Raw genomic sequence first — 230,686 nt, 5'->3', positions numbered from 1 at the left:
GATAGGGCTTGTCGGCAGTCAAGCCAACCACACCACTGCTTTCACCTACCTCTAACTCATCTGCCGAAGCAACTCCCACTATAATCAGCAGGAGAAAGATGACGAAAGTATGTTTAACGAATAATTTCATGCCTGTCCTCGTAATTCTATTCTTATTTTGAGAAATTCAAAGCCGCTGCCCTCGGTATTCGAAAGTGCCCTGCATGTTTAGCGATGCAGGAATCGATCCATGATCTTTTTGCGAATATCTCCGATGGATGCTCCACTCTTGTAGTCGAGATAGATCTCCTCCTGACTTCGGCCAGGCAACTTTCTGTAAAAAGTAAAACTGCCCAAGTAGCGGCTCTTCAGGTTAGCCTCAAATTCCTCCTGGGTTGGCCCACCTTCAACCAATGGCGCCTGCTCACTCTGCCCACCAACGTCGCCTCTCTGCTCCACCTTGCTGGCTTCTTCAGCAATGGCGGAGAGGAAGGCATCGTCCTCATCCTCCGCTGTAGCCAAGCCGCTCACAAATAGGGGAATAAGAAAGAGCAACCACAAAATACCCGGTCGCAGCATCGCCAAACCGCTCTGACGGCTGAATCCTACCGGCATAGCGCACCTCAAATAGTTAATGATTTAACAATTGCGGACCGCTGCCCTTCTCACACTGCCAGGATGAACAACGAATCTCTATTTATTATACGGCCGAACCCCTTCAACCTACGCCAACCATCCTGGATTCACTAAAAATAGCAAGATGTTCACCCCGCATCAAGGTTAGCCTTCCTCGCATCAGGTTTGAAGGATCTTTGTCGATAACCGTGACGACCTCGCTGTTTTATTGCACGAAAAAAGCAAAGTCGCTTAAAACCATCCCAAATCCAAAGTAAACTGTGACACCATGAAGATCAGAATCGGCGTAGTCATGGACCCTATCGAGTCCATCAATATCAAAAAAGACAGTACTTTTGCCATGCTGCTCGCAGCTCAGGCCAGGGGCTGGGAACTCCACTACCTGGAGCAGTCCAGCCTTTTTCTGTCAGGGGGGCGCTGTCTCGCTGAAACCCGCACGATTCGGGTCAGCGACGATCCATCAGGTTGGTACGAAGTTTTCGAGAAACGGACACTGCCTCTGGATCAGATCGATGTTGTGCTGATGCGCAAGGACCCACCCTTCGACATGGAGTACATCTACACCACCTACCTGCTGGAACAGGCGGAGCGTCAGGGCTGCCTGGTCGTCAACCGCCCTGCCAGCCTGCGTGACGCAAACGAAAAACTCTTTACCAGCCTGTTCCCCCAATGCTGCCCACCCACGCTGGTGAGTCGCAGAAGCGATGATTTCCGTGCTTTTTACAAAGCGCACAGGGACATCATCCTCAAACCCCTCGGCGGCATGGGCGGCGCCTCAGTTTTTCGCATCAAGGAGGATGACCCAAATGTCAGCGTCATCATCGAAACCCTGACCAGTCACGGCACTGAATACACTATGGCGCAGCGATTCATCCCCGAGATCAGCGCAGGCGACAAGCGCATCCTGATGGTGGACGGCCAACCCATACCTTACGCCTTGGCCCGCATCCCGGCCAAAGGTGAGACCCGGGGAAATCTGGCCGCCGGTGGCCGTGGAGAGGGAGTACCACTGTCGGAACGGGATCACTGGATTGCCGGCGAAGTCGGACCGGAACTGAGACGGCGCGACATACTCTTCGCCGGACTCGACGTAATCGGCGATTTTCTCACCGAAATCAATGTCACCAGCCCCACCTGCATTCGGGAACTGGACAGACAATACAATCTGGATATCGCCGGCGATCTGATGAATGCCATTGAGAGGAAGCTGCAGTAATGAGTCGCATCTGGAACAGGCTGTCCCGACAGATTCCGCCTGTGCTTATCATCCTGTCCATACTCGTGGCTACGGGCTGTCACGACGAGCACCAACCCATCCACCACAGCCGCTTCCTCGCCTTTGGCACCCTGGTCGACCTCGACATCGTCGGCGCAGATCGAAAAACAGCAGAACAGGCCAGCGCAGCCATCCAGGCCGATTTCAACGCGATGCATCAAGCTTGGCATGCCTGGGACCCCGGCCCACTGAAACGAGTTAACCTTTTGATCCAGAAGGGGGAACAGTTTTCCGTCCCGCCGTCAGTGCAGCCCCTGATCGAACAGTCCAGCCTGCTCTCCGCCCAAAGTAACCACCTTTTCAATCCCGCCATTGGTCATCTGATCGATCTTTGGGGGTTTCAGAAGAGTCCCGAGCAGTGGAAACCACCACAGCAGGCGGCAATCGACAAACTGCTCACGACCAATCCGCGCATGTCGGATCTGCAACTGGACGACATTCTGCTGCAATCATCAAATCCGTCAGTCAAACTCGATTTCGGCGCCTTCGGCAAGGGGTATGGCATCGACCTGGCCATCGAACATCTGCGCGAATTGGGCATCCAGAGCGCCATCCTCAACTCAGGGGGGGATCTGCGGGCTATCGGCAACCGTGACGGACGCCCCTGGCGCATCGCCATTCGCCGGTCCAGCGGCCACGGTGTCTTTGCCATGGTTGAGGTGGATGGGGACGAAAGCGTTTTCACCTCCGGCGATTACGAGCGAAACTTCACGTATGAGGGCCGTCTGTATCACCACATCGTCGATCCCCGCACCGGTTACCCTGCCACAAAATCCCATTCTGTAACCGTCATCCACCAAAATGCCGCCACTGCCGACGCTGCCGCCACCGCACTCTTTATCGCCGGACCGGATGAGTGGCATGAGATCGCGCAGGCTATGGGGATAAAGTTTGTCCTTCTAGTCGGTAGCGACGATCGTATTCATATGAACCCGGCAATGCAGAAACGGGTCATACTGGTGGATGAAAATCATCAGGAAATCGTCGTGAGCAAGCCGCTCTGAACGAGGGAGCCCGGAAATCAAATAACCTATGGGTATGACCGCATCACTCCCACAGACTGACCGCCTGGGGATCACCCTGTTTTTAGCGGCCTGTCTGCATGCCCTGCTCATCCTTGGCGTCACCTTCAAATTCGAAGATAGAAAACCACCGGATCACCGCCAGCAGAGCCTTGAAATTATGGTGGTCAGACAACCGAAGGCGCCACCCGAGAAAGAGGAAAAGGCCGACTTTCTCGCTCAAGTAACGCAATCAGGCGGCGGCAGCGAAAAAACGCCCAAAAAGCCAGCTACCGAGGCACTAGTGCAGCCGACGCCGGAACCTGCACCTAAACAGACCCGATCCGCACCAATGACGAGTCTGCCCCAACCCTCCCCAAAACAGGAAAAAAAACTCATCACCCAGGCGAAATCAAAAATCAAACTCAAAGCCGAGCAGGCTCAGCCTGAACCCAAAAAACGTCTGACCGCGGCACAATTACTGACCAGTAAAAACCTTGAGATAGCCCGCCTCACCGCTGACCTGGAGGAGAAATCCCAGGCTTACGCCAAACGGACCCGGCGCAAGGCTGTCAGCGCCAGCACAAAGGAATATAAATATTCAGCCTACCTGGAATCCTGGCGGCGCAAGGTGGAGCGCATCGGCAATCTGAATTATCCGGATGAGGCCAAACGCCAGCGACTCTACGGCAATCTGGTGCTGCATGTTGCAGTCAAGGCAGACGGCACCATAGAGCGGGTCCGCATACTGCACTCATCCGGACACAAACTGCTTGATGACGCAGCAATCCGCATCGTCAGGCTGGCGGCACCCTACTCACCTTTTCCCAACAACATCAGAAAAGAGACTGATGTGCTCGACATCACCCGCACCTGGCAATTCCTGCGCAGCAACAGATTAGGTTCGGAATAGTCCCTAGCGAAAAAAACCTCTTCTATTTTGTTGCAGACAAGACGCCACGATCAGATACTATGGGGATGGATTCTAAAACCAGTCTGACAAATCACTTCCTCATTGCGATGCCGGCGCTGACCGATCCCAATTTCTTTCATGCTGTCACCTATATCTGCGAGCATAATGAGGAAGGGGCGATGGGTATCATGGTCAATCGCCCCATCGAACTGCAACTCACCGACGTCTTTGAGCAGTTGGATATCAGGATCACCGACGAAAACATCTCCGAGCAGCACGTCTATATCGGCGGCCCGGTTCAGACCGACCGTGGCTTCGTCCTGCACACTGCCGCCACAACCTGGGACTCCACCCTCAAGGTGGCACCGGAGATCAGCGTGACGACATCGCGGGATATTCTGGAGGCCATCGCTACCGGCAAAGGCCCCGATCAAGCGTTGGTCGCACTGGGATATGCCGGCTGGGGACCGGGGCAACTTGAAGGCGAAATTGCCGAAAACGCCTGGTTGAGCGGCCCGGCAGACAACAATATCATTTTCCAACTGGAGAACGCTGCTCGCTGGCAGGCTGCAGCGGATCTACTCGGTGTGGACATCAATCTGATGAGCGGTGATGCCGGCCATGCCTGAATAATGATCAACCGGGTACTTGGCTTTGACTATGGCACGCGTAAAATCGGTGTCGCTGTAGGGCAGACCATCACCGCCACCGCCACCGCGCTGGAGACCCTCCTGCCGGTAAAGAACAAGCCCGACTGGCAGCGCATCTCCCAGTTGATCGACGAGTGGAAGCCGGACGCCCTGATCGTAGGCCTTCCGCTGGATGTGGACGACACCGAGACCGATGCCACCGCCCCGGCCAAACGCTTCTCACGGCAGTTGGAGGGACGTTACCGATTGCCGGTACTGATGACGGATGAACGCTTCACCTCCTTCGAAGCCAGAGACCGGCTCGGCCACAAGGCAAAACGTATCGAGGAGTATGATGCCGTGGCGGCAAAACTGATCATTGAGACATGGTTGAGTGAAAATTCGTAGATGGTCTGCCGCCAAGCTGCGAATGAGATCATTGGATAGTCAATACGCCCAGATGATGGTGTTCCTCATTTGGACAGTTCGGTTATCTAACATTCTTCCTATTGCCCATCAGGTGGTAAACTGTCGAGATAACGAATTCCCTGCAAACTCAGAAGTTAAGGTAAAAAATGCTGTCAAATAGCTTTATGAACGCTGATGCGGTCGAATCGCTGGTAGATGAAATGGCGGGAAAACTCTGGTCCCTGATGAATGAACGGGGAATCCAGACGCCTCTCCTGGTGGGAATTCGCACTGGTGGCGTCTGGCTGGCCGAGATGTTGCATCAGGAACTGGGTCTGGAAGAGCCCCTCGGCACCCTGGATATTTCATTCTACCGCGACGACTTCACCCGCATCGGCATGAACCCGGAAGTCCACCCCTCCGACCTGCCGGTACCAGTGGATGACCGCCATATCATCCTCATCGACGATGTACTGCATACCGGCCGCACCATGCGTGCGGCCCTCAACGAAATCTTCGACTACGGCCGGCCCGCCTCCGTGATCCTTGCCTGCCTGGTGGAACGCAAGGGCCGGGAACTGCCAATTCAACCCGATGTCGTTGCCTTGCACAAGGAGATGAAGCCGGGAGAACACATCACCCTCACCGGCCCGGAACCACTCGGCCTGGTAATCGGCACCGAGTCCAACCGGGAATCACGCAATGGAGAGAGTGGAGCCGAGACATGAGCAGGGGACCCAGTCTGCAGCTGGACGACACAGGTAGGCTGCGACACTTTCTCACCATCGATGGGCTGAACCGGGAGCTGTTGACCGAGATTCTGGATACCGCAGAGGGTTTTGCGGGCGTCTCTGAACGCACTGTGAAGAAGGTCCCGCTCTGCCGCGGAAAGATCGTCGCCAACCTTTTTTTTGAGAACAGCACCCGCACCCGAACCACCTTTGAGCTCGCGGGTAAACGTCTCTCCGCCGACGTGCTGAATCTGAACATCACCGCCTCCTCCACTTCCAAGGGGGAGACCCTGCTTGATACCCTGCGCAACCTGGAAGCAATGCATGTCGACATGTTCGTAGTGCGTCATGCAGTCAGTGGCGCAGCCCATTTCATCGCCAGGCACGCAGCTCCCGGCGTCGGCGTGATCAATGCCGGTGACGGACGCCATGCCCATCCAACCCAGGCGATGTTGGATATGTTCACCATCCGCCGCCACAAGGGAGAGTTCACCGGTTTGCGGGTCGCCATTGTCGGCGACATACTCCACTCCCGGGTCGCCCGCTCCCAGATTCTCGCCCTCAACACCCTGGGCGTCTCCGAAGTCAGGGTCATCGCCCCGCGCACCCTTCTGCCCGTAGAGGCCCGCAGCCTCGGCGTCCACATCTATCACGACATGGACGAAGGCATCCGCGATGTGGACGTGGTGATCATGCTGCGACTGCAGAAAGAGCGCATGCAGGGGGCGATGCTGCCCAGCGAACACGAATATTACCGCCTCTTCGGTCTGACTGAAGCACGCCTGGCTGCAGCGGATTCAGAGGCCATCGTAATGCACCCCGGCCCCATCAACCGGGGCGTGGAGATGGCTTCGGAAGTGGCTGATGGTTCCCGCTCGGTGATCCTGCAACAGGTCAGTTACGGCATAGCAGTACGCATGGCGGTGATATCGATCATCATCGGCACGCAAAACCAACAGGGCCAGGATAACAAGGGATGAACAACACCAATAAGATATCCATCCTCCAGGGACGCCTGATCGACCCCGCCAACGGTGTCGACACGGTGACCGATATCCATATCGAGAACGGCAAAGTCGCGGCGATCGGAGAAGCACCAGCGGATTTTCAGGCAGCCACCATCATCGATGGAAACGATAAGGTAGTCTGCCCCGGCATCATCGACCTCTGTGCCAATCTGCGGGAGCCTGGGGCGGAATACAAGGCGACTATCGCCAGCGAGACGGCTGCCGCCGCCCATTCCGGCATCACCACCCTCTGCTGCCCACCGGATACCCTGCCGGTGATAGATACCCCGGCGATAGCGGGCCAGATCAAACACAAGGCCCGTAAGGCAGGCTACTGCCGGGTGCTTCCCCTGGGTGCCCAGACTCAGGGACTAAAAGGGGAAAAACTGAGCGAAATGGCTGCCCTGAAAGGGGCAGGGTGCATTGCCATCAGCAACAATTACGCCCCACTGGCGAATACCCTGGTACAACGCCGCACCCTGGAGTATGCCGCCACCTTCAACCTACTCACCATTATCCGTTCCAATGACAGGCACCTGAGCGATCAAGGCTGTGCCCACGAGGGAAAAGTCGCCGACCGGCTCGGACTGCCGGTAATCCCTGAAGCCGCTGAGACTGTAGCTGTTGCCCGCGATCTGGCACTGGGGCAAACCACCGGCGCGGCGATCCATTTCCACACCCTCTCCAGCGCCAGCGCCGCCCACACCCTGGCCTGGGCGCGGCGGGAAAAACGCCGGGTCACCGCCGATGTCGCCATCCACCAACTCCATCTGACTGAGATGGATATTGAGGGATTCGACAGCAATACCCACGTACTGCCGCCACTGCGCTCAACTGGAGACCGGGACGGCCTGCGCCAGGCGGTGGCTGAGAACATCATCTCTGCCATCTGTTCCGACCACCAGCCTCATGAGGCCGACGCCAAGGCGGCACCCTTTCCGGCAACCGAACCAGGTATCTCCGGGCTGGACACCCTGCTGCCCCTAACCATAAAGCTGGTTCACGAAGGCGTTATGGATCTCAATTCCGCGATTGCCCGTCTTACCATTGGGCCCGCAGAGATACTCGGACTGCCGTTGGGCAGGCTGCAGGTGGGGGCGACAGCGGATATCTGTATCTTCGATCCGGATACCTATTGGACGGTCGTACCGGATCAACTGACGAGCCAGGGGAAAAACACCCCCTTTGGTGGATGGGAGCTGCCCGGCATCGTCACCCATACACTGTTGGAAGGCCGCATTGTCTATCAACGAGACTAGACTTATGAACAAACCCCACCGCGATACCCTCTATCTGGAAAATGCTGAAATCCTCTCTCACGAGGCCTTCGCGGGCGAGCAGTTCATCCTGCGGATAGTGGCACCTGAGTGCGCCACAAAAGCACAGCCCGGCAGCTTCGTACACCTGCAGTGCGATCCTTTAGAGCCGATGCGCCGTCCCATCTCCATCATGCGGGTCTCGCCGGAAGATGGTTGGGTCGACCTTCTCTATAAACGGGTGGGAACCGGCACCACACTGCTTTCCAGGCGTCAGCCCGGCGAGAGCATCAGCCTGCTCGGACCCATCGGCCAACCTTTTCGCCCCGACCCCTCCCGCACAAAACCGCTGTTGATCGGTGGCGGTGTCGGCATGCCGCCAATGGTCTTTCTGGCGGAGTCTCTCTACCAGGAACGAAAGAAGCGGCCCTTTGTGATACTCGGTTCTGAAGTCCCGTTCCCTTTCGACCCCAAACCCTCACAGCTGCTTTTACCGGAACTGCCTACCGACGTGATTGCAACAATGCCCCTGATGGACGACTGGGGAATCCCTTGCCGTCTGGCCAGCCAGCAGGATTTCGCCGGCTGCTTCCAGGGTTATGTTACCGAGCTTGCCAGACACTGGCTGACATCTCTGAATGAGCAGACCAGGGGCGAAGTGGAGATCTTCTCCTGCGGTCCACATCCCATGCTGGAGGCAGTGGCCGAACTGGCAGCGGAGTTCGATCTACCCTGTCAGGTCTCACTGGAAGAATTCATGGCCTGTGGCGTCGGTGGCTGCGCCGGCTGCGTGGTTGAGGTGCAAACAGCAGAAGGTCCGGTTATGAAACGTGTCTGTGTGGATGGGCCTGTGTTTGAGGCCAGCAAGGTTTTCTGACTTATCTCCCTCCAAGCCTATTCAACAATATTTAAATAGGATTTCAAGTCCCTAATATTCTTGCGGTTTTAATGCTATAAGTTTATTGTTGGGGAGTGAGATTGCAGGAACGCTGATCTGGCAAAATTGATGTCGTTCAGCAATACAAAAACAATGGCTTGGATTCACATCGCTTTCAAATCATGCAGCTGCGCCCGCTGCAAACCCGCTATGTGTTGCCTCCAATTAAAAATATTATAAATTGGCAATGGAAAAATCAGTTATTAGTGTGATGTTGGAATTGGATGCAAGCAGGCTTCCATCCGTTCCTCACGTACTTCTTCAATTAATAGACATCTGCAATCATGCCGACGTCTGTTTCAGCGACCTGGAAAATATCATCCGCCAGGACGCCGCCCTCTCATCCAAGGTACTCGCGGCTGCAAACTCCCCGATTTATAGACAGTGGGGATCCGAAGCCAGCCTTGGACGATTATTGGTTGTGCTGGGCTTAAATACCGTCAAAACCATCGCCATGACAAGTGCGGTGCAAGACTTGTTCTCCCAAGTCGACGACTCTGTCAGCCAATATATGGATGAACTCTGGCTGCACTCCCTGACATGCGCCCATACAGCACGCGCAATTGCACGCTTAACCACCTACCAATCACCCGATGAAGCCTACATTGCCGGGCTGTTACATCGTGTAGGACAATTGGTCCTGCTACGAAACTTCCCCGCTGAATACTCAGATATTTCCGTGGAATCCTTTTCCGGGCAGGAACTGGAAAAACTTGAGAATGAAAAACTGGGCTTCACCCACAGCGAGGTGGGGGCCTACCTGATCGACAGCTGGCACCTGCACTCTTTCATGGCCGATGCCGTGCACTACCAGTACGAGCCTGCTGTGCTGATTCAAGACAGCACACCCCTGGTAAAAATCATCAACCTTGCAAGTCAGCTAAGCAGCCTCAACGGCACTCCGGACAACACCGTTTTCAAACAGGCAGATGAGCTGTTTGGATTGACCCAGCCACTGCTCGAAGAGATGTTGAACAGCGTTGATGAGCAGGTCAACAACATTGCCAACAGCCTTGGAATCTCACTAACAAAATCAGCAAAGACTGGTAATAGGGGGATAGACACGACTCCCGCACGCAAGCAACTGAAAGAGCAGTTAAAAGAGCGTATAAAAACAGCGGCCATCGTCGGCATGGCCTCACATCGAACCGGACCACAGGTTCCATTAAATGAGACACTCGCCTCTATTGTCCAAAATGCCCGTATCCTTTTCGACTTGACTCCAATCAGGGTTTTTCTCTACGATCAGGAGCTGAATCAACTCGCATATACCCCCTCAGAAGAGACCGAGTCCGGACCTTTCGCTGACATCTCAATTTCTCTGGAAGCAGACAGAAGCATGATTGCTGACTCTCTTTTGCAGGGCGAGCCGAGGCATTGGCTTGAAAACGGTGAAAACAGATCCATTTCCATTGTGGATCGCCAGATCCTGACCCTTATGAAAAATAACGGGTTACTTTCGATTCCATTGATAACTGAAGGGCGTACCGTCGGCGTTTTGGTCGCTGGCATTGAACAGGTGGACTGGAACAGAATCGAGTCCAACCTAATGCTGGTCTCAACCTTTGCCGATGGGGCAGCAAAATCCATACAGCAGCAAATTACCATCATCCGTTCCGAAGAGGAGCGGATTGAAGAAGCACGATCAGAATTCCAGCTACACGCAAGAAAAATCATTCACGAAGCCAACAACCCTCTCGGCATCATTAACAACTACCTGCATATTCTTGGCACAAAATTGGGAGAGGATCATGCTGCCCACGAGGAACTTCGTATAATCAAGGATGAGATCGAACGTGTAGGAAAAATCATCCTGCGCCTGCGCGACATGCCTTCCGATAGCGGAATTGAGCAAGGATTCGTTGACCTAAACAGTCTGATTCTCGATGTCGAAAAGATTTTTCACACCTCACTTTTCGTAACCCATGACATCAGTGCCCAGCTTGACCTCGAAACCTCTCTGCCTCCGGTTGCCGGCAGTCGCAATACCCTTAAACAGATACTTACCAACTTGATAAAAAATTCGGTTGAAGCGATGAGTGATGGGGGAAAGATTACTTTAATCACCAAAGACAAAATCAACATGAATGGTAAACACTACGTTGGGATCGAGGTCATTGATAACGGACCCGGCATTCCCGACGAGATCATGGAGAATATTTTTTCCCCGGTAAAGAGCACCAAAGGAGCCGGTAACGCAGGCCTTGGTCTCACCATCGTGAAAAACCTTATTAACGAGCTATCGGGCTCCATCAGTTGCACCTCAAGCCTTGAAAAAGGTACAACATTCCAGATTCTCATACCCAGGAGAATCCCCATGGGGGACGCATAACGATGACGATCAGTAAGCATTCAACATCAAAACTGCAAGATGGTAACGCACATCGGACATCGCAGATACAGGAGCAGGACAAGCCCAACAGAGAAAGAAATTCAGCCCGTATTTTAATAGTCGATGACGAACCCCGGGCCAGCGAAAGTCTGAGAGCGATCCTGCAATTCTCCGGCTACGCCATCATAACTGCGAATGGTGGGCGTGAGGCGATTGATGTGTTGAAAGCAGACACTTTCGATTTGGCGCTCCTTGATCTGAATATGCCGGATATCGATGGCCACCAGGTAATGGAATTCATAAAAAGCGACAACCACAATACCAGCATCATCGTAATCAGCGGGGAATCCGGCTTCGACCATGTGGCCAGTGCACTGAGAAAAGGCGCAAAGGATTTCATCCGCAAACCCTACATGGCAGACGAACTGCTGCTATCGGTATCCAATGCATTGGAGAGACAACACCTGACTAATGAGAACAGCCGTATTCAGGAGAAATTAAGACGTTCAGAAACACTTCACCGTTTTCTCGTCAACAACTCCCCCGATCTGATTTACATGCTGGACCAGGAAGGAAAATTTACCTTCGTAAACAATCAATTTGAAAAAAACCTTGGATTCGACGCAGGGGAACTTCTGAAACAACCTTACACCTGCTTGATACCCCCAGACGACATTGAAAAGGCAAAATACATCTTCAATGAAAGACGCACCGGCGACCGTACAACTCGCAATACGGAACTTAGACTGAAAAGCAAAGACTTCGATTCCCCCAGTTACGTCGATGTTCGTTCTGTCGCTATCGAACTGAATTCAATGGGCATCTACTCCACCCGACTAAACAGCAAAAAAAAATTCGTCGGTACTTATGGGGTCGCACGTGATATCACTGAACGAAAACAGTCCGAGGAGTTGATAAAATATCAGCTTTACCATGACCTGTTGACCAGCCTTCCAAACCGAACACTGTTCCGAGACAGGCTCAACATCGCTTTAGCCCAGGCAAAACGAAACAAAATAATGCTGGCTGTTCTCTACCTTGATATGGACAGCTTCAAAATCATCAATGACACCCTGGGGCATCTTGCAGGGGATGAATTGCTACAGTCCATTGCCACACGCTTAAAAGGCTGCCTCCGCGAGGCTGATACCCTGGCGAGGGTCGGAGGGGATGAATTCAATCTCCTGTTGCCTGAGGTGAGCGACAGAAATGACATAACCACAACTGCAAACAAGATTCTGAAAGAACTTGAGAAACCATTCCACCCCAGCCTGCAGGAAGTGTTCGTTACCTTCAGCATCGGCATCGCCGTCTATCCTAATGATGGCGATTCCAAAGAGATGCTGGTGAAAAATGCCGATATGGCAATGTATCAGGTTAAAAACTCCGGTAAGAACGGTTTCGCTTTTTTTGCCGACCACATGAAGGAACAGTTTCACAAGAGACTGGATATTGAGAACGGCCTGAGGCGGGCACTCCTCAACAATGAACTGAGACTCCATTACCAACCAAAAGTAGAGTTAGAAAGCAGGGAAATCGTTGGTGCAGAAGCCCTTGTCAGATGGCAGCACCCCGATCTGGGGCTTTTACCGCCCTCCGAATTCATCCCTATCGCCGAGGAGAGTGGACTGATCATCCAAGTTGGCGAGTGGGTATTAAGACAAGCCTGCAAAGATGCATTTAACTGGATGAAGCTTCATACTCAACCCGTAAGCCTGTCAGTCAATCTGTCTGCTCAGCAACTCGAATCAGACAATTTCACCGCTACCGTGCTAGGAATTACCAGCGAGTTCAACCTTCCCAGACAACTCCTCGAATTGGAGATCACCGAAAGTTCAATCGTACAGAATATGGAAAAGGCCGTTGAAAATCTCGGCATCCTGCATCGCTATGGTATCCGTGTTGCAGTGGATGATTTCGGCACAGGTTACTCATCACTTGGCTATCTTCAGTCTCTTCCACTTCACACCCTCAAAATCGACCGCTCCTTCATTCATGCGATAAAAACACCAAGGGACGAACACTCTATAATCGAGGCCGTAATCGCCATGGCAAAGGGACTGGGACTGGACCTCATTGCAGAAGGCGTAGAGAACGAAGAGCAACATCATTTTCTCCACAACGCCGGGTGTTTGATGGCCCAAGGCTATCTGTACAGCCATCCTCTCCCGGAAGCCGATTTTCGGCAGTTGTTCTCCGAAACCATTTGATGTACCGGGTATTGGTCCGTATTTTTTAGAGTAGCGCTATAATTTCGTACCCAAACAAATCAATCGGACGAGGTTATGACAACACAGACATCCATTCAGCAGAAACTTCAGGCAGCGCTTTCGCCGGCCTTTCTGGAAGTGAACAACGAAAGCCATATGCATGATGTGCCTGAAGGATCAGAGTCCCACTTCAAGGTCGTCATCGCGAGCAAACGCTTCGAAGGGGAAAAACTGCTCAACCGCCACCGCTTGATCAACAAGATCCTGGCCGAGGAGTTGCAGGGAGGCGTGCATGCTCTGGCACTACACACCATGACACCAGAAGAGTGGTTCGAACGTAACGGCAGCGTACGGGATTCACCAGAGTGCCTTGGTGGTTCCAAGGTTAAATGACGCAATGCTGGATATCATAAAAAAGCTTCTGGGTACCGCCGCTCCTATACATAGAAGTATGGACGAGCAACAGCAAGTCGATAAGGAAACCCGCCGGCTCGCACTCTATCAGTTCTCCACCTGCTCTTATTGTATAAAGGTTCGCAGGGTCATCAAGCAGCTGGACCTCAAGATCGAATATCGCGATGCAGCCAACAATCAGCGGTGGAAGCAGGCGCTCATCAGAGAGGGAGGCCTCTATCAGACACCCTGCCTGCGCATTGAGCATCAGGACGGCTCAGTGCAGTGGATGTATGAATCTGGAGATATTATACGATATCTCAAACGACGTTTTTCCACCTGACTCAAACCGTCGTCTGCTCGACCCCGGCAAGCTCATCGAGCAATGCGGCCCGCACCGCAACAAACTCATCACTGATCTCTTCCATCATTTCTTTCACGGCATCAACGTCGCCCTGTTCACCCAGCACTTCCATCTCTCTACATTTTTTGGAGAGTTGCAGTGCGCCTACATTAGCGCTACTGGACTTGATACTGTGGGCTACCTCACGGACGCCTTCACCATCATTGGAAATAATTGCCTGATGCAGTTTCCTTATTAAGCCGGGGGTGACATCCAGAAAGAGATTGACCACTCTGCTGATTATGTCTGACCTTCCCGGCTGCTGTAAGGCTCTGATCTTATCCAACACAAGAACATCAATGACCGCTTCGTCATCCACTGAAGAAGGGCCTGCTATTCCAGCTGATTTTTCCAATTGTAACCAGTGGGACATTACAGTCAGTAACTCATCTGTGGAGAATGGCTTGCCAAGCAGGTCATCCATACCAGCCCGGAGACACTGCTGACGAATATCCTTCTGCAGATCGGCTGTCAACGCAATAATGGGAATGCGCCTTCCCTCGTCCTGTTGTAATTCATACAGGCGAATTTCCTCGGTTGCTCTGAAGCCGTCCATCTCTGGCATATGGCAATCCATCAGCACCAGATCAAAAACATCCAGTTTCATCGCATCCAGCGCCTCCAGTCCATTCTCCGCAACCACAATATGGCACTTCTGCAATTCAAGCATGCCCAACGCCACTTCCTGATTGACCGGGTTATCCTCTACCAGCAGGATTTTTACACCGATCCATCTATCATCCCGTGCCTGTAGGGGAAAGATTTCTGCCTCTCTTCTTGCAGGCGCGGATTCTCTATCAAAGACGACATTCAAGCAACGCAATAGCTGATCCAGGCGCACCGGCTTGGTCAGCTGGAAATGCACAAGTCCATTCGGCACCTCGGACAGTTGCTGATTCAGTGGACTCAAAATTACGATTCGGGTAGCCGCCAGCGCAGACTTCTCTTTAATCATCCGGGCCAGCACCGCGCCACTGGCCCCAGGCATCTGTCGGTCGAGCACAGCAATATCGTACGGATTTCCAACGTCGGCAGCGGCATTCAGCATGGACAAAGCCTGACTCCCATTTTTCGCGATATCAACCGACAGACCCAATGCGCTGATCTGATTCATCAAATACCTGCACACCGTCGCATTATCATCAACAATCAGAAGTCGCCTATTCAGTAGCTCTTCATCCAATGCAGGTTCCGAATAAACTTCTTCTTCCTCTATGTGCAGCCGGAGGTCGAAGTGAAAGCAGCTTCCCCGTCCCAATTCACTCTCAACCTTCAGTTTCCCGCACATTAGGCCAAGAAGCTGATTGGAGATATTCAGTCCAAGACCAGTACCGCCATATTCACGTGTAATTGAACCATCTGACTGCGTAAAGGCCTTGAAGATGCGCTGTTGGTTACCGACATCGATACCAATACCTGTGTCTGTTACCTTGAATGAGAGACGAGCTTCGTTCTCAGACAGTTGCATCACCACCAACTCCAATACCACTTCACCCACTTGGGTAAACTTAATGGCATTTCCCAACAGATTGACCAGTACTTGCTCCAGGCGTACAGGATCACACCTGAAATAATTGGGCATGTTGGGCGGTAACACTGCAGTCAACTCAAGGCCTTTTCTATAGGCCCGATCGGCCAGCAATTCTACTGCGTCCTCAATGAGGTGCCGCAGATTGACTCTTTGCAGCTCCAGCTCCAGCCTGCCGGCTTCAATTTTAGAGAAATCCAGCACATCATCGATAAGATGAATCAAGCGGCCGCCTGAACGCTTGATGGTTTGGGCAAAGTGGCGCTGACGTTCATTGAGACTGCTCTCCATCAGCAGCTCCGCCATGCCCAACACACCATTCATTGGCGTACGGATCTCATGGCTCATTTTGGCAAGAAAGGACGACTTGGCGGCATTGGCGAATTCAGCGGTACTTTTAGCCTGCTGGAGGCTATTGATCAGTGCCTCATTCTCATATTGCAGCAGGAAATTATCACGCAAGGTTCTGTTCTGCTTGTTCACGACCATGGTCATAAACAGGCTATAAGCCAGCATCATGAAAAAGATATGCGACACCCCATCCGGACTGCTGGAATAGAATTGCAGAGCGATAATGATAGGGGCCGGTAAAATGTAAAAGATCGCCGCCACTGAACTGATTGCCAGGACATGAACCCCCGCCGATATCATGCCTGCAACAACAAGCACAACCATCATCACACCAATGGGATTGTTCTGTAGTATCGACAAAAGCACCCAGGCAACCAGACCCCAGCTCAGCCCCACCAACGCAGTCAGAAGGACGTAGATCTTCACCCAGAAATCTGTCGTCCCAAATTTCGTCCGGTAGTTCCCATAGGCCCAGGCTGTCACCAGGCGCGCCATCACCAACAGATTCATTGGGACAAGCCAGACCAAGACCGATTCCATGGGCAAAAGAGGTGCAAAATATAAAGCCAGTAAAACGCTGACAAACGAAACGATCAGATTTGGCAGCAATGCACTGCCGTATAGTACCCGGGCCTGCTCCAGTCTGAACAAAGCATCCAGCTCCGCACTATCCTGCGGCTGAGATGATCCCGGTTTTTTCTCTCCGTCCATCCTCAACCGTCACCCGCGTCGGAAGAAAAAACACTCTCTTAAAGCTGTCTGTACAATCAACACAGAAAGTTACCTGCTCTCCACACAGTTTCGCCCTCTATCCTTGGCGGCATACAATGCTTTGTCAGCTGCCTTCAACAATTGCTCATAACTCTCATCTCCGCTGCTGGCGGCAGTAACACCGAGACTCACAGTCACCTGTTCATTGAAGTTTCTAGTCCCAAAAGAGTGATCGGCCACAGCGCGGCGCAGTCGTTCGGCCATCTGATTGGCCGCGTCAATATCCAACCCGATGCTGAACATCAAAAACTCTTCTCCGCCGATGCGACCGATGACGTCATATGTCCGGGCGGTCATACGCAGCACACCGGCCAATTCACGTAAGACAATGTCTCCCACCAGATGGCCATGGGTATCGTTGATGCGCTTGAAATAGTCGATATCCACCAGAGTGCATGAAAAGGTGAGATTGTTTCGGCGCGCCTCTGCCAACCCCTGCTGCATTCGTTCCAGTGTGTGACGGCGGTTGGGCAACCCCGTCAGTGCGTCAGAGATAGCCAGCTCATTGACCCGTTCGAAAGCAGCGGCAGCCCGCAGAAGATAACGGATACGCTGCACCAACACCGGCCACACCACCGGCTTTGTAACAAAGTCGGTGGCTTCAACCGCGTAAGCCTTTTCAATCGCAGGCAGATCATCATGGCCGGTCACCATGATCACCGGCAGATGCTCTCCGCCAGGAAGCAGGCGCAACCTCTCACAGACCTGGAGACCATCAAGCTCAGGCATTTCCAGATTGAGCAGCATGACCGCCGGTTTGTCTGTGAAGAAGCGGTCGAGCGCTATGCGGCCGTTCTCGGCAAGCACCACATCGAAGCCTCCCTCTTGCAGCAGGGATTTCGCCATCTCCCGTTCGGTCGAGTCATCATCAACCACCATCACCCTTGGCCGCCGCTCCCCATCAACCAGCTCTTGGCTGGCGATGCCCGCACCCACCAAATAGGGGCTCGCCAGCTTACTATCCTGCTCCCGGTCGATCTGCCAGGGTTCATCCTCCGGCAATTCAGTAAGCACCACTTCCAAAGCCTGACTGACACGGGAAAACTCATCCCGAATCGCCCGCAACTGTTTTTCTCCCTCCAGAACTTTGCCATCGCGGGCCTCTTTTTCCAGATTCCTGCAGAGGGCCGAAAGCCGGAGGGCAGTCAGATTGGCACTTGACGATTTCAGGCTGTGCGCAAGCTGAAACAGCGCTCTCGCATCCCGCCTGTCGAAAGTCTGATCCATCTTTTCCAGCAGCGCCTCGGCACTGGAGAGATAAGTATGGATCAGTTGCGTGAGACGGCCTACCCGTAAACCCTGAAAATTATTCTTCAATACCAATAATTTTTCCGCATCAAGCGGTTCTGACACAGTCGTTTCCATGCCAGTGCTTTTCTCGCCAATAGTGGATACCGCTGGCCCCAGCCGGGTTAAAGACACGGGGGGTAGTTGGTGCACCCTCCAGTCAAGCAGTCTGATCAAGAGCGCACTGCCGGCCACCGTCAGACCTGCCGCCATCAGCAAAATCATGGCCAGTGATAGCGCAGAGTTACGCGCAAGTTCCAAGGCAGGCGTCTCACTGAGAATCAGGTCAACATAACCAAGAGGCATGCTCCCTTCCATCCGCTGTTCTGGTGGGATCGGCGTAAGAAAACGGATATAGGGTTCACCGGTGACGGGATCAGCAAACCGGTCAACCACAACCCTCGACTCTCCTGGCGTAATGCCTGCAGGAGGCGCTGTCAGTGACAAACGGGTCGCCGTCCAGTGGCTGAGAATAGTCTGGTCGGGATGCAACACGGCCAGATAGAGCGGTTCAGTTTGGTTTGCCAAACCTAAAAAACGCTGTAGATCCAGGTCGCGCTTTTCGCGCATGGGTTCTTCAACAAGCTGCGCGACTGCCCGAGAAAACTCCACTCCACGCAGTTGCAGTGCATCCAGGCCTGCCTGTTTTTGCCAGTCCATCCAAAGCAGAACCACGCTCGAAAGCGCCAACAGCAGCATCAAAACCGACGCTCGGCGCTTCAAAACCAGCAGGATTTTTTTATTATTGTCTGTTTTCAATCTTGTGTCCGTAAAATCAGTTTTTCACGCCGCCGCTCAAAGGACGATAGAGAGATGCGCAGGCAACGCTCGCGCAATTCAGCACTGAACGGAAACCACTCCTGGCATCTGTCCTTCAGCGATACAGCGCGTTCCTGAAAATATTTCGCGTGAGATGGACTACAACGTGTAACCAAGCCCCCCAACCAGTGGGACTGAGGCAAAAGCCCGAAAGTAATATCCCTATAAATATATAGGATGCATGCTACCAAAATGCGACATAGATCACTCGGAATCTATTTCCTGCTTTGAGTGTTTGCGAATTAACCGCACTCTGCAGCCAGAACACAACGCAAAATCCCGTAATCCCAAGCCCCGTCGAGCGCCTCATAGAGCGGCTTCAAACGCCCCTCTTCACAGACGTCCAGATGCTCCATAAGCCTGACGATCTCGGTATACTCTTCGGCCTCAACGGGCAACACATCGGTAATATCCAGCAATCCGACCTCCAGCGCCTCGGCGAAGTGCGAATATACCGTAGTGAGCTTGAGTTCCCGCTCTTGAGCGATACGTTGCGCATCCTTCCCGTTGTTGAACAGATAGAGGGTTTCGTTGACAGTGTCGCTGAGATTGTTGCGCAGCATATCGGGCAGGGGATATTCACGGATATGCAGCAGAAATTGTTGGCCATAGCGGGCCAACTTGCTCTCGCCCACGCCGCTGATGGCGGCCATTTCATGCAGTGAGGCAGGGCGTCTACGCGCCAGTTCGGTTAGCGTGGCATCGTGAAAAATGACGTAGGGCGGCACCCCTTGCGCCTCTGCCAGTTCCAGCCTCAGGACTCGCAATGACTCGAAAAGAGAACGATCAAAGGCCCGCAGTCCTGAGAGTTTACGTTCCCGCTTCGACTTCTCTTTTTCAACCTTGCGCTGACGACGCAGCATCAGCCCCTGCTCACCCCGCAACAGCGGCCGGCTCTTTTCGGTCAGCCGCAGTGAACCGTGTCCCGCCACATCGATGTCGAGATATCCCTGGGCAATCAACTGCCGGAACAGGGAGCGCCACTCACTGATAGAGAGGTCAGCCCCGATTCCGAAGGTACTGAGCCGGTCGTGCCCAAAACGCTGGATGCGATCATCCTCCTTGCCCCGCAACACATCGACCACATAGTTCACACCAAATCGCTGACCTGTGCGGTAGACACAGGAGAGCGCCTTGCGGGCCGCTTCCTGGGCATCCCAAGTCTCCGGCGGCAGCAGACAGTTATCGCAATTGCCACAGGGCTCCGGCAAAGTTTCACCGAAGTAGGCCAGCAGTGCCTGGCGACGACAGCCGGTCAACTCGCAAAGCCCAAGCATCGCCTCCAGTTTGTGGTGAGCGACGCGTTTGAACTGGTCTTCCGAGTCCGAGGATTGAGTGAACTGGCGCAGGGTAATCACATCCTGCAGTCCATAAGCCATCCAGGCATTGGCCGGTTCACCGTCCCGGCCGGCGCGTCCGGTCTCCTGATAGTAGGCCTCGACGCTCTTGGGCAGGTTTAGATGGGCGACAAAGCGAACATCCGGTTTGTCGATCCCCATGCCGAAAGCGATAGTTGCAACGATAATCACCCCATCCTCCCGCAGGAACCGAGACTGATTGTTGCGCCGCTCGGCATCTGACAATCCAGCATGATAGGGCAACGCTTTGCGGCCCTTGGTACTTAACCAGTCGGCGATCTGCTCCACCCGCTTGCGGGAGAGACAATAGACGATTCCGGCATCATTCGGATGCTCACGCATCAGGAGCTGCCATAACGCCTCTTTCGCATTCTGCCCCTCTGCCAGTGCATAACGAATGTTGGGCCGGTCAAAACTGTTGATGAAGATCGCTGCGCTCTGCAGACCGAGTTGCTCGATTATCTCATGCCGGGTGCGCTCATCTGCCGTCGCAGTCAGGGCGATGCGTGGTACGCATGGAAAACGCTCCTGAAGTATTGACAGCCGTTGATAATCCTTACGAAAGTCATGACCCCATTGGGAGACACAATGCGCTTCATCGATGGCAAAGAGCGCCAGCGGCACCTGCTCCAGCAGTGAAAGCGTCCGCTCATTGAGCAGCCGTTCCGGTGCGATATAGAGCAGATCCAGCTCCCCGGCCAGGAGTGCCTGCTCAGTGGCGCGGATGGACCCTATATCAAGCGTGGAATTCAGAAATGCAGCGTTTAGACCAAGCTGGGTCAGGGCATCCACCTGATCCTGCATAAGCGCAATCAGGGGTGAGATCACCACGCCCACCCCTGGCCTTATCAAGGCCGGGATCTGGTAGCAGAGCGACTTGCCGCCGCCGGTGGGCATCAGGGCCAGGGCATCCTGTCCCTCAAGCAGGGTTGCGATGATGTCGGACTGATTGTGGCGGAAGGTTTCGTAGCCGAAGGTGTTGTTGAGGATTTGGAGGGCGCGGTGCATGGGGAAGATTGTAACTTTTTTTGGGGATGGTGTGTTTCCTGGTGGATTTGGGTTTGAAACTTTTGTGTCGCTCCGCGACGGCTTTTATCTAACGGGGCTTCCGCGCCCCTACGGCAGGTTACTTTTCTTTCGGGAAAAGTAACCAAAACCATTGCTCCGTCACGCCACCCTATCGGGTGGCCCTGCGCTACTCGCAAAACAGGGGAGCCGCAGAACTCGCTGCGCTCAAACAACTGCGGCTCTTATCCCTGTTTTACTGCGTTGCTCGGTGGCGTGAAAGTCGCCCACCCACTAGCTAATTACGAGGTGCCTGCTAGTGGGTAATCCCGTTTCTGTCACGAGCGAGAAGCGCAGAAAAAGTCGGGAGAAGGGACCGGCTGTTTGAGCGTAGCGAGTTCCGGTCCCGCCGACTTTTGCGAGCATCACAGCGGCCCGTAGGGCGTGACAGTCGGGCGTGCTTTCTTTTGGTTACTTTTCTTTTCACGAAAAAGAAAAGTAACTCGCCCAGCGGGGCGAGAAACACGCTTTCCGCAATAAAAGAAAAAACGACAGCGTAAGGAAGCACCTATCAAAATACCGTCGCGTAGCGACACAAATAACACTCCCGAAGAGGAAGAGTCACTCTGACGATTTCCCAAAATAATCCCGCGTCAACCCAAACACCACCGGACTCAACAACAACAACGCCAACAGATTCGGCAACGCCATCATCGCGTTCAAGGTGTCCGCCACCAGCCAGACGAAATCGAGCTGCTCCTGCGCCATCGCACCCACCGGGATCATGATGATCCAGAGCGTGCGGAAAGGAAAAATCGCCCGTACGCCAAACAGGTACTCCACACACTTCTCGCCGTAGAAACTCCAGCCCAACAAGGTGGTGAATGCAAAGATCGCCAGCCCAAAGGTCACCACATAACCACCCACACCGGGCAGCGCCTGCTCGAAAGCCATGGAGGAGAGCGCAGCCCCGGTTTCACCGCTGGTCCAGGCACCGGTCACCACAATGGCCAGGCCGGTGATGGTGCAGACGATCAGGGTGTCGATGAAAGTACCAAGCATGGCGATGGTGCCCTGCTGCACCGGATTGTCGGTGGCCGCCGCCGCATGCGCAATCGGCGCACTGCCCAGCCCCGCCTCATTGGAGAAGATGCCCCGGGCCACACCAAATCGTATCGCAGCCCAGATCGCCGCACCGGCAAAACCACCGGTAGCTGCGGTTGGTGTAAAGGCGTGCTCGACGATCATGACGACCGCAGACGGAATCTCGCCAAAATGGGTAAACAGCACCATTAGACCACCCGCAACATAGGCAATCGCCATAAAGGGCACCAGCTTTCCGGCGACCTCCGCAATCCGCCGTACTCCACCGATCAGCACCAGTGCGGCAAGTACCGCCATAACGCCACCGGTCACCGCCGCAGGTATCGACAGATTGGTCTCCAGCACATCGGCCACCGAGTTGGCCTGCACCGTATTGCCAATACCAAAACCCGCCAATGCGCCAAACAGGGCAAACAGGGTGCCGAGCCAGGCCCAACGTCCGTCAAGACCATTTTTGATGTAGAACATGGGACCACCGATGTGGTTTCCCACTTCATCCACTTCGCGATAGTGCACCGCCAACACCGCTTCGGCATATTTGGTGGCCATACCCACCAATGCGGTACACCACATCCAGAAGAGTGCACCCGGTCCACCGAGTGCGATGGCAGTGGCGACACCTGCGATATTGCCGGTACCGATAGTGGCGGAAAGAGAGGTCATCAGGGCGTTAAAGGGACTGATCTCGCCCTCCCCCTGGTCTCTGCGCCCCTGCCACAACATGCGGAAACCATGACCCAAACGTCTCAAGGGTATGAGCCTCAGGCCCAGCATGAGAAACATCCCGGTACCGAGGATCAACACCAGCATCACCGGGCCCCAGACGATGCCATTCAGCCCTTTGACAAGTTCGGTAACACTCTCCACGCAGGTCCTCCCCGATGTTTTTATGATTCCCGACCTTGAGGCGCCGGGTGATCAGCCTACTATACACTCGCAGATGAAGTGGTCACACTGACCGAGTTATGACTTGACTTTTCACTACATTAGGGTAACCGTAGAGTTTACTGGAAAATACAACCCAGGTTGAGCCGTGTAGAACCTGGCTAAGAGGCCACCGCCATGTCTGTCTGTAAAAATATCAAAGGGTATACCCGTCAGCATGAACGCCTGGCGGATTTCTTCTCTCTGATGGCTGTTTCCCTCTTCTTTGCCACCCTGTTTCTCAGTCTCACCTACCACGCCTTGATTCTCAACTGGATTATGGCCAACATCGTCGTTCACGGCTTGCTGGTCGTTGCCGGGCTGGTGCTTGATGTGGCACTGATATTCGTCTTCCTGAATTTTGGCGCAGCCCGTTTTTCAGAAGAGGAGGAAGGCTGTTTCCATACATTCAAGGGCCGGCGCGCAGGCACAGGCTCTCTCGGCATGATGTTCAACAGCTGGTTGCATCACATGGAACACGTTGGTAAAAAGCATCGTTGAGGCTGCTTCAATGTTTTGAAGCGGCATCCTGAAACGTACTTTTCCGACGGGTCCACATGGCGAGACGATCCCTAACTATCAAAGCCACTGCGTTTGGCCTCTTACTGCTACTGATTTCGGGTTGCGCCTCGATGGCGACTGACCGACTGGCGGGTAATCTCTCCAGTGCGATGCTGAATCAGACAGACCCCGAGATCGTCCGCAGCGGCGCACCTGCCTATCTGCTGCTGCTCGATTCCCTGATTGCCGACGACGATGACCCGGCGCTGCTGTTTGCCGGTGCCAGGCTGTATAGCGCCTATGGAGGCGGACTGGTCAGCGACACTGCACGACGAAAAGGCTTGGCGGACAAGGCGCTGGACTATGCAAGCCGGGGACTCTGCCAGTCTCAGCCCGATATCTGCGCCACGATGGACAAACCCTTTATCGAGTTCGAACCGAATGTGCTGAAGGTAGGTCCATTGGATGCCGAAGGGCTCTATGTTTTCGGCACCAGTTGGGCAGGCTGGATTCAGGCCAACCTGGATGACTGGAATGCCATCGCTGAACTGCCAAAAATCGAAGCCGTGCTGCAGCGGGTCATCGATCTCGACCCGGGCTACGAGGCAGGACGCGCACAACTCTATCTTGGCGTGATTCGCACCCAACTCCCTCCCGCCCTTGGGGGAAAACCTGAAGTCGGACGCAAACATTTCGAACTTGCCATCCGCTATTCAGAGGGAAAAGATCTCATGGCGAAGGTGGAGTTCGCCCGCCGCTACGCCCGTCTGCTGTTCGACCAGAAACTACACGATAATCTCCTGCACGAAGTCATCGCTGCAAACCCTTCCGTCCCCGGCCTGACCCTCAGCAACGTTATCGCACAGCGCCAAGCCAGAGAGATGCTGAACGACGACTATTTCTAATCAGCCCGCACCCATCTACAATACCCATTTTTCCAGTTTTTCCTGTAGAAGGAGTTACCTATGATCCGCGTGATCATAACGCTGCTATTTAGCCTGAGTCTGACATCCATCGCCCACGCCACCACCCTCAAGATCGCCACCTTGGCACCAGACGGCACGGCCTGGATGAAAATCATGCGGGCAGCAGCAGGAGAGGTAAAAAAGAAGACCGACGGCCGCGTCAAACTGCGCTTCTATCCAGGGGGCGTGATGGGCAACGACAACAGCGTACTGCGCAAGATCCGGGTCGGCCAACTGCACGGCGGCGCCATTACCGGCGGCGGACTGGCAGCAGTCTATCCGGATGCCCAACTCTACAGCCTGCCTTTTCTGTTTCACAGCCTGGATGAAGTTGACTATGTGCGGGCACGTATGGACCAGGAGATCATCCGCGGGTTACGCAAGAAGGGGTTTGTCAGCTACGGACTCGGCGAGGGGGGCTTCGCCTATATGATGTCCAACAGTCCTGTGCGCGAGAGCGCAGATCTGAGGAAACAGAAAATATGGATACCCGAGGGTGACATGATCAACAGCGTCGCCTTTGAAACCACAGGCGTCTCACCCATCCCCCTGCCCATCACCGATGTGCTTACCGGCCTGCAGACAGGCCTCATCGACACCGTTGCCACCTCGGCCATCGGTGCCATCGCCCTGCAGTGGCATACACGGGTGAAGTATCTGACCAACATCCCCCTGATCTATCTCTACGGCACTTTGGCGATCAAAGAGAAGGCGCTGAAAAAACTCTCTCCTGAAGACCGGGAGATTCTGCATACTCAACTGGCTACAGCATTCCAGACGCTCAACTCCCGCAATCGAGAGGATGAGAAAAAAGCCCTTGAGGCGCTGAAAAAACAGGGCATAGATTTCATTGAACCGACCACCCAGGGCCATCAGGAGTGGGCACAAACCGCAGCAGCTACGGTGAAGGCGCTGGAGAACGACGGACTCTTCTCTCCCAAACTGTTTAGAAAGGTTCAAAGACTGCTCGATGAATATCGTCAATCCAGCCGCTGACGATAATGGCGCATATTGTTGGGTTACAGCCAAAAAGTCTAAATTACTACAGATTAACCCAACCTAATTCTCATCAAACCTGTTGCCTGATCTGCTACGCTTGATTAGGCCTACGAGATGAATCCATGGCCGGCACTAACCTGTATCAACCGGCGAAAGCCCCCGCAGAAGAGGAATCGTTCGATACACTGCTACAATGCAGGAATATCTCCATAGAAAAGATTCAGAGCCCCCCATCGACCCGCAGCGAAATCTACGATCAGGTTCAGGATGAGTGGATCGCCCTGCTCCAGGGCCAAGCCTCTCTGCAGATAGAGGATCGCATTGTCACCCTGCAGAGCGGGGATACCCTGTTTATTCCTGCCCACACACCCCATCGGGTGCTGGAGACCAGCACCGATCCAACCTGCCTCTGGCTGGCGGTACATATTCACCCGCCATCTTGATGGTGCGACTTCATTCCGGATCTATAGTTTCTGTCCAGATACGCCGTATAATGGACCGATCATGGAAGTCAAACTAAAGCGCGTCAGAGCGTTCATACTGCTTGCCGAGGATGGTGTAATGGCGCTTCTCCTGATGGCCATGATCCTGCTCGCAGTCACCCAGATCCTGCTACGCAACTTTTTCGACTCCGGCATTATCTGGGCCGACCCCACCCTGCGTATGCTGGTCCTCTGGATCGGACTGATGGGTGCCATCGCCTCTACCCGGGAGGATCGACATATCCGTATCGATCTGCTCTCCCGTTATCTGTCAGGTTCAAGACGCAGTTTCATCCAGGCCGTCACCGACCTATTCAGCGCCGTTGTATGCGGCTTCATCGCCTGGCACGCTGCGCGCTTCGTCGCCTTTGAATACGAAGACGGCTCCCTTCTGTTCGGCAGTTTCCCTGCCTGGGCCGGAGAGAGCATCATCCCCATCGGCTTCGGCATCATGACCCTGCGCTTTCTGTTCAATATACCCCTACGATTCCTGCCGGGGGGAAAACAGTAATGTTGATCGCCCTGGGCCTCATCCTGATCGCCCTGTTCGGCGCCCCGCTGTTTGCCGTCATTGGCGCCAGCGCCCTTATCGGCTTCCACCAGTCCGAGATCGACCTCTCCGTGGTCGCCATCGAATTTTACCGTATCGCCGAGATGCCGGTACTGCTGGCGATCCCGCTCTTCACCTTCGCCGGATATCTGCTAAGTGAAAGCAATGCCCCTCACCGGCTGGTGCGCGTCACCCAGACGCTGCTGGGATGGATGCCCGGCGGACTCGCCTTCGTGGCGCTGATCGCCTGCGCCCTCTTCACCGCCTTTACCGGCGCCTCCGGCGTCACTATCGTGGCCCTGGGCGCCCTGCTCTATCCGGCCCTCACTGAAGCGGGTTATCGACAGAATTTCAGCTTGGGACTGGTCACTACCTCCGGTAGCCTGGGACTGCTATTCGCCCCGGCGTTACCGCTCATCCTATACGCAGTGGTGGCGCAGCAACTCGGCATCGGCGGCTCCATCACCGTGGACGACATGTTTCTGGCCGGCATCCTGCCGGGGCTGCTAATGTTGCTGATTCTGGTGGCCTGGAGCCTCTGGTCGAGCCGCGGCGTCAAGCTTACCCCCTACTCCAAGACAGAGGCGCTTTCGGCCATCAGGGAAGCTGCCTGGGAGATTCCTCTACCGATCATCGTGCTCGGCGGCATCTACAGCGGCTATTTCGCCATCTCCGAAGCCGCAGCGGTCACCGCCTTCTATGTGCTTGTGGTCGAAGTCTTCATCCATCGGGAGATCTCCCTGCGCAGGCTACCCCAGGTCATGCGCGAGGCGATGCTGCTGGTGGGCGGCATCCTGGTCATCCTCGGCATGTCCCTGGCCTCCACCAACTATATGATCGATCAGGAGATCCCCACCCAGCTTTTCGACTGGATCCGCGCACGGGTGTCGGACCCACTGACCTTCCTGATGCTGCTCAACCTCTTTCTACTGGTGCTGGGCACCATGCTCGACATCTTTTCCGCACTGGTGCTGATGGTGCCGCTGCTGCTGCCGGTGGCCCTCCAGTACGGCATAGACCCGGTACACCTCGGCATCATCTTCCTCGCCAACATGCAGATAGGCTACTTTACCCCTCCTGTGGGCATGAATCTCTTTATCGCCAGCTACCGTTTCGACAAGCCGGTGACACAGATCTACCGCGCCACCCTTCCCTGGTTCTTCCTCCTTTTCGGCGCGGTATTGATCATCACCTACTGGCCTTCACTCTCCCTGGCCCTGCTTGACCGCAGTTGAGGCAAGAACCGGCTGCCCAGTTCGAAACCGAGCAGTCCGAGCATGATCAGCAGGGTGCCGAACCAGACCCGGCCATCCGCCGACTCTCCGTTAAACCACTGACCGACCAGCAAGGCGATCACCGGCGTTATCAGGGTAATCAGCGCCACGCGCATCGTCTCCACATGGCGTAACAGGTAGAAATAGAGCGCAAAACCCAACACCGACCCGATAATCCCGAGATAAACTATCGCGGAGATCACCCGCTCATCGACGACCCTGGGCCACGCCTCCCCCTGCAGAAACCAGGTCAACAGAAACAGCGGCACCGCCACCATCAGCCCACCGCTAGTGACCACCAGACCATGTAGTTCAGCATTGATTCGCTTCACCCAGACCGCACTGGCAGAGTGAGTGACCACAGAAAACAGTACACCAATCACCCCCCAAGCCATCTGCTCACCCTGCTCCAATCCGGCACTGAAGATCACGGCCAAACCGGACAGTGAGATAAAAACAGCAAGCAGACGCATCGGGGTCAAGCCCTGCTCAGTCAACCAGAACCGTGCCATCAGGCCAGTAACGATAGGCGTCAAACCAAACAGCACCGCAATCCATCCTGAAGGGATGAACTGGGAAGCCCAGTAGACCGACAGCATCGCAACGAAGATGCCGAGACCAGCGGCCAGATAGGTGCGGCGCGCCACGTCATGCCATGGCATGCGCAACCGCATCAGCTGTACCAGCGCCAATGCCAGCACCACGCCAATGACCATGCGCCCGGTAACACCGAATAGGTAACCCACACCCTCACCACTCCACTTTATTGCAAGCGGTGTGGTGCCCCAGATCAGGATAACCCCCAGATAGGCGGCCGGCACGGACATGACATATTCCTCCATTTTTCTTAACGCCAAACAAAAAAGGCCGCAGATGTTACATCTGCGGCCTTTTGGAATCTTGCTTATTCAGTAGATCAATCGCTGATCTTTTCCTCCAGACACGCAGACGGCATGACCACCGCCCAAATGGACAGTCGGCGCATGACGAACAGATGTTTAACGTGTAAAGAGATCATGACAGACAGCATGCCCCGCTATTACGGTGCCGTCAACGGCTTATTTTTTATTCCGGTGGTTCCAGAGTCCCACGCCAATCGTGGTGAGACCCAGAGCGATACCGGTGGAAAGCACCATGCGCGCCAGCCACTCCGGCCAAGCCGGGTTTGGGGTTATCAAGGCAAAAACACCGATGATGACGAGCCAGAATGAGAGCTTGCCGAGTAGGGCCGATTTCAGCAAATACCTATCCTCCAATATCACTAACAATGACAGGGCCAACTCATTCGCAATTGAGCGACTTCATCACTGCATCCAGAGTTATCTTGAACGCGTCTTGTAAAACTAACACAAACAGAAAATTTTTTGTGGAGGATAGCACTGCACAGGACAAGAAAAATAGACGCACTAATTTTCTAAAGTATTTGCCAAACCAGCCGAAAGGCGCATAGAGAGATGTATTTTCCAAAGAATCTTGGATTGCTCAAGTACACCTCAATCAATACAAATAATAAATTACCAAAGGGAGATGGTTATGAATATCTCATATAACTTGACAATTAAAACCAGCCCAATCTTTCTGGTCGGTTTTGCCGCGGTTTCGACGGTGATCATCGGCCTGCCTGGCATCAACGCCATGCACAGTTCCAAAAGGAATATCTATTCGTAAAATTAACGGAATTTGGAGTATGAAACAGTTATTAGGATCTCTGCGAATCAATCTCAAGATCTGGTTGGGATTTGGGCTGGTACTATCAGTATTGGCCGTCATTTCTTCTTTGACGCTGGTCAGCCTGAGCGGCGTACAGGAACGAGTCACGGATGTGGTGGAAGCGCGACAACCTACCCTCATACTCTCCAAAGAGCTGGCAACCCAACTGCAGCAGTCAGCAAGTGCGTTGGGATTCTATCTCCTCAGCAAGGAGGAGACCCATAAGACCGCCTACCAGCAAGGGCTTGCCCGGGTGGATAAGGTGATTGCCTCGCTGAAACAGCTACCGGCCATTGGCAAGGATGCAGAAGCCTTGGCACTGGTAGAAGCGATTGATACCGACGTGCAGCGTTTCCGCGCGCTTGAGGCTGGCCTGTTTGAAGCGGCAGCCAATGCTGAGAAGAATTTCCCCGGCATTGCCTTCGCCAATGCCAACATCAACTCCATAACCAGATCCATGGCGCAGCTCACCACGCAAATGATTTTATCCGAACTGGACGAAGAGTCCGATGAGATGCGCAAACAGCTTCTGGCCGATATCGCTGATCTGCGCTACGCCTGGAGCAATGTGATGAACGGTATTCGCGGTTACCTGGCGTTTCGGAGTGAATCCGCGCTAACGGATATGGAACTGTATATTCAACAAGCAGACAAATTGGTCGTGAAAGTTACCGGCTATGGGGATGAATTGACGCTGGACCAGGCAGATGCCTTGGAACAGATCAAGGAGGAAACGCCGCTATTCAAGGAACGTTTGAAGCAGTTACACACCCTCCATAGCAGTCAAAAATGGCGTACCGATGCCTGGTTGATACGCAGTGAAATCGGCCCACTGTTCAGGGCCATAGAAGGTAAACTGGATACCCTGGTAAAGGAACAGGAATACAAGATCAAACAGACCAGTAATGCCTTGCTGACTGATGCCTCGGGTACAACCCGGCTAGTCTGGGCATTGTCTGCTTTTGGGCTGTTGGTCGGCTTGCTGATCGCCTGGATTATCGCCCGGGTGATCAGCAAACCCTTGCGGCATGCTGCGGCTACCATGGATGAAATTGCCTGTGGGGATGGTGACCTGACACGGCGTCTGTTTAAATGTGGCGATGACGAGATCGGTCAGCTGGCCGATGGTTTTAATGCCTTTGCAGACAAGATCCGGGATCTGGTTGGTGACGCTGCACGTTCCACCAGCGGAGTGATCGCCGCAGTCGTGAAGACCGAGGAAAAAACCAGCCAGATCACGCGTCGGATTTGTCGGCAGGAAACAGTTACAGAACAAGTAGCCACCGCCATGAATGAGATGACCGTAACCATTGTCGATGTTGCCAATAATGCCGCAACGGCTGAAAGAGCAGCGCAGGCGGCAGGGAAAGAGGCGAGTGCCGGGCGCGATATTGTCTCTGAGACCGCCGACGCCATCCAGTCGCTTGCAACCGAAGTACAAACTGCAGAATCAGTAATTGGACAGGTTGAAGCTGACAGCAAGAATATCGGCGCGGTGCTGGACGTAATCAAAAGCATTGCGGAACAGACCAACCTGCTGGCGCTCAATGCAGCTATCGAAGCGGCCCGTGCCGGTGAGCATGGACGGGGTTTTGCCGTGGTTGCCGATGAAGTACGCAATCTGGCCAACCGGACGCAGAAATCGACGGGTGAAATCGAGGCGATGATCCAGCGCCTGCAAACCGGCACACACCGTGCAGTTAGCGTGATGGGCACAGGCCGGAAAAAGGCGGAGGCCAACGTCGAGCAGGCCCGACAAACCCTTGAATCCTTGCAGGGAATCACTGAAGCAATCAGCACCATCAACACCATGAACACCCAGATAGCCACGGCTTCAGCTCAGCAGCGCACCGTTGCAGAGGAGATCAGTTTTAACATTGCCAACATCAGCAAGGTCAGCAAGGAAACCGCACAGGATGCCCGTTTGACAACAGAAATTACGGATAGACTGGGCAAACTGGCCGCAGAGCTCCAGGGTAACATTCAGCAGTTTACGATTGCAGGTGAAATAGGCGTGGATTTTGAGTCAGCAAAATCTGCACATTTAGCCTGGAAGGCCCGGCTGCGGGCTTTCCTCGACGGCAGAGAGTCGCTCTCTCACAAAGAAGCGGTATCGCATCACGATTGCGTGTTGGGCAAATGGTATTATTCCGAAGGGATCAAGGCCTATGGTGATATCCCACAGATGAAAGCGATAGATACACCCCATGCGGAGATGCATCGCATCATCAAGGATATCGTTACGCTGAAGGAGACGGGGCAGACGGCTGATGCGGAGGCTCTATATCAAAAAGTAGGTCCGCTTTCCGATGAAATTATTGGCCTGCTGGTAAAGGTGGAAGGTGCGATTCTGGATCGTTGATCCTGAATCTTATCGAAACGGTAGTTGACCTGCTTCAGGTTACGAGTAGTCTGTTGGAAAAGATGGCGTGTCGGGTCATCGTTTGGAAGGGACGGATCGATCAGTGCAGTACGATGTCAAACCCTGGTTTATCGGCTTGGCGGCTGCATGGACATTGTGCATCCTGAGCGCCCTTGCCTGGGGTGTCCACCATGAGTACCAAGATGCTCAGGAGCAGGCGCGAACCCAACTACGCGCTAATTTCTTCAAGGATCTCGCCTTCCGGCGCTGGGGTGCCAAACATGGCGGCGTCTATGTGCCGGTTACCGGGCAGACCCAACCCGATCCACTATTAGCGGAGTATCCGGAACGGGACGTGTCCACTCCATCCGGGCGTCTCCTGACCTTGATCAATCCGGCTTTGATGACGCGCCGGTTCTACGAAATGGTCGATGAGGGTGACACGGGAGTACGTGGCCACATCAGCGGACTACGTCCGTTAAACCCGAAAAACAAGCCAGATACCTGGGAAGCGGAGGCGCTGGAAGCCTTCAAAGGTGGAGCCAGGGAGATAACCGCTGTCACAGCGTTGGATGGGCAACCCTATCTACGTCTGATTCGGCCATTGACGATGGCAAAACCCTGCCTCAAATGCCATATTCAACAGGGATTCAAACTGGATGATCTCAGTGGAGCTATCAGCGTATCGATACCAATGGCCCGGCTTGAAGAGGAGGCCATACATCATACAAAGGTAATGATAGCCATACTTGCTACGATCTGGCTGGTTGGTATGGCCGGTTTGGGTATGGGTTACCGGCGTCAGTCCCTGCATATCCGGGAACGGGAACAGGCGGAATGGAATCTGCGGGAAAGTGAGAAAAAGATCCGGCAGGATTACCACTCGCAGAGGGTGCTCTCCTCTATTCTCAAACTCTCCATGCAGTCCGTTCCATTGAAGGAGAAGCTGAAGCAATCCCTCGATCAGATACTTTCCATACCTTGGTTCCACATTCAGGAGAAAGGCTGCATCTTTCTTGTAGAGGGCGACGATCCTTCATTGATAATGCAGGCACAGCGTGGGTTGTCAAAATCCCTGCAAACGGCTTGCGCAACGGTGCCTTTCGGAAAATGTCTTTGTGGTCGCGCAGCACAGGGTGATGAAATACTTTTTTCGGATTGCGTGGATGAGCGACATCTGAATACCGGTTTACCAATGGCAGACCACGGCCACTACTGCGTCCCCATTCTCTCCAATGAAAGAACCATCGGCATATTGAATCTCTATGTTGAAGCGCACCATCGGAAGAGCGAGGATGAAGTCCGGTTTCTATTGGCTGTGACCCATGTGCTGGCAGGTATGATCATGCAAGATCAGGCTGAACAGGAACTGCAGCAACATGCCTTTTATGATGTTTTGACCAAACTACCTAACCGGGCTCTGTTCATGGAGCGGTTGGATCGTTTGATACAGCATTCCAAGCGGCATCCTGACAGCCTGTTTGCGGTTCTTTTCCTGGATCTTGACCGATTTAAAAATGTTAATGACAGCCTCGGTCATACGACAGGTGATCAACTGCTGATCGGTGCATCAGAGCGACTGCAGGCATGCATTCGCCCCAGTGATACGGTGGCCCGTCTGGGGGGTGACGAATTCATCATTCTGCTGGATGAGATCGATGATGTCGCCGAACCCTATCGTATCGCCGGACGCATACATGAGATGTTCAAACGCCCATTTGAATTGGCGGGACACGAGGTCTTTTCCACCACCAGCGTGGGCATTGCCCTCGCCAAGCCGAACGATCAGGATGCGGAGAAACTGCTACGCAACGCTGATAGCGCAATGTACCGAGCCAAGAACCTGGGTCCTGGGCAGACTGCAGTGTTCGACAGCGAAATGCATGCACAGGCAATCATGTTGCTGAACAAAGAGATAGACCTGCGCCAGGCGGTGGAAAATGAAGCGTTGCAGGTCCACTATCAGCCGATTATCGGCATCGAGTCAGACCGTCTTGCCGGCTTCGAAGCCCTCGCCCGTTGGGATCATCCAATTTACGGCATGGTTTCACCGGATGAGTTCATCCGGATCGCTGAAGAGAGTGGTTTGATCCAGGCGCTCGGAGTGCAGATATTGGGCAAGGCCTGCCGGCAGATGCAACAATGGATTAGCCAATCTCCTTCCCATGCTGACCTGTACGTGAGCGTCAACCTTTCTCTGAAACAGGTTCTTTTCCCCGGGTATATCGATTGGCTGGAAAATGTACTGCGGGAAACGGGGCTGCCGCCCAGAAGCTTGAGACTTGAGATCACCGAGAACATTCTGATGGAGGATGTGGAAACCACTTGCGCTATCCTAGACCAGATAAAGCAGCTCGGAGTGGGCCTCTATATCGATGATTTTGGCACCGGCTACTCATCGATGAGCTACCTGCACCGTTTTCCGTTCGACGCATTGAAGGTTGACCGCTCCTTCGTAGCAAACATCGGCAAGGGAACTCAACATGCTGACCTGATAGGGGGCATCGTTGCCGTCGCGAAAAGCTTCAGAATGGATGTGATTGCCGAGGGAGTGGAGAGGCGGGAGCAGTTGGAGAAACTTCAGGAACTGGGTTGCAACAGCGTTCAGGGTTATATCTTCTCCCCACCTGTAACGTCAGAAGAAGCCGGGAAGTTATTGACCAGGAAATCAGGTTGGCTGGTACCGGCCCCCACTGGAACCGGTACCAAACTTCATTCTCAGCCTTTCAGATTGGCCTGAATGGTATCGACAACAACGTCACTGGAGGTGGCGTTGATGTCCCACAGCATACCTTCGCCCTCGTAAAAGCCAGCCAGCGGTGCGGTCTGCTCGTTGAAGACGTCCAGACGCTTGGAGATCGCCTCTTCGGTCTCATCGTCACGCTGTACCACGGCACCGCCGCAAGCGTCACACTTGCCCTCTTCCTTCGGCGGGTTGCTCTTGACGTTGTAGATGGCACCGCAGTCCACGCAGGTACGACGGGTGGTCAAACGATCGAGGATCACCTCACGCGGCACGTTCAGGTTGACCACGCCGTCCAGTTCGATGTTCAGCTTGGCCAGCAATTCCTTCAACGCCTCTGCCTGGGGAATGGTGCGGGGAAAACCGTCCAGCAGGAAACCGGCCTTGCAGTCGTCTTCCAGCAGGCGCTCGCCCATGATGCCCATGATCAGGTCGTCGGAGACCAGCTCACCGGCGGTCATGGCTGCCTGGGCCTTCTTGCCCAGTTCGGTGCCGGCCTTGACGGCGGCGCGCAGGATATCGCCGGTGGAGATCTGTACGGAACCGTCGATAGCGGTCAACAGTTTGGCTACAGTGCCTTTGCCCGCGCCGGGCGCACCCAGAAGAATCAGTCGCATAGTCTTACCTTTTTTACTTAAAATGGAGAATCGAGTTGATGAGATGTTTCCCCCGCTCACACGGGAATTGGGCGCAGATTGTGTCGTTACTGGGGGAAAAAATCAAAATTGTCTGCAAATAGACCGCCTCAACGGTGGATTTTCGTCGCCCATTCTGGTGAAATTCATCGTCTTCCTGCTCGTTTTGCAGACGGATTCTCCAACCTAACAAGGTCGACCTGGACGCAGCATGAACTCCCCTGACCCGACAACCCACGATGAACCCGCCTCCGGCAACCCGCGCGGTGGCAATGGGCGTATCAGGCTGATCCTGGCACTGGGGGCCGTCGCCCTGCTAATCTTCTGGTTCTACCCGATGCTCTTTACGGAAGAGGTAAGCCCCGAGATACCGCAGGATGAGATCGACCCCATCATCCGCGCCCAGATCGAAGCGGCCAGGCAGACGGAGGAGGAGTCGGTAGAGACTGAGTCCAAACCCGATACACTCAATATCCAGACGGCGAAGACAGAGATGCCTCAAACTCTCCCCCCCCCTTCCCCGGAGTTGGAAGAGGGTGAGGCTGCGAGAATCCTTATCGCCTCTATCCGTAATGGCAGGGAGAACCTGGAACTAAATCAGCTGAGTCAACGGGCAGACTCATTCCAGCAGGAGGGCAAAACCACTGACGCCTATCTGCTCTATTTCTTCGCCGCCCGGCAGGGTCATGCGGACTCGGCCCTGATCCTGGGCAAGATGAACGACCCGGCCACGTTCGATGCCGACAACGACGTACTCGATCAGCCTGACCCGACCCAAGCCTTCAAGTGGTACTCCATGGCCGCCGGAAATGGACTCAGCGAGGCACAGACCCGCCTCGCCACACTGCACGATACCATTGAGCAGGCGGCTGCCAACGGAGACCCCCAAGCGCAACGACTGCTGCTGAACTGGCAATGACTATGCAACTGCGAATTCTTCCCCTTATTCTGCTCCTTACCCTGACGAACGGCCCACTGTTTGCCGCATTGGAGACCCCTCTTCGCCCCCTTCTGATGCCGGACAAGCAGTCGCTCTATCAGCGTGTATTGGCCAAACCGGATGCGCGATTCCACTCCACCCCGGAGAGTGAAGCGGGAGAGAAAGCCATCCCCTTTACCGCCTTTTATGTCTATGCACGGAAGGAAGTCAACGGTGAGGGCTGGCAGCAGGTGGGGCATAACCGCCACGGCCAGCTTGCGGGCTGGATCAGGGAGACGGATCTGATCCCCTGGAATCAGGGGCTGACCATCGCCTTTAGAGAACCCCTGGGCAACGACCGAGTCCTTCTGTTCAGAGACAAGGCAGGACTCAGATCACTGGTGGACACCTATGATCTGGAACACTACAAGCAGGTCTATGCGGATGCTGAAAGCGGCAAACTGACCACTGAATCTCCGGTTATCGCCATCCAGCCAAAAACCCATGTGGACATCCTCAAGGATTTCTATTTGGTCCCTATCCGCAGCCATGAGGATGTCTATCTCGGCAATGAACAGGCGCGCATCCTGCAAGTCTCCAGCGTACCTTTGCAGACAACCAAAAAGCAGCCGCCGAAGAGAGCGCAGGCAAAACTGGCCAACCCAACAACAGCAGCGCCGACCAAACGGTTCCGCTCAGGCGTAGTCTTTGTCATCGACGCCACCCTCTCCATGGATCCCTACATCGACCGCACCCGTGAGGCAGTACGCAAGGTCTACGAAACCATCACCAAAGAGGAACTTACCGGCGATGTCAGCTTTGGCCTGATCGCCTTTAGGGACAACCCCGAAAGCGTACCGGAACTGGAGTACCTTACCCGCACCTACGTCACACTCGAACAGGGGCAGAACGCCGACGGTTTCTTCAGGCAGGTCTCTTCGCTGAAGGCCGCCACCGCTTCCAGCAAAGGATTTATCGAAGACAGTTTTGCCGGCATCAACGAGGCCATCGACAACATCAACTGGGAGGGACAGGATGCCCGCTATGTCGTGCTGATCACCGACGCCGGCCCACGAGACGCCTCCGATCCTCTTTCCGGCACCGGCCTCAATGCCGAAAGCCTCGCCCGGTTGGCACGTAACAAAGGTATCGCCCTCTCGGTGCTGCATCTGCTGACCCCAAGCCAATACGCCAACCACGAAGGCGCTGCAGAACGTTACAAGGCGCTCTCCTACTATCCGGGCATCGGCAGTTTCTATTTCGGCGTCAAGACCGGTGACGTGAACCGCTTTGGCCGCGTCATGGACTCACTGGCCCACCAGATCACCGATCAGGTCAAGGTCACTGCCATCGCCGCTGCAGGCAAGACGATCCAGAATCAGGCAAAACCCGCCCCTGTCCCCGCCAGCGTAGAGCAGGAGGTTGTGCAGGAAGAGGAACCGGATCAACTGGCCCAGTTCCAGGCCAAGGTCGCAAAACTCGGTTATGCCCTGCGCATGCGCTATCTGCAGCAGGACAAGGCGGAGCAGATCCCCAGCGTTTTCAATGCCTGGCTGGTGGATCGGGATTTTAAAAACCCGGAGCGTCAGACCTTGGACGTGCGCGTCCTACTGACTCGCGATCAGCTGAGTGATCTGCACAGCATCATGCGGCAGGTGTTGGAAACCGCAGAGGAGGGTCTGCTCTCCCCTCGCAGTTTTCTCAATGATCTGAAGAGCCTGGCAGCCACCATCTCCCGGGATCCGGATCAACTCGGCAGCACCACCCGCGTCAGTGGCGCCCTCGAAGGCAATCTGGCGGACATGGGTTTCATGCGCGAATATATCGAAGACCTGCCCTACACCGGCGAAGTGATGGGCCTCTCCCTGGAGAACTGGCAGGACTGGCCGGCGAGGGATCAACTCGCCTTCATCCACCGGATGGAGGAGAAGATCAACTACTACCAGGTTCTGCACGACCATACCGACCTCTGGGTCTCCCTCGATGGCAGTTCGATATCCGGAGACTCAGTATTCCCTATCGCGTTGGAAATGCTGCCTTAAATTAACTGTGAGCAGTTTTTCCCATGAGCGGCCGGGGGCACCCAGCCCCACCTCCGGCAACAGGATACTCATCTACCATTTGCGCGACGTGGTAAAAACCCGTGAGGCAGAGGGCGTGGCCTTCCGCCTGCGCGTGCCCAGCCTGCAGATCGCAATGGGGGAGAAGGTCGCACTGATCGGAGAGAGCGGCAGCGGCAAGAGCACCCTGCTCGATATGCTCTCCATGACCCTGAAGCCCAGCGAAATAGGCTCCTTCCGCTTTCGCCCGGGACCCGGCACCGAACCCGTGGATATCTCAGAGCACTGGCGCAAGAAGCGGCTCAACAGACTTGGCGACCTGCGCCGTCAACGTATCGGTTATGTCATGCAGACAGGCGGACTGCTGCCCTATCTCACAGTGCGGGAAAATATCGGTCTCTCGCGGCGGCTGCTCAATATGCCGGGAGATGAAATTATTGAAGAACTCGCCGGCAATCTCGGTATTCGGCGCCATCTCGACAAACTGCCGCACCTGCTCTCCGTGGGTGAGCGCCAACGGGTTGCCATAGGCCGCGCCCTGGCTCATCGCCCCTCTATCGTCATCGCCGACGAACCCACCGCCTCCCTCGACCCGATCGCCGCCGAGAAGATCATGTCCCTCTTCATCGAACTGGTGGATGAGCTCAACATTACCGTCATCATCGCCAGCCACGCCTGGCGGCATATCAACCGGCTGGGTCTGCGCCACCTCTCCCACGTCACTCGGCGCGAGGAGAATGGCCATACCACCGAAACCGTGGTTAGTGGATAGTGCTGCGCCGCTTTAAAAACGTCTTCTGGCTCGCCAATCGCGATTACAAGAACGAATGGCAGATGTCCAGCTTCTTCGTAATCGCCCTGGCCGCTGTGCTGGGGCCGATGATGATCCTCTTCGGACTCAAGTTCGGCATCATCGGCAGCATGCTGGACAATCTGATCGAAGATCCCCGCAACCGTGAGATCCGTCCTATCGGCAGCGGCCGCTACGACCGGGCCTGGATCGAAAATTTGCGCAGCCAGGACGGTGTCAACTTCATCGTGCCCCGCACCCGCGCCATCGCCGCCACCATTCAGCTCAAGAGCGAAAAGGCCTCCCGCATCCTGTCGGTGGAGATGCTGCCCACGGATCGTGGTGACCCACTGCTGAACGGACTCGATATACCCACCGGGCTGCATCAACTCGTCCTGTCCGAATCTGCGGCACGCAAACTCAAGGCTGGTAAGGACGACAAGATAAGCGGCAGCCTGGCCCGGAGATTCCGTGGCCGCAGCGAACGGGTGCATATCGAATTGACGGTCGTGGATATTGCCAAACCTGGGGCGTTCCGCCGTGACGGCGCATTTGCCCCAGTCTACCTGGTGGAGTCGGCAGAGGCGTTTCGTGACGGCCAGGCGGTGCCTGCCCTCGGCTGGAAAGGCAACGAACCGGAAGGGACGGGGCGAACCTACCCCAGTTTTCGGCTCTATACCCGCTCCATCTACGATGTTGAACCTATCAGCAAGATACTGTTGCAGCAGGGCATAGAGGTCCGCACCCGCGCGGCGGATATCGAGATCGTCCGCAACATGGATCGTAACCTGAGCGCGGTGTTCTGGTTGATCGCCGTGATCGGCCTGATCGGCTTCTCTTTCTCTCTCGGCGCCAGCTTATGGGCCAATGTTGACCGTAAACGCAAAGAGTTGAGCGTACTGCGACTGGTGGGCTTTCGCACCGGTGATATCATCTGGTTCCCGGTGATCCAGTCACTTTTTACCGGCATCCTCGGCTGGGCCAGTGCATCCCTGATCTACCTGGGCGTCGCCTATTCAATCAATGAGATGTTCGCCTCACAACTGGAGAGTGGAGACACTGTCTGCCGACTGTTGCCGGAACACTTTCTCATCGCTCTGGGGCTGACCTGCACCGCTGCTATCCTTGCAGCCACCCTGGCGGGTTACCGCGCTGCCAGAATCGAGCCGTCAGAGGGCCTGCGGGATATCTAACGTAGGAGCGGCGCCTCGCCGCGAATGGAACTGGAATCGAGCTTTCGCGGCGGGGCGCCGCTCCTACAGGATCATTGCGCATAGCCGGTCAGAAAAAAGTAGGCACCAAAACAGACCCAGGAGAGCAGCAGCAATATCCAGGGCAGTTTGCTGCTTTTCTGCAGTGTAGAAGGCGGGATAGCTTCCGCCTGTGTAGGTTGCGGTGCTGCTGAAGCCGTGGCCTTCTTCAGTTTTTTATCGAGCTCCCGCGCCTTGACCTTGTGTTGTTTCTTATAGAGGTCAATGCCCTTCTGGATGCCCTGGGCAATCAGCTTCGTCTGCTCCTTAGTCTGTCCCGGTTTTTGCGTCCCGCGGGCAATCTTCATCGCTTCGTCCCTGGTTTCTCCCGAAACCTGCGCTTTTTTGGAATATTTTGCCATAGATCAAACCACCCGTTTGACGTCCATCACGTCAGGCAACTGCTCGACTTTGGTCATCAGACGACTGAGCTGTTCCATGTCGTTCACTTCGACGGTAAATTGCATCGTGGCGGTATCGGCCTTGCGGTCACTATGCGTTGTGACGCTGATGACATCAACCTCGTCGCTGGTGAAGATCGATGAGATATCACGCAGCAGTCCCTTACGGTCAGCCGCAAGGATACGGATATCGACCGGGTAGGTTGACTCTTCATGCTGATCACTCCAGCCTACCTCCACCAGACGTCCCAGTTCGTCCTCATCCATCGCGCGGATATTGGAGCAATTCCGCCGATGCACCGTCACGCCCCGGCCGCGGGTGACGTAACCAACAATGGAATCATAGGGGACCGGCTTGCAACAACGGGCCATGGTGGTCATCAGATCGTCGACCCCATCCACCACCACTTCGCCTTTGATCTGCGCTTTAGTGCGCGCCTTTTCCAGGGGCAGTTCGGTCTGCTCCTGCTGCTTTTCCCTTATCCCGGAACCGGCCACCTGTACGGGTGACAGTTCGCCACGGCCGATGGCGGCATAGACATCGTCAACCTGTTTGAGATTGTGTTTCTCCGCGACTTCTTCCAGGTCGGGCTTTTCGATCACACTGAGGCGGACGATCTCCCTGTCCAGAGCCGCACGGCCAAGCTCGACATAGTGCTCATAATCGAGGTGTTTGAACCACTGACGCACCCGGCTTCGCGCCCGACTGCTCTTCAGATAGCCGAGATGCGGATTGATCCAGTCCCGGCTGGGCGTACCGTTCTTCGAGGTCAATACTTCAACGATTTCACCGCTCTTCAGGGGACGTGTGAGCTGCACAATGTGGCCATCAACCTTCGCTCCCTTGCATCTGTGCCCGATATCGGTGTGGACCGCATAGGCGAAGTCGAGCGGCGTCGAGCCTTTCGGCAACTCGACCACCTTGCTCTGCGGCGTGAGGACATAGATGCGGGTCGCCTCCATCTCCGTGTCGATCTGTTCGAGATGATCGCCATTGTCTTTCAGCTCCAGCCAGTGGCGCATCCAGACAACGCGCAGCTCGAAATCGGCATCATGTTTGGCGTTCTCCTTGTAGCGCCAATGGGCTGCGACACCCAATTCCGAATGGTGATGCATATCCTGTGTGCGGATCTGTATCTCCAGCGTCTTGTCCTCAGGACCGATCACCGCAGTGTGAATGGATTGGTACATATTCGCCTTGGGGGTGGCAATGTAGTCATCGAATTCACCGGGGATGTGTTTCCAGAGCCCGTGCACGATACCAAGCACCTCGTAACACTGGGCAATGTCACTTACCAACACCCGCACCGCCCGCAGGTCGAAGATCTGTTCGATATCCACAGCTTTTCGCTGCATCTTTCTCCAGATGGAGTAGATATGCTTGGGACGGCCGCTGATGTCCGCCTCTATGCCCTGTTTGCGAAACTCCCCGTCGAGCAGTTCAATCACTTCGTCGATAAACCGTTCCCGATCCTCACGCCGTCCATCCAGTTGGCTGGCCAGACGCTTGTAATCATCCGGATTGAGAAAACGCAGCGACAGGTCTTCCAACTCCCACTTGACCTGCCAGATGCCCAATCGGTTGGCCAGTGGTGCATAGATGGCGCGGGTCTCCTGCGCCAGACGCAGACGAGTCTCTTCGGGAAGCTCACGGGCAATGCGCATCAAATGCAACCGCTCACCCACAACGACCAACACGACGCGGACATCTTCCGCGATCCCCAGCAAGAGTCGCCGCAGGTTCTCTGCGTGCTCCGCCTCATCCACATGTTTGGTTTCGGAGGATAGACCGGTCAGAGCGTCGATTCGGGTAAGGTCATCCACCATGATGGCAACGCTTTTGCCAAAGCGCTCTTCCAGCTGCTCCAGAGTAATCGCTGAATCGGTCAGCAACCCAAGCAGTATCGCCGCCGCAAGAGTCTCTCGGTCGAGGCGCATGCCAAACAGAATCTCCGCCACCGAGAGGCCATGACGCAGCCGGGTCTCACCGGTGGGAAGAAAGACGTCGCCACCCGCATCCAGCGCCAATTCACAGGCGTCTCGCAGATAGTCGACATCCTCCCGACTGTTCTCCTGCCCATACGCCTCCAGCCAGGCATCGATGCCCTGCTGATCGACAGACGTTCCTTCGGGCAGACTGGTGGTTACTCTGACCATTGGCGATTCACTGTGTTAGCGTCTGCTCACACTAGTCGAGTACATGGCTCACAAGTCCATCCGCCAGCTTGGGCTCGAACCAGGTCGATTTGGGGGGCATCACCTCCCCCGCATCGGCAACCGCCATCAGGTCTTCCATCCCGGTGGGAAAGAACGAAAAGGCGACCTGCATCTCACCGCTGTCCACTCTTTTCTCCAGACCAGCCAGACCGCGAATGCCGCCGACAAAGTCGATACGGCTGTCACGGCGAGGATCGGTGATCCCAAGAATCGGATCGATCAGATTGTTAGCCAAAAGACTCACGTCCAACCGACCCACCGGATCGTTGCTGGGGATACGCTCTCCACTCAGGCGCAGACGGTACCACTGCTTGTCCAGATACATGCCGAATTCGGCAGGCTGCGACGGCTTAACCGGTAAATCGCTGACCTCGACACTGAAGGCCTCACCGACCCGAGACAGAAAGGCTGCTGAATCCAGCCCGTTGAGATCCTTCACCACCCGGTTGTAGTCGAGGATCTGCATCTGATTGTGGGGAAAAATCACAGTCAGAAAGTAATTGTAGGACTCGTCGCCCGTATGGTTTGGATTGTCCGCCTTGCGGACAGCACCCACCCGGGAACCCGCCGCCGAGCGGTGGTGGCCATCGGCCACGTAGAGGGCATCCATGGCATCGAAAGCATCGGTCAGCCTAGCGACTGTGGTCTTATCTGCCACCATCCAGATCTCATGCAGCACACCATCAGCGGCGGTGACTTCGATAACTGGTGCGGCGCTGCTTATCTCTGCAAGAGTGCTGTCGACAACGGAGGTACTAGGATAGACCAGAAACACCGGACCGGTCTGAGCGTTGAGGGCATCGACCTGACGCACCCTGTCATCCTCTTTCGCAGGACGGGTGAATTCATGCTTTTTGATTCGATTGTTGTCGTAAGCCTCTACAGAGGCAACAGCTGCCAGCCCCGTTTGCACATGCTCACCCATGGTCAGCCGATAGACATAAAAACAGGGTTTTTCGTCCCGCACCAGTACGCCTTCATCCTCCATCTTCGCCAGATTTTCCGCCGCCTTGGCATAGACTTCGGGCGCATAAGGGTCAGTGCCTTCAGGCAGGTCAACCTCTGGGCGGGAGATATGCAGGAAACTCCAGGGACGGCCCACCACCATCTCGCGGGCTTCCGCTTCATTCATTACATCGTAAGGTGGGGCGGCCACATCGGCGGCACGACCAGCGGCGGGACGCAGTCCCGGAAACGCTCTGATCAACGGCATGTTGAGATCCTTAAAAGTTCAGGTGGAGAGACGCTACGGCGTCAACAATAAAGTAAAACCCAGAGATTGTTTCAAATGCATGAGCCACAGATCAAGCACATTCCCTGATCCATGTCAGATAATTCCTACATAAACCCCGGAAATTTCCCGCAGATAAAATTTGGTTCAAGTGCCAAGATTAAGTTGTCGCCATAAGGACGTTATGGATGACATCAAGGCGCACGGATGCACCAAGGATTGAAACATTTGCCAACCAAGCAGGGCGACATCGCCCCGGCTCCCACGGATCAGGGAGCCGGGGGTTTTTCTTTTCCGCCTGCCGGCTGGCCATCCACAGGCCAGAGATGCTGATCGGCGTCATCGAAAACATCCCAAAGCGCCTGATAAGTTTTTCCGGTCTGGGGATGCATCTCTTCCCCCGCGACCTCAGACAGCGGCAGCAAGACAAAGGCGTAGCGGGTAATTTCATCCCTCGGCAGCTGCAGTTTTGGTGTATCTATCACCTGCTCCCCATAGGTCAACAGGTCAATATCCAGGGTCCTGGGGGTATATTTGTCTCCCGAGCGCTCCCGGCCATTGGCATCTTCAATCCCCCGCAGCCGCTGGGCCAGCGTTTCAACAGGCAAACCGGTTTCAATCCCCACCACCAGATTGTAAAAACTGTTCCCATCAAAACCGACAGCCTCACTCTCATAGATGCGGGAGACCACCAGCTCACCGAATTGAGCCTTCAAATCGTGCAGTGCCTGAGTGATATGGCGCTGTCTGTCGATATTGCTGCCCAGGCTCAACCAGACTCTGACCACCGCAGACTCAGTCACGACTGCCCCGCTCGATGATGACCCCGACATCCCGTGCGGCACTTACCGCACCAATCTTATTCATGGTCAACCGCACCCAGGGCACTTCGAACTCGTCGAGCACGATGTCCGCACAGCGCTCCGCCAACGTCTCCACCAACTGGAACTGACTCTCCTCCACGAACTGAATCAGCCGCTTGGAGACTGCCTTGTAATCCAGGGTATCGTCGATGTGATCACTCTCTGCCGCACGGGCTATGTCAGCTCCCATTTCGAGATCGATCACCACCGGCTGCCTGATCTCCCGCTCCCAGTCGTAGATGCCGATTACCGTCTCGATGCGCAGTTTTCTGATGAAGACAATATCCATAGTTTTTCGTTGTTGTCTGACTTAGAGAATCACGACATATTAGTGATCTGGAGGAGAAAAACAATCCACCCTGGCTGGAGAGTCTCTGAACAACTGTCATTTCGAACGCAGTGAGAAATCTCATACCTCGATACCTGCTATGTACTCTGTAGCTGGAGATCTCTCCCTACAGTCGAGATGACAATAATTCAATTGATCAGAAGTTCCCAGGGGTATTGACCTTGTAGTGGCTTAGGGTTCCAATTCACCTATGATCATTGAAATACTGCTTGTGCTCGGCGCCTACCTGTTGGGTTCCATCTCCAGCGCCATCATCGTCTGCAAATTGATGAGGCTGCCTGATCCCCGCACCCAGGGATCCAACAATCCCGGTGCCACCAACGTGCTGCGAATCGGCGGCAAAAAAGCGGCGGCAATCACTTTGCTGGGTGACATGCTGAAAGGGCTGATCCCGATGCTGATCGCCCATCTGTTCACCGATTCGCCTCTGATCCTCGCCCTCACCGCCATAGCGGCCTTCCTCGGTCATCTCTATCCGCTGTTTTTCGGCTTTCAGGGAGGCAAGGGTGTTGCGACTGCGCTGGGCGTGCAGTTCGGCCTGCACTGGGCAGTCGGTGGCTCAGTGGCGCTGGTTTGGCTCTTCATGGCCAAGGTGCTGAACATCTCCTCCCTGGCCGCCCTCGTCTCCATGGCCTTGGCGCCGGTTTTTGTCTGGTACTTCTGGCCAGCACCGGAACTGATCGCCATGCAGGTCGTGATGAGCATTATTCTGTTCTGGCGTCACCGCAGCAATATCCAAAATCTGCTACAGGGGGCGGAGGGCAGTATTTCCAAAGGTGACAGGTGACAGGTGACAGGTGACAGGTGACAGGTGACAGGTGACAACAGGATTATTGCTGGAGCACTTTTCGGGTCAAATAGAAATTATCACATTTTCACTCCGCCCCTGCTGAATTGTTACCTCCCCTGTGGGGAAGGAAAAGGGAATCAAAACGATCCTGATACCTGTCACCTGAAACCTGTTACCTTTCAACCGCCTCCAAACTTTCCATCTTCCAGCGGGGATTGGCGGAAAACCGCAACGGCTCGCTCTGCCCTGCCCGCAGACGCTGCCAACCCGCGTAGGCGATCATCGCCCCGTTGTCGGTGCAGAATTCCGGTCGCGGGTAGTAAGCGCGTCCGCCCTCCTTCACCATCATCTCACCAATGCATTCACGCAAACGGCGATTGGCACTCACACCGCCCGCCATTACCAGGGTCTTGACGCCAGTCTGCCTTACCGCACGGCGACACTTGATCATCAGGGTATCCACCACCGCATCTTCGAAGGCCCGGGCAATATCCGCCAGCGTCTGCCAGGGTAGCGGATCTCCTTCCTCCCGCTTGGCCACCTGCTGGGTATTGAGGGCAAAGGTCTTGAGTCCACTGAAACTGAAATCCAGCCCGGGACGATCTGTCATCGGACGCGGAAAACGGTAGCGTCTGGGATCGCCATCCTGCGCCAGCTTCGCCAGTTCCGGCCCACCGGGATAGGGCAGCTCCAGCAGTTTGGCGGTCTTGTCGAACGCCTCTCCCGCCGCATCATCCAGCGACTCCCCCAAAAGCTGGTATCTACCGATCCCGTCCACTTTAACCAGCTGGGTATGCCCGCCGGAGACCAGCATGGCGATAAAAGGGAAGCCGGGCGGCTCCTTCTCCAGCATCGGCGCCAACAGATGCCCCTCCATGTGGTGCACACCCACCGCCGGCACCTGCCAGGCCCAGGCCAGACTGCGCCCGATCGCACTGCCCACCAGCAAGGCCCCCACCAGACCTGGGCCAGCCGTGTAGGCCACGCCATCGATGGACTCGCTGCTGATATGCGCCTGATGAAAAACTTCCCGAATCAGCGGCAAAGCCTTGCGCACGTGGTCCCGGGAGGCCAGCTCCGGCACCACTCCACCGTATTCGGCATGGATTTCGATCTGACTGTGCAGCGCATGAGCCAGCAGGCCGCCTTTGCTATCATAGACAGCCACGCCGGTCTCATCACAAGAGGTCTCTATTCCCAAAACCCGCATATTCTGTCGTTTCCCCATAGAGTATGTACGATTAATTTTGCAAAACTCGGCATCTATGCGTAAAATCCGCGCCTTTCACCGTTTGCAAAGCTTAACAGAGTCCTAGGAAGCACACACAGATGCCCAACGTACGCGTCAAAGAGAACGAACCTTTCGAAGTTGCCATGCGCCGTTTCAAGCGCTCCTGCGAGAAGGCCGGCGTCCTCGCCGAAGTCCGTCGCCGCGAGTTCTACGAAAAACCCACTTGGGAGCGCAAGCGCAAGGCTGCAGCAGCAGTCAAGCGTCACCTGAAGAAGGTCTCGCGCGAGAACCGTCGCTGGGAACGCCAGTACTGATCCTACCTGACCGGCGCTTTCAGCTATGTTGAAACAACGGATTCTGGATGATGTAAAGACCGCCATGAAGGCGAAGGACAAGCCACGGCTTGGCACCCTTCGCCTGATCACTGCGGCGATCAAGCAGCGCGAAGTCGACGAGCGTATCGAGCTTGACGACGCAAAGGTGCTGACCATCCTGGACAAGATGATCAAACAGCGCCGGGATTCGATCAGTCAGTATGAAAAGGCTGGACGTGCCGAACTGGCCGACCAGGAACAGCGCGAAATCGAGGTCATTCAGGACTATCTGCCGGAGGGCCTGAGCGACGCAGAGATTTCCACAATGATCGACGAGGCCATCAGCGCCACAGGCGCCAGCGCCATGCAGGACATGGGCAAGGTGATGGGTCAGTTGAAGCCAAAAATGCAGGGCCGCGCCGACATGGGCAAGGTCAGCGGACTGGTAAAGCAGAAACTGGCCGGCTGACAGCCACCATCCAGATCTTCCGCCGGCAACCCCACTTTCCGCTATCCTTAAGCGGACCCAGTTGCTGAGCGCCGCCAGACATCATGGCAGGAAGAATCCCCCCTCAATTTATCGATGACCTGCTCACGCGCGTGAATATCGTCGACGTGGTCAACCACCGCGTCCCTCTGAAAAAAGCCGGCAGAGACTACCAAGCCTGCTGCCCCTTCCACGACGAAAAGACCCCCTCCTTCACCGTCAGTGCCGAAAAACAGTTCTATCACTGCTTCGGTTGCGGCGCCCACGGCTCCGCCATCGGCTTTCTGATGGAGTATGACAACCTGGGTTTCGTCGAAGCCGTCGAGGACCTCGCGGGCATGGCGGGCCTGGAAGTCCCCAGAGAGGCTGGAGTCTCACAAGGGCCGGATCTGCGACCGCTCTACGATCTGCTTGAAAAGTCGGCTGACTTCTATCGCAGTCAACTGCGCGAACATCCCCTGGCCTCACAGGCGGTCCAGTACCTGAAAAACAGGGGTCTGAGCGGCGAGATCGCTGCCGCCTTCGGCATCGGTTACGCCCCGCCCGGCTGGGACAACCTGCTGAAACATTTTGGCACCGATGAACAGACCATCGGCAAACTGCGCGAAACCGGGCTCATCTCGGAACCCGACGACAAACGTTACGACCGTTTCCGCAACCGAATAATCTTCCCCATTCGAGACCAGCGCGGCCGAACCATCGGCTTTGGCGGGCGCGTGCTGGACGACAGCACACCCAAATACCTCAATTCACCGGAAACACCCCTGTTCCATAAAGGCCGCGAACTCTATGGGCTTTATGAGGCCAAGCAGGCACTGCGTAAGATCGAACGTCTACTGGTGGTCGAAGGTTACATGGATGTGGTTGCCCTGACCCAGTTCGGCATTCGCAATGCCGTGGCCACATTGGGCACCGCCACCACGCCGGAACATCTGGAGCTGATCTTTCGCACCTGTCCTGAGGTGGTCTTCTGTTTCGATGGCGACCGAGCGGGACGCGATGCTGCCTGGAAGGCGCTACAAACTGCCCTGCCAGTGATGCGCGAGGGGCGCGAAGCCCGTTTCCTCTTCCTGCCGGACGGCGAAGACCCCGATACCCTGATCCGCAAGGAGGGTAGCGAAGCGTTCGACCTGCGTCTGGATCAGGCACAGCCACTCTCAAACTTCCTGCTCGAGAATCTGGCATCCCAGGTTCAAATGGACACCATCGATGGCCGCGCCCGGCTGGCGGAACTGGCAAGACCCCTGCTGGAGAAACTGCCTCCCGGCATCTTTCGTCGCATGATGTATCAGCAACTGGAGCAGACAGTGGGTCTGCAGAGCGGCACTCTTAGCAATAGCGCCAATCCGCCCCAACCCGGCAAGCGCCCTCCCGCATCGGGCGGAGAGTATAGGAAACAGCGACCCAAACTGATCAGCAACGCCATAGCCCTGTTGCTCGACATGCCAGCCGTGGCACCGATAGCAAAAGAAGTGTCCGACGACTGGAAAAACTGGGATACACCGGGAATCTCTCTACTGCATGAATTACTTGAAATTATCTATACCCATCCTACGCTTAATAAAGCAACACTACTCGAACGCTGGCGTGATCGGGACGAGTACCGCCATCTGGCGAAAATTGCGGCACGCCGGTTTGATTTTCCAGGCATGGATCATGAAGCGGAGTTTCATGACGTACTGAACAGGCTTGTCGATCAATACAGAAAAGCCAATGCATTGGCGCCAAGGAACGCGCCGCTCAGTGAGATGTCTGAAGAGCTGTCGGAGCTTAGACAAAGATTTCCCGGCAAAATCGAGGCCGACGATGACAATGAATAGCGCACAGGAGCAACTGACGCAAACCACAGACCAGTCACATTTCGAGTAAAACGCATGGAAACAGGGCACAATTCAAGGCGCTACTGGAAAAATATTAAAAAAACGTGCTAGAATGGGCAGTTCGTTTGTCGGCTCGTGCGCACCCGTATAACAAGGTAAAAAATGAATCAGGAAACACAGCAATCCCAGCTAAAACAACTGATTGCAAAGGGTAAGGAACAGGGATTCCTGACCTACGCGGAAGTTAACGATCACCTGCCCGAAGGCATTGTCGAGCCGGAACAGATCGAAGATATCGTGCGTATGATCAACGACATGGGGATCACCGTCCACGAAACCGCCCCCGACCTCGAAGACAACAACCTCAGCGACAACGCCGTCTCCACCGACGAAGACGCCGCCGAGGAGGCCGCTGCCGCCCTCGCCAGTGTCGACAGTGAATTTGGCCGCACGACCGATCCAGTCCGCATGTATATGCGGGAGATGGGCACCGTAGAACTGCTGACGCGCGAGGGCGAACTCCGTATCGCCAAGCGCATCGAGGACGGTCTCATCCAGGTCTCTGCCGCGCTCGCCACCTTCCCTATCACCATTGACCTGCTGGCAACCAGACTGGAGAACATTGAGGCTGGCGAAACCCGCATGGCGGATGTTACCAACGGCTTCATCGACCTGGACGAAATTAACGAGATCCCCACCCCTGCCAGCATCGCTGCCAAAAACAAGGCCAGGGAGGAAGCAAAAGAAGCAAGAGAGGCAAATGGCGAAGAGGAGGAAGAACCGGAAAATACCGGCCCCGACCCTGAAGAGGTCGCCGCCAAAACGAAAGAGCTGCGCAAGGGCTACAAAGCACTCTGCACCACATTGAAGAAAAACGGCAGGGCCAGCGCCAAAACCCAGAAGACTGTGGATAAAGTCGTTGAGAGTTTTCTTGTATTCAAGCTGGTACCCAACACATTTAACCTGCTGGTCAATACACTGCGCAGCTCCATCGTGCGCATCCGTGCCCAGGAAAGAATCATCATGGGCCTGTGCGTCGACAGAGCCCGCATGCCCCGCAAAGAGTTTATCGTCTCTTTCCCGGACAACGAGACCAACCTGGACTGGATCCACGACCAGATCAAAAGCGGCAAAGGCTATTCAGAGGCACTGGAAGAGCACGCAGACGAGATTCTGCGGTCACAGAAACGCCTCCTTACCCTGGAAACCGAATGCATGCTGACAATCGGCGAGATCAAAGAGGTAAACCGCAAAATGTCCATCGGCGAGGCAAAGGCACGCCGCGCCAAGAAGGAGATGGTGGAAGCCAACCTGCGGCTGGTCATCTCCATCGCCAAGAAATACACCAACCGCGGCCTGCAGTTCCTCGACCTGATCCAGGAGGGCAACATCGGCCTGATGAAGGCGGTGGACAAATTCGAATATCGTCGCGGTTACAAATTCTCCACCTACGCCACTTGGTGGATTCGCCAGGCTATCACCCGCTCCATTGCGGACCAGGCCCGCACGATCCGCATCCCGGTGCACATGATTGAAACCATCAACAAACTCAACCGCATCTCCCGTCAGATGATCCAAGAGATGGGCCGGGAAGCCACTCCCGAAGAGTTGGCAGTACGCATGGAGATGCCTGAAGACAAGATCCGTAAAGTATTGAAGATCGCCAAGGAACCGATCTCTATGGAGACCCCCATCGGCGATGACGAGGACTCCCACCTCGGCGACTTCATCGAAGACTCCGGCGTTGTCTCACCGGTTGAGTCTGCGACTGCTGAAGGTCTCGGCGAAGCAACCCAAAACATGCTGGGGGGCCTCACCGGACGCGAAGCAAAAGTCCTGCGCATGCGCTTCGGCATCGACATGAACACCGACCACACCCTGGAGGAGGTCGGCAAACAGTTCGACGTCACCCGCGAGCGTATCCGACAGATCGAAGCCAAGGCCCTGCGCAAACTGCGTCACCCTTCCCGCTCCGACCGACTGCGCAGCTTCCTGGACAACGAATAGAACGCCACAGCACAAAAAGGCCGCGGGTACGGCGAGCGTACCCACGGCCTTTTTGCTACAATCCTCACGCCCTATTCGGGCCCTTAGCTCAGTTGGTTAGAGCAGGGGACTCATAATCCCTTGGTCGAAGGTTCAAGTCCTTCAGGGCCCACCACTTATGAAACAAAGAGTTAAGGGAATAATGAACTTCTATAATTTTTCCTTGGTGCACATTTGAAGTATGAATAACATGCCCTAAAGGAATAGGAGAACTCGCATGGCTTCACACACAAAAACCAGCTACCTTCTACAACTCTGTCGCCCAAAAACCGACAGACGCCCCAGAAAAACCAGCCACCGATGACTAATCTTCGCTCTAGACCACTTTAAAGCACCCTTTAGAAAAACCTCTTAATTAACCCTTTTAGCGATCCCTTCTATACTTCTTTTGAAGACTCTGCCTCGCGGATGCTGTAGAAATCCAAATGCAAATCCCTTCGTCTCCCATGGGAGACGAGATAATCCCAGAAAGACAACTTAGGGAACCGAAGCCGCTCCCTTTAGCCAAAAAGGCGAAATCATGCCACACGCAATTCTTGCCGATGTGGTCGGCTCAATTTCCGAACTAAAGCGTAATCCCTCCAAGTTTGTCTCGGCGGGGCACGGTGAACCTGTGACTGTTTTCAACCGCGATACACCCGAGTTCTATTGCGTACCAGCCGAACTTTTTGAAGAGATGATGGGGCGTCTGGACGATATCGAACTTGCCGCCATCGCCCGTGAGCGCTTGAGTCGTGCTGATGAGGCCATTCCAGTTTCACTAGATGACCTATGAACTGAGATTCATGCCAGAGGCACTGACCGAATGGCACGATCTCGACCAAAGCATTCAGGGTCCAATCAAAAACAAACTTGAGAAAGTCCTCGAAAACCCTATCCGACCCGCCGCCCGGCTGTTTGGAATGCCAGATTGTTACGAGATCAAACTGCGCGGCTCAGGTTACCGGCTGGTCAATCACGTAGATCAGGAAGAAGTCGTTATCTTGGTCCTCTCCGTAGGTAAACGCGTGAGAAATCGAGCTTACAAGACGGCCAAAAAACGACTTGTCGAATAATGACTATTATCAACTAGATGTAAATCACCCATACAAGGCAAATTCACTCGGATAAAAACGTCGTTTGCTTCGTGTATTCTGCTACGTTCCATCTTACACAAACCAATCGCCACTTTTGCCTTCCAGTGATTTTCGACTTTTTGCGGAAAGGAGCGTCAATGAAACAGAGGAAATATCAATTTTCGATGATGCAATGTGAGTGCTTAGCATCGACGAAGAGAAAGGCGTGATCCTCCTGGCTCACAGCCATAGCGACCAACATGCAGCCTATGCACTGTCGGAATGGCTATACAAGGCGTGGCCCGATCTCTACGTGTACCTCACGCATTGCCACTTTCCTGAACTCGAAGAGCTCATGGAACGCCACTACCTGTCGGTGATTCCACACACGGACGCTCTGCTCTGCCTCGTTAGCAGGAACAGCCTCGGATCTGACGCCGTATCTCTGGAGTTGCAGGTGGCCAGAAAAAGCTCTCGCCCGACAATACTAGTCCTCCATCCACAGATGAGCCCTTCTGATTTCCTCGAACTACAATCAGTTATCGAATTCTGGGATGACACCTACGGTGAGGTAATCGACACGCGAGACATTCTGGGTGAGCAAGCTCTCGTGGAGAGGCTCTGTAGAGAGTTGAACAGGTCGTGGCCAGCGTTCGTGCCATCCGGTTCTCTCACAGCCATCGTCAACAAGCCGCGAAGATTACCGGGTCCAACGAGGATGCCAGTCCCTGATACTGAAGCCATCTTCACAGGACGACCCTCTCGCGAGCAAGCGGAGCAGTGGCTCGCCATATTGCTCAAAGGGTGGGACAACCGCATCCGCTCCCGTGGCCTCGAGTCAGGCATCGACGCGATGGAACGCCTCTTTTCCCCGGAAAGCAGAGCGGCACAGTTGCTCACGTCATTTCCAGATTGGGCCTGGGGCAGTTTGATGACTCAGCTGCACCCTTTGATAAATGACAGATTCCGAACCGAGATTCAAGTCCTCCTCCACGCACACCAGGGAAATCCTGAAATTTCGAGAGCGCTCGCCGCCATTCTTCTTCTTTCGGCGGAGCTCGAGTGAAGGAGTATGAGGTAGGAAGATGAGCGACGAACCGGCTGCTTTTAAATTGATGGCTGCATATGAGCAATCCAGGGAATGTGGTGGTGAGGCCAATGCATGGTAGGTCACCCAACATGCGGGCCAACAGCCTTACTCCACTCATCAAGCAACTGACTGAGGCCACCCTCAAAGCTGAGTTGGAGTCTCACCTCGATAGAGATGTAATCCCCCTTTCTGAATTCAATAAACGTTCTTGGAATTCAGAAAAGCACCCAAGCTTATATCAAAATCAGTTATATGGAGCAGTGCCCAATCATTGGAAACATCATAGTCGGAGTAAAAGGTAGGATACTCCCCATTTGATACAGCAGTCACCAGATGGCCCAGATGCTGAAGTAATATTCTGTGCTCTCGATGATGCTTTGCAAATCCAGGATAATCATGTTTTTTCATCAACTGCTCTTCAGTTGAGAAATGCAATCTCGTAAATTCCACCAGATCAACCAACAAAGTCTTTAGATCATTTTTATCGATACGGGCTTCCACTGCAGAGTGTAGATGATTTACAAGTTCAAGCATCTTCTGATGCTGAATATCTATTTCCTCGACATTGACACTATATTCATCACACCAGGTAACGATCGGCATACTCTTCCCTCTCAATAATCATTGGGTATACAACTCAAACCAGATTTAATCAGTAACGTATTAAGTTAAATAACAAAAACATAAAAATCTCAGATTTCCAGGTACCCTCCCTTTTTCAGCACCTCACGCCAGCTGGATACCCGTGTAATTTTTGAAGCTGAACTACGGTTTAGTGTTTTTATCCATGTCCGCAACCCATTGATCAATCACAGCCAGACCACAGTGAAACCGTTTGGAATCCGAGTTTCAGACCCACTTGCAGACCCCTATACCGATAGACACTAGAGATAGCAAAGAGGCGACCCACAAGCAAGTTAAGTTTCTAGCGCCGGTTCGGATAATCCGAAGGTGCCTCTGAATGGTGTGATATAGGTGGGATTTCTGGCATGACAAAATCGCATATTTATCCATACGAAACAATGACTTAGCGAGAAATCGCTAGGCCCCTCGTTATTGAGGTAGCTGCCGGGGTAGCAATTCGACTAGTTTGGATTCTGGCCTGGGAAGCAAAATGGAAACTTCAGCCAGCCTTCTGCTAATATCGCTAACATGTCAAAAGAGATACAAAAAACAGCGCTTCGCCTGCCAAAAGCCTTACATACCAAGCTCCTTAAGGCAACCGAAGGATCTGGCCGCTCAATGAAGCGCGAAATCATCGCTCGCCTCTCCGAATCATTCGAACAGAAGAGCGATGAACCTGAGTTCACCGATGCCCTTGATGCAGTAAAGATGACCCAAGAGCGCTTGGTGTCATCTCTTTACCGACGTCTTTTTCATCTCATTCGGATTGCTGAACTCACGTCATATGACATTGATGAGCGCAGATTAAGCCACTACTTGGATGAATTCAATGAATGGGCGGGGCAGCCGTCGTCACCAGGCATGGAAGAGTTAGTTTCGATGGTTGGCCCTGAGAGTGCAGGAGCAAAAGCAGCCCACGCTGCAATGGCGTCACTTGACCAAGACGCATTAACCAAAGCCCAACTAATTGTTTTTGCTGAAGCTAGAAGGAACAAAAATCTGATCATCTACGCCATCAATCAGTTTGAGGACTACCTTGCCGCCAATGAAGAGCAAATCTGGAAAAACTCAAAATTGCGCGATCCGTTCTGGCTCTACAATCCAGGTCTTCAAGAGGAAGAATAGACAACTTTTGGCGCATTGGAACAGGGCATGTTTATCAGGTTGAATGCATGATGAAAAAGAAAGAAAAGAAAAAGCTAAAGAAAAAAGACAAGGTTCGCGTACTGGACGCCGTAGAGAATAAGGACGGCGTCAGAGATCTAAAACAGAGGATCAAACGACTGGAGGCTGAACTCAAACACTGCAATAACACAATTGAGGCCCTGCGCCACCAAGTTAAGGATAAACAAACCGGAAAGAACAAAAAGAGGAAGCCGGGTAATAGTGCCGTAAAATCTCTGCGGGCCCAACAGTCAACCACAGTAGCCGTTGCCCAAAGAAGTGCCTGGAAGCGCCACCGCTACCTACGGGACAGGTACGATTTCCATCTTGAAAACAGCCATGACAAACCCAATGCCAGAGATCTTGCAGATAAGGATCTGAGACAGGAGTACGGAGAGGATGCCGGTTTCTCTAAACAGGAATTAGAGCACATATTATCCTGACTGAATTGGCGCATGCAGCCATGATCCCTCCTGAATCGTTTTCTGCTGCCTTATCGTCGTTTACCCTCATCGCCTTGGCGGAGATCGGAGATAAGAGTCAGCTAGTGTGTATGACTTTGGCAACACGCCACCGCCATTGGCCCGTACTGCTCGGTGCTACGTTGGCATTTCTCGTATTGAATACACTCGCGGTTTTGTTCGGCGCAGGTGTTGCAGCATGGCTTCCTGAGCGCATTCTTGCTGGCGTTGTAGCGGTGATGTTCGGTGTCTTCGGTATTCACACCCTTCTTCACAAGGATGAGGATGAGTCGAAAAAGGTGGAGGAAAAACCAGGCCACGGCATTTTCTACACAACTCTGCTTTTGATCCTGGTGGCGGAATTTGGTGACAAGACCCAGATCGCGGTGGCAGGCTTGGCTGGCAGTATGGCACCTTGGCCTGTGTGGCTGGGGGCAACAGCTGCCCTGATATTGGTTACAGCACTTGGGGTCTGGGCAGGACGTACGCTGTTGCAACGCGTGCCGCTTCTTTGGCTGCAGCGGCTAAGTGGTGGATTATTCATGATGTTCGCTTTGATGGCTGCATGGCGAGCACTAGTCTGAGGTAACTCTAACCTGTCTCAATCTCTCGTTTTATCCCTGACTGAACTGATTCATCCCCCAGTTCCATGACTTCAGCAGGGTCTGGCCGGACAAGGCAAACCACTCGACCTGCAGCTTGGGAAAACTTACAACAGCACAGCTATGATTACACAGAGTACTGCCGGGGTTGATCACCAGGGTGTCGCCCAGCCGCTCGGCAAACACCTGATGAGTATGGCCGACCACCAACACATCGTGTGTAAATCCCTGCAAACGGCCAGTCCAGTAAGCCCGCTGCTCGTCAATTGGTTCACCGTATTCATCCAGCAACCTGATCCCATCCATGAAAGAATCCGGTGGGCTGGCATGCACCATGTACAATCCCCTGCCCATTACCACCATCTCCAACGAGGCAGGCAGACCGCTCAGATAGCGATAAGTGGATGAATCCTCTTTATCTGCCGCACGATCGAGATACCAGGCTTCATGGTTGCCTGTAACGCATGCACAGCCATTCGCCATCAACAGCTCAACAGTCTCGTCCACCGCCTCACCATAACCGGCGATATCGCCAGCGCAGAGGACATGCTCCACCCCCTCTTGCCGGAATATAGACAGCGCCTCTTTAACTGGCCCTGGCGTGGCATGAGGATCGCTGATGATGCCTATCTTAGTGTTCAAGGTACCTTTCCAGCGCAAAGTCCTACTCTTAAATGTTTAGGAGCATCCACACGGCTACACTCAATACAGACGGCCAATGCAGCCTATATTCAAAGTGTAGGAGGAAGACAGCGATTTGGGGCAGGCCCTTTCAGCAAACCCTTCGAACAAATGGCCGAGAAATTGCTGAACCAGCGCCGTCAAGCGACAGATTGCCATACCCCCGCTACGGTTGCTGAAATAGCCAACGGTAGCCGTAAACCAGTAAGAAGACTGACCGCTATTTATGGCAATGCACCACATGAAGCACCTTGTGAGTGTCTGAATACCTACGATGCTTCTTTTCAGTATCGGGTTGCAGTTTGCCTCACTGCCCTCTTAAAAGTACCTCGAACTCATCCGCCGGAACAGGTGGACTGTAGAGGTATCCTTGCCCCTCATCACACCGAAGCGCATAGAGAAACCGTGCCTGCTCCTCATTCTCTATACCCTCGGCGGTAATTTTAAGACCCAGACTGTGGCCAAGCGAGATCACAGCCGTCGTAATCGCGCGGTTCTCCTGATCATCCAATATGTCTTTCACAAACGATCGATCGATTTTTAGACGATCTATCGGCAGTTGCTTCAAGTAGGCCAGTGATGAATAACCTGTACCGAAATCATCAATCGCCAAGCTGACCCCCATTAAACGCAGCCGTTCAAGAGACCCGATAGTCTTTTTGGCCTGCTGCATGATGAAGGTTTCGGTAACTTCAATCTCCAGCGCTCCGGATTCAAGACCGGTTTCGGCCAGGATTCCCTCGACGGTGGCAACGATATTTTCGCGCATCATTTGAGGACCTGCCACATTGACTGCGATGTGCTCCATGGCAAGTCCACTTCGCCGCCATTGCGCAGCCTGGGCGCAGGCGGTTCTTAGCACCCATTCACCAATGGGGATGATCAGGCCGCTCTCTTCCGCAATGGGAATAAAGCGTAAGGGTGAGATAATACCCTCTTCGGGATGAAGCCAGCGGACGAGTGCCTCTGCTCCAACGATTTTTCCCTCCACTGGAGAGTATTTGGGTTGGTAATAGACTCTGAACTGCTCTTGTTCGAGCGCCTCTCTCAAGCCCGCCTCGAGTTTCACTCGCTCGTATGCGACTGCTGTCATCTCCTTACGATAGAAACTGAACGTGCCACGCTCTTGCGACTTGGATCGATACATCGCTGTGTCTGCATGCTTGAGCAGTGTCGATACATCGTTCCCGTCCTCCGGAAATACACTGATCCCCAGACTCACACTCGTTTGCAGCGCTTGGCTTCCAATGCGGATGGACTGCTTGAACGCCGACAATATCTTCTCAGCCGCTACTGCCGCTGCTCCGGTATCGGGAACTCTTTCCAGGATGACCGCAAATTCGTCGCCCCCCAAGTGCGCAACCGTATCCTCCTCCCTGAGGATCGATCTAACGCGTGCACCAACTTCCCATAGCACTTTGTCACCGGCCGGATGCCCGAACGCATCATTAATGTGCTTGAAGTGGTCAAGGTCGAGACACAGCACCGCCACCTGATGGCCTTCACGCTGTGCCTGTTGCAGCGCGTGCTCACAGAGCGTGTTGAACAACAGCCGGTTGGGCAGATCGGTAAGTACATCAAAATGGGCCAGCCGGGAGATCCTTTCCTCAGAGAGTTTCTGTTCTGAAATATCGGAAAAGATACCAATATATTGCGTAACTTTCCCCTGTTGGTCATGAACGGCGGAAATGTTCTGCCAAGCTGGAAAAACCTCCCCATCCTTGCGCCGGTTCCATATCTCGCCGCTCCAGTGACCCTTTGCGGTAAGCGTTGCCCATAATCTCTGGTAGAAGGCATCCTCGTGGTGCTGGGAGCGCAGGAGCCCTGCTTTTTTACCAACTGCATCTTGCGACGAATACCCGGTCATCCCGGAAAAAGCCCGGTTGACACGCAGAATCCTGCTATCGACGTCTGTAATCAAGATACCTTCGGAAGCGTTGTCAAACACGCTGGCAGCCAAACGAAATTCATCCTCGTCCTGCTTGCGTTCAGTAATATCCTCCGCCATACCGGCAATGCGATAGATTTCCCCTGCGGCATTGCGGACAGGGTAGCCCATAGCTTTGATCCAACGCACCGAACGATCCGGAAGTACGACGCGATATTCTGGAAATTCGATATCTGTCAGATCACCCTGGCTCTTCTCGGTGATGTAATCCGAGACCCTGCCTAGGTCATCTGGATGAATTGCGTCCAGCCAGGAGAGTGGCGTCTGATAGAGCGATTCACATGAACGGCCCCATACCTCTTCATAGGCGGGACTGACATAGATGATCTTCTGCCAATCGGGAGTCACAAGCCAGAAGACCTCACGGATATGCTCAGTAAGCTGCCTGAAATTCTGTTCACTGGCGCGCAGACTCTCTTCCATCTGCTTACGATCGGTAATATCACGAACGATTCCCCGATAACCCAGATAGCCCCCATCTCTGTCGAACTTTGGAATGCCGCTGGTCTCAAGAACCATCAGCCGCCCCGATTTGTGTCGGTTGACATATTCGAGTCTTTTAAACGGCTTGCCCGCCTCCACGATTGCATCGAATACGGTCGCCATTCTTTCCGCTTCACCCTCTGGCATCAATTCAAATGGCGTCTTGCCAATTACCTCCTCGGGTGAGTAACCGAGCAGCTCCTCGATTTTTGAGCTCACATAGGTATATCGTGCATCTGGCCCCACTTCACAAATACTGTCACTGCTTACCTCCACCAGATCACTGTATCGCGCTTCACTTTCCAGCAGGGCAAACTCGGTTTGCTTACGCTCGGTGATGTCCTGGAGCGCGCCGATGACTCCGTTCGGTCTCCCCATGTTATCGAAACGACTGGCAACCCAAATCCCAAAAATACCGGTTTCACTGGAGAAATTTAGAGGGAGTTCTGTGTATCCTTTTTGTTCACCGGACAGCAATCTTTCGACCAGCTCACGGAATCCAGCCCGATCTGGCTTTGCGAGGGCCTCAACCAAGGCATCCATGTTTGGGTAGGCCTCTGAAAACGGCGTATCACAGTACTGGCAGATTTCCTCACCCCAAAGCAACTCGCCTGAGTAAAGATCGTATTCCCAGATTATCAGCCCTGCAGCCTTGACCGCCAGACTCAAGCGGGCCTCACTGTTGACCACATCCTGAATCAGCTCCCTGGCCTGTGCCCCATAAATCCCCTGCCCGATATTTTCACCGGTGGGCGCCCCTTCCCCCTCGGCCAGCCATCGTTTGTTCACGTGAAAATACTGTGCCAGACGATTGAGTTTGGCCGCTGATATATTTCCGCCGTTGAGCCAACTATGCAGCGATTGCCGTGAGACCCTCAACTCTTCCGCCAGTTTGCCGAGAGAAAGATCCTGTTCTCCGGCAAGTTGGGACAATCGCTTTCCAAAACCAATATCCATAAAAGTACCGCGTCCATTACTATTTTACATTTTGACATTATTGGACATTTCTCCTACAAATAAAAGGGTGAAATTCCAAGGTAGTTCTCCAGTTTTTCTCGGAGATGGACCGACCTGTTTCCAGCTTCGATTCTCACGCAAACAAAAACTCAAAGCACCTCACTGACGCACTGCCTCCAAATCCATTCCCAACTATGATTAGATATACCGACTCATATAAAAAATCGGGACTTTTTCAGGCAGTGCCCATTACTTCCGACATCAAAGACTTGGATGAAAAAAAGACCTCCACGCAGCTGCTAGCCGTCGTGGAGGGCCTGGTGGCTGAGCTTCATCCCGGACAGGCCAATCTTCCTGACCCAAAACTGACCGACAGGCTGGACAGTGATCTCGGATTTGACAGCCTCAGCCGGATTGAACTGCTGAACCGGGTGGAGCAACAATTTGCAGTACAGTTACCCGAGCAGTTGTTCGCAACGGCCGAAACACCGGCGGATATCCTCCAGAACATCCTCTCCGCAGATCCGACACTGCAGGAGAAAATGCGCGCTCTACCCCAGTCACCCGCAGAAGGCACATCTCTCGCCCTACTCCCGGAACAGGCTGTAACTCTACCGGAGGTACTTGAATGGCATAGTAAACAGCGCCCCAACCACACTCATATCCTCCTCTATGGTGACAGCGAGCAGCCCACACCAATCAGTTACAAAAAACTCTGGCAGGGTGCGCGCAGGGTTGCGATCTCCCTGATTGAACACGGTCTGCAACCCAATCAAACAGTTGCGATCATGCTGCCCACAGGGGCTGACTATCTCTTCAGTTTCTTCGGAATTCTGTTGGCCGGCGCCACCCCTGTTCCCATCTATCCACCCGTCAGACTCTCCCAGATCGAAGATCATCTGAAACGGCATGTGCGCATCCTGGAAAATGCCGGCGCGGTCATGCTGATCACCGTCCCGGAGGCAAAGAGCGTCTCTATCCTGTTGAGGAATCTACTCAATCAGGATCTGCAGATACTGGTATCAAATGATCTCGATCGTGAGTCTGTTTCGACTCCGCTGCCACGCTCCCGACCCAATGACATCGCCTTTATCCAATACACCTCCGGCAGCACAGGCTCGCCAAAAGGAGTACAGCTAAGCCACTACAATCTGCTGGCAAATATCCGCTCTATGGGGGAGGCAGTTGCCATCACTCCAGAAGACGTCTTTGTCAGCTGGCTGCCCCTCTATCACGACATGGGATTGATCGGCGCCTGGCTCGGCAGTCTCTATTTCGGGATTCCCCTGGTGCTGATGTCACCCCTGCGGTTTCTTGTCAGGCCACAACGCTGGCTGTGGGCGATTCACGATCACAAAGGGACTCTCTCCGCCGCACCGAACTTCGCTTATGAACTCTGTCTGAAAAAAGTTCGGGATGAGGAGATCGAAGGCCTGGATCTCAGCACTTGGCGCATGGCTTTCAATGGTGCTGAACCCGTTAGCCCTGCGACCATCCGCCGCTTCAGCAACCGCTTTTCCAGCTACGGCTTTGCTAACAATACGATGGCGCCGGTCTACGGCTTGGCGGAGTGTTCCGTGGGCCTGGCATTTCCACCCCTCGGCAGGATTGCCCCTATCGATCGCATTCAGCGCCGCCCGATGCGGGAGTCCGGTCTGGCGCTTGTGGCCGAGGGGAGCGATGAGCAGCCCCTGGAGTTCGTCGCCTGTGGTGCACCACTGGCGAATCACGACATCCGTATCCTGGACAAAACCGGCCAGGTGCTGCCAGATCGACAGGAGGGCCACCTGCAGTTTCATGGGCCCTCAGCCACCCGTGGATACTTCCACAACCCCAAAGCCTCCCGCAAGCTGTTTGACGGCGACTGGCTCGACTCCGGCGACATGGCCTATCGGGTTGGAGACGAGATCTATCTGACCGGCCGCAGCAAGGACATGATCATCCGCGCCGGCCGCAATATCTATCCGCAGGAGGTGGAAGAAAAAGTTGGAGAGATCGAAGGTATCCGCAAGGGCTGCGTGGCGGTTTTTGGTCACCTGAATGAGGCAACAGGCACTGAGGGGGTGGTAGTGATGGCCGAAATCAGGGAGACGGCAGCGGATACACAAGAGCGGTTACGCACCGAGATCATCCGCTCACTCAGCCAACTGATCGATGCTCCACCGGACGACATCGCCCTGGTGCCGCCACACACCGTACTCAAGACCTCGAGTGGAAAGATACGCCGCGCTGCCTGCCGTGAAGCTTATGAACAGGGGGAACTGATCAAGGGCCGCCCACCAGTCTGGCGGCAGTTTGCTGACCTGATTGCCGCCGGTCTGCCGGTACAGTTTCAGAGATGGCGACACAAAACAGGCGAGTTGCTCTACGCCGGATATGCCTGGACCCTGTTCCTTGTCGGTGCCACGATTGTCTGGACGCTCGTGATACTGCTTCCGGGTGCTGGCCTGCGTCGCCGCATCATGCACTACAGCGCCAGGCTGCTGATGAAACTCTGCGGCATCCGCCTGCAGGTCGAGGGGCTGGACCATATACCGGAAAACCGGGTCTCGGTACTGGTGGTCAACCACTCAAGTTATCTGGATGGCCTGATTCTGATCGCAGCAGTGCCGTTCACCTTTCATTTTGTGGCAAAAGCGGAGCTGCTGGACAAATTCATTCCCCGGCTGTTTCTGCGACGTATCGGCACATTCTTTGTCGAGCGTTTCGACCATGGCGGTGGAGCCGGCGACACATCCTTTCTGTCAAAACAGACACAACAGGGGGAGACACTGCTGTTTTTTCCCGAAGGCACCTTTACCGCCCGTGAAGGCCTGCAACATTTCCGGCTGGGGGCGTTTGTCACCGCCACACAAAACAGGGTTCCGGTAGTACCGGTGACCCTCAAGGGCAGTCGAAAACTGTTGCCCGCCAACCGCTGGAAACCCCTGAGAACCCCTCTCAAAGTGATCGCGGGGGAACCCATTACCCCATCGGGGGATGAGTGGCAGGACGCCATCGACCTACGCGATGTCACACGCCGAGTCATACTCGAAACTTGCGAAGAACCGGATCTCTCCTGGACCCCATAGATAAAAATAGAACTATGCCCGCATTAAATTCATGTTTTGGGCTATCATGCCGATATAAGTAGGAGAGTGCTTTAACTATCACTCCATTTAATCCAAGACAAACCCTGAATTCGAATATAACTATTACTATGATTCAGAATACTGGCGAATTGGCAAAGGACGCTAGTGCAGAACAAAATATAAAAGCAGAGCAGACCCGGCTGATCTACCGATCGATGCCGTTCTCTCTGCTCGCCATCCTGATCAACAGTTCAATACTGTCCCTCGTGTTGTGGCAGGTCATTGACCACTCGACGATCATTGGATGGCTTGTTGCTGTCTACCTGACAACGCTCTACCGCTTTCTGACCTATCGCAATTTTCTCTCCATTACTCCTACGCAGGATAATGAGATCGACCATTGGAGCAAGCTGGCCATCCTCGGCGCCACTCTCTCCGGCGCACTATGGGGCACTGCGTCTCTGCTGCTTTTTCCACTGGAACATGTTGCCTACCAAGCGCTTCTGGTTTTTGTCATAGCCGGCATGTCTGCCGGAGCAGTCACCAGCCTCTCCTCCATCTTTGCAGCTTCGGCAACCTTTCTGCTACTGACATTGCTACCGCTGATCTGGCGTTTTCTCTCCCTGGAGTCAGATGTCGGATACGCCATGACAATCATGGGCATCCTCTTCACAGTGATGGTGATCGCCTCCTCCAGGCGGATCAGCCAGTCTATTCAGGAGTCACTAAAAGTCCGTTATGAACGGCAACGCGCTGAAGAGACGATCATTTACCAGGCCCACTATGATGAACTGACCCAACTGCCGAACCGCCGCCTGTTCATAGACCGCCTCAATCAGGAAATCACCCGCGCACAGCGGCATCAACACTTTGGTGCGATCCTGTTTCTCGATCTCGACCATTTCAAAAACATCAACGACTCTCTCGGGCACCGGGTGGGTGACATACTGCTGCAGGAAGTTGCCCAACGACTACGGCAGCGAATCCGCAATGAAGATACGGTCGCCCGCCTGGGCGGTGACGAGTTTGTCATTCTGCTCACTGAGATCGGCGATAGCAGGGAGATAGCCTCCAGTTGGGTGCAGAATTTCGCAGCGCAGATACAACTCTTATTCACTGAACCATTCATGGTTCAGGAGCACGAACTGCACTTGAGTGCCAGTGTCGGCGTCACCCTGTTTCCCATCAATGGCGCTGTACCGGAAGATCTTCTGCAACAGGCCGATGTAGCGATGTACCGCGCCAAGGCAGAGGGACGGGATCAGAGCCGCTTCTTCCTACCCAGTATGCAGGAAGCTGTTCATCAGCGCCTGGAGATCGAAAAGGGTCTGCGCAGAGCCTTGGTGGCCGGTGAGTTGGAACTCTACTATCAGCTGCAGGTGGATATTACCGGTACATGCATCGGCGCAGAAGCGCTTCTGCGGTGGAACCATCCGGAACGCGGCCTCATCGCACCGAATGAATTTATATCCGTAGCGGAAGAGACCGGACTCATTTATAAGATTGGCGACTGGGTACTCGCCACCGCATGCAGGGATATGGCACAGATCGGATTTCACAGGCCAATCACCCTCTCTGTGAACGTCAGCCCAAAACAGTTTCGCGAAGCCAACTTCGTCGAGCGTGTGCAGAACATTATCAACGGGTGTCTGTTCAACCCCTTACAACTGCGCTTCGAAATCACGGAAAATGTGCTGATAGAGAATTTTGAACAGACAGTAGAGCGCATGCAGCAGTTGAAAAAGTGCGGCATCAGTTTCTCTATCGACGATTTTGGTACCGGCCACTCTTCACTGGCCTATCTCAAGCAATTGCCTGTGGAAATGCTGAAAATCGACCGCTCATTCGTGCGCGACATCTCTACCGACCCCAACGACGCCATCATTGTGGAGACGATTCTTGACATGGCAAGACACATGGGACTGAAGGTCGTAGCCGAAGGCGTGGAGACCCCGGAAGCTTTTGCATTCCTTAAGGAGAAAGGGTGTGAATATTTTCAGGGCTATCTATTCAGCCGTCCTGTGCCACTACATAATCTGCTCAGCAAAATTGAGCCCACAGCCGCGTGATCCACACCGGAATAACCAGGGATTTTACAAGTATTCACTAATTACCAATAAGCCCTGAAATTACCTATAATCGGGTCGTTCTACGTCAAGTTCGATCCGGGTGCAGTTCGTCCCAATCCGACTGACACTATACGTCAGCAGCGGCAAAGCACCTGAGACTGCCCTTTTCCCGGGAGACTGGTTTCCCCGGGTGCACTACCTCAACCTGATCCACCAGACCTGCCGGCAATTTTCAAACTGTGAAATCAGACCCCAAAGAGGAGTAGCCGATGCCGCACACGAAGCCCCTGCTGATATCCATTCTGGCCAGCATTCTCAGTTTCAGCCCGCTGACCATGCAAGCTGAACAGGTCTATCAGATCATGAAGGTCAAACGTGAACTGATACCCTTGACCATCGATATCGCAGGCACTGTGGCAGCACGCAAGACTGCGCAGCTCACCGCCCAGATCCCGGGGCGCATTCAACAGATCGCCGGGCAGGAAGGTGACAGGTTCAACCGGGGCAACGAACTGATCAGCATTGATGACAGCGCTCTGCGTGCAAAGCTGGATGCGGCTGTTGCCCAGAGGGATGCGGCCCTCGCCTCCATGCGCAACGCTAACGTGCAGCTCCATCGGGAGGTCAGATCACCCCAGTCCACTGCGGGCAGCACCGCCCCAGGCGGTATGGGCATGCCTTCGATGATGGATCAGGCGTTTACCAACCCGATGCAGAATATGATGGGCATGCGCAATCGGGGGGCCGAACGCCACTCCGATGTCGTTAACCGCCAGACCCAGGTCGCCCAAGCCAACACCCAGTACAAACAGGCCGAAGCACAGATCAAGGAGATTCAGGCCAGTCTGCGGGATGCCCGCAGCATCGCCCCCTTCAGCGGCGTTATTGAATCGGTCAATGTCGAGGTGGGTGACACAGTACAGCCAGGCCAACTTCTGCTGGTCTACAGTGAGACTTCAGGTTTTCAGGTATTGGCCGACGTACCGGTTCGCCTGCGTCCTGGTCTGAGTGAAGGAATGTCGCTTGGGGTCAGACTGGACGGCGCGGATCCCGTCATCCACGCCAGGATCAGCCGCATCTTCCCGGTTGCCGACCGCACCCAGCATACGGTGCGTTTCGAACTGGATCTGCCCGGCAACACAATCACCACCGTCGGCCAGTATGCGGAGGTAAGCGTTCCCGACCTGAGCACACGTCAAAACAGCAATCTGGTCATCCCGAACAGCGCAGTACGTAAGAAAGGCGGACTGCCACTGGTCTTCGCCGTCGATGCCGAGGGTATTGCCAAGCTGCGCGTGGTGCGTCTCGGGGAGTCGGCCAACACCGGCAACACGATAGTCCTCTCCGGCATTCGGGAAGGCGACCTGCTGATCAACAATCCTCCACCAGGCCTACGTGCAGGCACTCAGGTGATGACGCCAGCTGAATCCGCACAAGCTCCGAACAACAATCAATAACAGGTGCCTGCCGTGTCTGAGACCAACCAGAACAACCTTGGGCTGGCGGGCAAAACCGCCCGCTCGTTCATCCACTCCCCCCTCTCCCCACTGCTCTTCCTGGCGATGCTGGCAATGGGCATCCTGGGTCTGATGGCCACCCCCCGGCAGGAGGATCCGCAGATCTCCGTGCCGCTGGTGGATATCTTTCTGAGTTATCCCGGCGCCAGCGCCCAGCAGGTGGCGGATATGGCGGTCAATCCGCTGGAGCGGATCATGAGCGAGATCCCCGGCGTCAAACATGTCTACTCTGCCAGCGCCCGCGGCGAAGGGGTGGTCACCGTCCGTTTCAAGGTCGGTGAGGAGACTGGACCCTCGCTGGTCAAGGTGCACGACAAACTTGCCTCAAACCTCGACAATATGCCCAGCGGCGTTCAGATGCCGCCGTTAGTCAAAGTGAAAGGCATCGACGATGTGCCGGTGGTAACCCTTACCCTCTGGTCCAGCGAACTTGACGGCGGCAGCCTGAGACGCCTGGGCCTGAATCTGCTACAGGAGTTCAAGCAGATCCCCAATACCGGCCAGGGTTTTGTAGTGGGCGGCCAGCGCGATGAGATCCGGGTCGAGATACTGCCCAACAAGCTCTCCGGCTCCAATGTCACTGCCGAGCAGGTTGCAAATGTAATCCGTGGCGCCAATGCCGAGAACGTAGTCGGCAACGCGGAGGCGGACAACCGAAACCTGCGGGTCTATGCCGGGAGCTTCCTGCGTAACGCACGGGATGTGCAAAACCTGGTGGTTGGCGTGAACAGCGGCAAACCCGTCTACGTGCGGGATGTGGCACGTGTCAGCCACACGATGGAAGACATCGACAACTATGTGAACTACTACACCGGCCCCGCCTATGCCCAAGCCAGCGGCGAAGAGATAGTGGCTGACGGCGAGCAGGCGATAACTGTCGCCATTGCCAAGAAAGAGGGATCCAACGGGGTCACCGTGGCCAATGCAATCCTGGAGATGGCAGACTCCCTCAAGGGACGGCTGATTCCGGAGCAGGTCCGGGTCGAGGTAACCCGCAACTATGGTGCCACCGCCCAGGACAAGGTCAACGAATTGCTGTTCAAACTGGTCGTGGCAACCGGCATCGTCACCCTGCTGGTCTGGTGGGCGCTGGGTTTAAAACCTGCGATCGTGGTCACGGTTGTGATTCCCGTGGTCATCCTGATGACTGTGTTTTCCGCCTTTGTCATGGGTTTCAGCATCGACCGGGTCTCCCTCTTCGCCCTGATCTTCTCCATCGGCATCCTGGTGGATGATGCCATCGTGGTGGTGGAGAATATATACCGGCGCTGGCTGATCGCGGGTTCGCCGGACACCAATGTCGCTGTCGATGCGGTAAGAGAGGTGGGCAACCCCACCATCCTCGCCACTTTCACCGTGGTTGCGGCCCTGCTGCCGATGGCCTTCGTCAGCGGTCTCATGGGACCCTACATGGCGCCGATTCCTGTACTCGGATCGGTGGCGATGATGATCTCCCTGTTCGCCGCCTTCGCTTTCACTTCCTATCTGGTGATGCGTATTCGTCCCTCCATGGAGAAACTGAAAAAAGCCGAGGTGAAGGAGCACGCCTCCAACGAGAAGCTGGACAAACTGTTTCGCAAGCTGATTCCCGCCCTGCTCGACAACAAGCTGCTCGGCTGGGGCTTCCTTGCAGGCCTGTTTCTTGTCTTCTTCGCCGTCTGCGGCATGTTCTACACCACTGCGGTGACAGTGAAGATGCTGCCCTTCGACAACAAACCAGAGTTCGCGGTCATCATCGACATGCCGGAAGGCACGGCATTGCCGACCACCAGTAACCTGGCCAGAGAGCTGGCGGAGGAGTTGCGCAAAGTGCCTGAAGTCACTGCGCTGCAGACCTACACAGGGACTGCCCGCCCCTTCGATTTCAACGGTATGGTGCGTCACTACTACCTGCGGGAAAAATCCTGGCTAGCGGAGATTCAGGTGCAGCTGCTCGACAAAAAAGCGCGCAAGCGGACCAGTCATGAAATTGCCGAATCAGCGCGGGCAACACTGACCCCGATAGCCCAGGCCATGGGCGCAAGAATCACTGTGGCCGAGATGCCACCAGGCCCACCGGTTCTGCAATCCGTGGTGGCGGAGATCTACGGCCCGGATCATGAAACCCGCCGTGAGGTTGCGCGTCATATGACGGAGCTTTTCGATGCTGCCGACGGCCTGGCGGATGTCGACAACTATCTGATTGAGCCCTACCAGTCCTGGCGTTTTGAGATCAACACCCGCAAGGCCTCCATGCAGGGCATCTCAACCAACGCGGTAATCCAGACACTGTCGGCTGCCATGGGGGGCTACCAGATCACCGACGTGCGCGCCGGATCAGCGCTTGAGTCAACCTGGATCGTCATGCAGGCCCCCCTCTCCCTGCGCGCCAACCCCAAGGCCCTGAGCGACATGCCGGTGGCAATACCCAGCGGCGGCAGTGTTCCACTGGCCGAACTGGGCCACTTTGTACAAGTCGAGGAGGAACCGGTCATCTATCACAAGGATCTGCGTCCCCTGGAGTACGTGGTGGGCGATGCGGTAGGCCGCTTGGGCGCCCCTATCTACCCAATGCTCGATATCGACGAAAAATTGCAGGACTACAAGACACCGGATGGCGTCACCCTCTCCGGCACCATGACAGGCCCGCCGAACAACACCGGCATGTCCGCCTTCGAATGGGGAGGGGAGTGGACGGTCACCTATGAGACCTTCCGTGACATGGGCGCCGCGTTTGCCGTGGCGCTGGTGCTGATCTATATGCTGGTGGTGGGCATGTTCGGTAACTTTACCGTGCCGGCCATCATCATGGCGCCGATCCCCCTGACTCTTCTTGGCATAGTGCCGGGGCACTGGCTGTTCGGCGCCCAGTTCACCGCCACCTCCATGATCGGCTTCATCGCCCTGGCGGGCATCATCGTGCGCAACTCAATTCTACTGGTGGACTTCGCGGTTGAAGAGGTACGTAAAGGGATTGAGGTACGGGAGGCGGTTCTGCTCTCCTGTAAGGCCCGTACACGTCCCATCATGATCACTGCCTTCGCCCTGATGGGCGGTGCCAGCGTAATCATCACCGACTCCATATTCCAGGGCATGGCGATCGCCTTGATGTTCGGTGTCTTCGTCTCCACCGCACTCACGCTGATCGTTATCCCGATGGGTTGTGTCAATGCTGCTGAGAGCCTGAAAGAGATCGCAGCGGCTCGGGATGAATGAATGGGTCTAAGAAGCACAGAACGTAGGGTGCAACCTGCGTACCCTACCGGATGAATTGAGTACCGGCCTACAGCGGCACCTGCAAATTATCCTATAGTGGAAAGTATGACTGGAGGACATGCAGCCATAGGAATAACAGATGATTCGTATTGTCTTACGCGTAACCTGGATGTTGTTGGGCTGGATTGAACTGATCCTGCTTACGTTGCTGCTCTATCCACTCTCATATCTTCCGGCACGCGCAGAGCCCCGGCGCTGGTATATACACCTGTTCAGGCTGTGGTCCGGTGCCTTCGTACATGCATTGGGTGTCGATCTGCGCCTGCATCAGAAGAACCAACACCCGTTGCCAAAGCAGTTTATTCTGATTGCAAATCACCCCTCCGCCTTTGAGGACATAGGTATTCCTTCTCTGTTCGACGTCCATTCCGTCGCCAAGATTGAAGTGCGTGACTGGTGGATCACAGGCAGAATAAGTGCAGCGGCAGGAACACTTTTTGTTCGCAGGGAATCCAAAGAGTCCCGCAAGAATGTTACCGAAGAGATTGCCAATGCACTGCGCAATGGCCTCAATATTGCTATCTACCCTGAAGGCGGCATCAAAGGGAAACGTTTGCACGATGATTTTCGTTACGGCATCTTTGATATTTCGAAACGCACCGGCATTCCGATTTTACCGGTCTATCTACACTATGAATCACAGGATGACTTTCATTGGGGCGACCAGTCACTGCCGGAAAAGATAGTTGAATTCATGCTGACGAAAAACAACCGGGTTAATTACTATCTGTACGATGCAATCCAACCCGAGCAGTTTGAAGATAAGGAATCATACTGCCAATTTGTGTATGAAAAATATCAGCTCTGGCAGGAGAAATATCTTGATTGAAACAGGGGACGTAGGGTGCACCGTGCGCACCCTACCGAGGAAACAAACGCCACCCTTCGACTTTTTAGGTGGCTTGAACGCCGAAACCTGGGTTAATAGGTCAACTGTCTCCCGCTTCCGAAAGCTGGAACTGCAACTTCCCGCTGGCAATCTGTCTCACCCGGCCTCGATGCACGGGACTGAGCGAGAGAAAGCGGGAGAAGAATCGCCAATAAGGTGGCGCCACGCCCATCATGTGCAAGAGCCTGAAAGCACGCACAGTCATTGGGCTGCTGGATGGGTCTTCCGCCGCATGGACAACATTAGGACAAACCGATACCGCCTGATTCACCCGGCGTAACAGCCACTCTTCTGAAACCGCCGGGGAGAAATAAAAAACCGATTGAGCAAGATCCATGTTCTTGGGCAGATATCCTGTCTGAAACGACTGTTCAGCCAACTCTGTGCCGGGCAGTATGCGGATGCCGGTGGTGAACATCGGCAGGCAGCTTTTCCAGTTCAGATGAGACTCCACAAATGAGACAGTCTCCTCGGCAGTCTCCTTGGTCTCACCCGGCGCACCAAGCATGAAAAACCACATGCTCGGGATACCTGAACGTCGCACCCGCCCGGCACACTGGCGGACTGCCTCGACATCAAATCCCTTGCGCATGGAGTCGAGAATACGATCACTCGCGCTCTCCGGTGTCACCATCATTGAGTTGAATCCAGCCCGCTTCATCAGAGTCAGTAATTCATCGGAGAGATGGCGTGGATTGACCCCCATGGTGGTCAAATTCACCTTCAAACCCGAACGGATGATCTCTTCGCAGAGTTCGATAGCGTAACTTTCCGGAGAGTTGAAGACCGAGTCGATGAACTCGAAGCAGCGGGGATTTTTCACCCTTTTCACTTCCCGCATCTCTGCCACCACATCCTGTGGAGAACGCTTGCGAAAACGCCTGCCCTCGATAGTGGGGTAGGTGCAGTAGGTACAATGTAGCGGGCATCCCCGCTTGGTCTGGATCGGCCAAGTTGCGCCCAGGCGTTCATAGCGTTTCCAGGAGATCCAGCGCTCCATGCCGGAAGCTCCGAAAGCGGGTAGACGTTGAGCCTGTGCCGGGATAATTCGGGTGGATTCCCGAAAGCAGACACCGGGAATTTCTCGATAGCCCCCCTCTCCCTCCATCTCTTCCAATAGCTGGGGAAAAACCGACTCACCCTCACCCAGCACAGCAAAATCCGCATCGATGTGGCTCAGGGCGTTGCATCCAAGGATCGATATCGCCGGGCCACCCAGCACAATCTTTGCGTCGCTGACCTCCCGGACCAATGAGATTTGCTGCGCCAATACTTCCAGGTGGGTCAATAGGCGCTGATGTACCACGTTATCGATATTACGTACCGAAATAGCCACCACCTGGGGCTGAAAGTGTTCCAGCGTAGCTCGCAGTTGCTGCAGGCCACGTTCATTAACCAGCATGTCGACAAACTCGACATCGTGCCCAGCATCCTGCGTGGCGCTGGCCACATAACTCAACCCGACCGGCGGCGCGGGCAGGAGATCACGAACGTGGTTTGAGTAGATGAAGAGAACGCGCATTTTGTGAATTCTTAGGGACTGATTTCCGACCGTAAACTCGGTTCAGTATAGCGAAATCCACAACTTAATAACCAACGCTATTCGTATGGCAGGGTGATATCCATATGTGGAAAACGATCGGCAAAGATTGCTCTCCAGCGTGCCCATATCTTTTCACACTGGATCCCTATCATCTGAAATGGGTTTGAACAGTTAGCTTATATGATCAGAACAACCAAAGCGGTCAAGGCCCAAATCACGGCGGCGATCAAAACAACTGTATCTAAATGGGTTTGAGTTTTCGTACTCATCGTCATACCTCACTGCTCAATCTGGTAGTTCGATTAGCTATATGTAATGGTTGAAAAATGACCCCATACGAATGGTAAGGGCATGGGGCCAATTTTCATACCTGCACTGTCTGTCTTTAAGGAGTATCGAGGAGCGGGCAGCAATACGGCTCAAGCTGGAATTATGGCTTTTGCTGCCCTTTCCCGATGGTTCCTATTGTCTACAATCGTAAAATATAGGCATTGACAATTCTTAATTTGCGATCTTCTAAATAACACCCAGTGAAAGACAAAGATCGCAGAGATGCGAATGTCACGAGAAAATTTACTGATAATCAATCCCTTACCTTCGTGTTCTTTGTGCTTAGACAGGGCTTTCTGGACAAACACTAATTTCGTTTTTTGTGAAGTTCGTTATTTTTTTCTGGAGCAAAACTTCAGAACGGTTTATTGAGCGAATCTTTATTGGCCTTCCATCCTGAAACTAAGCAATAAGTTCAGTACTGTAGAGGCTTTTTAAAGGTTCAGACATGACCATTGCTGTCTGAGGTACAGCTTAACCTATGCGATTCAGCATTCCAGCACCATATATTTGTTGGCGTTAAATAGACTCCACCGACCCATCGATCCAATTCAGTTATATCCAGCCAGCTTCGCTCTCCGGCTAATACCGCATTTCCTGCTGCCGTTATAGAAAGCACCGGCTCTGGTCCGGGCGGTGAACTCAGTTGTGTTCCTGTCGATAATTCCAGCAAAGGAGGGTTGGATTCCAACAATTTATTCAGGATGTCCCAAAAGCTTGAATCACCCATAAACCTTCGTTCTTCAGTCTCCTGGTAACATCCAAATACTTTCCCAGGTTTTTTTTCGCCTTTCGAGATAATATCCAAGGCTATAGAAGCGGTGCGGGATAACCCACTCTTACAATCCGGATACTCTTGAAGCAGTCTCAGAATTGCACCTCTGAGAAAAGGCAATATCGATGTATCCTCTTCCAGAAGGCGTTGCCACCTTATCGGGAGTGGTGACCTAAATGCAGCCCACGCCTTTTTTGCCAAAGACAAGTGCTCTTCAGTAATGATCTCTTCAAATCTTAATAATCCTTTCATCTGATCCGGGGTTGCCATCCCCAGATATTGTTCTGTACAGATAATCGTCAGCTTTGTCTCTTCAGGAGGATTGTCCGAAAACCAGTCCAGGATCTGCAAAATCTGTAATTGATCATATAGATCATGTTCAAACCACAATATGACCTTTGAGTAGTTTCGATATCGGCAAAGTGTTTCATCCCTTTGGACGAAACTCTCATTAATGGCTTTAGGATCGCCCCAGCCCTGATCGATAATAAACTGCGCGCGTGACCTGGAAAGCTTTTCCAGTGGCAAGTCAGCAGGTACTGGACCATCGTGCAGAACGTCACGCCAGGGAAGAAAGTCACCTTGAACCCCGGCTTCTTTCATTGCGGGTATCGCACTATCGCCATTTGTGATGTTCAGATTATTTTCCATACACCTCCAGCATAACGCAGAAGCCAGCGGAATCTGATATTTTAATTGGGAAACCTCTGATTAGCCGTCTCACTGTCATCCCGACCGCAGAGGGAGACCTCAAACCACAAACAGGTCGTCAAATTATTCAAAAATTCCATTATCCAGTTTTATCAACATCTCCTCGGTAACCTGCCCGAAACGAATAATGCTTACACCCTTATGATCCTTCAGAAACTCCTCCGCATCTTCTTTTGTTTCCAGAGGAATCAACTCGTGCCCCATTGGCCCCAACACATCTGAACCGATTACGTAGAAAGCCTCATGCGCATCGATGAGCGCCAAACCGTAATACTCCGTGACGCCAATTGAATCGATGTTTTCAGCTTGGTGCCCCGGCGCCCACTTCGGTAAATCCAGCAGATATTTGAAGAGATCTTTTGCACCGTCGAAATGATGCGCATGGCCATCCTTGTAGCGTACTGTTGCCACCCATTCAGGATACTTTGCGACAAACATGCCGCATACTGGGCAGATATCTGTCAGGCCAGGTTTTGGCAGGTCGACTGGTCCTGAAATAGCAGGTTGTGCCAGCAACATCACAACCAGAATAATTATTGGAAAGGCTCTGTTATCAATGTTCATAACATTTCCATCTCAGGCATATCATTCGATTGAAGGAGCAGCGCCACGCCGCTCCTTCAATATTTTCAGAAAACTATGAGGAGATATAAATTTCACAAGGACTGTGAGATCGGTATTTTATCTCGCAGGAAATATCTCCCAATACTTCTTCCACGACCTACGACAATCAGCCATTTTTCTTCATTTTCATCATATGTTTACGGCGCTCTGCACGACGCATGCGAACCATGACTGTATCCGCAGCCATGCTGAGATACGACTCCCGCAGAGCATCATCAAAAGTACCCAACTCACCACCATGTTTCTTTTGCGCTGCCTTGGCGGCGTCGACGGAGGCGAAGGCCTTTTTGCTCTTCTTGGTCATGACTCCTTTAAGTTTGGCGCCGATCAGGTAGCTCGCCTTGTCCACTTCCACCAGCGGCTTGATCTTGGCATCGGAACCTAAATCGGCTCCATAGATTGCCTTGGGCCCACGATCAATGTTCAGCGACAGACTGATAGCCAGGCAGTGAATGGAGCAGGTGCCGTCCACCAGGCCATCATCATACTGCACAAGATGACGACTGTGATGAAACTTGGTGCGGTCCATGCCGCAGTAGGGGCACTTGGGATATTTCTGCAGCTCGTTTTCCAATGGATTATCATCCGGTGCCGTCTTGGGGATAAACTGCAGTGGCGTACCGTCACCAAAACATTTCTCACCGGTAGCCTTGACCCAACCCTTGCCGGGAACCATGACACCAATGCCCTGTCCCGCTGTTGCCGTAGCGGCCAAACCACCGAGACCGACGGCAGCCAACATCTTCATCATATTTCTACGATCGATCTTTTTCTCTTCGCTCATGATCTACTGCTCCTTACTTTTCCAGTAAACAAAGTTTGCGGTTTAAGTACAATGCAAGATCTACACCGCTTTATAGATCTAACGAATCATCAATAACTTAAACGAACACCCACTGCTCGCTCTGTCTGCAAAATACCTTGCCTGCGTGATATGACGCAGTAAACAGACGCTACCAGTTGGCCAGTCCACGCATGATGTTGTAGAAGGTCACCCCCTCATAGACTGTCCATAGCCCGAGTAAAATCACACTGACGCCAGCCAGTTTTGCCAAACTACCCCGCGCTTTTAGACCAATAAATGAACCCAGAAGACTGACTGCTGCCATGGCGGGCAGTGTTCCCGCCCCGAAAGCCAACATCAGCAGTCCGGCATTTAGTGGATCTGCACTGGCCGCAGCCTTGATCGCTACTGAAAAAACCAGACTGCAGGGAACAAAACCATTGAACAGACCGACAACTAATGGAAGACTCTGTTTTTGATTTATAAAATCATCTCCTGAAAACCACACTTTCCGGGATTGTTGTATTCTCTTCTTTCCAATCAGGTCCAGCAGATTCAAACCAAGGATGACAACCAATACACCGGCAAGAATCATCAGGACTCCCTGCGCTTTGCCGACGATACCTGCCTGCACCACCACCTGCCCAAGCAGAGCACCGCTGACACCAAGAAGGGTATAGACCCCGATACGTGCTCCATGAAATGCCAATACGGGAAGCAGGTTGGGAAAGTTGCCATAGCGGATGAAAAATCCACCATTGATGCCGCCGCACATGCCGACACAGTGAAAGGCTCCGAAGATACCCGTGGCAAAAGCAAGCGCAAGGGTGAACTCGCCGTTCACAGCAGTTCCTCGACAATCTTGTGGAAGACTTCCGGCGTGGATTCACCCAGTATCCGGGTATGCAGATTACCCTGGCGGTCGACAATGAAAGTGGTTGGAAGTGCAATCACCCCATAACGGCGCGCCACCTCTCCGTCCCGATCCAACAGTACATCGTAGGAGATATTCAACTTGCGGATAAAAGCAGCGGCAGTTTTCCGGTCCTGCCGCACATTGATTGCCAAAATGGCCAGTCCCCGCTCTTGATTTTGTTGATAGACCGGTTCGATATTTTTCATCTCTGATTCACAGAAAGGACACCAGTCGGCCCAGAAACGGATGGCTACCACCTTGCCCCGCAAAGCATTCGGAAAGTCCAACGAGCCACTTTCCAACCGATCCAGGATAAAACCAGGCATCGACTGACCTTTGATCAGCTTTGGCGATTCATCACTACAGCCCATCAACACCACCAATACCAAAACAGCTATCGTGAAGTGACGCATTGACTGTGGGTTCTGGATAAAATTCACCACCAAACCTCCGACATCACCAGGTTGGAACTCAACACAGCCCAAGTGGCAATCAGATAAAACAACCCGAAAAGACCAATGGCCATCCAGGTCAGTCGAGGCGCATCCCGTTCTACCGCTTCTGTGAGGCTCGGAACCCGTTTCCAGGGTGCAATCATCCCAGCCCCAAAAGCCAGAGCTGTGGCAAAAAATAGCGGAATATAGAGAAAGTAACCTGCATAGTCGTGCCCCGATTTTAGAATACAGAACGGACAATGATGATGAGGATGTTCATAGATATAGAGTGATACGAACGAGACGATGGCCACCAAAGCCATAACAAAAGCCGCACCGCTCAGTATCGCAAACAGAGATCCGCCGCTACGTTTCAGTCCATACCAGACCCCACTTGCCAGGGCTGCAACACCCGTACCGTAGAGGGCGAACATAGCGCTTCTCGGTTGCAGACTGGAGACCTCTGCTGCCACGCCTTCCGCATCTGCAGAGAAAAGCGCCCCGCAGCAGGAGGTAATGACATCCGGATCCATCTCCAGAAAGTGACGGAGTTGTACGTAAAACTCTGCCAACACCATCGGCACGATCAACAGCAGCAGAGCGTACTTCAGTTTTACCAGTGGATAGTCATAACCCTGGTTATCCAGGTAGTTGAGTGCCAACCAGGCCGCACCGCTGAAGAAGATCGTCATCTTCAAAAACAGGGTGGGCCACCCCCACTCATTCACATTGAGCACACCAGTTGCGCACATGGCGCCCACAAACTGACCGGACATAGATTCGGCGTTGTAGATGAACAGCAGCAGGGAGACCAGTTCCGAGGCAAATGCCCAGGTAAGCAGAGTCGAGATCAGATAGGTGCGCCGCTCCAGATTCAGTTGGCGCTCACTACCACTGCTGATATCCCAATGCCGAACAACCTGCAAGCCGAAACCCGCAGCCAGCAGCAACATCAGACTGACCACAGCAGAGACCAGGACAAGCGCCATGATAGCCGGATTCAGCAGCATGATTCACTCCTGCACAAGCAAACCATCACACATCTCCACTACCCGGTTCACCACTGGTGAATCGAAGACGACTGGATCGTGACTGGTGATCAAAATGGTCTTCCCAGATTTGTACAACTCATCGATCAGACCCATGAATTCGCGAGAGAGTTTTGTATCGAGATTAGCCGTTGGTTCATCCGCAATCAAAATCTTCGGGTCATTGATCAAGGCACGGCAGATCGCCACCCGCTGGGCCTCGCCACCAGATAGCCACTCCACTGGGTTATCGGCCTTGCTGCTCAGGTTGAAGTGATCCAGCAGACGGTGTGCCGACTCCACCAAGACCTTATGGTCAGGCGCAAGCGGATAGGCTGGCAGCATGATGTTTTCCAGCACGCTCAGACCCTGGATCAGATTGAATTTTTGGAAGATAAAACCAAAGGTATGGCGCCTGATATCAGTCAGAAAACGTTCCGGCAGACCGGAGATGGTTCGATCCCCAAGCTGAATACGGCCACTGGTCGGCCGCGAGAGACAACCGATCATGGAGAGCAGCGTGGTCTTACCGGAACCACTCGCCCCTTTAAGACAGGTGACCTTGTTGGGTTCAATCTTCAGGGAAACACCTTGGATAGCCCAAAACTCATTTGGCCGGCCCTGGTTAAAGGCCTTCTTGATATCAGTCAGTTCAATGAGCATCTGCAACTACCGCATAATCGCATCGGGGTCGGTGATCGAGGCTTGCCATATTGGGATGATGGTTGCCACGGTGTAGGGAAAGACCGTAAAGAAGAAGAGCGTTGCCACCTGCATGCCATCGATAAATGGCGTCAGCTGAAAATCGGGATAGAGCACGGCCCAGCCCTTGAGCACCGGTTCAAACAGACTGGCCGACCCGTAAAAGACGTGGGCATAGGCAGCCAGATACCCAATAATAAAAGCGGCAAGCGAGACAATGGCCCCCTCCCAGAACTTCATCCTTAATACATCTCCGGTCTCCCAACCCACCGCTTTCAGGATGCCGATCTCCCGCTTCTCTTCCGCGCTGAGACCAGACGCCTTGTCCCAGGCAAAGATCACAAAGGCAAGCACCGCACCGGCCAACAGGACAAAAACAATGCCCTGGCGCCAGGAGAAGATGCTGTCGTAGGTACGCAACACCTCTTCACGCAGGATGGGACGCGTATCCGGCAGTTTCAGCGAGAGCTTCTCCGCGATCTTTTGAACCTCTCGCGGGTTGCGCACCGACAGCACAAGATCGGTAAAGTAACCGTCAGGAACGCCAAACGTGACCCGATAGGCCTTCTCAGAGAGAAAAACCAGATCTGCGCTGACCAGTTCCGACACCGTATCGAGTATATCTGTCACCTGAAAGGAGTAGGCCTCACCATCGTGGGAGCGGAAAGTGATCCAGTCTCCGATACCGACCCCCCGAGTACGTGCGATAGCCGCTCCAATGATCGTTTCCGTGGTGGAAAGTCCCTTTGTTTCATCCACCATCATGGTGTAGTTGGCCTTTACCGCGGGATCGTAGAAATACCCCCAAAGACGCCCTTTCTTCTCCACCACGCCACGCAACCGGCCAATGCGATCCAGATAGTCCGCAGGCATCAAGGCGTGCCGACCGGCCACCATGCGTTGAAGAATGATCTCCGGTGACTGCTGTAAAATGATCCCTGCCTCATGTCGCAGCGCATGGGTAAACAGCATGACAGAGGCAAGCATGAAGACTATGAGCGTATAGACAAACAGGAGACCAAAATTTTTACCTTTACGCCGTAACAGTGAAGCCAGGGTAAAGTCGATCAGATACTTCTGTTTGCGGAAAAAATCGATCACCGACCAAACCTCTGAGGGGGAAAAATCAATGAGCCGCTGGGAAAGTGCTCCAAAGCCATCGGATGATCCTGAAACGCTGAATGCAGATCCGACTGACTCGGGTGACGCGTATAACGTGCTTCGGTGAACAAGGCCAAGTCAGTCAATCCCAACTCCGCCACCAGGGCTGAACGATGTTGCAGATCCGCAGTTGCCGATTGACGGAGAAGTTCCGCATCCACAAGGGTGAAAATCAGGCACAGAACAGCGCTGAAAAAAACTATCAGAAGTGTGTTTGATCGCCTCATTGACTGCGTAATCACTATTATAAATGGTGTGGATAGCGACCAGTCTAGAGTGCCGGAATACAGCTGCTCATTGACAACAATCAGTCTGCCAAAAAAGAAATGAAGAGTGTGGCAAATGACCTGTTTTTCACGAAATGATCAGTCGTATGAGAGCAGTCACCTGAAAAATCAGATTGCTAAAATCTGTATGAAGGAATTTTGGAGGACTTTAAGGCAGACGTGGATCAGGTTAGGCGTGCACCTGTGGACACTCACCGGCAAAAGCCGGTGGCTTCAGGGTGGAGTATTAAACCGGATTAGCTTTCTATTGCATACTTCTTGATGCGGTACAGCAGAGTATCTCGACTGAGTCCAAGCATACGCGCCGCCTTGCTTCGGTTCCCCAGTGTCCGACTCAACGCCTGGCGAATCAGGTTGGCTTCCAGTTCATCCATATTCAAGCCAGCAGCAGGCAAGACAAAATCACCGCGCTGCTGCGACTGGGGAATCACCTCATGGCGGAACTCCCTCGGCAGGTTTTCAGGCTGGACCGCCCGACCGCTAAACAGGATCAGCATCCTTTCGCAGAAATTCTTCAGCTCACGGACATTTCCCGGCCAGCTGTAGCGACGCAGAACTTTCAAGACGGAGCGACTGTAGTTTGGTGCATCAAGACTGTACTGGTCTGACAATTCTTCCGTCAGCCTGTTGAACAGCAGTTCCACATCACCCGGACGTTCACGCAATGCAGGCAGTTCCAGGGGAACGACATAGAGCCTGTAGTAGAGATCCTGACGAAAACTGCCCTCTTTTACCGCCTTGCCAAGATCCCTGTTTGTCGCGGCAATCACCCGGACATTCAGTTTTTCAGCCTTAGGGTAACCCACGGCCTGACACTCACCCGAATCGATAAACCGCAGCAGCTTCGATTGAATCGAGTGGGGCAGTTCCCCCACCTCATCCAGAAAAAGCGTACCACCATCAGCCGCTTTCACCTTGCCCATTTCGTCCTGAACCGCATCGGTAAAAGCACCCTTGCGATGGCCGAAAAGCTCCGACTCAGCCAGATGCTCCGGCAGAGCCGCGCAGTTGACGGTCACGAAGGCCTTATCGGAACGCCGACTGTAGCGGTGTAACGCGTTAGCCAGCAACTCCTTGCCGGTACCGCTCTCACCGGTCACCAGCACAGTAGCGTCTGTGGCGGCAACGATTCTGGCTGCACGCAGCACCGTCTGAAACTCTGGTGCTGCCCCTAGCATGGTCTGATTCTGAATATTCATGGCGGACATCATAATTCATTTCAAGAACTGTGTGAAATGCCTTAGATCAAAACATCCACACGGGGCGCTGCCTTCGCATCCTTATCCAACTCCGGACGACACACGGCAGTCCGGCTGGGATCGACAGCATGCTTGCTGACCAGAAAATCCTCCACCGATTCTGCCCTCTGGCGCGCCAACTCCAGCAACTTCTCGTTTGTGACGGGCTTGGGCTTGGGGGGCAGCTTGATCGCCTTTTTCGTCTTTTTCGTCTTTTTGCCATCTTTTACTGTAGATTTATCGTCTTTTACTGCAACTTTTGTCGTATCTGCCTTGGCCGCTTCTGCCTTGGCCGCTTCTGCCTTGGCCGCTTCTGCCTTGGCCGCATCAACCTTGGTCTGCCACGCCTCCTGACTCCGACGATCAAACTCGACTCGATCTGCTTCTGTGGCAAAACCACATAGCTTAATGGCGATGCCCGGGCGTGACTTCAGCACTTCAGCCACCTTTTGCAGATATTTTCGATGTTCACCTTCCAACTCCCCGGAGGCTGCTGCAAAAGCGACCGGATCCAGGCGGATCGCCGAATTGCTGTCTGCCAAATGTGTGGCAATTGCTATCGCCGTTCCATAGGGAAAAAATGCTGCGCCAAGCGTGGCCAGCGCACCCGTCTTGATAGCCTTACCCAACGCAATCGAAATCACATCGCTGGGGTCTATCTGGAGATTACCCATCTCCCCGGAGACGGGAATATTCAATACGATATTGTCGTTTTTATCCTCCAGTATGCCGAGGGCGGTATCCAGCGGCATGGAGATCTTTGCAGTGAGTTTCTGCGCCTTTTCGTCACTCACCGGAGAAACCTCAAGCCTGTTGATTTCAATCTTGTTGTCCGCCGCAATCTGTCCCTTGTCGAGATTGAAGTCCATGGTCAGATCCAACTCGCCGCTATCCATGTTGTAACCTATGGTGTCTCCTGAATAAGGGGAGACCTTAGGCAGCTCAAACGCATCGATCTTACCTTTAACATGACCGCTGGGAGGGCGATAAAAAGGTGTGTACTCAGCATCCAATGTGAAACGGGTGTGCCTGCCAAGATTGGCGTTAAGATTGAGACTGGTCAGCTTCTCCGGTTGGGTACTGTCTATTCCCTCTACCTCGAAAGCTTCGATGATTGTCGTCATGGCAAAGGGAGGATCGACAAAATCGTCCCGCACATGGATTTTATTCTCCCCCTGCCAGACGATCTGATCGATCACAATCGGCAGCGGCATTTCGACAGCCCCCTCTATTTTCTGCTCAGGCTGCGCCGGTTTTTCTTCGGTCTCCTCCAGTTTCTGCTCGACTTCCTGAATCGAAACCGCAGGCTGTGCTTCGGCATCGATCTTGCCTGCCTCTCCCGTCAACAGCTCAGTCATCAGCTCCTGGAAGACGACAACATTCCAGTGCCCCTTTCCGGATCTTCTCAGGGTCTTTTCAATGCCCTGTTTTTCGATCTGTTTTATGATTAATCCGTCCTCCATCGAAAATGACCAGTCACGGAGATGGATCGATTCAGTGAACAGGATACGTTCTCCCTCCTGCTCTACGGGCGCAGAGAGTTCCAGCCCTTTGAAAGCGGTCTCTGTCATGGCCAGGCGGTTACCCTCGGTTATGGCCACCTCCGTCATCTTCAGCTGCTCCAAGGAAAACAAGACCACTTGACTGCGGGTGTCGCGAAAGTTGATGCCATCGAGTTGTGAACTACCCGCTGCAGTGACAACCGGCGCTTCATCGCCGGTCTGCAGCGCAAATCGGCCATTCCACTCAAACTGCTCATTGGCCAGCGCCATTCCCGGATCAGGCAGATTTCCCTCAAGTGATTTCAACCCCAGGCGGCCCTCTGTTATCAATGTCAGGGCTGCCATCTGCGGATCAGGTTGATCCAGAGAGAAATCTCCTGACCAAAGCACCCCCGCCAACTGCACCGCCCCCTGTGGAATGGAGAGGTCCACCCCATCCACCCGCAGATCGCTGTGATTCGAGAGCTGCAGTCCCCCCGCCTCATTTCTGTCCATCTTAAACCGCAGCTTGCCGAGTTTCAGGGCAGCAACCGCAATCTGCGCCTGCTGTTCACTCGCACTGTTGATCAGCAGGTGACCCAAATCCATATCCCCTTCGACCTTGAGCGCCTGGCCTTTCAGCGCCACATCTCCCTGCCAGTTCATCTTTTCCAGTGAGAGGGCATTCTGCGGATCAGAAAGCTGCAGCTGACTTGTCATCACCTTGGCCCGATTGGAGAGTTCAAGCTGTCCCGCCTTATCAATGGCAAGTTTGAGGTCCAAACCGCTGATCTCTACCGCCTCTGTAGCCGCCTCTCCCAAATCAGAGGCACGGCCATCCATTTTCGTCTGCTGCAATCCGAGATCCCCAAACACCTGCAGATGCAGGCCTTGAGGACCCTGAGTCAGTTGAACCCTCCCCTTCCAACGGGTTGCACCACTCGCTATCTTCATTACAGGGTTGGGTAGATCCACCTCGGTCATTTGATGATTGAGACTGCCGTCCAGATCCAGTTCCAATCCTGCCGCAGAGGACCAACCACCCTGTATGGTGCCGTCCCATCGGGTCGATTTGTCTGCCACCTCAACCCAAGGCGTCATTAGCTGGAGAGCATCCGTGCCCAGGTTGCCATTGGTACTCCAGTGGAATCGACCTTCCGGTTTAAGTTCGACTTTGAAGGCGCTGTCGATGGTTAACTTGCCTTTTAACCGGGGCACACTCTCCGAGACCAACGTCTGAATCGGATCCAGTAAAATCTGGGCCAGCTCCAATTGTCCCGAAACCCAAGGTTCGTCAACAAACGGCCGGCTCTCCCCCGCTAGCATAAGAGGCACCTGATTGAGCTTGCCGGAGAGGTTGAATCGAGCTGTGCGTTGAGGTTTCCAACTCACCACATCTTCAAGCCGGAGACGATCGATCGCCAGTTCGCTGTTAAAATCGCCGTTGGTATACTTGACCGTCGTGTTGACAATCTTCAATTGATCAATCGCAAATCCCCAAGGCTCTCCCTCTCCACCCATGGCCTCGCCGCCAAGGGTGCGTATCACGATACCGCCAAAGTGCACCACGCCCTCCGCCTTCTGCTCCATGCCGAGCTGCAGGCCATCGACTTCAACCATACGAAGCCGGGCGCGGCGACTGAAGAGGAAATGCCAGACAATCTCCGCGCTGCAATGCTTCAACTCCACACGTCGTTCTCCCTCTCCTATGGCGGAGAGTCCACGCAGATGGAAACGGCCGCTAAAGGGATTGAAATCGACATCCTCGATCTCCACCTTTCGTATCCCATGATCGAGCATATAGCTGCTGATGCCCATTTGTATGCCAAACGGGATAAAGACGAGTACACCAATGATGAGCAGCGTGAACCCACCCGTTACAGCCAAAAAACGCCTCGATTTCAGCCTGGCGGTTATGATTTTTTTTAGCGAGTCAACGGTCATGTCACGTTTCCTTGTCTGCCAATGAAAGAGTGGGACAAAATAGGCCTGTGGTTCCTATTCTAAACGTCTATACAGATAGACATAAACTCACCTGAACAACTCCCGGCATCCCTTCTCTAGTCTATACCTTCCCAAAGATCAGAAGTACCTTCCTGCCGCTATCAGAATTTGATCAAGCGAAACTCAATCAAGGTGCGGAAAAATGAATATTGTTCCCCACATGCACGGTTTTATTTCCCAGGACACGAAGACATAAGTGGGGTTTTTACCCGTTTTGGGGCAAAAAACGTGAAGCTAATCTCACTTCTTCGGGGGGTGTAAAAATGCGTGCGTCGATACCGGAAAAAGTGTGAACTGGCGACTGAAGAAGTGCAGCTGTCGCACCGATATTCTGGGTAACGGAAATATAATCAACGGGTGCAGCCATGAAAGCCTTACAAAACATCTTCGCAGTGGTACTTACCGGAATCCTGGTTACCGCATGTGGCGGAGGTGACACTATAAGTGAGGCGACCACTTCCAATAGAGTGGAGTTCGGCGGCAGTGTAGGCGACGGACCTGTAGTGGGCGCCACCGTGACGATCCGCAATCGCAACTTCGAGGTCATCTCCTCCACGACCAGTGACAACCAGGCCAACTTCGCCTATGTCGGCGAGATCGCCGATGAACAGTTCCCCCTGATCATCGAAGCCACGCTTGGTATCGACCTGGTAACCAATACGCAGCCCGACTTCATTCTCACCGCAGTGGTCATGGATCGCAGTCAAACCCGCATCAACCTGAATCCTCACTCCACCATGATCGTGAAGACGGCCCAGGCCATGTCGGGTGGACTTAACCTCGCCAACCTCAACAGCGCCCGTGAAGCGGTAATCACCAAGATGAACTTCGGCCTCGACACCGCCCTGGTAACCGATCCGATTACCAACGATATCACTGACAACAATGTTGCAGTGATTACCAAGGCCAGTGAAGTCTTCGGTGAAATGGTACGCCGTGCCAGCTACTGGATCGGCAACGGCATCGATGAAGATGCAGTTTTCGCCGCCCTGGCAGCCGATTTGACCGACGGCGCACTGGATGGCATTGGTGGACCAGGCACCAACGCACGCTATACGGCCATCGCCCATGTAGTGTCCGCCCAAGTGCTGATCGAAGCCATGCTCAATGATCTGCAGGTCAACAATGCGTCCGCCACCCTGGCGCTGGACAACGCCATCAACCAAATCATGGGTAACGCGGGCACCGCCAACCGCTCCACAACCACTGTGACGATCAATGACCTGATGATTGAGCAGGCCAAGTTTGCACTGGCCGCTGCCCGGGCCATCGATCCGAATGTGACCTTCGATAACCTCCTCACCGTTCTCTTCAGCCTGGGCACCGATGTTTCCACCACTGTGGTCACCCAAGGTTTGGGAGATAGCGGCATGAATAGCAGTGTCACTGTTTCAATCGACCAGTCCATCTCGCTTGCCGCCAGCAGCAACACAGGCGGCGTCAGCGACATCAACGTAGCCGCCAACAGCCCGGTCAGTATCAGCACCGATGGCGGCAGTACCGATGGTGGCAATACCGATGGTGGCGCAACCCCAGTTGACCACCAGCCAGTGGCTCAGGCGGATAGCGCTTCCACCATTGAGAATTCCGACGTCACCATCAATCTGTTGAGCAACGACAGTGGCCTTGAGGATGGCCCGGTGACTCTGACTGTCTCCGGCAGCGTCAGCCACGGGACTCTGCAGGTGAACAGTGACGGCACCGTGACCTACAGTCCTGCAAGTGGCTACCGCGGCGTGGACAGCTTCATCTATCAGATCACTGATGCCGATGGCGACTCGGCAACCGCCAGCGTCAACCTGACCGTGAATTGCCTCAGCCAGTGCAGCTCTAGCGTACGCATTGCCTGGAATGCAAGCACAGGCGGGGATGTAGCAAGCTATAATCTCTATCACGGCACCAGCAGCGGCAACTATGGCGACCCGATCGCAGTCGGCAACGTCGTCACCCACGACCTGGATGTCGACGGGGTAGGCAGCCACTACTTCGTTGTTACCGCTGTCAATCTCGGTGGCCACGAGTCAAGCTTCTCCAGCGAAGTCAACGTCCAACTCTGATTGAATTCTCTCCGGACAAGGATGTCCAATTTACGCCGGTCACTCCAACCGGCGTTTTTTCGTGATATAAAGCCCACTTTCTGGCGTCGACTGTTGTGCTGCCGAAGCATAAAATTAGACTGCCCAATACCAGATTCATGAAAAACGACGCCACTGTCGTCTCATCCGCTTATCAACAATGATTTTTCATCTCGACCTGAAACCTTTCTTGATTGTAACCCTGCTCCTGCTGGGGTTCTCCGCCGCGACCCGGGCCAATCTTGTAGGGGAGGGAGCCAGGCTGATCGAACAGGGCAAAACGGAGCAAGCGCTGCAACTGTTCAGGAAAGCGGCCAACGCAGGGGACAACCTGGGTGCATACGGTCTCGGTGTGCTCTATTTTCAGGGCATTGGCGTCGAAAAAGATCCGGAAAAAGCGACCAAATGGTTCAGTCTTGCTGCCGAAAAAGGCCATGCGCCCGCCCAGTTCAATCTGGGAAACGCCTATCTCAACGGTCGTGGCACCAGACAGGATATTAACAAAGCGGAATATTGGTGGCGCAAGGCATCCATGCAAGGTTATTCCCGGGCACAGTTCAATCTCGGCTCACTGCTCACCAGCGAAAGGAGTGGTCAGACTGACCATGAAGAGGGGATCGCCTGGTTCCGTGCCGCTGCCTCACAGGGTGAAGAACAGGCAGCACAAAAGCTCATGGAGTTCGACGAGCCGATTGCCTATGACCGGATAACGACCGACTGGCAACGTGAACCACTCCGCAGCGAAAGCCGCCTGCTTACCCTGCCGGCAGAGCACTACACCATCCATTTCCTCTCCGCAAAGGCACCTGAGACCGCGGTCCACTTTGTGCAACAACATAAGCTTCAGGGGAAGGCGCTACTGTTCCGTTTTACAAAAGAAAAGGATATTTGGACGGGGGTAGTCTTCGGGGACTATACAAGCAAGGCAGAGGCCACTGCCACCATCGAACGCCTCAATCCATCCCTGAAGAGACTGCAGGCGTGGGTGCGCCCGATAAGGGATATTCAGAAAAACATCCTGGCAGGGGATTTCAGGCGCGCCCAGTAGACGCACCAAAATACGAATCAGACTTTCCATCTCCTAAGCTGTTGCTGGTAAAAGCCGGGATCCAGCACTGTTGCACCCTGCCGACCGACCTGTGCCGAGGCAAAGGAGTGGGCACGGAACAACAGGGTTTTGAGATCCCACTGGCGTAGCAGTCCGAGAATGCATACGCTGGCGAAGGCATCCCCGGCGCCTACTGTGTCCACCACGGAAATCTCATCCTGCGGCACAACCGTCTCAAAATCGCCGAACTGGTTCAGAGCGAAGGCACCCCGACTTCCCCGAGTCACAATAATGAGTTCCAACGCGTGGTCATGCAGCAAAATCTCCGCACTGCTTCGCAGGTCGCCCCGGCCCTCGCACAACACCTTTATTTCATTCTCATTGAGTTTCGCCCAGGTGCTGCCATCCAGCATCTGTTTCACCTCTTCAGCCTCCCACCAGGGCGGCCTCAGATTGACGTCCAAAAAGACAGGGGCGGGATGGCTCGCTTTCAAAGACTCCAGGGCAGCTTTCGCCTCAGGACGCCTCAAACCCAGACTGCCATGGTAGATCAGTGCCGCATCGAAAGGCGGCATTGCGCAGTCCTGGATAAAATCGTAGGCCTGGTCGGTAACAATCTCGAAATCAGGCTCTCCCTCTCTGAGAGTTACCTTCACCGTGCCTGTCGGATGGATACAATCAAGCTGCAACCCTGCATCATTCATCCCCCACTGCTGCATAGTGTCCCGAATCCGCCGCCCCGAAGCATCGTCTCCGACGCGACTGATGAACAGAGGGGCGGCGCCAAACGCCTGCAGATTCCAGGCAACATTGAAGGGGGCGCCACCCAATACCCGGCTGCCGTCCTCGAAACAGTCAAAAAGCACTTCGCCAAAGATTAGCGGTACAGTTTTCACAGCATAACCCGATCCCATCGATAAGCAGGAGCAGTATTCCTACCCCGGCCCGGCGTCCAAACCTTCCTTTCCGCCAAACACTTCCCGCATGATTTCAAGAAACCGCTTTGATTGAGGTGAAATGAACTTACCGCGTCGCAGCACTATGCCGTAACTACGATCCGGGAAATATTCTCCGAGGGGAATCTTCACTACCTTTTCATTCCCGGTCAGGCAGAGATCGGTAACGATAGAGATGCCCAGGCCATTCTCGACATACCGCTTGATCACCTCCCAGCCTCCCGCTTCCAGGGTGACCTTGTAGCTGGCGTTGTGCTGTTCAAAAACCAGGTCGACCATGCGCCAGGTACTCAGGTGGTGGGGTGGCAAAATCAGCCCGTAGGGACTGATGTCTTTCAGGGTAACCCTCGACTTGTCCGCCAACGGATGACCCAGCGGGGTTATCAACGCGGGGCCATAGTTCACAATGGGTTCGTAGGTCACGTCGTCCGGCACTTCCAGCATGGATCCGATGGCAAAATCGGCCTCATCAGCGCGCAGCATCGTCATCCCGTCGCGCCCGGTCACATTGTGCAGTTTCAACCGTATACCTGGAAAACGTTCGGCAAAACGCCGCAAAGGCTCAGGCAGGATGTAGAGTATCGTCGACTCACCCGCCGCTATATTGAGTTCACCACTCTCAAGCTTGCCGCAAGCGGCGGAAAAGGTCTCCCGCAACTTGTCCATCCCCTCCACCAGGGGCTGCGCCAACTTGTAGAGAATCTCCCCCTCCGACGTCAGTTTTATCTTTGGACCGCGACGTTCAAACAGCACTGTGTCGAATTCACGTTCCAGTGCCTGAATCTGCAAGGATACTGTCGGCTGACTGAGGTAGATGCGTTCTGCCGCCTCGCTGATAGAACCGGTCTGGGCAGCGTGACAAAAAGCTCGCAGCTGCTTTAGGCGGTTTTGTTTGTAATAGACTTGAGGGGTGGAAGCCATGGGTGCTCCATGAATTTCATGTCAATCAGGGATCGATTTATATCCCCACAATAACCAATACAAGATAAAAAAACTATTTACCTGCACAATAAAGCCACACTCCACACTTGATTGAAGGTGAAGGTCGGCTTAGCCTTAATAATTGGAAGTAACATCAAGAGACAAAAGGACACCATGGAAACGACACTGCACTTTTTACAGATATTTTCCGAGGCCCTTTTCTATACTGCCCCCATTCTCCTGTTTCTCGTCACACTTATCCTGCTTAGCGCAGCTGTTATTGCCCGGCAGGAACCCTTACCCATCAACCTCGCCATCTATATGTCCTTCATCACCGCAATGACCATTGGTTACGGTGATTTCACGCCAAAAAAACCCTTATCCAGATTATTGGCTATTCTTCTTGGCATCATAGGCGTAATTTTTACCGGCATCATTGTTGCGGCAGCCGTCTATGCAACTCAGCAGGCACTTCATGCCACGCTGGGCAGATAGGAGAGAAACATGCAGAAACCCGAAATCAAGCAGGACGCGATGTATCAGTTACTGAGGGATGAGAAGATATCCGAGTTCAATCAACGAAGGGCGGATGGAGAGTCCTGCAATCTACAACAGGCGGATTTGCGTGGTTTGGATCTACGCGAACTGGATGCACGGGGTCTGGATATTCGCGGAGCCTACCTACGTCAGGCAGACCTGCGTGGATTGAATCTGTCGGAAACACAAATGGAGGGAACCAGCATCAACGGCGCAAAGATCTCCGGGGCCTTTTTTCCCAAAGAGCTGACACCGGAAGAGATTTCCCTGTCACTGGTACACGGTACGCGGATGCGCTACCGCTGAAGATATTTGACTCCGCCCCCCCTGGCTTGTCTTGGTGCGCATGGCGCACCCTGCACTTCCTGGAATAGTAGGTCGTGCCAGCGCAGCGTGACGCGACAATAATGGTGCAAATTGTTGGATTACGGCCTAAAAGACAGCCTAACCCAACCTACCCGCGCAAGCTCACCAGCATCCTACGGCGTATCCAGCTGGGCCAGGATGTTTCTCGCCACCCGTCGCTGGTCGGCGTTGCCCTCTTCCAGAATCTCATAGAGCAGTTCGCGGGCCTGCTCTACATCGCCGACATCACGGGATGTCTGAACCTGACGAAACCTCTCTTCCACCGATGGTCCATCGTCCTCATCTTCCTCATCCTCGATGGAATCGAGTTGGGCCTCCATCTCATCGTCGGTCAGAGGCACGAAACGATCAGGGTCGACGTAGTCAGTCGCAGGGTCTATCTCTGAACCCATCGGAGGCTCAGGCTCGGGGGTTGCCGATGAAGAACCGGCTGTGGCTGTGGCCGTCACCATCGCAGGCTCGACACCCGCGTCTTCGGAGTCATCCTCTCTCTTGCGCACAAAACTCGCGGAGAAGAAGACACCTATTTCGAACAGCACCCACATCGGCAGAGCCAACAGAGTCTGGGAGATGATATCCGGTGGCGTCAGAAACATGCCGACGACAAAAGCACCGACGATGATATAGGGACGCTTGGATCTCAGGCTCTCCGGTGTCGTCACCCCCATCCAAACCAGGATAATGGTTGCGATCGGCACTTCGAAAGCGATACCAAAAGCAAAAAAGAGGGTAATAACAAAATCGAGATAACTACCCATATCGGTAGCCATCTCGATCCCTTCCGGCGCAGTGCTGGTAAGAAAGGCGAAGACAAGCGGAAAGACGACGAAGTAGGCGAAGGCCACGCCCAGATAGAAGAGCATGGTGCTGGAAACCAGCAACGGTATCACCAGCCGTTTCTCGTGCTTATAAAGCCCCGGCGCTACAAAGGCCCAGAACTGGTGGAGAATAAAGGGAATAGCCAAAAATACAGCCATCTGCAGGCTGAGCTTGAACGGGATCAGGAAGGGGTCGATCGGTTTGGTTGAGATCATGGTGCTGCCTTCCGGCAACGCGCTTCTCAACGGCTCCGAAACCATGATGTAGAGGTCATTGGCGAAAGGGAACAGCACCAGGAAGATCGCCAGTACAACCAGGACCATGCGCAGCACCCTGTCCCGCAATTCGAGAAGGTGAGCAACCAGCGGTTGTTCGGAACTTGGTGCAGCCTGGGGATTTTCAGCCAAAGGAAACCTACTTGTCAGTACCGGGGATCTCGCGATCCTCAAGGGTATTCTTGGCGTCATTCAATGACTTGGAGGCAGAACGTTCGACATCGTAGAGATCTTTTCGGGTATCTTCGACGATCTCCTCCAACGGGTTGGACATCTGCTTTTCGAGGATCTGCTTCAGCTCATCCGCCTTGATCTCCTTGTCGATATCCGCCTTGACGTTAGCCACAAAACGTCGGCCGCGGCCAAGCCAATGGCCTGCGACACGCGCCACCTTGGGCAAGCGTTCAGGACCTATGACCACTAACGCAACAAGCGCGATAATGCCCAGTTCCCAGAAACCGATATCAAACATGGTTGGATCTCAAGCTGTCCCCGAGACGGGGTAAAGGAATCAGACCTTGTCTTTCTCTTTGGAAGTCACTTCCCCTTCCACTACAGTACCGGACTCAGACTCTTCGATCTGTTCGCGCTTTTCGCTGGACTCGGCCTTTTCACTGTCAGTCATGGCGCCTTTGAAGCCCTTGACGGCGTTGCCGAGGTCAGAGCCGATATTCTTCAGCCGTTTTGTGCCAAACAGCAACAGAACGATCGCCAGAACAATCAACAACTGCCAAATACTGATACCACCAATACCCATAATCTTCTCCGCTCCCCGGTTCAAACCGGATGTCTATCTATATTTTTCGTGCCGGCCAGAGGAAACCTCGGCCATCAATGCGGGGATAATACCCCAGTTATGCCCCGGCGGTAAGCACCGCTGTCACTCAGGCTGAATTCCAGTGACACTATTTGCCACGGCTGGCCTTCTCCTCCAACCCGGAAAGCCCGAAACGACGTTCCAGCTCCTGCAGTACATCATTAGGCCCCAGACCCTGCTGAGCCAGCAGGACCATGGTGTGGAACCACAGATCCGCAGTCTCGTAGACGATCTTCTCCGGCACCCCGTCCTTGGCCGCCATCACAGTCTCCGTAGCCTCTTCACCGATCTTTTTCAGGATGCTGTCCAACCCCTTGGCGTAGAGTTTAGCCACATAGGAGCTGTCAGGCTCCGCCTGCTTGCGCTCCTCCAGCACCTGGGCCAGCTGTTCCAAAACATCACTCATCTGCTATCTCACTGATCGGTTGGTGTGCCACCATAATGATAATTAAGCGAAGGACACTAAGAAAAGGTGCTTAGGGCGCCTCTGAATGAATAGAGAAATCTCATACCCCCCAACGGCGAGTCAGCACTCCGTTGCTCGAGATCTCTCCCTGCGGTCGAGATGACAATATCCGAGTCATTCAGAGCTTCCTTTGCGTCCTTTGCATTGAAAATCACTTATAAATCTGCCCAGGATCTTTCAGCACAGGTAATACTTCGACCCACTCACCATCCTGCAGTTCCCGGTAGAAACAGTTGTGGCGGCCGGTATGGCAGGCGATGCCGCCCTTCTGTACCACCTCCAGCAGTACTACATCCGCATCGCAATCGACCCGGATTGCGCTGACTATCTGCTGGTGTCCCGACTCCTCGCCCTTGTGCCAGAGTTTCTTGCGAGAACGGGACCAGTAGACCGCGTGACCAGTCTCCTGCGTCAGCCGCAGGGCCTCCCGGTCCATCCAGGCCATCATCAGGATAGTGCCCGTCCCTTTCTCCTGGGCGATAGCGGGCACCAGACCCTGCTCATCCCATTTTATGTTGCCGAGCCAGCTCACAGACGGACCTCGACGCCCTGATCCTGCATGAAGCGCTTGGCCTCGCCGATGCTGTACTCGGCGAAATGGAAGATACTGGCGGCCAGAACAGCGTCTGCCGCGCCCTCTTTCACCCCATCCACCAGATGCTGCAAATTGCCCACGCCGCCGGAGGCGATCACCGGGGTCGGCACCGCCTCGGCGATGGCCCGGGTCAGTTTGTTATCGAAACCGATCTTGGTGCCGTCCCGGTCCATGCTGGTGAGCAGGATCTCACCGGCACCGTAGTCCGCCATCCTCTTCGCCCACTCGATGGCGTCGATACCGGTGGGCTTGCGGCCGCCGTGAGTGAAAATCTCCCACTTCAGAGGTTCTCCCTCGCCGCTCACCTTCTTTGCGTCGATAGCAACCACGATGCACTGGGAGCCAAATCGGGTGGTGGCCTCCCTGACGAATTCAGGGTTGAAAACCGCCGCTGTGTTGATCGCCACCTTGTCCGCACCTGCATTGAGCATGCGACGCACATCCTCCACCACCCGGATGCCGCCACCCACGGTCAGGGGAATGAAGACCTCGGATGCCACTTGCTCCACGACGTGGACGATGGTCTCCCGGTCGTCGGAGCTGGCGGTGATATCGAGAAAGGTGATCTCATCCGCACCCTCTTCGTTATAGCGGCGCGCCACCTCCACCGGGTCGCCCGCATCGCGGATCTCCACGAATTTGACGCCCTTGACCACACGGCCGTTGTCCACATCGAGACAGGGGATGATACGTTTGGCTAGCATGCTTTATTTACCTTTGCTTAACCACAAAGGGCACGAAGAAAAACTTAAACCCTTCGTGGCCTTCGTGGTGAAAACTCACCCCATCAACTCATCCGCCAGTCTCTGGCCTTCGGCGAAGTCGAGGGTGCCCTCGTAGATCGCCCGGCCGGTAATGGCTGCGGTGATGTTGGTGGTATAGGCTTTGCACAACGCTTCGATGTCACCGATGTTGGTAATACCGCCGGAGGCCACGACAGGAATGTTGATGGCATTGGCCAGCGCCGTCGTGGCCTCCACATTGGGGCCGGTCATCATGCCGTCACGGCCGATATCCGTGTAGACGATGGAGGAGACTCCGTCGTCCTCGAAACGCCGCGCAAGTTCGGTCACCTCCTGATCGGTGACCTCCGCCCAGCCGTTGATCGCAACCATCCCCTCTTTGGCATCCAAACCGACGATGACATGACCGGGAAACGCCTTGCAGGCGCGGGCCACGAACTCGGGCTCTTTTACCGCCTGAGTGCCGATGATGCAGTAGGTCACACCCGCTTTCAGATAGGCCTCTATGGTCGCTTCATCGCGGATGCCGCCACCCACCTGTATCGGCATGTCGGGATAGGCCTCTGCAATACCCTGTATAACGCTACCGTTGACCGGCTCTCCGGCGAAGGCGCCGTTGAGATCGACCAGGTGCAGACGCCGACCGCCAGCTTCAACCCAACGGCCTGCCATCTCAACCGGGTTGTCGGAGAAAACGGTGTCGTCCTCCATGCGGCCCTGGCGCAGGCGCACACACTGACCATCTTTCAAATCGATTGCGGGGATTAGTAACACATCAACACCTAACTGTTCATGAAAACACTGTCATTTCCGTCCTTAGGTTCGTAAACGCTACATCCATGTAGCACTACTCGACCGCAGGGAGAAATCTCCTGCCCAACTGCCAACATCACGGGATCCCTCTCTATCGTTCGGGATGACATCGGATTTTCGGAAGACATCTAACCCTTCCAATTCACAAAATTCTTCAATAGCCGCAGGCCATCATCAGCGCTCTTCTCCGGATGAAACTGCACCGCAAAAAGATTATCCCGGCCAATGGCGCTGGCAAAGGCAACTCCGAAGTCGGTGGTGGCCTCTGTCAAATCGCCATCATCAGGATCGACATAGTAGCTGTGTACAAAGTAGAAACGGCTACCTTCATCGATATTCTCCCAGAGGGGATGATCGTGACTATGGCTCACCCGGTTCCAGCCCATATGCGGGATCTTCAGCAGAGCCCCATCGGGCCCGCGACCACCGGGAAAATGGCGCACCCTGCCGGGATAGAGACCGAGCAATTCGGTACCTTCGTTCTCTTCACTGAACTCCATCAACACCTGCTGCCCCATGCAGATACCCAGAAACGGCTTGGATTGTGCCGCATCCAGGATCGCCCGGTTCAGATGGTGATCGGAGATAGCGGCCATGCAGTCGCGGGCCGCCCCCTGGCCGGGAAAGACCACCCGGTCGGAGTTGAGTATCAGGGTCGGATCATCGGTTACCAGCACCTCGTCGCCGGGAGCGGTGACATGCTCCACCGCTTTGGCGACGGAGCGCAGGTTACCCATACCGTAGTCAATGACTGCGATGCGTTGTGCCATCGAAATACTGCTCTTTAAAATATTGGGGTGAGTTTACAGCGAGCCCTTGGTGGAAGGCACCACATCGGACATACGGGGATCCGGCTCCAGCGCCATACGCATCGCCCGGCCCAGCGCCTTGAATACTGTCTCGGCCTGATGGTGGGCGTTGATGCCCCGCAGGTTGTCGATGTGCAGGGTCATACCGGCGTGGTTGACCAGTCCCTGAAAAAACTCCAGAAAGAGATCCACGTCGAACTCACCGATACGGGCGCGGGTAAAGGCCACGTTGTACTCCAGACCGGGACGGCCGGAGAAATCGACCACCACCCGGGAGAGCGCTTCGTCCAGCGGCACATAGGCGTGGCCATATCGGCGAATACCCTTTTTATCCCCCAGCGCCTCGGCCAGAGCCTGCCCCAGAGTGATGCCGATATCCTCCACTGTGTGGTGAGCATCGATCTCCAGATCACCCTTGGCATCGATCTCCAGGTCGATCAGGCCGTGACGGGCCACCTGATCCAGCATGTGGTCAAGAAAAGGGACGTCGGTCGCGAAACGGGAGGTGCCCGTACCGTCCAGATTCAGCGTAACGCTGATTTGAGTCTCCAGTGTATTGCGTTCCACCTGCGCTGTGCGCTGCATGGGAAGGGCTCCGAACATTTATGGATTCAACGACGAATCGCCGACAAAGAACGCATTTTAGAGCAAAACCGACAAAATAGCAGTGCGAGGTGCCTGCCGGTTCCGCAAGCTTGAACCGGCCTACGGCTTCCTTGGTGGATTTCAGCGTAGATTCCTAGGCCTGATCGAGCGTAGCGGATCAGGCAGACGCCTACCAATTCTCGCCCAATAGCTCGAAATGGGCCTGTGGATGAAGACAGGCGGGACAGACGCCCGGCGCCTCATCTCCCTCATGCAGGTAACCGCAGTTGCGGCAGCGCCAGACCACCTTGCCGTTGCGCCTGAAGACCCGTCCGGCTTCAAGGTTGTCTGCCAGATCCTGGTAGCGCTTGCCGTGCTGTTTCTCCGCAATGGAGATCGCCTCGAACGCCATTGCCACCTGCTCGAAACCCTCTTCACGGGCGGTCTTGGCAAACCCCGGATACATGGTTGTCCACTCATGCTCCTCTCCCGCAGCGGCGTGGCGCAGATTCGCCAGGGTATCTCCCATGTCCCCCGCAGGAAAGGTTTCTGTAATCTCCACCTCTCCACCTTCGAGAAACTTGTAGAAACGTTTGGCGTGCTCCTTCTCCTGGTTCGCAGTCTCCTCAAAGATATGGGCGATCTGCACCAGGCCCTCTTTGCGGGCGGCACCTGCATAGTAGGTATAACGATTGCGTGCCTGAGACTCACCGGCAAAGGCGGTCATCAGGTTTCTTTCCGTGCGGGTTCCTTTCAAAGACTGACTCATCATTCACCTCATGAAGCAATCATGGTGCGCGCGTCGCACCCTACGTTAATCACTGACTCATAACTCACATCATGAAGTCTTAAAACATCTCTGCTTCTACTTCAAGATAGGCAATGCTGACGTGGCTGCCCACCTCCATATCAAAATCAACCCAATCCTTGTAATCGGAGAGCAGTTTCACCACGATGGGTTTGATCTCGTAGTCGCTCAAGCCCTCATCCAGCTGCTTCGCCACCTCATTTCTGAGGGTGGAGAGATAACGCTGGTAGGTTTCCGGAACCTCACGGCCGCCGGTTGCGCCGTGGCCAGGCACAAAAAACGCCGCATCCACTTTCAGAGCCATATCAATGGCCGCGATATTGCCCTTAAACGTCCCATGCCGCATCTGGCCCAGACGACCAAGCATGACATTGTCCCCGAGAAACAGTAACTTCTTTGAAGGAACCTCGATCATCAAATCGGAATCGCTATGGGCCTTGGGCTCGAACAGAAAACGGATCTTGAGTCCGGCCAAGGTGATTTCACCACCATGATCAATCGCATGATTTGGCCCTACGACTTCCGTTCCCCTGGTTGCATTATCCGTCATGCTCAACAGTGAATCGACCCAGCTCTGACCTTCGCCCTCTTCGATCTTGGCAATCATATTGGGATGACCATAGATCGCCACCTTCGGATAGGCAGACCGGATCGCCTGATTGGCCAGCCAGTGGTCGCCATGGATGTGGGTATTCATCACCGCAACCACCGGCTTGTCAGTGACCTTGCGGATTTGACGCAGCACCATCTCGCCGATCTGCACACTGGCGCCGGGATCAACAATCACCACGCCTTCATCGGTGACGATAAAGGCCGGATTGTTCATGAAACCCTGATTCTCCGCCGAGGGCCGACCCAGCGGGCCATGAATGACATAGACGTCATCCGTCACCTGATCTGCAGGATAATTCTTCACCGCCGGACCACGTTCCGCTGCAATCAGCAGCGCTGGCAGCAGACAGACCATCAAAAACAGCTTTCTCATTCTCACTCCTCTGGTTGCCCGTTTTTGGGCTTATATTCATTGTAGGTGGTTGGACAGCAGGTTCATCCAGATAATATTCAGGGAAGATCCATGAATCGATTTTTCGCCGTCTCTGCCATGAAGAGTGCGCCCAAGGTCACTTATTTCCCCGCCCTGACCAAGCCACCCAGCCCTATCTCTTCCAGCGCATTGCTGAGCAAAGCCCTGACTTCAGCAGCCTTTTCGCAGCGCAGCGCTGCCTGCAGCAGTTCCCTGGCCCTGGCGCGGCTGATGGAATGAATCACCCACTTCACCCGTAGCAGGCTGCTGGCGCTCATACTAAGATTTTCGACCCCCATACCCAGCAGCAAGACCGCTGCTGCAGGGCTGCCCGCCATCTCACCACAGACGCTGACCTCCCGGTGAAATTGCCTGCCCCCCTCCACTACCTGAATCAAAGCCCGCAACACAGCGGGATGCAGATCATCGTAGATCTCCGCCACATGGGAGTTGTTACGATCCACCGCCAACAGATACTGGGTCAAATCATTGGTGCCGACCGAGAGAAAATCGACCCGGCGCGCCAATGCCTCCACCTGATAGACCGCAGCCGGCACTTCTATCATCACACCGACACGGGGCATCTTCACCCCATGGCCCTCTTCGACCAGTTCATCGTGTGCCCGCTGAATCAGCAGCAGTGAATCATCCACCTCACTCACATTGCTGATCATCGGCAATAGCAGCTGCAGATTATCCAAGCCAATGGCTGCACGCAGCATGGCACGCACTTGGGTGAGAAATATCTCCGGATGATCCAGTGAGATACGGATACCGCGCCAGCCAAGGAACGGGTTGGACTCATTGACCGGAAAATAGGGCAGGGGTTTATCGCCACCAATGTCGAGGGTGCGAATGGTGACTGGCCTGGGGGCAAAGGTCTCAAGGACATTCCGATAGTTTGCTGTCTGCGCCTCTTCACAGGGGAAACGGTCGCGCACCATAAAGGGGACTTCTGTTCGGTAGAGACCGACCCCCGCAGCCGCATCGGAACCCAGTGTACTCATCTCGGAAACCAGACCAGTATTCAGATAGAGCCGCACCGACACCCCGTCGGAGGTCTCTGAAGGCAGATCACGGGTCGCCTCCAGCTCTGCGCTCAGTGCCCGATCCTCTTCCGCCAGCCGCAGGTACTCGGTTCTCACCGACGGCGCCGGTGAAACATAGATGCGCCCCCGGTAGCCATCGCTGATGAGGAAACGCCCATCGACCCGCCCCACGGGCAGGTCGCTCACCCCCATGACTGCGGGAATGCCCATCGCCCGAGCCAATATGGCAACATGGGAGAAACTGGCGCCCTTGGCTGAAACAAGTCCCGCAAGACGTTCCATCGGTACATCGGCAAGCTGCATGGCGCTGACCTCATCACCTACCAGGATGGTGTCCTCCGGATAGTCGACCGGACCGGACCGCTCCTGCTGCAGGTGCATGAGTATGCGGCGGCCCAGATCGCGCACATCGGATGCCCGCTCCCGCAGGTAGACATCGTCCATGCCGTCGAACACCTTGGCATGCTCTTCGATGGTCTGACGCAAAGCACCAGCCGCCCAATCGCCGGCCATGATACGTTCCACTGTCTTACCGATCAGAGAGTCGCTGCCCAGCATCATGAGCCAGGCATCGAACAGCGCCCGGTCTTCAGCAGGCAGACTGTCCTCCACCCGGTCTTCCAGGGCCATCAAATCCTCCACCACTGCAGCCACTGCGGTGCGGAAATCCTCCTCCTCCTGCTCGGGGTCTTCTCCCTTGCGGTCAGGCACTGCATCCAGATCGGCGGGAGGGTAAACAACTACCGCCGTACCCAGAGCCACACCTGGAGCACCCGCACGTCCTTGCAGAAAACGGGTGGGAGGTGCCACACCCTCCATGGTGACAAGTTCACCACTCGCCTGGGCATGGGTAATGGCACCCGCAAGCTGTGCGGCAAGGGTAAAGAGGAAGGTTACCTCGCTGTCATCGAAGGTACGCTGCTTTATCTGACGCACCACCAGCACGCCGAGTACCCTGCGATTCTGAATAATAGGCACACCGAGAAAACCGTGATAGCGGGTTTCACCCGTCTCATAGGCAAACAGATAATGACGATGATTGGGGGCATCCGCTACGTTGACCGGCTCGGCACGCTCGCATACCAGCCCAATCAACCCCCTGTGCAGGGGGAGCCTGACCTTACCGACGGCTGCAGACTGCAAACCTTCCGTGGCCCGCAGTACATGTTCGCGCCTCTCGAAATCGGTCAGGTAGACGGAACAGACATCGGCGCCCACCGCTTTTTTCACCCGCGCAACGATGAGTTCCAGCGCCTCGCCCAGATCGGGGGCAGCGTTTACCTCTTTGACGATTCGATGCAGAGTTTCGAGCATTAGCCCTCTGAGATCAGGTCAAACAAACGGGAAATACTGTAGGAGCGGCGCCCTCGCCACGAAAACTCCGTAGAGTAGGTAAATCGCGACGGGGGTGCCGCTCCTGCTCACACTTCGCAGGAAACCTCTCAATTGCTCAGAGGTACCTGAACACGCCTTTCAGCGCCGATTTTGCCGCAAATAGTTCGAATGCGAACGCGCCGGCATACCTTCGGGATAGAGCAGTGGTGCCAACTCCTCCAGAGCACGGGCATAAACACTGCGTTTGAAATAGATCACTTCCCGCACCGGCAGCCAGTATTTCACCCAGCGCCACTCATCAAATTCCGGTGTGTCGGTGCCGTCGAAGCAGAACGAATCCTCTGGACATTTTGTCTTCAGCAGGAACCAGACCTGCTTCTGCCCGATGCAGAGGGGCTGGCAGTTCTTACGGATATAACGCGCCGGGAGACGATAGCGTAACCAGTTCCGCGTTGAGCCCATGATCTCGACCTGGTGGGGCTTCAGGCCGACCTCCTCTTCCAGTTCCCGGTACATCGCCTGTTCAGGCGTCTCATCGCTATTGATTCCGCCCTGAGGAAACTGCCAGGCATTCTGACCCACACGGCGTCCCCAGAACAACTGTCGATGGTTGTTGCAGAGAATGATGCCGACATTGGGTCGAAAACCATCAGAATCGATCAAAGGTTCAACTCTTAGTCCAGTTAGCAGGGTACTGTGATTTTTCCATAAACCCAGTTTATCGGCAAGCAAACCAGACAACATAAGATTTTGCTTATAAAGAAAAATCCGGTACCTTTGTCTTTTGGGACTCTTCACGGGAAGATCTCAGCAACCAACAGGATTTAACCCATGGCCCTTGCCCTCTTCGACCTCGATAACACATTGCTGGCCGGGGACTCCGACTATCTCTGGGGGACTTGGCTGGTGGAGAACGGAGTTGTGGATGGAGAATTCTACGAACGCGAAAACGAGCGATTTTACCAGGAGTACAAAGAAGGCCGGCTCGACATCCTTGAGTTTCTGCGTTTTTCCCTGCGACCGTTGCGTGACCATGAACCGAATCAGTTGCTGAAATGGCGGGCAGCGTTCCTGGCCGATAAAATCGACCCGATCATCAGTACAAGCGCCCGACAACTGCTGCAAAAACATCGGGATGCAGGAGATGAGCTGATGATCATCACTGCCACCAATGCCTTCGTCACCACTCCCATCGCCGAGAGATTTGGTGTGAAGAACCTGATCGCCACCGAACCTGAAAAAATCGGCGGCCGATATACCGGAGAAGTGGCGGGAGAGCCCTGTTTTCAGATCGGCAAGGTCAACCGGCTCACGCAGTGGCTTGCAAAAAAGGGTACGGATCTGCGGGGCAGCTGGTTCTACAGCGACTCCCACAACGACATCCCCCTGCTGGAACGCGTCGACCATCCCGTGGCGGTCGACCCGGATGAGACTCTGCTCCGCCATGCCGGGGAAAAGGATTGGCCCATTCTAAGGCTGCACGGCGAAAATTAGGCCATACTTGAAATCAAGTGTCATTTCGAGCGTAGCGAGAAATCTCAAGCAACGGAGTAATGACTCGCTGTCGGAGGTGTGAGATCTCTCTCTACTGTCGAGATGACAATATTCCAACTAAACTCAGAGACCCTTAGAGTGCATTTTAATATCAGGCCAGACCACAAAGCATGAACAGAACCGTCTTTTTCGCCGTATTCATCGTCCTGATCGGCGGCATTTACTATGTACTCAAAACCTCCGACGCTCCGCCGGAACAGGACATCACCCTGACTCCCAAGGAATACATCGAACTGGTGGAGCGGAAGAAGGCGGCCCGCCGCGCTGCGGCAAAACTGGAGGCGTCCATGCAACAGTCAGAAGACAGATTAAAGCAGGCGCGAGAGGAAGCGGATCAGCGCTGACAGATCGAACGCTGGTCAGGATTTTCCACCGCATCGGCAATAGCGTTGACCACATCCCCCAACTCTTCTGCGGTCACAACCTCCAACAGACGCCGCATCACCTTCGGATCGATAGCCGCCTGTACGGTACGGCCGTCCTTCAGGGTGATATTGACCCCGGCCGCGTGCACGTGATCCTCTCCCTCCGCTTCCGCAACCAAAATCTCGTTGAAGTCCAGCATCTTGTCATAAAAGGCCTCAACCCGATCATTGAGATCGTCGTCGATATCCTCCGGCAACATCACCAACCAGCCCTCATCGTCTTTTGATGTCTCCGGCGCCAACTCCTGATCCTGCAAAAACTCAATAAAACGCCGCCAGGGACGCTCATCGAAAAAGATATATTCCAGCACCTTACCCCTCTCCTAATTTCATATTTGGTAGGGTGCGCCATGCGCACCCTACGCTGTCACATTCAGAGAAGCCAGACCTCAGGCCAGAGTAAAATTTGACTCTAATCCCTTCCCCACACGGCACAGCCACCCAATCTACCCTAAAAGCGGGAAATTTCTTAGTCACGGGCTCACGGTTTGAGCCACCCCCTTTGTTATGGTGAATGTAGCCTCTAACAAAAGGAGCAACAGATCATGTTACGCCGAACCTTCCTGCACACCCTGTTTGGCAGCTTGGGCATCGGGCTGAGTGGACGAATCAATGCCGACACCCAACTTCCGGAACCGAAACGCCGGGTGCTGCTGCAAGAATCCCCCCTGGCCGGTTACCAATACCACCGCGCCCCGGGTATCTGGCAGTTTCTTCAGATCGGAGAGACCCTGAGACTGCGCCGTGAGCCCGCCAATCGTTACGACCGCAACGCAATCTCCGTCTGGTTCAAGAACGAACACCTGGGATACGTCCCCCGCAGCGAAAACCGCACCCTCGCCCAGATGATGGACCGGGGCGAGCTGTTGGAAGGACGCATCGTGCGATTATTGGAAGACGACAACCCTTGGCGACGGATACGGTTTAGTGTTTTTTTGAGCACATGAAACGGGTTACGCTGACATGATAAACGTCTTTGGAGTAAGGTTATTCACACATGGATGAGCAGGACGGCAAACAGATGGAAACCTTGGCGCTCTATTATCGGTACTGGGGAAAGGCATCAAAAAAGCAGGCGGAGGAGGTATCCTTTCACTTACTGCCATATCACTGCCTGGACGTGGCGGCAGTAGGCCAGCGGTTATTGGAACAACACCATCCGCTACGGAAAACCCTCCAACGCCTGACAGGATTGACAGAAAAAGACCTCCACACCAGCTTGCCGACACTACTGGCTCTTCACGATCTAGGGAAATTTTCCTCCGGGTTTCAGGCATTGCGACCGGACATTACGCAAGCCATCAACTCAGCCGCCGCAAACACTCATGAATACGACATACGCCACGACCAGCTCGGCTATACCTTCTGGCAAAGCGTACTCAAACCTCACTGGCAGCAGACCGGCCTGATACCATGCACAGGCAGAGGGGGAGAAGGCCCACACCCTACCGACATCTGCATGCTCGCCATGACCGGTCACCACGGCAAGCCACCATCAGCCAAACATATCCGGCATGAACGCTATTTTTCCAAAGCAGACCAGCAAGCTGCGATCGCCTTCATCGACGACATACTCATGCTGTTCCCCAGGTTCACTGAAACACTTCCCAAGTGGGAAATGCAAGCAACGCGTCAGGCATCCTGGTGGCTTGCAGGTTTTGCTGTCTTATGTGACTGGATAGGCTCAAATGCCGATTTCTTCGCTTACAACTCATCTCGCGCTTCCTGCGAAGAATACTGGAAAATAGCCAAGCAACAGGCAGGCACAGCAGTCACAAAGACCGAGCTACTGACCGCCAGACCAAGCCAGTCTATTGAACTGTCCCAACTGCTCAATATCAAACAAGGCTCCAGCCCGACACCTTTACAGGACTTGGCGAAGGCACTAACACTAGGCCATCAACCACAATTATTTATTCTTGAGGATGTTACTGGTGCAGGTAAAACCGAAGCCGCCTTGCTCATTGCTCATCGCTTGATGGCCGCAGATTTGGCCGATGGCCTCTACTTCGGCCTCCCCACCATGGCTACCGCCAATGCCATGTATGACCGCGTGGGTAACATCTACCGGGAGTTTTACGAGAGCAATACCGCCCCGTCACTGGTACTGGCCCATGGCGCACGCGACCTTTCTGATAAATTTCGCCAATCACTCATCCCTCAAAGTAAACACCCTGAAGCTGGCTACCCAAACGAAGGGGTCTCACCTGCATCCATACATTGCGGCGAATGGCTGGCCGATAACCGCAAAAAGGCACTGTTGGCAGAGATTGGTATAGGCACTATCGACCAAGCACTGCTCAGCATCCTACCCAACAAACACCAGTCACTGCGGCTGCTTGGCCTGAGCAACAAAGTCTTGCTGGTGGATGAGGTACATGCCTGTGACGCCTATATGCTGCCACTGTTAGAACGCCTTCTCACCGCTCATGCCATGGCAGGCGGTAGCGCCATTCTTCTCTCTGCAACCTTACCAAGAGCTCAGAGAGAGCGACTGATAGGAGCCTTTGCCGTGGGGACGGGCAAGTCAAAACCCGCCACTGACAAAACCGATTATCCACTGCTCACACATTTCAACGACGAGTCCGTCGAAGAACATACACTGCAAACCCGGTCAGAGGTAAAACGCCGCGTGTCTGTCGATTTCATCAGTCAGAGAGATCAGATTGAACAGCGGTTGTCGCTATGGATTGAACAGGGTGATTGCGCATGCTGGATATGCAATACCGTAGCGGATGCGCGCGAGGTCTATTCCTGGCTGAAGAGTACCCACACGGAATGGCAGATCGACCTCTTCCATGCCCGCTTCTGCCTGGCCGACCGAATCACCATCGAGAATCGTGTCCTCCAACGTTTCGGTAAAAAGGGTGACCACAATCAACGCGCAGGTCAGTTACTGATCGCTACCCAAGTGGTTGAGCAGTCCCTGGATCTCGATTTTGACCATCTGATCTCCGACCTGGCCCCCATCGACCTGCTGATCCAACGTGCAGGCCGCCTGCACCGGCATCGACGGGATGTGAAAGGCAACCCCATCAATAACCATGATCAACGCCTGGAACCTATACTGACCATCCATGCACCAGAGTGGCAAGAAGAACCCGCTCCTGATTGGTTCAAACAAGCATTCTCCCGAGCCCAGGCCGTCTATGAAAACCACGCCCAACTATGGCTGGGCATGAAACTGCTCAAGGAACAGAACGGTTTCCGCATGCCTGAAGATGCCCGCAGCCTGATTGAAAGTGTCTATGGACTCGAAGCCGAGATACCAGAAGGACTACAGGAAATCGATGCCACGGCAGAAGGCAACCAAAAGGCGCAACAGGGACAAGGCAAGCTCAATCGCCTGCACCTGGAGGGAGGATATTCACGTGAACACACCAATTCCTGGTGGGACGATGCCGATACCCCCACCCGGTTGGGCGAGGAGACCACCCAGGTATGGCTAGCCAAGTGGCAGAATGGGGAACTAACTCCACTGTACAACACACCACCGTTTGCCTGGCAACAATCCAGCCTGACTGCGCGACGGGCAGTAGCCGATGCTTGTGAACCTCAAGTGGACATCCCTGCTGACGTAATGGAAATATGCAACATCAGCCTGCCTGCCAAAGGGAAATGGGGCTTGTTAATGACGTTGGTTTCAATAGCATCCGATGTATGGCAAGGCACCGCCATCAACCAGAAAGGCGAAAAATCCCCTATTTATTACAGCCCCAAAATTGGCTTGATGACTGAGAAGGAATACACGACGACTCAAGGAACCGATCTATGAATCTACTCGAAGACAAATGGCTACCTGTCCACACCACTCAGGGAGAGACCCACATTGCCCCATGGCAAATCAGCGACCCTGACGTGCTGGCACTGGCAGCACCCCGCCCCGATTTCAACGGTGCTTTGCTGCAATTTCTAATCGGCCTGTTACAAACCGCCTGCCCGCCGGATGACAACAACCAATGGGGAGAGTGGCTTGAAAATCCGCCTGCACCCGAAACACTCAAGCTTTTATTTGAACCCTATACCCCCGCCTTTAATCTGGATGCCGACGGGCCAAAGTTCATGCAGGATTATGCCCCCCTGGATGGCGTTCCCAAACCCATCGCCAACTTGCTAATCGAAACACCTGGCGACAAAGCATTGAAAGAAAATCGAGACCACTTCATTAAACGAGGCAAAGTAAACAACATTTGTCCGAATTGTGCGGCTACTGCACTGTTTACCTTACAAACAAATGCACCAGAAGGGGGAAGAGGCTTTCGCACGTCCTTACGAGGTGGCGGCCCTCTGACTACCCTTGTCGCTTTGGACACTCATCATGGCTCAGGCAACAACCAGCAGTTAGCGAATTCACTATGGCGCGGTTGTTGGCTCAATGTTCTCAACAAAGGCGATCTGCCTACATTGAGTGGCAATACCGATTTATCAGAACCCCCAGCCATTTTTCCCTGGCTTGCATCTACGCGTACCAGCCATGGAAAGGGCGATATCACCACACCGAAGGATGCCCACCCGCTGCAAATGTATTGGGGTATGCCACGCCGAATCCGACTCGACTGGAAACAGACGACGAGGGGATCTTGCGATTTGTGTGGCAAAAAATCTGATTCGCTCATCAGCCGATGCGATACAAAAAATTATGGCACCAATTACGATGGCCCTTGGAAACACCCACTGAGTCCACACATCAACAACAAAGACGGCTTGGCTCTGCCGCAACACGCGCAGCCAGGTGGGCTGCAATACCAACACTGGCTGGGATTGACCAGTACAGGGACCAATAACCACCCAGCAAAAATCATAACTAGCTATTTGGAAAGTGAGGGTACCGGCCGACAGCTACGAGGCGAACAACTGCGGATACATGTCTTTGGCTACGATATGAAAAGCAACAAATCCCGCTGCTGGTATGAGACCACTTTTCCCTTATTTCCGCTAGACGCCGCAATTCGCGAACAATTCATTGAAATAGCAGAAATTCTTATCGAAACAGCCACAGGTGTCGCCAGCATGACCCGCAGCTGCATCAAAGAGGCTTGGTTCAAACGTCCCGGCGATGCCAAGGGCGATACCAATTTCCTGCAGGAAGCCTTTTTCAGTCACACCGAAAACGCCTTCTTCACTGCCTTGAAAACACTCAAAGACCAACTCGACAGAGACCAGAACGAAACCCGGATACTGAGAGAGTGGCATCGAACGCTCTGTGATAGCGCCTTTCAGCTGTTTGATTACTGGACCAGCCGCGGAGACTTTGAAACTGTCAACCCAAGACGCATCGCCACTGCCCACAAGAAACTCAAAAACTGGCTCTACAGCAAAAAATTGAAGAAAAAACTGCAACTCAACAACAAGGAGAAATCCGCATGAGCAAAGTATTTGCACCCGATGGTCCCGGCACCGGGATACTGACAACCTGGTGGCAATCACTTGAAAATGACAAGGGTACCCGTGCCACACTGCGCCGCTGTAACGGCCCGACCCAGGTCATGCTTCATCCAGCATATATTCGATTGTGCAAACGTCTCGAACCCTTTCTGAATAGTGATCACAACTGGGAGCTACGACTCGCCCGGGTTGTCGGCCTTTTAGCCCATTGTCGGCATACCACAGCACGCGACCTCGCCCGCGCCATGGCCGGTGACGGTAAACCTGTCGTCAGTGAACTGCGTTTTCGCCGACTGCTACAGGAGAAACCCGATGATCTCTATCTGGCCATGATCCGCATATTGCACATGCTCGGGCATACTGCCAACCTGCCCGACCTGATCAGTTCCGTCTACTACTGGGGCGATACAGTGCGTAAGCGCTGGGCCTTCGCCTACTTCCCCTTTGTGCCTGAAACCAAAACCGCCTGAACAACTACAAGGACGAAACCATGAGTAAATTCATTCAACTGCACCTGCTGACCTCTTATCCACCAGCCAACCTCAACCGAGACGACTTGGGTCGGCCCAAGACCGCAATGATGGGGGGTGCGAATCGCCTGCGTGTCTCTTCACAAAGCCTCAAGCGGGCGTGGCGCACCTCCGACATCTTTCGCTCAGCACTAACAGATCATTTGGGGGTCCGCACCAAGGAGATGGGGCGGGATATCTATCAGCAACTACTGGAAAAAGGCGTTAAAGACCAAGCGGCCTTCAGCTACGCACAAGCCATCGCCAATGTATTCGGAAAACTAAAAACGCTCTCAAAAAAGGAGAAGGCCGACGCTGACGAAAATAAACGCCAGACTGAACTGGAAATCGAGCAACTAGCCCACTTCAGTCCGGAAGAGCAGCAGGCAATCACCAAACTCATTGACGAATTAGCCAACGGCGATGACGCACCAAGCGACGAACAATTGGCCTTACTGCGAAAACAACATACCGCCGCCGACATCGCTCTCTTCGGCCGCATGCTCGCATCAAGCCCCGCTTACAACACTGAAGCAGCCGCCCAGGTTGCACATGCCATCAGCGTACACAAGGTCGCCGTGGAAGATGACTTTTTTACCGCTGTGGATGACCTGAACAGCGGTGAGGAAGATATGGGAGCCGCCCACATGGGAGAGACTGAATTCGCTGCCGGTCTGTTCTATCTTTATCTCTGCATCGACCGAGAACTACTGATCGAAAATCTCTCCAACGATAGTGCACTGGCTGACAAAACACTGGCCGCACTGATTGAATCAGCCGCGACTATCGCACCCAGCGGCAAACAAAACAGCTTTGCCTCCCGCGCCCGTGCCTCTTACATTTTGTGTGAAAAGGGCAATCAACAACCGCGTTCCCTCTCAGTAGCCTTTCTCAAGCCAATTGGCGGCAACGACCTGTTGGCGCAGTCGATTCAAAATATAAACGAAACCGTCAAAAAAATGGATCAGGTTTATGGCGCTTGTGCGGATAGGCGTTGCAGCTTAAACGCCGAAACGGGTGAAGGTAGCCTGCAAGACATTATTGAGTGCATCAGCGGAGACTAAGGCTATGCAGAGCTATTTATTGTTTCGCCTGTACGGCCCGATGGCAGCTTGGGGCGACACAGCAGTGGGCGAGTTTCGCCCCAGCCACGATCATCCTACCCGTACCGCTACGCTTGGACTGGTAGCCGCCGCACTAGGCATACGACGTGATCAGGAAGAGACGTTACTGAGTCTCGACAGATCCATCAATGTAGCAATCCGCCTGGATGCACCCGGTGAGGTACTGCGTGATTACCACACAACACAGGTGCCGCCTGTCCAGCGCAAAGTCATCCATTACACACGTCAGGATGAATTGAATGCGGGTAAGTTGCATACCATCCTATCCAGTCGTGACTACCGCTGTGACTGTGCCGCCACTATCGCTTTACGTTGTAAGAAAAACCGTAATTTCTCGTTAAACGAAATTTCCGAGGCACTGGCCTACCCGAAACTCCCGCTCTATCTGGGACGAAAATCCTGTCCACTATCGCTGCCGCTCGCCGCAATAATCATTGATGCAAACAGGCTTACTGAGGCTTTTGATCAGTATCCTGACCCACAATCGGAACTCGATACACTGACTCATGGATTATGGGGATTTGGAGGACTGAATAAGGAGAAAGTAACCCGTCTGTATTGGGATAGCGACGAAACTAATCTCTCACCCGAAATGACCTATCCGCGCCGGGACCGATTACGTAGCCGCAGACGCTGGCAATTCGATGAGCGTATCGAATATATGGCCACACAGAGCGCTACGGAGGATTAGCCATGTATTTCAGCCGCTTACGATTACGTACGGATACCGATACCCGCAGCTTGGCGCAACAGCTCTGCCAACAGAGCAGTTATTCCGAGCATCAGCAACTGTGGCGTCTTTTTGATGACAACCCTGAAGCAAAACGCGACTTTCTTTTTCGCCGCACCGACAACAATGGCTGGCCACAATTTTATCTGCTATCAAACCGCCAGCCTGTTGATCGCAGCGGAGTCTGGCAAATAGACCAGCGCGACTATCACCCAAAATTACAGACAGGCCAGAAACTAGCCTTCAGTCTACGTGCAAACCCCGTAGTCTCACGAAAAAATGCCCACAGCGGCAAGCGTCAGCGACATGATCTGGTCATGGACATCAAAACGAAAACCGGCTGGCGCGAGCAATCACCTGCCAAGAGACCTCATCAGGCAGCCATCTGGCAACAGGCAGGTGAACAATGGCTCGCACCCCGCCTGGAACGTACTGGAGCCCAATTGAACTGTATTACAGCGGAGCACTATCAACAGCATACAGAGAGCAAACGAAACCAGAAAGCGGCCATAAGCTACAGCAGCCTCGACCTTAGCGGTACGCTGACAATCGCCGATCCAGAAATCTTTCTAACACTGCTGACCCAAGGCATTGGCCCAGCCAAGGGACTCGGCTGCGGCCTGCTTCTGGTACGCCGGATTTAATCCCTGGAGATTCCAATTTGAATATCACGCTATCCCCGACTATTCTATAATCTTACTTGATTCTTACCCGAGGGGCACTTATGAGTTCTACCCGCTTATCAAGCAAAGGTCAGGTAGTTATTCCAAAGTCCATTCGTGACAAGCACCATTGGCATGAAGGCCAGGAACTGGAAGTTATCGACTCGGAAGATGGCTTGGTACTGAAAGAAAAACGACCTTTTAAGAAGACCAATATAACGAGCGTAGCCGGATGCCTCCCATACAGCGGTAAAACAAAATCATTGGAAGAGTTGGAAGCGGCAATAGCGCAAGGGGCCATGGAAAGTGCCAAAAAAGATGATCGGCGTTGATACCAATGTTGTGGTTCGCTTACTGACCCGGGACGACGAAAGCCAGTACCAGACAGCACTGTCACTGTTCGATGGGAATCAGATATTCATCCCAAACACGGTTATTCTGGAACTTGAATGGGTTCTGCGTTTTGCCTACAGATTCAAACCTGCGCAGATAGCTGACGCTCTGGAAAAACTGGCGGGACTTGAGCAAGTTACGATCGACAGACCGGATGACTTATCCCTGGCCCTGCAAGGCCTGCGGAACAACATGGATTTTGCCGATGCGCTGCATCTCGCTATTTCAGCCACTACAACACGCCAATTCGCCACATTCGACCAGAAACTGATACGAAATACCCTGCATACGAGTTGCCAGGTCAAACTATTGGATTAATCCGGGATCAGTTCAGTAGAGAAGCCGCCATGCTCCCACCCCTCAAACCCATCGCAATGAAGGAAAGGATCTCCATGCTGTTCATCGAAAAAGGCGAGATCGACGTGCTGGACGGCGCCTTCGTCGTCCTCGACAAGACCGGCGTCCGTACTCACATCCCCATCGGCAGCGTCGCCTGCCTGATGCTCGAACCCGGCACCCGCGTCTCCCATCGGGCTGCCGCACTGGCAGCGCGGGTAGGAACCTTGCTGGTCTGGGTCGGCGAGGCCGGTGTGCGGCTCTATGCCTCAGGCCAACCTGGAGGGGCAAGGTCCGACCGACTGCTCTATCAGGCAAAACTCGCGTTAGATGAAATGACCCGTCTCAAGGTCGTGCGCAAGATGTATGAATTCCGTTTTGGGGAGGCTCCCCCCACCAAACGCAGCGTTGAACAGCTACGCGGTATCGAGGGGGCCAGAGTCAGAAAGACCTACCAACTGCTCGCCAAACGCCACGGCATTCAGTGGAAGGGCCGAAACTACGACCGCACCGACTGGGACAAATCCGACCTACCGAATCTCTGCCTCAGCGCTGCCACTGCCTGTCTCTATGGCATTACCGAAGCCGCAGTGCTTGCAGCCGGTTACGCGCCAGCCGTTGGCTTCATCCATACAGGCAAACCCCTCTCCTTCGTCTATGACATAGCGGATCTGTTCAAATTCGATAGCGTCGTGCCTGTTGCTTTTCAAGTCGCAGCAAAAGCCCCTCTGCAACCGGAACGTCGCGTCCGGCTCGCCTGTCGCGATATGTTCCGGCAACAAAAGATACTCGGAAAGATCATCCCTGCTATCGAAGAGGTCCTGGCAGCCGGTGAAATTGAACCACCGGAGCCACCGAAAGACGCCCAGCCCATCGCCATACCAGAAGAAAAAGGAATCGGAGATGTTGGTCATCGCCACTGAAAGTATCCCATCCAGGCTGCGTGGACGACTCGCAATCTGGCTGGTGGAAGTCCGGGCAGGCGTCTATGTCGGCAATCCCTCCGCAAAACTCCGCGATTTCATCTGGGAACAGACCGAGCAAGGGCTCGAAGATGGCAATGCCATCATGGCCTGGAACACCAATACAGAATCAGGTTACGACTTCAAAACACTCGGCACCAACCGGAGAATCCCCGTCGACTTCGACGGGATCCGACTGGTCTCCTTTCTTCCCGAAAAGGAGGATAAAGATGCTCTTTAACAATTTGGATTTAGTGTCTCAAATAAGGCCAAATAGGTTGGTAGAAAAACCTATAGTGAATTTGCCATTAATTATCAAATAGATAGAATTAGTGTGTTCCCCGCACCTGCGGGGATGAACCGTGCAGGGTGTCCGCCACGACAGTGACGCCCGCGTGTTCCCCGCACCTGCGGGGATGAACCGATTCAGCCTGCGGTCACATCACGACGGCATTGGTGTTCCCCGCACCTGCGGGGATGAACCGGAATATAAGAGGATTGCCGGAAAGCGAACACAGTGTTCCCCGCACCTGCGGGGATGAACCGAATGGCTGCGCTATGAGGAATGGGAATATGGCGTGTTCCCCGCACCTGCGGGGATGAACCGGGATACCCGACAGGGTGGACAGAAATACCGCCCGTGTTCCCCGCACCTGCGGGGATGAACCGCCTGAGTTTGTTAGGCAAGGTGTATGGGTAAAGTGTTCCCCGCACCTGCGGGGATGAACCGCCGAAACCAAGAGGAAACGAAAATGAGCTTCAGTGTTCCCCGCACCTGCGGGGATGAACCGATAATTGTTTGTTTAGATTTTGATGAGCCTAAGTGTTCCCCGCACCTGCGGGGATGAACCGGAAAACTTAACGACTTCAACTGGGACGGCACAGTGTTCCCCGCACCTGCGGGGATGAACCGCTGGATTAGCTAATGTGGGTGATCGAGCAACAGTGTTCCCCGCACCTGCGGGGATGAACCGGGAATGATGGATGCCTATAACGAAGGCCTTTCGTGTTCCCCGCACCTGCGGGGATGAACCGTTTACACATGAGTGAAGACCGTAAAAATTACTGTGTTCCCCGCACCTGCGGGGATGAACCGTTGATGCTGCCACCGGCTGACAGGTCGATGGTGTGTTCCCCGCACCTGCGGGGATGAACCGCGGCGACGTAAACGCCCGGGTCATGGTCCTGAGTGTTCCCCGCACCTGCGGGGATGAACCGGCTCTCCACCTTTCTCATAAACGCCGGTCTTGGTGTTCCCCGCACCTGCGGGGATGAACCGGTTGGGCTTTCAGTTGCCGCGCCTGCATCAGCGTGTTCCCCGCACCTGCGGGGATGAACCTGCGGTCATAGTTCACAGGTCCAGATTCCTGACGTGTTCCCCGCACCTGCGGGGATGAACCGCGCCATTGATGCGCTCGGGCCATAAAGAGCCTGTGTTCCCCGCACCTGCGGGGATGAACCGGCTTTAGGCCCCATCACCAACCGTCACCTCGCGTGTTCCCCGCACCTGCGGGGATGAACCCAAACTGTGGGGTATCATTGGCATTCTGCCGGTGTGTTCCCCGCACCTGCGGGGATGAACCGTCAGCGAGTTCCTGACCAGCCGCACGGATAACGTGTTCCCCGCACCTGCGGGGATGAACCTGAAGGGCACCGCAGTGGGCAGTGAAGAGAACCGTGTTCCCCGCACCTGCGGGGATGAACCGAATATCTCCGACAGGTACGCCATACACCTGACGTGTTCCCCGCACCTGCGGGGATGAACCGCCGGTTTATCCGCCACTACCGCGCAAAGAACAGTGTTCCCCGCACCTGCGGGGATGAACCGTTTACTCGTCAGTCAATGTGGTGAACATCGCCGTGTTCCCCGCACCTGCGGGGATGAACCGATAATTATATCCTCGGGACCAGTTTAGCTTTGGTGTTCCCCGCACCTGCGGGGATGAACCGCCGCATTTACAACCGAGCAAAACCATTCATAAGTGTTCCCCGCACCTGCGGGGATGAACCGCCTTGGGCAGATCGTGGCCGGGGTGGTAGATAGTGTTCCCCGCACCTGCGGGGATGAACCGCCCCTACTTGGAGTTCTGTCAATAACTGTACGGTGTTCCCCGCACCTGCGGGGATGAACCGGATCATAATTTTGGTGGCGGCTGGACAGTGCTGTGTTCCCCGCACCTGCGGGGATGAACCGAACTGGAAGAGGGCGACGGCTGGTGGGGCGTGGTGTTCCCCGCACCTGCGGGGATGAACCGTGTCTGATTTTTCGTTGACTTGAACCCTATAGGTGTTCCCCGCACCTGCGGGGATGAACCGTTAATTTTTATCATGTTGATGGGGTTAAATCGTGTGTTCCCCGCACCTGCGGGGATGAACCGTTAAAAACCCAGTGTTTCCGCGGGTTCCAGGGGTGTTCCCCGCACCTGCGGGGATGAACCGTTAAAAACCCAGTGTTTTCGCGGGTTCCAGGGGTGTTCCCCGCACCTGCGGGGATGAACCGGTTGCACTGTATTCCGGGTGTCGTTCCAGAATGTGTTCCCCGCACCTGCGGGGATGAACCGATCAGGATTAACAATTAGTTGAAAAAAGGGTTGTGTTCCCCGCACCTGCGGGGATGAACCGACTGGATTGGTGCGCGGAACTTCTGCCCCATCTGTGTTCCCCGCACCTGCGGGGATGAACCGCACGATACCGTTGTAGTTGGCTATCTTGACGGAGTGTTCCCCGCACCTGCGGGGATGAACCGTCATTCAAATTGGACTTCGCTTCGCTCGCCATTGTGTTCCCCGCACCTGCGGGGATGAACCGCCGTCAGAACCCCAGGCGCCCCATTGCTTGAAGTGTTCCCCGCACCTGCGGGGATGAACCGTCACTAATAGATGCGTTCCGTGCTATCCCACAGTGTTCCCCGCACCTGCGGGGATGAACCGCCCTACAGCGATCAGCGCAATGCCTAGTATCAGTGTTCCCCGCACCTGCGGGGATGAACCGAGTCGGTGACGATTCCGGGTGCGGAAACTGTCGTGTTCCCCGCACCTGCGGGGATGAACCGCACATCCAACTATGACCGTTACCCTGGACGGAAGTGTTCCCCGCACCTGCGGGGATGAACCGGAGACAACTATGGATAGCATGTATCTGACTTTGTGTTCCCCGCACCTGCGGGGATGAACCGTCCACAATGTTTTCTGCCCGTTTGCGCCGGTCGTGTTCCCCGCACCTGCGGGGATGAACCGACGGAACAAGAAAGCGCACGGTGCGGACGGCAGTGTTCCCCGCACCTGCGGGGATGAACCGGCGAGGGACATTGCCCGGTCGACGCTTGCGAGGTGTTCCCCGCACCTGCGGGGATGAACCGACATTGAGCAAAAAAGCATGAGTGCTCAGGAAGTGTTCCCCGCACCTGCGGGGATGAACCGGTATCGATCTTGCCTTCTGCCAACGCCCTGACGTGTTCCCCGCACCTGCGGGGATGAACCGCCTTAACTCTTGCTGTGCTTGAGTCTGAGGCGGTGTTCCCCGCACCTGCGGGGATGAACCGATATTTTGCCTGGATGGGCTTGATATAGACGGGTGTTCCCCGCACCTGCGGGGATGAACCGATCAGGTAATTAAGAGCAAAACAGACTACGCCGTGTTCCCCGCACCTGCGGGGATGAACCGGCCAACTGGTTGTCTACCTACAATCTGACGGCGTGTTCCCCGCACCTGCGGGGATGAACCGCGTCAGGGCGGAATTTAATGTTCGGATCGTTGGTGTTCCCCGCACCTGCGGGGATGAACCGGGGGTGGATGATCCTCATCGTATAGAAAATCAGTGTTCCCCGCACCTGCGGGGATGAACCGATTTGAATATTCCCAGGAAGATCATGGCAAATAGTGTTCCCCGCACCTGCGGGGATGAACCGACTATATCCTGGTATGACACCGCAAAAGCTGCGTGTTCCCCGCACCTGCGGGGATGAACCGTCCCATAGGCAATAAACTCGACCTATGGGGAGGTGTTCCCCGCACCTGCGGGGATGAACCGGTAGTAAAGCGTATCCACTACAGCGGGAAGGTGTGTTCCCCGCACCTGCGGGGATGAACCTGATAGCGCCCCGATTATGGCCCGCCGCCTGCTAGTGTTCCCCGCACCTGCGGGGATGAACCGACGGAATTCCTAAAGCGCATGGAAGGGCTGTTGTGTTCCCCGCACCTGCGGGGATGAACCGTAGGGGCGGCGCTGGTCGGCGTGTCTGATGGCGTGTTCCCCGCACCTGCGGGGATGAACCGTACCAGCCCTTATAGCTGCCATCTTGTGCTCTGTGTTCCCCGCACCTGCGGGGATGAACCGTCATAGGCAGTTCTGTATAGACAATGGCGAGGATACTGAATGCCAAACCATGTCGTTAGCGGCAGCTTGGTGTACTAACAAATAAAACCGCTGATCACCGATGTCTGATGGTGCACTGATAGTGACTGTATCAGGCAATTCCACAGTAGCCGACATGCCCGCACTCTGGGCAGACGAACCCGTCGGGCCAACGCCACCGGAACCGGGTGTGGTGGCACTGTGTCTCGGAGCCGCATTGGTTGATACGTTGTGGCAAACATATTTGCCTTTGGCCCCAGAAAATGATTAAAGTACTGAATCTACAGTTTTTTCTTCCAGTTACCTAAACGTTATTTCCAGGTAACCACCGCGTCTACGGAGTGAAGGTGCAAGAGATATTCCATTTCATAATGATCAAGCCAACGCATTACGATGACGATGGCTATCCGATCCAATGGCTTAAATCCTTAATTCCGTCCAACTCATTGGCATGCGTTTATGGCCTGTCGCAAAGTTGCAAGGACCGGCACGTACTCGGTGAACATGTCGAGATTCGCCTGCACGCCATTGATGAATACAACAGCAGGGTAAACACGGAGGCGCTGATTGCTATGATCAAGCGCGACGGCGGCATGGCACTGGTCGGTATGGTGGGTGTGCAGTCGAACCAGTTTCCTCGCGCAATTGATTTATCTTTGCCGTTCCTGGCCCAGGATATCCCGGTTTGTATTGGCGGCTTCCATGTCTCCGGCTGTTTTTCTATGTTGGACGAGATGCCAAAAGACATGGTCGACGCGCAAAACCTGGGCATCAGCTTCTTCGCAGGTGAAGCGGAAGGGCAACGCCTGGATAAGCTTCTTATTGATGCATACAAAGGGACTGTGAAACCGATCTACAACTATCTGGAAGACTTGCCAGGTTTGCCTGACGAGCCGATCCCTTTCCTTCCCCGTGAACAGGTAGAACACACGTACGGAACCTACAGCAGTTTTGACTTGGGTCGTGGCTGCCCTTTCAAGTGCTCCTTCTGCACCATCATTAACGTCCAGGGCAGGAAAAGCCGTTTCCGCGGTGCAGACGATCTTGAGCGCATCATCCGGGAGAATCATAAAATCGGTGTGCACAGTTTCTTTCTCACCGACGATAATTTTGCCCGTAATAAAAATTGGGAAGCCTGTCTGGATCGCGTCATCGATCTACGTGAACAAGAGGGTATTGAAGTACGCTTCTCCATCCAGATAGATACGCTTTGTCATAAGATTCACGGCTTTGTTGAAAAATGCTGTAAAGCTGGAGTAGACCAAATCTTTATCGGCTTGGAAAACATCAATACGGAAAATCTGCTCGCTGTTAAAAAGCGGCAGAACATAATATCCGGCTATAAAGAACAGATTCTGGCATGGAAGCAGTACCCCGTTGTTATCTGTGCCGGCTACATCGTCGGCTTTCCCGGCGATACAAAAGAGTCTTTATTGGAAGACGTCGAAACCATTAAGCGCGAACTGGCAATTGACCATATCTATTTCACCGTCCTGACGCCTCTGCCAGGCTGCGAGGACCATCAAGCAATGTATCAAAAAGGCGAATGGATGGACCCGGATTTAAACAAGTACGACCTGAACCATATGGTCACCAAGCATCCGACACTGTCTGATGCGGAATGGAAGGAGGCCTACAAGGCGGTCTGGGATCATTTCTACACCTTCGACCACATGGAGACTATCTTCAAGCGCATGGTTGCTATGCGCAGCAACAAGAAACTCACGACGCTCCATCGCTTGCTGTTCTACCGCGAATTCAAACGAGTATTCCATGTCCACCCCCTGGAAGGCGGCTTTCTGCGTCTGAAGTTCCGGAAAGACAGGCGGCCAACGTTCCCGGTCGAACCTGCTGTGGTTTTTTATCCCAAATTCGTCAAGGAAACCCTGTTTACCATGGGAAAAGCAATACCAACCTACATCCGGCTGCGCCTTATGCTGAAGCGAATCTGGACCGACCCAAATCGCTTTAAATACGTGGATCAAGCAATCACCCCCATAAGTGAAGACTCTTCTGGCCGGATATCAAATATTTAAGATATATTTTATAACTTAAAAACGGAGATGTTATGGGATATTCAAGAATAACTGCTCGAATCTGTTGTATGTTATGCATATGGATCACAACAGAATTGGGGATGGCAAAATCCGTTACAGCTGCAAATAAAGAAACAAATATTATTGAATTGACTCAAACGGGATGCCAATTTTTAGAACCGGAAGAGAAAGATCATCACTTTCAAACAACAGGCGAAAATGATTGCAAAAAAATCAATGAAAAAAGCTGGATTGAACGCCTCAAATCAGTTAAGCCGATGAAACTCAAACCGGGCAAATATAATTTTCGGATTACGAATAAGAATGTCCCGTATCCGCTGGGCTTTTGGTTGCGAGGGACTGGTCTTCAACAGATAACTTTACCCAGTGTATCAGGTGGCGGCTTGACTACAGGGAGTACAAAAAGTTATCAAATCATCCTGAAACCAGGAAAATATGTCTATTCGTGTCCGCTTAACCCTACTCCAAACTATCCTATCATTGTGGAATAGCATTAACTATTAAGGTCACTTAGAAGAGACATCAATGCTGGCTACTTTTTGTAGGAAATGATGAGGAGAAGCGTGTGAGCCTTCAATTTCAGGAATTCATCGGCACGGATATCCTAACCGAACCCTCTGGAATTACCGAGCTGGAAAAGGATCGATTCCTAGCCGTAAGTGATTCCAGTCCGGACACAGCATTCTATCTATTGGCCCATGCATCTGGCGCTCTAACTGCGAAGCATCTTCAGTCTCCTCCTAACATGCCGAAAGTCGATGACCTGGAAGGGGTAGTCCTGTTGGGGGAGTATATGTATGCCATCACCTCCTATTCTGCTAGTGACCCGAAAATAAGGCATCTCATCCGCTTTCAGATGGATGCAGATGGTTTCAGTTCACAGCCAATAGCCGCCAACGGAGACTATGAACTTAAAAAACGCATCAAACAGATTTTACTAACAGCGTTTCCAAAGCTAAACAGTTCAGATTTTTCCAGAGAGAAATTCAATATTGAAGGCCTTGCGATACACAAAGATAAGAAAGAATTGCTCATCGGATTGCGTGGTCCCACCATGGGTGGCAAAGCCTTCGTCGTGTCTACCGAGGGGCTACTCGGTGCCTTTGAAACGGATGCATCTGCCATTAAAATCAATGAAAACAAAGAAAATATTTACGCCTTGAAATTGGGAGGGGGCGGCATTCGCGCCATGACCTGTATGGCAGATAACAAGGGGTATCTGATCGTCAGCGGAAAGTCGATTAATGGAGATGAAAAATTCAAATGTCCCTATTCCAATGACAAAGCAAAATTCTTATTGTGGTATTGGAAGGGGAGCAAGAATCATGAACCTGAGCCGATCCACTGCTTTTTTCCGATCGAGGAAAATGGAATTGTGGTTCAGCCGGAAGGCATCGCTCTGATAACACTCGATGGAGGTGAGCAAACGCTCCTGATCGTCAGTGATGATGGTAAAAAGCCGGAAGGGTTATCTTCCGGGAGGCCTGGACGATACTGGATTGTAGAGCCGGAGCGATACAGGAATTTCCTGCATCGACTGTAAGTCGCAACAGATAGGATGTCTGCTCCAGAAACCCTGGAGCCGGTAGAGCCAATAGCCAGTGTAATCTCAAGATCTAACCGCCAGTATGATCTGGTTACGCAGCGACTTCAGCAGGTTGAGTTTCTTGGCATCTATCTCTACACCGTTGGAATTGGGATGGTCGGCATAGATAAGCCCAAGCGTCCGCTTGTTCACCACCAGGGGGAAGAGCAGAAAGGAACCTGCATCGGAAATACGCTTGTACCAGTCTGGAATATCGGCCTGCATCTTTTTATCACTGGTATCGGCGATGTAAACATCCACCGCATTTTTGATCACTCCGTGAAAGACATCCACGCTGTATTTAATGGGAAATCTGAACTGCTTGACGAAATCATCCACGTCATCACCAAAACCTATGCGGCCTGCCATCTCTCCTTTACTGCGATCATGCAGTGCCAACAGGACGCGTTGAAAACCCATGGAACGATACATGGTTTCCAGCACCACGTTGAAAACCTCAGAGACGCTATGTTGACCCACCAGCATACCGGTTACCTCCTGTAAGCCATCCATCAATAGCGCTTCGGCATCTTCTGGGGTTGTGAAGGCTTCCGTATCTGCTGTTTCAGAGGCGGTATCAGCAGACTCTCCGTTCAGGATCTGCGTCTCCCCGAGGCCATCTTTCGCTGCTGATTTAGCTTTGGCTGCGGCACGCTTTTCCGCCTTCTGCTGTACCGCACCATCTCCACTGATCTTTTTTACAAATGACTGAGAGATGTCTTTGGAGAGCACCTTACTGAATTCCTGAAACTCTTCCAGGGCCTGATCTGCCAGACGCTTGAACTTGCGGCGATCGAGGCCGAGTCCCTCCTTGTACTTCTGCAACAGTGTCGTAACCGCTGTTTTGTCATCCAGACCCTGTTCTGCCATTACCTGCGTAGTATCCCTGGAGAAGGCTGCCACCATCCGCCGGCGTTCGTTAACCGTGGCGGGTTTCCTGTCATCATTCCAACTTTCCATGGATGCCGTCAGCCCTTTGGGAAAGTTCCACTGTTTGGCGATCTCTATTCCCACTTGTTCAAAGGTCACTCCCAGCACGGCATGTTCCGCCTGCACCGCAGATTTCGACTCCTGCTGCATCATCCGTTCTATCTCACGACTCTCATCATGCAAATAGAAGGCGATCAGAATTTTACCAAGATCATGCAACATAGCGGCGAGGAAATACTCTTCGAACGCCTGGCTGTCGATATCTTTGGCGACCTGGCTGGCAAGGGTCGCACTGAACAGCGATGCGGAGATCATCTCCCGCAACCGTTCTGCCTGCTCTTTGTCCTGCAGGTGCTCAAAGAAGATCAATGAAGCTGCCAGGGAGCGGATTGTCTGCATGCCAAGCACTACCACCGCCCGGGAGACAGTGCCGATCTTGCCGGAAAAACGGCCGTAAAATGCAGAGTTAACCACCTTCAGAATCTTGTTGGTGAGGGCAAAGTCATTGACGATGACGCCGGCCAGCTGATTCAGATCCTTGTCACTGACCTGGGCCATGGCATTGATGCTGCGCACAGACTGGGAGAGGGCCGGAAAATCACTCTTGCGGCGCATCCGGCGCAGGAGAAAATCCACCGTACCGTGACCCGCGTCTCCAACCGCTTCAGACTCGACGGGAGATTTGCGCAGTCCACCAAAGGCATTGAGCATATCCTCTGCATCCGCGTAGCGGGCATCAGGGTCTTTTTCCAACGCCTTGAGTACGAAACGATCTAACCGCTCATCCACCGTCTCATTGAACTGGGAGGGCGGTTTTACCTCCATATTCAAAATATTGTCGAGGACGACCTGCTGGTTGCGGCCGTTGAATACGGGCATGCCGGTCAGCATCTCATCCAGGATCAGGCCCAACGCAAAAACATCCGCCTGCGGCCCAACCTGTCCCTTACTGATGTATTCCGGTGCCATATAACGGGGTGAACCAATCAGCACTTCATCCTTCTCTTTGCCGCCTGAGAGTAACCTCGCAATACCGAAATCCATTATCTTCGGCATCTGCTCACCGTTGATGATGATGTTTGTTGGTTTGAGGTCACGATGGACAATATCCGCCTGATGTGCCCGGCTAACACCTGCAAGCAGTCCCTGGAAGATATTCTGTATCTGCGCCAGTTCGAGCCCGTCATCCCGTATCAGATCGGAGAGCAGTCGACCCTCCACATATTCGAAGACCAGAAAAGGGGTTCCCTTGTGCTCACCCGCTTCATAGATGGAGACGATATTAGGGTGCTGCAACTTACTCATGGTGCGGGCTTCACTGCGATAGGACGCCTGCGGCAGGGATTTATTGAGCAGCTTGATCGCCACCCGGCGTTGCAGTTCAGTGTCGGAACACAGGTAGACTGTACCCTGGTTGCCCGAGCCCAGTTTTTTGCCGATTTTGAACCGCCCGATCGTCTTCGGCGCCATTCCCAACTCCGTATTTGTTATCTTTTTTATTTAGCGGCAAGCTGGAGGAAATCTGTTGCAATAATTGGTCCAGGAATGATGAGCAATAATGGTGCGCACGGCACACCCTACGTTCCTCCCGAGGGGGTCGGAGTCAAACCGCACGGTGACAGGTGGGTAATTCGGTATGAGTGGACGGTTTGACTCCGACCCCTTAGCACGGAAGATGGGCCAGCAGGTCGAGTAACTGCTGTTTGTTCAGATCCGGCACGCTGGAACGGTCATTTCCAGCACCTATCCCCGCCACCCACAATTCGGCAGGTAGCGTTTCCAGTGTTTCGGCCAAAGCGAGGGCTTCCGCCACTCCAAAACCATGACTTGATGTCAGACAGGATAACTGTGACAGGTCAGCAGGATTCAGCAGTTTTATCTCGCCTGGTTCGAGTCCAGCCTCGACTGCATCGATAAGCAGGATTATTCCAACACCCTCAAAATAGCGCAGCAATCCGCTGCCGGGGCGATCCAGCCTGATCAATTCCAGGTCGGGAATCGCTGCCTCTTCCAGCACCTCAAGTGCCAGCCACCCCAACTGGTCAGCCCCGAAGGACGAGCCTATACCGATGACGCGTATCAACGGCGAGACACTTTGAGCTTGAGAAAGTGGGTCGCGCAGGAGATGCAGGGATCGTAGTTGCGAATCACCTGCTCCGCCCTTTGCCGCAACTCATCATCGTCATGGTCAAGCCCAAAGCTTTCCAGAGAGGCGCAAAGATCCTGTTCAATGCGCGCCTGGTTCTGGCTGGTGGGGGGAACGATCCGGGCACGTCGAATATCCCCTCTCTCATCCACATCATAACGGTGCCAAAGGAAACCGCGAGGCGCTTCGGTGCAGCCAAAAGCCGTGCCTGCCCGCGGCCTGACCTGAACCGCCGGTGTGGCGGGTCGCTGATACGCTTTTAGCAGTTGTGACGCTTCGTAAATGACGAGATGGATCTCAATCGCCCGTGCCAGGATGCTGTGGAACATGTTATGGCTTGGAAAATGGATGCCACAATCCTCCATCACCGCACGTACAGGTTTCGGCAGTTGACGAAAGTTCAGATTGAGGCGCGCCAATGGTCCGGTAAGGTAGGGCCGCCCCTCCAACTGTGTATGCAAGGCAGTGGAGTGAGGCACCTGAAACTCCTCGAAATGGCTCTCGAAATGACTGATGTCGATATCCAGCCCCTGCCCCGAGACCAACCGGCCACTGCCGATGGCATACGCTCCCGGTTCGCTCAGGGCGACGCTGGTGAAGGCCTGTTCATCATAGGGAAAATCGAGTTCGGCGCACCAACGCACCAACGCCTCCGCCTGGGGCAGCGCCTCTTCCAGTTGCTTCACCATATCAGCCACTGCCGCTTGCGCAGGCGCTTTGTAAAAACCACCCACCCGCACTCCCACAGGATGCACCGATCGGCCGCCGAAGAGGGTGATCAGATCATTACCCAATCCTTGCAGCCTCAATCCCCTGCGCACTGCTTCAGGGTGCTTCTCTGCCATGGCGATGGCATTGTCGAAGCCGAAAAAATCGGGGGCTGCCAATAGATGTACATGCAGCGCATGGCTCTGCAACCACTCACCGCAATACATCACCCGGCGCATATTCCGCACCCAGGGTCCGGGGTCGATTCCAAACAGCCGCTCAAAAGCCTGCACAGCGCTCATCTGATAGGCAACCGGACAGATGCCGCAGATCCGCGCCACCATGTCGATGACCTGATCATATTCGTAGCCTTCGACAAACTTCTCAAACAATCGGGGCGGCTCGAAGATACGCAGGTTCAGTTTCTGGATGACCCCTTGCACGACGTCGAACTCCAGAGCGCCTTCACCCTCCACGCGGGTCAACACCGGGACATTGATATGAATCTCTCGTTTGCTCGCCATCGATTTACTCATCTGTCTCCAAAGGCGGCGGTCTGAGCCGCAGACCGGCATCTCTGAATAGCGGTGCACCGCTGGTGATATAGAGGAAGCGCCGTGCGACGGCTTCAATGGTCAATCCCAACGATTGCAGACGTAACGCCAGCGCACCGTCGTTCACCGTCTCTGCAGGTCCATAACAGCTATAACATGCCCGCCCCAGGTTCGGGCAGAGCGCACCACAACCCGCCCGCGTCACCGGTCCCATGCAGGGTTCACCCTTTGTCACCATGGTGCAGACCACGCCTTTGCGTTTGCACTCCATGCAGAGGGGCTGTCGCTCACTGACCGGTTTCACTCCGGCAAGCAGGTCGGCAAGGGCTGCGATCACTTGCTGTGAATTGACCGGGCAGCCGTGCAGTTCCAGATCGACTTTGACATGCTCTGAAATAGACGTAGATGAACTCAGTGTCTCGATAGTGTCCGGTCGTGCATAGACCGCCGCCATCCAGGCATCACGATCGGCAAGATTGGCCAGCGCCTGCAAGCCACCAGTGGTGGCGCAAGCACCGATAGCAATCAAATACGCACTATTCTCCCTGACCTGCTTGATCCTTTCGATATCGTCCGGAGTAGATATACTGCCTTCGACAAGTGCAATATCAACTTTGGCGTTGGGATTATTGGGTCCGGCCTCGGCAAAGTGGGTAATGTCGACATACTCAGGCAATTCGAGCAGGGTTTCGCCAAGATTTAGCAGGGCGAGTTGGCAGCCGTCGCAGGAGCTGAATTTATGTATGGCGAGTTTTGGTTTTGGTTTATTCATTTTGTCAGTCTGTTTTGATTTTGCCTTTTCCTGTTTTCTGTTTCCTGTTATTCCGATGTTTTTGTGTCGCTACGCGACGGTTTTCTAACGGGGCTTCCGCGCCCCTACGGCAGGTTACTTTTCTTTCGGGAAAAGTAACCAAAACCATTGCTCCATCACGCCACCCACTAGCCAATTACGAGGTGTCTGCTAGTGGGTAATCCCGTTTCTGTCACGAGCGAGAAGCGCAGGAAAAGTCGGGAGAAGGGACCGGCTGTTTGAGCGTAGCGAGTTCCGGTCCCGCCGACTTTTCTGAGCATCGCAGTGGCCCGCAGGACGTGACAGCCGGGTGTGCTTTCTTTTGGTTACTTTTCTTTTCACGAAAAAGAAAAGTGACTCGTCCAGCAGGACGAAAAACGTGCTGTCAGAGACAAAAGAAAACCACGACAGTGTCAAGTAAGCCCCGTTAAGAAAAACCGTCGCGTAGCGACACATACTCTTCACACCAACACAATAAACACATCAAAAACCCTTGGCACCCAAAAAGTCCGCCACCTCCGAATAACAAAAAACCGGCCCATCCTTACAGACAAACTTCGGCCCCACCTGACAGCACCCGCACTGTCCAAAACCACATTGCATATTCCGCTCCATGCTGAGCCAGATCTGCTGATCAGCCAATCCCATATCACGCAGTTGCGCAATGGCGGCCAGCATCATCAATTCGGGCCCGCAGAGCATGGATATGGTCGTCTCCAGATTGAGATCAAGGGTGTTTATCAGCTCGGTTACCAGCCCCTGCTGCCAGGGCCACGCCTTGCCGGGTACATCAGCAGCCAGTTGAACATTGATACCGTGCTCCCGGGACCAGGTCTCATACTGTCGCCGCCAGATAAGATCATCCTCATGTTTTACACCCTGCATGATATGGATATCTCCAAACCGGTCGCGCCGACGCAGCAGGTAACGGATCACCGAGACCAATGGGGCACAACCCAAGCCCCCGGTCACCACTACCACATCCTGACCTTCAGCCTGCGCCATCGGCCAGCCGCGACCGAATGGGCCCCGGATGCCCACTCGATCACCCGGTTGCAGACGGCTCATCGCCTCTGTCACCCTGCCCGCCACACGAATGGTATGATCGAAGAAGTGGCTGTCGTCCGGGTCGGAGACGATTGAGATCGGGACTTCGCCTACGCCAAAAAGCGAAAGCATGTTGAACTGCCCAGGCTGGAATTCAAAGATATCCTGCACATGGGTATCGACATACTGCAGCCGCAGGGAAAATATGCCGGGCGACTCCTGTACCCGCTGGTCAATTACCGCAGAATGAGGCAGGTGGGGATCAAACATCGGCCAGCCCCCCGTCCAGTATGGCAGCCACTGCCTGAGTCAGGTCTATACCCACAGGACACCAGGTAATGCAACGCCCACAACCGACACACCCGCTGCGGCCATACTGCTCCTGCCAACCTGCCAGTTTGTGAGTCAACCATTGACGGTAACGCAACGCTGTCTCCCTGCGCAGCATAAACTGTCCCATGCTGCTGTGAGTCTGACTGAAACAGGACTCCCATTGACGTTTCATCTCTGCGGATTGCCCATCCAATGTCCGCTGGTAACCCGTTGAGTAACAGAAGCATGTCGGACAGACTGCAGTGCAGTTGCCGCAGCTGAGGCAGCGCGCCCCGATCTCATCCCAATGTCCATGATTCAGTTTGTCATAGAGCTGTTTCAATTCTGTCTCACCCGGCAGAAAACGGTGCTGCTGCGCTGCCGCCCGGTCCGTCTCCTGAATCATACTGTTGAGCTGTGCTTCGGTTGCAGGTTCGAGAGATAACCCACCAATAATCTCACCGCCTTTTACACTGCCTCCCCAGACAAGATAGCCGTCGTCCAGTTCCGCCATGCCGATATCGAAACCTTCGCCCAATGAGGGACCATCACCGGTGGAGGTACAGAAACAGGTTGCCGCGGAAAAGGCGCAATCGATACCTATGAGAAAGAGGGCTTCACGCCGGGCCTTGTAGTGGGGATCGGGATTTTGCTGTGAAAGAAAGTGCCTGTCCTGCAGTGCCAGGGCCGCCAGATCACAAGCCCTCACACCGAAAATCGCGGTGGGTTTAACCTCGGGCAGGGTCTGCTTTATGTCCACCTGCCCATCCGCCATGAGCCTTTCATGCCAGAGTGTCTCTTCGGCACTAAATAGCAGCGGCTTGATGGCTTGAGGTCCATGATTCCAGGCGAACAGACGATTTTCGGACTGCTCTTCCAGGCGGTACTCACCGGGACCCTGTCGCGCCTGGACACCTGTGGGCAGGGCATCGATAGTATCGACTTCCCGCCACTGAATCGTCTCCTCCTCTACCACCGGACCCAGCGTTCGGTAACCCAAAAGACGAAAAACATCCAAAAAATCCTGCAACCTCTCCCGTTCCATAAAACCGGGCCGACGGGCTGCAATATGCTGAGCCGACATATCCTGCTATCCAATCAAAGGCTTATTCCCCCTGAAAGTTTAGCCAATAATCGCAGATCTGCTGACAAACGGCCGTGCTGGGCCTTAGGAACTCTAATTAGTGAAGATATGACAACATTCTGTTACAAAAAGAGGGATAGAAAGGATAGATACTTGGCGCATGAACCGGAAACAGACCATCCTGCTGGTTGAAGACGATCACCGTTTCGCCCACCTGGTACAGGAATACCTGGAGAAAGAGGGCTTTGAGGTCGACCTGGAACACCGGGGCGACGCCGCAGTATCACGCATCATCGATGCGCCTCCCGATCTGTTGGTCCTCGATCTCATGCTTCCGGGGATGGATGGATTCGCAATCTGCCGGGAGATTCGGCCACACTATCGCAACCCCATCCTGATGCTGACCGCCCGTGATGAGGATATCGACCAGATCGTCGGCCTGGAACTCGGGGCGGACGACTATATCACCAAGCCGATAGAACCCCGTCTGTTACTGGCCCGGCTGCGCGCCCATCTGCGTCGTACCAACGAATCCTCTTCGTCCCTGGAAGATAACGGCAAGTCGGATATCCGGCATGGCCGGCTGATCATCGATCCCCATTCCCGCTCCGTCGCCCTTGACGGAAACAGCGTGGAACTCACCACCAGCGAATTCGATCTGCTGCTGATTCTCGCCAGCGGCGCTGGGAACACGTTAAACCGGGACGCGATTCTGCAAGCCTGGCGCGGCATCGAATATGATGGGCTGGACCGCTCGGTCGACATTGCCGTCTCCCGCCTGCGCCGCAAGTTGAACGACGATGTGTCACCACCCCGCCGCATCAAAACGGTACGCCGCCGCGGTTACCTCTTTGTACCGGACGCCTGGGAGTAACCATCCATGGGCCGTATATTTCTTACCCTCTATATCAGCCTTGCACTCAGCTTGGGAGGTTTCATCGTTGCGATGCAGGTGCTGCCGAAAATGCTGCTACATAAAACGACACAAGTCTACTATAACCGTGTGATGTCCGGCACTTTCGACCTTATCGAGAAACGTCTGCAAAATCGGCCAGCCGCTGAATGGCAAAGAGTCATCGAAGAACTCCAGCCCCATTTCGGTTATCCGCTCAGCATCGGCAAGGTTGCAGACCACGATTTCAGCTCACAGGACCTCTCGCCGCTAAACGCCCATCAGATAGTTTTCGAGCAGCACGACCAACGGGCTGTCTTCCTGTACAAGCGGTTGTTCGATACCGACCAGTACCTTTCACTCGCAATGGGCCAGACCCGAACCGAGGATTCCCTGCGTAGCGCGAAAGGAACAGCCCACCTGATCTCTGAATGGCTGCTCAACCGTCCCCAATCCATGTGGCCTCAGGCCATCGCAGAACTGCAACCTCACTTCGGCATTCCGCTTACGATTGTCCCTATCGATCAGCCAGATCTTACAGCGGAAAAACGCGAGGAGATGAGAGCCGGCAAGCTGCTGGTTTTTGATATCGATGAACCGACAGAGCACTATCTTATGCGGGTCGGTGATTCAGCCTACACGGTCAAAGCGGGCCCCATCGGCATCCCTTTTTTACTGGATGCCTTCAGCTACATTCTGATTGGGCTGCTTGCTTTGCTGGTCGCATTGGTAGTCTATTTCTGGGTTCGTCCCATCTGGCGTGATCTCAAACAGCTGGACAGCCGTGCCCAGGCTTTCGGCAAAGGGGAGTTCAGCAGCCGTCTGTCGGTTTCCAAACGCTCTGCCATCCAACACCTGGCAGGCACCTTCAATAGCATGGCAGACCGCATCCAACGTCTGATCCGCTCACATCGCGACCTCACCAACGCCGTCTCCCATGAACTTCGGACCCCCATCTCGCGGCTGCATTTTGGCATGGAGATGCTGGAACAACAAAACGATATGGAGACACGGTCGCGCCATCTGGCCGGGATGCGGGAGGATCTCGCGGAACTGGAGCAACTTGTCAGCGAACTTCTGGATCATGCACGGCTGGACCGCGACGGCCCAGCCTTCCAGTTTGAACAACAGTTGATAACGCCCTGGCTCAGGAAACATATAACACGCTTCGAAAGCCGGGACGGAGTGACCATCCACTGCAACATTGCCGGTAGCATCGAGCAAGAGAATTGCACTTTTGACGAACGGCAGCTGGCCCGCGCCTTAGACAACCTGCTGCGCAATGCACAACGTTACGCCAGGAGTGAGATCCAAATTACCCTCACTCACTCTTCGAACTTGTGGCGACTCGCAGTGGAAGACGATGGCCCCGGTGTTTCCGCTGAAGACCGCGAGCGCATTCTGCAGCCCTTCGTCAGACTCGATGAGAGCCGTGACCGGCGCTCCGGCGGCACGGGCCTCGGGTTGGCAATTGTCCACCGGATCATGGTTCGACACCAGGGCTCACTAATAGTGGAAGAGAGTAACTTGGGTGGAGCCTGCTTTGTCCTGTGCTGGCCCGACATGTGATTACATTCCGTTACAAACCGATACCGAATCCCAACTGAATCCCAACCCTGTTTCGATCTAACCTGTCCCTGCACAACACGGTACATTTTTCTGCTGTCAGCCAAGCTGTTCAGCCCACTGATTTAAGGGACCCAAGTCATGCCAAGCCGAATCGCCATTAGTATCGTCATATCAATCTCACTGCTGCTCACTGGTTGTTCAACCCTGTTGAAACCAAGTGATGAAACCTTTGCAAAACTACCCGTCATCAAGCTTGGCCAACCCGCTCCAAAAGACGGGGACTACATTCTTCATCTGAGCAAAGAACAGCCCGTCCTGCTTGATGTGACAGTCGAAGGCTCCCTGTTCGCTGATACAGCGCATCAGGTCCTGCCGGTATTTCTCGCCAAAGACCTCTATCTCCACAAGGCCTGGGTAAGCAACGACAAGAAACATTGGCACGCTGAGGACGATCTCATCACCGGCGAGCTGCGCATCGAGATCACCGATTACCAACTGCCGATGAACAGCCGCTTCCATCTGCGCATGGACTATCGAAAGCCTGAGTAACCCAAAATGATATCTTGCCTGATCCGCTGCGCTTGATCAGGCCTACATACTATCGGACACCGTAGTATCCATGTTGATTCAAAGTGTCGATTGACCCTTATCATCGCCACTTGTCACCCACTGTTCCAAAATACCTGCTATACCTTTTTGGGTATCCCAAAACAACACATAAGGGACAGAAGATATGTCAGACAAGATGGTCACTATCGACGGTAACGAGGCCGCCGCCCATATCGCCCATCTGACCAATGAAGTCATCGCCATCTACCCGATCACACCCGCATCACCGATGGGTGAATGGTCTGACGAATGGTCTACCTGCGGTATCAAAAACATCTGGGGCACAGTGCCGGATGTGGTGGAGATGCAGAGCGAGGGCGGTGCCGCCGGAGCCATTCACGGGGCGCTGCAAGCGGGGTCGCTCTCGACCTCGTTTACCGCCTCCCAGGGGCTGCTGTTGATGATCCCGAACATGTATAAGATCGCCGGTGAACTGACGCCTACCGTGCTACATGTCTCGGCGCGCTCGCTGGCAGCACAGGCGCTGTCGATCTTTGGTGACCATGCCGATGTCATGGCCTGCCGGGGCACAGGTTATGCCATGCTCTGCTCGGCGAGCGTACAGGAGGTGGCGGATTTTGCCCTCATCTCCCAGGCCGCCACGCTGGAGGGACGCATTCCCTTTGTCCACTTCTTTGACGGTTTCCGCACCTCCCACGAGCTCAACAAGATAGCACGGCCAAGCGATGATACGGTGCGCGGCATGATCGACGATGAGCTGGTCACAGGCTATCGCCAGCGCGCCATGTCACCCGACCATCCGGTGATACGCGGCACATCCCAAAACCCGGATGTCTACTTTCAGGGCCGCGAATCGGTCAACCTGTTCTATGAAAGACTGCCGTTGATAGTACAGGGGTGGATGGAACGTTTCGCCGAGCTCACCGGCCGCCACTACCGCCTGTTCGAATATATCGGCGCCGAAGAACCTGAACGGCTGATCATGCTGATGGGCTCCGGCATCGGCGCAGCGGAAGAGACCGTGGAGCATCTCGCCGCCAGGGGCGAAGCCGTCGGTTTGGTCAAGGTGCGCCTGTTCCGGCCTTTTGACCCTGAAATCATGCTGCAGGCGATTCCGCAAACCGTGCGGAAAATCGCGGTTCTCGACCGCACCAAAGAGCCGGGATCCGACGGCGAACCGCTCTACAAGGATGTATTGAATGCCTTCGCCCAGGCCTTCAGTCTTGGCGGGCGGGAGACCCTGCCCCGAATTATCGGCGGACGTTATGGTCTCTCTTCCAAAGAGTTCACCCCCGCAATGGTGAAAGGCATCTTCGACGAGCTGTCGCAGGATTCGCCCAAACACCCCTTCACCGTCGGCATTTTCGATGATGTAAGCCACAGCAGCCTGGCGTGGGATCCAACCTTCAGACCCGATGCGACAGAGGGCGTCACCGGCTGTGTTTTCTATGGGCTGGGCGCTGACGGCACTGTCTCCGCCAACAAAAATTCCATCAAGATCATCGGCGAGCAGACCGACAACTTTGCCCAGGGTTATTTTCAGTACGACTCCAAAAAATCCGGCGCGGTCACCGTCTCCCATCTGCGTTTCGGTCCGGCTCCCATCCGCTCCACCTATCTGATCGGCAACAATGAGGCGAACTTTGTCGCCTGCCACCAGCCGATCTTTCTCGACCGCTACGACATGCTCGACAAGGCGGCCCAAAACGGCGTGTTCCTGCTCAACTCCCCCGCGCCACCGGCCCAGGTCTGGCAGACTCTGCCCCGGCGAATGCAGCAGCAGATCATCGACAAGGGTCTCACCTTCCACGTCATCGATGCCTACAGGATCGCCGACGAAACCGGCATGGGGCGGCGCATCAACACAATCATGCAGACCTGCTTCTTCGCTATCGCCGGTATCATCGATCAGGAAAAGGCCATCGAGCTGATCAAACAAGCGGTGAAAAAGACCTATGGACGTAAAGGCAAACGGCTGCTGGAGCGTAATTTCCAGGCTATCGATGCGGCACTGGCCGGTCTGCATCAGGTAGAGATTCCCAGCGCTGCTGACAGCACCTTTGAAAGAAAACCACCCGTACCCGACTTCGCCCCTAAGTTCGTACAGCAGGTCACTGCCCCCATCATTGCGGGCAGAGGGGACGAGATTCCAGTCAGCCTGATGCCGGCAGACGGCACCTGGCCGCCGGGCACCGCCGCCTTCGAGAAACGCAATATCGCCCTGCAACTGCCGAAGTGGGAGGACGACATCTGCACCCACTGCGGCAAGTGTCCGCTGGTCTGCCCACATGGCGCTATCCGCTCCAAGGTCTTCACGGAAGGCGAGTTGGCCGCCGCGCCCGACAGTTTCCTCAGCGCCAACGTCAAGGGTGGCGGTTTTGAAAAAGGGCTGAAGATCAGTTATCAGGTTGCCCCGGACGACTGCACCGGCTGTGGTCTCTGTGTGGATATCTGTCCCATCCGCGACAAACAGAATCCCAAGCGCAAGGCGCTGAACATGACCGGCGACCAGGCCTACCACGAACAGGAGCGAGCCAACTGGGACTTCTTCCTTGGCCTGCCGGAATACGACCGCAGCAAACTGAAGAAGACCACCCTGAAGGGCGCGATGATCATGCAGCCCCTGTTCGAATTCTCCGGGGCATGCGTCGGCTGCGGTGAAACCCCCTATATAAAACTCGCCACCCAACTTTTCGGCGACCGTATGCTGGTCGCCAACGCCACCGGTTGCTCCTCGATCTATGGCGGCAATCTTCCCACCACCCCTTACACCACCAATCCTGAGGGACGTGGTCCAACCTGGTCCAACTCCCTGTTCGAGGACAACGCGGAGTTTGGTCTCGGCATGCGGGTCGCCATCGATAAACAGGCGGATCACGCAAGGGAGCTGTTGCAGACGCTGCGCAATGAGATCGGCAGTGAGCTGGCGGATGCACTTCTGGAAGCGGATCAACACGAAGAGGCGGTGATCTTCGAGCAGCGCGACCGAGTCAAGACGCTGAAGAAGAAGCTGCAGAAAATCGATACCACTGAGGCACGTTGCCTGGAGAGTATTGCCGAAACACTGGTCAAGAAGAGCGTCTGGCTCATCGGCGGCGACGGCTGGGCCTACGACATCGGTTACGGCGGCCTGGATCATGTGCTCTCGACCGGTCGCAACGTCAACATTCTGCTGCTCGATACCGAAGTCTACTCCAACACCGGCGGCCAGACCTCCAAGGCGACACCGCTGGGTGCTGTCGCCAAATTCTCTGCCGGCGGCAAGGCCACCAACAAGAAGGACTTGGCGCTGATGGCGATGGCCTACGAAAACGTCTATGTCGCCCAGGTCGCATACGGCGCCAAGGATATCCAGACCCTGCGCACCTTTCTGGAAGCGGAGTCCTACGACGGTCCCTCTTTGATCATCGCCTATTCACCCTGCATCGCCCACGGCGTCGACCTCTCAAATAACCATCGGCAACAGGATCTGGCGGTAGCCTCCGGCCACTGGCCACTGTTCCGCTACGACCCCAGAAAGACGAAAAAGGGGGAGAACCCGCTGAAGATGGACTCAAAAGCGCCATCCATACCCTATCGGGACTTTGCCTCCACCGAGACCCGATTCAGTGTGCTGCAGCGCATCGATCCAACGGCATCCGAACGGTTTCTGCGCACTGCACAGCAGCAGGTCAAATCCCGCTTTACACTCTATCAACAACTGGCCAGTTTGGCGGTGGCCAATGCGGAAGAGAAGACGGAGAAATAGGCCAATCGCCACAATGGAACACAATAAACGTAGGCCCGATCAAGCGTAGCGGATCGGGCATTCTGAACAAGCGGGGCGTATGGGGTTGCCGGTTCCGCTATGCTTGAACCGGCCTACGTCTGCGGAGCGTGTTTACAGCACAGGAGTTTAAAATGGATCTGACCACCCAATACCTCGGCATGCAGCTGAAGAATCCGCTGGTGCCCTCCGCCTCACCCCTCTCCCGCAGCATCGATGATGCGCGCCGCTTGGAGGATGCCGGTGCATCGGCACTCATCATGCACTCCCTGTTCGAGGAGGCGGTGACAGCTGAAGAAGAGAACATGGTGCGTTTTCTGCACCATCAGGATACGGGATTTGGCGAAGCGGACAGTTTTTTGCCCGATCATTACGATTTTTCGAACAGCCAGGATCTCTATCTAGAAAATCTCCAGCAGCTGAAATCTGCCCTGGGAATTCCGGTCATCGCCAGTCTCAACGGCGTAACACCCGGTGGTTGGATCGAACACGCCAAGGAGATGCAGCGGGCTGGGGCGGATGCGCTGGAACTCAATGTCTATTATGTGGCGGCGGATATCGAAAACAACGGTCAGGTGGTGGAAAAACGCTACCTGGATCTACTGGGTGAATTGGACCAACATATCGATATCCCGATAAATATGAAGCTCTCACCTGCCTTCAGCTCACTGGCCAATATGGTCAAACAGCTGGAAACGGCCGGCGCCCGTGGCGTGTCGCTCTTCAATCGCTTTTATCAGCCGGATATCAATATTGACAATCTGCGGCTGGTCTCAAGCCTGCACACATCCACTTCCGCCGAGACGCTGCTTGCCATGCGCTGGATCGCCATCCTGCATGGACGCACCTCCCTCTCTCTCGGTGCCACGGGGGGAGTACACACAGCGGAGGATGTCATCAAGCTGCTGCTTGCAGGCGCAGACGTGGTGCATTTCTGCAGTCTGCTGCTGGAACAGGGAGCTTCTGCAATCGGTGGCATTTTGCAGGGACTGGAAGCCTGGATGGATGAGAAGGGCTTTGAGTCGATCGAAGATGTGCGTGGCCGTCTCAGCCAGATCAGTGTGGCCGACCCATCAGAATTCGAGCGGGCGAATTATGTCCATATCCTCGACAGCTTTCGCTCCAGTCCTGGCATCTTGAGCTAGGCAATCAGTACCAGCCGGAAACCTTTTTACCGTTTTGATCCACCCAGACCCGGTGGACACGGGCATCGTCCATAAATTTTTTGGCCTGTTTTTTCATACCTGCTGACCAGGACTGTTCCACCACGCTGATCCGGCCACTGGAGGTTTCGACCTGGTTTGCATTGTGCGGCAGGGTCTGTGAATAATGAATCAGTCCGTCGTCGTCGTACCATTTGTATATCTTATCGGCCTGAGTGGCGGACGAAAATAACAGAAGAAGGAGGCAGAGCCAGGGAATGGATAGCTTTTTCATGGGATCTCTCTAATTATTCTTATTTAAACCAAGCGCTCGGAATTAAACACCTATTCACAAAAGTTTACAAGTTTACAGTGATTACCCCACTATCTAACGGCAAATCTCTTTTGACTCCGCGAGGCGAGACCTTTCCCGTGCGCATTATCACCCTACTGCTCAGCGCTCTCTTCATACCAACTGCGATCGCGGCGGGATCAGCATCCACCGGCAGTGATCCTGAAACAGGTCTCGCCTTCTGGCGTTACGAGGCAGAGGGAATCCTGTTCGAGTTGAATCAGCGGCTCCCGGACCAGACACGCGCCTTTTTTCAGGCCAGAGGGTTCGACACGGATGCAGCAAACCAGTTTGCCACCAGCTGCGTTTTCCAATCACGCCTGCTCAATACGGCGGTTGCGGGTGGCGCTTCACTGCAGTTCAATCTGAATGAGTGGAGGGTAATCTCAGGCAACAAATCCTCTTCGATGGCCACGACAGATGACTGGATGCCTCACTGGAAAAAACAGTCAATCGGCCAGGCAGCCCGCATCGCCTTCAAGTGGTCGCTGCTTCCCACCAAACAGACCTACGCACCAGGGGACTACAATTGGGGAATGACCAGCTACGGCCAGCCACCGGGAACACGATTCAATCTGACGTTGGTCTGGCACCGGGAGGGCAAACGTGAATCAGCCACTATCCGGAATATTGAATGCCCGGCCGACAACCCGCAGGAGACACCCTGAATGTCCATACCGATGATGCGGCGACAACTCTCCGCAACCCTGCTTTTGCTCTGCACCCTTCTCTTTCAACCGGTACAGGCCGCAGGCACATCGCAACTGCTACAGGCACTGCCGGACCTGCCCAAAGCCGGCGATTTCCACCTCACTGATCTGGACGGCACCGAGCATCGTCTCTCCAGTTATCGGGGCCGGGTGGTCATCGTGAACTTCTGGGCCACCTGGTGCCCACCCTGCCGGGAGGAGATGCCCTCCATGCAGCGCGCCTGGGAGCTTCTGGAACCGGAGGGGGTCGTCATGCTGGCTATCAACATCGGCGAAGATGAAGACACCATCTTCCAGTTCACCGCAAACTATCCGGTGGAGTTTCCTCTCCTGCTGGATCAGGACTCCGCAACCATCCAATCCTGGCCGGTCAGGGGCCTGCCCACAACCTACGTGGTCGACCCTCAGGGAAGACTGGCCTACCGGGCCATCGGCGGCCGGGCATGGGATGACCCGGTACTACTCGATATGGTGCGGGCGCTGAAATAAGGCTTACCGGCTATTTACCTCCCGCACCCTAATGGGAGACAATTGGAGATTGCACCCTGAAGACGCCCAAGCCGCCGTGACCCATCTCGTCATCTATGAACATCCGCTCAATGAAAGGATTCGCACCTTTCTGCGTCTTGAGCACCTGTTTCTGCAGATTGACCATTTCCTCCCTCTCAAAGATGTCTGGAGCAACCGCACCACCATCAATGGCCTGCTGGGCACCATCAGCATCTTCAGCCGTTCCGATCTGAAGACCGAAATCCTCAAGGAACTTGAACGGCATACCACCAATCTGGAACGTATTCGCCGCCAGCCAGGGGTCAACATGCAGGCCCTCGGGCAAGTATTGGACGACCTGGAGCAGGCGATCCATCAGGTCTATCGGCTGGACGGTCAGATTGGCAAAAAGCTGCGCGAGAATGAGTTCCTCACCGCCATTATGCAACGCAGCAGCATTCCTGGCGGCAGCTGCAACTTCGACCTGCCGCAATACCACTACTGGTTAAATCAACCCTACGAAGTCCGCCGGAATCAGATGCTTGAGTGGCTCCAGGAACTCAACCCTGTGCGCGAGGCCATCATCTTGTTACTGAACCTGATCCGCACCAGCAACCACCCGGTCCGGGAACAGGCCAAAGAGGGCTTTTTCCAGAAGTCACTGGAGACACCGTCACCCGCGCAGATGATCCGCGTCGGTCTGCCGGAAGGCAGCTCCCTGTTCGTGGAGATCAGCGGCAATAAACATCGTTTCAGCATCCGTTTCCTGGAGGCAGTGGATACCGGGAGGCCCGTTACATCGAAGCAGAACGTGGATTTCATGCTCACGAGCTGTGTACTCTAAATCCTCATGAGTGACCGCGAACCCACTTTTGTCCCCTGCCCTACCTGCGGGAAAAACGTCACATGGGGAAAGCAATCACCCTGGCGGCCCTTCTGCAGTGAGCGCTGTCGCCTGATCGACCTTGGGGAGTGGTTCGACGAGAAGCATAAGATCCCTTCTGAAGAGACGCCATTCGACGAAGACCTTTCAGAGTATTAGTTGTCAGCTTCCTGCTCGCTGATCCGTTTCCTGAACGCCTCAGCTTCATCGTAAAGCGCCCTCACCTCGTCACTGTTCGGCCCCTTCTCTGTCAGGAACTCTTTGATGGCATTGCAATGTCCCAGGGCGTCGTGGACATTACCCTCTTCAAATGATTGCTCGGCTTTGACGAAGTGGAAACGGTGGATGCACTTCGCACGCTGCATACCCAACTTATCTACATGTTGACGAATCACGTCTGCCGGTGTCCGGTTCAATAAACCACCCTCCTGCAGAAACCCCATCAGCTCGCCAAATGCATCGACCACCTTCTGCAGGTGCAGTTTGTCCTGGATATTGTGGCTCTGCGATGCCACTTCTGCCGAGGCCAGCGTCTGCCCGACCTCGCCAATCAGCCTGTCGATCCCTTCGTAACGGCGATCCACCCCTCTGATGGCCTGATAACGCGCCAACATATCCTTCTGCATAAGTTGCCACGTCCCGGCTGGAAATGGACATCCCGAAAGCCGGTCCAGCAGATCCTCCACAAGATCCACACCTCGCAGCAGGCGCTGGATCTTCATTCGTTTCTGCGCCATATGCGCCTGATAACGATGGACTATGCTTGCCAGCATCAGGGCCGCGATCAGTAATCCGCCAAGGACGAAAATCAGGTTCATAACTGTAGCAATCCAATACTGAAAACTTATCTGTTAAATAGCGCTGTTATTTTGCCAAAATCATTGTCAGCCCGACACACTATTTTCAGGAAAAATGGGGGCCTGCCATGACCGCTCCGACAACAATCCTTACCTTTTGTCTGAACCGACTGTGACCTTCCCGCTATTCCGCGATGGCTCTCCCGGCTTTGAATTTTGCTGGTACCAAAAGTCCGTAACCGGCACAATCGAATTAGCGAATCACAACGACTATGAGGACAAAGCACCATGAACTGGCCACTCCTGGTTATTCTCGTCCTGGCGACATTCCTGCTACTGATACCACTGCTTACCCACCTCTCCGCCCGTCGCAGCGTCGGAAAAAACGTGGCAGCATCAATCAACGGAACAAACATTCCTTCTTCGCGACTGGTCTATTTTCACAGCGCGCTTTGCGGTCCCTGCCGCCAAATGACACCGGTCATTGACGAAATGGCCAAAAATCATGAGAACGTCATCAAATATGATGCCAGGCAAGCGCCAGAGACGGCTGCCGCCTACGGCATCCGCGCCACGCCGACAACGGTTCTGGTAGAGGACAATGTTATTACAGAAGTCCTGCTGGGTGCCAAATCGCAGCGGCAACTTGAAAAACTACTACAGAGAATCAGCTAATGCGGGCATTGATCATCCCGGTTACCGACTTTCAGCAGAACTGTACGCTGCTGTGGTGTGAAAAGACCCAAGCCAGCGCCATTGTCGACCCTGGTGGAGATATCGAACGGATCATTGATGCTGTTTCTGTCCATCAACTGAAACCACAATTGATCCTCATCACCCACGGCCATATCGACCACGCCGGCGGCGCGGCGACACTGGCCAGAAAGCTGGATATACCTATCGAGGGCCCGCAGCAGGACGATCGCTTCTGGCTCGAAGGCATGCCCAATCAGGCTGCCATGTTTGGGTTTTCTGCTGTGGAAGCCTTCGAGCCGGATCGCTGGTTGAAGGATGGGGACCATGTAAGCTTCGGCGAGGTGGAGCTTGAGGTTCTTCATTGTCCTGGCCATACACCAGGGCATGTCGTTTTCTTCCACCGTGAGAGCGAACTGGCGCTGGTGGGGGATGTGCTATTCCACGGATCGATTGGCCGAACCGACTTTCCGCAAAGCAACCATGCAGCGCTGATCCATTCGATAAAGGAAAAACTCTGGCCCTTGGGAAGTGCAGTACGCTTCATCCCCGGCCATGGCACAGAATCAACCTTTGGTGAAGAGCGCCGAAACAATCCGTTTGTTGCGGATTAGGTTTCATACCGGCTCACACCCTCCCTGCACACCGTATATAAGGCCACATACCCTTTGTCACACACCCTCCGGCAGGTATTGAGCGAGGATAGCGGCGGGAGTGCATTTACAGCCGCAGAGCAACCAGGCAGCACGCCTATGCCGGTAAGCACAGTATCTACTGACATCCAACCTCAACAAACAGGTTAAAAACATAAGCTTTCTCTAATAAATTCATATAGTTCATAGTTTTGCATTGATTGACTGCATGACGTAATATCCGCCAAATAATATTGGGTGTTCTATTTTTCCAACAACAAGTCAGCACTCGTAGATCAGGCAGGTGAGATCACCGTTTTCTGCCGATACCTAAAACAAAAGATTGAGGGTGGAGTATGTTTCGCAACAGTGCCAGCGGTAACGCTGCGGGCAAAGTATCCATTGTCTTCGTAGGCATCATCTTCCTCGCTGGCGTCGTGTTTACTGGCCTCTTCAATGTGGGCCTCGGATTCACAAACGAAATGGACTTTTGTACGAGCTGCCACTCCATGAAAGTGAACTTGGAAGAGTACAAAGAGACAACGCATTACAAAAATGCCTCAGGGGTTCGGGCCACCTGCTCAGATTGCCATGTTCCCAAGTCGTTCGTACCCAAGATGGTCGCAAAGGTAATGGCATATAAGGATGTCATGCATGAGATCCTCGGCACCATCGACACCAAAGAAAAATATGAGTCCCACCGCTGGGACATGGCGAACCGGGTTTGGGATAAGATGCGCAGTACAAACTCCCGCGAATGCCGGAGCTGCCACGACTTCAGCCAGATGGATCTGAGCGAACAGGATCGCAGTGCCCGTAAGCGTCACGCAAGAGCGGAAGACGAAGGCAAAACATGTATCGACTGCCACAAGGGTATCGCCCATGAGGAGCCGGATGAACCGGAAGAAGCCGCCGGGGAAGATAACGACAAGGCATGATGAGCGTTTTTGAAACCGGAACAGTCACGGTAGAATCATGAAGAAAAACAAGCTTGCCGCAATACTGCTGGCGCTGCTCATCTCAACGCCAGCCCTCTCCGGTGAAAAGGAGATGGCGAAAGAGTTGAGACTGGCCGCCATTGTCGGTGACACAGACGCCATCATCGAACTTCTGGACAAAGGCGTATCGGTAGACACCGCCAACAAATTCGGTAAGACCGCGCTCATGATGGCGGTCGAAAACGATAATTTCGAAACTGTCGTCCTGCTGCTAAACAGGGGCGCTCAGGTCAACTTCCGCACCGTCGCAGGCTGCACTGCACTTACCGTTGCTGCCGAAAACGGGCACCCGGCACTTACCGCGATGTTGCTCGAACGCGGCGCAAACATACATGATCGTACCCGCGCCGGCTGGGACTCAATGATGATCGCCGCCCGTTACGGCATCACGGACATGGTGGAGCAGCTTCTCTTCAAGGGCGCCGATCCCCACGCATCGGACAAGCACGGCCGAAACGCGCTCATGATGGCGGCGAGAAAAGGGCATACGGATACTGCCGAAATACTGCTCATGCATGGCGCCAACGCCGATGCCCAGGACAGAAACGGCTCCACCGCCTTGATACTCGCGGCCGACCGCGGCAATGAAGAGACGGTAGAACGTCTGCTGAAATTCGACGCTTCCATCGACAAAGAGGATCGTGACGGCGCGACGGCATTGATCTGGGCAGTGGGACAGGGGCACATAGCAATCACAAAACTGCTGATTGACAAAGGCGCCAATATCAACCATGCTGATCAAGATGGCATTACGCCACTGATGGAGGCTGTGAGCAGTGGCTCCATGGATATGACACGGCTTCTGCTGAAGCAGGGCGCCGATAAAACAATTAGAAACAGCGACGGCCGCACAGCTGCAGACATTGCCAAAAAGAAAAGGAAAAAGCATATCTTCAATCTGCTCGAAGGAGCAGGCTGATACACAAAGTAAGTGGAGGATGAGATAGCCCCATACTATCTACTCTCACCCCATATTAACGAATAATAATGTCAAGCAAAAATATCCGCTTGGCAACGGTAACCGGTCGTTTTTCGAACAACCTGTTATCCAGAGCATTGCGCAAGCGAAGTGGATGGAATCCACAATAAATCCAAAGAAAGTCAGGGAGTTTTCGCTAGCGCGCCAATGCAGTTGAAGTCTTCGCAGAGTTTAAGATTTCAGCGCATTTTTTACTGGGATAATAATCCCTTTATACCAATGTAAGCCTGTTCAAAACCCAAAGGAGGAAACATGGCGTACACAACTATTAAGAAGGCCCTGATCGGGGCACTGGCTCTCAGTGCATCTTCACTGGCTTTCGCCGCTGACAAACCCCTGATGATGGGCGCCAGCGCAACAATGCTGTCCGAAACCTGTGCCGGTTGCCATGGCACTAACGGCGCCAGCGTCGGTCCGGCTATCCCCAGCATCGGCGGTCTCTCCAGTGAATACTTTGTTGAGACTATGCAAGGCTACAAGAGTGGCGAGATCATATCTACCATCATGGGCCGCATTGCCAAGGGCTATACCGACGAAGAATTTACTGCAATGGCAGGTTTCTTCGGTAAAAAACCTTTTGTCGCAGCAAACCAGAAGTTTGATGCATCAAAGGCCAAGAATGGCGCCAAGCTGCACGACAAGTACTGTGAAAAGTGTCATGCAGATGGTGGCACTGCCGCTGATGACGATTCCGGTGTCCTCGCCGGCCAGCTCGTACCCTACCTGAAGTGGACCCTGGCTGACTATAGGGCGGGCGACCGTCCCATTTCCAAGAAGATGAAAAAGAAACTCAACAAGATGCTGAAGGCGAAAGGCGACGGCAGTATTGACGATCTGATGCACTTCTACGCAAGCCAGCAATAAGGGGGATTGAAAACATGAAGATTACCCGTAGAAGTTTTGTACAAGGTGCCGGTGCAGCGACAGCTGTCGGCATGATCGGTGCCCCTTTTATCGCCCTGGGCGCAAGTAAGAAGGTGGTGGTAGTTGGTGGTGGTACCGGTGGCGCAACTGCCGCCAAGTATCTGAAGATGGCCGATCCGACCATCGATGTCACCCTGATCGAAGCCAACAAGCACTACTACACCTGTTACCTCTCCAACGAGGTTCTGAGTGGTGACCGCACCATCGACTCGATCAAGTTCGATTACAGCGGTATGGGCAAACATGGTGTCAAGATCGTTCACGACATCGTCACCGGCATCGACGCCGGCAAACGCGTGGTCAAGACCAAGGGCGGCAAGAGCTTCAATTATGACCGCTGCATCGTTGCTCCTGGTGTCGATTTCAAGTGGGATACCGTTGAAGGTTATGATGCCAATGTGGCGGAAATCATCCCCCACGCATGGAAGGCAGGCTCACAGACCGTGACCCTGCGCAAGCAACTGCTTGCAATGAAGGATGGCGGCACCGTCTGTATCACTGCCCCGCCCAACCCCTTCCGCTGCCCTCCCGGACCTTACGAGCGTGCCTCTCAGATGGCACACTATTTCAAGCAGCACAAGCCAAAGTCCAAGATCATCATCCTGGATCCGAAGCCGAAATTCTCCAAGATGGGCCTGTTCACCCAGGGCTGGAAGGATCTCTATGGCTACGGAACTGACAACAGCATGATCGAGTGGCACGGTACCCCAAAGGGTTCCGACGACAATGTTCTGTCCGGCATCGATGCCAAGACCCGTACCGCGACCACTGGCTTCAACGAAGTCCAGGCGGACGTTCTGAACGTGATCCCCGCCCAGAAAGCCGGCAAGATCGCATTCGCTGCGGGCCTGACCAAAGGCGACTGGTGCCCGATCGATCTGCACACCTTCGAGTCCACCATTCACAAGAACATCCATGTGATTGGTGATGCTGCGATCGCCAAGGGTATGCCGAAGTCCGGTTATGCCGCCAACTCCGAAGCCAAGGTCTGCGCTGCTTCCATTGCTGCGCTGCTGAATGGTCACGAGCCTGGTACGCCTGCCTATGTCAACACCTGCTACTCTATCATCGGCAAAGACTACGGCATCTCCGTTGCAGCAGTTTATCGTCTGGCAAAAGACGGCTCCAAGATCACAAAGGTCTCCGGCGGTCTGACTCCCAAAGATGCCTCTGCTGAAATGCGAGCCCGTGAGGTGCAGTACGCCTACAGTTGGTTTGACAACATCACCAACGATGCTTTCAACTGAGTCATGAATCATAACCGTCAGGGATGACGGCTGAGGACGTTTGACAACGATCCTTTTCAAAGGCGGAACCCTCGGGTTCCGCCTTTTTTATTGTGTTAGCAGATCCTGACTCACAGGCAATAAAAAAGCGGGTTACCCCGCTTTTTTTTCTGGCCGTAAGACGCCTACTTGGGTCTGATCGGCCTTCTCATATCATGAGATCGTTTGTCGATCGCATAACCACCATAAATCTTGGATGATCTGGAGTATTTAGGGAAATCGGGATTCTGCCAGCCCGCCTCGGCAACCTTATCCTTCGGCGGCTTCAAACGAGAGGAGTAGTCCATCACCGCCATGACATCCCGCATGCTAAAGCGTCGGATCTGCTTAACCATCTTTGGATCGGCGTTTCTGCGACGACCTTTTTTTATCCACTCGAACTGACGCATCAGATAACGGTAGTGCTGGCCGTAGATCGCCGGTATGTGCTCAGCCTTATCTCCCTGACCATTGTCGCCATGACACTCTGTGCAATACTCTTCATAGAGTTTCTTGCCATGTTTAAGATCATGCCCTGAGCCCGTACCATTGTCTGGGATCATGGGCAGCAGTGCGATATAGGCTGCAACATCGGCGATCTCCTGTACACCACCCAGCAGGCGGGGTGAAGTAAATGGCCGCATCGTTGGATTGTCGCGGTTGCGGGCGCGGATGTCGGCAAGCTGCTTGATGATTACCGTATTCAGTTGGCCTGCAACCTGAGGATAAGTGCCGCTTTCATGCCCCCACCCTTCCGGCGTATGGCACACCGCACAAATCTCATACACCTTCTTTCCATTTTCAATACTCGGCTCCTTAAGGAGTGCTGCTTCGTACTCCTCCATCGCCTTTTCCGATGTCCCTGCCACAACTATTCCTGCTGCTATCAAACCAAGAAAAACAGCCCCTGTCTTTAGCAAATATCTACTCATCGACTTCTCACGTGTTTGTGTGATGAACGAACTTGAGAATAGCCTGTTATTACATATCAGGCAATCTTTCATCGAAGGCTGCTCGAGCTTAAACAGGTCGGTTGATTAGCATTTGATAATTATATTAGCCATTGATAATAAAGGGAAAATTGAACTATTATCCGACATCTGCCAAAATGCCGAACTAGCCAATACCTGCCAAAAACCCGCTTATTGCAGTGCTGATCAACAGGGGCAGATGTGGCAAGTAAAAAAGTAAATAACAGCGCGATTAACAACTAACTTCATCCCTGATGAGCTGAAGGTACATCCCATAACAGCAAAAGAACTGGGATAAAATCTGCAGGATCAACCGCTTTTTCTCGAAAACTAAACGACTCATACACAAACCCTGGAGGCTCGTTCATGAAACGGCTATTGCTGACACTCCTTTTAACACTACCGCTCGCTGCTCAGGCAGTAGACATGGAAAACGGTAGAAAACTCAGCCGCAGTTGTGCGCTTTGCCACGGCCAACTGGGCCAAGGTACACCCGGTCCCGCATCCCCGCGTTTGGCAGGAACACCTGCCGGCTATATGGTTCAGCAGGTGGAGGCCTACATCAACGGCGACCGTCCAAACCTGCGCATGGTTATTACCTCATCCCTGCATTCACTTAGCGAGGATGATATCGACGATATTGCCGCCTACTACGAAAGTATCAACCTGAACAAAGTTGCCCCCGGATTGGGTGCGATTCCACAATGGCCGGGCAATATTGCACAGGGAGAAGCCATCTATGGGGAGGACTGCAAAAGCTGCCACCGTAAAAACGGCATGGGAAAATCCCGCAAAGGCATACCGGCCCTGGCCCTGCAGTATTCCCAATATCTATTCCGTCAGATCAAGATGTTCCAGTGGCGCAAACGGGTTCACGACGACGACCCTGAAGATGAGACGTTCGATAATTTTTCCGATCAGCAGATTGAAAGCATTCTGGCTTACGTCTCTTCGCTGGCACCCAACAACAAAAGATAACGTTATCGACAGCGTTACCAAGCGTATATAACCATTTACCGGAGTACCTTAATGAATGCACTGAAAAACCTTTGGTTTATGCTGGCACTGGCGATCGCGATCCCCACTACCGCTTTGGCAGCTGATAAGCCAGCGATGCCGCAGATCAACATTACAGACATCAAACAAACCGTTGTACAGATGAGCCTTCAAGATGGCATCACGCGTGAAGATGCGATACAGGCATTGATGTCCCGAGCTGCAGAGATCAATCTGAAGTTCGTTGCCCGCCAGGAAGTTTCGAAAGAGTTGCAGGCACGGGGCCTGAAGACCCCCTACCTCGACATCTTCCAATTCTGCAACCCGGAAGACGCCCGCAAGATGATTATGCATGACCCCATTTATGCGGCCTACATGCCCTGTCGTATTGCCATGGTGGAGGACAAGAACGGCAAACTATGGCTGATGATGCTGAACCTGGATATGCTTATCAACAGTCAGATGCTGCCTGCCGAGCTGACCGAAATCGCCATTCGCGTCAATCAGGCCATGCTTGATGTAATGGTTGCCGGCGCTACAGGCGAGTTCTGATTGCTGCCGGGGTCGGAGTTAAATTTAACTCCGACCTCTCATTTGGGCAATAAAAACGGCGCATTTGCGCCGTTTTTCCATGGCCCACCGGGCCAAAACAATGATCTCGTCCGCTGTTATTTACAGATAGTTTCCGACAGATTTGCCTGAAAGATAGCCTTGTGTATGTCGCCCAGGCTCAACATGCCGATGAGTTTGCCGTCTACTGCAACCGGGATGCGTCGAAACTTATGCCGTACCATTACGGTGGCAGCACGCAATATGTGCATATCCGGATCGATGCTAACAACCCTGGGGGTCATCAGATCAGAAACCTTCAGGTTCACCACATCCTTGTACTGGCTCATCATACCGTCGTAATCCGGCGTAGCCATTACATCCGCAAAATCCTCCAGTTTTGGAAACATACGGTGCAGAACATCCTTCTCCGCAATGATACCCATCAGTTTTCCGTTTTCATCCTCAACCGGAAGGCCGCTGTAGCGAAACAGGCACATCAGTGAGACCACTTCCAGCAGTTTGGTATCAGGTGTCACCGTCTTCGGTGATCTTGACATAATGTCGCTAACCAGCATCGGGGAGCTCCTCGTCAGACGCTAATAATTTTTCTTTAACACTCTGGAATTCACGTCTTTGCCGGAACTGACAAAATAGCCCAACAGGGGCACTACCGCTGGATTCCAGATATGCATACCTCTGCGCCACTCAGGACGCAAACGACAAAGATACGCAATCCAACAGGCAAAGCCAACAACTATTAATAATTCATGATTGACTGATTATTCAATCAATAGCTGGTGCGAACTTCGTAAACATGATCTTCACACCATCGCCAGAGGGGCGGTGAGCACACTGTCCGCCACATCAACCAAACGCCGTTGACGCTCTCTGGCGAGTAACAGCAGTTTGACCCTTGCCTCTTCCTCGGCGATACCCATCCTCATCATCAGATGGCTGCGGGCACGGTCGATACGATAACTCTCCGCCAACTTGACACGCGCACTCTCCATTGCCTGCGTCAGATTCTGCAACCGCTCAAACCCCGCAATGGCCGCCTCGATAATCACACCCAGCTCTACTTGCCAGATTGTACCGACTTCATAACTGGTCACACCGGCATTGATCGCGCGTTGAATCAGATGACCGTCCCTGTTGCGGCTCAACATTACCACCGGCAAAGCCGACACCGAGACCACAACCTCCAGCGATTCAAGCAGCGCTGAAGAGGGGGTGTCCACATCGATCAGGAGCAGATCAGGCTGCTCACGCAACACCCAGGCAAGAATATCGCTATTGGGACGGGCAACATCAAGGAGACGACACCCTGCCCGATTCAGACAATCCCCAAGCTCCAAACCCGAAAAAAGATTTGCACTAACATATAGAATCGACCGCATATCCAATTCCCCATCTCCATCTTTATTCGGAATATTGCTCAACAAACATTGCTTTATCGTTATCTGTTTGCGGCAACACAGGATAAATCTATACCTTGTTCAGGATGCTATTTCCCGATTCACGGATAAAAGCATGATCCATTTCACACCCCCTCTGACCTGCCAACCAGCCGCATGTAATAAACACCCCGCCGCGATATGCCTACCCAGGAGTCGTCGCAGCATGCATTTCGTGGCGGGGTATCTGTTTCCTGCCGGGCGCTAAATTTTTTTGTCCCTATTTCCCCGTCTTTAGTCCTCGTCTGGGGATAAATTTCATACACAGAGCTAAGCAGATGATTTTCAAAATAATGCTTGCTCTGGATTAAAAGTTATCCACAACCTGCACACAACTTACACAAGCTTATACCCACCCCAATACACAACATATTGTGGTTGACACTTTAAATTTTGCATATATATTGTGTTTAACAGATCGCTTCATATCGATCACACAGGACACAAAAACGGCCTGCTAGGTTGCACGGCCAATAAAGAATGGACGCTATGTAACAGAGCAATAGTTATTAAGCATTTCCCGCCTTCCAACGAGAAACCGGGACTGCTCCCCGAATTCAAACTGAACCCGAACAAGTGTGTATGCCCGACACAGCCAGGAGGAGACATGGTCACCGAAGCCAGCCAGAATGATATTGCATCCGACACCCTACCGCCGACCGTCCAGGAATCACTCGCTCCGGAAACCGCTTCTGGCAACAGTGGTACATTCCAGGTCATCCGCCGTAACGGCAAGGTCACCCATTTTGATGCCGGCAAGATCTCTGTCGCGGTAACCAAGGCTTTTCTTGCGGTCGAGGGTGGCAGCGCGGCCGCTTCAGGCCGCATCCACGACACTGTCAAGGAACTTACCCATCAGGTTGCTGTTGCCCTGGCCCGCCGTACGCCAGCCGGTGGAACGGTACATATCGAGGATATCCAGGATCAGGTGGAACTGGCCCTGATGCGCTCCGGCGAGCACAAGATCGCCCGCTCCTACGTACTCTACCGCGAGCAGCAGAATCAGAAGCGCTCGGAAGAGGCAGCACTGAAGGCGGCTGAAGGAGGTCTGCCCCCGGAACATCTGGTCAAGATCACCCTGACTAACGGCAGCACCCGTCCGCTCGACATCAGCAGGCTTCGCTCTCTGGTTGAGGAGGCCTGCAACGGTCTGGAAGAGGTGGAGGCCGAAGCGATCCTGGACGATACCTGCCGCAACCTGTTCGACGGTGTAAAAGAGGCCGATGTCTCCCAGGCGCTGGTAATGAGCGCGCGCACCCTGATCGACCAGGAGCCCAACTACTCCCAGGTCGCCGCCCGTCTGCTATTGGACATCCTGCGCCGCGAGGCACTCGGCTTCCTCGGTCAGGAGAACAACGTCGGCACCCAAGCCGAGATGGGCGCATGCTACAGCGACTACTTCAAGTCCTATATCCATCGTGCAGGGGAGCTGGAACTGCTCGACACCCGTCTCGGTCAATACGACCTCGATCGGCTTGGCACTGCCATCAAGCCGGAGCGCGACCTGCAGTTCGCCTACCTGGGCCTGCAGACGCTCTACGACCGTTACTTCATCCACAGTGAGGACGGCGTGCGCTTCGAACTGCCTCAGGCCTTCTTCATGCGCGTCTCCATGGGACTGGCAATCAACGAGATCGACCGCGAGGATCGTGCCATCGAGTTCTATGAACTGCTCTCATCTTTCAGATTCATGAGTTCCACGCCGACCCTGTTCAACTCCGGCAGCCTGCGGCCACAGCTCTCCAGCTGCTACCTGACCACCGTGCCCGACAACCTGGACGGCATCTACAGCTCCATCAAGGACAACGCCCTACTCTCCAAGTTCGCCGGCGGCCTGGGTAACGACTGGACTCGTGTGCGCGGCCTGGGTGCCCATATCAAGAGCACCAACGGCAAGTCTCAGGGCGTGGTTCCCTTCCTCAAGGTGGCCAACGACACCGCTGTGGCGGTCAACCAGGGCGGTAAGCGCAAAGGTGCGGTCTGCGCCTACCTGGAGACCTGGCACATCGACATCGAGGAGTTCCTGGAACTACGCAAAAATACCGGTGACGAGCGCCGCCGCACCCACGACATGAACACCGCCAACTGGATCCCGGACCTGTTCATGAAACGCGTGGCCGAAGAGGGCGACTGGACCCTGTTTACCCCCAACGAGACACCGGATCTGCACGACCTCACCGGCAACGACTTCGAAACTGCCTACAACGCTTACGAAGAGAAGGCGGCCAAGGGCGGGATCAAGATCTTCAAGACCGTGAAGGCGGTGGACCTGTGGCGCAAGATGCTCGGCATGCTGTTCGAGACCGGGCACCCCTGGGTGACCTTCAAGGACCCCTGCAATATCCGCTACACCAATCAGCACATGGGCGTGGTGCACAGCTCCAATCTCTGCACCGAGATCACCCTGCACACCAACGACAAAGAGATCGCAGTCTGCAACCTGGGTTCGGTCAACCTGCCTGCCCATGTCGATGAGAACGGCCTCGATCTGGCGAAGCTGGAGAAGACCGTCACCACCGCCATGCGCATGCTCGACAATGTCATCGACTATAACTACTACAGTGTGCCCCAGGCGAGAAATTCCAACCTTCGTCACCGCCCGGTTGGGTTGGGCATCATGGGTTTCCAGGATGCGCTCTACAAACAGCGCATCCCCTACTCTTCGGAGCAGGCCCTCGACTTTGCCGACCGCTCCATGGAGGCAGTGAGCTACTACGCCATCCAGGCATCTTCAGACATGGCGGCAGAGCGCGGCCGCTACTCCACTTACGAAGGTTCTCTGTGGAGCCAGGGCATCCTGCCCATCGACTCTATGAAAAAACTCAAGGAGAGCCGCGGCGACTACCTCCAGGTCGACGAAAGCCAGACCCTCGATTGGGATCACCTGCGCCAGAAGGTGACCACCCAGGGGATGCGCAACTCAAACTGCATGGCCATCGCACCCACCGCCACCATCTCCAACATCTGTGGTGTGAGTCAGTCTATCGAACCCACCTACCAGAATCTGTTCGTCAAATCGAACCTCTCCGGCGAGTTCACCGTGGTCAATGCCTACCTGGTACATGATCTGAAAAAGCAGGATCTATGGGACGAGGTCATGGTCAACGATCTCAAATACTACGATGGCAGCCTGCAACCCATCGACCGCATCCCGGCAGAGCTGAAGGCGCTCTACGCCACCGCCTTCGAGATGGATGCGCGCTGGCTCATAGAGGCGGGTTCCCGCCGCCAGAAATGGATCGACCAGGGCCAGTCCCTGAACCTCTATATGGCGGAACCCTCAGGCAAAAAGTTGGACAACCTCTACAAGCTGGCCTGGGTGCGCGGTCTCAAAACCACCTACTACCTGCGCTCCATCGGTGCCACTGCTGCGGAGAAGACCAGCGTGGCTGGCGGTAGCGGTCAGGCAGGCACTGAGACAGAGGCGCCCAAGGTCTGCTCGATCCTCGATCCGGACTGCGAGGCGTGCCAATGATTCAGAAGGTGGCAGGTAACAGGTTTCAGGTAACAGACTTGAATCGGATTTTTAAGGGGGCTTCATTATGCTGAACTGGGACGATCCATTGACAGCGCCGGTGGCGTCAGCCAATCCTGCGCCACAGGCTGGGGCAACCGTGGATAGCGAGTTGCAGACACCGGAAGCCGTTGTCGCAACCGCAACAACGGAGATGCCGGCCGAGGCAGCGATGAATCTGGATATTAAACCGGTCAACCCGGATGACAAACGCGTCATCAACGGTTTGACCGATATCAACCAGCTGGCGCCATTCAAATACCCCTGGGCCTGGGACTATTTCCTCAACGGCAACAAGAACCACTGGACGCCGCTGGATATCAACATGGCGCAGGATGTGCATGACTACCACCACAACCTGACGCTGGAGGAGCGCCACGTCTACGAAAACGTGCTCTCCTACCTGACCACCTCCGACATCCTGGCGATGCGCAACATAGGCCTGGCGGTGATGGAGAAGATGTCCGCACCCGAGTTGCAAATCTACCAGGCCCGCCAGGTCTATGAGGAGGCGCTGCACACCTGGACTTACCAGCACTGCATCGAGACCATCGGCCTCGACCAGGGGGAGATCTACAACCGCTATCGCGTTGTGCCGGAGATCAACCGTAAGATCCAGATCACCAACCGCCGTCTCGCCTCGATCTTGCGCGCCGACATCAATCTGCGGGATCCCGACGAGCTACAGAACTTCGTCATGGCCTATATCTTCTTCGCGGGCATCTTCGAAGGCTGCTGGTTCTACAACGGTTTCAGCCCGATCTTCGCCCTACAGCGCCGGGGGCTGATGAAGGGCACCGCAGAGCAGCTGCAGTACATCATGCGCGACGAAGTGTTGCACGCCTCCTTCGGCATCCGCGTGGTGAAACAGATTATGTTTGAAGAGGGCATACAGCTCGATCCCAAAGCGGTCCGCGAGATGTGGGACGAGGCGCTGGAAGCTGAGACAGGATACGCAGGTTATATTCTCAAGGATCCGATTCTCGGTTATTCGAAAGAGGATCACATCGAACAGTTCCGCTTCATCGCCAACCGCCGGGCGCGTCAGCTCGGGATTGAAGAACCTTTTCCCGGCGCCGAGAGCGCCCTGCCCTGGCTCGACGAACAGGCCAACCTGCGCAAGGAGAAGAACTTCTTCGAAACCCGTGTCACCGAATATCAGACCGGTGGCGCACTGAACTGGGAATAAGTCAAAGAGTTAGTAGTCACGGAGCGTTATCGGCAGGGATGCCTTTTTAATTTCTTAGGTGGACGGGGTCTAATTTGACTTCGATCCCTTCACAATCAAGGGGAGATTTTCATGTTATGTTCGCACTGCTCATCCGTGATGGTACAGACTGAATCCCTGCGGGATACCACCACCGAACAGTCTCGTTATGAGTGTCCGGTGTGTGGGCGTACGCACCTGCAAACTCGGCAACTGCACGTAGCGGCGTCTCCGCATCCGGACTCCAGTCGCCACTTTCCGGGCGGGGAAAGCATCACGCCGCACTGACCCCACGCCAAGCGGGCCAAACTACGAAGGGGATCAGCGGGGAAATGCCGCCGCGTAGCGTTCTATCCACTCTATCGCTGCCTGCTCACCGGTAAGCCGCCGCCCCTCTTTTTTCAGCACATCCTGTTTGTACTGTTCGATGTGGCAGACCTGCTCCACCATGCGCAAGGCAAACTCATCACCCGCATCATCAAATCTCACGCCAACCTCATAACACTCTTCCTGCTCCTTGCACCAGACAGTTGTCCCTGATGCATGGAACTCCGGCGGTGTTATGGAGATGGCCACGTGGATAACGGTACCGGGAGCAATCCATTGATTTGCGATGAAGCAGAGCCCTCCGTCACTGATGTTTTTCAGACAATCATGGTTGTCAGCGGCAATCTCACCCAAATCGAAATCGATGGGTATGTCGGATGGATGCCGAATGAAGTGACGCATGCTGAATCTTGCTTGCTCGTACGAAGGCCTATTCTCCAGCAGGCTCCTCTCATCCCCCGCCGGGAAAAAACATATTGCTCAATGGGTATCTACCTTAAGGAAAGCAAAGCTTGGGACGATTTTCAAGGTCAGCACCTCACACACCCGTCTATCAAGACGTGCAATCAGACAGCATATTTAAACTTTAGGAGCGGCGGCTCGCATCAATCCTTGTAAAATCACACCCATGAGAGATTAAATCACCGCAGCATCTTCCTGATACTGAATGTCAGCACCAGGGGCCATAACGCCCAATTGAGCAGTGAGATAAGAATCCCTACATCCTTTGGTGTTAGTGAGGTGTTTAACCGGCAATCCGGGTTGCTTGCTACAGACTGCAGAGGACCATCACGTTTTGACTTTTCATCTACATCCTGCAAATCACTGTCGCCGCTCTTCAGTGGTGACGTTTTGCAGAATAGGTGGAGGCCCGACTCCTCTGCCAGCTCCCATTCATCCCGGGCCACAAGCCCAATGATAGGAATATGATAACGCAGCGACATAAAGAACGGCGTTGCGTCCTGCCATATAATCGCTGGCGGTATCTTGAGAGGATCGAGTCCCTCTGCAGAACGCACCTCACGATATGCGAGACTGGGTTCAAAATTTTCACGCGTAAAATAGAGGGGCATCATCAGCCCCCAAACCACACCGATGACCAGAAGAAGCCGTAGCGGCGTAGTGCCGTAACCGAGCAAGTAAGCAAAAGGCAGGTGCAGAAAAACCCCTCGCAGAGACTCCAGGGGCAGACGAAAAAACCACCATTTACTGCGCCAGGCATCCCGCCACACCTGACGGCGCGCGCGCTGCTGGGCAGCACGGTAGATTGCATTGGCTTCACTCTCATGCCCAGCATTTCGAACGGACTGTTCCGACCTCACATAGGTATCGCGCCTGAACATGGGATCACAGGAGAGCAGCGTCTGAAACTTGTCCGTCTGCTCATAGTTTCGAATATCCCAGGCACGCACCGAGAGATCCTGCAGATGCAGTGGACGGGGGAAACTCTCTGTTCTTCCACCGAAAAGACGCTGCCATCGTTTGTTTTCTTTCCTTCGCGCCTCGATCCTTAATTCGCCGAGTTCAGCCGATGTCAAACGCAGGCCAATTCTATCGATATCACACTCTTTGAATGTTTCAGCATCAAAACTCTTGTGTGAAATCACAAACCGAAACGCTTTCAGATACCTGAAGTCGGCCGCGCCTGGTATGTTTACACTGTCCGTAACACTAAACTCATCGTTGATGGCAAAGAGTTCAACTTCACCTTGTGCCTGAAGCCCTCTCGCCACCACACAGCCGACCTTGACCCCATCGAGAAGTTCGTCTGCATACTCTGCATCCGGTCGTTCCGAGATAATATCCAGGCCGGTGAGGTCGATGTCGTTATCACAACGAACCATGGTCAGGTCAAGATTTGCAGCTGTCGCACGACGTAATTTCGTATCACTGTTTGGCAGGCGATCCCGCACCATCTTTGGTGTTTTATACGCGGCAAGCAGTGTTGTCCGCGAACGAAAGGCGATATCACCAGCAATGTGGCTATCGTTTAACCTGATCGCTCCGGCCACGGTAATATTGACGAAGTCACACTCACCACGGATGTTCGATTGACATATTTCAAGATGCCCCCCAACGTATGCGCCTTCGGAAAGAAAATCGATCGAATGATTTGAGCCACCAGCACTATTTTTATACTGCAATGTGCTACGCCAGAAAAGAATGTCACCTTCAATATCGGCGCCATTGATAAAGAGTCCTGGAGAACCTGCGGTACGATCCTTGCCGGAGACAACGAGCATTGGCATTCCAACATCGCCATGTATTCGCGCATTTTTCAGTGTTAGTCCACCCAGTATGCAGGGTCCAGCTTCCGCAGGGGATGGATATCCATATATGCCTAAAACAATAGTCCCGGATTCCAACGACAACAAACTTAGCATGCCATTAACACGCGCACTCTCTATCTCTAAATGCCCGGAAATTTTTGCCGCAGAAAAATTTAGCGTTCCACTGACCGCGGTATGCGCAACCATGCTGAAGCCATCATTCGCCTGTTTCATGAAAGGCTTTATAAATACAGTACTCTCGAAAACTGAACCCCAGCAGGATAAGTCACCAAGAACCTGTAGTCCGATTATATTGACTGTCCCTTGAACCCGAATATTGGTTGCGCTGACACCCCCTCTGACCAGGGACTCTCGATAAGCTCCGTTCTTACCATAAAGTGATCCATGTTGCGCCCAACAGCCAAAATCAAAATTCCCGCCAATCTGCGCATTGTCGAGGGTAACGGCATTTGTTTTCTTTGGATCTGGCGAGTTGATTTCACATCCACGGATACTCGCATTCTGCTCTACCTGAAGACCCTTTGCCAAAACTGTTCCATGGACCGTGGTACGGTTCAAAACAAAATTTCCTTCAACCTGCAGTCCATTCAAATCAAGCGAAACTGCATCGAGAAGACGCTTACCCCACAAAGAGGGCATATCCAAAACATCCACATCATCGAGAATAAAATCCCCTACGACCCTGACATTTCGAAAGGCAACTGTTTTTGAAAATGTACAACCGGAGAAATCGGCGCCCCCTTCAAACCTCGCGCCGGTAAAGTCAACTTCACCCTCAAAGCAGGTATACAACGCCCGCATTGGAAAAGTTATGCTTTCTCCACGAAACTGGACGGCGCCGCGCACACGCTTATGTTCAATCTCAGCCATATCGCCCCGCCTTAGCGCTGCGACAAACATATCCGCATCGATAATCTCGTTGGAAACAGGCGTGGACTCAGTCATTATCGTCTCAAATAGTATTCTGGTTATGGCAGCACAAAATCACGAGGTAGACGCAGGAGAAAATGCGTCTTCGTGGTGAAGAGTTCCGGCGCCATACCTAAACGCCCCATCACCGGCGTATCATCATCCATAGCGACACTCCCATCAGGATAGACATGAAAACATGCATGAAAAAAGTTATCTGAATAGGTCAGGAAGGCATCTGCGACCATAAAACCCTTGTCAGGATCACTGACGGGCCAGACCCTAATCGGTCTTATAATATCCGACAGCACATCGCGTTGATCCTTTGAGTGGCAGCGCCACTTTGCATCGTCTATCGATTCCACAATATGAAACGGGCCTTCATCACCATGTACCATGTCACAAAAGAAATCGAGATACTCCGTAGCAGTTGTGCTGTCCAGATTGAGTCCGTAGGCAGCATTTAGCTTATGAAGCGTGGCCGACATACCATTGAGCGGTACAAGGTGGTCGACACCTTCAGGAACTTCAGAATCCGCGATTGCAAAAAGCATCTCAGTTCGCCGGGGATAGCCTCCCCGCCGGTCGATTATTTCGTAATGCCTGTGTCCGTTATAGAATGAGAGTGTCTTGCGTAAAACACGTAATTCATCTCCTATATCATCTGCCCCCGGCGACTGCGACCAAGCATCAGGAATGTGGTAATCAAGACAACGTTCGTTGATGTAGGCAAAAAGCTCCCGCGCTTCACCCCTCAGTATTTCATCATCGTTCGATGGCCATATCTCAACCCACCGATGTTCAGCGTATCGTCGCTTAAAGTTTACTAACGCTTCACGTAAAACCTCTTCTACATTTGATTCAACATCTGGCGGACGCCAGCTTTCCAGGCGCTTCAAGATACGCTTGGACTCCTCATTGTTTTCTGATCGATGCTTTGAAGACGACTTATCGAGAAGATGAAGCGCCGGTGCACACCATAGCTGCTCCAATCCAACCACATTGACCGATGTTGTATCTTGTGCAAATACACAATCCTCTATAAGAAGGTCATAATCTGGAAGAGGAAGTGAGTTTTCAGAATACTTCAAGGTTACCTGGTAAATTGCATTCCTCTCTCGATCAATAACTACTGGAACATTGCTCTCTGATGCTCTCTCAAGCAGGCCATTCCAACGTTCCTGCTCAATATTTTCAGGTTGCCGTACATCTTCCAGGCTCAAGACGAGGCTCTGCCGCTCTCTCCTGACTGCTGCGGTTTCGAAATAGAGTGCAAGGTAGGCTAAAGAGTGCTGCTCATTGTTAACCTGTTTGGAATAGACCTCCCTGATCACATCGAAGAAAGTCTCGTTACGGAAATCAACCAGAAAGGTATGTCTTGGTGTGTCCCAGACAAAGGCCATCGCATCTTTGGCATCTTCAATACCGCTCCAATTGAAGACCCACAGATAGAGATCGGCCGCGAAAGGGATTGAAATTCGTTCAGCCCCGACAAATTCGCGAGAGGAACGGAAGACGGGGGGAATGGATGCTTCAACCAGACGAACAAGAAACGGGCGTTTATAGGATAACTTCTGCGGAGAATACCAGTCGCTGTTGTGTAATTCCTTGGGAAAATTATCGAATTTCACTTCCATGGCGTTTTCCTTGTCAAAGCACAGGCAGATACGACATAGCCTTTTTCATCATACAGAAATAAAATTCGTTGTGACAAAAAGTATCTCCCTGACAATACCACCAAGTCTCCCTTACCTCACCCGCTATACAGCGAACAGCGCCTGTATGCTCCATCCATCATACTGTTTGCAGCAGAAAGTGCCTCTGCAAGCTCTTCCAAATCTTCCAGATTCAACTGCTGTGCCATCATCTCATTTTTCGCACCTGACTCCACAGCATCGAGCAGCCGAAGCCACAGACGCCAGAGAACTCGTTGGGCCGATACTTTCGGTGCCACTATTTTTCCTGCCTTTATGCGCCTGCTCTGTTCTATCTGCAGCCTACGCTTGGCCTGGGCCAACTGTTCCAGTAGCGGGATCGCCAAGTCAAATAGTATCGCCGCCTGTTCTGCCCGCCATTCATCACCAGGCTCTTCAAGCAAGCGTGGCGGTATTGAAAATTCCCGCCAAGCCAGTCTCTCTTCGCCCACCGGATCGTCATCCACCGGATCGGGGGGAAACTTGTAAAAACCCCAACGCGCACCCATGGCGCATTCAATCAGCACCTTGTCACCTTCGATGCGGCAGTCGCTCTCACTGCATTCACTGGCCGCCACCCAGGATCTTGGATCCAGCTTCCAGGCACAGAAATCCCGGTTCGGCGGTCTGCCGTAGGCTGCCTCAAGTAGTTGCCATGTCTCATTGAAGATCTTCCACTCCCTGCGGTAATCTGGATTGCGCCGCAGAAACTCCCAGGCCCATTGGGCTCCGCTCAACTTTTCTGTGAAACCGTAGTCGTCGGCTAAACACCAGTCCTTCATCGGCATTGAGTTTTTCCCTGTTTTGTAATGGGCTGAAGGATATCTCTCACTCCGTTCGAGATGACAATGAATTATTTTATCAGAACGACTTTAGCTCACCACACTTGCGGAGACTGATGCAACCATCCAGAATCATTGTATGAAGACACCCAATCTAATGGAGATGACCCGTACCCTGATCGCTGCGCCTTCGGTAAGCAGCGTCAATCCTTCGTGGGACATGGGCAATCAGCCGGTAATCGAGGTTTTGAGCAGCTGGCTCGAATCACTTGGCTTCAAGATCGAGATAGTGCCGATCCCAGGTCACAGGGACAAGTTCAATCTGGTGGCCAGCGCAGGTAGCGGCAGTGAAGGTCTGGTGCTCTCCGGCCATACCGACACCGTGCCTTTCGACGAGGAGAGGTGGCACAGCGACCCCCTGCAGCTCGTTGAAAGGGACAACCGTTTCTACGGCCTCGGCACCACCGATATGAAGGGGTTCTTTGCGGTTGTCATCGAGGCAATCCGCGAACTGCCATTGCACAATCTGAAACAGCCGCTGACCCTGATCGCCACCGCCGATGAAGAGAGCACCATGTGCGGTGCCCAGGCACTCGTCGACCTGCATCGCCGGCTGGGACGTCATGCACTGATTGGCGAGCCGACCGGACTAAAACCGATTCGTACCCACAAAGGGATCTCCATGGAGTCGATTCGGCTGACCGGCCGCTCCGGCCACTCCAGCGACCCGTCACTGGGGATCAATGCCCTGGAGGGAATGCACCGGGTCATCGGAGAGGTGCTGCAATGGCGTGACGATCTGCAGCAACGCTATCGCAATCCTGCATTCGAAGTTGAAGTACCGACCATTAATCTCGGACATATTCACGGCGGCGACAACCCAAACCGCATCTGCGGCCAATGCGAACTCCAGTTCGATCTGCGCCCACTGCCGGGCATGGTGTTGAGTGACCTGCGGGCCGAAATATCTGCCCGTCTTGATCGGCTGCTTGTGGATAGTGGCCTGGCCTGGAAGATGGTCCCCGTCTTTGATGGCATCCCGGCGATGGAGACTCCAAAGGGTGCCGCCATCGTGCAGGCAGTCGAGACCCTCACCGGTTTTCCGGCGGGTGCTGTCGCCTTCGGCACCGAAGGACCCTATCTGAACGAGATGGGCATGGAGACAGTGATCTGCGGCCCTGGCCATATCGATCAGGCCCATCAACCCGATGAATACCTTCCCCTTGAACATATCCAGCCTGCAATCAAACTGATACAGTCGCTGGTGAAGAGATTCTGTTTGTGATCTTCTGTTAGCTAGGAGGCTGTCGGGTTTATCCGTTTGAAGCAAAAATCACTGGGGGCGAATCAAATCAGCTTATCGAACGAGGCGAATAGTGGGCCTATTTAACGAGTTTGATAAGCTGAGTTGATCGCCATCAGGGGTTTGCAGCCAAACAGTGTTAAATCCGACAACCTCCTAGACCCTGAATAGGCAGAAAAATGGTCTCCAAAAAGCAAACAACCGACCCTTTCGTGACCTGGTTTCGCGATGCATCCCCCTATATCCACGCTCACCGTGGACGCACCTTCGTCGTCTGTTTCGGTGGAGAGGCAGTGGCGGACAGGTGCTTTCCAAACCTGATCCACGATCTTGCCATTCTCCAGGGGTTGGGAATCCGCCTGGTGCTGGTACACGGTGCACGTCCCCAGGTCGAAGAGCGGCTGCAGACCCGCGGCGCAAAGATGCAGTACATCGATGGCCTGCGGGTAACCGACGATGCAGCGCTGGCCTGCGTCAAGGAGGCCGCCGGCGCCGTGCGGGTGGAAATCGAGGCCCTGCTCTCCATGGGACTCTCCAACTCTCCCATGGCAGGAGCGCGTATCCGGGCAGCCTCCGGCAACTTCGTTACTGCTAAACCCATCGGCGTTAGAAACGGTACCGACTACGGTCATACCGGAGAGGTTCGTCGCGTCGATTCCGCGGCCATCGAGCAGCGCCTGGAAACCGGTGCGATTGCCATCATCCCCCCGATCGGCTACTCCCCGACCGGCGAGGTATTCAATCTGAGCGCCGCCGACGTCGCTGCATCCGTGGCCATCGCCTTGGGGGCGGATAAGCTCATCAGTCTGGTAGAGGGTAAAGGGTTGACCGACTCACGGGGGCGCCTCATCACCAACGTGGTGCCACGGGATGTGGACACCATCCTGTCGCGGCGCAAACGGTTGGCGGAGGATATCTGTCAGCATCTGCGGGCAGCGGTTACCGCCTGCCGCAGCGGTGTCAATCGCATCCACCTGCTCGACCGGAAGGGTGACGGCGCGCTGTTGCAAGAACTCTTCACCCGTGACGGCTCAGGTACCCTGATCACCGCAGAACCCTATGAGGAGACCCGCACCGCCACCATCGACGATGTCGGCGGCCTGCTGGAACTGCTTGAGCCGCTGGAGGCGGAAGGGACCCTGGTGCGGCGCTCACGGGAACTGTTGGAGACCGAGATCGAACGCTTCACGCTGATGGAGCGTGACGGCATGGCCATCGCCTGCGCCGCCCTCTACCCTTATGCCAAGGAGCAGATAGCGGAACTGGCCTGTGTCGTCGTCCACCCCGACTACCGGGACGGCGGGCGCGGGGACTGGCTGCTGGAACAGATGGAGACCACTGCCCGTGCCCAAGGCATCCGGCAGCTTTTCCTGCTCACCACCCATACCGCCCATTGGTTCCGGGAGCGGGGTTTCGTTACCGCCGATCTGAAATCCCTGCCGATAAAACGCCGCCAGCTGTATAACTATCAGCGCAATTCAAAGGTGCTGATCAAGCAACTTTCCGGGAGCTGATTCAGGCAATCTTGTATCCGCTACTGAGAGTTATGTTTCACGAGAAGGTAGGGTGCGTCGTGCGCACCCTGATTAACGTGAATACAGCTTGTTTTGGTGCCCATGGCGCACCCTACGCATCCTATTTTCCCTTAATTGAGGAGCTGTAGTGTCCGGCACTGGGAGTTATAGTTTCGCGAGCCCCAACTGGCTGATCTGGTTTGGCAGGATTACCGCAATTGTGGCGGTGCCGATCTGTCTCTACTACCTCTCCTCATTCACGCCCGATGAACGCCCGACCCTGGAACAGATGCTGCCGCCCCAGGACCAAGACAGATTGGAAGAGATCCGGACAATCTTCGGTATAGAACCGAACCGGGTAATCATCGGCATCAAGCCGGAGGCTGAACCCGGCAGTATCGAGAGATTAAAGCAACAGATCAGCACCATCGACGATGTTGCCGATGTCATGCAATTCTCCATCGGCGAGCAAAATGCCCGTCTGCTTCTCATCAACATCAGCGCCGGCAATTCAAGCATGCAGGCGGCACACCGACTCGAAAAGGCGATAGCGGCATCGACTGCAGCGTTTACCGATACCATCACCGCTAGTGTCGGCACACCACAGATCCGGGTCGCCTCCTGGCAGAGTGCCTACGAGGATATAAGAGGCATCCTGCCCTGGCTCCTGATCTCGGTGACGCTGATCCCCTATCTCTTTTTCAGAAGCCTGAGCGCTTTGCTCTTTCCACTCTTTGTCGCCAGCATCTCCTGCACCCTTATCCTGCTTCTGCTACAATACTTTGAACGAAACACGGGACTGATTGCGGTGGTACTCATCCCCATCGTCTGGTCCATTGCAACCCTCGATGCCATCCATCTGATCGACCGCACTACCCGTCTTGCGGGTAAGCGCGATACCTTTTTTTTAGGCGGTGAAGTTAGGGCGTTGGCCCATCCCTGTCTGCTGACCACCCTCACCACCGCCGGCGCACTGCTCATATTGGCGCTACAGGAGGATTCTCCCTTACTGCATGATCTGGGAATCTGGGCAGGCATTGGCGCGCTACTGGCCTATCTGCTGACTTTTGTTTCCGGAACACTTTTTCTCTCTACCGGAATCAGGTTTCGACCCGTCCCAAACTGGCCAAGGTATCTTGCGCTGCAGGCAGTCCGCTATTCGCAACACCATGCGAAACGGGTCCTGACAGCATGGGTCACACTACTCTGCCTCGCCCTTTCAGGGCTGCCGTCACTGCAACTGACAGTACGCTTTCCTAGTCTTTTTCACCCGTCCCATACACTTGAAAAAGAGATCTACAAACTTTCCAAGGTGAGTAGAACTGACCTGCGGCCCGTAGATGTTTTCATCGAGGCCACGGACGATGCAGGCGCAGACAGGATGGCTCTCCTGAATGCAGCCAGGGCAATAAGGAACTACGCAAAAACATGGCCCGAAACGAAAATGGTTCTGCCGTTTGCGGCAGGGGTGGAAACAGCTACGGCGCCGAAACCCGGCACAGAAGAAGCAGCGCTCTCAGACTGGTTCAAACCCGACAGTGCCACCGCACGGGTGCAGCTACATTTCGCCCCCCACTCATTCCAGCGCCACAGCGAACTCATCGATTGGCTGAGACATTTCGACCACACGGTATTGTCTCATCACCGTCTCTGGTTCGGCGGCACAGGTTACGACTACCATCGCATGGAACAACTGGGTGCCAAAGCGGGCATGATGGGTCTGATCGGAACACTGGCGATCATCATGGTTACCCTTCTCTGGGCCTTCGGTGGCAACACAGCCAACATTGTACCGGCGTTGATCGCTCTGCTGTTGCCAGCCCTGTTGATCGGCGGAGTAATGGGCCATGCAGGCATTCCCTGGAGCCTGGGCATGATGCTGCTGCCGGTTATCTATATCGGCCTGGCTGTGGACTACACCCTGCATCTGCTATGGCCGTTACGGCATAGCAAACGCTCCCTCCAGAGACGACTGCAAAGCGGCGCTTTACGGGCAGGCCCTGCGCTACTGGCAACCACCGCCGTTATTGCCACCTGCACGGCGGCACTCTCCCTGTCGACCATTCAGGTCAACAGGGAACTCGGCGGTCTGTTGGCAGTGGGCCTCACCCTCGCACTGCTGTGCAGTCTCACTCTTACCCCGGCGATTATCAGGCTTTGGAGACACAGATCAGCTCGATACTGACCCGCAGGATTTCCGCCCCTGCCCCGTTCGGTTTGATTGTCAGCACCACGGTCGGGGCGCCTCCACCCGCCAGAAAGGCATCGACGATAGTGCTGTAGAGATCTGCATGGGCAGTCACAACGCCATCCACCTCATATACGAGGGTGTTCTCCATATCCTGCGGCACTACAATGCCTTCATCGGCAAAGAGATTGCCCGCTGATGTGCCTGTGACGACCAGTCTGAATCGCAGGTGATAGGTAAAACCTGCAAGGGTCGCTTTGATCTCTTTGCGGTAGGTGCCTGCAACAGGAAAACCCTCCCCGTTGCCGAAGCTGCCATTGTTAAAACCGGCAGCACAGATACCGGCATTGCCGAGCTGATAATACTGGGCAAGCGTCAGGGCCGTCATACCCACATCGCCCGGCGCCACCATATCGATATTGTCCGCCGGATTCCAAAACGCATCCAGGCCACACTTCTTTGAATAAATATCCGGATCACCACCATCGAAGGGGACATCGAGATAGACGAGCGCGCCATTCACCAATACATTTTTCAATTCATCGAGGGTTGCCTGGTCGGCCAGGATATCCTGCGTGGGACAGGGCGCCACATCGGGTTTGTCCGCAGTCGTCAACGCAATCGTGGTGCTGACTGTGCCATCGTCTGAGTCGGTAAATGGGCAACCGCCGACCAACAGAAAGGCCAGCCCAACAAGTAAAAAACGCAGTTTGATCCAATACATGATTCATCCCCACAAAGGTCAGATACTTCTATCAATGCCTCCCTTGGCAGATCCAACTCCAGGATTCAGTTTGTATCGGCTTAGAAGCCTCTATTCGTCACGGATATACTGCTCAGTATATGCCAGAATCGAAAGAGGGTTTGAACACTGCTCTTATGAGGATACCCGGTAGCGGGCAAGCACCCGGCTCTCACTACCCGGCGGAAGCTCGACGGTTTCACTCGCGGCATTGGCGGTTTCCACGCACAGCAGGCGCTGAAAATCCTCATCACCCAGGTCGGCCATGTCCCTGGAGATTTCCGCCCACGGGTTCCACACCACCGCAGTCCGGCTGCCTGCGCTGCTGATGTGAATCCGCCGACTCAGGGCCTCATCGTCTATTACCAGCTCATCTGGAGCATCCATATAGATACGATCCACCTCTGAAGAGATAGTGATTTCACCTGCCTGGGTCTTTTCCACGCCACTGTCGGTTTTATCCAGGTAATCAAGCCCCTCCAACCCCAGCACCTTCACCCTGGCGATATCCCCTATTCTGAAATAGGTGTGAAACGCTTGGGTGATGGTAAATGTCTGCTCACCCGTATTGCGGGTGACCAGTTCCACAGTCAGACTGTTGCCTACCGTGATCTCGATATTCAGCCTGAAAGCGTGGGGCCAGATAGCCTTGGTCTCCTCTGTATCAACCAGACCCAGCACCACCCTGGTGTCACCTTCGCTGGTTGCATCAGTAGACACTACCGACCAGTCGCGGTTGCGCACAAACCCATGACCGGGCCGGCCCAAACCTTCAGGATCGGAACCGAACCAGGGCCAGCAGATAGGGATGCCGCCTTTGATGGCCTTTCCATCCTGGTAGTAGGCCTGGTCACTGAGAAACAGAAGGTCCTGGGATTCGCCGGCCGGACAAAAAGAGAGCACTTGTCCCGCATAGGGAGAGATCAGGGCCGTTGCCTTTCCATTGTCGATTTCAATAAATGGAAAACCGCCCTCCCCATCGACAAACTTCAGCTGGTTCTCGATCGCGTACTCACTGTTCAGTTGATCAACACTCATCTTATTCACCTGCTATCCCAGAAATTTTTCATGGAGGATTATGGCATATCAGGCTCGAGGACCTCCATCAGAGAACCCTGTGTTTGGCAGGAAGCCTCTACTCGTCATGCGTATACTATCGAGCACATACCGGAGTAGAGAGCGAGTTCGAACACTGTTTTCCCCATACTTAAACCTGCCTGCCACGCTGCTGATAGCACTGCTGCTCTCCGGTTGCTCCAGCATTGGGTACTACGCCCAGTCGATCCAGGGACATCTGGATTTGCTGCAGCGCACTGAATCTATCAGCGACCTGCTGGCAAATCCACAGACCGATCCACTGCTGAAGCAAAGGCTTCAGCTGACTGAAACCCTGCGGGACTTTGCCAGCCAAACGCTGAAACTGCCGGAAAACAGGAGTTATCGCAGTTATGCCGATCTGCAACGCAAGGCTGTGGTGTGGAGTGTCGTTGCCGCACCGGAGTTCTCGATTCACCCAAAACAGTGGTGTTACCCAATAGTGGGCTGCGCCAGCTACCGTGGATATTTCAGCAAAACCGAGGCGAAAACCTACGCCAGTCAACTAAGGGACGAAGGGCTGGATGCCACTATCGTAGATGTACCCGCTTATTCAACCCTCGGCTGGTTCGACGATCCATTGCCCAGCACGGTGATCCATTGGCCCGAAACCAGCCTCGCACAACTCATATTCCACGAACTGGCCCATCAGCAACTCTATCTGCAGGGTGACAGCGCCTTCAACGAAGCCTTTGCCACAGCGGTGGCCCAATTAGGCGTGGATCAGTGGCTGCGCACGAAGCAGAAAACCACCTCGGCCTGGCAACAACAGCAGTTTCGGCATCAGGAATTCACAGCCCTCCTGCTGCAGACCCGCAACGCACTGGAAACACTCTATGGAATGGAGATGACGGAATCTGAAATGCGCAACCGCAAGGCCAGGCTGTTCACCCAATTACGCCAGGACTATCAGCAGCTGAAACATCGCTGGAATGGCCTCGGGCGTTACGACCGCTGGTTTGACAAGCCCATCAACAATGCCTCTCTGGCACAAATTGCCACCTATTATCGACTGGTACCCGGCTTTCTCGACCTCTTTGAACAGCAAAACCGGGACTGGATTGCTTTCTATCAGGCCTGCGCCAAGCTCTCCAGACAGTCTGAAACGGAACGCATGGCAGCCCTAACCGACAAACTGTAGACCGGCTCAAGCATAGCGGAGCCGGCAAATATCGAAAATTGTATCAAATCGTTTTGCCTGATCCGCAACGCTTGATCATGCCTACAAGCCCAGCAGGCCATCGTCCAAACGTCACACAGTTTTACAGATATTCCTCGCCGCAACGCTTAATATGCCCACATCGATAACTGTATTAGCTGATACTAAAATGACGCAGAGAAGGATCAAAAGCAGCCGCTGGCTGAAGTCATTTCTGACTACCCAGATCGGCGTCCCTCCTGAGCATCTCCCCCTTGTTCAAGGCGGCGTGGAGTATTGGGTCACGCTCAACACTTGGGGTGAAAAGAAGTTATCACCCCCAGTATGGCGATTTGTCCAGACTGCCTGGGAACAAAAACGCCTGCAAGCCAAGAAGAAAGCCGCAAAGTGCCTGCTGAATGCATCAAGGCAAACATTGATTCATGCTGTTGAAGTCGGGACTGACTCCCATCACACATTCCTGGAAGGCCTGATTCTTAAAAACGGCCTTGCGACATTGGACGAGGAAGAAGGCAGGAGGATTCTTGCTGAGATCTCCAGCAGCCAGGGCTGAGGCCCAAAACCGCATTGAGCGGGGTGCGAATCTCGTGGCTCATGTTGGCCAGGAAGTCGGATTTTGCTATCACCGTCCTGCTCGCGCATCTGGCATTATCTGAAATCACTTGGTCCTAAAGTCTTGCCTGGTGCTTTTTGAAGTTCTCCGCCTGCTCGAAGATCTCCTTGTAAACCTCGTCCCGGTCGACGGGAGGATAGCCGTGCTCGGCAAGCAAGATGATTAAATCCACTTTCAATTCAGCCTTGATATCATCACGCCGATTCCAGTCTGTATATCGGGCCTTATCCTCAACGACGGTTTTAACCGCTTTGGACAAGACGATAAGTTTGTCCTCTGGATACTCAAAATCGTATTTGACAGCCAGCCCTCTGAGAATGTCGTAGAAGGCTTTCTCTTCGAAGTCGATACCCAGATCGGCGAATGATTCCTTCTCTTTTTTCAGGGCATGCAGCAGGTCGATAATTTCATCAGTGAAGTCCTCCAGGACATTGCTGACCAGCACGTCATCCTCTTTGCGTTCGTTATAGCTATCGACAAGCGCCTTGAGCTGCTTCGAGAAGTCCGTGCCCTTGGTTTTGTTGACCTTCCTGAAGTCGTCTATCGCTTTGGCGAGCAGCTGTTGAAGTAGCTTTATCCTGGTGTTGGGCAGTTTGATCTTTTCGATCTTGGCCAGATAGTCGTCATCGAAGATGTCGGTTGCGCTGGCGGAGTCTTCGCCCATCTTGAAGACCTCTGCCACCCCATCGGCCTTTAGTGCCTCGGTGATCATCTCCCGCACCCTGGCGTTCATCTTTGCGGTATCCGGCGCATTACCCTTGGTGAGTTTGAAGACAATGGAACGAACGGCAAGGTAGAAATGAATCTGGTCCCGCTCGGCCTGCTTCAGCGCTTCAGAACCGCTACAGATGTCATAGGCGGCCTTCAGGCGTTTGACCAGATGCATGAAGCGCTTTTCGATCTTGTCCGTCACCTGCGCGTACTCAGCCGCCATGTTGAGGCAGTTGAGTTGTTCCAGCGGGCTGCCCTGGTGATAGGGCGTGGCATCGAACTTGTGAAACAGCTTGTTGAGCAGATCGAGATGATCGCGCACCACGATGATGGACTGTTCGACCTCCTCGATATTCTGTTTGTCGGCCTTGTTGTAGTGCGCCTTTGTGGATGGTTTTATTGGAGTCGTAGAGATCGGCGGGAGAGAGTGTTTCCAGACGGCGGATGATCGAATCTATCTCACCGTGTGTAATACCGTCATTGGTGTAGCGGGTGTAGAGATATGCCTGCAGGTCGTCCTTGAGCAGTACTTCCGTGGGCTTACGCGCCAGCGTACCCGCAGGGTGTTGCGGATAACCCTGCCCCTCCAGCAGAGTGATGATGGCTTTTTCGAGCTTATCTTCCGTGAACTTCATTCAGCGTGTCTCTTTGTCTTTGGTCAGTTGCTCCAAAGCCTTTAGGGTTTCGGCAGCGCCAGTGTCTTCCAACAACTCCCGGCGTCTTTCCACAAAGGCATCGTATTCACGCTTGGCCTTGTCGTCGGCCTGCTTCTTACTGACCGCGCCTGCGTTCGGTAGCACACCGCGTTCATTGAATTGCAGAAACTGGTCGAGTTTTACCAGCCAGTCCCGAAGAAAAACCTGCTCACGGCGGCGTGCTTGATCTTCAGCGTAATCCAGCCACATCACCACGATGCGGTTGAGTTCATCAATCTCCGGTTCATTCAGATAATTCTTTGCGACCATGACATCCGTTTTGCGGACAATCTCGCCTTTCCAGACCGTGAGCCCCATGTTGGGTTTTGATGCGTCGGTGCGCTTGTGGATCAACTCGGCCGCCGTCTGGCCGGTAGCGGCGAAATGCAGCTTGTTCTGGATGATGCGGAAGAACTGCGTCGTGTCACCAGATGAGGGAGCATAGTCGGCGGACAGGGTAAATATCTCCTTCACCCGCAGATACATGCGACGCTCGCTGGCACGGATGTCGCGGATGCGCTCCAGCAGCTCATCAAAGTAGTCCGGTACAGGAGTGGCACCCGGTACAGGCGGGTTTTTAAGGCGCTCGTCATCCATAACAAAACCCTTCACCAGATACTCTTGCAATTGGGTGTTGGCCCAACGGCGGAACTGGGTACCGCGCAGGGATTTCACCCGGAATCCGATGGCAAGAACCGCTTCCAGATTGTAATGCTGAACCCCGTAGGATTTCCCGTCAGCGGCAGTTGTCCGGAAATTCCGGACAACTGAACCCGCTGTTAACTCGCCCTCTTCAAACAGGTTCATCAAGTGTTCGCTGATCGTCTTTTTTGATCGGTTGTAGAGCTCCGCCATCAAGGCTTGTGATAACCAGAGGGTTTCGTCTTCAAAGCGGCATTCCACGCGGGTTTGACCGTCTTCCGTGGTGTACAGAATGAACTCGCCGCCAGGTTGTTGTAGTTCCGTCATGATTACGTTCCTTGTGAAGTTGTTCCGGAATTTGAGGCGACCCTGTCTGCAACCAGCAACTCTTTCATTGCCTGCACCGGCCAGATGCAGTCCTTTACCCCTTTGACAGTACAGGGCCGGTCGGCCAGCCAGACACTGGTGCGGTAGGGGGCCAAGTCCATCACCGAGGCATTTTCGTACCAGAGCCTGTGTTCAATATCCTGTGCCATCTGGTTCATGGTGCCCTGCACCGAGCGGTTGCAGTCCGTGTCACACACCAGCGGCCCCAGTGCCTCATGAGCGCGATCCATGATCTCTTCGTCGGCTCCGGTCTTGAGCAGCACATTCATGAACACATCAGAAAAATGCCAGTCCAGCTCGGCGAAGTCATCTTGCTTCAAGGCGGGGACGAACAGCGGGAAACGGGTGGCATCGTGCACCAACAGCACACACTGGCGGCGCTGCAACAGGATCAGGTTGGCGTGCCAGTCGCTAAGCAGGCTTTCGCCTTCATCGTTGGATGCGTAGTGGTTGGGCAACCTGTTGCGCAGGCGACCGCCCTCGCGCAAAGGTAGCTTGGCCAGCAGCTTTTTTGTGCAATGCAGGCGGATCATGATACATGCCTGGGGTCGGAGTCGGCAGAGCCGACTCCGACCCCTGAGTTCGCTGCCAACCGATCGGCATCGGGGATGTGGAGTTGGCCGGAGAGGAGTTTGGGGAGGAGGGTGTCGCGGAGTTTCGTTAAGAACTCAGTTTCCAGCTGCAAGAACAAAGACTTCTGATGCATCGCATCTAATCGGTCTTCAATCTCATTCAGCAGTTTTATACAGGGTAGAACAACCATGTGATTCTTCAGAATATCTGTTTTCAGATTGGTGAAAATACTCCCATTTCCCTGCATGAGTAGTTCGTTTCGAACGACAAAAAATAGCTGGTAAAGATATAAGTCACCAAACAAGGTTTTCTTCGGAAAGTACAGCCAACCATCATGGATACAAGCATCGAGATTCAGGAACATTGGGAGTCCAGGGGTTGCGCTATTAGAAAGGATGAGCTCCCCTTTCTTTAGCATCACTGTTTTCTTAAGACCTTCTGGTTTGATGAACTGTTTAGTATCCATTAAAAATCGCGACGAACTTGCAGTAGCATCGCTGATCTTTACCCATGGAAGCCCGTCATTGACTAAATAATCATGAATTGGACGTGGGGAGCCTCCGCGTTTTACGGTCACATAATCACCAAGTTTGACTGGATTCCACCCTTCCGGCACCCAGCCCATCTCCTCGTTGAAGACAAAGCGGCTGGGGAACTGTTTTTGAATCGCATCGGGCAGGGGGTTGCGCTTGTCGTCCAGCGCCCTGCGGGCCTCGGCGCGGGGGTGATTCGCGCCATCCATGGCGCTCACCCTTCGGGTGCCCTCATCGGGCGTCCAAACGCGCTTTCCTGCGCGTTTGTGCAGGGGTTCGGGGATGGGGTGGCCTGCGGCCAAGGCGTTGTCGATGACCGGATCAAAATCGACAAACCAGCTCTTGAACAGCGCCTGCGCCATCGCCTCCAGGGTGGCGTTCATCTGGCGGTTGAGTTCGATTTTGTCATCGAGGGTACCGAGGATGTGGGCGATGGCTTTTTGTTCGTTCAGTGGAGGAGTAGGAATTCGAAATGCTTTTATGTTTGGGATTCGAATATTGCTAACAGTAGTCCCTGTCCCTTCATTCCAACTAATTTGGTGCTGCAAGTGAGGACTTTGAAGGGAAAATAGCAAGTAGTTGGGGTCGATTAGCTTCCGGTTTGCTCTCATTAAGACCATGCGTTGACCAAGACAACAACGCACACCTTTTGGAATTTGGCATACCTCGCCCATCGGCGCTTCACGAGTGAAAACCAAATCACCAGCAGTTGGAATTGCGCGTTTTATTCGGTCTTGATAAGCATCTTCCGTTGTATAACTTGGAGCGGTTAAGTCTAGGCGGCCATTGCGGATATATTGATTTCTTAGCACCACAACACCTAAATCAGTCCATTTTGGTGTTGAATGCGGGCAATCGACGATGAGTTCAGTTACCTCATCAAGTCTATGTTCATTCCATTCAGACACCATATCCCAGCACCCCCAGATTCTTCCGAATCACCCCATCCAGCTTTTCCGACTCTTCCATCTGCCGATAAAGCGTCTTGGTCAGCCCCGCCATCTTCTCCTCAAACGGCACACCATCATCCTCGATCTCAGCCGCGCCCACGTAACGCCCAGGCGTCAGCACATAGTCGTTGGCCTTGATGTCGTCCAGGGTGGCGGCTTTGCAGAAGCCGGGCTTGTCTTCGTAGGGGGAGATTGCCGCGTCGCTATCGCTCCTCGCAATGACGGTGTGATGTTCGCCCCGCCAGGCGTGGTAAGTGCGGGCGATCTCGGCGATGTCATCCGCCGTCAGCTCCTTGTGGGTGCGGTCGACCATGCTGCCCAGATTGCGGGCATCGATAAACAGGGTCTCGCCCCGGCGGTCACGGTGATTGCTCTCGGTGTGGTGCTCGACGGTCTGGGCCTTTTTGTTCCTGGTGAGGAACCAGAGGCAGACCGGAATCTGGGTGGTATAGAAGAGCTGCCCCGGCAAAGCGATCATGCAATCGACCAAGTCGTTTTCGATGATCTTTTTGCGGATCTCCCCTTCGCCCTTGGTGCTGGTGGACATGGAGCCGTTGGCCAGTACGAAGCCCGCCACGCCGTTCTCCGACAGCTTGGCGATCATGTGCAGTATCCAGCCGTAGTTGGCATTGCCGGTGGGCGGCACTTCGTAACCGGCCCAGCGCGGGTCGTCGGCCAGTTCGTCGTTACCGCGCCACGCCTTCAGGTTGAAGGGCGGGTTGGCCATGATGAAGTCGGCCTTGAGGTCGGGGTGTTGATCCTTGAAAAAGGTATCGGCGGGCACTTCACCCAGATTCCCGGCGATGCCGCGTATGGCGAGGTTCATCTTCGCCAGTTTGTAGGTGGTGCCGGTCTGCTCCTGGCCGTAGATGGAGATGTCTTTGCTGTTGCCTTCGTGGCTCTCGACGAATTTCACGGACTGCACGAACATGCCACCGGAGCCGCAACAGGGGTCGTAGATCTTGCCCTTGTAGGGTTCGATCATCTCGGCGATCAGGTTGACCAAGCATTTGGGGGTGTAGAATTCACCACCACCCTTGCCCTCCGTGGCGGCGAACTTGCCGAGGAAGTATTCGTAGACGCGGCCGACGGTGTCCTCTTCCCTGTCTTCCACCGTATCGATGTTGTTGATGGAGTCGATCAGCGCCGCCAGCTTGCTTACATCCAGCCCCAGGCGAGAGAAGTAGTTGTCGGGCAGCGCGCCGCGCAGGGACTTGTTGTTTTTTTCCACGGTATGCAGGGCGGTGTCGATCTTGACCGCGATATCGTCCTGTTTGGCCTGTTTCTGAATGAACGACCAGCGTGACGCTTCGGGCAGGTAGAAGACATTCTTCATGGTGTAAAACTCCACCATGTCGAGGTAGTCCTCCCTGCTTTCGTCGATCAATTCCTGCCTGCGCGCCTTGAACTTGTCACTGACAAACTTGAGGAAGATGAGACTGAGCACGACGTGCTTGTACTCTGAAGATTCGACAGTTCCCCGGAGCTTGTCGGCGGTATCCCAGAGGGTCTGTTCGAAGGATTTTTGCTTTTTTGCTGCTGCTTTTTTGGCCATCTTCCTGATCCATGCGGGGTTATGCCGTGATCGTACTGCAATCTACATCCGATCAGAACCAGGAACAAGACTCGGGAAGACCAGGGCCGAACGTCCTTTTCAATTTTGATATGTGGCCTTTTGGTACACTGGCTTCCTGTTTACATGAAATGGCGCAGTATTGGTGCAGCACGACTGGAAATGCACCATCGGATTTGAATTAATGAATAATATACAAGAAGTTAGAAACTCAAATCTGAAAATATTGGATCGGAAACTATCGATCGCGCCGATGATGGACTACACCGACCGCTTTCAGCGTTATTTCATGCGCCTGATCACCCACCATGCCCTGCTCTACACGGAGATGATCACCACCGGCGCACTGCTGCATGGGGATGCTGCACGTTTCCTTGAGCACGATGATTCAGAGCACCCCGTCGCCATTCAGCTGGGGGGCAGTGATCCGGGGGATCTTGCGGCTGCAGCGCTGATTGCTGAAGAAGCCGGTTACGACGAAGTCAATCTCAATGTGGGGTGTCCTTCGGATCGGGTGCAGAACGGCATGATCGGCGCATGTCTTTTGGGACATCCACTACTGGTAGCAGAGTGTGTGCAGTCGATGAAGGAGGCGGTCTCGCTCCCGGTAACGGTGAAGACGCGTATCGGTATCGATAACAATGACAGCTACGAGGCTTTAAGCAACTTCGTGGCGCTACAGATCGGGGCGGGCTGCAACCATTTCATCATCCACGCCCGCAAGGCCTGGCTGCAGGGATTGAGTCCCAAAGAGAACCGGAATATCCCACCGTTGCGCTATGACGTGGTCAAGCAGCTCAAACAGGACTTTCCTGCGGTGGGTTTCAGCATTAACGGCGGCATCAAGACGTTGTCTGAAACAGAGGCGCTGTTGCAGGATCTCGATGGTGTGATGATCGGCCGCGAAGCTTACCACAATCCCTGGATTCTTGCGCAAGCCGACCACCGGCTATACGGCGACACACGACCACTGGCCAGCCGTCATCAGGTGCTGGAGAGTTTCCTGCCATTTGTTGAGTTACAGTGCCAAAAAGGCATCCCACTCAAGCGCATCACCCGGCATATTCTCGGACTCTTTCACGGCTGTCCCGGCGCCCGAGCCTGGCGCCGCCATCTCAGTGAGCATACCCATAATCCCGGCGCAAGCCCCGAGCTGATTCAACAGGCGGCGGCTTTGGTTCCGGAAGGGTCCATCAGCACGGAATCGTAACTTTTCAACCTAACCTCTGAGAAAAACATTTCTGTAGGTCGGGTTAGATGCGCATTGCTACGAACATCAAGATTGTCACCAGCTTTGTGCTGCCGCGCGACTAACCCGACCTACATCTTCCTTAATTCCTGGTTTTCACCTAGTCTTGTGAGTAAGGAACAAAACGCCTCCATACTAAAAACGCCGAGCCAGGGAATGAACAATGTCTGCAAAATCCACCAATGAACCCTATCTTCCTTACCAAACTAAAGATGGCGCTTTCTCCGATGAAAAGATCATGCAGGAGGAGTTGGATGAGTACATCAGCAAGCGGCGTGAAAGTCACGGGCAGACTGAACCTACAGACAAAAACCTGACGGGACTGGCCCTCTCCGGCGGCGGCATCCGCTCCGCCACCTTCTGTCTTGGCGTGATGCAGGCATTGGCCCGTGAAGGCATCATGAAGCGGTTCGACTATCTCTCCACCGTCTCCGGCGGTGGTTATATCGGTTCATCACTGACCTGGATTCTGCACAGCAAATGGGCAGAGGGAAAACAGCGCAAGGAGGATTATGACGATTCCAACGCGCCCAAGATCCGTTTCGGCGTCTCCGTGGATGACTTTCCCTACGGCACAAAACTGCGTAACCGTGATGCAGACCCGCACAACGGAGCAGGCAAAGGCGACAACGTTGAACTCAGTGGTGACGACTACCGGGGCGCTGCCATCCTGCGCTATCTGCGTCAACACGGTAACTACCTGACACCGGGTGACGGCATCAACTTTCTCTCGCTGGTCGGCGTCATCCTGCGAGGCATGTTCATCAGTATTCTGGTATTCCTTCCCTGGCTGCTGCTGGTCTTCTTTCTACTGGCGGAAAACGGCTGGTTCACAGACAAGGTCTATGGTGAAGTGACCGCGTTCACCTTTGGTGGGCTTGCACTGTTCGCTATCTTCTTTGCTCTGTCGATTCTGTATGCCGGTCTAACCCGCTGGTCGAGCAAGACTTTCAAGGTCGATGATCCTTCATACAAAAGCGCATGGTCGCCAGCTACTTTCTGGTACATGTTGCGCCGGGAGTACGAAAAGCGGATGCCCTGGCTGCTCGCCAGCGGCACTGCGTTGCTTCTGCTGGGATGGCTGCCCGACATTACCGATCTGATCACGAATCTGTTGGAAACAGATCAACCAGAGGGAATAGCCATCTATATTGCCAATGAGAACAAAGGGCCATTGATGGCCCTGTTGAGCACCATTGGCGGCGCGATTGCGGCAATGGGATCATTTTTCAAATCAGGCAAAGAGGATCAGGGCAAGCTCTCTACCGGCCTGCTCGCCTTCATCGCATCCGTGCTGCTCACACTGGGACTTTTCGTCGGCACCTACTACATGGCGGTGCGGATTGCAGAGAGCAGCAACATCGACGCAGGGTGGAATCTGGCATTGGGGGTGGCGGTCACCAGCTTTATCGGATGGCTTGCCAGCATCAACTATCTCTCCATTCATCGTTACTACCGTGACCGTCTGATGGAATCCTATCTGCCGGATGTCGGACGCGTTCTGGCCGGCAGTCCGGGGCCGTCACAGGCATCACCCCTGGCGGATGTCGGCGCGCTGAAGGATATGTGCCGAGTTGACACCGAGGAGCCGGAGGACTCTGCAGTCGGCCCCTATCACCTGATCAATACCAACGTGATCCTGGTGGAGTCCGACATCAACAAATACCGTGGGCGTGGTGGAGACAACTTCCTCCTGTCGCCACGATTCTGCGGAAGCAACGCCACTGGTTGGCAGCGCACCGAAAACTATATGGGGGGCGACCTGACACTCTCCACCGCGATGGCCATCTCCGGCGCGGCCGCCAACCCGAATACCGGCGTCGGCGGCGAGGGTCCGACCCGTCAGCCCTTGCTGTCACGACTGATGGTGTTTCTGAATCTCGGCCTTGGGGTCTGGGTAAGCAATCCAGACCCTCGATGCCACAGATGGGCCAAGGTGGCTAATTTTCTCTCTCCTGGAAGCTGGCCACTGCTGCCGTGGAAGAAGCTGACGGAAAAAGAGTCTTTTCTGCAGCTGAGTGACGGCGGCCACTTCGAAAACCTCGGTATCTATGAGCTGATCCGGCGTCGTCTGAAACTGATCGTTGTCTGCGATGCCGCCGCCGATCCCGATTTTCAGTTCGGCGATCTTGCAAACGTCATCGAAAAGATCCGCACCGACTTTGGCGTGCGTATTGAATTCGAAGATGGCCTGAGTCCATTGATTCCATTGGCGCACAAGGCGTGTAACGACAAAGACCCTAAACAGATCCCGCACGCCGACGCCGGTTATGTCCGTGCGGCAATCAAGTATCCGGGGGCAACAAGCAGCGATGCGCACGGCACCCTGATCCTGATCAAAACCACCTACGTCCATGATGTGCCAAAAGATCTTCTCGGATACAAAAAAGCCCATCCGGCCTTCCCCGATGAATCCACTGCCGATCAGTTCTTCGATGAGAAACAGTTCGAAGCCTATCGTGTGCTGGGGTTCCACCTGGGCAGGCAGATGGTGATCGACAACAGGGACCTGCTGGAGAAGCCTACTGCCTAGGCGGTTTTCGCTTTTCCTGATGAGAATGATTTATAATTGTTTTTATGATTGAGAAAGCATATGGATCCATGCCCCCAAAAACCATCTCCGCAGATATGGAGCAGCGACTGCGGGCGCATGGGATCAACCCTACGCAGCAGCGTCTGACGATTGCCGGAAATCTCTTTGCCAAACACCAGCATGTGACCGCCGACCAGATCCATGAAAGGGTGAAATCGGGACAGAGCTACGCCTCCAAGGCAACGGTCTACAATACACTGGGCCTGTTTGTAGAGAAGGGGCTGTTACGGGAGATCTTTGTCGATTCATCCCGCACCTTCTACGACTCCAATATCCAACCCCATCATCATTTCTACAATGTGGACACCGGTGATCTGATCGACGTCAAAGAGCGTCTGAATCCCTTCTTTGTGGAGAGCGATCTTCCTCAGGGCACCATCCTTGAAGATGTGGATATTGTCATTAGGGTGCGTGAAAAGTCCACCGCATCCTATTAATCAGTAGTGCGCTAACCAGCCACAATGGACTGGTTTCCTCTGACCCTCTTCTGCGCCTTCAGCCTCGCCGCCGCAGACACCCTGACCAAAGCAAAACTCTCCGACTATTCAGCACGGGAACTGGCCTTCGTACGCCTGACGCTGGCCGGACTACTGGTATCGCCGCTGCTGTTGAGCCAACCTTTTCCCGAACTGCCCTGGGTTTTCTGGGGCTGGGTAGCCGCCATCGTGCCGCTGGAGATCCTGGCGATGCTGCTCTATATCCGGGCGATCCGGGACTACCCTCTGTCACAAACCCTGCCATATCTGGCCTTCACCCCGGTATTTGTCACCTTCGTCGGCTATCTGCTGTTGGGGGAGTCGGTCAGCGGTGACGGCTTCATGGGCATCCTGCTGGTTGTAACAGGGGCTTGGCTGTTGAATTTCGATCAGGCTGAATTGCGGGAGTGGCGCACCTGGGTCAACCCGCTGACCCATATCTTCCGCAACCCCGGCCCCCTCACCATGCTGAGTGTTGCCTTTCTCTATAGCTTTACTGCGGTGGGAGGAAAAGGCGCCATGCAGTACATGGCGCCGGAACTGTTCGGCCCGCTCTATTTCGTCCTTGTGGGCGTCGCACTGCTGCCGCTGCTGATGAAACCGCTATCGATCCGGCGTATCTGGCGCAAACCGCTGCCCGTGTTTGGTGTCGCCGGATTGATGGGGATCATGCTGATCACCCACTTCATCGCCCTGGAGCAGGTGGAAGTGGCCTATATGATTGCGGTCAAACGCACCAGCCTGCTGTTCGGCATCCTCTTCGGTGCCTTCATTTTTCGTGAGACAGGTCTGCGCAGCCATCTGCTGGCAGGCGCGGTAATGCTCGGCGGGGTTTTTATGATTGCAGCCAGCTAGGCAACGATAGAACGTAGGGTGCGCCGTGCGCACCCTACCAGACAGGAAGTACATCGATTAACTCAGCTTCCGGACAAGCGGCGGTAGAAATCTCCCTGGAGGCGCTCAAGCAACTGTTTCGTTTCATCACCGGGGTTGGCCTGCGAAAATTCCAGACAGGTCTGATCAAACAATGTTCTGATCTGTTGCTCGGAGAAAGACCGCGGCCCTTTTGGTTTTGTTTCAACCTGTATATCAAGCGGCTCGACCTCCGCAGATTTCATCATCAGCCGGTTGTTGCCACTCCCCTCCTCGCTCGCGGTAAGTGGACCAACCTTGGTGTAGAGCTTGTCCTGGAAACGAAAACGCTGACCGATGGGAAGGTGGGGGAATTTCATGGCAGTATTGACTCAATCTCTAAGGCGGCTGTTCAGCGCCACATTTATACAACAGTTTCGCTGTAGGTCGGGTTACGATGCGCATAAAATGTTTGCCTAATTCCAGCTTATGCCACTGCGCATCTAACCCGACCTACGTCAAATTATGCTGAATGGTTACTCTCTCGTTTCAGCACATTCACCGCGCTGCAGATTCAACCTGACACTGATCTGTTCCAACAGCTCGGATGAGGGCGTTTCAGTAGTATCCCATTCAAGCAGAAAAGGGTGTTCGGCAACAGAGAACGCCTGATTTTTTTTCAATTGGCGATCAAGTACGGCAAGATCCGCATCTGAGGGATCATCCCCCCCCCGGTTCCGCTGCTGCACACGTTGACGCAAAAGTTCGACCGGCGCATGACAAGCCAGAATAAGGAATGGGCAGCCCAGGATTTGCGCCAGTTTTCTGAAACGGTCACGCACTCCCGCATCGAGAAAAGTGGCATCGATGATCGTGGTATATCCCGCCTGGATGGCCGTAGTCGCTATGGCATGCAGACGTGTGTAGGTCGCCTCCGTCACTTTGGGCGTATAGATTCCCTCGTCCGGCGCCGAGACCGCCGAATCGTCCTTGAGAAGTCCGCACAGCCGCTTGCGCTCGACATCCGATCGCACCTGGATGGCAGGCAGATGTTCCGTCAGCCAGCCTGCAACCCGACTCTTGCCGGACCCGGAGAACCCAAAAGTGATGATCAGGGCAGGTTGCGTGGCCTGACTCAGACGGCAAGCAAGATCGATGTAAGCAGCATACTCCGCTGCACTGGAACGTCTCTCATCCCTGCTCAGGCCGGATTGGGCCAGACGAATCGCTGTCACCTTTGCGCGCACCATGGCACGGTAGACAAGGTAGAACGGCAGCAGCGGCAACCCGTCGTAATCCCCGGAGGTCTCAAGATAGGCGTTGAGAAAGCATGCAGCCTCCCGCTGCAACCCTTTGTGTTGGAGATCCATCAGCAGGAAGGCCATATCGCTTAGGGTATCGATCCAATGCAGCAGCGGATTGAATTCGATCCCATCGAAGATGCAGATACGACCCTGAAACCGGGCAATATTGCCGAGATGCATGTCACCGTGGCACTCCCGGATATGTCCCTGCTCGTGCCGCTGCCGGATAACAGGCAGCAACCGCTCCATGCTCTTTCGGGCCCAGGTTTCCAGCGAAGCGAGTTTCCCGTTCCCCCCCCGCTCATCCAGCGCAGCCTTGATATGGGCGAAATTCTCCAGCATCGGTTGCAGCACCGACTGGGGCTCCCCATAAGACTCCCTCGGGTCGGCTACAGGAATCACGGCATGAAAACGGGCGACCCGGCGGGCCAGGCGAAGCACCTGATCCCTGTCCGGCAGGGTTCGGTCAAACAGTGATGACTGGGGAAACCGCCGCATCCTTACGGCATATTCGAGTATCTCGCCCTTACCATCGATCTCTGGCGTATCGTAATGTCCGGTAATCGTGACCAGATCCAGGTAGAGTTCCGGGGCAAGCCGCCGGTTGAGGCGCAAATCCTCCCCGCAAAAGTAACGCCGCCTTTCCAGGGTGGAAAAATCGAGGAACCCAAGATCAACCGGTTTTTTGATCTTGTAGACGAACTCTCCCGCCAGCAGAAGATGGGAGATATGGGTTTCGATATGTTCGATTTCATCCACCGCGTGGGGGTAGGCCTCTGCACGCTGAAGTGCAGAAATCAGGCTCTGCTGCTGCGCCATGAGATCACCCATTCAAAAAACTTGTCCTTGACTAAATATTAGATAATGCTAATATCTTACTTTATCCCGGCGAATGACGCCGTTAAATTTGGATTCCAGCGGGTTTTGAATCCGGCACCCTATATATAGTTTAGAGGCAAACCTATGAACATCGAACGCATCGTGCTGGCTTTTGCCGGTATTGCCATCCTGGCCAGCCTGGCACTTTCACACTATCACAACCCCTACTGGCTCTACTTCACCGCCTTTGTCGGCCTGAACCTGCTGCAGTCCGCTTTCACCGGTTTCTGCCCCCTGGCCACGATGCTGAAAAAACTTGGCAAAACGAGCGGTAACGCCTTCTGACCATTTAATAATTCAAGCAATTCTGGTGCGCACAGCACACCCTACGTTCGCCATATTCAGCCATCCTGAAAATATGTAGGGTGCGCCGCGCGCACCATGCTGACTATTCGTCGAAATCGACAGGTTCCGCTTTCAGGTCATGAGCAGTCGCCCCGGTCACCCGAACCTGAATAAAATCCCCCGACTCCAGCTCCCAGCTACCGGGAATCACCACCCGGCCATCGATCTCCGGTGCGTCAGCCGCACTGCGGGCAATAACCTGTTTCTCGTTCACCTCGTCCACCAGTACGATCATCTCCTGACCGACCCGCTGCAGTAGCCGCTCACGGCTGATCTCCTGCTGTACCTCCATGAAACGGACGCGACGCGCCTCTTTAACCGCTTCAGGCACCGGGCTCGGAAGCTGGTTGGCTGTTGCCCCATCCACCGGTGAGTAGGCAAAGCAGCCGACCCGGTCCAGTTGCGCCACACGCAGAAAATCGAGCAGCTCCTCAAATTCCGCCTCCGTCTCCCCGGGAAAACCGACGATAAAGGTGCTGCGAAGGGTAAGATCGGGGCACTCACTACGCCAACGGATTATCCGGTCCAGGACCTTCTCGGTAGCTGCGGGTCGTTTCATCAGCTGCAGCAATCGATGATTGGCGTGCTGCAGAGGCATATCCAGATAGGGAAGGATATGACCCTCCGCCATCAGGGGGATCAGATGGTCCACATGGGGGTAGGGATAGACATAGTGCAGCCGGACCCAGGCGGGCAATTCACCAAGCGCAGCAGCCAGCTCCCGGATGCGGGTCTGCAGTGGCCGCCCCTTCCAGAAATCGGGACGATACTTCAAGTCGACACCGTAGGCACTGGTATCCTGGGAGACCACCAGCAACTCGCGCACCCCCGACTCCACCAGCCGTTCCGCCTCCAACATAACCTCGCCGATGGGACGGCTCACCAAATCACCCCGAAGTTGCGGAATGATGCAGAAGGTACAGCGGTGGTTGCAGCCCTCCGAGATCTTCAGATAGGCATAGTGGCGCGGCGTGAGTTTCACCCCCTCCGGGGGCAGCAGGCTGGTGAAGGGATCATGAGGCGGCGGCAAGGCCTCATGCACCGCATCCATCACCGCCTCGTAGGCGTGGGCTCCGGTCACTGCCAGCACCCGGGGATGAGCATCGCGAATACGCTTCTCATCCCCGCCAAGGCAGCCGGTGACGATTACCCGGCCATTCTCCTTGAGCGCCTCACCGATGGCATCCAGTGACTCCTCCACCGCAGCATCGATAAAACCACAGGTGTTGACCACCACCAGTTCAGCACCGTCATAAGAGGGTGATATCTCATACCCCTCGGCCCGTAGCCGGCTTAAAATCCTTTCGGAATCCACCAGGTTTTTGGGACATCCAAGACTGACGAATCCAACTCGGGGGGCAGGTGATTCCATGATAGTTAGTAGTTGAGGCGGAAGAGCTCTTTTCGGTAGCGGGCCACCCGCTCATCCGCGGAATCGAGCATGTCCAGCAGGGCCTTCATGCCTTTGCGGGCGATGCCGTTACGATAGACCGGAACCTGTCGCGAAAGCAGCAGCAGATGCTCAAGCGCCTGCTCGATCTCATCCTCATGCAGACAGACCGCCGCTAACTGGTAACGCGCCTCGGCATCCTCGGGTGTCGCAGTGATGCGGGCCTCAAGATCGGCTTTTGCATCCGCCCCGGCAGCCGTCTGCAGAAAATCGAGGTGCGCCAGCAGGCCACTGATCTGCGACTCATTCTGAAACACCTCCGGCAAGGCGCATAGCAGTTGGTGTGCGTCATCGATACGATCCTGACGCATCAGGATCTTGGCCATCAACGCCGGATAGGAGAGATTATCCGGTTGGCTGACTGCCGCCTCGGCCAGCAACTGCAACGCCTTGTCAGGATCACCCGCCTGCCAGGCGGCAATCGCCCCGGCGCTGACCTGATCAACAAGTTTGGCGGCATATTCATCGATAATACGCGGATAATCCGCTTCCGGCTGCACGCCATGATACTCAGCAAGCATCTCACCGTTCTTAAACAATTTGAGCGACGGCAGGCTGCGCACGCCGAAACGCTCCGCCAACGGTTTCTGTTCATCGGTATTCACCGAGACCAGAAGAAAACGTCCTGCGTATTCCTGCGCCAGATTGCTGAGCATCTCCCTTTGTCGCATTGAGGGCCCTACCCAGGGTGCCCAGAAGTCGACCAGAACCAAACCTCTGCGCGAATTCTCCAGCACCAGGCGGTCGAAATTCCCGCTGGTGCCTTCAAAGATGAATGAGGCAGCTGCCATCAGCCAAGAAGATTCATCAAAGAGAGGCTGGATTCGTCGCGTCCCATCTCCACCACGATGGTCTCGTCAAGCTCCAGATCTCCCCCCTGCAGATGCGGCACCAGCTGTTCGGCAATCTGTTGCACGATCAACATGCCCGCCCGATTCTGATCATCGTCTTTAAGAGAGTGGATCTCCTGCTGCAGGGTCTGCAGATACGCCTGAAACTGTGCCACTTGCGCCTGTAGGTCCAGCGCCTGAAACTCCGGGGTAAAGGTGAAGTGCAGCTCACGTCCAGGCATCTCAGGTTGATCAAGTACACCGATTTTCAGGGGACCATCTATTAACATGATGCGGTTCCAGCAGATTTAGGGGAAGCACATGTTAATACGTTAGAACCTGACAAGAAAGTCTTTTCAAACCATGCACTTACAAATTTTCTGGTAATTGTGACAAAATCCCCTTGTTCAAACATTGGGGATTATGCGAATATGGCAATCTGTTTTCGTATGTAGGGTTAATACCTAGACGAAACGATCCCGTCCCAACTGGATTGGATGAGCTTCCAGGGAAGCTTTCCAAGCATAGCCACCGGGGTTCCGGAAGTATTGCCAGGTCACACACGATGAATGTGGCCGGCCTCCGCAGTTAGTGAGGTATGAAGTTGAAAAACTGCAAGCTCTGCCGTTATAGCAAGATCTGCAATGACCTGCCGGGAATCTGTATCGTTGCTCAGTATGCCGCCGTTGCCGTGCTTATCGGTGCTCTGGGCTTCCTTTTCGTTACCCAAGAGCTACTCAGCTGACATCCAAGTCTGATCTACTGTGCTTGATCAGGCCTACAGACCCAACGTGTTATCGGTTTTACAGCGTAATCGTCGTAGACACTCGTGAGACGCCCGTCAATCTCTCTGCCGCGCGCTGAATAAGCGTGGGACGGTCCACTTCCCTCTTCCCAGCCAGTATCAGCAATGCCTCTTTCATGGAAAGTTCGCGCACCTCATAGGTCGGCAGGAATGGTTTATCTATTTTATTTTTAAATTTCATAATGTTACACCATACATCTAACTTCATGGATTAGATGTATGATAGGCCATACGAAATTATATGCAAATCCGTTATGCTTTCCCGACTTGCAATGGGAAATACGAAATCATGTTACAACCCATTTTGCTTAATCAGTATGAAGAGATAGACAGCTGAATGAATGAGAAGAGACCGGAAATCATCCCCGGCAGCGGTGTCACGATGCACTTTTCGTTGACCCTGCCAGACGGTACCGAGGCGATCTCCACCTATGATGATGAGCCACTCACCTTTAAGATGGGAGACGGCAGCATCATCGCAGGGTTGGAGCTTGCGCTCTATGGCCTGCGTCCCGGTATGGAGCAGACCCTGATGCTGACGGCTGATCAGGCATTCGGCACAAGAAACGAGGAGAAGGTTCACCCCGTGCCACGGGAGGACTTTCCACAGGAGATGGTGCTGGAACCCGGCCAGGTGGTCGCCTTCAACACCCCGGCTGGAGACGAGCTGGCCGGTATTATCCTGACGCTTGAAGAGACGCGGGTCGTGGTGGATTTCAACCATCCACTGGCGGGACGGGAGGTCTCCTTCCGTGTCTCTATCCTCGATGTGCAACCGCCTGTCACCACCCAGACAACAGACGGACCATGACAGACATTCTGCTAGCCAACCCCCGGGGTTTCTGTGCCGGCGTCGACCGGGCGATTGAAATCGTGGAGCGCGCCCTCGACCTGCTTGGCGCCCCTATCTACGTCCGGCATGAGGTGGTGCACAATCGCTTCGTGGTGGAGAGTCTGCGTAAACGCGGGGCGATATTTGTCGACGAACTCTCAGACATCCCGGACAACAACACGGTTATCTTCAGCGCCCACGGCGTTTCTCAGGCAGTACGCCAGGAGGCCGAAGCGCGGGATCTGCGTATCTTCGACGCCACCTGCCCGCTGGTAACCAAGGTTCATCTGGAGGTTGCCCGCTATTGCAAAGAGGGTTACGAGGTCATCCTGATCGGTCACCGGGGGCACCCCGAAGTCGAAGGCACGATGGGGCAGTGCCTGCAGCAGGAGAAAAACGCCCACATCCACCTCGTGGTCACGCCGGAGGACGTCGCTGCTCTGCAGATCAACCGGCCGGACAAGATCGCCTTTGTCACCCAGACCACCCTCTCCATGGACGATACCGCACGTATCATCGAGGCTCTGCAAGCGCGCTTTTCAAACATTATCGGTCCGAAGAAAAACGATATCTGCTATGCGACACAGAATCGCCAGGATGCGGTCAAGGATCTGGCCGAACAGTGCGACATGGTCCTCGTTGTAGGCTCGCCCAACAGTTCGAACTCAAACCGTCTGCGGGAGATTGCCGATAAATATGGTACTCCTGCCTATCTGATCGATGGCCCCGAGGATATCGACAAAAGCTGGTTGGAGGGCAAGGTGCATATCGGCGTAACCGCTGGAGCCTCGGCACCGGAGGTGCTGGTCAAGACCGTCACCGATCAACTCATGCAGTGGGGCGCGGCAAAAGTGGATGAAGGCAGTGGAAAGCGGGAAGAGGTGGTCTTTTCATTGCCGAAGGCGCTGCAGAAATAATCTTCCTTTGGAAGCGCCGGATCCGGCACAGAACTACCAGCAGTTGTCAGTGTCCGCTCCAGTGGCAGCTCTGGCACCAGCCTGGTCGATGGTAAAAGTGGCGCAATCGGCATCACCTGTCTGCGCACCGGCGGTGGTGGCCGTGATAATAAAATCATCCGTCAAGGCATTGTTGTCCGGATCTTCGTCCACTCCAAAAGTGTAGTAGTCGCCATTGCCATCGCCATCACGGTCCACACCATTGACCACATTCGTATACTCCGCCCCCAACTCCACTGCGGTACCATAATCGCCATTGACGACATAGTAACGCTCCTGAAGCAGGGCGACTTGCATCAGCACACTCTTGGCATCGACCCGATGCGACTTCAGCACCTGAGTGGTGTACATCGGATAACCCACCGCCAGGATGATTGCCATAACGGCCAGCGTGATCATCAATTCTATCAGGGTAAAACCCTTGGCCAGTCGCACTGGAATCATCTGTTTATCCTCGGGTTTGGAGTCCGTAAAGAGACGCCACTAAACAATGTTTTTTCTGTAGGTTAGGTTAGATGCGCACTGTGCCAAGCTTAAATTTCGCGGCCTGGCTTGCCGCGCATCGTAACCCGACGCTGCTTTGTCGGGTTACGATGCGCGTAAAATGTTTGCCTGATTTCTGCTATGAGCCATTGCGCATCTAACCCGACCTACCTCTCTTTCAGTATCCATCCCAACTCACTGAAGGCGGCGAATCTCGGTGACCACCGGCAGTGTCGCCCCCGTCTCATCAAACTGAACGGAGATCTCCACAATCTCCCCGCGCTGGATGGCAGAGAGCAGCCCGAGCTTTGCCGGACCGCCGATCACCTTCATCGTGGGGTGCATCAGATACAACGTGTCATCGATCCAGAGTTTGTGGGTTTTCGGGTCGGCGCCGTCAAATGGCCCGATCATGGCATTATTTTCCACCTGGTATCCGACATCCTCGCCTTCTGTATTGGCTCCCCCGCCGCTACCCGACCCCAAAAATCCGCTGAAGCGACCTTCCGACATCGCCATGGAGCTGAGCAGCGTTGTGGCGAGCAAGCCGATGCGGATACCTTGCTTTACTCTCTCTAATCCACTTCGATTCATCTTAAACTCCTGCCGCAGAGGCAACTATCAGAAACGGAACCTGGCCCAGGAAGACCGCTTACCTATATTCGCAGGGGGAGGCATGCTGTTACAATCAGCGTCCACACCCTGGCAGGGATCGGGGTCATCACCACCGCCACCACCGCCACCTCCACCATCGGTAGGCAGAATCATTGTGGGCTTGCCGTTCATTCTGACCAGCGACGGCTGCCAATAGATCGAACCCGACTTCACACCGCCGACATTTTCACCACCCACTTTGTCCTGAGCATCGAAATTACCATCGTTATTGATGTCAAGGGCAACCGAATTGGGCTCACCACCATTGGTGATATTGTGTACCATCAACCAACTCTGACCGGAGACGGCGCCACATGTGCTGCCGGAAGGAATGAGCGTGGCATAGAAGATATAGTCACCGAAAACAATGGGGCTGACGACCATCCGCTCTTTAGCCGTTGGAAAGTCAATAAACCAGCCTTTCTTGAAGTCGTAGTTCACCAGATGGTCACTCAGCAGGCGAACTTCTACATCCTCACCATCAACACTCACAGTCTGTTCCGTGACCGTTTGCTCTACCAATACGGTGTCACGGGCCACTGCAATCTGTGCGCCGCTATCCCACAGACCATAAAAACTCTGGGTCCCTGCAGAGGTAAGATCACCCTCGGTAATATATTGACCGGTACCAAAATAGACCATCAGGTTCGGTTCAGTCGCAAGATCCCTTTTGCTGGGATGGAATATTGCCGTGGGCTTGCCGGTGATAGGCTGGGCATTGTCAGCGTCATCCTTTGCGCTAAAAAAAGGTAATGGGTTGGCGATCGTGCCAAAAGCAGGCCCCCACTGATTGGAGTCTGCACTGGTAAGATCAAACGCCCAGAGATTACCCAAAACATCACCCGCATAGACCCGATCCGCGATACCATCACCACTAAGGTCGAGTACTGCGGGGGTCGACATGCCGTTACAGTTACTGGTGGCATCCAGACAATCGCCATTGGCGATGCTGCCGATGCCGGTATCGATAACCTTAAACCGGGGCGCCTGGTTATCCAGATAGACGATAAAGAGTTTGGCCTTGCCGTCTGAAGCAGGACCGGGGTTATAGCCGTTACCGAAGATAGCAGCCCAGCGCCCGGTATTGGCGCCATTCACAACGGGACCATTCAACCGGGCAATGGTCGGCTGGCTGTAAGTATAACCCAGGTCGTCATGGGTGAACTCCCACAACACCTTGCCCGCTGCAGTGACCTCACTATCGAAGGCGGTGGGATCAGAGACATCCAGGGCAAACAGCGCCCGGCCGCCGCCCCGCAGACCACCCACGAGAACCGTTCGCCAGCGGCGTCCCAAATTATCGTTAGGTGAATCGACAAAAACCTCTGCCGCCACCGGTGTCTGGTCCACATAGTAGCTGTGATCATAATTCTGATCCGCCAGCCAGTGCAGGCCTCCGCGGTTTTCACTGGAGTAGACGGCCTGTGGAAAATAGGCAAATATCTCTACACCTGTCTCTGCGTTGAAACCATGCAATGCGCCATCGTTGGCGCCGACGTAGAGCATCTTGCGCCGACCGAGGGCATCGACATTGGCCCACTGCTGATAGGAGTTGTTACCACCACCCTCGATATTGTCAGGATAGAGCGCTGCATAGGGGTCGCCTACATAGAACGGCGCGGAGTGGATGATATCCCCCAGCCTGTGACCGCCACGGGAGCGGAAATCGGTGGGATCAAACCCTTCGTTGCTGTGATCACCCCGCAGAAAGTCCACCAGACTTTCGCCATAGGCCTGATTGGCTGCCTTCTCGACTGCATCGACAGTATCCGCAGCAAATGGTGCGTTGGTCATCAGATCCGCCACCTGGGCCGCTGTCATCTCATTACCACCGGGGGACTGATAGTCGGCCGGCAGATGGAAGCCTATGCCCTGAGTGCCGTTGTAGGTAACCATCACCCTGGGGTCTGCACGTAGATCCAGGGTCGTGGCCGTGGTCCAGGCCAGTTGACCGTTACCGTCTTGACCAATCTGAATCGCCCTGAGTTCGCCGCTCCAGTTGGTGGAGTCGAAGCGTCCCTGGAAGATGAAATCCCCATTTATCAGATTGATGGAGTTTACCGCCACCGCTGCCGCTGCGGTTGTCTCGCGGGATGAGATGTTGCTGATCGCATCCTGGAACCGCCGGATCAGATCATCAGGATCCTTTGCATTCAGGTAGAGACCCCGGCCGTTCCAGGCAGCGTGCAACATATCGTCTACCGTGGTCGAGGTATTTTCCACCGGGGTCGGCCAACCGGTGGGCAGGGTCGCATCACAACGGGTCGGCCAGTTCTGAGCGGCAACAGAGTCTGTGCGGTTGGGAGGCAGGCAGGGACCGCCCGCTGGATCCTCATCGGGAATGGTGCCTGTTATACCAAATGCAACGGTAAAGGTGACCAGATGCTGCTGCGGGTTGTCATCCTGACCACGAGTAATCGAAACGGTACCCACGTCATTCGCCAGGCTGTCCAGCAGATCGTTTTCATAATACTCCATCGCCACGTCAGCGAGGGTATTGGGTTCGTCATCTGCGTAGGACTGCCCATCGTAGAGGGTATCCCCATCACCATCAGCATCGTCCACCGAGGGATCATTGCCGTTCCAGTAACCATCTGAAAGCACGATGGCAAAGTTCTGTTGACAGATGCCGCCATTCTCAGCCGACAGTATGGGCGAATGGCCCGCAGCACTATCCGGATCGTCCGGCGGCGTAAAATCAAACAGCGCACTGCTGTTCATCTCATTCCTGAAGTATTTACCCACATTCTCCAAGCCCTGGCGTAACGGCGTGCCACTACCGGAGTTAACCCTTAACAGATTGTGCAGCAGGGTACTCTTTGCCGTCACCGCATCCTGATTGATAGGCAGGGTCTGGTCGTCCACATCCTTGACCACGGTACCCACCTCGTACGGATCGCCAGAATTTCGTATCACAGCATTATTCTGGTTGATGGTGCCCAGGCCCAGGCGTTCCGTAGACTCTTGTATCACCTCGCTCATGGCGCGTTTCATGACATATTCGCGCTTACGGTAGTAACTGAACCAGTTGGCGTAGTTGGTCTGGGAGTTGGGATTCTCCTCGGTGCCAAACAGACCCAGCTGTGCGACGTATACTCGATCGCTATCAGTGGTAGGACACTCGCCGACCTGATATTCACCGTCACCGTTGGCATCGTTCCAGACGAAGTAGAAGGCGCCGCCGGTATTGAATTGGGTCGTCAGATCGCAGGTACGGCCGTTATAGTTGTAGACGTAACCCGACGACGAGTGGCAGGAACTGGTGCTGGTGGCCCCTGTGTAAGGGTTGACCATCGCATTTCCGGGATCCTGGTCTGCAAAGGGGACACCCTGAAAGCTCTCCCCTTTCCAGGGCGTATAGGTCTGGGTCGGATCGTATGCCAGTGCGTTGTAACCGGCACAGTGTTTCCGCCTCGTGAACTGGCGGGGGGGATCGTCTCTAGGGCTGAAGTCCACGTTGCCCCTATTTTGCGCGGTTTGTTCGCTGCTCGACATGGTAGCCAGTGCACCCTTAGTCAACAGTACCTCCCAATCCATACTGCCGGAATCATCGAGCATGAAAAAGATATTGGGCGGCACCGGCTGCTGCAGAAACAAAGGGACCAGTGACAGGGGGCCAGGGGAGGCATTACTGCTGGATGAGACCATCACCAGCATGGCTGCCCCCAGGTAGTTGATACCACGCCGAAACTGCCGGTTTGCGGTAATCTGCTTCATCATTCTGTTCAGTTTGTTCATGACAACCTCATCCATCCCAAATTATTGGGATATCAGATAGTGGCTCTGCAGGACTTCACGAATCGTGAGTTCCTGACCCCAGCCGATAGCGGTGATACGGAAAGCGAGTTTCGAGGGTGCAACCACCTGCCCGACTTCCAGTGGTTTCTGTACATCCGCCTCGCCGATGTACTCGATAATGAAACGGGGCTGCTGCGCCACCACCCGATTCGTTGCATCGTTGGGATCCCCCACGGGGGCCAGTACCCCGGTACCCAGATCGTTGCTGCCCAGTGTGACGAAACCGTCTGCCAAAGGACATGCAGGCGGGGCGGCGTCACACCAGTCGGTTTCATCGGTTGGGTCGAAACCGCAACCTGCCTGACCCTGGCATATTTTGTCGTTATTTATTGCCCCTGGAGAAGAATCATAAAGTCCCTGCAGTCCGGTGCCACCTAACTTAAACATGTCCTTCGCACCACCTTCCCAACCGCTCGCATGACCATAAACTTCAGCATCCAGCCACTCTTCAGCGACCCGCAATGCCGTCTCGGCAGCCTGGAAAGCAGTGTTGGCGTGGTAGAAATTTCCCGACATGCGCTCTTCCAGCACCGAGTTGCTGATACCCGAGATACCGAGCACCGTCAGTACCATCAACAGCATGAGCGCAAAGATCAACGTCGCGCCCCGCTCTGGCTTGGACTGCAGAACCCGGCAGCGGTTGTTAGACTGCTTTACCATCAAATGTCTCCATCCCGGTTTCTCAGTTTCACCGTGAACGCAAGATCCCTCGTATAATTTGCATCCCTACCCTGGGCCTGGGCCACCGGGTCGCCCGGATTGATCGTTAGCGTGACATGTAGACTGGTGACATCGTTGATCGCTACTCCCACGGCATCCCAGTCGACAAAGCGGTCAGCTGTGCCATCCGCATTGAGATCTATGCCGTATGTGACCTGAAAATTCTCCACCCCTGCAATCAGCAGTTGCGGGTTGGCATCGCCAAGCCGGGTCGCATAGAGCCCACTGGTTGTCAGGCCGTCAGCCGTTTGAGTTCGCAGTTCATAGTTCACCGCATCCATTTTGTATACGGTCGCAGATGAGTAGTCGATGTGGCCGAAGACATGCTCTATGCCAGTGGCAAAGTTACTGACACCGTCAATGGTAGTGCTCGCATCGTGGTTGAGGCTTCCCGCAGGAACCGCAGTGACCAGAAAGACTGCCACTGCATTGCAGTCACTCACTGAAACGATATCTCCCCTGGACAGGTCGGCATAGTTTGGCGCGTTGGCATCCACCGGCACATCACCAACCTGGGTACCCATTGTGCCGTTCACAGGCACCTCTGTACCGGCCAGGGCGAAATGAACAGCCACCTGATCCGGCAGTTCCACACCGCCTACAGTCCCTCCATCCAACCCACTGATCACCTGGGAGAAATCGTAGAGCTGCGTGGGACTGGCGGTACCGTTGTCCGTTACTGTGTTGGTCACGGTAGTGTTACTGCTGCGATTGGAGGGAAAACAACCGTAGAAACCGCTGCCGGCCAGATCGTTACTGAAACGGTTGGCTACATAACGCATGTTCTCCTGCACCCTGGAGACATCCTCCTCCAGATTGAAGGTCTGCTTGCTGGCCATGAAGATCGAGGTCGCACCCGCCATCAGGATCAGACTGAGGACGATGGCGATCATCAGTTCCACCAGGGTCAGGCCCTGACTGTAGCGGCGGTTGATCATAATATCGCTCATGGAATCACACTCATCACAAAACGCCGAAGCGGGGTGTTGACGGCAGACACACCATCACGATCATGATCCCACCAGACCTTGACCACATACTGATTCAGACCATTGGTCGCAACCCCATCGCATCCTGCATCGCCCTGATTGAGAATCCCGGTACCGTTCAGGGTGCCGGCGCCATCGTCCGGGGTGCTGTCGAGACAGATCACCCCCTGGCCTCCAGGCAACAGTGCCGCAACATTGCCAAACCAGACAGATGCATCGTAATCGGCCAGTTGTGCCGGCGTACAGCCCGCCGCCGCAGCGATGCACCCCGGATCTGCAACGGCTGCAAATATCAGGTTATATTCGGCATTGGTCACCCCGGCTGTATTGGAGCGCAACCGGTCAGCACCATCCAACACCAGCATGGTCGCCAATGAGGACTGCAGTGCACCCTGGTTGCTCTTCAGGGAGTTGAACTGCATGCCCGCAACCCCCAGCAATCCAATGGAGAGGATGATGACGGTGACCAGCACCTCCATCAGGGTGAAACCTGCATTGCGGTTTGTTGATGTCTCTCTCTGCCTGGATCTCATTTCGATTCCCGTCATCAACTTCAGTTACAGGCCGCCCTGGCCACCGAAACGTACCCGGTCACCGTAACCGTGAACGCCCTGCCCTGCTGTCCCGTGCAGTGTGCCAGTTCCGTGGTGATCGATAGTGGGTTAGCGTTATCCAGCTCCCCATTGACAGTGAAGCGAACGAAATCCGGTGCCGCCAGGACAGTCAGCACTCCCCCCGGAGCACCCCAGACTCGCAGCAGCGGACCATCATCGGCCAGAGCATAACCCCCATTGGTATTCACATCGGTAAACAACAGCCAGCCGTTCTCCCAGTTGTCCTGGTCGCAAGCAGTATTGGCTGCATTACTGGCGCAGACCGCAACAGGCATCTTGCGCTTCACCGCCTCACTGCGGGCCAGATTCAACGCCATCACCAGATCGTTGGCATAGGCGGCCGACTGGTTGTTGGCCATCATAGTGGTGAATGCAGGTATCCCCACAGCCAGCAGGATGATGCCCGCCGCCAGGGTGACCATCAATTCAATCAGCGTAAATCCACGTAATCTGTTCATCTCGATACTCTCTATAGCAAAAACCTGGAGCCTGTTTATCCCTAACAGGATAAACTGCACCGATTTCCCGATAAACGGCGTCTCTAAATCCAGAAATGTGAAGCGGTCGACACTGGGGCGCGGGGGAGGAGTCGAAGAATAGCACCTGAAATCATAAGGCAGTAATCCATGAGTGATTGTCTCATCATCGGCGGTGGCATCATCGGTATGCTGACCGCATGGGAACTTCAATCCGCCGGCATGCGGGTAACTCTGATCGAACGCAGGGAAACCGGCCGTGAATCCTCATGGGCAGGTGGCGGCATCGTCTCCCCGCTCTACCCCTGGCGCTATGCGAATTCGGTCACTGCACTGGCCGGCTGGAGCCAATCCCATTATGCAGATCTGGCCCGTTCGCTCACCCAGGATAGCGGCATCGACCCGGAATATACCCAAAATGGCCTGCTTATTCTGGAGCCGGGTGACGAGAAGCGAGCGACTGCCTGGGCAAATGAGACCGGACAGACGCTGCAGTTACTGAACGGGCATGAAACAAGGAAGTGCGAACCCTCCCTTTCAGCCGTAGCGGAAACCACGGTCTGGATGCCGCAGGTTGCCCAGATACGCAACCCGCGCCTGGCGAAAGCAACCAGGCTCGCCATCGCCCCCCTGGTCAAAATCATCGAAGATGCAGAGGTCACCGAACTGCTTATCCGGGATGGACGTATCACCGGCATCAAAACCGCCGGCGACCATTTCGAGGCAGACCGGGTTGTGGTCTGTGCCGGCGCTTGGAGTGGCCGCCTGTTGCAGGCAATGCCAGTGGCCCCGGATATCTCACCGGTACGGGGACAGATGATACTTTTCAAAGGCCAGCCGGGGGATGTTTCGCGAATCGTGTTACACGAAAACCGCTATGTCATTCCCCGCCGGGATGGCAGGGTTCTGGTAGGCAGTACTCTGGAACATGGTGATTTCAAAAAAACAACCTCCAACGCGACCAGAGAGGAACTGAAAAAGTACGCAATTCAGCACTTCCCCGTGCTTGAAGGTGCCGAGATCGAGCACCATTGGGCGGGGCTGCGTCCAGGTTCACCGTACGGTATCCCCTACATCGGGCTGGTACCCGAAATCAAGGGCCTCTACGTCAATTCCGGCCACTACCGGAACGGCGTGGTATTGGCCCCCGCCTCTGCCCGCCTGATGGCCGATATGATCCTGGAGAGAGAACCGACTCTCGACCCGAGACCCTATGCCCTGGATGCACCCCGCGAGGATTGAATTGGATCCGGCCGGATTCTGAGACTATAATCGCCCGTCGTTAAGCTGGTGTCTGACCGGAAATCTATATCTAGGGAACCTCTGATTAATTGTCATTTCGAGCATAGCGAGAAATCTCAACCCTCGTCACCCATTGATAGCTCCGTAGTTTGAGATCTCTCCCTGCGGTCGAGATGACAGGGACCGAATCAATCAGAGGCTCCCTAACCAGGAAGCACACGAAGTAAACGCGACTGCATGGATGCAGGAGGTAGAGCAACGCAGGGAGCAGTTGCCGAAAGTAAATTTATTGTTAATCAATCTTTTACCTTCGTGTACTTCGTGGTAAAAAATGCTGCTTCCAGATAGACACTATCTGGAAAGATTTTATGCCGATGTAGCTCAGTTGGTAGAGCAACGCATTCGTAATGCGTAGGTCAGCGGTTCGAATCCGCTCATCGGCTCCATTTTCAGGTTCTTACAGGACCCGCCATAGCGACGGTAAAAATGCGCATCTTCAAAATCACCTTCCTCAATCAAGGCAAGGTTTATGAAGTCTTTGCCCGGAAGGTGCAGCAGGGCGAGCTTTACGGGTTCGTGGAACTCGAAGACCTCATCTTCGAACAAAGCAATTCCCTGGTCATTGATCCTTCCTCGGAAAAGCTGCAGGAGGAGTTTGCTGGCGTCAACCGCACACTGATACCCATCCACGCAGTCATCCGCATCGACGAAGTCGAGAAAGAGGGACCCGGCAAGATCACTGAATTGGACGAAACATCCAATATCACCCCCTTCCCTACCACCTTCTTCAAACCGGATCGCAAGCCGGACAAATAGCTATTGCGGATCATCATTGCCGCCACCCAACACAGGGATGGATACTGCCGCACTCTCATGTTGCAGGATTCCCCATGTATCGTTCACTGCTCTTGTTCGCCTCGCTGACGCTTTTTCTTACCGCCTGTTCGCAACAGGAGCCAAACTTCGAGCCGGATAACCCGCCCTTGATCACTGCTGCTGAGAAGGGGGATATGAGCGAACTGGACAGGCTGCTGACCCAAAACAGTACTATCGATGTGGTCGATGCCTGCCACTGGACCCCCCTGATGAAGGCAGCGCTCAACGGTCATGCGGAAGCGGTGGAACGTTTGCTGGAGGCTGGCGCCGACGTCAATCTCACAGATAAAGGCGGCTACTCAGCGATCATGCTGGCAGCATCGAACAACCATGCCCGCGTGGTCAGGTTGCTGCTGAAACGGGGGGCCAACATCGACCAGGTAGAGAGCACCGGCGGCTGGACTGCCCTCATCTGGGCCGCCAAACTGGGGCACGGGGAGACGGTTGAAACACTGCTGACTCATCAGGCCAACCCCGGCCTGCGTGATCTAAAAGGGCGCAGCGCTCTGGACTGGGCTCGGACCCAAGGGCATCAGGCCATCATCGAACGCCTTTCCGAAAGAGGATAAACCCAACTGACTACTTCACTCGATCCCTTGGCCCTCGGCCCTAAATTAATGGTTGAATCGTTGATCTGAATCATGCGACCACTACTGATTCCGGGCCTATTATTTAAAGGACGGCAATCTCATTCCGGGAGGGGTTCACCATGGCAATCAGCAACGACCAGGAGTTACGCAAGGTATTGGATGAACTGCCTGCAACCGATCAGCGCGATTTGGGCTGTCGTTTCGTCGTGAGTGTGCGCCACCTCAGTGAGGATCCGCGAATTGGTCAGGCGCTTGAAGTTATTGCTGAAAGGAGTGGGCAGCCGGATGAGATGTTGTCCGCCTACAAAGGGGTCAAGGCGCTCTCGAACCAAACCTACACCGCCTGCGGCCGGGATGCAGACTGGGCGATTCAGGCAGAACACTTTGTCGCCGCAGCCGCTGCTGCCTGCCTGCTGCCCGAGGGGCAGATCAGCAACAACATCAACCTCGCCTGGAAAGCCGCTGTTCAGGCGCGCATGGCCAAGAACTGCGAAATGATTCTCAACGATGCGGGAGAAGTGGATAACGAGGCGCAGAAGCAGTACGTCATCACCGAAGCATTTATCTCGGAAAACGGGTAATTAAATTGTAAGAAGCTAGCCTTTCCCGTCGATCAACGAGACGCCATCCAATCCGTTGACCAGACCTCCATTGCCCCTGTTCATGCCAAGTTTGATCATAAGGCGCACATCATTGGCCGAGTCCGCATGGGCCAACGCATCCTCATAGCTGATCTCACCCTGTTCATAAAGTCGGTAGAGAGATTGGTCGAAGGTGATCATGCCATGCTCCGTGGAACGCTTCATCAACTCCTTCAGCTTTGGAATATCCCCTTTACGAATCAGATCCGCCGCCAGTGGAGTATTCAGCAGAATCTCGAAACAGGCCCGTCGACCATTGCCATCCGACCGCCGCAACAGCTGTTGGGCCACAATCGCCCGTAGATTGAGGGAAAGATCCATGAAAATCTGATCCCGGTGATCTTCCGGAAAAAAGTGAATAATTCGATCCAATGCCTGATTGGCATTGTTGGCATGCAGGGTGGAGAGACAGAGATGCCCCGTTTCGGCAAAGGTCAGCGCATGCTCCATTGTCTCACGGGTACGAATCTCGCCAATCAGAATCACATCCGGTGCCTGGCGCAAGGTATTCTTCAGCGCAACCTCGTAGGATTCCGTATCCAGCCCCACCTCACGTTGGGTAATGATACAGCCATCATGATTGTGGATGTATTCGATCGGATCTTCGATACTGATGATATGGCCACTGCTCTTGTTATTGCGATGACCAATCATCGAGGCCAGGGAGGTCGACTTACCGGTACCCGTCGCCCCCACGAAAATCACCAGTCCACGTTTGCTCATCGCCAGATCCTGCAGCACCGGCGGCAGACGCAGTTCCCCCATGGTGGGGATAGTGCTCTCGATACGACGCAGCACCATGCCCACCGAGTCCCGCTGCACAAAGGCACTGACCCGAAAACGCCCAATGCCCTTCGCATTTATGGCGAAGTTGCACTCACTGGTTTCATCGAATTCACGCTGCTGCTGATCGGTCATGATATTGAGGGTGTAGTCCTTCGCCTGTTTGGCGCTAACTGCGACCCTGCTGACCGGGACGATACGCCCATCCACCTTGATGGAGGGTGCCCTGCCCGCTGTAATAAACAGATCGGAGGCTTTTTTCTGGACCATCATGGCCAGCAGCACATTAAATTCCATGTTCATTCCTCGGTGAAATACCCCATCCATCCCAGGCTAGGGGTCGGTTTCCTTTGGTCACGCCGGGGCCGGAGTTGAATTGATAGTTTCCAAGATATTTAAAACCTCGTTGATCGATCAATTTTGACTCCGGCCCCTCTTGATTTTAAGTTAGAAAGAATCTTTGTTCTGCGCCTTGGCCTTGGCATCCAGACGACTGATCACACCCTTGTCCACCAACTCTTTCAGACTCTGGTCCATCGTCTGCATACCCGACGCCTGACCCGTCTGAATAGCCGAATACATCTGCGCCACTTTGTCTTCACGAATCAGATTACGGATCGCCGGAGTGCCGATCATGATCTCCCAGGCTGCGGTGCGCCCACCACCGATCTTCTTCAGCAGCGTCTGGGCAATAACCGCCCGCAGCGATTCCGACAGCATGGAGCGCACCATCGATTTCTCCCCGGCGGGAAACACGTCAATGATTCGGTCGATGGTCTTGGCAGCAGAGCTGGTATGCAGGGTGCCGAAAACCAGATGGCCGGTCTCGGCCGCTGTCATCGCCAGACGGATGGTCTCCAGGTCGCGCAGCTCGCCCACCAGAATGATGTCCGGGTCTTCACGCAGGGCGGATCGTAGCGCCTCACTGAAGCCCAATGTGTCCCGATGTACCTCGCGCTGATTCAACAGGCACTTTTTACTGGTGTGAACAAACTCAATGGGGTCTTCGATGGTGAGGATGTGAGCGTAGTCGTTGTCGTTTTTGTAGTCCATCATCGCCGCCAGGGTGGTGGACTTACCCGAGCCGGTGGGCCCGGTCACCAGAACCAGCCCACGGGGCACGTCTACAATCTCCTTGAAAGAGTTGGGACAGCCCAGATCCTCCAGCGTCAGTACCTTGGAGGGGATGGTACGAAAAACCGCAGATGCGCCCCGTGCCTGATTGAATGCGTTGACACGAAAGCGGGCCAGTCCGGGAATCTCGAAGGAGAAATCGGTCTCGAGAAACTCCTCGAAATCCTTCCGTTGCTTGTCGTTCATGATGTCGTAGACAAGCCCGTGGACCACTTTATGCTCCAGCGCCGGCACATTGATGCGCCGGATATCACCATCCACGCGGATCATCGGCGGCAGTCCGGAGGACAGATGCAGGTCTGACGCATTGTGTTTGACACTGAATGCCAGAAGTTCGGCGATATCCATTCATTTCCCTCAGATAGAAAAACCGGCGCGACGACCCTGTTCAGAGCGCCGCTTATCTATTATCGTCGATAATAACGGCACTTGCGTCGGTTTCTACAAATTGTTTGTCGCCACTCCGTGCCGGCAGGCATTTGATTTATGCCGACACAGCCCATACTCTCAAACAGACCCCTTTCATTTACACCCTGCTGTGATCATAAAATCCCAGGCAGAATGTAATTTTTTGTAAACTATCGACCATGAGCAGCATCGAACAGAGACTCGCCCGTGTACGGCAACGCATCGAACAGGCAGAGCGCCAGGCGGAACGAGCGCCCGCCAGCACCATTTTGCTGGCAGTCAGCAAGACCCGTACGACTGACGAAATCCGCGCCGCGTTTGCCGCCGGGCAGACCGCCTTCGGCGAAAACTATCTGCAGGATGCCCTGGAAAAAATCGATGCGCTTGCAGACCTGAAACTCGAATGGCACTTCATCGGTAGAATACAGAGTAATAAAACAAAACCCATCGCAGAAAATTTTGACTGGGTTCACAGTATCGCAAGTTTGAAGCACGCGCGAAGACTGGGTGAACAGCGTCCCCCGGAGCGCCCGCCTCTGAAAATCTGCATTCAGGTCAACACCAGCGGGGAGGCCAGCAAGGGCGGCCACGAACCGGAACAACTGCCGGAACTGCTCAAGGCGTACCAAGCTCTGCCAGGCATCGAGGTGATGGGACTGATGACCATCCCGGCACCGACGGACGATGCAGCCGCCCAGCGCCGCCCCTTCCGGTTACTGCGGAATCTGCGCGACACTCTGCGAAGCGATGCACTGCCGCTGGAGACCCTTTCGATGGGCATGTCGGGCGATCTGGAGGCGGCAATTTTTGAGGGCGCTACAATTGTCCGCATCGGCACGGCCATTTTTGGCCCCCGGCAGTATAATAGTATTGCGTAGTGTCTATTCTGAAACTAATGATTCACCACGAAGCGCACAAAGGACACGAAGAAAATATTTTATTAATCAATTCATTACATTTATTCACCTGGTGATGAAAATCATTTTTTTCACGGGCAACCACTCACCAACCATTGACCCCGACTACCATTAAAAAGCATCCATGAAACTAAACAGCATTACCTTTCTCGGCGGCGGCAATATGGCTGCATCTCTTATCAGCGGATTGGTCGCGGATGGCTATGACCCCACGCATATCACCGCCAGTGATCCGAATAAAGAGAGACTGGCTCAACTCGCCGCCAACTACGCCATTCGCACTGAAACCGATAATGATGCCGCCGTTCAAAACGCCGACATCGTCGTCCTGGCGGTCAAACCCCAGGTTCTGGAATCGGTGGTCCGCGACGTGGCCGGTGCCATCTGGCGTCATCAGCCGCTAGTCATCTCCATCGCCGCAGGAGTGAGGGAGGCGGCATTGCGGGAGTGGCTGGGAGAAGATATCGCCCTGGTTCGCACTATGCCCAACACACCGGCAATGATTCAGTCCGGCGCCAGCGGTTTACATGCCAGCGAAAATGTCAGCGACATTCAGAAAGATCAGGCAGAGAGCATCCTGCGCGCAGTGGGACTCACCTGCTGGGTGACCGACGAGAGCCAAATGGACGCGGTAACTGCACTCTCCGGTAGCGGACCGGCCTACTTTTTTCTCGTCATGGAGGCGATGGAAGCTGCCGCCATCAAGATGGGACTTGAAGCAGAGAACGCCCGCCTGCTAACCTTGCAGACAGCACTGGGGGCAGCCCGCATGGCGATGGAAAGCAAGGACTCCCCGGCCACGTTGCGGGAAAAGGTCACCTCTCCAGGTGGCACCACCGAACGGGCTTTGGGGATTCTGCAAGAGGGGGGGCTTCCGGCGCTGTTCGAGCAGGCGCTCAACGGCGCACGTGATCGGTCTCAGGAACTCTCAGAAATATTGGGAGGAAAATAATGGACGGCAACTATCTGGCAAACCCGGCAATCTTCCTGATTCAGACCCTCTTCGGCCTCTACATCCTGGCGGTAGTGCTGCGTCTGATACTGCAACTGATGAAGGCTGATTTTTATAATCCCGTCTCGCAGTTTCTGGTGCGGGCCACCCATCCTCCCCTCAAACTGTTGCGCCGTTTCATCCCCGGCTTCGGCGGCATCGACATCTCCTCAATCGTTTTGGCCTGGGCATTGAAAGCCGCGGAACTGAGCCTGGTGATCCTGCTCAGCGGCGCCTCCGTCAATGCCCTCGGCCCCTTCCTCTGGGCCATTCCTGAACTGGTGGAATTGCTGATCAACATATTTCTCTTTGCGATCCTGATCCAGGTTATCCTGAGTTGGATCAACCCCGGCGCCTACAACCCCGTTTCGGCGCTACTCCACTCACTGACCGATCCGGTTATGCGGCCCGCGCGCAGGATCCTGCCCCCTATCTCAGGTCTCGACCTTTCACCCATGCTGGTCATGATCGGGCTGGTACTGCTGAAAATGCTGCTGCTGCCTCCATTGCGTGTAATCACCGGCAGTCCCTTTTGAGTGGCTGGTATCATTGGGATGGGGACGATCTGACTCTGCGACTGCGCATTCAACCCAAAGCCTCGCGGGATACCTTTGTCGGCCCTCACAGCGATGACTTCAAGATTCGCATCACTGCTCCACCCGTCGATGGCAAGGCCAACGCACATCTCATCAAACTCCTGGCCAAGGCCTTTGGGGTACCCCGCAGCCAGGTGACTCTGGTGAGCGGTAAAACTTCACGTTCAAAATGCCTGCGTATCCACGCCCCCCAAAAAGCACCCATTCCCGTGAACAGGCACCCAACTTGAACACCGGAAAGAGACAAACGACCAATAATCTGTTACGCGTACATAAATAATCCAGGCTTCAGTCCAACTGAAGATGGTCGCTAAAGCCAGTGTGGCATAATCGTTTACACTCAATCTGTTCATGCGGAACAACCGAATGGAAAAAATACGTTTTCAACAACAGCTCCAGGCCTATGGACAGTGGAAGGCAGATATCCTTCGCACTATCAGCGAGTATGGCCCCTGGCTGGAACAGAACGGCATGTCTACGCCGGAGACCCAGACTCGCATCACCCAGACCATGGAGATGCTGAAGCATGATCGCCTCACCATCGCCTTCGTCGCTGAATTCTCCCGTGGAAAAACCGAACTCATCAACGCCATCTTCTTTGCCGATCATGGACGACGCCTGCTGCCTTCCAGCGCTGGCCGCACCACCATGTGTCCAACAGAGATCTTCTTTGATCGCAAGCGTGAAGAGGCCTACGTCCGACTATTGCCGATCGAGACGCGACTTCAGGACACCTTGATTTCAGATCTCCGCAAGGATGAAAAGCAGTGGGTTCACTATCCACTGGAGACCGAGTCAGTGGAGCAGATGGAGGCCTCACTCGGTGAGGTGATGCAGACAAAGATGGTCACCGTGGAAGAAGCCACGCATCTCGGCCTCTACAGCCCTGCGCTGCACCCGCATCAGAAAAAACCGCCGAAGCTGATCGAAATTCCAAAATGGCGCCATGCCCTGATCAGCTATCCGCACACACTTCTGAAACAGGGCTTGACCATTCTCGATACTCCGGGGCTCAACGCCTTAGGAAGCGAGCCTGAGCTGACACTGAACATGCTGCCCTCGGCCCAGGCAGTACTCTTTGTGCTGGGTGCCGATACCGGCGTCACCCGTAGTGACATGGAGATCTGGCAACACCATATCAAAGGCTTTCAGAGCGGCAGGCAGCGCGGCCTGATGGTGGTACTCAACAAGATCGACACCCTGTGGGACGACCTGCTGGAACCGGAGGAGATCAGCGCAACCATCTCCAGACAGCAGGGTGAAACCGCCAAGATGCTCGGCGTCTCCGAAAGCGCTGTGTTCCCCATTTCCGCCCAGAAGGGGCTGGTAGCGAAGGTCCGCCACGAGAGCGAACTACTGGATAAAAGCGGCCTGCTCTCCCTGGAGAGCCATCTGGCTACCGATGTCCTGGGCATAAAACAGCAGATCATCCTTGATACAGTTGGCGCCGATATAGGCCAGATGCTGGACAACAGCCGCAGCGTACTCTCCGGCAAGCTCACCAATGCAAAAAAGCAGCTGGAAGAGTTGGAGGAGTTGAGCGGCAAAAGCGACGATGTCATCAATAACCTGATGGAGAAGACCCGGGAGGAGCAGTCCCAGTATATGCATGACGTCGAGAGTTTTCAGGCAAGCCGTCAGAAGTTAAAGGGGCAAGCAGACAACTTACGGGCAGCGCTTGACCTTGATACGCTGGACAACATCATCAACCGCAGTCGTCGTGAAATGACAAACAGCTGGACCACTCATGGCATGAAGACGGTAATGAAAAACCTCTTCGAAGAGGTCCGCCGAAACATGCACACCGTAGTGTCACAAAGCGAGCAGACCCGTAAGCTGATCCGCTCCATCTACCGGAAATTTCAGAATGAACACGGCTTTGCGGTCATCCAGCCCAAAATGTTCTCCATCGTGAAATACCGCGTGGAACTGGAACTGCTGCACCAGGAAGCGGAAGTCTTCCGCAACAGCCCGGTTACCGCAATGATGGAGCAGGGCTTTGTGGTTAAACGCTTCTATGCCGCGCTGGTCAGCAGGGCCAGGAACATCTTCCACCGCGCCAGTGATGACATTAACAATTGGCTGGTCACCACCCTGGAGCCCCTGGTTTTGCAGATCCGGGATCACAAGGAGATGATGGAGAAGAGGCTCAACAACCTGCAGAAGATCGGCCAGTCCCGCAACACCCTGCAGTTCAGGATCGTTGAACTTCAGGACCAGTACACCGAAGCAGCCCGCCAGCTTACATCCCTTCGCAACATGGCAAACCGACTAAACAACAGTGAACTACTGAACAACGAGAAACCGCCACGCCCCCGGCTGGTACCCAAGCAAAATGCCTCGTAAACTACGGCTGCTCTCTCCATGTGACGATTATAGGCCAGCGCCCTGCCGTGAACGTTGGCAGGCTATCTGAACTCGCAATTCCCACATGGATAGAGCACAATGCGTTCACAAAAAATACAATCTCTGCTTGCAACCCCGATTCCGGAACAAAAAACTACTACCTGTATCACTCCATTGGAGGAGAATTTTATGTTTTTGCACAGCTTCCGTCTGCTGGTCCTGACGACACTCTGCCTGCTTTCACTCAATACCCTGGCAGAGAACAGCACAAGCATCCCAGGATACAAAATCCATCATAACGCCATTCCCAGCGCATCCCTCGATCCCGGGGTCGCCAATCAATATCATATCCAGCGCAGTAAATATCGTGGCATGCTCAATGTCAGCGTCATCAAAGAGGTCCCAAACACTACTGGCAAAGCGGTGAGTGCAATTATCCTTGCCAAAGCCGTCAACATACGCGGCCAGCTAATCAGCATTCCCATGCGCAAAGTCTCTGAACCCAATGCCATCTACTACATCGGCGAATTCCGTATCGCGGATCAGGAGACCCTGAATTTTACCCTGGAGGTCAAGCCCGCAGGCGAGACACGCTTCTATACCGCAAAACTCAAACAGCAGTTTTTCATCGACTGACAGAAAAAACAGTAGGCCTGATCAAGCGTAGCGGATCAGGCAAAAGACCTGGCGCAGCAAGCTGTGCTTTCCGGTTCCGCAGGCTTGAACCGGCCTACATTTTTTCACCAAACATTTTACTTCCTGCAAGCGCCAGCTCAATCTGCGACTCTTTAACCGGCTGCACAAGAACAGCGTGCAGGGGGAATATCTCGTTGAGTTCGCCCACATATTCACGCTCGGATTTCTCCACCAGCACTATCACCCGCGTCTCTGGGGCATACTTCTGCAGGCTGAACAGAAAGACATCCAGGTTACTAATGTTGATGCCGGCGTAGTTATTGGCATAACCATAGAAAAACTCAGCCACCACGATATCCGGCTGTTGCCGTTTCAGTTCGCTCATCACCTTACGCATCGAACGAAACTCGACCTGACGAATACCCAGCCGCCGATAGAGCGCAGAGAAATCGGGGTGTGTTGGGGATTCGAGAATCGAAAACAGCGTGGTATCGGACATCACAAATCCTTCGGCTAGAAAGACCGCCACAAAGTCGCCAGACCAAATAGAATCACGAGCAATCCGGCCCCTCGGCGCACCCGAATATCCTTGGTCCAGCGGGCAAGGCTACCTGCCACCAACCCCATGGCAAAGAGATTGGGCAGAGTACCAAGACCAAATGCCAGCATCAGTCCAGCCCCCTTGAGCACACTGCCGGCCGAGACGGTCCAAACCAGCATGCTGTAGACAAGGCCGCAGGGAATCCAGCCCCAGAACACGCCCAATAACCAAGCCTGCCCCGGTGTATTGACCGGCAGCAGTCTGCGCGCATAGGGTTCGATGCGTTGCCAGAGCGCACCGCCTGCCTTTTCAATGCGGGACAACCCAGCCCACCAGCCTCCGAGATAGAGCCCAAGCAGAATCATAAAGATGCCGGCAAAAGCCAGCAGCACACGCTGTGCTATATAGACTGGGGCCACCTGTGCCAGCAACATGCCGAGTCCACCCATAATCGCCCCGGCAACAACATAGCTGCTGATGCGCCCCAGGTTATACCCAAGTTGATAAGGTAGTGTGGCACCGACGCTGGAACGCAATTTTTCCGGCAGCCCGAAGGTCAGTGCCCCGACGATGCCACCACACATTCCGGCGCAGTGCACTCCGCCTAACAGGCCCACGACAAATGCCGCCAGATATCCGCCCTGTTCAAGCATGTTTTTTATACCCGCTGGATGGAATGTAGCGCATCGCCAACAGGATCAGCACCAACACAGGCACCCCCATCAGGGTGGTGAGAAGGAAAAAAGCCTGATAACCCATGCCGTCCACCATCACCCCGGAGAAGCCACCCAAAAATTTTGGCAACAGTAACATCACAGAGCTGAAGAGGGCATATTGAGTAGCTGAGTAGGAGATATTGGTCAGGCTGGAAAGATAGGCAATGAAAGCAGCCGTCGCTACACCAGCACTCAGGTTGTCGATAGAGATTACCAGGGTCAACATCGGCACATCGTGCCCCACCCCTGCCAACATGGCAAACAGCAGGTTAGTGGCGGCCGCCAAAAGGCCACCCAGTAAGAGAGTGCGCATTACACCTATCCTTACCATTAGCAAACCACCAAGCCCCGCCCCGACCAGTGTCATGATCACGCCGTAGATCTTGGTGATGGTTGCCACCTCCCCTTTCGAGAACCCCATATCCACGTAGAAGACGTTGGAGATAACTCCCAGTACTACATCAGATATACGGTAGGTGGCGATCAGTGCCAGGATCAACAACGCCTGCCAACGGTAGCGGCTGATAAAATCGACAAAGGGGCTGATGGCGGCATTATAGAAACCTTCGGCAAACCGGCGTAGCGCCAGGGGCAGCCACTGCTGGTGCTCGATCAAAGTGTCGGTCCGGCTTTCCCGCTCCAGAGTGTGAGAATCGGCGGTGACCTCCGGCTCGCGGATAATCAGCGTGGTAACAATACCGACCAGCATCATCAGCGCCATACTCAGGTAGGCTGCCATCCAGGCGCCCTGATGATAAATCGTATCATCCGGATCAAACAGGGCGGCAATCGCCAGCGCCCCTGCCCCACTCATGATCATCGCCAACCGGTAGCCCATCATGTAGGTGGCCGCCATGGCCCCCTGCAGGTTCTCCTCGACACTTTCGATGCGGTAGGCATCGATTACGATATCTTGTGTGGCCGAGGCAAAAGCCACGCCTAACGCAAGCAGCGCAAAGCGGGCAAGACTCTCCTGTGGATCCGACAAAGCCATGCCGACCAGACCCGCAATGATGCAAAGCTGGGAGAGCAGCATCCAACTGCGCCTTCGTCCCAGCAATCGATTCAGCAACGGCAGAGGCAGTCGATCCACCAGCGGCGCCCACACCCACTTGAAACCATAGGCCAGCGCCACCCAACTGATAAAGCCTATCGTACTGCGTTCAACGCCGGCTTCCCGCAGCCAGAAAGAGAGCGTGCCGAACACCAGTAACAGCGGTAGTCCCGCGGAAAAGCCCAGGAACAGCATGCCCCGCACCCGGGGATGCCAATAGACCCTGGAGGCATCCAGCCAGTTGGTGAGCGTACTGCTTGGGTTAGGCACTGAGACTCCTGCTGTGGTGACCAATGGATTCAATATGCAAAAAATCCGCGGCCATTATAGGCGTCTCCGGCGATCATTGTTACAATTCGCGCATCAACACAATCGGAAATAACCCATGCAGAATTATCAGCGCGAATTTCTCGACTTTGCCCTGGACGTGGCGGTGCTGCGCTTCGGTGAATTCACCCTAAAGTCCGGTCGTATCAGCCCCTACTTCTTTAATGCCGGGTTGTTCAATACAGGAGCCAGCCTGGCCCGCTTGGGCCGCTACTACGCCCAGGCAATCGTCGATTCCGGTATCGAGTTCGATGTGCTCTATGGACCGGCCTACAAGGGAATTCCTCTGGCCGCAGTCACCGCTGCCGCCCTCTACGACCACCACGCTCGGGACGTGCCCTATGCCTTCAATCGCAAAGAGGCCAAGGACCACGGCGAAGGCGGCATCATCGTCGGCCATGAACTGAATGGTGGCGTACTGATTATCGACGACGTCATCTCCGCCGGCACTTCGGTTAGGGAGTCGGTAGAGATCATCAAGGATCTTGGCGCCACTCCGGGCGGCGTGGTCATCGCCCTGGATCGCCAGGAGCGTGGCAAGGGGGAGCGATCCGCCATTCAGGAAGTCGAGAGTGACTACGGCGTGCCGGTTGCCTCCATCGTGGCCCTGGAACAACTTGTTGAATACTTGAGTGAAAAACCCGGCTCCGAAGAGTCGCTATCACGCATCCGCGCCTACCGGAACGAGTACGGGGTCTGAGTTGTCGGGCCGAATTGAAGTAGGCCGGTTCAAGCATAGCGGAACCGGCAACCTCATCGTGTTCTGTCAATTCAAGGGCGCCCGATCTGCTGCGCTTGATCGTGCCTACGTTTTTGTAAGTTAGCCAAGAATCAACTTGCTGCCCACCAACAGGGTGACGATTTCAAAACCCCGCTTGATCCAGCGGTTCCCTTTGGTGATGGAGAGGTGGGCGCCGATGTAGCCCCCCAACAGGGAACCGGCCAGCAGCACCGGCAACCACTCCCACTTGACATCCCCCAACACCCCAAGAGTGACAGCCCCGGCACCGTTCCAGAATACGCCGACCAGCACCAGCGTGTGGGCCACCGCCCTCCGGTAATCGAGACCGAACCAGCGCACCAGCCAGAGGGTAACAAAAAGTCCGGTGCCGGAGGTCAATGAACCGTTTAGTACACCAATAAGAAAAAGTCCCGTCGCTCCAATCACAAACCCCGATACATTTCGATGTATTGGAACATACGATTGCCCTAGAGAGCGTTTGCTGATCGAGTAGACACCCAGACCAAGCGTCAGGACACCCAATGCGATCTCCGCCGCTCGATCAGGCACCCGAAGGATCAGACTGGCGCCCAACACCACTCCCGGCAGCCCCGCTGCCAGCAGAAAGATCACGAACTGCCGCTCCAGTCCATCCTCCCGCAGATGCCGTATGGTTGCGCCAATGCCCAAGGCAACCGACGCAATCTTGTGGGTTGCGAGGGCAATTCCGAACGGCAATCCCAAAAAGATCAGTGCCGGCAGCTGCACCAACCCGGCACCTCCCCCGGAAAATGCGGAAAAGGTGTTAGCTAACAAAGAGATAACAAAAAGGGTGAACTGTTCCACAGATAATCTATCTTAAGACCAAGTGCTCTATCCATGTGATAATTACGGATTCAGCGCGTCTTGCCGTGAATGATGACAAGCTAACTGAACGTGTAATTATCACATGGAATAGAGTACTGGGGTCGCAGTATAATCCCTCTTTAGGATATAAAGGTCGGGAACAAACGGCTGCCACCCCAGTCACTCAAGGTCGAGAAGATACCGGGTTATTGATGGAAACAATAAACAACTTAATTAAACCATCCAGGCTACTGCTTGTGACCTTGTTGTCGCTGGCATCTGTCTCTTTGTCCGTTAACGCAGGAAAACTATACAAATGGGTTGACGAAGGCGGTCGGGTCCACTACTCCGACAGCCTGCCGCCGGAGGATATCAGACGAGAGCACACCTATCTGGACGAACGGGGGCTGACTGTCGATAAAGTGGACGCCGCGAAAACCCAGCAGGAGATCGAACAGCAAGAGGCGCTGAAACGACTGCAGAAAGAGCAGCAGGAGCTGATCGAGAAACAGCAGGCGGCTGACCGGGTATTGCTGCGTACCTTCAGAAGTGAAGATGACATTCTGATGGCCCGGGACGGCCAACTTAGGGCAGTCGACCTCTCCCTTCAGGTGATCAACTCCAATATCAGGCAGCTCAAGGGCAAACTCGAAGAGATGCAGCACAACGCAGCCAGCCTGGAACTCAGCGGCGAAGCGGTTTCAGCTGAATATCTTCAACGGATCGACCGTAAGCGCCAATCATTGAAGGAATCATATCAATCCATCGTACATCGGGAACGGGATAAAAACAGGATCCGCATAGCTTTTGCCCGCGACCTGGAAAGGTTCAGAGTGTTAAAACGGCTCAGCCGAAAACCGGACGACAAGCTGGAGACAGCGCAGCCCGAAGAGGGACTGAGCAACGTTTACCATTGCCAGGGGGAGAATCGGTGCGAAACATCCTGGCAAGCTGCCAAGCAATACCTCCACTCTCATGCAACCACCCCGGTTCGAATGCTCGCAGAGAACATTCTGATGACCGGACAGCCCGTAAAAGCACAGGATATCAGCGTCACTATGTCACGCCTCACTGATTCCACAACCCGGCAAACGATCATTTTTATGGATCTGCAGTGCAAGGACACCCCTGAAGGCGCAGCCTTCTGCGCAAGTGAGCCGGTGCGCCAGATAAGGGAGGGGTTTAACGCGGCAGTTGCAGAGCGTTAAAACAAGACGTTGCCTGGTGTCACGGCAGATTAAAGAGCGCGGCTTCCAACACCCTCCATTGAGCTTCCCATTGGGTTAGAGGCGCCGTCTTGAAACGGCTGCGGCTATATTGGTGCATCCTGCCTTCAACAGCCGCCAGCATGAGGTTTGCCGACACGCTGACATCGACAGTCTGCAGTCCGCCTTCCCGCAGGTCACCCTCCCGCAGGATCTGCTTCAGTTGGGTTTCGAGTCGGGAAAAGAATTGGCCCACCCGAGTCTGCAACCGTTCAGTTTCGCCAACCAGCGCATCGCCAAGCAGTACCCTGGTAATACCGGGATTGCGTTCAGAAAAGAGTAATACCAGGTAGAGCAGCCTGCCGCAGCGCAATCCAACATCACGCTCTTCCTCCAGTATCTGGTTGATACGCACGAAGATGCTCTCCTCGGCAAAATCGATCAACCCTTCAAACATCTTCGCCTTACTGGCAAAATGTCGATAGAGCGCCGCCTCGGATATTTCTGCGGCCCGCGCCAGCGCAGCTGTGGTAATGCGGCCACCGGGGTTCTGTTCAAGTTCGCGGGCCAGCGCCTCGAGAATCAGCTGCTTACGCGGTATCCTGCTACTCATCAGCGACGCCGGATCAGTGTCCCCACACCTTCATCGGTAAAGAGTTCCAGCAAGACGGCATGCGCCACCCGGCCGTCGATGATATGAGCACTGTTTACACCGGTCTTCACCGCCTCCAGGGCACAGCTTATCTTGGGCAACATACCACCGTGGATTGTGCCGTCGGCGATCAGTTCATCCACCCGCTCTGCATTCAGCCCCGTAAGTAGACCACCATCCTTGTCGAGCAAACCTGCAATATTGGTCAGCAGGATCAACTTTTCCGCCTGCAAAATCTCCGCCATCTTGCCTGCCACCAGATCTGCATTGATATTATAGGAGCGCCCATCTTTACCCACACCTATAGGAGCAATGACGGGAATAAAATTGCCATGCACCAGCATATCCACAATGCTGACATCAATACTCTCCACCTCCCCCACATGGCCAATATCGATAATTTCGGTCGCCTCCAGATCCGGAATGTTGGTGGTAATCTTCATCTTGCGGGCATGGATAAGGTCACCATCCTTGCCGGTTAACCCCACCGCCGAGCCACCTGCCCGGTTGATCAGATTGACAATATCCTTGTTGACCAGTCCACCAAGCACCATCTCCACCACATCCATGGTCTCGCTATCGGTGACCCGCATGCCCTGTACAAATTCGGAGTCCTTACCCAACCGCTGCAGCAGGTCCGCAATCTGGGGGCCACCTCCGTGTACCACAACCGGGTTGATACCCACCAGTTTCATCAGCACGATGTCGCGAGCAAAGCTGTTCTTCAGCTCTTCGTCCACCATGGCATTGCCACCGTATTTGATGACGACGGTCTTACCAGTAAATCGTTGGATATAGGGCAAGGCAGCGGTCAGTACATGCGCAACATTGCGCGCCTGTTCAGCTTGTAGAGTCATGATGAATCAACTGTGTCAGTAAGAAAAAAGCTGTTACCGAATCGGAGTCAAAACGGCAGTTTGAGATCCGGCTGCACCTGACCAAGAAGGTTGCGGAAGACATCCATTACCAGATTAAGCGCATCCTCGTCCTCGGCCTCGAAGCGGAATATCAGAGACGGGGTGGTGTTGGATGTACGCACCAGCCCCCAACCTTGCTCGAACTCAGCCCGCAGACCGTCAATTCTGAGCAGTCGCGCGCCGGGAAGGTCCGGCTGCTTGTCCAGTGCCGCCATGATGACGTCACACTCACCCTCTTTCAGGGCCACGCTGTATTCCGGGGTAGAGACACTCTCCGGCAGTTCGGCAAAGACCTCTGTGCTGCTGCGGGGATCGAGGGTCAATATCTCCAGCAGCCTTGCCGCCGCATAGAGAGCATCGTCAAAACCATACCAACGCTCTGCAAACATGATGTGCCCGCTGAACTCGCCCGCCAGCAGTGCCCCCGTCTCATTCATCTTCGCCTTGAGCATGGAGTGGCCGCTCTTCCACATCAACGGCCGTCCGCCGTTGGCAAGCACCACATTGGCAAGATGACGGCTGCACTTCACATCATAGACGATATCGCCGCCTGGCTCCCGGGAGAGAACGTCCATGGCCAGATACATCAGCACCCGGTCCGGCCAGATAATTTTGCCTGAGGAATCCACTACGCCGACCCGGTCCCCATCACCATCAAAGGCAAAGCCGATATCAGCCTTGCTCTCCACAACCTGTTTTGCCAACGCCTGCATATTTTCGGGGCGGCTGGGATCTGGATGATGATTGGGGAAGTTCCCATCCACTTCGCAGAACAGTTCCTCCACTTCACATCCCAACTGTTGAAAAAGTTGGGCCGCCAGCACTGAGGAAGCGCCGTTGCCGCAGTCGACCACCACTTTCATTCCCCGGGCCAAACTCACATCATTAACGACCCGGTCGGTATATTCCGGAATGATATCCCGAGTTTCGAAATCTCCGTCGCCCTGCAGTAGATTACCCTGCTGAATACGCCGGTAGATCGACTGAATCCCCTCTGAGGAGAGACTCTCACCGCCGATCACGATCTTGATACCGTTGTATTCTGGGGGGTTGTGACTGCCGGTCACAACCACGCCACAACCTGCAGTAAACTCATGCGCAGCAAAGTAGAGCAGAGGGGTAGGCGCCAGTCCCACATCGATCACATCGCGACCACTTCCCCGCAATCCACGTACCAGCGCCTCCGCCAATCGTTCACTGGAATGCCTGCCATCACGCGCCACGACCACGGTCTGAAAACCCTGCTCGTAGATTTCACTACCGACAGCGCGACCGATCGCCTCAACGCCCTCTTCGTTCAGGGTGTCGTCCACCAGACCACGAATATCATAGGCTCTGAAGATTGACACGGGGACGGCCGTCACCGGGGCAGACGTTAGAGCCGTCGTACGAACGGGAGGTAAACTGCGCGAATCCTCAGCCATATCAGAAGTTGAAAACAGATCTTCATCCACAGTGATGCCATGGGTAGATCCGGCATCACGCTTGCGTTTGGCGCGACGCTCGATGCGGCGTGTTCTGACCTCTCGTGCCTGATGTTCCAATATTTCAAGCGTGGCCTGCATATCCAGAAGACAGGCCATATGTCGTGTGGGCGATTTGCCTCTCATCACGCTTTCCATGAGTTCCAGAATGCTGTACTGATCCTTTTTCAATGCCCTGCGCATGCCTTCCGCAAGCAGTAAGAGCAGCGCCGCACTCAAGGCAATTGCCACCAGCCCTGGCAGCAGCAACATCAGGTCATTGGTGAATCCCTCTTTGCCGGCTGACGATTTCCAGTAGGCCACTTCCCAGATACTGCCCGACACCGGCAACGTACCATCAGGCAGTTGTTGATCAGGCGAGACACTGCCGGCCATTGCCAACACCAGTGCACTGGCCCGATCCACAACCTGGCGCACTTCGATCCGCCCGGAATATTCCTTCACACTGTCTACCGAATCCTGCAGACCGCCAGCCGGGAAGGCGGCATGAATGACGCCCAATACGGACTCATCTTCCGTAAAGCGCACAGCCACCACCATCGCAACATACTGCTGGGCACTGCCAAACTGATGGACCTCTGCGGGGGGAGTCTTCAACTGTTTCTCGGCCTGGCGCATCAACTCCAGGGAGGCATAACCAAGATGCGGCATCACACTGCTATCCGGTTCACGTTGTCCGGCAGGCAGTAACCTGACACGCAAAACGCCGGGCACTATCTGGGTCAGCTGATCTTCCCGTTCCCGCAAGGCCATGCGGTCATTCAGACGAAACAACGCTGTGATATTGGGATCTCTGGCTATACCTTCCAATAACTGAAGGCGGAAGAGGTTTTGTTCAGAGAGCCGGCCTGCCAGCGCCTGCGCACCGGTTTCAATCTGACGTGCTGCCAGCGACTCATCCCTGTCGTGAAACTGAAGATAGACCATCGCCCAGGCCAAGGTGATCAACACCATCACCCCTACTACAGCCATCAGCCAGTACCAGCGAATACCGCGGCCCGCCTGTTCTCCGCCCCTGTACGTCTGTTCGCTCTGTTTGTTCTGTCTCTTCATGACTGTACGTCAATCATCCCAGGTTAGCCTGAATATGATACCGCTCTGCGATACGCTCTGCGAGCCGTTCCGCCACCGCCGGTTTCTCCATCATCGGGATTGTCTCCCTGCCACCCTCCCACAACAAAAGCAACGCATTCTCATCCCCTTCGAACCCTCCCCTGCTTCCACCTACCCGATTCGCCGCAATAAGGTCCACCTTCTTGGCGCGTCGCTTGGCCTCTGCAAAGGCTTCCACATCATCCGTTTCGGCAGCAAACCCCACGGTATAGGGCGCTTCATCCAGCGCCGCCACCAGAGCGAGAATATCCGGATTTTTCCGCAGATTCAGTTGCAAGGTTTCACTACTCTTTTTTATCTTCCTGGCAGCCATCTCAGTGGGACGATAGTCTGCTACCGCCGCCACGCCAACAAAGATGTCACAGGCACTGGCCCGCGCCATCACTGCCTCCTCCATTTGCAGCGCGGTCTCCACATCCACCCGTAGAACACGGTCAGGCGTGGTAAGCGCCACCGGCCCGCTGATGAGCGTAACCTCAGCCCCCAACCGCACCAGAGATGCCGCCAATGCATAACCCATCTTGCCGGAGCTGCGATTACCGACATAACGCACCGGATCGATGAACTCCCGGGTCGGGCCTGCAGTTATCAATACGCGTTTCCCCTGCAGCGATCCAGAAGCAAAAAGTGATTCCGCCTGCGCCAACAGGACGTCGGGTTCCAGCATCCGGCCCGGGCCGGTCTCACCACACGCCTGCTCGCCCTCATCAGGCCCCCACAGCTGAAGCCCCCGCTGCCGTAACAAGCGGGCATTCTCCTGGGTGGCGGGATTCAGCCACATCTGCTGATTCATCGCTGGTGCCAGCACAATGGTAGCGGTGGTCGCAAGAGAGAGCGTGGATAGCAGATCATTCGCCATACCGGCCGCCAGCCGTGCCATGAAGTCAGCACTGGCCGGAGCAACCAAAACCAGATCAGCCCAGCGTGCCAGGTCGATATGGTTCATCGCCGCTTCCTGATCTGTGTCGAGCAGTTCCGTATAGACACGTTCTTTGGAAAGCGCCTGGAATGTCAGGGGCGTGACAAATGCCTGGGCCGCAGGGGTCATCACCACTCTTACTATAGCTCCTGCCTGCATCAGCGCACGGAGCAACACCGCGCTCTTGTATGCGGCAATGCCACCGGTAACACCGAGAAGAACCTTTTTTCCCTGCAACACAGACATCGATTTGAAATGACCACAGACTCCAGATTGGCAAGAGTACCCCATGGGACTGTTGCAGCAAAGCAGCAGTATCCAGAGCATGAGTAAGTACTAACCCCGCCGGCGGAAAAAAACGGGATTTCGTGACTCAGAACACGTTTTTCCGCTAACCTTAGGGCGAAATTATAGAAGCCTATCTAAGACATGGAGGTCTTATGCCAATCACCGACTGGCCCATCGCCGAACGGCCAAGGGAAAAACTGCTGCAAAAGGGCGCTACCGCCCTGTCCGACGCCGAACTACTGGCAATCTTCCTGCGTACCGGCGTCGCTGGAAAAACCGCTGTGGATCTCGCTCGGGATCTGCTGAGGGAGTACGGAGGACTCAGACACCTGCTGGCTGCAGGGCAGAAGAGATTCTGTCAAAGCAAGGGGCTGGGAAACGCCAAATATACGCAGCTTCAGGCCGTCCTGGAGATGGGACGCCGTTACCTGCAGGAGGACCTGGAGCGGGGCGAACCACTCACCAGTCCTGCCGCATCCCGACGCTATCTGCAGTCGCGCCTGAGACACTATCCCTACGAGGTCTTTGCCTGCCTGTTTCTCGACAATCGTCATCGGGTAATTGAGTACGAGGAGTTGTTTCGGGGCACCATCGACGGCGCCAGCGTCCCCCCTCGAGAGGTGGTTCGACGTGCCCTCGAACTCAATGCCGCCGCTCTCATTCTTGCCCACAACCACCCCTCGGGCGTCGCAGAGCCAAGCCAGGCCGACCAGCAGATCACCCTTCGCATTCGCGAGGCCCTGACACTTGTGGATATCCGGGTGCTGGACCATTTTGTCATCGGCGATGGTGAGCCGGTGTCTTTGGCAGAGCGGGGGATGATGTGAAACCCCAGGTTTCAGGTTTCAGGTTTCAGGTTTCAGGTTTCAGGTTTCAGGTTTCCAATGTTTGCGTCGACCCGGAAACGCATCAAGCACTATATTAACAATAATTTGGTAAACTCGCTCTGCCACCTTTGACCTTGCACCTCCCTCCCCTCTCTGCCATAATTACGCGCTTTTCGCCCCAGGGTTAACAAATTTAGAGGTTTTGACAATGTCAAAAGTCTGCCAGGTAACCGGCAAGCGCCCGGTCTCAGGGAACAACGTTTCCCACGCGCACAACAAGACCAGACGCCGCTTCCTGCCCAATCTGCACTATCATCGTTTTTGGGTGGAAAGTGAGAGCCGCTGGGTGCGTCTGCGGCTCACTACTAAAGGTATGCGTATCATCGACAAGAAGGGCATCGATGCAGTACTGTCTGACATCCGCGCCCGTGGCGAAAAGGTCTAAGGGAGAACTGAATCATGCGTGACAAGATCAGATTGGTATCCAGCGCCGGCACTGGCCACTTCTATACCACTACCAAGAATAAGCGAAGCAAGCCGGGCAAGATGGAAATCAAAAAATTCGATCCCAAGGCCCGCAAACATGTGATGTACAAGGAAGCCAAGATCAAATAAGGCGCCCGCATCCCTGGGACACCGAAACCCGCCTTTCAGGCGGGTTTTCTTTTGCCACTATTTTTTTGTTGGATACCCTGTAGACTTAAGGAAAATGGACGCTATAGATGGGTGAGGCCGCGGGTGAGATTTCCCGCCATTGCCATTGACCCCAACGGAATCTGCATCATGAAGGACATCTACGTAGGGCGACAAGCAATCTTCGACCGGAAGATGCAAGTCTACGCTTATGAACTGCTTTTTCGCCAGGGCACCAACAACTGCAGCAACGTCCAGCAACAGTTTGACGGGGACTCTGCCTCTTCCGAAGTCCTGATCAATACCTTCATTGAGATCGGCCTCGAACGGGTCGCCGGTCCCCACCGCGTGTTCATCAATCTTACCCGCAATCTCTTTCTAAACCACCCGGAGATTCCTTTCGACAAAGATCGGGTCGTCATGGAACTGCTGGAAGACATTCCCGTGGACGATCATTTGATCGAAGCCGTCACCGAGCTTTCCAAACGGGGATATCTTCTGGCACTGGATGATTATATCTTCGACCCTGTCTGGGATCCTTTACTGCCACTGGTTGACATCATCAAGGTGGAGTTTCCTGCCCTCTCGCTGGAACAGATTGAACAGGGACTTCCCACCCTGCGCCACCACAACGTAAAACTACTGGCTGAGAAGATCGAAACCGAGGAGGAGTATCAGCAGTGCCTGGCATTGGGCTTCGACCTTTTTCAAGGCTACCACTTCTCCCGCCCCAAGGTGATCAAGGGCCAACGCCTGCAGGAGAACCAACTGGTGGTGCTGCGGCTACTCTCTGCCCTGAATAATCCGGATGCAGAGATCGAAGATCTGGTCAACCTTATCTCCCAGGATGCCAGTCTCAGCTACAAGATCCTGCGCTATATCAACTCCGCGGCCATCGCCTTGCCGCGCAAGGTCGAATCGATCCGACAGGCGGTTGTTTTCATGGGGCTGGCGCGTATTCGCGCCTGGGCCAGTCTGCTGGCGATCTCGCGGATGGAGAAGAAGCCACAGGAGTATTTCACCACTGCCCTTGTGCGCGCCCACATGTGTGAACAGCTGGTCACCAAGAACGGGGGTTGCGCACCGGAGATCGCCTTCAGCGTGGGACTGCTTTCGATTCTTGACCTGCTGGTGGACCGGCCGATTGCAGAGATTGTCGAAGAGCTTGCCCTCTCAAATGAGATACAGGATGCCCTGATCGATCAACAAGGACCTGCAGGCAAAGCGTTGCAATGCAGTAAAGGTTATGAGGTTGGTGACTGGCAGAACGCCGATTACGAAGACCTCGATGTGGCGGAGATCACCGATATCTACCTGCTCGCCAGCGAACACGCCTTTGACGAGCAACAGGCGCTGCAAGAGTCCTAAATAACTCAAGTTTGGGCGGCGTTTAATTCATCAGGTAGAGTGCGCCGTGCGCACCTTACGTTCTCCTTTCAAGAAGCAGATTACCCACCGCATCCAGCAAGCAAGACCACCCCGGCGCAACCCAGGTGGTTGAGATGGTCTCGACAATCAGCGCAGGCCCTTCTATCGACTGTTCGGCAAACAACGTCTCCCGCTCATAAAGCGGCACAGGTTGATCCACTCCGAACAGGCTCACTTCGGCCTTAGCCTCAGCAGACTCCAAAGTGCGGCACTGTTGCAGTCTTATATGAGATTCCGCTCCCCGCAGAGCTGCCCGCAGATTAACCAGTTCCACCGCCCCACCCATACGGTGACCGTAGCGCAACTCGTGCAGCTCATGAAACGCAACCTCGGCTTTGGCACAGCTGCTCCAAGTCACATTCAAGGTGTAGGACTGTCCCAGGTAGCGCAGATCCAGTGAATACTCCACTTCGATCTGCGACCGCTCCAATCCCTCCCTGGTCAACGCCTGCACACCGACTTCACCCAGTCTCTGCAACGCCTTTTGCAGCTCAGCATCATCAAGCTCATGTAATAGCCCCAGCCAGGTACGCACCAGTTGGCGGCCCGGCGGAGCGACCAGCATCCCTAATGCCGACAACACTCCTGCCTGTACCGGCACCAGTGCCGAACGCATGCCCAACGCCTGCGCCAGCGCACAGACATGCAACCCCCCGGCACCACCGAAAGAGACCAGGGTAAAACCCCTGGGATCCACCCCGCGCTGCACCGAGATCACCCGCAAGGCACGAACCATGCGCTCATTGGCGATGCGGATGATGCCGGCAGCAGCCTCATCCACCGTGGTTCCCATGACCTCGACCAACCGGCCAACCGCCATGTGGGCGGCAGAGAGATCGAGCTGCATGCGCCCGCCGAGAAAGGCATCGGCACGCAGACGCCCCAAAACCAAATTGGCATCCGTAACCGTGGCATCGAGACCTCCCTGGCCGTAACAGGCCGGTCCCGGCGCGGCCCCGGCCGACTCAGGCCCTACCTGCAGCATGCCACCACTGTCGAGCCGCGCGATGGAACCGCCACCCGCGCCAATGGTATGCATGTCCACCATGGGAACCGCCACCGGCCAGGGTCCGATGCGTCCTTCACTCGTGAGGCGGGGCGTACCATCGATAAGCGCCACATCGGATGAGGTCCCGCCCATATCGAAGGTCAGCAGCTGTCGGCGTCCCGCTGTTGCGGCCACATAACGCGCACCTACCAGACCGCCGGCGGGTCCTGAAAGCAGCATACGCACCGCCTGAGAAGCGGCCTGCTCCGCAGCTATCGCCTCCCCGGAACTCTGCATCACCGAGACCCTGGCCCCCGGCAGTCCCCGGCAGAGCCGTTCAATATAACCTGTCACCAGTGGCCCCACCCAACTGTTGAGCCAGGTGGCGATACCCCGCTCATACTCACCGGTCTCCGGCAACACCTCGGATGAGCGGGAGATGAAACAACCCTCCGGCACCGCCGATTCGATTGCCCGCTCGGCACTATCGTTTAGGTAGGAGTAGAGTAGATTGATGGCCACCGCCTCCGGCTGCAGGTCTTCCAACTGCTGAGCCAGTCTCTCCAGATCCTGTTCCGTCAAAGGCTCTAGGGACGTACCATCCGCTGCCAGCCTGCCGCCGGTTTCGAGACAGAGATCAAACGGCACCGGAGGCGATTCGGGCGCAGGTTGCAGATTGTAGAGTTCGCGGCGTGCCTGCCGACCGATAGTCAACAGATCCCCCAAACCCCGGTTGCCGATATAGACGGTACGCACCCCCTTTCTCTCCAGCACCGCATTGGTCGCCACCGTAGAGCCGTGGATCACCCTTACCCCATCAGGGTCGAGTCCCATCTCCCGAATTCCCTGCAATATGGCCCGTTCCGGAGCATCCGGGGTGGAGAGCACCTTGTGGATGCGCAACGCGCCATCTTCGTAGAGCACGAAATCGGTGAAGGTTCCGCCGGTGTCGACGCCGATTATCTTCAAAACAACTCCTTGGACATGAATTAGGGAACTTCTGATTCATTGGATTGCTGTCATCTCGACCGCAGGGAGAGATCTCAAGCTACAAAGCGCCTGGCAGATTCCGGGGTATGAGATTTCTCACTACATTCGAAATGACAAATTAAGAGAGATTCTTTCGGGCAAGATAGCGCGAACACCGAGTTTATGGAATCGTGACAGTTCCGTGATTGGCAGCGGAACCCCAGCTGCTTGAATAGCTCTCCAACAGCACCGAAAAACGGCACTGTTCCAATGAAAACAACCTCCACAGGAGAGATCCCGATGAAAACCCAATTTTCCAGTACACTTAAAGGCCTGACTTTCGTTGCACTGGCTGCGGCCATGACTGCGAGCAGCGCCGCACCCATGATGGATGACGACATGTCGATGAAGAAAGACGGCATGATGGAGATGACCGACGACAACACCATGCAGAAGGATATGAAGATGTCCGATGGGATGGATGAAAAGATGGAACACTCGATGGAGCCGATGAAAAAAATGAACGATGGCAAAATGAAGGAGTCGATGCATAAGTAACAATCATGGTGCGCACGGCACGCCCTGCCAGAACGTAGGGTGTGCCGTGCGCACCAGAGCAAGCTAGGAGTCTGTCGGGTTTGATCCATTGAGCCAGGGATATTTTCCGGCCCACCGTGTTTTTCCCATAATCGCTGCCTCTGTAGGAATATAAGCCCTATGTAGGGCAGTGAATTATGAAAGACTGACCTATCCTTGTCGATATCTCAGCCTGCCAGCGCATGCATCCGCTTCAGGTTCCATGCCGTACATACCAGATTCCATTCACCTTGCGCTGAATCACTCCCTCGAAGGTGAAATTGCCGAAATCCCATTACTTCTTTGATAATGCCGAAGACGGTCTCAACTGTCGATTTCCGTGTGGCATACACGGCCTTGCCTTCCGGTGTACTGAGTCGATGCCTCATTCGGGTTAACATATCGGCATCTTCCGGGCAGGGCGGCACCTGTTTCAGCCGCTCTTCCAGCGGCAGGTTGTGCTGTTCGCGGCTATCGGAGAGGTAGGGGGTGATCTCCTGTGCTTCACAACGATTGACATTCTCTTCACTGAAGTAACCCGTATCCGCCAACAGACCTTGTGGTTTTCCCAGCTGCTCTTCTGCTGCCTTCAGTTGTGCAAGTGCAGGTTCTATTTCCTGTTTGTCATTGGGTTGCTGGGTAATATGGTTCTCCACGATCAGGTGGGTACCGGTATCAACTGCCGCTTGGGCGTTATAGGCCTGAACAAACCCTTCCGATGAGGGCATGATGCGTGACTCCTCATCCGTGAAATTGACTTGGTCTTTTTCCTGTGGACCTTCTTCTGGCGGCTTTGGCACTCTACCTCTGGCCTTCTTCCCTGTCTTTTCCTCTCGTTCCTTACGCCGCTTCACCTTCTCTTCGTATTCCGCCCGTTCTTTTTCAAAGCGCTCACGCGCTCTTCGTTCGATCTCTTTCTTAGCCTTGGCTATCGCAGCAAGCCGGTCCTCACGACGTTTGAGTTCCTCTGGAATATCCAGTTCCGGCTCTTCTTCTGCATCGGCCTGTTCGGCCTTTTTCAGCAACAGCTCGACTTCACGATGAAGCTGCTCTTCAAGCTTGTTGGCATACCCCCAACTCATCGCCTTGTGTTTGCTGGCATTGGCCTTGACCTTTGTCCCATCCAAACTCACATTGCCTATCTTCAAAAGACTCATCGCCTTGGCTATCACTAATATCTGGACAAAGAATCCCTTCAACTCCTTGAGAAAGCGTTTGCGAAAGGTGGCGATGGTGTCATGGTCTGGATGGCTGTCTGCCGTAATGAACCGGAAGGCCACGGAGTCGTAGGTGGCTTGCTCCAACTTTCGGCTGGAGAATACGCCGGTTGCGTAACCGTAGAACAGCAGTGAAAGCAAAATGGCTGGATGGTAGGGCGCTTTTCCTCCGCCACCGTATTGAGATTCCAGCTCTTTCAGATCCAGCTGTTCTACGATGTCCACGATAAATCGCGCCAAATGGTTCTCTGGTAGCCAGTCCTGTAATGAGGGCGGCAACAGATAGGGGGTGTCTCGATTAATCGTGCGGAATTTATCTGACATACTGACTTCGGTTCGTTATTCTTTGGCTTACAGTATTTTATCAAATGGGACTGGTTAAATCCGACAGACTCCTAGAGCAAGTTAAAACGGATCCACCCATGGCACGTAAAGTCCTGATCATCGAAGACGATCCCGATATCGCCCGGCTGGTGCAGCTGCACCTGCGGGATATCGACTGCGAAGCCGACATCATCAATGACGGGGAGGAAGGTCTGCGCCACTTCCAAAAGGGCGACTACGAACTGCTGGTACTGGACCTGATGCTGCCGGGGATGGACGGCATGTCGGTCTGCCGCGAACTGCGCCACGAAACAGACTATGTGCCAATCCTGATGCTGACCGCCAAAAGCTCGGAACTCGACCGGGTGGTGGGTTTGGAGGTGGGTGCGGACGACTATCTAACCAAGCCCTTCAGCATCCCGGAACTTCTGGCCCGCATCAAAGCCCTGTTCCGCCGCGTAGACGCACTTGGCGGCAGCACAAAACAGTCCGCTACGGATAAAGCCATCCACTACGAAAAGCTCACCATCGACCCGGCGAAACATCAAGTCAGAATCGCAGACCGGGAGGTGGAACTGACCGCAAGGGAGTTCGAACTGTTGCTCCATTTCGCCCGTCATCCGGGACGGGTCTTCAGCCGGGTGCAACTGCTCGATTCAGTCTGGGGATACAACCATGAGGGTTATGAACACACCGTCAACACGCACATCAACCGCCTGCGGACCAAAATCGAGAGCGATCCCGCCAATCCCCATTTCATACTGACGGTCTGGGGCGTGGGTTATAAGTTTGCCGATACCCGTGGAATCTAACGAAATATGTTAAAAACCCTCTACGCCAAACTCGCCACCGGCCTGGTGTTGCTGCTCGCCGCCATCGGCCTGCTCTACGCCCTGATCAGCACCACCGCCACCCGCCACTATGTGCAGGAGGTGACCCAGCAGTTCAATCGCGATTTGGCGCGCAACCTGGTGGCCGATCGCAATCTGGTGGAAGAGGGACGCATCAACAACAGCGCTCTGCAGAAAACCTTTCAGCAATATATGGTGATCAACCCCAGTATCGAGATCTACCTGCTCGACCCGGAAGGCCGCATCCTCTCCTACTCTGCGGATCCTGGAAAGGTGAAACGCAAGCGGGTCTCACTGGAACCCATCGAGAATTTTCTGCACGGCAGAGGGGGATTCCCCCTGCTCGGCGACGACCCGCGAAGTCACGATCGCCGCAAGGCTTTCTCGGTCACGCCCGTACCCTCCGCCGAGCAGCCGGAAGGCTACCTCTATGTGGTACTGCGGGGCGAAGAGTTTGACTCGGTGGATGATCTGGTGCGTGAAAGTTACTTCCTGCGCCTCAGTGGCTGGGCCATGACAGCCAGTCTCGTCATCGGCCTGCTGGCGGGATTGGCGGTTTTCCGTCTGTTGACCCGCAGACTGCATCGTCTCTCCAACCTGATGGATAGATTCAGCACAGACAACTTCAGTCTATATCAGCCTTATGCCGAAGCACCGGGTGGTGCGGCTGACGAGGTTGACCGGCTGGGTGAAACCTTCGACCGTATGGCGTTGCAGATTCAGGCGCAGATCGACCAGCTGAAGGAGAAGGATCATCTGCGCCGCCAGCTGGTGGCCCAGGTCTCCCACGACCTGCGCACACCGCTCTCCTCGATACAGGGCTATCTCGAGTCCCTGACCCTCAAGGCCGATTCACTCGACCCGGTGGCGCGTAACGAATACATCGCCATCGCCCTGCGTCAGAGCCGACGTCTCTCGGCCCAGGTAGAGGAACTCTTTGAACTGGCCAGCCTGGATGCCCGTGAGACTCTGCCGAAATGTGAGCATTTTCCTCTGGCTGAGCTGTTGCAGGATGTGGTGCAAAAGTACCGGCTACGGGCCGAACAGCAGGAGATCATGCTCTCCATGGATCCGCCGGAAAGCTCACCCTTCGTCTTTGCCGATATTGCGCTTACCGAGCGCGGACTGGAGAATCTCATCGAAAATGCCTTTCGCCACACCCCTGCCGACGGCAGTATCACACTTGCCCTGGGTATCGAAGAGACCAAGGTCTCCGCCGTGGTATCCGATAGCGGCAGCGGTATCAGCGAAGCGGACTTGCCCCACCTGTTCGAGCCCTTCTTTCAGTCCCGGAAGAATGCCGGCTCAAGTGGTCATGCCGGATTGGGACTGGCCATCGCCCGCCGCATCGCGGAATTGCAGGGAGGTGAGATCACCGTCGAGAGCCACCTCGGCAAAGGCAGCCACTTCGCCCTCTGGCTGCCGCGCACCGAAACCCGCTGATTCATTCCTGAGGAGACTCAGGATCAATTGTCATTTCGAACGTAGTGAGAAATCTCATACCTCGAAACCTACTATGTACGCTGTAGTTTGAGATCTCTCCCTACGGTCGAGATGACATAACCTAATTGATCAGAGGCTCACTAATGTTACGCATTCGTTATATCTCCGTGAAACGTCTGTAATGCGGCAGATCCATACTTTCTCATACGCTATTTCCACACAAACCGCCATGCAGTTATCCGCATCAACCCACTGCAGAAAGGCTGTCACATCAGCTATATTCCAGAACACGGAGACAAACCATGAAAATTAACCGCACCCTTAAAATAGCCGCCGCTCTGGGTATCAATGGAGCGATACTTGGTTTGATGGCGCAGGCCGCAAACCAGACTACGGAGAGCGAATCGATGAAACAGCCGATCGAACAGGCCGCCGCGCCCAGCCAATGGAGCCGCCCAAGCGACGAGCAGATCAAAGCGCGCCTCACCCCGGAACAGTTCAAGGTGACACAGAAGGATGGCACCGAGAGTCCTTTCAGAAATGCCTACTGGGACAACCACGAGGATGGCATCTACGTCGACATCGTCTCCGGTGAGCCCCTGTTCAGTTCGCGCACCAAGTTTGACTCCGGCACCGGCTGGCCGAGCTTCAGCGCGCCTATCAAAGGCAATAATGTGACAGAGAAGGAAGACTGGGCCTGGGGCATGAGCCGCACTGAAGTCCGCTCCAAGCACGGCGACTCCCACCTCGGCCACGTCTTCGACGACGGCCCCGGCCCCAACGGTCAGCGCTACTGCATCAACTCCGCATCATTGCGCTTCATCCCCGTTGCCGAGTTGGAAGCTGAAGGTTATGGGGATTATCTGAAGCTCTTTTATCAACAGGGAGAGTGAAGAGAATACGGCCAGCGAAGCCCCAATCAACCTATCACCGCAGAAGCCACACCCCGCAGCGATCTTTCCGACCGGGAAGTAATCACTGCGGGGTACAGCCATACTGACTTTTTATATCAATATAATAGAGAGATTTTTCTGCTTTTCTCCAAAATGGGACAGAGTGGGATCAGGCCACTCTGATTGATCTATTGCTTGGCGCTGCGGCGAGTAACACCAATTCCCACCAGCGCCAGCCCCATCAGTATGAGGCTGCTTGGTTCAGGCACTGTAGACACAACGTCCCCATCAAAATCGAAGCCAAAGAGTGCATAGGGGTCGCCCGAAAGTGCCGTGAAAGCATGCGCATAACCCACCAGACGGTAGGTATGGGAGTCTATCAATGTAAATTCGGTAGATTCGTAAATAGCACTACCCACACCGAGTTCAACCACCATAGAACCGATCGTCTCATCAATAAGCTTCAGGTCAACGTCGCCAGGTCTTATCACCGTCTCAGTCGATGCCCAAAGGCGGGTTGTTGTGTCGCCTCCGGAGACCATAAATCGGAGGGTCGTATCGATATCCGCTTCGGAGTGACCTGTTGCACCATATACACTGGATGCCGAGGTGCCTAATGAAATCGATCCAACATATCCACCACCTATCGCGGTCTTAAATGTGTTGGCTGCAGTAAAGTCGGTGACATCATTGAACCCCCCACCAACGGGTATACTGGCCTCTCTTTGAGTTGTAATGTCATACCCGACAAATCCATCAGACCCAAATAGTGAACCTGAAAAAGTATTTTCCGTTGTGCCGGGATTTGAAACTACACCAGGATCATAGGTTACTAAAGCGGATGCCTCAGTATGATCCTCAAGAAGATTGATTACCCCGGCTGATGCCGGTTGCATGATGCTCGCTGAAAACAGAAAGATGCTGCCGCAGGCAACTGCTAGAATTTTTCTCATATTCATTTTTCATCACCAAAATCGTTATGAAAGAGGATGGAATTGATCACTTGTCCTCCTTTGAAAGGAGCCTCTGAATGAATTGACGAACCCCGGCACCAAGGCACTTAACCATGATTCGTTCAGCGGCTCAGTCAAACAAGCAATCCTCATGCCCGAGAAAACTATTAATAGCATAGCAACAAAATAATTATCCCACACTTTTCCAAAAATTCCTTTGCTGACAGTGTGTTAACAAAACCAGAATCTACATTATTTATGTCGTTTATTGATTCAACGAACAGGCTCGATAATTACGGAATTAGGATTTATAAAAAAAACCGGCAATAGAATGTTATTTAGTGATCTATATCAAGTCTTTCACTACTGCGGTAAAGGGAACTCAGGAAAGCAAAACACATAAAAAACAAGTATAAATCAACAAGTTAACTGAACCCCGGTTTTATTTGACAGTGTAAATAATTCCGACACAATTTGAATGGGGTATACCAAAACACACGACAATCCACATAGAATTGGCCAGGGAGACCCTGATTCCAAACCAACCCACGGCGAGGCACTGCTCCTGCAATACACCTAATTCCCTATGGGGCCTCTGAACAAGTCATGCTTTCGTCATTGCAGGAGCAGCCCCCCTGCCGCGCAAGAGCCCTGTGCACCAACCGAATTTATCCTGTATCTTTCGGCCATGGATGCGCTTGCCGTTACCAAAAACCTCACCCGTTCCTATAATGGCCGCTGCGCCCTCGATCATCTCGACCTGACCCTCAATCGGGGCGACGTGCTTGGCCTGCTCGGCCCCAACGGCGCAGGCAAATCCACCACCCTGCGTCTGCTCAGCGGCGAACTCGCCCCTGATGTGGGAAACATCCATATCTGCGGCATCAACCTGCAACACCAGCCGGAGCAGGCCAAGCAGTGTCTCGGTTATCTACCCGAACAGCCGCCGCTGCTGCTGGAACAGCGGGTCGATGAATTTCTCGGTGACTGTGCCAGACTCCATCGAATGCCAATAGCAGAGGTTCCCGCAGCGCTGGAGCGAGTCAAGCAGCAGTGTGGTCTGGAAGAGACGGGGCGCCGCCTGATCCGCAATCTTTCCAAAGGCTATCGGCAACGGGTGGGGATCGCACAGGCCATCATCCACGATCCTGCAGTTGTGATCCTGGACGAACCCACCGACGGTCTCGATCCGGGGCAGATCCGCGAGGTGCGTGGTCTGATCCAGGAGTTGGCCAGGGAAAGGAGTGTCATCCTGTCGAGCCACATCCTGCCGGAAGTGCAGGCGGTCTGTAACCGAGTTTTGATCCTGCACCAGGGGAAACGCGTCTACAGCGGTGAAATCTCACCACCCACCACTCCGACCCTGAAACTGGAGCTTGAACATACCCCAGATGTTGCAATTTTCAATTCCCTGCCGATGGTGGCATCTGCAACAAACCTGCACACAGACTACTTTCATATCACCCTCACTCCCGGCGCCA

Annotated in this window: 207 protein-coding genes, 2 tRNA genes, 3 pseudogenes and 1 CRISPR repeat array (2 of these 213 cut by a window edge); of the genes and pseudogenes, 115 read left to right on the top strand and 97 right to left on the bottom strand. The window is 54.4% G+C overall.

From position 1 onward, the window contains the following. Together HPY30_13085 and HPY30_13080 are read right to left on the bottom strand one after the other, a co-directional pair. Nucleotides 1–130, bottom strand: the 5' end (the start) of a protein-coding gene (locus HPY30_13085; GenBank protein ID QYZ66838.1) for a rhodanese-like domain-containing protein. 602 nt of this gene lie to the left of the window's left edge; the window shows 130 of its 732 coding nt (coding positions 1–130); the start codon lies at nt 128–130; its stop codon lies beyond the left edge, outside the window. A 77-nt stretch (nt 131–207) separates the two neighbouring features. After that, on the bottom strand, nt 208–594 hold the full coding sequence (locus HPY30_13080; protein ID QYZ66837.1) for a hypothetical protein: 387 nt from the start codon (nt 592–594) through the stop codon (nt 208–210). A 289-nt stretch (nt 595–883) separates the two neighbouring features. On the opposite strand from HPY30_13080, the gene gshB reads away from it, so the two are divergent. The 13 genes from gshB to HPY30_13015 all read left to right on the top strand — a co-directional run bounded on the left by gshB (nt 884) and on the right by HPY30_13015 (nt 14,051). Continuing rightward, the gene (gene gshB / locus HPY30_13075) at nt 884–1,831 is read left to right on the top strand and encodes a glutathione synthase (GenBank protein QYZ66836.1); all 948 of its coding nucleotides are present in this window, start codon (nt 884–886) and stop codon (nt 1,829–1,831) included. Nucleotides 1,832–1,851: 20 nt separating this feature from the next. Further along, nucleotides 1,852–2,895 carry an FAD:protein FMN transferase gene (locus HPY30_13070; GenBank protein ID QYZ68037.1) on the top strand — a complete coding sequence of 348 codons (1,044 nt, stop codon included), beginning with the start codon at nt 1,852–1,854 and terminating at the stop codon, nt 2,893–2,895. A gap of 28 nt (nt 2,896–2,923) precedes the next feature. After that, entirely contained in the window at nt 2,924–3,805 is an 882-nt protein-coding gene (locus tag HPY30_13065) for an energy transducer TonB (protein ID QYZ66835.1), read from the top strand. A gap of 65 nt (nt 3,806–3,870) precedes the next feature. Next, the gene (locus HPY30_13060; GenBank protein ID QYZ66834.1) at nt 3,871–4,434 is read left to right on the top strand and encodes a YqgE/AlgH family protein; all 564 of its coding nucleotides are present in this window, start codon (nt 3,871–3,873) and stop codon (nt 4,432–4,434) included. Between the two features lie 3 nt (nt 4,435–4,437). Continuing rightward, on the top strand, nt 4,438–4,842 hold the full coding sequence (gene ruvX, locus HPY30_13055; GenBank protein ID QYZ66833.1) for a Holliday junction resolvase RuvX: 405 nt from the start codon (nt 4,438–4,440) through the stop codon (nt 4,840–4,842). 185 nt (nt 4,843–5,027) lie between these two features. Beyond that, complete coding sequence (pyrR, locus tag HPY30_13050) at nt 5,028–5,570, top strand: bifunctional pyr operon transcriptional regulator/uracil phosphoribosyltransferase PyrR (GenBank protein ID QYZ66832.1); 543 nt, start codon at nt 5,028–5,030, stop codon at nt 5,568–5,570. Further along, a complete protein-coding gene (locus HPY30_13045; GenBank protein ID QYZ66831.1) occupies nt 5,567–6,553 on the top strand; it encodes an aspartate carbamoyltransferase catalytic subunit in 987 nt (328 codons plus the stop codon). The genes pyrR and HPY30_13045 overlap by 4 nt, the downstream gene beginning before the upstream one ends. Then, nucleotides 6,550–7,839, top strand: a complete 1,290-nt coding sequence (locus HPY30_13040; protein QYZ66830.1) for a dihydroorotase — start codon at nt 6,550–6,552, stop codon at nt 7,837–7,839. Before HPY30_13045 ends, HPY30_13040 begins: the two co-directional genes overlap by 4 nt. A 4-nt stretch (nt 7,840–7,843) precedes the next feature. Further along, nucleotides 7,844–8,713, top strand: a complete 870-nt coding sequence (locus HPY30_13035) for a dihydroorotate dehydrogenase electron transfer subunit (protein QYZ66829.1) — start codon at nt 7,844–7,846, stop codon at nt 8,711–8,713. A 247-nt stretch (nt 8,714–8,960) separates the two neighbouring features. Then, nucleotides 8,961–11,105 (top strand): HDOD domain-containing protein, encoded by a 2,145-nt coding sequence (locus tag HPY30_13030; protein ID QYZ66828.1) that lies wholly within the window; start codon nt 8,961–8,963, stop codon nt 11,103–11,105. Between the two features lie 2 nt (nt 11,106–11,107). Beyond that, nucleotides 11,108–13,315, top strand: coding sequence for an EAL domain-containing protein (locus tag HPY30_13025; GenBank protein ID QYZ66827.1), 2,208 nt, complete (start codon nt 11,108–11,110; stop codon nt 13,313–13,315). Nucleotides 13,316–13,390: 75 nt separating this feature from the next. Beyond that, on the top strand, nt 13,391–13,708 hold the full coding sequence (locus HPY30_13020; protein ID QYZ66826.1) for a BolA/IbaG family iron-sulfur metabolism protein: 318 nt from the start codon (nt 13,391–13,393) through the stop codon (nt 13,706–13,708). A gap of 13 nt (nt 13,709–13,721) precedes the next feature. Then, nucleotides 13,722–14,051, top strand: a complete 330-nt coding sequence (locus HPY30_13015) for a glutaredoxin (protein QYZ68036.1) — start codon at nt 13,722–13,724, stop codon at nt 14,049–14,051. A 1-nt stretch (nt 14,052) separates the two neighbouring features. On the opposite strand, the gene HPY30_13010 is transcribed toward HPY30_13015, so the two are convergent. The 4 genes from HPY30_13010 to HPY30_12995 all read right to left on the bottom strand — a co-directional run bounded on the left by HPY30_13010 (nt 14,053) and on the right by HPY30_12995 (nt 23,201). Then, on the bottom strand, nt 14,053–16,701 hold the full coding sequence (locus HPY30_13010; GenBank protein ID QYZ66825.1) for a response regulator: 2,649 nt from the start codon (nt 16,699–16,701) through the stop codon (nt 14,053–14,055). A 69-nt stretch (nt 16,702–16,770) separates the two neighbouring features. Further along, complete coding sequence (locus HPY30_13005) at nt 16,771–18,807, bottom strand: diguanylate cyclase (GenBank protein QYZ66824.1); 2,037 nt, start codon at nt 18,805–18,807, stop codon at nt 16,771–16,773. 302 nt (nt 18,808–19,109) lie between these two features. Continuing rightward, nucleotides 19,110–21,233 carry a DNA helicase RecQ gene (gene recQ / locus HPY30_13000; GenBank protein ID QYZ66823.1) on the bottom strand — a complete coding sequence of 708 codons (2,124 nt, stop codon included), beginning with the start codon at nt 21,231–21,233 and terminating at the stop codon, nt 19,110–19,112. 618 nt (nt 21,234–21,851) lie between these two features. Further along, on the bottom strand, nt 21,852–23,201 hold the full coding sequence (locus HPY30_12995) for a sodium:alanine symporter family protein (GenBank protein QYZ66822.1): 1,350 nt from the start codon (nt 23,199–23,201) through the stop codon (nt 21,852–21,854). A gap of 195 nt (nt 23,202–23,396) precedes the next feature. Between HPY30_12995 and HPY30_12990 the strand changes: the two genes are divergently transcribed. The 6 genes from HPY30_12990 to HPY30_12965 all read left to right on the top strand — a co-directional run bounded on the left by HPY30_12990 (nt 23,397) and on the right by HPY30_12965 (nt 27,990). Continuing rightward, entirely contained in the window at nt 23,397–23,759 is a 363-nt protein-coding gene (locus tag HPY30_12990; protein ID QYZ66821.1) for a cell division protein BolA, read from the top strand. 170 nt (nt 23,760–23,929) lie between these two features. Then, entirely contained in the window at nt 23,930–24,664 is a 735-nt protein-coding gene (locus HPY30_12985; GenBank protein ID QYZ68035.1) for a hypothetical protein, read from the top strand. 60 nt (nt 24,665–24,724) lie between these two features. Continuing rightward, nucleotides 24,725–25,720, top strand: coding sequence for a TRAP transporter substrate-binding protein DctP (gene dctP, locus HPY30_12980; protein QYZ66820.1), 996 nt, complete (start codon nt 24,725–24,727; stop codon nt 25,718–25,720). A 125-nt stretch (nt 25,721–25,845) separates the two neighbouring features. Beyond that, complete coding sequence (locus HPY30_12975; protein ID QYZ66819.1) at nt 25,846–26,166, top strand: cupin domain-containing protein; 321 nt, start codon at nt 25,846–25,848, stop codon at nt 26,164–26,166. Nucleotides 26,167–26,227: 61 nt separating this feature from the next. Further along, nucleotides 26,228–26,716 carry a TRAP transporter small permease gene (locus tag HPY30_12970; GenBank protein QYZ66818.1) on the top strand — a complete coding sequence of 163 codons (489 nt, stop codon included), beginning with the start codon at nt 26,228–26,230 and terminating at the stop codon, nt 26,714–26,716. Further along, nucleotides 26,716–27,990 carry a TRAP transporter large permease subunit gene (locus HPY30_12965; protein ID QYZ66817.1) on the top strand — a complete coding sequence of 425 codons (1,275 nt, stop codon included), beginning with the start codon at nt 26,716–26,718 and terminating at the stop codon, nt 27,988–27,990. The genes HPY30_12970 and HPY30_12965 overlap by 1 nt, the downstream gene beginning before the upstream one ends. On the opposite strand, the gene HPY30_12960 is transcribed toward HPY30_12965, so the two are convergent. Then, nucleotides 27,948–28,856, bottom strand: a complete 909-nt coding sequence (locus HPY30_12960) for a DMT family transporter (protein ID QYZ66816.1) — start codon at nt 28,854–28,856, stop codon at nt 27,948–27,950. The two genes, HPY30_12965 and HPY30_12960, sit on opposite strands and share 43 nt — an antisense overlap. A 231-nt stretch (nt 28,857–29,087) precedes the next feature. Beyond that, nucleotides 29,088–29,270 (bottom strand): hypothetical protein, encoded by a 183-nt coding sequence (locus tag HPY30_12955; GenBank protein QYZ66815.1) that lies wholly within the window; start codon nt 29,268–29,270, stop codon nt 29,088–29,090. A 446-nt stretch (nt 29,271–29,716) separates the two neighbouring features. Here HPY30_12955 and HPY30_12950 point away from each other — a divergent pair, with 446 nt between their 5' ends. Further along, complete coding sequence (locus tag HPY30_12950; protein ID QYZ66814.1) at nt 29,717–32,101, top strand: HAMP domain-containing protein; 2,385 nt, start codon at nt 29,717–29,719, stop codon at nt 32,099–32,101. Between the two features lie 67 nt (nt 32,102–32,168). After that, on the top strand, nt 32,169–34,841 hold the full coding sequence (locus tag HPY30_12945; GenBank protein QYZ66813.1) for an EAL domain-containing protein: 2,673 nt from the start codon (nt 32,169–32,171) through the stop codon (nt 34,839–34,841). Here HPY30_12945 and HPY30_12940 read toward each other — a convergent pair. Continuing rightward, a complete protein-coding gene (locus HPY30_12940) occupies nt 34,820–35,461 on the bottom strand; it encodes an adenylate kinase (GenBank protein QYZ66812.1) in 642 nt (213 codons plus the stop codon). The genes HPY30_12945 and HPY30_12940 overlap by 22 nt on opposite strands. 229 nt (nt 35,462–35,690) lie before the next feature. Here HPY30_12940 and HPY30_12935 point away from each other — a divergent pair, with 229 nt between their 5' ends. The 4 genes and pseudogenes from HPY30_12935 to HPY30_12920 all read left to right on the top strand — a co-directional run bounded on the left by HPY30_12935 (nt 35,691) and on the right by HPY30_12920 (nt 40,441). After that, nucleotides 35,691–36,398 carry a sel1 repeat family protein gene (locus tag HPY30_12935; GenBank protein ID QYZ66811.1) on the top strand — a complete coding sequence of 236 codons (708 nt, stop codon included), beginning with the start codon at nt 35,691–35,693 and terminating at the stop codon, nt 36,396–36,398. Nucleotides 36,399–36,481: 83 nt separating this feature from the next. Further along, nucleotides 36,482–38,440, top strand: a pseudogene (locus HPY30_12930) (VWA domain-containing protein). After that, nucleotides 38,382–39,230 carry an ABC transporter ATP-binding protein gene (locus HPY30_12925; protein QYZ66810.1) on the top strand — a complete coding sequence of 283 codons (849 nt, stop codon included), beginning with the start codon at nt 38,382–38,384 and terminating at the stop codon, nt 39,228–39,230. Before HPY30_12930 ends, HPY30_12925 begins: the two are co-directional and overlap by 59 nt. Beyond that, complete coding sequence (locus tag HPY30_12920) at nt 39,230–40,441, top strand: FtsX-like permease family protein (protein QYZ66809.1); 1,212 nt, start codon at nt 39,230–39,232, stop codon at nt 40,439–40,441. The genes HPY30_12925 and HPY30_12920 overlap by 1 nt, the downstream gene beginning before the upstream one ends. Nucleotides 40,442–40,512: 71 nt before the next feature. On the opposite strand, the gene HPY30_12915 is transcribed toward HPY30_12920, so the two are convergent. The 5 genes from HPY30_12915 to folB all read right to left on the bottom strand — a co-directional run bounded on the left by HPY30_12915 (nt 40,513) and on the right by folB (nt 45,499). After that, a complete protein-coding gene (locus tag HPY30_12915) occupies nt 40,513–40,860 on the bottom strand; it encodes a DUF2956 domain-containing protein (protein ID QYZ66808.1) in 348 nt (115 codons plus the stop codon). 3 nt (nt 40,861–40,863) lie between these two features. After that, nucleotides 40,864–43,056 carry a bifunctional (p)ppGpp synthetase/guanosine-3',5'-bis(diphosphate) 3'-pyrophosphohydrolase gene (locus HPY30_12910; GenBank protein QYZ66807.1) on the bottom strand — a complete coding sequence of 731 codons (2,193 nt, stop codon included), beginning with the start codon at nt 43,054–43,056 and terminating at the stop codon, nt 40,864–40,866. 31 nt (nt 43,057–43,087) lie between these two features. Then, nucleotides 43,088–44,329 carry a DUF1015 domain-containing protein gene (locus HPY30_12905; GenBank protein ID QYZ66806.1) on the bottom strand — a complete coding sequence of 414 codons (1,242 nt, stop codon included), beginning with the start codon at nt 44,327–44,329 and terminating at the stop codon, nt 43,088–43,090. 287 nt (nt 44,330–44,616) lie between these two features. After that, nucleotides 44,617–45,150: a 2-amino-4-hydroxy-6-hydroxymethyldihydropteridine diphosphokinase gene (folK, locus tag HPY30_12900; GenBank protein ID QYZ66805.1), complete on the bottom strand. Its 534-nt coding sequence runs from the start codon at nt 45,148–45,150 to the stop codon at nt 44,617–44,619. Next, nucleotides 45,143–45,499: a dihydroneopterin aldolase gene (gene folB, locus HPY30_12895; GenBank protein ID QYZ66804.1), complete on the bottom strand. Its 357-nt coding sequence runs from the start codon at nt 45,497–45,499 to the stop codon at nt 45,143–45,145. Before folB ends, folK begins: the two co-directional genes overlap by 8 nt. A 250-nt stretch (nt 45,500–45,749) precedes the next feature. Here folB and plsY point away from each other — a divergent pair, with 250 nt between their 5' ends. After that, nucleotides 45,750–46,346: a glycerol-3-phosphate 1-O-acyltransferase PlsY gene (gene plsY, locus HPY30_12890; GenBank protein QYZ66803.1), complete on the top strand. Its 597-nt coding sequence runs from the start codon at nt 45,750–45,752 to the stop codon at nt 46,344–46,346. Nucleotides 46,347–46,521: 175 nt separating this feature from the next. On the opposite strand, the gene tsaD is transcribed toward plsY, so the two are convergent. After that, complete coding sequence (gene tsaD / locus HPY30_12885; GenBank protein QYZ66802.1) at nt 46,522–47,559, bottom strand: tRNA (adenosine(37)-N6)-threonylcarbamoyltransferase complex transferase subunit TsaD; 1,038 nt, start codon at nt 47,557–47,559, stop codon at nt 46,522–46,524. 119 nt (nt 47,560–47,678) lie between these two features. Between tsaD and rpsU the strand changes: the two genes are divergently transcribed. From rpsU to HPY30_12845, 8 genes are all read left to right on the top strand, one after another. Next, nucleotides 47,679–47,894 (top strand): 30S ribosomal protein S21, encoded by a 216-nt coding sequence (rpsU, locus tag HPY30_12880; GenBank protein ID QYZ66801.1) that lies wholly within the window; start codon nt 47,679–47,681, stop codon nt 47,892–47,894. 25 nt (nt 47,895–47,919) lie between these two features. Then, nucleotides 47,920–48,363 (top strand): GatB/YqeY domain-containing protein, encoded by a 444-nt coding sequence (locus HPY30_12875; protein ID QYZ66800.1) that lies wholly within the window; start codon nt 47,920–47,922, stop codon nt 48,361–48,363. 83 nt (nt 48,364–48,446) lie between these two features. Then, nucleotides 48,447–50,201, top strand: coding sequence for a DNA primase (locus tag HPY30_12870; GenBank protein ID QYZ66799.1), 1,755 nt, complete (start codon nt 48,447–48,449; stop codon nt 50,199–50,201). 162 nt (nt 50,202–50,363) lie between these two features. Further along, on the top strand, nt 50,364–52,208 hold the full coding sequence (gene rpoD / locus HPY30_12865) for an RNA polymerase sigma factor RpoD (GenBank protein QYZ66798.1): 1,845 nt from the start codon (nt 50,364–50,366) through the stop codon (nt 52,206–52,208). A 77-nt stretch (nt 52,209–52,285) separates the two neighbouring features. Then, nucleotides 52,286–52,362: transfer RNA gene (locus tag HPY30_12860), tRNA-Ile, on the top strand. A 405-nt stretch (nt 52,363–52,767) separates the two neighbouring features. Then, on the top strand, nt 52,768–53,022 hold the full coding sequence (locus HPY30_12855) for a type II toxin-antitoxin system prevent-host-death family antitoxin (GenBank protein QYZ66797.1): 255 nt from the start codon (nt 52,768–52,770) through the stop codon (nt 53,020–53,022). Further along, entirely contained in the window at nt 53,012–53,302 is a 291-nt protein-coding gene (locus HPY30_12850) for a type II toxin-antitoxin system RelE/ParE family toxin (GenBank protein QYZ66796.1), read from the top strand. The genes HPY30_12855 and HPY30_12850 overlap by 11 nt, the downstream gene beginning before the upstream one ends. A 199-nt stretch (nt 53,303–53,501) precedes the next feature. Further along, complete coding sequence (locus HPY30_12845; GenBank protein ID QYZ66795.1) at nt 53,502–54,368, top strand: hypothetical protein; 867 nt, start codon at nt 53,502–53,504, stop codon at nt 54,366–54,368. 219 nt (nt 54,369–54,587) lie between these two features. Here HPY30_12845 and HPY30_12840 read toward each other — a convergent pair whose 3' ends face one another. Further along, a complete protein-coding gene (locus tag HPY30_12840; protein QYZ66794.1) occupies nt 54,588–54,995 on the bottom strand; it encodes a hemerythrin family protein in 408 nt (135 codons plus the stop codon). A gap of 549 nt (nt 54,996–55,544) precedes the next feature. Between HPY30_12840 and HPY30_12835 the strand changes: the two genes are divergently transcribed. From HPY30_12835 to HPY30_12825, 3 genes are read left to right on the top strand one after another with little or no spacing between them, the layout of a single operon-like run. Continuing rightward, entirely contained in the window at nt 55,545–56,141 is a 597-nt protein-coding gene (locus HPY30_12835; protein ID QYZ66793.1) for an Arc family DNA-binding protein, read from the top strand. 47 nt (nt 56,142–56,188) lie between these two features. Beyond that, entirely contained in the window at nt 56,189–56,623 is a 435-nt protein-coding gene (locus HPY30_12830) for a hypothetical protein (GenBank protein QYZ66792.1), read from the top strand. Between the two features lie 20 nt (nt 56,624–56,643). Continuing rightward, a complete protein-coding gene (locus tag HPY30_12825) occupies nt 56,644–57,225 on the top strand; it encodes a TMEM165/GDT1 family protein (GenBank protein QYZ66791.1) in 582 nt (193 codons plus the stop codon). Between the two features lie 30 nt (nt 57,226–57,255). Here HPY30_12825 and HPY30_12820 read toward each other — a convergent pair whose 3' ends face one another. Both HPY30_12820 and HPY30_12815 read right to left on the bottom strand, forming a co-directional pair. Further along, a complete protein-coding gene (locus HPY30_12820; GenBank protein QYZ66790.1) occupies nt 57,256–57,885 on the bottom strand; it encodes a metallophosphoesterase family protein in 630 nt (209 codons plus the stop codon). 346 nt (nt 57,886–58,231) lie between these two features. After that, nucleotides 58,232–61,288: an EAL domain-containing protein gene (locus HPY30_12815; GenBank protein ID QYZ66789.1), complete on the bottom strand. Its 3,057-nt coding sequence runs from the start codon at nt 61,286–61,288 to the stop codon at nt 58,232–58,234. A 218-nt stretch (nt 61,289–61,506) separates the two neighbouring features. On the opposite strand from HPY30_12815, the gene HPY30_12810 reads away from it, so the two are divergent. The 5 genes from HPY30_12810 to HPY30_12790 all read left to right on the top strand — a co-directional run bounded on the left by HPY30_12810 (nt 61,507) and on the right by HPY30_12790 (nt 72,053). Then, nucleotides 61,507–64,383, top strand: coding sequence for an AMP-binding protein (locus HPY30_12810; GenBank protein QYZ66788.1), 2,877 nt, complete (start codon nt 61,507–61,509; stop codon nt 64,381–64,383). A gap of 128 nt (nt 64,384–64,511) precedes the next feature. Then, complete coding sequence (locus HPY30_12805; GenBank protein ID QYZ66787.1) at nt 64,512–66,452, top strand: EAL domain-containing protein; 1,941 nt, start codon at nt 64,512–64,514, stop codon at nt 66,450–66,452. Between the two features lie 269 nt (nt 66,453–66,721). Further along, complete coding sequence (locus tag HPY30_12800) at nt 66,722–67,909, top strand: efflux RND transporter periplasmic adaptor subunit (protein QYZ66786.1); 1,188 nt, start codon at nt 66,722–66,724, stop codon at nt 67,907–67,909. A gap of 105 nt (nt 67,910–68,014) precedes the next feature. Next, nucleotides 68,015–71,164, top strand: coding sequence for an efflux RND transporter permease subunit (locus HPY30_12795; GenBank protein QYZ68034.1), 3,150 nt, complete (start codon nt 68,015–68,017; stop codon nt 71,162–71,164). 139 nt (nt 71,165–71,303) lie between these two features. Next, complete coding sequence (locus HPY30_12790) at nt 71,304–72,053, top strand: 1-acyl-sn-glycerol-3-phosphate acyltransferase (GenBank protein ID QYZ66785.1); 750 nt, start codon at nt 71,304–71,306, stop codon at nt 72,051–72,053. A gap of 100 nt (nt 72,054–72,153) precedes the next feature. On the opposite strand, the gene HPY30_12785 is transcribed toward HPY30_12790, so the two are convergent. The 12 genes from HPY30_12785 to HPY30_12730 form a co-directional block, all read right to left on the bottom strand. Next, the gene (locus HPY30_12785; GenBank protein QYZ66784.1) at nt 72,154–73,635 is read right to left on the bottom strand and encodes a radical SAM protein; all 1,482 of its coding nucleotides are present in this window, start codon (nt 73,633–73,635) and stop codon (nt 72,154–72,156) included. Between the two features lie 793 nt (nt 73,636–74,428). Then, the gene (locus HPY30_12780) at nt 74,429–75,412 is read right to left on the bottom strand and encodes a hypothetical protein (GenBank protein ID QYZ66783.1); all 984 of its coding nucleotides are present in this window, start codon (nt 75,410–75,412) and stop codon (nt 74,429–74,431) included. Between the two features lie 123 nt (nt 75,413–75,535). Continuing rightward, nucleotides 75,536–76,036: a nitrous oxide reductase accessory protein NosL gene (locus HPY30_12775; protein ID QYZ66782.1), complete on the bottom strand. Its 501-nt coding sequence runs from the start codon at nt 76,034–76,036 to the stop codon at nt 75,536–75,538. A gap of 166 nt (nt 76,037–76,202) precedes the next feature. Then, on the bottom strand, nt 76,203–76,862 hold the full coding sequence (locus tag HPY30_12770; GenBank protein ID QYZ68033.1) for a twin-arginine translocation pathway signal protein: 660 nt from the start codon (nt 76,860–76,862) through the stop codon (nt 76,203–76,205). Between the two features lie 187 nt (nt 76,863–77,049). Beyond that, nucleotides 77,050–77,724: a sulfite exporter TauE/SafE family protein gene (locus HPY30_12765; protein QYZ66781.1), complete on the bottom strand. Its 675-nt coding sequence runs from the start codon at nt 77,722–77,724 to the stop codon at nt 77,050–77,052. Beyond that, nucleotides 77,721–78,236 carry a TlpA family protein disulfide reductase gene (locus tag HPY30_12760; protein ID QYZ66780.1) on the bottom strand — a complete coding sequence of 172 codons (516 nt, stop codon included), beginning with the start codon at nt 78,234–78,236 and terminating at the stop codon, nt 77,721–77,723. Before HPY30_12760 ends, HPY30_12765 begins: the two co-directional genes overlap by 4 nt. After that, a complete protein-coding gene (locus HPY30_12755; GenBank protein ID QYZ66779.1) occupies nt 78,233–79,240 on the bottom strand; it encodes a hypothetical protein in 1,008 nt (335 codons plus the stop codon). The genes HPY30_12760 and HPY30_12755 overlap by 4 nt, the downstream gene beginning before the upstream one ends. 3 nt (nt 79,241–79,243) lie before the next feature. Beyond that, on the bottom strand, nt 79,244–79,921 hold the full coding sequence (locus HPY30_12750) for an ABC transporter ATP-binding protein (GenBank protein ID QYZ66778.1): 678 nt from the start codon (nt 79,919–79,921) through the stop codon (nt 79,244–79,246). Between the two features lie 6 nt (nt 79,922–79,927). Next, the gene (locus HPY30_12745; protein ID QYZ66777.1) at nt 79,928–81,061 is read right to left on the bottom strand and encodes an FtsX-like permease family protein; all 1,134 of its coding nucleotides are present in this window, start codon (nt 81,059–81,061) and stop codon (nt 79,928–79,930) included. Beyond that, on the bottom strand, nt 81,058–81,348 hold the full coding sequence (locus tag HPY30_12740) for a hypothetical protein (protein QYZ66776.1): 291 nt from the start codon (nt 81,346–81,348) through the stop codon (nt 81,058–81,060). Before HPY30_12740 ends, HPY30_12745 begins: the two co-directional genes overlap by 4 nt. A 296-nt stretch (nt 81,349–81,644) precedes the next feature. Then, nucleotides 81,645–82,607 carry a sigma-54-dependent Fis family transcriptional regulator gene (locus HPY30_12735; protein ID QYZ66775.1) on the bottom strand — a complete coding sequence of 321 codons (963 nt, stop codon included), beginning with the start codon at nt 82,605–82,607 and terminating at the stop codon, nt 81,645–81,647. Between the two features lie 41 nt (nt 82,608–82,648). Beyond that, nucleotides 82,649–86,071: a DUF748 domain-containing protein gene (locus HPY30_12730; protein QYZ66774.1), complete on the bottom strand. Its 3,423-nt coding sequence runs from the start codon at nt 86,069–86,071 to the stop codon at nt 82,649–82,651. Between the two features lie 425 nt (nt 86,072–86,496). On the opposite strand from HPY30_12730, the gene HPY30_12725 reads away from it, so the two are divergent. Then, nucleotides 86,497–88,188: an Ig-like domain-containing protein gene (locus HPY30_12725; GenBank protein QYZ66773.1), complete on the top strand. Its 1,692-nt coding sequence runs from the start codon at nt 86,497–86,499 to the stop codon at nt 88,186–88,188. Nucleotides 88,189–88,366: 178 nt separating this feature from the next. Then, entirely contained in the window at nt 88,367–89,254 is an 888-nt protein-coding gene (locus tag HPY30_12720) for a phosphate ABC transporter permease (protein ID QYZ66772.1), read from the top strand. 17 nt (nt 89,255–89,271) lie between these two features. Here the strand turns inward: HPY30_12720 and HPY30_12715 are convergent, their stop codons facing one another. Both HPY30_12715 and HPY30_12710 read right to left on the bottom strand, forming a co-directional pair. Beyond that, nucleotides 89,272–90,150 (bottom strand): carbohydrate kinase, encoded by an 879-nt coding sequence (locus HPY30_12715; GenBank protein ID QYZ66771.1) that lies wholly within the window; start codon nt 90,148–90,150, stop codon nt 89,272–89,274. Nucleotides 90,151–90,189: 39 nt separating this feature from the next. Then, on the bottom strand, nt 90,190–91,131 hold the full coding sequence (locus HPY30_12710; protein ID QYZ66770.1) for a LysR family transcriptional regulator: 942 nt from the start codon (nt 91,129–91,131) through the stop codon (nt 90,190–90,192). Nucleotides 91,132–91,305: 174 nt separating this feature from the next. On the opposite strand from HPY30_12710, the gene HPY30_12705 reads away from it, so the two are divergent. Continuing rightward, entirely contained in the window at nt 91,306–91,626 is a 321-nt protein-coding gene (locus HPY30_12705; GenBank protein QYZ66769.1) for a two pore domain potassium channel family protein, read from the top strand. Between the two features lie 9 nt (nt 91,627–91,635). Next, nucleotides 91,636–91,974 (top strand): pentapeptide repeat-containing protein, encoded by a 339-nt coding sequence (locus HPY30_12700; GenBank protein ID QYZ66768.1) that lies wholly within the window; start codon nt 91,636–91,638, stop codon nt 91,972–91,974. A 173-nt stretch (nt 91,975–92,147) separates the two neighbouring features. On the opposite strand, the gene tatC is transcribed toward HPY30_12700, so the two are convergent. The 13 genes from tatC to HPY30_12635 form a co-directional block, all read right to left on the bottom strand. Further along, nucleotides 92,148–93,320 carry a twin-arginine translocase subunit TatC gene (gene tatC, locus HPY30_12695; GenBank protein ID QYZ66767.1) on the bottom strand — a complete coding sequence of 391 codons (1,173 nt, stop codon included), beginning with the start codon at nt 93,318–93,320 and terminating at the stop codon, nt 92,148–92,150. After that, nucleotides 93,268–93,600, bottom strand: a complete 333-nt coding sequence (tatB, locus tag HPY30_12690) for a twin-arginine translocase subunit TatB (GenBank protein QYZ66766.1) — start codon at nt 93,598–93,600, stop codon at nt 93,268–93,270. Before tatB ends, tatC begins: the two co-directional genes overlap by 53 nt. Before the next feature lie 39 nt (nt 93,601–93,639). Next, the gene (gene tatA / locus HPY30_12685) at nt 93,640–93,885 is read right to left on the bottom strand and encodes a Sec-independent protein translocase subunit TatA (GenBank protein ID QYZ66765.1); all 246 of its coding nucleotides are present in this window, start codon (nt 93,883–93,885) and stop codon (nt 93,640–93,642) included. A gap of 148 nt (nt 93,886–94,033) precedes the next feature. Beyond that, nucleotides 94,034–94,351 carry a phosphoribosyl-ATP diphosphatase gene (locus HPY30_12680; GenBank protein ID QYZ66764.1) on the bottom strand — a complete coding sequence of 106 codons (318 nt, stop codon included), beginning with the start codon at nt 94,349–94,351 and terminating at the stop codon, nt 94,034–94,036. Nucleotides 94,352–94,562: 211 nt separating this feature from the next. Next, nucleotides 94,563–94,943: a phosphoribosyl-AMP cyclohydrolase gene (hisI, locus tag HPY30_12675; protein ID QYZ66763.1), complete on the bottom strand. Its 381-nt coding sequence runs from the start codon at nt 94,941–94,943 to the stop codon at nt 94,563–94,565. Continuing rightward, a complete protein-coding gene (gene hisF / locus HPY30_12670; protein ID QYZ66762.1) occupies nt 94,940–95,710 on the bottom strand; it encodes an imidazole glycerol phosphate synthase subunit HisF in 771 nt (256 codons plus the stop codon). Before hisF ends, hisI begins: the two co-directional genes overlap by 4 nt. Before the next feature lie 75 nt (nt 95,711–95,785). Further along, the gene (gene hisA, locus HPY30_12665; GenBank protein ID QYZ66761.1) at nt 95,786–96,523 is read right to left on the bottom strand and encodes a 1-(5-phosphoribosyl)-5-[(5-phosphoribosylamino)methylideneamino]imidazole-4-carboxamide isomerase; all 738 of its coding nucleotides are present in this window, start codon (nt 96,521–96,523) and stop codon (nt 95,786–95,788) included. A 167-nt stretch (nt 96,524–96,690) separates the two neighbouring features. Next, on the bottom strand, nt 96,691–97,332 hold the full coding sequence (gene hisH / locus HPY30_12660) for an imidazole glycerol phosphate synthase subunit HisH (protein ID QYZ66760.1): 642 nt from the start codon (nt 97,330–97,332) through the stop codon (nt 96,691–96,693). A 33-nt stretch (nt 97,333–97,365) separates the two neighbouring features. Beyond that, on the bottom strand, nt 97,366–97,956 hold the full coding sequence (gene hisB, locus HPY30_12655; protein ID QYZ66759.1) for an imidazoleglycerol-phosphate dehydratase HisB: 591 nt from the start codon (nt 97,954–97,956) through the stop codon (nt 97,366–97,368). A 190-nt stretch (nt 97,957–98,146) separates the two neighbouring features. Beyond that, nucleotides 98,147–98,725 (bottom strand): rubrerythrin family protein, encoded by a 579-nt coding sequence (locus HPY30_12650; GenBank protein QYZ68032.1) that lies wholly within the window; start codon nt 98,723–98,725, stop codon nt 98,147–98,149. A gap of 79 nt (nt 98,726–98,804) precedes the next feature. After that, on the bottom strand, nt 98,805–99,749 hold the full coding sequence (locus HPY30_12645) for an MBL fold metallo-hydrolase (GenBank protein QYZ66758.1): 945 nt from the start codon (nt 99,747–99,749) through the stop codon (nt 98,805–98,807). Between the two features lie 140 nt (nt 99,750–99,889). Then, on the bottom strand, nt 99,890–102,151 hold the full coding sequence (gene ptsP / locus HPY30_12640; GenBank protein ID QYZ66757.1) for a phosphoenolpyruvate--protein phosphotransferase: 2,262 nt from the start codon (nt 102,149–102,151) through the stop codon (nt 99,890–99,892). Between the two features lie 159 nt (nt 102,152–102,310). Then, nucleotides 102,311–102,916: an RNA pyrophosphohydrolase gene (locus tag HPY30_12635; protein ID QYZ66756.1), complete on the bottom strand. Its 606-nt coding sequence runs from the start codon at nt 102,914–102,916 to the stop codon at nt 102,311–102,313. A gap of 87 nt (nt 102,917–103,003) precedes the next feature. Here HPY30_12635 and HPY30_12630 point away from each other — a divergent pair, with 87 nt between their 5' ends. Then, nucleotides 103,004–103,666, top strand: coding sequence for an HAD family hydrolase (locus tag HPY30_12630; protein ID QYZ66755.1), 663 nt, complete (start codon nt 103,004–103,006; stop codon nt 103,664–103,666). Nucleotides 103,667–103,836: 170 nt separating this feature from the next. Next, nucleotides 103,837–104,070, top strand: a complete 234-nt coding sequence (locus HPY30_12625) for an aldehyde dehydrogenase (GenBank protein ID QYZ66754.1) — start codon at nt 103,837–103,839, stop codon at nt 104,068–104,070. Here the strand turns inward: HPY30_12625 and HPY30_12620 are convergent. Beyond that, entirely contained in the window at nt 104,061–104,462 is a 402-nt protein-coding gene (locus HPY30_12620) for a hypothetical protein (protein ID QYZ66753.1), read from the bottom strand. The genes HPY30_12625 and HPY30_12620 overlap by 10 nt on opposite strands. A gap of 234 nt (nt 104,463–104,696) precedes the next feature. On the opposite strand from HPY30_12620, the gene HPY30_12615 reads away from it, so the two are divergent. From HPY30_12615 to cas2, 11 genes are all read left to right on the top strand, one after another. Beyond that, on the top strand, nt 104,697–105,098 hold the full coding sequence (locus HPY30_12615; protein QYZ66752.1) for an HIRAN protein: 402 nt from the start codon (nt 104,697–104,699) through the stop codon (nt 105,096–105,098). A gap of 50 nt (nt 105,099–105,148) precedes the next feature. After that, on the top strand, nt 105,149–107,926 hold the full coding sequence (gene cas3 / locus HPY30_12610) for a CRISPR-associated helicase Cas3' (GenBank protein QYZ66751.1): 2,778 nt from the start codon (nt 105,149–105,151) through the stop codon (nt 107,924–107,926). After that, on the top strand, nt 107,923–109,518 hold the full coding sequence (casA, locus tag HPY30_12605; GenBank protein QYZ66750.1) for a type I-E CRISPR-associated protein Cse1/CasA: 1,596 nt from the start codon (nt 107,923–107,925) through the stop codon (nt 109,516–109,518). The genes cas3 and casA overlap by 4 nt, the downstream gene beginning before the upstream one ends. After that, on the top strand, nt 109,515–110,006 hold the full coding sequence (casB, locus tag HPY30_12600) for a type I-E CRISPR-associated protein Cse2/CasB (GenBank protein QYZ66749.1): 492 nt from the start codon (nt 109,515–109,517) through the stop codon (nt 110,004–110,006). Before casA ends, casB begins: the two co-directional genes overlap by 4 nt. Nucleotides 110,007–110,026: 20 nt before the next feature. After that, nucleotides 110,027–111,109, top strand: a complete 1,083-nt coding sequence (gene cas7e, locus HPY30_12595; protein QYZ66748.1) for a type I-E CRISPR-associated protein Cas7/Cse4/CasC — start codon at nt 110,027–110,029, stop codon at nt 111,107–111,109. Between the two features lie 4 nt (nt 111,110–111,113). Beyond that, nucleotides 111,114–111,860 carry a type I-E CRISPR-associated protein Cas5/CasD gene (gene cas5e, locus HPY30_12590; protein QYZ66747.1) on the top strand — a complete coding sequence of 249 codons (747 nt, stop codon included), beginning with the start codon at nt 111,114–111,116 and terminating at the stop codon, nt 111,858–111,860. A gap of 2 nt (nt 111,861–111,862) precedes the next feature. Continuing rightward, nucleotides 111,863–112,543: a type I-E CRISPR-associated protein Cas6/Cse3/CasE gene (cas6e, locus tag HPY30_12585; GenBank protein QYZ66746.1), complete on the top strand. Its 681-nt coding sequence runs from the start codon at nt 111,863–111,865 to the stop codon at nt 112,541–112,543. Between the two features lie 80 nt (nt 112,544–112,623). After that, nucleotides 112,624–112,893 carry an AbrB/MazE/SpoVT family DNA-binding domain-containing protein gene (locus HPY30_12580; protein ID QYZ66745.1) on the top strand — a complete coding sequence of 90 codons (270 nt, stop codon included), beginning with the start codon at nt 112,624–112,626 and terminating at the stop codon, nt 112,891–112,893. Next, nucleotides 112,880–113,272, top strand: a complete 393-nt coding sequence (locus HPY30_12575; protein ID QYZ68031.1) for a type II toxin-antitoxin system VapC family toxin — start codon at nt 112,880–112,882, stop codon at nt 113,270–113,272. The genes HPY30_12580 and HPY30_12575 overlap by 14 nt, the downstream gene beginning before the upstream one ends. A gap of 29 nt (nt 113,273–113,301) precedes the next feature. Next, nucleotides 113,302–114,213 (top strand): type I-E CRISPR-associated endonuclease Cas1, encoded by a 912-nt coding sequence (gene cas1e / locus HPY30_12570; protein QYZ66744.1) that lies wholly within the window; start codon nt 113,302–113,304, stop codon nt 114,211–114,213. Next, nucleotides 114,194–114,493 (top strand): type I-E CRISPR-associated endoribonuclease Cas2, encoded by a 300-nt coding sequence (cas2, locus tag HPY30_12565; GenBank protein QYZ66743.1) that lies wholly within the window; start codon nt 114,194–114,196, stop codon nt 114,491–114,493. The genes cas1e and cas2 overlap by 20 nt, the downstream gene beginning before the upstream one ends. A gap of 93 nt (nt 114,494–114,586) precedes the next feature. Further along, a CRISPR array of direct repeats spans nt 114,587–118,588; the repeat unit is 29 nt; unit sequence GTGTTCCCCGCACCTGCGGGGATGAACCG. A gap of 130 nt (nt 118,589–118,718) precedes the next feature. Here cas2 and HPY30_12560 read toward each other — a convergent pair. Continuing rightward, entirely contained in the window at nt 118,719–118,844 is a 126-nt protein-coding gene (locus HPY30_12560; GenBank protein ID QYZ66742.1) for a hypothetical protein, read from the bottom strand. A 109-nt stretch (nt 118,845–118,953) separates the two neighbouring features. Between HPY30_12560 and HPY30_12555 the strand changes: the two genes are divergently transcribed. The 3 genes from HPY30_12555 to HPY30_12545 all read left to right on the top strand — a co-directional run bounded on the left by HPY30_12555 (nt 118,954) and on the right by HPY30_12545 (nt 122,206). After that, nucleotides 118,954–120,642 carry a radical SAM protein gene (locus HPY30_12555; protein QYZ66741.1) on the top strand — a complete coding sequence of 563 codons (1,689 nt, stop codon included), beginning with the start codon at nt 118,954–118,956 and terminating at the stop codon, nt 120,640–120,642. A 101-nt stretch (nt 120,643–120,743) separates the two neighbouring features. Next, entirely contained in the window at nt 120,744–121,154 is a 411-nt protein-coding gene (locus HPY30_12550; GenBank protein QYZ66740.1) for a hypothetical protein, read from the top strand. A 74-nt stretch (nt 121,155–121,228) separates the two neighbouring features. Then, complete coding sequence (locus tag HPY30_12545; protein ID QYZ66739.1) at nt 121,229–122,206, top strand: DUF3616 domain-containing protein; 978 nt, start codon at nt 121,229–121,231, stop codon at nt 122,204–122,206. A gap of 66 nt (nt 122,207–122,272) precedes the next feature. Here the strand turns inward: HPY30_12545 and HPY30_12540 are convergent, their stop codons facing one another. From HPY30_12540 to HPY30_12515, 6 genes are all read right to left on the bottom strand, one after another. Further along, nucleotides 122,273–124,648, bottom strand: a complete 2,376-nt coding sequence (locus tag HPY30_12540) for an HDOD domain-containing protein (GenBank protein ID QYZ66738.1) — start codon at nt 124,646–124,648, stop codon at nt 122,273–122,275. Nucleotides 124,649–124,841: 193 nt separating this feature from the next. Then, nucleotides 124,842–125,261 carry a hydrogenase maturation protease gene (locus HPY30_12535; protein ID QYZ66737.1) on the bottom strand — a complete coding sequence of 140 codons (420 nt, stop codon included), beginning with the start codon at nt 125,259–125,261 and terminating at the stop codon, nt 124,842–124,844. Then, nucleotides 125,258–126,556, bottom strand: a complete 1,299-nt coding sequence (locus tag HPY30_12530) for a Ni/Fe hydrogenase subunit alpha (protein QYZ66736.1) — start codon at nt 126,554–126,556, stop codon at nt 125,258–125,260. The genes HPY30_12535 and HPY30_12530 overlap by 4 nt, the downstream gene beginning before the upstream one ends. Before the next feature lie 4 nt (nt 126,557–126,560). Next, nucleotides 126,561–127,358 carry a sulfhydrogenase subunit delta gene (locus HPY30_12525; GenBank protein QYZ66735.1) on the bottom strand — a complete coding sequence of 266 codons (798 nt, stop codon included), beginning with the start codon at nt 127,356–127,358 and terminating at the stop codon, nt 126,561–126,563. A 501-nt stretch (nt 127,359–127,859) separates the two neighbouring features. Further along, on the bottom strand, nt 127,860–128,693 hold the full coding sequence (locus HPY30_12520) for an FAD/NAD(P)-binding protein (protein ID QYZ66734.1): 834 nt from the start codon (nt 128,691–128,693) through the stop codon (nt 127,860–127,862). Continuing rightward, the gene (locus tag HPY30_12515) at nt 128,686–129,819 is read right to left on the bottom strand and encodes a 4Fe-4S dicluster domain-containing protein (protein QYZ66733.1); all 1,134 of its coding nucleotides are present in this window, start codon (nt 129,817–129,819) and stop codon (nt 128,686–128,688) included. Before HPY30_12515 ends, HPY30_12520 begins: the two co-directional genes overlap by 8 nt. Nucleotides 129,820–129,979: 160 nt before the next feature. On the opposite strand from HPY30_12515, the gene HPY30_12510 reads away from it, so the two are divergent. From HPY30_12510 to HPY30_12490, 5 genes are all read left to right on the top strand, one after another. Next, nucleotides 129,980–130,693: a response regulator gene (locus HPY30_12510; GenBank protein ID QYZ66732.1), complete on the top strand. Its 714-nt coding sequence runs from the start codon at nt 129,980–129,982 to the stop codon at nt 130,691–130,693. Nucleotides 130,694–130,699: 6 nt separating this feature from the next. Then, nucleotides 130,700–132,280 carry a HAMP domain-containing protein gene (locus HPY30_12505; GenBank protein QYZ66731.1) on the top strand — a complete coding sequence of 527 codons (1,581 nt, stop codon included), beginning with the start codon at nt 130,700–130,702 and terminating at the stop codon, nt 132,278–132,280. Between the two features lie 138 nt (nt 132,281–132,418). Next, nucleotides 132,419–132,829, top strand: a complete 411-nt coding sequence (locus HPY30_12500; GenBank protein QYZ66730.1) for a hypothetical protein — start codon at nt 132,419–132,421, stop codon at nt 132,827–132,829. 184 nt (nt 132,830–133,013) lie between these two features. Then, the gene (gene nifJ, locus HPY30_12495; protein QYZ66729.1) at nt 133,014–136,598 is read left to right on the top strand and encodes a pyruvate:ferredoxin (flavodoxin) oxidoreductase; all 3,585 of its coding nucleotides are present in this window, start codon (nt 133,014–133,016) and stop codon (nt 136,596–136,598) included. Between the two features lie 152 nt (nt 136,599–136,750). After that, nucleotides 136,751–137,761: a dihydroorotate dehydrogenase-like protein gene (locus HPY30_12490; GenBank protein ID QYZ66728.1), complete on the top strand. Its 1,011-nt coding sequence runs from the start codon at nt 136,751–136,753 to the stop codon at nt 137,759–137,761. Nucleotides 137,762–137,765: 4 nt separating this feature from the next. Here HPY30_12490 and HPY30_12485 read toward each other — a convergent pair whose 3' ends face one another. Continuing rightward, a complete protein-coding gene (locus tag HPY30_12485) occupies nt 137,766–138,053 on the bottom strand; it encodes a DUF4124 domain-containing protein (GenBank protein ID QYZ66727.1) in 288 nt (95 codons plus the stop codon). A gap of 137 nt (nt 138,054–138,190) precedes the next feature. On the opposite strand from HPY30_12485, the gene HPY30_12480 reads away from it, so the two are divergent. The 4 genes from HPY30_12480 to yacG all read left to right on the top strand — a co-directional run bounded on the left by HPY30_12480 (nt 138,191) and on the right by yacG (nt 140,351). Next, the gene (locus HPY30_12480) at nt 138,191–138,778 is read left to right on the top strand and encodes a hypothetical protein (protein ID QYZ66726.1); all 588 of its coding nucleotides are present in this window, start codon (nt 138,191–138,193) and stop codon (nt 138,776–138,778) included. A gap of 15 nt (nt 138,779–138,793) precedes the next feature. Next, nucleotides 138,794–139,309, top strand: a complete 516-nt coding sequence (locus HPY30_12475) for a TlpA family protein disulfide reductase (protein ID QYZ68030.1) — start codon at nt 138,794–138,796, stop codon at nt 139,307–139,309. Between the two features lie 76 nt (nt 139,310–139,385). Next, nucleotides 139,386–140,153 (top strand): cell division protein ZapD, encoded by a 768-nt coding sequence (zapD, locus tag HPY30_12470; protein QYZ68029.1) that lies wholly within the window; start codon nt 139,386–139,388, stop codon nt 140,151–140,153. A 6-nt stretch (nt 140,154–140,159) separates the two neighbouring features. After that, complete coding sequence (gene yacG / locus HPY30_12465) at nt 140,160–140,351, top strand: DNA gyrase inhibitor YacG (GenBank protein QYZ66725.1); 192 nt, start codon at nt 140,160–140,162, stop codon at nt 140,349–140,351. Here yacG and HPY30_12460 read toward each other — a convergent pair. After that, nucleotides 140,348–141,010, bottom strand: coding sequence for a pyruvate-flavodoxin oxidoreductase (locus HPY30_12460; GenBank protein ID QYZ66724.1), 663 nt, complete (start codon nt 141,008–141,010; stop codon nt 140,348–140,350). The two genes, yacG and HPY30_12460, sit on opposite strands and share 4 nt — an antisense overlap. A 267-nt stretch (nt 141,011–141,277) precedes the next feature. On the opposite strand from HPY30_12460, the gene HPY30_12455 reads away from it, so the two are divergent. The 6 genes from HPY30_12455 (at nt 141,278) to HPY30_12430 (ending at nt 146,462) form a co-directional block, all read left to right on the top strand. Further along, nucleotides 141,278–141,664, top strand: coding sequence for a thioredoxin family protein (locus HPY30_12455; protein ID QYZ66723.1), 387 nt, complete (start codon nt 141,278–141,280; stop codon nt 141,662–141,664). Further along, nucleotides 141,664–142,296: an MBL fold metallo-hydrolase gene (locus HPY30_12450; GenBank protein QYZ66722.1), complete on the top strand. Its 633-nt coding sequence runs from the start codon at nt 141,664–141,666 to the stop codon at nt 142,294–142,296. Before HPY30_12455 ends, HPY30_12450 begins: the two co-directional genes overlap by 1 nt. Before the next feature lie 374 nt (nt 142,297–142,670). Beyond that, the gene (locus HPY30_12445) at nt 142,671–143,252 is read left to right on the top strand and encodes a cytochrome C (GenBank protein ID QYZ66721.1); all 582 of its coding nucleotides are present in this window, start codon (nt 142,671–142,673) and stop codon (nt 143,250–143,252) included. A 37-nt stretch (nt 143,253–143,289) separates the two neighbouring features. Then, on the top strand, nt 143,290–144,231 hold the full coding sequence (locus HPY30_12440; protein QYZ66720.1) for an ankyrin repeat domain-containing protein: 942 nt from the start codon (nt 143,290–143,292) through the stop codon (nt 144,229–144,231). Between the two features lie 312 nt (nt 144,232–144,543). Beyond that, a complete protein-coding gene (locus HPY30_12435) occupies nt 144,544–145,155 on the top strand; it encodes a cytochrome c4 (GenBank protein ID QYZ66719.1) in 612 nt (203 codons plus the stop codon). 14 nt (nt 145,156–145,169) lie between these two features. Then, the gene (locus HPY30_12430; protein QYZ66718.1) at nt 145,170–146,462 is read left to right on the top strand and encodes an FAD-dependent oxidoreductase; all 1,293 of its coding nucleotides are present in this window, start codon (nt 145,170–145,172) and stop codon (nt 146,460–146,462) included. Between the two features lie 164 nt (nt 146,463–146,626). On the opposite strand, the gene HPY30_12425 is transcribed toward HPY30_12430, so the two are convergent. Next, a complete protein-coding gene (locus HPY30_12425) occupies nt 146,627–147,412 on the bottom strand; it encodes a c-type cytochrome (GenBank protein QYZ66717.1) in 786 nt (261 codons plus the stop codon). Between the two features lie 405 nt (nt 147,413–147,817). Between HPY30_12425 and HPY30_12420 the strand changes: the two genes are divergently transcribed. Next, nucleotides 147,818–148,429, top strand: coding sequence for a cytochrome c (locus HPY30_12420; protein QYZ66716.1), 612 nt, complete (start codon nt 147,818–147,820; stop codon nt 148,427–148,429). A 51-nt stretch (nt 148,430–148,480) separates the two neighbouring features. Then, complete coding sequence (locus tag HPY30_12415; protein QYZ66715.1) at nt 148,481–148,999, top strand: DUF302 domain-containing protein; 519 nt, start codon at nt 148,481–148,483, stop codon at nt 148,997–148,999. A gap of 116 nt (nt 149,000–149,115) precedes the next feature. On the opposite strand, the gene HPY30_12410 is transcribed toward HPY30_12415, so the two are convergent. Both HPY30_12410 and HPY30_12405 read right to left on the bottom strand, forming a co-directional pair. Beyond that, on the bottom strand, nt 149,116–149,574 hold the full coding sequence (locus HPY30_12410; GenBank protein ID QYZ66714.1) for a CBS domain-containing protein: 459 nt from the start codon (nt 149,572–149,574) through the stop codon (nt 149,116–149,118). Nucleotides 149,575–149,820: 246 nt separating this feature from the next. After that, nucleotides 149,821–150,396, bottom strand: a complete 576-nt coding sequence (locus tag HPY30_12405; protein ID QYZ66713.1) for a hypothetical protein — start codon at nt 150,394–150,396, stop codon at nt 149,821–149,823. Between the two features lie 664 nt (nt 150,397–151,060). Here HPY30_12405 and HPY30_12400 point away from each other — a divergent pair. Next, nucleotides 151,061–153,928 (top strand): ribonucleoside-diphosphate reductase subunit alpha, encoded by a 2,868-nt coding sequence (locus HPY30_12400; protein QYZ66712.1) that lies wholly within the window; start codon nt 151,061–151,063, stop codon nt 153,926–153,928. Between the two features lie 67 nt (nt 153,929–153,995). Beyond that, nucleotides 153,996–155,156, top strand: a complete 1,161-nt coding sequence (locus HPY30_12395; GenBank protein QYZ66711.1) for a ribonucleotide-diphosphate reductase subunit beta — start codon at nt 153,996–153,998, stop codon at nt 155,154–155,156. Between the two features lie 339 nt (nt 155,157–155,495). Here HPY30_12395 and HPY30_12390 read toward each other — a convergent pair whose 3' ends face one another. From HPY30_12390 to HPY30_12375, 4 genes are all read right to left on the bottom strand, one after another. Continuing rightward, nucleotides 155,496–155,903 carry a PilZ domain-containing protein gene (locus HPY30_12390; protein QYZ66710.1) on the bottom strand — a complete coding sequence of 136 codons (408 nt, stop codon included), beginning with the start codon at nt 155,901–155,903 and terminating at the stop codon, nt 155,496–155,498. A 239-nt stretch (nt 155,904–156,142) separates the two neighbouring features. Then, nucleotides 156,143–158,737 carry a pentapeptide repeat-containing protein gene (locus HPY30_12385; protein QYZ66709.1) on the bottom strand — a complete coding sequence of 865 codons (2,595 nt, stop codon included), beginning with the start codon at nt 158,735–158,737 and terminating at the stop codon, nt 156,143–156,145. A gap of 23 nt (nt 158,738–158,760) precedes the next feature. Next, on the bottom strand, nt 158,761–160,338 hold the full coding sequence (locus tag HPY30_12380; GenBank protein ID QYZ66708.1) for a hypothetical protein: 1,578 nt from the start codon (nt 160,336–160,338) through the stop codon (nt 158,761–158,763). Nucleotides 160,339–160,454: 116 nt separating this feature from the next. Beyond that, nucleotides 160,455–161,183: a hypothetical protein gene (locus tag HPY30_12375; protein ID QYZ66707.1), complete on the bottom strand. Its 729-nt coding sequence runs from the start codon at nt 161,181–161,183 to the stop codon at nt 160,455–160,457. A gap of 133 nt (nt 161,184–161,316) precedes the next feature. On the opposite strand from HPY30_12375, the gene argE reads away from it, so the two are divergent. From argE to HPY30_12360, 3 genes are all read left to right on the top strand, one after another. Further along, nucleotides 161,317–162,462 (top strand): acetylornithine deacetylase, encoded by a 1,146-nt coding sequence (argE, locus tag HPY30_12370; protein QYZ66706.1) that lies wholly within the window; start codon nt 161,317–161,319, stop codon nt 162,460–162,462. A gap of 197 nt (nt 162,463–162,659) precedes the next feature. Beyond that, nucleotides 162,660–163,994, top strand: a complete 1,335-nt coding sequence (argA, locus tag HPY30_12365) for an amino-acid N-acetyltransferase (protein QYZ66705.1) — start codon at nt 162,660–162,662, stop codon at nt 163,992–163,994. A gap of 148 nt (nt 163,995–164,142) precedes the next feature. Continuing rightward, a complete protein-coding gene (locus tag HPY30_12360; GenBank protein QYZ66704.1) occupies nt 164,143–166,179 on the top strand; it encodes an MMPL family transporter in 2,037 nt (678 codons plus the stop codon). On the opposite strand, the gene HPY30_12355 is transcribed toward HPY30_12360, so the two are convergent. Continuing rightward, nucleotides 166,145–166,906 (bottom strand): hypothetical protein, encoded by a 762-nt coding sequence (locus HPY30_12355; GenBank protein QYZ66703.1) that lies wholly within the window; start codon nt 166,904–166,906, stop codon nt 166,145–166,147. The genes HPY30_12360 and HPY30_12355 overlap by 35 nt on opposite strands. 153 nt (nt 166,907–167,059) lie before the next feature. Next, a complete protein-coding gene (locus tag HPY30_12350) occupies nt 167,060–167,962 on the bottom strand; it encodes a D-hexose-6-phosphate mutarotase (GenBank protein QYZ66702.1) in 903 nt (300 codons plus the stop codon). Nucleotides 167,963–168,068: 106 nt separating this feature from the next. Here HPY30_12350 and HPY30_12345 point away from each other — a divergent pair, with 106 nt between their 5' ends. Together HPY30_12345 and HPY30_12340 are read left to right on the top strand one after the other, a co-directional pair. Next, complete coding sequence (locus HPY30_12345) at nt 168,069–169,160, top strand: aminopeptidase (GenBank protein QYZ66701.1); 1,092 nt, start codon at nt 168,069–168,071, stop codon at nt 169,158–169,160. Nucleotides 169,161–169,311: 151 nt separating this feature from the next. Next, complete coding sequence (locus tag HPY30_12340; protein ID QYZ64513.1) at nt 169,312–169,731, top strand: hypothetical protein; 420 nt, start codon at nt 169,312–169,314, stop codon at nt 169,729–169,731. Here HPY30_12340 and HPY30_12335 read toward each other — a convergent pair. From HPY30_12335 to HPY30_12310, 6 genes and pseudogenes are all read right to left on the bottom strand, one after another. Further along, nucleotides 169,655–169,840 (bottom strand): hypothetical protein, encoded by a 186-nt coding sequence (locus HPY30_12335; GenBank protein ID QYZ66700.1) that lies wholly within the window; start codon nt 169,838–169,840, stop codon nt 169,655–169,657. The two genes, HPY30_12340 and HPY30_12335, sit on opposite strands and share 77 nt — an antisense overlap. A 6-nt stretch (nt 169,841–169,846) precedes the next feature. Continuing rightward, nucleotides 169,847–170,884 (bottom strand): annotated as a pseudogene (locus HPY30_12330) (DUF3387 domain-containing protein). Nucleotides 170,885–171,137: 253 nt separating this feature from the next. Then, nucleotides 171,138–172,166, bottom strand: a complete 1,029-nt coding sequence (locus tag HPY30_12325; protein ID QYZ66699.1) for a virulence RhuM family protein — start codon at nt 172,164–172,166, stop codon at nt 171,138–171,140. A 2-nt stretch (nt 172,167–172,168) separates the two neighbouring features. Continuing rightward, entirely contained in the window at nt 172,169–172,759 is a 591-nt protein-coding gene (locus HPY30_12320) for a hypothetical protein (GenBank protein ID QYZ66698.1), read from the bottom strand. After that, on the bottom strand, nt 172,756–174,243 hold the full coding sequence (locus tag HPY30_12315; GenBank protein QYZ66697.1) for a restriction endonuclease subunit S: 1,488 nt from the start codon (nt 174,241–174,243) through the stop codon (nt 172,756–172,758). Before HPY30_12315 ends, HPY30_12320 begins: the two co-directional genes overlap by 4 nt. Further along, nucleotides 174,233–175,837, bottom strand: a complete 1,605-nt coding sequence (locus HPY30_12310) for a type I restriction-modification system subunit M (protein QYZ66696.1) — start codon at nt 175,835–175,837, stop codon at nt 174,233–174,235. The genes HPY30_12315 and HPY30_12310 overlap by 11 nt, the downstream gene beginning before the upstream one ends. A 202-nt stretch (nt 175,838–176,039) precedes the next feature. On the opposite strand from HPY30_12310, the gene dusA reads away from it, so the two are divergent. The 4 genes from dusA to HPY30_12290 all read left to right on the top strand — a co-directional run bounded on the left by dusA (nt 176,040) and on the right by HPY30_12290 (nt 181,028). Next, nucleotides 176,040–177,065, top strand: coding sequence for a tRNA dihydrouridine(20/20a) synthase DusA (dusA, locus tag HPY30_12305; GenBank protein ID QYZ66695.1), 1,026 nt, complete (start codon nt 176,040–176,042; stop codon nt 177,063–177,065). A gap of 202 nt (nt 177,066–177,267) precedes the next feature. Continuing rightward, entirely contained in the window at nt 177,268–179,637 is a 2,370-nt protein-coding gene (locus tag HPY30_12300) for a hypothetical protein (protein ID QYZ66694.1), read from the top strand. A 68-nt stretch (nt 179,638–179,705) separates the two neighbouring features. Then, nucleotides 179,706–180,134, top strand: a complete 429-nt coding sequence (locus HPY30_12295) for a transcriptional repressor (GenBank protein QYZ66693.1) — start codon at nt 179,706–179,708, stop codon at nt 180,132–180,134. 24 nt (nt 180,135–180,158) lie between these two features. Continuing rightward, complete coding sequence (locus HPY30_12290) at nt 180,159–181,028, top strand: EamA family transporter (protein ID QYZ66692.1); 870 nt, start codon at nt 180,159–180,161, stop codon at nt 181,026–181,028. Between the two features lie 233 nt (nt 181,029–181,261). Here the strand turns inward: HPY30_12290 and HPY30_12285 are convergent. Continuing rightward, nucleotides 181,262–181,405, bottom strand: a pseudogene (locus HPY30_12285) (polysulfide reductase chain A). A 156-nt stretch (nt 181,406–181,561) separates the two neighbouring features. Beyond that, nucleotides 181,562–183,160, bottom strand: a complete 1,599-nt coding sequence (locus tag HPY30_12280; protein ID QYZ66691.1) for an AAA family ATPase — start codon at nt 183,158–183,160, stop codon at nt 181,562–181,564. 132 nt (nt 183,161–183,292) lie between these two features. On the opposite strand from HPY30_12280, the gene HPY30_12275 reads away from it, so the two are divergent. Continuing rightward, complete coding sequence (locus HPY30_12275; protein ID QYZ66690.1) at nt 183,293–183,493, top strand: DUF2892 domain-containing protein; 201 nt, start codon at nt 183,293–183,295, stop codon at nt 183,491–183,493. 103 nt (nt 183,494–183,596) lie between these two features. Here the strand turns inward: HPY30_12275 and rimO are convergent, their stop codons facing one another. The 5 genes from rimO to HPY30_12250 all read right to left on the bottom strand — a co-directional run bounded on the left by rimO (nt 183,597) and on the right by HPY30_12250 (nt 186,819). Beyond that, a complete protein-coding gene (rimO, locus tag HPY30_12270) occupies nt 183,597–184,925 on the bottom strand; it encodes a 30S ribosomal protein S12 methylthiotransferase RimO (GenBank protein ID QYZ66689.1) in 1,329 nt (442 codons plus the stop codon). A 5-nt stretch (nt 184,926–184,930) separates the two neighbouring features. Next, complete coding sequence (locus HPY30_12265; protein QYZ66688.1) at nt 184,931–185,794, bottom strand: tetratricopeptide repeat protein; 864 nt, start codon at nt 185,792–185,794, stop codon at nt 184,931–184,933. Next, nucleotides 185,794–186,123: a transcriptional regulator gene (locus HPY30_12260; protein QYZ66687.1), complete on the bottom strand. Its 330-nt coding sequence runs from the start codon at nt 186,121–186,123 to the stop codon at nt 185,794–185,796. Before HPY30_12260 ends, HPY30_12265 begins: the two co-directional genes overlap by 1 nt. A 266-nt stretch (nt 186,124–186,389) precedes the next feature. After that, complete coding sequence (locus tag HPY30_12255; protein QYZ66686.1) at nt 186,390–186,563, bottom strand: hypothetical protein; 174 nt, start codon at nt 186,561–186,563, stop codon at nt 186,390–186,392. Between the two features lie 73 nt (nt 186,564–186,636). Continuing rightward, entirely contained in the window at nt 186,637–186,819 is a 183-nt protein-coding gene (locus HPY30_12250) for a hypothetical protein (GenBank protein QYZ66685.1), read from the bottom strand. 156 nt (nt 186,820–186,975) lie between these two features. Here HPY30_12250 and HPY30_12245 point away from each other — a divergent pair, with 156 nt between their 5' ends. Both HPY30_12245 and ispH read left to right on the top strand, forming a co-directional pair. Continuing rightward, on the top strand, nt 186,976–187,449 hold the full coding sequence (locus HPY30_12245; protein ID QYZ66684.1) for a peptidylprolyl isomerase: 474 nt from the start codon (nt 186,976–186,978) through the stop codon (nt 187,447–187,449). Then, a complete protein-coding gene (gene ispH / locus HPY30_12240; protein ID QYZ66683.1) occupies nt 187,446–188,387 on the top strand; it encodes a 4-hydroxy-3-methylbut-2-enyl diphosphate reductase in 942 nt (313 codons plus the stop codon). Before HPY30_12245 ends, ispH begins: the two co-directional genes overlap by 4 nt. 33 nt (nt 188,388–188,420) lie before the next feature. Here the strand turns inward: ispH and HPY30_12235 are convergent, their stop codons facing one another. From HPY30_12235 to HPY30_12205, 7 genes are all read right to left on the bottom strand, one after another. Next, nucleotides 188,421–188,870, bottom strand: a complete 450-nt coding sequence (locus tag HPY30_12235) for a type IV pilin protein (GenBank protein ID QYZ66682.1) — start codon at nt 188,868–188,870, stop codon at nt 188,421–188,423. 234 nt (nt 188,871–189,104) lie between these two features. After that, complete coding sequence (locus tag HPY30_12230; protein QYZ66681.1) at nt 189,105–189,503, bottom strand: hypothetical protein; 399 nt, start codon at nt 189,501–189,503, stop codon at nt 189,105–189,107. Between the two features lie 27 nt (nt 189,504–189,530). Further along, nucleotides 189,531–193,301 carry a hypothetical protein gene (locus HPY30_12225; GenBank protein ID QYZ66680.1) on the bottom strand — a complete coding sequence of 1,257 codons (3,771 nt, stop codon included), beginning with the start codon at nt 193,299–193,301 and terminating at the stop codon, nt 189,531–189,533. A 21-nt stretch (nt 193,302–193,322) separates the two neighbouring features. Next, nucleotides 193,323–194,021, bottom strand: coding sequence for a pilus assembly protein (locus HPY30_12220; GenBank protein ID QYZ66679.1), 699 nt, complete (start codon nt 194,019–194,021; stop codon nt 193,323–193,325). Then, entirely contained in the window at nt 194,021–195,031 is a 1,011-nt protein-coding gene (locus tag HPY30_12215) for a prepilin-type N-terminal cleavage/methylation domain-containing protein (GenBank protein ID QYZ66678.1), read from the bottom strand. Before HPY30_12215 ends, HPY30_12220 begins: the two co-directional genes overlap by 1 nt. Beyond that, nucleotides 195,028–195,603 carry a type IV pilus modification protein PilV gene (gene pilV / locus HPY30_12210; GenBank protein QYZ66677.1) on the bottom strand — a complete coding sequence of 192 codons (576 nt, stop codon included), beginning with the start codon at nt 195,601–195,603 and terminating at the stop codon, nt 195,028–195,030. Before pilV ends, HPY30_12215 begins: the two co-directional genes overlap by 4 nt. A 20-nt stretch (nt 195,604–195,623) precedes the next feature. Then, nucleotides 195,624–196,142 (bottom strand): prepilin-type N-terminal cleavage/methylation domain-containing protein, encoded by a 519-nt coding sequence (locus HPY30_12205; protein ID QYZ66676.1) that lies wholly within the window; start codon nt 196,140–196,142, stop codon nt 195,624–195,626. 168 nt (nt 196,143–196,310) lie between these two features. Here HPY30_12205 and thiO point away from each other — a divergent pair, with 168 nt between their 5' ends. The 5 genes from thiO (at nt 196,311) to HPY30_12180 (ending at nt 199,449) form a co-directional block, all read left to right on the top strand. Then, nucleotides 196,311–197,402 (top strand): glycine oxidase ThiO, encoded by a 1,092-nt coding sequence (gene thiO, locus HPY30_12200; GenBank protein ID QYZ66675.1) that lies wholly within the window; start codon nt 196,311–196,313, stop codon nt 197,400–197,402. A gap of 370 nt (nt 197,403–197,772) precedes the next feature. Further along, nucleotides 197,773–197,848 (top strand) — tRNA-Thr (locus HPY30_12195). Between the two features lie 40 nt (nt 197,849–197,888). Then, nucleotides 197,889–198,218 carry a DUF1820 family protein gene (locus tag HPY30_12190; GenBank protein ID QYZ66674.1) on the top strand — a complete coding sequence of 110 codons (330 nt, stop codon included), beginning with the start codon at nt 197,889–197,891 and terminating at the stop codon, nt 198,216–198,218. Nucleotides 198,219–198,292: 74 nt separating this feature from the next. Further along, nucleotides 198,293–198,847: an ankyrin repeat domain-containing protein gene (locus HPY30_12185; GenBank protein QYZ66673.1), complete on the top strand. Its 555-nt coding sequence runs from the start codon at nt 198,293–198,295 to the stop codon at nt 198,845–198,847. A 140-nt stretch (nt 198,848–198,987) separates the two neighbouring features. Next, a complete protein-coding gene (locus HPY30_12180; GenBank protein QYZ66672.1) occupies nt 198,988–199,449 on the top strand; it encodes a hypothetical protein in 462 nt (153 codons plus the stop codon). Between the two features lie 15 nt (nt 199,450–199,464). Here the strand turns inward: HPY30_12180 and HPY30_12175 are convergent, their stop codons facing one another. After that, entirely contained in the window at nt 199,465–200,589 is a 1,125-nt protein-coding gene (locus HPY30_12175; GenBank protein ID QYZ66671.1) for a PilT/PilU family type 4a pilus ATPase, read from the bottom strand. Nucleotides 200,590–200,739: 150 nt separating this feature from the next. After that, nucleotides 200,740–201,774, bottom strand: a complete 1,035-nt coding sequence (locus HPY30_12170; protein ID QYZ66670.1) for a type IV pilus twitching motility protein PilT — start codon at nt 201,772–201,774, stop codon at nt 200,740–200,742. Nucleotides 201,775–202,013: 239 nt separating this feature from the next. Here HPY30_12170 and HPY30_12165 point away from each other — a divergent pair, with 239 nt between their 5' ends. The 6 genes from HPY30_12165 (at nt 202,014) to HPY30_12140 (ending at nt 207,320) form a co-directional block, all read left to right on the top strand. Further along, complete coding sequence (locus HPY30_12165; GenBank protein ID QYZ66669.1) at nt 202,014–202,712, top strand: YggS family pyridoxal phosphate-dependent enzyme; 699 nt, start codon at nt 202,014–202,016, stop codon at nt 202,710–202,712. A 163-nt stretch (nt 202,713–202,875) separates the two neighbouring features. Beyond that, nucleotides 202,876–203,703 carry a pyrroline-5-carboxylate reductase gene (locus tag HPY30_12160; GenBank protein ID QYZ66668.1) on the top strand — a complete coding sequence of 276 codons (828 nt, stop codon included), beginning with the start codon at nt 202,876–202,878 and terminating at the stop codon, nt 203,701–203,703. Then, a complete protein-coding gene (locus tag HPY30_12155) occupies nt 203,700–204,278 on the top strand; it encodes a YggT family protein (protein QYZ68028.1) in 579 nt (192 codons plus the stop codon). The genes HPY30_12160 and HPY30_12155 overlap by 4 nt, the downstream gene beginning before the upstream one ends. Next, on the top strand, nt 204,275–204,568 hold the full coding sequence (locus HPY30_12150; GenBank protein ID QYZ66667.1) for a YggU family protein: 294 nt from the start codon (nt 204,275–204,277) through the stop codon (nt 204,566–204,568). Before HPY30_12155 ends, HPY30_12150 begins: the two co-directional genes overlap by 4 nt. A 136-nt stretch (nt 204,569–204,704) precedes the next feature. Then, nucleotides 204,705–206,684 carry a hypothetical protein gene (locus HPY30_12145; protein ID QYZ66666.1) on the top strand — a complete coding sequence of 660 codons (1,980 nt, stop codon included), beginning with the start codon at nt 204,705–204,707 and terminating at the stop codon, nt 206,682–206,684. Nucleotides 206,685–206,873: 189 nt separating this feature from the next. After that, complete coding sequence (locus HPY30_12140; GenBank protein ID QYZ66665.1) at nt 206,874–207,320, top strand: DUF4426 domain-containing protein; 447 nt, start codon at nt 206,874–206,876, stop codon at nt 207,318–207,320. A 94-nt stretch (nt 207,321–207,414) separates the two neighbouring features. Here the strand turns inward: HPY30_12140 and HPY30_12135 are convergent, their stop codons facing one another. Genes HPY30_12135 through HPY30_12125 form a run of 3 tightly spaced genes read right to left on the bottom strand, consistent with a single transcriptional unit; the run spans nt 207,415 to nt 209,826 of the window. Next, nucleotides 207,415–207,819 (bottom strand): hypothetical protein, encoded by a 405-nt coding sequence (locus HPY30_12135; protein ID QYZ66664.1) that lies wholly within the window; start codon nt 207,817–207,819, stop codon nt 207,415–207,417. Nucleotides 207,820–207,833: 14 nt separating this feature from the next. After that, a complete protein-coding gene (locus tag HPY30_12130) occupies nt 207,834–208,514 on the bottom strand; it encodes a sulfite exporter TauE/SafE family protein (GenBank protein ID QYZ66663.1) in 681 nt (226 codons plus the stop codon). Continuing rightward, nucleotides 208,507–209,826, bottom strand: coding sequence for an AmpG family muropeptide MFS transporter (locus tag HPY30_12125; protein QYZ68027.1), 1,320 nt, complete (start codon nt 209,824–209,826; stop codon nt 208,507–208,509). Before HPY30_12125 ends, HPY30_12130 begins: the two co-directional genes overlap by 8 nt. A gap of 190 nt (nt 209,827–210,016) precedes the next feature. Between HPY30_12125 and pyrE the strand changes: the two genes are divergently transcribed. Next, on the top strand, nt 210,017–210,658 hold the full coding sequence (gene pyrE, locus HPY30_12120) for an orotate phosphoribosyltransferase (GenBank protein QYZ66662.1): 642 nt from the start codon (nt 210,017–210,019) through the stop codon (nt 210,656–210,658). Nucleotides 210,659–210,778: 120 nt separating this feature from the next. Here the strand turns inward: pyrE and HPY30_12115 are convergent, their stop codons facing one another. After that, nucleotides 210,779–211,525, bottom strand: a complete 747-nt coding sequence (locus HPY30_12115; GenBank protein QYZ66661.1) for a sulfite exporter TauE/SafE family protein — start codon at nt 211,523–211,525, stop codon at nt 210,779–210,781. A 212-nt stretch (nt 211,526–211,737) separates the two neighbouring features. Between HPY30_12115 and HPY30_12110 the strand changes: the two genes are divergently transcribed. Beyond that, on the top strand, nt 211,738–212,733 hold the full coding sequence (locus HPY30_12110) for a DUF4124 domain-containing protein (GenBank protein ID QYZ66660.1): 996 nt from the start codon (nt 211,738–211,740) through the stop codon (nt 212,731–212,733). A gap of 19 nt (nt 212,734–212,752) precedes the next feature. Here the strand turns inward: HPY30_12110 and slmA are convergent, their stop codons facing one another. The 4 genes from slmA to coaBC are packed head-to-tail and all read right to left on the bottom strand — an operon-like array spanning nt 212,753 to nt 218,061. Next, nucleotides 212,753–213,343, bottom strand: coding sequence for a nucleoid occlusion factor SlmA (gene slmA, locus HPY30_12105; GenBank protein QYZ66659.1), 591 nt, complete (start codon nt 213,341–213,343; stop codon nt 212,753–212,755). After that, a complete protein-coding gene (gene argB / locus HPY30_12100) occupies nt 213,343–214,239 on the bottom strand; it encodes an acetylglutamate kinase (protein ID QYZ66658.1) in 897 nt (298 codons plus the stop codon). Before argB ends, slmA begins: the two co-directional genes overlap by 1 nt. 47 nt (nt 214,240–214,286) lie before the next feature. Continuing rightward, nucleotides 214,287–216,836: a phosphomannomutase/phosphoglucomutase gene (locus HPY30_12095; protein QYZ66657.1), complete on the bottom strand. Its 2,550-nt coding sequence runs from the start codon at nt 216,834–216,836 to the stop codon at nt 214,287–214,289. A 13-nt stretch (nt 216,837–216,849) separates the two neighbouring features. Next, nucleotides 216,850–218,061, bottom strand: a complete 1,212-nt coding sequence (coaBC, locus tag HPY30_12090; GenBank protein QYZ66656.1) for a bifunctional phosphopantothenoylcysteine decarboxylase/phosphopantothenate--cysteine ligase CoaBC — start codon at nt 218,059–218,061, stop codon at nt 216,850–216,852. Between the two features lie 194 nt (nt 218,062–218,255). Here coaBC and radC point away from each other — a divergent pair, with 194 nt between their 5' ends. The 4 genes from radC to HPY30_12070 all read left to right on the top strand — a co-directional run bounded on the left by radC (nt 218,256) and on the right by HPY30_12070 (nt 220,931). Continuing rightward, on the top strand, nt 218,256–218,930 hold the full coding sequence (gene radC / locus HPY30_12085) for a DNA repair protein RadC (protein QYZ66655.1): 675 nt from the start codon (nt 218,256–218,258) through the stop codon (nt 218,928–218,930). Between the two features lie 208 nt (nt 218,931–219,138). After that, nucleotides 219,139–219,375 (top strand): 50S ribosomal protein L28, encoded by a 237-nt coding sequence (gene rpmB, locus HPY30_12080; protein ID QYZ66654.1) that lies wholly within the window; start codon nt 219,139–219,141, stop codon nt 219,373–219,375. Between the two features lie 14 nt (nt 219,376–219,389). Further along, on the top strand, nt 219,390–219,545 hold the full coding sequence (gene rpmG / locus HPY30_12075) for a 50S ribosomal protein L33 (GenBank protein ID QYZ66653.1): 156 nt from the start codon (nt 219,390–219,392) through the stop codon (nt 219,543–219,545). A gap of 168 nt (nt 219,546–219,713) precedes the next feature. Then, a complete protein-coding gene (locus tag HPY30_12070; protein QYZ66652.1) occupies nt 219,714–220,931 on the top strand; it encodes an HDOD domain-containing protein in 1,218 nt (405 codons plus the stop codon). A gap of 55 nt (nt 220,932–220,986) precedes the next feature. Here HPY30_12070 and HPY30_12065 read toward each other — a convergent pair whose 3' ends face one another. Further along, nucleotides 220,987–222,948 (bottom strand): hydantoinase/oxoprolinase family protein, encoded by a 1,962-nt coding sequence (locus HPY30_12065; protein QYZ66651.1) that lies wholly within the window; start codon nt 222,946–222,948, stop codon nt 220,987–220,989. A gap of 300 nt (nt 222,949–223,248) precedes the next feature. Between HPY30_12065 and HPY30_12060 the strand changes: the two genes are divergently transcribed. Then, nucleotides 223,249–223,506 (top strand): hypothetical protein, encoded by a 258-nt coding sequence (locus HPY30_12060; protein ID QYZ66650.1) that lies wholly within the window; start codon nt 223,249–223,251, stop codon nt 223,504–223,506. Nucleotides 223,507–223,712: 206 nt separating this feature from the next. Here HPY30_12060 and HPY30_12055 read toward each other — a convergent pair whose 3' ends face one another. Beyond that, entirely contained in the window at nt 223,713–225,065 is a 1,353-nt protein-coding gene (locus HPY30_12055; protein QYZ66649.1) for an IS1182 family transposase, read from the bottom strand. Nucleotides 225,066–225,163: 98 nt separating this feature from the next. On the opposite strand from HPY30_12055, the gene HPY30_12050 reads away from it, so the two are divergent. From HPY30_12050 to msrB, 3 genes are all read left to right on the top strand, one after another. After that, complete coding sequence (locus tag HPY30_12050; GenBank protein ID QYZ66648.1) at nt 225,164–225,877, top strand: response regulator transcription factor; 714 nt, start codon at nt 225,164–225,166, stop codon at nt 225,875–225,877. A 6-nt stretch (nt 225,878–225,883) separates the two neighbouring features. Beyond that, the gene (locus tag HPY30_12045) at nt 225,884–227,359 is read left to right on the top strand and encodes a sensor histidine kinase (GenBank protein QYZ66647.1); all 1,476 of its coding nucleotides are present in this window, start codon (nt 225,884–225,886) and stop codon (nt 227,357–227,359) included. A 302-nt stretch (nt 227,360–227,661) separates the two neighbouring features. After that, the gene (msrB, locus tag HPY30_12040; protein QYZ66646.1) at nt 227,662–228,252 is read left to right on the top strand and encodes a peptide-methionine (R)-S-oxide reductase MsrB; all 591 of its coding nucleotides are present in this window, start codon (nt 227,662–227,664) and stop codon (nt 228,250–228,252) included. 188 nt (nt 228,253–228,440) lie between these two features. Here the strand turns inward: msrB and HPY30_12035 are convergent, their stop codons facing one another. Further along, on the bottom strand, nt 228,441–229,211 hold the full coding sequence (locus tag HPY30_12035; GenBank protein QYZ66645.1) for a PEP-CTERM sorting domain-containing protein: 771 nt from the start codon (nt 229,209–229,211) through the stop codon (nt 228,441–228,443). Nucleotides 229,212–229,893: 682 nt separating this feature from the next. On the opposite strand from HPY30_12035, the gene HPY30_12030 reads away from it, so the two are divergent. After that, nucleotides 229,894–230,686: the 5' portion of an ATP-binding cassette domain-containing protein gene (locus HPY30_12030; GenBank protein ID QYZ66644.1), read on the top strand. 122 nt of this gene lie beyond the right edge of the window; only the first 793 of its 915 coding nucleotides appear in the window; it begins with the start codon at nt 229,894–229,896; the stop codon falls past the right edge of the window.

The sequence above is a fragment of the Gammaproteobacteria bacterium (ex Lamellibrachia satsuma) genome (assembly GCA_019623805.1).
Taxonomy (GTDB): Bacteria; Pseudomonadota; Gammaproteobacteria; order Chromatiales; family Chromatiaceae; genus QGON01.
This window is presented reverse-complemented; position numbering and strand designations above follow the sequence as displayed.

Excerpts from the sequence above, each read along its gene's own strand:
- HPY30_13080 (QYZ66837.1), bottom strand. The coding sequence starts at position 594 with ATGCCGGTAGGATTCAGCCGTCAGAGCGGTTTGGCGATGCTGCGACCG.
- gshB (QYZ66836.1), top strand. The coding sequence starts at position 884 with ATGAAGATCAGAATCGGCGTAGTCATGGACCCTATCGAGTCCATCAAT.
- HPY30_13065 (QYZ66835.1), top strand. The coding sequence starts at position 2,924 with ATGGGTATGACCGCATCACTCCCACAGACTGACCGCCTGGGGATCACC.
- HPY30_13060 (QYZ66834.1), top strand. The coding sequence starts at position 3,871 with ATGGATTCTAAAACCAGTCTGACAAATCACTTCCTCATTGCGATGCCG.
- ruvX (QYZ66833.1), top strand. The coding sequence starts at position 4,438 with ATGATCAACCGGGTACTTGGCTTTGACTATGGCACGCGTAAAATCGGT.
- pyrR (QYZ66832.1), top strand. The coding sequence starts at position 5,028 with ATGAACGCTGATGCGGTCGAATCGCTGGTAGATGAAATGGCGGGAAAA.
- HPY30_13045 (QYZ66831.1), top strand. The coding sequence starts at position 5,567 with ATGAGCAGGGGACCCAGTCTGCAGCTGGACGACACAGGTAGGCTGCGA.
- HPY30_13040 (QYZ66830.1), top strand. The coding sequence starts at position 6,550 with ATGAACAACACCAATAAGATATCCATCCTCCAGGGACGCCTGATCGAC.
- HPY30_13035 (QYZ66829.1), top strand. The coding sequence starts at position 7,844 with ATGAACAAACCCCACCGCGATACCCTCTATCTGGAAAATGCTGAAATC.
- HPY30_13030 (QYZ66828.1), top strand. The coding sequence starts at position 8,961 with ATGGAAAAATCAGTTATTAGTGTGATGTTGGAATTGGATGCAAGCAGG.
- HPY30_13025 (QYZ66827.1), top strand. The coding sequence starts at position 11,108 with ATGACGATCAGTAAGCATTCAACATCAAAACTGCAAGATGGTAACGCA.
- HPY30_13020 (QYZ66826.1), top strand. The coding sequence starts at position 13,391 with ATGACAACACAGACATCCATTCAGCAGAAACTTCAGGCAGCGCTTTCG.
- HPY30_13010 (QYZ66825.1), bottom strand. The coding sequence starts at position 16,701 with ATGGACGGAGAGAAAAAACCGGGATCATCTCAGCCGCAGGATAGTGCG.
- recQ (QYZ66823.1), bottom strand. The coding sequence starts at position 21,233 with ATGCACCGCGCCCTCCAAATCCTCAACAACACCTTCGGCTACGAAACC.
- HPY30_12990 (QYZ66821.1), top strand. The coding sequence starts at position 23,397 with ATGTCTGTCTGTAAAAATATCAAAGGGTATACCCGTCAGCATGAACGC.
- HPY30_12985 (QYZ68035.1), top strand. The coding sequence starts at position 23,930 with ATGCTGAATCAGACAGACCCCGAGATCGTCCGCAGCGGCGCACCTGCC.
- dctP (QYZ66820.1), top strand. The coding sequence starts at position 24,725 with ATGATCCGCGTGATCATAACGCTGCTATTTAGCCTGAGTCTGACATCC.
- HPY30_12975 (QYZ66819.1), top strand. The coding sequence starts at position 25,846 with ATGGCCGGCACTAACCTGTATCAACCGGCGAAAGCCCCCGCAGAAGAG.
- HPY30_12970 (QYZ66818.1), top strand. The coding sequence starts at position 26,228 with ATGGAAGTCAAACTAAAGCGCGTCAGAGCGTTCATACTGCTTGCCGAG.
- HPY30_12965 (QYZ66817.1), top strand. The coding sequence starts at position 26,716 with ATGTTGATCGCCCTGGGCCTCATCCTGATCGCCCTGTTCGGCGCCCCG.
- HPY30_12960 (QYZ66816.1), bottom strand. The coding sequence starts at position 28,856 with ATGTCCGTGCCGGCCGCCTATCTGGGGGTTATCCTGATCTGGGGCACC.
- HPY30_12950 (QYZ66814.1), top strand. The coding sequence starts at position 29,717 with ATGAAACAGTTATTAGGATCTCTGCGAATCAATCTCAAGATCTGGTTG.
- HPY30_12940 (QYZ66812.1), bottom strand. The coding sequence starts at position 35,461 with ATGCGACTGATTCTTCTGGGTGCGCCCGGCGCGGGCAAAGGCACTGTA.
- HPY30_12935 (QYZ66811.1), top strand. The coding sequence starts at position 35,691 with ATGAACTCCCCTGACCCGACAACCCACGATGAACCCGCCTCCGGCAAC.
- HPY30_12925 (QYZ66810.1), top strand. The coding sequence starts at position 38,382 with ATGGCAGTTCGATATCCGGAGACTCAGTATTCCCTATCGCGTTGGAAA.
- HPY30_12915 (QYZ66808.1), bottom strand. The coding sequence starts at position 40,860 with ATGGCAAAATATTCCAAAAAAGCGCAGGTTTCGGGAGAAACCAGGGAC.
- HPY30_12910 (QYZ66807.1), bottom strand. The coding sequence starts at position 43,056 with ATGGTCAGAGTAACCACCAGTCTGCCCGAAGGAACGTCTGTCGATCAG.
- HPY30_12905 (QYZ66806.1), bottom strand. The coding sequence starts at position 44,329 with ATGCCGTTGATCAGAGCGTTTCCGGGACTGCGTCCCGCCGCTGGTCGT.
- folB (QYZ66804.1), bottom strand. The coding sequence starts at position 45,499 with ATGGATATTGTCTTCATCAGAAAACTGCGCATCGAGACGGTAATCGGC.
- plsY (QYZ66803.1), top strand. The coding sequence starts at position 45,750 with ATGATCATTGAAATACTGCTTGTGCTCGGCGCCTACCTGTTGGGTTCC.
- tsaD (QYZ66802.1), bottom strand. The coding sequence starts at position 47,559 with ATGCGGGTTTTGGGAATAGAGACCTCTTGTGATGAGACCGGCGTGGCT.
- rpsU (QYZ66801.1), top strand. The coding sequence starts at position 47,679 with ATGCCCAACGTACGCGTCAAAGAGAACGAACCTTTCGAAGTTGCCATG.
- HPY30_12875 (QYZ66800.1), top strand. The coding sequence starts at position 47,920 with ATGTTGAAACAACGGATTCTGGATGATGTAAAGACCGCCATGAAGGCG.
- HPY30_12870 (QYZ66799.1), top strand. The coding sequence starts at position 48,447 with ATGGCAGGAAGAATCCCCCCTCAATTTATCGATGACCTGCTCACGCGC.
- rpoD (QYZ66798.1), top strand. The coding sequence starts at position 50,364 with ATGAATCAGGAAACACAGCAATCCCAGCTAAAACAACTGATTGCAAAG.
- HPY30_12855 (QYZ66797.1), top strand. The coding sequence starts at position 52,768 with ATGCCACACGCAATTCTTGCCGATGTGGTCGGCTCAATTTCCGAACTA.
- HPY30_12850 (QYZ66796.1), top strand. The coding sequence starts at position 53,012 with ATGACCTATGAACTGAGATTCATGCCAGAGGCACTGACCGAATGGCAC.
- HPY30_12840 (QYZ66794.1), bottom strand. The coding sequence starts at position 54,995 with ATGCCGATCGTTACCTGGTGTGATGAATATAGTGTCAATGTCGAGGAA.
- HPY30_12835 (QYZ66793.1), top strand. The coding sequence starts at position 55,545 with ATGTCAAAAGAGATACAAAAAACAGCGCTTCGCCTGCCAAAAGCCTTA.
- HPY30_12830 (QYZ66792.1), top strand. The coding sequence starts at position 56,189 with ATGATGAAAAAGAAAGAAAAGAAAAAGCTAAAGAAAAAAGACAAGGTT.
- HPY30_12825 (QYZ66791.1), top strand. The coding sequence starts at position 56,644 with ATGATCCCTCCTGAATCGTTTTCTGCTGCCTTATCGTCGTTTACCCTC.
- HPY30_12810 (QYZ66788.1), top strand. The coding sequence starts at position 61,507 with ATGATTAGATATACCGACTCATATAAAAAATCGGGACTTTTTCAGGCA.
- HPY30_12805 (QYZ66787.1), top strand. The coding sequence starts at position 64,512 with ATGATTCAGAATACTGGCGAATTGGCAAAGGACGCTAGTGCAGAACAA.
- HPY30_12800 (QYZ66786.1), top strand. The coding sequence starts at position 66,722 with ATGCCGCACACGAAGCCCCTGCTGATATCCATTCTGGCCAGCATTCTC.
- HPY30_12795 (QYZ68034.1), top strand. The coding sequence starts at position 68,015 with ATGCTGGCAATGGGCATCCTGGGTCTGATGGCCACCCCCCGGCAGGAG.
- HPY30_12790 (QYZ66785.1), top strand. The coding sequence starts at position 71,304 with ATGATTCGTATTGTCTTACGCGTAACCTGGATGTTGTTGGGCTGGATT.
- HPY30_12785 (QYZ66784.1), bottom strand. The coding sequence starts at position 73,635 with ATGCGCGTTCTCTTCATCTACTCAAACCACGTTCGTGATCTCCTGCCC.
- HPY30_12780 (QYZ66783.1), bottom strand. The coding sequence starts at position 75,412 with ATGGAAAATAATCTGAACATCACAAATGGCGATAGTGCGATACCCGCA.
- HPY30_12775 (QYZ66782.1), bottom strand. The coding sequence starts at position 76,036 with ATGAACATTGATAACAGAGCCTTTCCAATAATTATTCTGGTTGTGATG.
- HPY30_12755 (QYZ66779.1), bottom strand. The coding sequence starts at position 79,240 with ATGCTGCTGAATCCGGCTATCATGGCGCTTGTCCTGGTCTCTGCTGTG.
- HPY30_12750 (QYZ66778.1), bottom strand. The coding sequence starts at position 79,921 with ATGCTCATTGAACTGACTGATATCAAGAAGGCCTTTAACCAGGGCCGG.
- HPY30_12740 (QYZ66776.1), bottom strand. The coding sequence starts at position 81,348 with ATGAGGCGATCAAACACACTTCTGATAGTTTTTTTCAGCGCTGTTCTG.
- HPY30_12735 (QYZ66775.1), bottom strand. The coding sequence starts at position 82,607 with ATGAATATTCAGAATCAGACCATGCTAGGGGCAGCACCAGAGTTTCAG.
- HPY30_12730 (QYZ66774.1), bottom strand. The coding sequence starts at position 86,071 with ATGACCGTTGACTCGCTAAAAAAAATCATAACCGCCAGGCTGAAATCG.
- HPY30_12725 (QYZ66773.1), top strand. The coding sequence starts at position 86,497 with ATGAAAGCCTTACAAAACATCTTCGCAGTGGTACTTACCGGAATCCTG.
- HPY30_12720 (QYZ66772.1), top strand. The coding sequence starts at position 88,367 with ATGATTTTTCATCTCGACCTGAAACCTTTCTTGATTGTAACCCTGCTC.
- HPY30_12710 (QYZ66770.1), bottom strand. The coding sequence starts at position 91,131 with ATGGCTTCCACCCCTCAAGTCTATTACAAACAAAACCGCCTAAAGCAG.
- HPY30_12705 (QYZ66769.1), top strand. The coding sequence starts at position 91,306 with ATGGAAACGACACTGCACTTTTTACAGATATTTTCCGAGGCCCTTTTC.
- HPY30_12700 (QYZ66768.1), top strand. The coding sequence starts at position 91,636 with ATGCAGAAACCCGAAATCAAGCAGGACGCGATGTATCAGTTACTGAGG.
- tatC (QYZ66767.1), bottom strand. The coding sequence starts at position 93,320 with ATGACGCCAAGAATACCCTTGAGGATCGCGAGATCCCCGGTACTGACA.
- tatB (QYZ66766.1), bottom strand. The coding sequence starts at position 93,600 with ATGTTTGATATCGGTTTCTGGGAACTGGGCATTATCGCGCTTGTTGCG.
- tatA (QYZ66765.1), bottom strand. The coding sequence starts at position 93,885 with ATGGGTATTGGTGGTATCAGTATTTGGCAGTTGTTGATTGTTCTGGCG.
- HPY30_12680 (QYZ66764.1), bottom strand. The coding sequence starts at position 94,351 with ATGAGTGATGTTTTGGAACAGCTGGCCCAGGTGCTGGAGGAGCGCAAG.
- hisF (QYZ66762.1), bottom strand. The coding sequence starts at position 95,710 with ATGCTAGCCAAACGTATCATCCCCTGTCTCGATGTGGACAACGGCCGT.
- hisH (QYZ66760.1), bottom strand. The coding sequence starts at position 97,332 with ATGGCACAACGCATCGCAGTCATTGACTACGGTATGGGTAACCTGCGC.
- hisB (QYZ66759.1), bottom strand. The coding sequence starts at position 97,956 with ATGCAGCGCACAGCGCAGGTGGAACGCAATACACTGGAGACTCAAATC.
- HPY30_12650 (QYZ68032.1), bottom strand. The coding sequence starts at position 98,725 with ATGAGTCAGTCTTTGAAAGGAACCCGCACGGAAAGAAACCTGATGACC.
- HPY30_12645 (QYZ66758.1), bottom strand. The coding sequence starts at position 99,749 with ATGAGAAAGCTGTTTTTGATGGTCTGTCTGCTGCCAGCGCTGCTGATT.
- ptsP (QYZ66757.1), bottom strand. The coding sequence starts at position 102,151 with ATGCTCGAAACTCTGCATCGAATCGTCAAAGAGGTAAACGCTGCCCCC.
- HPY30_12635 (QYZ66756.1), bottom strand. The coding sequence starts at position 102,916 with ATGTTGTCTGGTTTGCTTGCCGATAAACTGGGTTTATGGAAAAATCAC.
- HPY30_12630 (QYZ66755.1), top strand. The coding sequence starts at position 103,004 with ATGGCCCTTGCCCTCTTCGACCTCGATAACACATTGCTGGCCGGGGAC.
- HPY30_12625 (QYZ66754.1), top strand. The coding sequence starts at position 103,837 with ATGAACAGAACCGTCTTTTTCGCCGTATTCATCGTCCTGATCGGCGGC.
- HPY30_12615 (QYZ66752.1), top strand. The coding sequence starts at position 104,697 with ATGTTACGCCGAACCTTCCTGCACACCCTGTTTGGCAGCTTGGGCATC.
- cas3 (QYZ66751.1), top strand. The coding sequence starts at position 105,149 with ATGGATGAGCAGGACGGCAAACAGATGGAAACCTTGGCGCTCTATTAT.
- casA (QYZ66750.1), top strand. The coding sequence starts at position 107,923 with ATGAATCTACTCGAAGACAAATGGCTACCTGTCCACACCACTCAGGGA.
- casB (QYZ66749.1), top strand. The coding sequence starts at position 109,515 with ATGAGCAAAGTATTTGCACCCGATGGTCCCGGCACCGGGATACTGACA.
- cas7e (QYZ66748.1), top strand. The coding sequence starts at position 110,027 with ATGAGTAAATTCATTCAACTGCACCTGCTGACCTCTTATCCACCAGCC.
- cas5e (QYZ66747.1), top strand. The coding sequence starts at position 111,114 with ATGCAGAGCTATTTATTGTTTCGCCTGTACGGCCCGATGGCAGCTTGG.
- cas6e (QYZ66746.1), top strand. The coding sequence starts at position 111,863 with ATGTATTTCAGCCGCTTACGATTACGTACGGATACCGATACCCGCAGC.
- HPY30_12580 (QYZ66745.1), top strand. The coding sequence starts at position 112,624 with ATGAGTTCTACCCGCTTATCAAGCAAAGGTCAGGTAGTTATTCCAAAG.
- HPY30_12575 (QYZ68031.1), top strand. The coding sequence starts at position 112,880 with ATGATCGGCGTTGATACCAATGTTGTGGTTCGCTTACTGACCCGGGAC.
- cas1e (QYZ66744.1), top strand. The coding sequence starts at position 113,302 with ATGCTCCCACCCCTCAAACCCATCGCAATGAAGGAAAGGATCTCCATG.
- cas2 (QYZ66743.1), top strand. The coding sequence starts at position 114,194 with ATGTTGGTCATCGCCACTGAAAGTATCCCATCCAGGCTGCGTGGACGA.
- HPY30_12550 (QYZ66740.1), top strand. The coding sequence starts at position 120,744 with ATGGCAAAATCCGTTACAGCTGCAAATAAAGAAACAAATATTATTGAA.
- HPY30_12540 (QYZ66738.1), bottom strand. The coding sequence starts at position 124,648 with ATGGCGCCGAAGACGATCGGGCGGTTCAAAATCGGCAAAAAACTGGGC.
- HPY30_12530 (QYZ66736.1), bottom strand. The coding sequence starts at position 126,556 with ATGGCGAGCAAACGAGAGATTCATATCAATGTCCCGGTGTTGACCCGC.
- HPY30_12525 (QYZ66735.1), bottom strand. The coding sequence starts at position 127,358 with ATGAATAAACCAAAACCAAAACTCGCCATACATAAATTCAGCTCCTGC.
- HPY30_12520 (QYZ66734.1), bottom strand. The coding sequence starts at position 128,693 with ATGTTTGATCCCCACCTGCCTCATTCTGCGGTAATTGACCAGCGGGTA.
- HPY30_12515 (QYZ66733.1), bottom strand. The coding sequence starts at position 129,819 with ATGTCGGCTCAGCATATTGCAGCCCGTCGGCCCGGTTTTATGGAACGG.
- HPY30_12510 (QYZ66732.1), top strand. The coding sequence starts at position 129,980 with ATGAACCGGAAACAGACCATCCTGCTGGTTGAAGACGATCACCGTTTC.
- HPY30_12505 (QYZ66731.1), top strand. The coding sequence starts at position 130,700 with ATGGGCCGTATATTTCTTACCCTCTATATCAGCCTTGCACTCAGCTTG.
- HPY30_12500 (QYZ66730.1), top strand. The coding sequence starts at position 132,419 with ATGCCAAGCCGAATCGCCATTAGTATCGTCATATCAATCTCACTGCTG.
- nifJ (QYZ66729.1), top strand. The coding sequence starts at position 133,014 with ATGTCAGACAAGATGGTCACTATCGACGGTAACGAGGCCGCCGCCCAT.
- HPY30_12490 (QYZ66728.1), top strand. The coding sequence starts at position 136,751 with ATGGATCTGACCACCCAATACCTCGGCATGCAGCTGAAGAATCCGCTG.
- HPY30_12485 (QYZ66727.1), bottom strand. The coding sequence starts at position 138,053 with ATGAAAAAGCTATCCATTCCCTGGCTCTGCCTCCTTCTTCTGTTATTT.
- HPY30_12475 (QYZ68030.1), top strand. The coding sequence starts at position 138,794 with ATGCGGCGACAACTCTCCGCAACCCTGCTTTTGCTCTGCACCCTTCTC.
- yacG (QYZ66725.1), top strand. The coding sequence starts at position 140,160 with ATGAGTGACCGCGAACCCACTTTTGTCCCCTGCCCTACCTGCGGGAAA.
- HPY30_12460 (QYZ66724.1), bottom strand. The coding sequence starts at position 141,010 with ATGAACCTGATTTTCGTCCTTGGCGGATTACTGATCGCGGCCCTGATG.
- HPY30_12455 (QYZ66723.1), top strand. The coding sequence starts at position 141,278 with ATGAACTGGCCACTCCTGGTTATTCTCGTCCTGGCGACATTCCTGCTA.
- HPY30_12450 (QYZ66722.1), top strand. The coding sequence starts at position 141,664 with ATGCGGGCATTGATCATCCCGGTTACCGACTTTCAGCAGAACTGTACG.
- HPY30_12445 (QYZ66721.1), top strand. The coding sequence starts at position 142,671 with ATGTTTCGCAACAGTGCCAGCGGTAACGCTGCGGGCAAAGTATCCATT.
- HPY30_12440 (QYZ66720.1), top strand. The coding sequence starts at position 143,290 with ATGAAGAAAAACAAGCTTGCCGCAATACTGCTGGCGCTGCTCATCTCA.
- HPY30_12435 (QYZ66719.1), top strand. The coding sequence starts at position 144,544 with ATGGCGTACACAACTATTAAGAAGGCCCTGATCGGGGCACTGGCTCTC.
- HPY30_12430 (QYZ66718.1), top strand. The coding sequence starts at position 145,170 with ATGAAGATTACCCGTAGAAGTTTTGTACAAGGTGCCGGTGCAGCGACA.
- HPY30_12425 (QYZ66717.1), bottom strand. The coding sequence starts at position 147,412 with ATGAGTAGATATTTGCTAAAGACAGGGGCTGTTTTTCTTGGTTTGATA.
- HPY30_12420 (QYZ66716.1), top strand. The coding sequence starts at position 147,818 with ATGAAACGGCTATTGCTGACACTCCTTTTAACACTACCGCTCGCTGCT.
- HPY30_12415 (QYZ66715.1), top strand. The coding sequence starts at position 148,481 with ATGAATGCACTGAAAAACCTTTGGTTTATGCTGGCACTGGCGATCGCG.
- HPY30_12410 (QYZ66714.1), bottom strand. The coding sequence starts at position 149,574 with ATGCTGGTTAGCGACATTATGTCAAGATCACCGAAGACGGTGACACCT.
- HPY30_12405 (QYZ66713.1), bottom strand. The coding sequence starts at position 150,396 with ATGCGGTCGATTCTATATGTTAGTGCAAATCTTTTTTCGGGTTTGGAG.
- HPY30_12400 (QYZ66712.1), top strand. The coding sequence starts at position 151,061 with ATGGTCACCGAAGCCAGCCAGAATGATATTGCATCCGACACCCTACCG.
- HPY30_12395 (QYZ66711.1), top strand. The coding sequence starts at position 153,996 with ATGCTGAACTGGGACGATCCATTGACAGCGCCGGTGGCGTCAGCCAAT.
- HPY30_12390 (QYZ66710.1), bottom strand. The coding sequence starts at position 155,903 with ATGCGTCACTTCATTCGGCATCCATCCGACATACCCATCGATTTCGAT.
- HPY30_12385 (QYZ66709.1), bottom strand. The coding sequence starts at position 158,737 with ATGACTGAGTCCACGCCTGTTTCCAACGAGATTATCGATGCGGATATG.
- HPY30_12380 (QYZ66708.1), bottom strand. The coding sequence starts at position 160,338 with ATGGAAGTGAAATTCGATAATTTTCCCAAGGAATTACACAACAGCGAC.
- HPY30_12375 (QYZ66707.1), bottom strand. The coding sequence starts at position 161,183 with ATGCCGATGAAGGACTGGTGTTTAGCCGACGACTACGGTTTCACAGAA.
- argE (QYZ66706.1), top strand. The coding sequence starts at position 161,317 with ATGAAGACACCCAATCTAATGGAGATGACCCGTACCCTGATCGCTGCG.
- argA (QYZ66705.1), top strand. The coding sequence starts at position 162,660 with ATGGTCTCCAAAAAGCAAACAACCGACCCTTTCGTGACCTGGTTTCGC.
- HPY30_12355 (QYZ66703.1), bottom strand. The coding sequence starts at position 166,906 with ATGTATTGGATCAAACTGCGTTTTTTACTTGTTGGGCTGGCCTTTCTG.
- HPY30_12350 (QYZ66702.1), bottom strand. The coding sequence starts at position 167,962 with ATGAGTGTTGATCAACTGAACAGTGAGTACGCGATCGAGAACCAGCTG.
- HPY30_12345 (QYZ66701.1), top strand. The coding sequence starts at position 168,069 with ATGCGTATACTATCGAGCACATACCGGAGTAGAGAGCGAGTTCGAACA.
- HPY30_12340 (QYZ64513.1), top strand. The coding sequence starts at position 169,312 with ATGCCCACATCGATAACTGTATTAGCTGATACTAAAATGACGCAGAGA.
- HPY30_12325 (QYZ66699.1), bottom strand. The coding sequence starts at position 172,166 with ATGACGGAACTACAACAACCTGGCGGCGAGTTCATTCTGTACACCACG.
- HPY30_12320 (QYZ66698.1), bottom strand. The coding sequence starts at position 172,759 with ATGATCCGCCTGCATTGCACAAAAAAGCTGCTGGCCAAGCTACCTTTG.
- HPY30_12315 (QYZ66697.1), bottom strand. The coding sequence starts at position 174,243 with ATGGTGTCTGAATGGAATGAACATAGACTTGATGAGGTAACTGAACTC.
- HPY30_12310 (QYZ66696.1), bottom strand. The coding sequence starts at position 175,837 with ATGGCCAAAAAAGCAGCAGCAAAAAAGCAAAAATCCTTCGAACAGACC.
- dusA (QYZ66695.1), top strand. The coding sequence starts at position 176,040 with ATGAATAATATACAAGAAGTTAGAAACTCAAATCTGAAAATATTGGAT.
- HPY30_12300 (QYZ66694.1), top strand. The coding sequence starts at position 177,268 with ATGTCTGCAAAATCCACCAATGAACCCTATCTTCCTTACCAAACTAAA.
- HPY30_12295 (QYZ66693.1), top strand. The coding sequence starts at position 179,706 with ATGCCCCCAAAAACCATCTCCGCAGATATGGAGCAGCGACTGCGGGCG.
- HPY30_12290 (QYZ66692.1), top strand. The coding sequence starts at position 180,159 with ATGGACTGGTTTCCTCTGACCCTCTTCTGCGCCTTCAGCCTCGCCGCC.
- HPY30_12280 (QYZ66691.1), bottom strand. The coding sequence starts at position 183,160 with ATGGGTGATCTCATGGCGCAGCAGCAGAGCCTGATTTCTGCACTTCAG.
- HPY30_12275 (QYZ66690.1), top strand. The coding sequence starts at position 183,293 with ATGAACATCGAACGCATCGTGCTGGCTTTTGCCGGTATTGCCATCCTG.
- rimO (QYZ66689.1), bottom strand. The coding sequence starts at position 184,925 with ATGGAATCACCTGCCCCCCGAGTTGGATTCGTCAGTCTTGGATGTCCC.
- HPY30_12265 (QYZ66688.1), bottom strand. The coding sequence starts at position 185,794 with ATGGCAGCTGCCTCATTCATCTTTGAAGGCACCAGCGGGAATTTCGAC.
- HPY30_12260 (QYZ66687.1), bottom strand. The coding sequence starts at position 186,123 with ATGTTAATAGATGGTCCCCTGAAAATCGGTGTACTTGATCAACCTGAG.
- HPY30_12250 (QYZ66685.1), bottom strand. The coding sequence starts at position 186,819 with ATGAAATTTAAAAATAAAATAGATAAACCATTCCTGCCGACCTATGAG.
- HPY30_12245 (QYZ66684.1), top strand. The coding sequence starts at position 186,976 with ATGAATGAGAAGAGACCGGAAATCATCCCCGGCAGCGGTGTCACGATG.
- ispH (QYZ66683.1), top strand. The coding sequence starts at position 187,446 with ATGACAGACATTCTGCTAGCCAACCCCCGGGGTTTCTGTGCCGGCGTC.
- HPY30_12235 (QYZ66682.1), bottom strand. The coding sequence starts at position 188,870 with ATGATTCCAGTGCGACTGGCCAAGGGTTTTACCCTGATAGAATTGATG.
- HPY30_12230 (QYZ66681.1), bottom strand. The coding sequence starts at position 189,503 with ATGAATCGAAGTGGATTAGAGAGAGTAAAGCAAGGTATCCGCATCGGC.
- HPY30_12225 (QYZ66680.1), bottom strand. The coding sequence starts at position 193,301 with ATGAACAAACTGAACAGAATGATGAAGCAGATTACCGCAAACCGGCAG.
- HPY30_12220 (QYZ66679.1), bottom strand. The coding sequence starts at position 194,021 with ATGGTAAAGCAGTCTAACAACCGCTGCCGGGTTCTGCAGTCCAAGCCA.
- HPY30_12215 (QYZ66678.1), bottom strand. The coding sequence starts at position 195,031 with ATGAGCGATATTATGATCAACCGCCGCTACAGTCAGGGCCTGACCCTG.
- pilV (QYZ66677.1), bottom strand. The coding sequence starts at position 195,603 with ATGAGATCCAGGCAGAGAGAGACATCAACAAACCGCAATGCAGGTTTC.
- HPY30_12205 (QYZ66676.1), bottom strand. The coding sequence starts at position 196,142 with ATGAACAGATTACGTGGATTTACGCTGATTGAATTGATGGTCACCCTG.
- thiO (QYZ66675.1), top strand. The coding sequence starts at position 196,311 with ATGAGTGATTGTCTCATCATCGGCGGTGGCATCATCGGTATGCTGACC.
- HPY30_12190 (QYZ66674.1), top strand. The coding sequence starts at position 197,889 with ATGCGCATCTTCAAAATCACCTTCCTCAATCAAGGCAAGGTTTATGAA.
- HPY30_12185 (QYZ66673.1), top strand. The coding sequence starts at position 198,293 with ATGTATCGTTCACTGCTCTTGTTCGCCTCGCTGACGCTTTTTCTTACC.
- HPY30_12180 (QYZ66672.1), top strand. The coding sequence starts at position 198,988 with ATGGCAATCAGCAACGACCAGGAGTTACGCAAGGTATTGGATGAACTG.
- HPY30_12175 (QYZ66671.1), bottom strand. The coding sequence starts at position 200,589 with ATGGAATTTAATGTGCTGCTGGCCATGATGGTCCAGAAAAAAGCCTCC.
- HPY30_12170 (QYZ66670.1), bottom strand. The coding sequence starts at position 201,774 with ATGGATATCGCCGAACTTCTGGCATTCAGTGTCAAACACAATGCGTCA.
- HPY30_12165 (QYZ66669.1), top strand. The coding sequence starts at position 202,014 with ATGAGCAGCATCGAACAGAGACTCGCCCGTGTACGGCAACGCATCGAA.
- HPY30_12160 (QYZ66668.1), top strand. The coding sequence starts at position 202,876 with ATGAAACTAAACAGCATTACCTTTCTCGGCGGCGGCAATATGGCTGCA.
- HPY30_12145 (QYZ66666.1), top strand. The coding sequence starts at position 204,705 with ATGGAAAAAATACGTTTTCAACAACAGCTCCAGGCCTATGGACAGTGG.
- HPY30_12140 (QYZ66665.1), top strand. The coding sequence starts at position 206,874 with ATGTTTTTGCACAGCTTCCGTCTGCTGGTCCTGACGACACTCTGCCTG.
- HPY30_12135 (QYZ66664.1), bottom strand. The coding sequence starts at position 207,819 with ATGTCCGATACCACGCTGTTTTCGATTCTCGAATCCCCAACACACCCC.
- HPY30_12130 (QYZ66663.1), bottom strand. The coding sequence starts at position 208,514 with ATGCTTGAACAGGGCGGATATCTGGCGGCATTTGTCGTGGGCCTGTTA.
- HPY30_12125 (QYZ68027.1), bottom strand. The coding sequence starts at position 209,826 with ATGCTGTTCCTGGGCTTTTCCGCGGGACTACCGCTGTTACTGGTGTTC.
- pyrE (QYZ66662.1), top strand. The coding sequence starts at position 210,017 with ATGCAGAATTATCAGCGCGAATTTCTCGACTTTGCCCTGGACGTGGCG.
- HPY30_12110 (QYZ66660.1), top strand. The coding sequence starts at position 211,738 with ATGGAAACAATAAACAACTTAATTAAACCATCCAGGCTACTGCTTGTG.
- slmA (QYZ66659.1), bottom strand. The coding sequence starts at position 213,343 with ATGAGTAGCAGGATACCGCGTAAGCAGCTGATTCTCGAGGCGCTGGCC.
- argB (QYZ66658.1), bottom strand. The coding sequence starts at position 214,239 with ATGACTCTACAAGCTGAACAGGCGCGCAATGTTGCGCATGTACTGACC.
- HPY30_12095 (QYZ66657.1), bottom strand. The coding sequence starts at position 216,836 with ATGAAGAGACAGAACAAACAGAGCGAACAGACGTACAGGGGCGGAGAA.
- coaBC (QYZ66656.1), bottom strand. The coding sequence starts at position 218,061 with ATGTCTGTGTTGCAGGGAAAAAAGGTTCTTCTCGGTGTTACCGGTGGC.
- radC (QYZ66655.1), top strand. The coding sequence starts at position 218,256 with ATGCCAATCACCGACTGGCCCATCGCCGAACGGCCAAGGGAAAAACTG.
- rpmB (QYZ66654.1), top strand. The coding sequence starts at position 219,139 with ATGTCAAAAGTCTGCCAGGTAACCGGCAAGCGCCCGGTCTCAGGGAAC.
- rpmG (QYZ66653.1), top strand. The coding sequence starts at position 219,390 with ATGCGTGACAAGATCAGATTGGTATCCAGCGCCGGCACTGGCCACTTC.
- HPY30_12070 (QYZ66652.1), top strand. The coding sequence starts at position 219,714 with ATGAAGGACATCTACGTAGGGCGACAAGCAATCTTCGACCGGAAGATG.
- HPY30_12060 (QYZ66650.1), top strand. The coding sequence starts at position 223,249 with ATGAAAACCCAATTTTCCAGTACACTTAAAGGCCTGACTTTCGTTGCA.
- HPY30_12055 (QYZ66649.1), bottom strand. The coding sequence starts at position 225,065 with ATGTCAGATAAATTCCGCACGATTAATCGAGACACCCCCTATCTGTTG.
- HPY30_12050 (QYZ66648.1), top strand. The coding sequence starts at position 225,164 with ATGGCACGTAAAGTCCTGATCATCGAAGACGATCCCGATATCGCCCGG.
- HPY30_12045 (QYZ66647.1), top strand. The coding sequence starts at position 225,884 with ATGTTAAAAACCCTCTACGCCAAACTCGCCACCGGCCTGGTGTTGCTG.
- msrB (QYZ66646.1), top strand. The coding sequence starts at position 227,662 with ATGAAAATTAACCGCACCCTTAAAATAGCCGCCGCTCTGGGTATCAAT.
- HPY30_12035 (QYZ66645.1), bottom strand. The coding sequence starts at position 229,211 with ATGAATATGAGAAAAATTCTAGCAGTTGCCTGCGGCAGCATCTTTCTG.